The sequence below is a fragment of the Brevibacillus borstelensis genome (assembly GCF_036700025.1).
Classification (GTDB): domain Bacteria; phylum Bacillota; class Bacilli; order Brevibacillales; family Brevibacillaceae; genus Brevibacillus; species Brevibacillus borstelensis.
In genome coordinates, this window is record NZ_CP144922.1 from 3,879,746 (window position 1) to 4,110,431 (window position 230,686).

The 230,686-nt window shown below is 51.8% G+C and carries 214 protein-coding genes, 1 other RNA gene, 3 pseudogenes, 1 riboswitch and 3 other annotated features (2 of these 222 cut by a window edge); of the genes and pseudogenes, 51 read left to right on the plus strand and 167 right to left on the minus strand.

Features of this window, described 5'->3' with window-relative positions; all coding sequences use genetic code 11:
• Window positions 1–527 carry the end of a stalk domain-containing protein gene (locus V5G20_RS18725; RefSeq protein ID WP_338461757.1) on the plus strand. Its footprint begins 736 nt before the window's first position, so the window shows 527 of its 1,263 coding nt (coding positions 737–1,263); its start codon lies beyond the left edge, outside the window; it ends in the stop codon at window positions 525–527.
• 296 nt (window positions 528–823) lie between these two features.
• Window positions 824–1,264, plus strand: a complete 441-nt coding sequence (locus V5G20_RS18730; protein ID WP_003390819.1) for a GreA/GreB family elongation factor — start codon at window positions 824–826, stop codon at window positions 1,262–1,264.
• Between the two features lie 150 nt (window positions 1,265–1,414).
• Here the strand turns inward: V5G20_RS18730 and V5G20_RS18735 are convergent, their stop codons facing one another.
• The 5 genes from V5G20_RS18735 to V5G20_RS18750 all read right to left on the minus strand — a co-directional run bounded on the left by V5G20_RS18735 (window position 1,415) and on the right by V5G20_RS18750 (window position 6,087).
• The gene (locus V5G20_RS18735; protein ID WP_003390822.1) at window positions 1,415–1,768 is read right to left on the minus strand and encodes a hypothetical protein; all 354 of its coding nucleotides are present in this window, start codon (window positions 1,766–1,768) and stop codon (window positions 1,415–1,417) included.
• A 228-nt stretch (window positions 1,769–1,996) separates the two neighbouring features.
• Window positions 1,997–2,980 carry a C40 family peptidase gene (locus V5G20_RS18740; protein ID WP_031932392.1) on the minus strand — a complete coding sequence of 328 codons (984 nt, stop codon included), beginning with the start codon at window positions 2,978–2,980 and terminating at the stop codon, window positions 1,997–1,999.
• A gap of 219 nt (window positions 2,981–3,199) precedes the next feature.
• Window positions 3,200–3,562, minus strand: coding sequence for a glutamate ligase domain-containing protein (locus V5G20_RS27150; RefSeq protein ID WP_422387981.1), 363 nt, complete (start codon window positions 3,560–3,562; stop codon window positions 3,200–3,202).
• Window positions 3,563–3,634: 72 nt separating this feature from the next.
• Window positions 3,635–4,363, minus strand: coding sequence for a Mur ligase family protein (locus V5G20_RS18745; RefSeq protein ID WP_338461762.1), 729 nt, complete (start codon window positions 4,361–4,363; stop codon window positions 3,635–3,637).
• A gap of 113 nt (window positions 4,364–4,476) precedes the next feature.
• Window positions 4,477–6,087: an alkaline phosphatase family protein gene (locus V5G20_RS18750; protein ID WP_051925463.1), complete on the minus strand. Its 1,611-nt coding sequence runs from the start codon at window positions 6,085–6,087 to the stop codon at window positions 4,477–4,479.
• A gap of 387 nt (window positions 6,088–6,474) precedes the next feature.
• Between V5G20_RS18750 and V5G20_RS18755 the strand changes: the two genes are divergently transcribed.
• The 3 genes from V5G20_RS18755 to V5G20_RS18765 all read left to right on the plus strand — a co-directional run bounded on the left by V5G20_RS18755 (window position 6,475) and on the right by V5G20_RS18765 (window position 9,443).
• Window positions 6,475–7,941 carry a potassium/proton antiporter gene (locus V5G20_RS18755; RefSeq protein WP_003390831.1) on the plus strand — a complete coding sequence of 489 codons (1,467 nt, stop codon included), beginning with the start codon at window positions 6,475–6,477 and terminating at the stop codon, window positions 7,939–7,941.
• A 190-nt stretch (window positions 7,942–8,131) separates the two neighbouring features.
• The gene (locus V5G20_RS18760) at window positions 8,132–8,728 is read left to right on the plus strand and encodes a TetR/AcrR family transcriptional regulator (protein ID WP_024985455.1); all 597 of its coding nucleotides are present in this window, start codon (window positions 8,132–8,134) and stop codon (window positions 8,726–8,728) included.
• Between the two features lie 13 nt (window positions 8,729–8,741).
• Window positions 8,742–9,443 carry a DUF2306 domain-containing protein gene (locus V5G20_RS18765; protein WP_003390835.1) on the plus strand — a complete coding sequence of 234 codons (702 nt, stop codon included), beginning with the start codon at window positions 8,742–8,744 and terminating at the stop codon, window positions 9,441–9,443.
• Window positions 9,444–9,494: 51 nt separating this feature from the next.
• Here V5G20_RS18765 and V5G20_RS18770 read toward each other — a convergent pair whose 3' ends face one another.
• A complete protein-coding gene (locus V5G20_RS18770; protein ID WP_003390838.1) occupies window positions 9,495–9,827 on the minus strand; it encodes a MazG nucleotide pyrophosphohydrolase domain-containing protein in 333 nt (110 codons plus the stop codon).
• 92 nt (window positions 9,828–9,919) lie between these two features.
• On the opposite strand from V5G20_RS18770, the gene V5G20_RS18775 reads away from it, so the two are divergent.
• Both V5G20_RS18775 and V5G20_RS18780 read left to right on the plus strand, forming a co-directional pair.
• Window positions 9,920–10,504: a TIGR00730 family Rossman fold protein gene (locus V5G20_RS18775; protein ID WP_003390842.1), complete on the plus strand. Its 585-nt coding sequence runs from the start codon at window positions 9,920–9,922 to the stop codon at window positions 10,502–10,504.
• Window positions 10,505–10,657: 153 nt separating this feature from the next.
• Entirely contained in the window at window positions 10,658–11,146 is a 489-nt protein-coding gene (locus V5G20_RS18780; RefSeq protein WP_003390843.1) for a cation:proton antiporter regulatory subunit, read from the plus strand.
• A gap of 80 nt (window positions 11,147–11,226) precedes the next feature.
• Here the strand turns inward: V5G20_RS18780 and V5G20_RS18785 are convergent, their stop codons facing one another.
• The 7 genes and pseudogenes from V5G20_RS18785 to V5G20_RS18815 all read right to left on the minus strand — a co-directional run bounded on the left by V5G20_RS18785 (window position 11,227) and on the right by V5G20_RS18815 (window position 17,891).
• Window positions 11,227–12,447, minus strand: a complete 1,221-nt coding sequence (locus V5G20_RS18785; protein WP_003390846.1) for a cation:proton antiporter — start codon at window positions 12,445–12,447, stop codon at window positions 11,227–11,229.
• A gap of 133 nt (window positions 12,448–12,580) precedes the next feature.
• Complete coding sequence (locus V5G20_RS18790) at window positions 12,581–13,075, minus strand: cation:proton antiporter regulatory subunit (RefSeq protein ID WP_003390849.1); 495 nt, start codon at window positions 13,073–13,075, stop codon at window positions 12,581–12,583.
• A 1,115-nt stretch (window positions 13,076–14,190) separates the two neighbouring features.
• Window positions 14,191–14,646 (minus strand): YhcN/YlaJ family sporulation lipoprotein, encoded by a 456-nt coding sequence (locus tag V5G20_RS18795; RefSeq protein WP_003390853.1) that lies wholly within the window; start codon window positions 14,644–14,646, stop codon window positions 14,191–14,193.
• 186 nt (window positions 14,647–14,832) lie between these two features.
• A pseudogene (locus tag V5G20_RS18800) lies at window positions 14,833–15,216 on the minus strand (sigma-70 family RNA polymerase sigma factor); the annotation flags it as partial.
• Between the two features lie 15 nt (window positions 15,217–15,231).
• Window positions 15,232–16,731, minus strand: a complete 1,500-nt coding sequence (locus tag V5G20_RS18805; protein WP_003390858.1) for a recombinase family protein — start codon at window positions 16,729–16,731, stop codon at window positions 15,232–15,234.
• Between the two features lie 183 nt (window positions 16,732–16,914).
• Window positions 16,915–17,226: a ParB N-terminal domain-containing protein gene (locus V5G20_RS18810; protein WP_003390861.1), complete on the minus strand. Its 312-nt coding sequence runs from the start codon at window positions 17,224–17,226 to the stop codon at window positions 16,915–16,917.
• Between the two features lie 221 nt (window positions 17,227–17,447).
• Window positions 17,448–17,891: a hypothetical protein gene (locus tag V5G20_RS18815; protein ID WP_003390863.1), complete on the minus strand. Its 444-nt coding sequence runs from the start codon at window positions 17,889–17,891 to the stop codon at window positions 17,448–17,450.
• A gap of 306 nt (window positions 17,892–18,197) precedes the next feature.
• On the opposite strand from V5G20_RS18815, the gene V5G20_RS18820 reads away from it, so the two are divergent.
• The 3 genes from V5G20_RS18820 to istB (V5G20_RS18830) all read left to right on the plus strand — a co-directional run bounded on the left by V5G20_RS18820 (window position 18,198) and on the right by istB (V5G20_RS18830) (window position 22,004).
• A protein-coding gene (locus V5G20_RS18820) for an IS1182 family transposase (protein ID WP_122958896.1) occupies window positions 18,198–19,528 on the plus strand; the annotation gives its coding sequence in 2 pieces (ribosomal slippage) (window positions 18,198–18,738 and window positions 18,738–19,528; 1,332 coding nt in all).
• A 248-nt stretch (window positions 19,529–19,776) separates the two neighbouring features.
• The gene (gene istA, locus V5G20_RS18825; protein WP_122906950.1) at window positions 19,777–21,279 is read left to right on the plus strand and encodes an IS21 family transposase; all 1,503 of its coding nucleotides are present in this window, start codon (window positions 19,777–19,779) and stop codon (window positions 21,277–21,279) included.
• Window positions 21,276–22,004 carry an IS21-like element helper ATPase IstB gene (gene istB, locus V5G20_RS18830; RefSeq protein ID WP_122906949.1) on the plus strand — a complete coding sequence of 243 codons (729 nt, stop codon included), beginning with the start codon at window positions 21,276–21,278 and terminating at the stop codon, window positions 22,002–22,004. The genes istA (V5G20_RS18825) and istB (V5G20_RS18830) overlap by 4 nt, the downstream gene beginning before the upstream one ends.
• A 107-nt stretch (window positions 22,005–22,111) precedes the next feature.
• Here the strand turns inward: istB (V5G20_RS18830) and V5G20_RS18835 are convergent, their stop codons facing one another.
• From V5G20_RS18835 to V5G20_RS18850, 4 genes are all read right to left on the minus strand, one after another.
• Complete coding sequence (locus tag V5G20_RS18835; RefSeq protein WP_003390865.1) at window positions 22,112–22,759, minus strand: hypothetical protein; 648 nt, start codon at window positions 22,757–22,759, stop codon at window positions 22,112–22,114.
• A 15-nt stretch (window positions 22,760–22,774) separates the two neighbouring features.
• The gene (locus tag V5G20_RS18840) at window positions 22,775–23,344 is read right to left on the minus strand and encodes a C39 family peptidase (RefSeq protein ID WP_003390867.1); all 570 of its coding nucleotides are present in this window, start codon (window positions 23,342–23,344) and stop codon (window positions 22,775–22,777) included.
• A 798-nt stretch (window positions 23,345–24,142) separates the two neighbouring features.
• On the minus strand, window positions 24,143–24,463 hold the full coding sequence (locus V5G20_RS18845; protein ID WP_003387510.1) for a YopX family protein: 321 nt from the start codon (window positions 24,461–24,463) through the stop codon (window positions 24,143–24,145).
• A gap of 66 nt (window positions 24,464–24,529) precedes the next feature.
• Window positions 24,530–24,715 carry a hypothetical protein gene (locus V5G20_RS18850; protein WP_003387511.1) on the minus strand — a complete coding sequence of 62 codons (186 nt, stop codon included), beginning with the start codon at window positions 24,713–24,715 and terminating at the stop codon, window positions 24,530–24,532.
• Between the two features lie 881 nt (window positions 24,716–25,596).
• Here V5G20_RS18850 and V5G20_RS18855 point away from each other — a divergent pair.
• The 4 genes from V5G20_RS18855 to istB (V5G20_RS18870) all read left to right on the plus strand — a co-directional run bounded on the left by V5G20_RS18855 (window position 25,597) and on the right by istB (V5G20_RS18870) (window position 30,346).
• Entirely contained in the window at window positions 25,597–27,072 is a 1,476-nt protein-coding gene (locus tag V5G20_RS18855) for an IS110 family transposase (protein WP_122959062.1), read from the plus strand.
• A 187-nt stretch (window positions 27,073–27,259) separates the two neighbouring features.
• Entirely contained in the window at window positions 27,260–27,655 is a 396-nt protein-coding gene (locus V5G20_RS18860; protein ID WP_122959056.1) for a hypothetical protein, read from the plus strand.
• 476 nt (window positions 27,656–28,131) lie between these two features.
• Window positions 28,132–29,619: an IS21 family transposase gene (istA, locus tag V5G20_RS18865; RefSeq protein ID WP_227278712.1), complete on the plus strand. Its 1,488-nt coding sequence runs from the start codon at window positions 28,132–28,134 to the stop codon at window positions 29,617–29,619.
• 1 nt (window position 29,620) lies between these two features.
• Window positions 29,621–30,346: an IS21-like element helper ATPase IstB gene (gene istB / locus V5G20_RS18870; protein ID WP_172921002.1), complete on the plus strand. Its 726-nt coding sequence runs from the start codon at window positions 29,621–29,623 to the stop codon at window positions 30,344–30,346.
• Between the two features lie 504 nt (window positions 30,347–30,850).
• Here the strand turns inward: istB (V5G20_RS18870) and V5G20_RS18875 are convergent.
• From V5G20_RS18875 to V5G20_RS18900, 6 genes and pseudogenes are all read right to left on the minus strand, one after another.
• A pseudogene (locus tag V5G20_RS18875) lies at window positions 30,851–31,213 on the minus strand (sigma-70 family RNA polymerase sigma factor); the annotation flags it as partial.
• 418 nt (window positions 31,214–31,631) lie between these two features.
• Entirely contained in the window at window positions 31,632–32,621 is a 990-nt protein-coding gene (locus V5G20_RS18880; protein WP_003387516.1) for a hypothetical protein, read from the minus strand.
• A gap of 390 nt (window positions 32,622–33,011) precedes the next feature.
• Window positions 33,012–34,703: a methyl-accepting chemotaxis protein gene (locus V5G20_RS18885; protein WP_161785206.1), complete on the minus strand. Its 1,692-nt coding sequence runs from the start codon at window positions 34,701–34,703 to the stop codon at window positions 33,012–33,014.
• Between the two features lie 160 nt (window positions 34,704–34,863).
• Window positions 34,864–35,430 carry a GNAT family N-acetyltransferase gene (locus V5G20_RS18890; protein ID WP_122959057.1) on the minus strand — a complete coding sequence of 189 codons (567 nt, stop codon included), beginning with the start codon at window positions 35,428–35,430 and terminating at the stop codon, window positions 34,864–34,866.
• Between the two features lie 230 nt (window positions 35,431–35,660).
• On the minus strand, window positions 35,661–36,959 hold the full coding sequence (gene ltrA, locus V5G20_RS18895; protein WP_338461780.1) for a group II intron reverse transcriptase/maturase: 1,299 nt from the start codon (window positions 36,957–36,959) through the stop codon (window positions 35,661–35,663).
• A 569-nt stretch (window positions 36,960–37,528) separates the two neighbouring features.
• Window positions 37,529–38,596, minus strand: a complete 1,068-nt coding sequence (locus V5G20_RS18900) for an HD-GYP domain-containing protein (protein ID WP_031932382.1) — start codon at window positions 38,594–38,596, stop codon at window positions 37,529–37,531.
• A gap of 183 nt (window positions 38,597–38,779) precedes the next feature.
• On the opposite strand from V5G20_RS18900, the gene V5G20_RS18905 reads away from it, so the two are divergent.
• Window positions 38,780–39,277, plus strand: coding sequence for a Mov34/MPN/PAD-1 family protein (locus tag V5G20_RS18905; protein WP_024983692.1), 498 nt, complete (start codon window positions 38,780–38,782; stop codon window positions 39,275–39,277).
• Here the strand turns inward: V5G20_RS18905 and V5G20_RS18910 are convergent.
• The 4 genes from V5G20_RS18910 to mltG form a co-directional block, all read right to left on the minus strand.
• Window positions 39,225–41,018: a peptidoglycan D,D-transpeptidase FtsI family protein gene (locus V5G20_RS18910; protein WP_122959059.1), complete on the minus strand. Its 1,794-nt coding sequence runs from the start codon at window positions 41,016–41,018 to the stop codon at window positions 39,225–39,227. The two genes, V5G20_RS18905 and V5G20_RS18910, sit on opposite strands and share 53 nt — an antisense overlap.
• 116 nt (window positions 41,019–41,134) lie before the next feature.
• On the minus strand, window positions 41,135–41,776 hold the full coding sequence (gene udk, locus V5G20_RS18915; protein WP_003387525.1) for a uridine kinase: 642 nt from the start codon (window positions 41,774–41,776) through the stop codon (window positions 41,135–41,137).
• Window positions 41,777–41,842: 66 nt separating this feature from the next.
• Window positions 41,843–42,478 carry an O-methyltransferase gene (locus V5G20_RS18920; protein WP_003387526.1) on the minus strand — a complete coding sequence of 212 codons (636 nt, stop codon included), beginning with the start codon at window positions 42,476–42,478 and terminating at the stop codon, window positions 41,843–41,845.
• Window positions 42,479–42,545: 67 nt separating this feature from the next.
• On the minus strand, window positions 42,546–43,646 hold the full coding sequence (gene mltG / locus V5G20_RS18925; RefSeq protein ID WP_003387527.1) for an endolytic transglycosylase MltG: 1,101 nt from the start codon (window positions 43,644–43,646) through the stop codon (window positions 42,546–42,548).
• Between the two features lie 222 nt (window positions 43,647–43,868).
• Here mltG and V5G20_RS18930 point away from each other — a divergent pair, with 222 nt between their 5' ends.
• A complete protein-coding gene (locus V5G20_RS18930) occupies window positions 43,869–44,336 on the plus strand; it encodes a hypothetical protein (RefSeq protein ID WP_024983691.1) in 468 nt (155 codons plus the stop codon).
• Window positions 44,336–44,929, plus strand: a complete 594-nt coding sequence (locus V5G20_RS18935; protein WP_172920816.1) for a hypothetical protein — start codon at window positions 44,336–44,338, stop codon at window positions 44,927–44,929. The genes V5G20_RS18930 and V5G20_RS18935 overlap by 1 nt, the downstream gene beginning before the upstream one ends.
• Before the next feature lie 143 nt (window positions 44,930–45,072).
• Here V5G20_RS18935 and ltrA (V5G20_RS18940) read toward each other — a convergent pair whose 3' ends face one another.
• The gene (gene ltrA / locus V5G20_RS18940) at window positions 45,073–46,371 is read right to left on the minus strand and encodes a group II intron reverse transcriptase/maturase (protein ID WP_024985477.1); all 1,299 of its coding nucleotides are present in this window, start codon (window positions 46,369–46,371) and stop codon (window positions 45,073–45,075) included.
• 655 nt (window positions 46,372–47,026) lie between these two features.
• On the opposite strand from ltrA (V5G20_RS18940), the gene V5G20_RS18945 reads away from it, so the two are divergent.
• Window positions 47,027–48,472 carry an IS1182 family transposase gene (locus V5G20_RS18945; RefSeq protein WP_024985259.1) on the plus strand — a complete coding sequence of 482 codons (1,446 nt, stop codon included), beginning with the start codon at window positions 47,027–47,029 and terminating at the stop codon, window positions 48,470–48,472.
• A gap of 51 nt (window positions 48,473–48,523) precedes the next feature.
• Here the strand turns inward: V5G20_RS18945 and V5G20_RS18950 are convergent, their stop codons facing one another.
• The 5 genes from V5G20_RS18950 to V5G20_RS18970 all read right to left on the minus strand — a co-directional run bounded on the left by V5G20_RS18950 (window position 48,524) and on the right by V5G20_RS18970 (window position 53,838).
• Window positions 48,524–48,814 carry a DUF1292 domain-containing protein gene (locus V5G20_RS18950; protein ID WP_003387530.1) on the minus strand — a complete coding sequence of 97 codons (291 nt, stop codon included), beginning with the start codon at window positions 48,812–48,814 and terminating at the stop codon, window positions 48,524–48,526.
• 5 nt (window positions 48,815–48,819) lie between these two features.
• On the minus strand, window positions 48,820–49,236 hold the full coding sequence (gene ruvX, locus V5G20_RS18955) for a Holliday junction resolvase RuvX (RefSeq protein WP_024984956.1): 417 nt from the start codon (window positions 49,234–49,236) through the stop codon (window positions 48,820–48,822).
• Between the two features lie 150 nt (window positions 49,237–49,386).
• Window positions 49,387–49,650 carry an IreB family regulatory phosphoprotein gene (locus tag V5G20_RS18960; RefSeq protein ID WP_003387534.1) on the minus strand — a complete coding sequence of 88 codons (264 nt, stop codon included), beginning with the start codon at window positions 49,648–49,650 and terminating at the stop codon, window positions 49,387–49,389.
• A 140-nt stretch (window positions 49,651–49,790) separates the two neighbouring features.
• On the minus strand, window positions 49,791–52,439 hold the full coding sequence (gene alaS, locus V5G20_RS18965; protein ID WP_003387536.1) for an alanine--tRNA ligase: 2,649 nt from the start codon (window positions 52,437–52,439) through the stop codon (window positions 49,791–49,793).
• Between the two features lie 334 nt (window positions 52,440–52,773).
• On the minus strand, window positions 52,774–53,838 hold the full coding sequence (locus V5G20_RS18970) for an AI-2E family transporter (protein WP_003387540.1): 1,065 nt from the start codon (window positions 53,836–53,838) through the stop codon (window positions 52,774–52,776).
• Between the two features lie 393 nt (window positions 53,839–54,231).
• On the opposite strand from V5G20_RS18970, the gene V5G20_RS18975 reads away from it, so the two are divergent.
• Entirely contained in the window at window positions 54,232–54,918 is a 687-nt protein-coding gene (locus V5G20_RS18975; protein ID WP_003387542.1) for a TerC family protein, read from the plus strand.
• A gap of 83 nt (window positions 54,919–55,001) precedes the next feature.
• On the opposite strand, the gene V5G20_RS18980 is transcribed toward V5G20_RS18975, so the two are convergent.
• The 5 genes from V5G20_RS18980 to V5G20_RS19000 all read right to left on the minus strand — a co-directional run bounded on the left by V5G20_RS18980 (window position 55,002) and on the right by V5G20_RS19000 (window position 59,416).
• On the minus strand, window positions 55,002–55,859 hold the full coding sequence (locus V5G20_RS18980; protein WP_122958167.1) for a MurR/RpiR family transcriptional regulator: 858 nt from the start codon (window positions 55,857–55,859) through the stop codon (window positions 55,002–55,004).
• Window positions 55,860–56,140: 281 nt separating this feature from the next.
• Complete coding sequence (locus tag V5G20_RS18985) at window positions 56,141–56,326, minus strand: hypothetical protein (RefSeq protein ID WP_003387544.1); 186 nt, start codon at window positions 56,324–56,326, stop codon at window positions 56,141–56,143.
• A gap of 27 nt (window positions 56,327–56,353) precedes the next feature.
• Entirely contained in the window at window positions 56,354–56,560 is a 207-nt protein-coding gene (locus tag V5G20_RS18990) for a hypothetical protein (RefSeq protein ID WP_003387545.1), read from the minus strand.
• Between the two features lie 36 nt (window positions 56,561–56,596).
• Window positions 56,597–57,079, minus strand: a complete 483-nt coding sequence (locus V5G20_RS18995) for a PRC-barrel domain-containing protein (protein ID WP_003387546.1) — start codon at window positions 57,077–57,079, stop codon at window positions 56,597–56,599.
• Between the two features lie 78 nt (window positions 57,080–57,157).
• Window positions 57,158–59,416, minus strand: a complete 2,259-nt coding sequence (locus V5G20_RS19000; RefSeq protein WP_003387547.1) for an ATP-dependent RecD-like DNA helicase — start codon at window positions 59,414–59,416, stop codon at window positions 57,158–57,160.
• 431 nt (window positions 59,417–59,847) lie between these two features.
• Between V5G20_RS19000 and V5G20_RS19005 the strand changes: the two genes are divergently transcribed.
• Window positions 59,848–60,018 (plus strand): hypothetical protein, encoded by a 171-nt coding sequence (locus V5G20_RS19005; protein ID WP_338461791.1) that lies wholly within the window; start codon window positions 59,848–59,850, stop codon window positions 60,016–60,018.
• A gap of 111 nt (window positions 60,019–60,129) precedes the next feature.
• On the opposite strand, the gene V5G20_RS19010 is transcribed toward V5G20_RS19005, so the two are convergent.
• Complete coding sequence (locus V5G20_RS19010) at window positions 60,130–61,272, minus strand: cysteine desulfurase family protein (protein WP_024983958.1); 1,143 nt, start codon at window positions 61,270–61,272, stop codon at window positions 60,130–60,132.
• A gap of 12 nt (window positions 61,273–61,284) precedes the next feature.
• On the minus strand, window positions 61,285–61,704 hold the full coding sequence (gene cymR, locus V5G20_RS19015) for a cysteine metabolism transcriptional regulator CymR (protein ID WP_003387550.1): 420 nt from the start codon (window positions 61,702–61,704) through the stop codon (window positions 61,285–61,287).
• A gap of 107 nt (window positions 61,705–61,811) precedes the next feature.
• On the opposite strand from cymR, the gene V5G20_RS19020 reads away from it, so the two are divergent.
• Window positions 61,812–61,985, plus strand: a complete 174-nt coding sequence (locus tag V5G20_RS19020) for a hypothetical protein (protein WP_170208318.1) — start codon at window positions 61,812–61,814, stop codon at window positions 61,983–61,985.
• 41 nt (window positions 61,986–62,026) lie between these two features.
• On the opposite strand, the gene V5G20_RS19025 is transcribed toward V5G20_RS19020, so the two are convergent.
• The 7 genes from V5G20_RS19025 to V5G20_RS19055 all read right to left on the minus strand — a co-directional run bounded on the left by V5G20_RS19025 (window position 62,027) and on the right by V5G20_RS19055 (window position 69,831).
• The gene (locus V5G20_RS19025; RefSeq protein ID WP_024983959.1) at window positions 62,027–63,364 is read right to left on the minus strand and encodes an AAA family ATPase; all 1,338 of its coding nucleotides are present in this window, start codon (window positions 63,362–63,364) and stop codon (window positions 62,027–62,029) included.
• Window positions 63,365–63,370: 6 nt separating this feature from the next.
• Window positions 63,371–64,126: a tRNA threonylcarbamoyladenosine dehydratase gene (locus V5G20_RS19030; protein ID WP_003387554.1), complete on the minus strand. Its 756-nt coding sequence runs from the start codon at window positions 64,124–64,126 to the stop codon at window positions 63,371–63,373.
• A gap of 119 nt (window positions 64,127–64,245) precedes the next feature.
• Window positions 64,246–64,428: non-coding RNA, 6S RNA (gene ssrS / locus V5G20_RS19035), on the minus strand.
• Between the two features lie 50 nt (window positions 64,429–64,478).
• The gene (gene aspS / locus V5G20_RS19040; RefSeq protein ID WP_031932378.1) at window positions 64,479–66,263 is read right to left on the minus strand and encodes an aspartate--tRNA ligase; all 1,785 of its coding nucleotides are present in this window, start codon (window positions 66,261–66,263) and stop codon (window positions 64,479–64,481) included.
• A 42-nt stretch (window positions 66,264–66,305) separates the two neighbouring features.
• A complete protein-coding gene (gene hisS / locus V5G20_RS19045; protein WP_122958166.1) occupies window positions 66,306–67,577 on the minus strand; it encodes a histidine--tRNA ligase in 1,272 nt (423 codons plus the stop codon).
• A 92-nt stretch (window positions 67,578–67,669) separates the two neighbouring features.
• Window positions 67,670–67,925: a binding site (T-box leader), on the minus strand.
• Between the two features lie 111 nt (window positions 67,926–68,036).
• Window positions 68,037–69,572, minus strand: a complete 1,536-nt coding sequence (locus V5G20_RS19050) for a coproporphyrinogen III oxidase (protein ID WP_338461795.1) — start codon at window positions 69,570–69,572, stop codon at window positions 68,037–68,039.
• A gap of 85 nt (window positions 69,573–69,657) precedes the next feature.
• Entirely contained in the window at window positions 69,658–69,831 is a 174-nt protein-coding gene (locus tag V5G20_RS19055) for a hypothetical protein (protein WP_003387560.1), read from the minus strand.
• Window positions 69,832–70,110: 279 nt separating this feature from the next.
• On the opposite strand from V5G20_RS19055, the gene V5G20_RS19060 reads away from it, so the two are divergent.
• The 3 genes from V5G20_RS19060 to V5G20_RS19070 all read left to right on the plus strand — a co-directional run bounded on the left by V5G20_RS19060 (window position 70,111) and on the right by V5G20_RS19070 (window position 74,047).
• Window positions 70,111–72,009: an SH3 domain-containing protein gene (locus V5G20_RS19060; protein ID WP_243015003.1), complete on the plus strand. Its 1,899-nt coding sequence runs from the start codon at window positions 70,111–70,113 to the stop codon at window positions 72,007–72,009.
• 142 nt (window positions 72,010–72,151) lie between these two features.
• Window positions 72,152–72,943: a TetR/AcrR family transcriptional regulator gene (locus tag V5G20_RS19065; RefSeq protein ID WP_003387564.1), complete on the plus strand. Its 792-nt coding sequence runs from the start codon at window positions 72,152–72,154 to the stop codon at window positions 72,941–72,943.
• A gap of 117 nt (window positions 72,944–73,060) precedes the next feature.
• Window positions 73,061–74,047, plus strand: coding sequence for an alpha/beta hydrolase (locus V5G20_RS19070; RefSeq protein WP_338461798.1), 987 nt, complete (start codon window positions 73,061–73,063; stop codon window positions 74,045–74,047).
• Window positions 74,048–74,175: 128 nt separating this feature from the next.
• Here V5G20_RS19070 and dtd read toward each other — a convergent pair whose 3' ends face one another.
• The 8 genes from dtd to V5G20_RS19110 form a co-directional block, all read right to left on the minus strand.
• Window positions 74,176–74,613, minus strand: a complete 438-nt coding sequence (gene dtd / locus V5G20_RS19075) for a D-aminoacyl-tRNA deacylase (protein WP_003387566.1) — start codon at window positions 74,611–74,613, stop codon at window positions 74,176–74,178.
• A gap of 144 nt (window positions 74,614–74,757) precedes the next feature.
• On the minus strand, window positions 74,758–76,929 hold the full coding sequence (locus V5G20_RS19080) for a RelA/SpoT family protein (protein WP_003387567.1): 2,172 nt from the start codon (window positions 76,927–76,929) through the stop codon (window positions 74,758–74,760).
• Between the two features lie 377 nt (window positions 76,930–77,306).
• The gene (locus V5G20_RS19085; RefSeq protein ID WP_024983962.1) at window positions 77,307–77,819 is read right to left on the minus strand and encodes an adenine phosphoribosyltransferase; all 513 of its coding nucleotides are present in this window, start codon (window positions 77,817–77,819) and stop codon (window positions 77,307–77,309) included.
• Between the two features lie 13 nt (window positions 77,820–77,832).
• Window positions 77,833–80,190, minus strand: a complete 2,358-nt coding sequence (recJ, locus tag V5G20_RS19090; RefSeq protein ID WP_338461802.1) for a single-stranded-DNA-specific exonuclease RecJ — start codon at window positions 80,188–80,190, stop codon at window positions 77,833–77,835.
• A gap of 67 nt (window positions 80,191–80,257) precedes the next feature.
• Window positions 80,258–81,178 carry a cation diffusion facilitator family transporter gene (locus tag V5G20_RS19095; protein ID WP_031932374.1) on the minus strand — a complete coding sequence of 307 codons (921 nt, stop codon included), beginning with the start codon at window positions 81,176–81,178 and terminating at the stop codon, window positions 80,258–80,260.
• 76 nt (window positions 81,179–81,254) lie between these two features.
• The gene (gene secF, locus V5G20_RS19100) at window positions 81,255–82,196 is read right to left on the minus strand and encodes a protein translocase subunit SecF (RefSeq protein ID WP_003387571.1); all 942 of its coding nucleotides are present in this window, start codon (window positions 82,194–82,196) and stop codon (window positions 81,255–81,257) included.
• The gene (gene secD, locus V5G20_RS19105; RefSeq protein ID WP_003387573.1) at window positions 82,186–83,424 is read right to left on the minus strand and encodes a protein translocase subunit SecD; all 1,239 of its coding nucleotides are present in this window, start codon (window positions 83,422–83,424) and stop codon (window positions 82,186–82,188) included. Before secD ends, secF begins: the two co-directional genes overlap by 11 nt.
• Before the next feature lie 247 nt (window positions 83,425–83,671).
• The gene (locus tag V5G20_RS19110) at window positions 83,672–83,899 is read right to left on the minus strand and encodes a post-transcriptional regulator (RefSeq protein WP_003387574.1); all 228 of its coding nucleotides are present in this window, start codon (window positions 83,897–83,899) and stop codon (window positions 83,672–83,674) included.
• A 97-nt stretch (window positions 83,900–83,996) separates the two neighbouring features.
• On the opposite strand from V5G20_RS19110, the gene spoVB reads away from it, so the two are divergent.
• Window positions 83,997–85,583, plus strand: a complete 1,587-nt coding sequence (gene spoVB, locus V5G20_RS19115) for a stage V sporulation protein B (RefSeq protein ID WP_031932373.1) — start codon at window positions 83,997–83,999, stop codon at window positions 85,581–85,583.
• A 15-nt stretch (window positions 85,584–85,598) separates the two neighbouring features.
• Here spoVB and V5G20_RS19120 read toward each other — a convergent pair whose 3' ends face one another.
• Window positions 85,599–86,315 carry a DUF421 domain-containing protein gene (locus V5G20_RS19120; protein ID WP_003387577.1) on the minus strand — a complete coding sequence of 239 codons (717 nt, stop codon included), beginning with the start codon at window positions 86,313–86,315 and terminating at the stop codon, window positions 85,599–85,601.
• Between the two features lie 84 nt (window positions 86,316–86,399).
• Window positions 86,400–87,377 (minus strand): magnesium/cobalt transporter CorA, encoded by a 978-nt coding sequence (corA, locus tag V5G20_RS19125; protein WP_003387578.1) that lies wholly within the window; start codon window positions 87,375–87,377, stop codon window positions 86,400–86,402.
• Window positions 87,378–87,507: 130 nt separating this feature from the next.
• On the opposite strand from corA, the gene V5G20_RS19130 reads away from it, so the two are divergent.
• On the plus strand, window positions 87,508–87,879 hold the full coding sequence (locus V5G20_RS19130) for a TIGR04086 family membrane protein (RefSeq protein WP_003387579.1): 372 nt from the start codon (window positions 87,508–87,510) through the stop codon (window positions 87,877–87,879).
• A gap of 87 nt (window positions 87,880–87,966) precedes the next feature.
• On the opposite strand, the gene yajC is transcribed toward V5G20_RS19130, so the two are convergent.
• From yajC to V5G20_RS19175, 9 genes are all read right to left on the minus strand, one after another.
• Window positions 87,967–88,278: a preprotein translocase subunit YajC gene (gene yajC / locus V5G20_RS19135; protein WP_003387580.1), complete on the minus strand. Its 312-nt coding sequence runs from the start codon at window positions 88,276–88,278 to the stop codon at window positions 87,967–87,969.
• Between the two features lie 11 nt (window positions 88,279–88,289).
• On the minus strand, window positions 88,290–89,420 hold the full coding sequence (gene tgt, locus V5G20_RS19140; protein WP_003387581.1) for a tRNA guanosine(34) transglycosylase Tgt: 1,131 nt from the start codon (window positions 89,418–89,420) through the stop codon (window positions 88,290–88,292).
• A gap of 87 nt (window positions 89,421–89,507) precedes the next feature.
• Entirely contained in the window at window positions 89,508–90,536 is a 1,029-nt protein-coding gene (gene queA / locus V5G20_RS19145) for a tRNA preQ1(34) S-adenosylmethionine ribosyltransferase-isomerase QueA (RefSeq protein WP_003387582.1), read from the minus strand.
• Window positions 90,537–90,574: 38 nt separating this feature from the next.
• Complete coding sequence (locus tag V5G20_RS19150) at window positions 90,575–92,656, minus strand: SpoIID/LytB domain-containing protein (protein WP_031932371.1); 2,082 nt, start codon at window positions 92,654–92,656, stop codon at window positions 90,575–90,577.
• Window positions 92,657–92,849: 193 nt separating this feature from the next.
• Window positions 92,850–93,068 (minus strand): DUF2905 domain-containing protein, encoded by a 219-nt coding sequence (locus V5G20_RS19155; RefSeq protein ID WP_003387584.1) that lies wholly within the window; start codon window positions 93,066–93,068, stop codon window positions 92,850–92,852.
• Window positions 93,065–94,066 (minus strand): Holliday junction branch migration DNA helicase RuvB, encoded by a 1,002-nt coding sequence (gene ruvB / locus V5G20_RS19160; protein ID WP_003387585.1) that lies wholly within the window; start codon window positions 94,064–94,066, stop codon window positions 93,065–93,067. Before ruvB ends, V5G20_RS19155 begins: the two co-directional genes overlap by 4 nt.
• 4 nt (window positions 94,067–94,070) lie before the next feature.
• Window positions 94,071–94,688 carry a Holliday junction branch migration protein RuvA gene (gene ruvA / locus V5G20_RS19165; RefSeq protein ID WP_003387586.1) on the minus strand — a complete coding sequence of 206 codons (618 nt, stop codon included), beginning with the start codon at window positions 94,686–94,688 and terminating at the stop codon, window positions 94,071–94,073.
• Window positions 94,685–95,185: a crossover junction endodeoxyribonuclease RuvC gene (gene ruvC / locus V5G20_RS19170; protein ID WP_003387588.1), complete on the minus strand. Its 501-nt coding sequence runs from the start codon at window positions 95,183–95,185 to the stop codon at window positions 94,685–94,687. The genes ruvA and ruvC overlap by 4 nt, the downstream gene beginning before the upstream one ends.
• A 142-nt stretch (window positions 95,186–95,327) precedes the next feature.
• Window positions 95,328–95,519, minus strand: coding sequence for a hypothetical protein (locus V5G20_RS19175; RefSeq protein WP_003387589.1), 192 nt, complete (start codon window positions 95,517–95,519; stop codon window positions 95,328–95,330).
• Window positions 95,520–95,579: 60 nt separating this feature from the next.
• On the opposite strand from V5G20_RS19175, the gene V5G20_RS19180 reads away from it, so the two are divergent.
• On the plus strand, window positions 95,580–96,770 hold the full coding sequence (locus tag V5G20_RS19180) for a hypothetical protein (protein ID WP_141334119.1): 1,191 nt from the start codon (window positions 95,580–95,582) through the stop codon (window positions 96,768–96,770).
• Window positions 96,771–96,830: 60 nt separating this feature from the next.
• On the opposite strand, the gene V5G20_RS19185 is transcribed toward V5G20_RS19180, so the two are convergent.
• Window positions 96,831–97,400, minus strand: coding sequence for a BofC C-terminal domain-containing protein (locus V5G20_RS19185; protein ID WP_003387591.1), 570 nt, complete (start codon window positions 97,398–97,400; stop codon window positions 96,831–96,833).
• A 191-nt stretch (window positions 97,401–97,591) separates the two neighbouring features.
• Here V5G20_RS19185 and V5G20_RS19190 point away from each other — a divergent pair, with 191 nt between their 5' ends.
• On the plus strand, window positions 97,592–99,580 hold the full coding sequence (locus V5G20_RS19190) for a bifunctional 2',3'-cyclic-nucleotide 2'-phosphodiesterase/3'-nucleotidase (RefSeq protein WP_003387592.1): 1,989 nt from the start codon (window positions 97,592–97,594) through the stop codon (window positions 99,578–99,580).
• Between the two features lie 70 nt (window positions 99,581–99,650).
• Here the strand turns inward: V5G20_RS19190 and V5G20_RS19195 are convergent, their stop codons facing one another.
• A complete protein-coding gene (locus V5G20_RS19195) occupies window positions 99,651–100,709 on the minus strand; it encodes a phosphotransferase (protein WP_003387593.1) in 1,059 nt (352 codons plus the stop codon).
• Window positions 100,690–101,958: a hypothetical protein gene (locus V5G20_RS19200; RefSeq protein WP_227277853.1), complete on the minus strand. Its 1,269-nt coding sequence runs from the start codon at window positions 101,956–101,958 to the stop codon at window positions 100,690–100,692. The genes V5G20_RS19195 and V5G20_RS19200 overlap by 20 nt, the downstream gene beginning before the upstream one ends.
• Before the next feature lie 32 nt (window positions 101,959–101,990).
• Between V5G20_RS19200 and V5G20_RS19205 the strand changes: the two genes are divergently transcribed.
• Window positions 101,991–102,314 carry a hypothetical protein gene (locus V5G20_RS19205; RefSeq protein WP_338461816.1) on the plus strand — a complete coding sequence of 108 codons (324 nt, stop codon included), beginning with the start codon at window positions 101,991–101,993 and terminating at the stop codon, window positions 102,312–102,314.
• Between the two features lie 46 nt (window positions 102,315–102,360).
• Here the strand turns inward: V5G20_RS19205 and V5G20_RS27155 are convergent.
• The 6 genes and pseudogenes from V5G20_RS27155 to V5G20_RS19230 all read right to left on the minus strand — a co-directional run.
• Window positions 102,361–102,480: pseudogene (locus tag V5G20_RS27155) on the minus strand (LysM peptidoglycan-binding domain-containing protein); the annotation flags it as partial.
• Between the two features lie 94 nt (window positions 102,481–102,574).
• A complete protein-coding gene (gene pheA / locus V5G20_RS19210; protein ID WP_003387595.1) occupies window positions 102,575–103,435 on the minus strand; it encodes a prephenate dehydratase in 861 nt (286 codons plus the stop codon).
• A 20-nt stretch (window positions 103,436–103,455) separates the two neighbouring features.
• Window positions 103,456–104,391 (minus strand): homoserine kinase, encoded by a 936-nt coding sequence (gene thrB / locus V5G20_RS19215; RefSeq protein WP_003387596.1) that lies wholly within the window; start codon window positions 104,389–104,391, stop codon window positions 103,456–103,458.
• Window positions 104,388–105,485 carry a threonine synthase gene (gene thrC, locus V5G20_RS19220; protein WP_172920373.1) on the minus strand — a complete coding sequence of 366 codons (1,098 nt, stop codon included), beginning with the start codon at window positions 105,483–105,485 and terminating at the stop codon, window positions 104,388–104,390. Before thrC ends, thrB begins: the two co-directional genes overlap by 4 nt.
• Before the next feature lie 2 nt (window positions 105,486–105,487).
• Window positions 105,488–106,786, minus strand: coding sequence for a homoserine dehydrogenase (locus V5G20_RS19225; RefSeq protein WP_338461820.1), 1,299 nt, complete (start codon window positions 106,784–106,786; stop codon window positions 105,488–105,490).
• Between the two features lie 25 nt (window positions 106,787–106,811).
• On the minus strand, window positions 106,812–107,255 hold the full coding sequence (locus V5G20_RS19230) for an ACT domain-containing protein (RefSeq protein ID WP_003387599.1): 444 nt from the start codon (window positions 107,253–107,255) through the stop codon (window positions 106,812–106,814).
• A 185-nt stretch (window positions 107,256–107,440) separates the two neighbouring features.
• Here V5G20_RS19230 and V5G20_RS19235 point away from each other — a divergent pair, with 185 nt between their 5' ends.
• Window positions 107,441–107,593, plus strand: coding sequence for a hypothetical protein (locus V5G20_RS19235; protein WP_170208321.1), 153 nt, complete (start codon window positions 107,441–107,443; stop codon window positions 107,591–107,593).
• Between the two features lie 167 nt (window positions 107,594–107,760).
• On the opposite strand, the gene V5G20_RS19240 is transcribed toward V5G20_RS19235, so the two are convergent.
• The 7 genes from V5G20_RS19240 to V5G20_RS19270 all read right to left on the minus strand — a co-directional run bounded on the left by V5G20_RS19240 (window position 107,761) and on the right by V5G20_RS19270 (window position 113,029).
• Window positions 107,761–108,420, minus strand: a complete 660-nt coding sequence (locus tag V5G20_RS19240) for a PilZ domain-containing protein (protein WP_003387600.1) — start codon at window positions 108,418–108,420, stop codon at window positions 107,761–107,763.
• Window positions 108,421–108,428: 8 nt separating this feature from the next.
• Complete coding sequence (obgE, locus tag V5G20_RS19245; RefSeq protein ID WP_024983973.1) at window positions 108,429–109,706, minus strand: GTPase ObgE; 1,278 nt, start codon at window positions 109,704–109,706, stop codon at window positions 108,429–108,431.
• 10 nt (window positions 109,707–109,716) lie between these two features.
• Window positions 109,717–110,304 carry a Spo0B domain-containing protein gene (locus V5G20_RS19250; protein WP_003387602.1) on the minus strand — a complete coding sequence of 196 codons (588 nt, stop codon included), beginning with the start codon at window positions 110,302–110,304 and terminating at the stop codon, window positions 109,717–109,719.
• A gap of 108 nt (window positions 110,305–110,412) precedes the next feature.
• Window positions 110,413–110,706 carry a 50S ribosomal protein L27 gene (rpmA, locus tag V5G20_RS19255; RefSeq protein ID WP_003387603.1) on the minus strand — a complete coding sequence of 98 codons (294 nt, stop codon included), beginning with the start codon at window positions 110,704–110,706 and terminating at the stop codon, window positions 110,413–110,415.
• Between the two features lie 2 nt (window positions 110,707–110,708).
• Window positions 110,709–111,065 carry a ribosomal-processing cysteine protease Prp gene (locus V5G20_RS19260; protein WP_003387604.1) on the minus strand — a complete coding sequence of 119 codons (357 nt, stop codon included), beginning with the start codon at window positions 111,063–111,065 and terminating at the stop codon, window positions 110,709–110,711.
• 10 nt (window positions 111,066–111,075) lie between these two features.
• Window positions 111,076–111,387, minus strand: coding sequence for a 50S ribosomal protein L21 (rplU, locus tag V5G20_RS19265; RefSeq protein ID WP_003387606.1), 312 nt, complete (start codon window positions 111,385–111,387; stop codon window positions 111,076–111,078).
• Between the two features lie 10 nt (window positions 111,388–111,397).
• Window positions 111,398–111,475: a sequence feature (ribosomal protein L21 leader region), on the minus strand.
• A gap of 51 nt (window positions 111,476–111,526) precedes the next feature.
• Window positions 111,527–113,029: an Rne/Rng family ribonuclease gene (locus V5G20_RS19270; RefSeq protein ID WP_003387608.1), complete on the minus strand. Its 1,503-nt coding sequence runs from the start codon at window positions 113,027–113,029 to the stop codon at window positions 111,527–111,529.
• 227 nt (window positions 113,030–113,256) lie between these two features.
• Between V5G20_RS19270 and V5G20_RS19275 the strand changes: the two genes are divergently transcribed.
• On the plus strand, window positions 113,257–113,799 hold the full coding sequence (locus V5G20_RS19275) for a GNAT family N-acetyltransferase (protein WP_371862571.1): 543 nt from the start codon (window positions 113,257–113,259) through the stop codon (window positions 113,797–113,799).
• Window positions 113,800–113,824: 25 nt separating this feature from the next.
• On the opposite strand, the gene V5G20_RS19280 is transcribed toward V5G20_RS19275, so the two are convergent.
• The 21 genes from V5G20_RS19280 to V5G20_RS19380 form a co-directional block, all read right to left on the minus strand.
• On the minus strand, window positions 113,825–114,661 hold the full coding sequence (locus V5G20_RS19280; protein WP_024983976.1) for a M50 family metallopeptidase: 837 nt from the start codon (window positions 114,659–114,661) through the stop codon (window positions 113,825–113,827).
• Window positions 114,654–115,433: a M23 family metallopeptidase gene (locus V5G20_RS19285; RefSeq protein WP_227277848.1), complete on the minus strand. Its 780-nt coding sequence runs from the start codon at window positions 115,431–115,433 to the stop codon at window positions 114,654–114,656. The genes V5G20_RS19280 and V5G20_RS19285 overlap by 8 nt, the downstream gene beginning before the upstream one ends.
• Before the next feature lie 137 nt (window positions 115,434–115,570).
• Window positions 115,571–115,771, minus strand: a complete 201-nt coding sequence (locus V5G20_RS19290; RefSeq protein ID WP_003387612.1) for a cold-shock protein — start codon at window positions 115,769–115,771, stop codon at window positions 115,571–115,573.
• A 261-nt stretch (window positions 115,772–116,032) separates the two neighbouring features.
• Window positions 116,033–117,163: a rod shape-determining protein RodA gene (gene rodA / locus V5G20_RS19295; RefSeq protein ID WP_003387613.1), complete on the minus strand. Its 1,131-nt coding sequence runs from the start codon at window positions 117,161–117,163 to the stop codon at window positions 116,033–116,035.
• A 124-nt stretch (window positions 117,164–117,287) separates the two neighbouring features.
• Window positions 117,288–118,082, minus strand: a complete 795-nt coding sequence (gene minD, locus V5G20_RS19300; protein ID WP_003387614.1) for a septum site-determining protein MinD — start codon at window positions 118,080–118,082, stop codon at window positions 117,288–117,290.
• 78 nt (window positions 118,083–118,160) lie between these two features.
• The gene (minC, locus tag V5G20_RS19305) at window positions 118,161–118,856 is read right to left on the minus strand and encodes a septum site-determining protein MinC (RefSeq protein ID WP_003387615.1); all 696 of its coding nucleotides are present in this window, start codon (window positions 118,854–118,856) and stop codon (window positions 118,161–118,163) included.
• A 73-nt stretch (window positions 118,857–118,929) separates the two neighbouring features.
• A complete protein-coding gene (locus V5G20_RS19310) occupies window positions 118,930–121,458 on the minus strand; it encodes a peptidoglycan D,D-transpeptidase FtsI family protein (protein WP_412679093.1) in 2,529 nt (842 codons plus the stop codon).
• A gap of 9 nt (window positions 121,459–121,467) precedes the next feature.
• A complete protein-coding gene (mreD, locus tag V5G20_RS19315; RefSeq protein ID WP_003387617.1) occupies window positions 121,468–121,992 on the minus strand; it encodes a rod shape-determining protein MreD in 525 nt (174 codons plus the stop codon).
• Entirely contained in the window at window positions 121,992–122,936 is a 945-nt protein-coding gene (mreC, locus tag V5G20_RS19320; RefSeq protein WP_003387619.1) for a rod shape-determining protein MreC, read from the minus strand. The genes mreD and mreC overlap by 1 nt, the downstream gene beginning before the upstream one ends.
• A 14-nt stretch (window positions 122,937–122,950) precedes the next feature.
• Window positions 122,951–123,994: a rod shape-determining protein gene (locus V5G20_RS19325; protein WP_003387620.1), complete on the minus strand. Its 1,044-nt coding sequence runs from the start codon at window positions 123,992–123,994 to the stop codon at window positions 122,951–122,953.
• A 67-nt stretch (window positions 123,995–124,061) separates the two neighbouring features.
• Window positions 124,062–124,760: a RadC family protein gene (gene radC / locus V5G20_RS19330; protein WP_003387621.1), complete on the minus strand. Its 699-nt coding sequence runs from the start codon at window positions 124,758–124,760 to the stop codon at window positions 124,062–124,064.
• A gap of 98 nt (window positions 124,761–124,858) precedes the next feature.
• Window positions 124,859–125,443, minus strand: a complete 585-nt coding sequence (locus tag V5G20_RS19335) for a Maf family protein (RefSeq protein WP_003387622.1) — start codon at window positions 125,441–125,443, stop codon at window positions 124,859–124,861.
• 11 nt (window positions 125,444–125,454) lie between these two features.
• Window positions 125,455–125,697: a DUF4321 domain-containing protein gene (locus V5G20_RS19340; protein ID WP_003387623.1), complete on the minus strand. Its 243-nt coding sequence runs from the start codon at window positions 125,695–125,697 to the stop codon at window positions 125,455–125,457.
• Between the two features lie 248 nt (window positions 125,698–125,945).
• Window positions 125,946–127,160, minus strand: coding sequence for a hypothetical protein (locus tag V5G20_RS19345; RefSeq protein WP_311067619.1), 1,215 nt, complete (start codon window positions 127,158–127,160; stop codon window positions 125,946–125,948).
• An 82-nt stretch (window positions 127,161–127,242) separates the two neighbouring features.
• Window positions 127,243–128,235, minus strand: a complete 993-nt coding sequence (locus V5G20_RS19350) for a ketoacyl-ACP synthase III (protein ID WP_031932363.1) — start codon at window positions 128,233–128,235, stop codon at window positions 127,243–127,245.
• Between the two features lie 137 nt (window positions 128,236–128,372).
• Window positions 128,373–129,755 (minus strand): UDP-N-acetylmuramate--L-alanine ligase, encoded by a 1,383-nt coding sequence (gene murC / locus V5G20_RS19355; protein ID WP_003387626.1) that lies wholly within the window; start codon window positions 129,753–129,755, stop codon window positions 128,373–128,375.
• Window position 129,756: 1 nt separating this feature from the next.
• Window positions 129,757–131,127: a bifunctional folylpolyglutamate synthase/dihydrofolate synthase gene (locus V5G20_RS19360; protein ID WP_003387628.1), complete on the minus strand. Its 1,371-nt coding sequence runs from the start codon at window positions 131,125–131,127 to the stop codon at window positions 129,757–129,759.
• 43 nt (window positions 131,128–131,170) lie between these two features.
• Complete coding sequence (locus V5G20_RS19365) at window positions 131,171–133,846, minus strand: valine--tRNA ligase (RefSeq protein WP_003387629.1); 2,676 nt, start codon at window positions 133,844–133,846, stop codon at window positions 131,171–131,173.
• Window positions 133,847–133,884: 38 nt separating this feature from the next.
• Window positions 133,885–134,138: a binding site (T-box leader), on the minus strand.
• Between the two features lie 70 nt (window positions 134,139–134,208).
• The gene (locus V5G20_RS19370) at window positions 134,209–134,514 is read right to left on the minus strand and encodes an STAS domain-containing protein (protein WP_003387630.1); all 306 of its coding nucleotides are present in this window, start codon (window positions 134,512–134,514) and stop codon (window positions 134,209–134,211) included.
• A gap of 95 nt (window positions 134,515–134,609) precedes the next feature.
• On the minus strand, window positions 134,610–135,839 hold the full coding sequence (locus V5G20_RS19375) for an ATP-binding protein (protein WP_024983982.1): 1,230 nt from the start codon (window positions 135,837–135,839) through the stop codon (window positions 134,610–134,612).
• Window positions 135,836–137,941, minus strand: a complete 2,106-nt coding sequence (locus tag V5G20_RS19380; RefSeq protein WP_003387632.1) for a PP2C family protein-serine/threonine phosphatase — start codon at window positions 137,939–137,941, stop codon at window positions 135,836–135,838. Before V5G20_RS19380 ends, V5G20_RS19375 begins: the two co-directional genes overlap by 4 nt.
• 186 nt (window positions 137,942–138,127) lie before the next feature.
• On the opposite strand from V5G20_RS19380, the gene V5G20_RS19385 reads away from it, so the two are divergent.
• Window positions 138,128–138,307: a hypothetical protein gene (locus tag V5G20_RS19385; RefSeq protein WP_003387633.1), complete on the plus strand. Its 180-nt coding sequence runs from the start codon at window positions 138,128–138,130 to the stop codon at window positions 138,305–138,307.
• Window positions 138,308–138,736: 429 nt separating this feature from the next.
• Window positions 138,737–140,221 (plus strand): IS1182 family transposase, encoded by a 1,485-nt coding sequence (locus V5G20_RS19390; protein ID WP_422387982.1) that lies wholly within the window; start codon window positions 138,737–138,739, stop codon window positions 140,219–140,221.
• Between the two features lie 125 nt (window positions 140,222–140,346).
• On the opposite strand, the gene V5G20_RS19395 is transcribed toward V5G20_RS19390, so the two are convergent.
• The 11 genes from V5G20_RS19395 to V5G20_RS19445 all read right to left on the minus strand — a co-directional run bounded on the left by V5G20_RS19395 (window position 140,347) and on the right by V5G20_RS19445 (window position 153,222).
• Window positions 140,347–141,342: a hypothetical protein gene (locus V5G20_RS19395; protein WP_003387634.1), complete on the minus strand. Its 996-nt coding sequence runs from the start codon at window positions 141,340–141,342 to the stop codon at window positions 140,347–140,349.
• On the minus strand, window positions 141,339–142,328 hold the full coding sequence (locus tag V5G20_RS19400) for a hypothetical protein (protein WP_003387636.1): 990 nt from the start codon (window positions 142,326–142,328) through the stop codon (window positions 141,339–141,341). The genes V5G20_RS19395 and V5G20_RS19400 overlap by 4 nt, the downstream gene beginning before the upstream one ends.
• Window positions 142,329–142,341: 13 nt before the next feature.
• Window positions 142,342–144,210, minus strand: a complete 1,869-nt coding sequence (locus V5G20_RS19405) for a LysM peptidoglycan-binding domain-containing protein (protein WP_279041834.1) — start codon at window positions 144,208–144,210, stop codon at window positions 142,342–142,344.
• Between the two features lie 799 nt (window positions 144,211–145,009).
• Window positions 145,010–146,434, minus strand: coding sequence for a protoporphyrinogen oxidase (hemY, locus tag V5G20_RS19410; protein ID WP_122958155.1), 1,425 nt, complete (start codon window positions 146,432–146,434; stop codon window positions 145,010–145,012).
• Window positions 146,435–146,437: 3 nt separating this feature from the next.
• Window positions 146,438–147,379, minus strand: a complete 942-nt coding sequence (hemH, locus tag V5G20_RS19415; RefSeq protein ID WP_003387639.1) for a ferrochelatase — start codon at window positions 147,377–147,379, stop codon at window positions 146,438–146,440.
• 16 nt (window positions 147,380–147,395) lie between these two features.
• Window positions 147,396–148,433 carry a uroporphyrinogen decarboxylase gene (hemE, locus tag V5G20_RS19420; RefSeq protein WP_024983986.1) on the minus strand — a complete coding sequence of 346 codons (1,038 nt, stop codon included), beginning with the start codon at window positions 148,431–148,433 and terminating at the stop codon, window positions 147,396–147,398.
• Window positions 148,434–148,569: 136 nt separating this feature from the next.
• Complete coding sequence (locus V5G20_RS19425; protein ID WP_031932359.1) at window positions 148,570–149,427, minus strand: DUF4097 family beta strand repeat-containing protein; 858 nt, start codon at window positions 149,425–149,427, stop codon at window positions 148,570–148,572.
• 1 nt (window position 149,428) lies between these two features.
• Entirely contained in the window at window positions 149,429–149,980 is a 552-nt protein-coding gene (locus tag V5G20_RS19430) for an HAAS signaling domain-containing protein (protein WP_251237707.1), read from the minus strand.
• The gene (locus V5G20_RS19435; RefSeq protein WP_003387643.1) at window positions 149,977–150,297 is read right to left on the minus strand and encodes a PadR family transcriptional regulator; all 321 of its coding nucleotides are present in this window, start codon (window positions 150,295–150,297) and stop codon (window positions 149,977–149,979) included. The genes V5G20_RS19430 and V5G20_RS19435 overlap by 4 nt, the downstream gene beginning before the upstream one ends.
• A 173-nt stretch (window positions 150,298–150,470) precedes the next feature.
• Window positions 150,471–152,345 (minus strand): bifunctional metallophosphatase/5'-nucleotidase, encoded by a 1,875-nt coding sequence (locus tag V5G20_RS19440; protein ID WP_003387645.1) that lies wholly within the window; start codon window positions 152,343–152,345, stop codon window positions 150,471–150,473.
• 88 nt (window positions 152,346–152,433) lie between these two features.
• Window positions 152,434–153,222 carry an alpha/beta hydrolase gene (locus V5G20_RS19445; RefSeq protein WP_338461840.1) on the minus strand — a complete coding sequence of 263 codons (789 nt, stop codon included), beginning with the start codon at window positions 153,220–153,222 and terminating at the stop codon, window positions 152,434–152,436.
• Window positions 153,223–153,336: 114 nt separating this feature from the next.
• On the opposite strand from V5G20_RS19445, the gene V5G20_RS19450 reads away from it, so the two are divergent.
• Complete coding sequence (locus tag V5G20_RS19450) at window positions 153,337–153,768, plus strand: hypothetical protein (RefSeq protein WP_243014755.1); 432 nt, start codon at window positions 153,337–153,339, stop codon at window positions 153,766–153,768.
• Here the strand turns inward: V5G20_RS19450 and V5G20_RS19455 are convergent.
• A complete protein-coding gene (locus V5G20_RS19455) occupies window positions 153,765–154,331 on the minus strand; it encodes a GyrI-like domain-containing protein (RefSeq protein WP_338461843.1) in 567 nt (188 codons plus the stop codon). The genes V5G20_RS19450 and V5G20_RS19455 overlap by 4 nt on opposite strands.
• A 231-nt stretch (window positions 154,332–154,562) precedes the next feature.
• On the opposite strand from V5G20_RS19455, the gene V5G20_RS19460 reads away from it, so the two are divergent.
• Window positions 154,563–155,444, plus strand: coding sequence for a hypothetical protein (locus tag V5G20_RS19460; RefSeq protein ID WP_003387650.1), 882 nt, complete (start codon window positions 154,563–154,565; stop codon window positions 155,442–155,444).
• A gap of 90 nt (window positions 155,445–155,534) precedes the next feature.
• On the opposite strand, the gene V5G20_RS19465 is transcribed toward V5G20_RS19460, so the two are convergent.
• Window positions 155,535–156,965, minus strand: coding sequence for a PLP-dependent aminotransferase family protein (locus V5G20_RS19465; protein ID WP_251237774.1), 1,431 nt, complete (start codon window positions 156,963–156,965; stop codon window positions 155,535–155,537).
• Between the two features lie 117 nt (window positions 156,966–157,082).
• Between V5G20_RS19465 and V5G20_RS19470 the strand changes: the two genes are divergently transcribed.
• A complete protein-coding gene (locus tag V5G20_RS19470) occupies window positions 157,083–158,021 on the plus strand; it encodes a DMT family transporter (protein WP_003387652.1) in 939 nt (312 codons plus the stop codon).
• 118 nt (window positions 158,022–158,139) lie between these two features.
• On the opposite strand, the gene V5G20_RS19475 is transcribed toward V5G20_RS19470, so the two are convergent.
• The 7 genes from V5G20_RS19475 to hemA form a co-directional block, all read right to left on the minus strand.
• The gene (locus V5G20_RS19475) at window positions 158,140–159,621 is read right to left on the minus strand and encodes an IS1182 family transposase (RefSeq protein ID WP_422387999.1); all 1,482 of its coding nucleotides are present in this window, start codon (window positions 159,619–159,621) and stop codon (window positions 158,140–158,142) included.
• 413 nt (window positions 159,622–160,034) lie between these two features.
• Window positions 160,035–161,318 carry a glutamate-1-semialdehyde 2,1-aminomutase gene (hemL, locus tag V5G20_RS19480; protein ID WP_122958150.1) on the minus strand — a complete coding sequence of 428 codons (1,284 nt, stop codon included), beginning with the start codon at window positions 161,316–161,318 and terminating at the stop codon, window positions 160,035–160,037.
• A gap of 3 nt (window positions 161,319–161,321) precedes the next feature.
• Entirely contained in the window at window positions 161,322–162,299 is a 978-nt protein-coding gene (hemB, locus tag V5G20_RS19485) for a porphobilinogen synthase (RefSeq protein WP_003387655.1), read from the minus strand.
• The gene (locus V5G20_RS19490; RefSeq protein WP_172920959.1) at window positions 162,283–163,104 is read right to left on the minus strand and encodes a uroporphyrinogen-III synthase; all 822 of its coding nucleotides are present in this window, start codon (window positions 163,102–163,104) and stop codon (window positions 162,283–162,285) included. Before V5G20_RS19490 ends, hemB begins: the two co-directional genes overlap by 17 nt.
• Window positions 163,101–164,042 (minus strand): hydroxymethylbilane synthase, encoded by a 942-nt coding sequence (gene hemC, locus V5G20_RS19495; RefSeq protein WP_039069883.1) that lies wholly within the window; start codon window positions 164,040–164,042, stop codon window positions 163,101–163,103. The genes V5G20_RS19490 and hemC overlap by 4 nt, the downstream gene beginning before the upstream one ends.
• Window positions 164,043–164,068: 26 nt before the next feature.
• On the minus strand, window positions 164,069–164,887 hold the full coding sequence (locus V5G20_RS19500; RefSeq protein WP_003387660.1) for a cytochrome C assembly family protein: 819 nt from the start codon (window positions 164,885–164,887) through the stop codon (window positions 164,069–164,071).
• A gap of 30 nt (window positions 164,888–164,917) precedes the next feature.
• Window positions 164,918–166,279: a glutamyl-tRNA reductase gene (gene hemA, locus V5G20_RS19505; RefSeq protein ID WP_003387661.1), complete on the minus strand. Its 1,362-nt coding sequence runs from the start codon at window positions 166,277–166,279 to the stop codon at window positions 164,918–164,920.
• Window positions 166,280–166,684: 405 nt separating this feature from the next.
• Here hemA and V5G20_RS19510 point away from each other — a divergent pair, with 405 nt between their 5' ends.
• Window positions 166,685–167,626 carry a DMT family transporter gene (locus V5G20_RS19510; protein ID WP_024984474.1) on the plus strand — a complete coding sequence of 314 codons (942 nt, stop codon included), beginning with the start codon at window positions 166,685–166,687 and terminating at the stop codon, window positions 167,624–167,626.
• A gap of 120 nt (window positions 167,627–167,746) precedes the next feature.
• Here the strand turns inward: V5G20_RS19510 and V5G20_RS19515 are convergent, their stop codons facing one another.
• The 12 genes from V5G20_RS19515 to racE all read right to left on the minus strand — a co-directional run bounded on the left by V5G20_RS19515 (window position 167,747) and on the right by racE (window position 182,029).
• A complete protein-coding gene (locus V5G20_RS19515; RefSeq protein WP_003387663.1) occupies window positions 167,747–169,099 on the minus strand; it encodes a protein O-GlcNAcase in 1,353 nt (450 codons plus the stop codon).
• Window positions 169,100–169,137: 38 nt separating this feature from the next.
• Window positions 169,138–169,803, minus strand: coding sequence for a ribosome biogenesis GTP-binding protein YihA/YsxC (gene yihA / locus V5G20_RS19520; RefSeq protein WP_003387664.1), 666 nt, complete (start codon window positions 169,801–169,803; stop codon window positions 169,138–169,140).
• Window positions 169,800–172,139: an endopeptidase La gene (gene lon / locus V5G20_RS19525; protein WP_003387665.1), complete on the minus strand. Its 2,340-nt coding sequence runs from the start codon at window positions 172,137–172,139 to the stop codon at window positions 169,800–169,802. Before lon ends, yihA begins: the two co-directional genes overlap by 4 nt.
• Window positions 172,140–172,388: 249 nt before the next feature.
• Window positions 172,389–174,086, minus strand: coding sequence for an ATP-dependent protease LonB (gene lonB / locus V5G20_RS19530; RefSeq protein WP_003387666.1), 1,698 nt, complete (start codon window positions 174,084–174,086; stop codon window positions 172,389–172,391).
• Window positions 174,087–174,370: 284 nt separating this feature from the next.
• Window positions 174,371–175,636: an ATP-dependent protease ATP-binding subunit ClpX gene (clpX, locus tag V5G20_RS19535; protein WP_003387667.1), complete on the minus strand. Its 1,266-nt coding sequence runs from the start codon at window positions 175,634–175,636 to the stop codon at window positions 174,371–174,373.
• Between the two features lie 22 nt (window positions 175,637–175,658).
• On the minus strand, window positions 175,659–176,240 hold the full coding sequence (gene clpP / locus V5G20_RS19540) for an ATP-dependent Clp endopeptidase proteolytic subunit ClpP (protein ID WP_003387668.1): 582 nt from the start codon (window positions 176,238–176,240) through the stop codon (window positions 175,659–175,661).
• A 220-nt stretch (window positions 176,241–176,460) separates the two neighbouring features.
• The gene (tig, locus tag V5G20_RS19545; protein ID WP_003387669.1) at window positions 176,461–177,753 is read right to left on the minus strand and encodes a trigger factor; all 1,293 of its coding nucleotides are present in this window, start codon (window positions 177,751–177,753) and stop codon (window positions 176,461–176,463) included.
• A 134-nt stretch (window positions 177,754–177,887) separates the two neighbouring features.
• Window positions 177,888–178,412 (minus strand): metallophosphoesterase family protein, encoded by a 525-nt coding sequence (locus V5G20_RS19550; protein ID WP_003387671.1) that lies wholly within the window; start codon window positions 178,410–178,412, stop codon window positions 177,888–177,890.
• 29 nt (window positions 178,413–178,441) lie between these two features.
• Window positions 178,442–179,044, minus strand: a complete 603-nt coding sequence (locus V5G20_RS19555) for an XTP/dITP diphosphatase (protein WP_024984471.1) — start codon at window positions 179,042–179,044, stop codon at window positions 178,442–178,444.
• A complete protein-coding gene (gene rph / locus V5G20_RS19560; protein ID WP_024984470.1) occupies window positions 179,037–179,819 on the minus strand; it encodes a ribonuclease PH in 783 nt (260 codons plus the stop codon). Before rph ends, V5G20_RS19555 begins: the two co-directional genes overlap by 8 nt.
• A 172-nt stretch (window positions 179,820–179,991) precedes the next feature.
• Complete coding sequence (locus V5G20_RS19565; protein ID WP_003387674.1) at window positions 179,992–181,050, minus strand: GerMN domain-containing protein; 1,059 nt, start codon at window positions 181,048–181,050, stop codon at window positions 179,992–179,994.
• A 148-nt stretch (window positions 181,051–181,198) separates the two neighbouring features.
• The gene (gene racE / locus V5G20_RS19570) at window positions 181,199–182,029 is read right to left on the minus strand and encodes a glutamate racemase (protein ID WP_338461855.1); all 831 of its coding nucleotides are present in this window, start codon (window positions 182,027–182,029) and stop codon (window positions 181,199–181,201) included.
• Window positions 182,030–182,197: 168 nt separating this feature from the next.
• On the opposite strand from racE, the gene V5G20_RS19575 reads away from it, so the two are divergent.
• Window positions 182,198–183,157, plus strand: a complete 960-nt coding sequence (locus V5G20_RS19575; RefSeq protein WP_024984468.1) for a superoxide dismutase — start codon at window positions 182,198–182,200, stop codon at window positions 183,155–183,157.
• Window positions 183,158–183,406: 249 nt separating this feature from the next.
• Window positions 183,407–183,790: a DUF3899 domain-containing protein gene (locus V5G20_RS19580; protein WP_003387677.1), complete on the plus strand. Its 384-nt coding sequence runs from the start codon at window positions 183,407–183,409 to the stop codon at window positions 183,788–183,790.
• On the opposite strand, the gene V5G20_RS19585 is transcribed toward V5G20_RS19580, so the two are convergent.
• The 13 genes from V5G20_RS19585 to V5G20_RS19645 all read right to left on the minus strand — a co-directional run bounded on the left by V5G20_RS19585 (window position 183,781) and on the right by V5G20_RS19645 (window position 197,875).
• A complete protein-coding gene (locus tag V5G20_RS19585; RefSeq protein ID WP_031932345.1) occupies window positions 183,781–184,728 on the minus strand; it encodes an ABC transporter ATP-binding protein in 948 nt (315 codons plus the stop codon). The genes V5G20_RS19580 and V5G20_RS19585 overlap by 10 nt on opposite strands.
• Window positions 184,725–185,747: an ABC transporter ATP-binding protein gene (locus V5G20_RS19590; RefSeq protein ID WP_003387681.1), complete on the minus strand. Its 1,023-nt coding sequence runs from the start codon at window positions 185,745–185,747 to the stop codon at window positions 184,725–184,727. Before V5G20_RS19590 ends, V5G20_RS19585 begins: the two co-directional genes overlap by 4 nt.
• 20 nt (window positions 185,748–185,767) lie before the next feature.
• On the minus strand, window positions 185,768–186,706 hold the full coding sequence (locus tag V5G20_RS19595; RefSeq protein WP_170208325.1) for an ABC transporter permease: 939 nt from the start codon (window positions 186,704–186,706) through the stop codon (window positions 185,768–185,770).
• Window positions 186,707–186,715: 9 nt separating this feature from the next.
• On the minus strand, window positions 186,716–187,648 hold the full coding sequence (locus V5G20_RS19600; protein WP_024984465.1) for an ABC transporter permease: 933 nt from the start codon (window positions 187,646–187,648) through the stop codon (window positions 186,716–186,718).
• Between the two features lie 18 nt (window positions 187,649–187,666).
• On the minus strand, window positions 187,667–189,100 hold the full coding sequence (gene pepV, locus V5G20_RS19605; RefSeq protein ID WP_024984464.1) for a dipeptidase PepV: 1,434 nt from the start codon (window positions 189,098–189,100) through the stop codon (window positions 187,667–187,669).
• Between the two features lie 25 nt (window positions 189,101–189,125).
• Complete coding sequence (locus tag V5G20_RS19610) at window positions 189,126–191,177, minus strand: sigma-54 interaction domain-containing protein (protein ID WP_031932342.1); 2,052 nt, start codon at window positions 191,175–191,177, stop codon at window positions 189,126–189,128.
• Window positions 191,178–191,245: 68 nt separating this feature from the next.
• The gene (locus V5G20_RS19615; protein ID WP_003387689.1) at window positions 191,246–192,901 is read right to left on the minus strand and encodes a peptide ABC transporter substrate-binding protein; all 1,656 of its coding nucleotides are present in this window, start codon (window positions 192,899–192,901) and stop codon (window positions 191,246–191,248) included.
• A 69-nt stretch (window positions 192,902–192,970) separates the two neighbouring features.
• Window positions 192,971–193,996, minus strand: a complete 1,026-nt coding sequence (locus V5G20_RS19620; protein ID WP_003387690.1) for an asparaginase — start codon at window positions 193,994–193,996, stop codon at window positions 192,971–192,973.
• 276 nt (window positions 193,997–194,272) lie between these two features.
• Complete coding sequence (locus tag V5G20_RS19625; RefSeq protein ID WP_155807993.1) at window positions 194,273–194,431, minus strand: hypothetical protein; 159 nt, start codon at window positions 194,429–194,431, stop codon at window positions 194,273–194,275.
• 10 nt (window positions 194,432–194,441) lie between these two features.
• The gene (locus V5G20_RS19630; RefSeq protein WP_003387692.1) at window positions 194,442–194,738 is read right to left on the minus strand and encodes a ferredoxin family protein; all 297 of its coding nucleotides are present in this window, start codon (window positions 194,736–194,738) and stop codon (window positions 194,442–194,444) included.
• Window positions 194,738–196,033 (minus strand): FAD-dependent oxidoreductase, encoded by a 1,296-nt coding sequence (locus V5G20_RS19635; RefSeq protein ID WP_171506964.1) that lies wholly within the window; start codon window positions 196,031–196,033, stop codon window positions 194,738–194,740. Before V5G20_RS19635 ends, V5G20_RS19630 begins: the two co-directional genes overlap by 1 nt.
• Window positions 196,017–197,048 (minus strand): electron transfer flavoprotein subunit alpha/FixB family protein, encoded by a 1,032-nt coding sequence (locus V5G20_RS19640; RefSeq protein ID WP_338461863.1) that lies wholly within the window; start codon window positions 197,046–197,048, stop codon window positions 196,017–196,019. The genes V5G20_RS19635 and V5G20_RS19640 overlap by 17 nt, the downstream gene beginning before the upstream one ends.
• Entirely contained in the window at window positions 197,045–197,875 is an 831-nt protein-coding gene (locus tag V5G20_RS19645; protein ID WP_172920953.1) for an electron transfer flavoprotein subunit beta/FixA family protein, read from the minus strand. Before V5G20_RS19645 ends, V5G20_RS19640 begins: the two co-directional genes overlap by 4 nt.
• A 328-nt stretch (window positions 197,876–198,203) precedes the next feature.
• Window positions 198,204–198,313: riboswitch (glycine riboswitch) on the plus strand.
• A gap of 290 nt (window positions 198,314–198,603) precedes the next feature.
• On the opposite strand from V5G20_RS19645, the gene V5G20_RS19650 reads away from it, so the two are divergent.
• The 5 genes from V5G20_RS19650 (at window position 198,604) to V5G20_RS19670 (ending at window position 203,727) form a co-directional block, all read left to right on the plus strand.
• The gene (locus tag V5G20_RS19650; protein ID WP_024984461.1) at window positions 198,604–199,959 is read left to right on the plus strand and encodes an alanine/glycine:cation symporter family protein; all 1,356 of its coding nucleotides are present in this window, start codon (window positions 198,604–198,606) and stop codon (window positions 199,957–199,959) included.
• A 198-nt stretch (window positions 199,960–200,157) separates the two neighbouring features.
• Window positions 200,158–200,916 carry a TrmB family transcriptional regulator gene (locus V5G20_RS19655; RefSeq protein ID WP_243014936.1) on the plus strand — a complete coding sequence of 253 codons (759 nt, stop codon included), beginning with the start codon at window positions 200,158–200,160 and terminating at the stop codon, window positions 200,914–200,916.
• Between the two features lie 92 nt (window positions 200,917–201,008).
• Window positions 201,009–202,190: an MFS transporter gene (locus V5G20_RS19660; RefSeq protein ID WP_024983876.1), complete on the plus strand. Its 1,182-nt coding sequence runs from the start codon at window positions 201,009–201,011 to the stop codon at window positions 202,188–202,190.
• 369 nt (window positions 202,191–202,559) lie between these two features.
• Window positions 202,560–203,240 carry a phosphotransferase gene (locus V5G20_RS19665; protein WP_338461866.1) on the plus strand — a complete coding sequence of 227 codons (681 nt, stop codon included), beginning with the start codon at window positions 202,560–202,562 and terminating at the stop codon, window positions 203,238–203,240.
• 31 nt (window positions 203,241–203,271) lie between these two features.
• Window positions 203,272–203,727: a GNAT family N-acetyltransferase gene (locus V5G20_RS19670; protein WP_003387704.1), complete on the plus strand. Its 456-nt coding sequence runs from the start codon at window positions 203,272–203,274 to the stop codon at window positions 203,725–203,727.
• 49 nt (window positions 203,728–203,776) lie between these two features.
• Here V5G20_RS19670 and V5G20_RS19675 read toward each other — a convergent pair whose 3' ends face one another.
• Both V5G20_RS19675 and V5G20_RS19680 read right to left on the minus strand, forming a co-directional pair.
• On the minus strand, window positions 203,777–205,108 hold the full coding sequence (locus tag V5G20_RS19675) for an ATP-binding protein (protein WP_327955712.1): 1,332 nt from the start codon (window positions 205,106–205,108) through the stop codon (window positions 203,777–203,779).
• A gap of 77 nt (window positions 205,109–205,185) precedes the next feature.
• The gene (locus V5G20_RS19680) at window positions 205,186–206,871 is read right to left on the minus strand and encodes a M20/M25/M40 family metallo-hydrolase (protein ID WP_251237780.1); all 1,686 of its coding nucleotides are present in this window, start codon (window positions 206,869–206,871) and stop codon (window positions 205,186–205,188) included.
• A gap of 267 nt (window positions 206,872–207,138) precedes the next feature.
• Between V5G20_RS19680 and V5G20_RS19685 the strand changes: the two genes are divergently transcribed.
• Window positions 207,139–208,320 carry a M20 family metallopeptidase gene (locus V5G20_RS19685; protein WP_338461871.1) on the plus strand — a complete coding sequence of 394 codons (1,182 nt, stop codon included), beginning with the start codon at window positions 207,139–207,141 and terminating at the stop codon, window positions 208,318–208,320.
• A gap of 84 nt (window positions 208,321–208,404) precedes the next feature.
• On the opposite strand, the gene V5G20_RS19690 is transcribed toward V5G20_RS19685, so the two are convergent.
• The 13 genes from V5G20_RS19690 to cysK all read right to left on the minus strand — a co-directional run bounded on the left by V5G20_RS19690 (window position 208,405) and on the right by cysK (window position 220,557).
• Window positions 208,405–209,625 carry an FAD-dependent monooxygenase gene (locus V5G20_RS19690; RefSeq protein ID WP_024983880.1) on the minus strand — a complete coding sequence of 407 codons (1,221 nt, stop codon included), beginning with the start codon at window positions 209,623–209,625 and terminating at the stop codon, window positions 208,405–208,407.
• Between the two features lie 212 nt (window positions 209,626–209,837).
• Window positions 209,838–211,589: a phosphoenolpyruvate--protein phosphotransferase gene (gene ptsP / locus V5G20_RS19695; RefSeq protein WP_338461874.1), complete on the minus strand. Its 1,752-nt coding sequence runs from the start codon at window positions 211,587–211,589 to the stop codon at window positions 209,838–209,840.
• Between the two features lie 2 nt (window positions 211,590–211,591).
• Window positions 211,592–211,852: an HPr family phosphocarrier protein gene (locus V5G20_RS19700; RefSeq protein ID WP_031932336.1), complete on the minus strand. Its 261-nt coding sequence runs from the start codon at window positions 211,850–211,852 to the stop codon at window positions 211,592–211,594.
• Window positions 211,853–211,885: 33 nt separating this feature from the next.
• A complete protein-coding gene (locus tag V5G20_RS19705; protein ID WP_338461878.1) occupies window positions 211,886–212,611 on the minus strand; it encodes a KDGP aldolase in 726 nt (241 codons plus the stop codon).
• 10 nt (window positions 212,612–212,621) lie between these two features.
• Complete coding sequence (locus V5G20_RS19710; protein ID WP_338461880.1) at window positions 212,622–213,728, minus strand: DgaE family pyridoxal phosphate-dependent ammonia lyase; 1,107 nt, start codon at window positions 213,726–213,728, stop codon at window positions 212,622–212,624.
• A gap of 43 nt (window positions 213,729–213,771) precedes the next feature.
• On the minus strand, window positions 213,772–214,422 hold the full coding sequence (locus tag V5G20_RS19715) for a DUF4310 family protein (RefSeq protein ID WP_003387714.1): 651 nt from the start codon (window positions 214,420–214,422) through the stop codon (window positions 213,772–213,774).
• Window positions 214,422–215,210 carry a DUF4311 domain-containing protein gene (locus tag V5G20_RS19720; protein ID WP_003387715.1) on the minus strand — a complete coding sequence of 263 codons (789 nt, stop codon included), beginning with the start codon at window positions 215,208–215,210 and terminating at the stop codon, window positions 214,422–214,424. Before V5G20_RS19720 ends, V5G20_RS19715 begins: the two co-directional genes overlap by 1 nt.
• Window positions 215,211–215,231: 21 nt before the next feature.
• On the minus strand, window positions 215,232–215,570 hold the full coding sequence (locus V5G20_RS19725; protein WP_003387716.1) for a DUF4312 family protein: 339 nt from the start codon (window positions 215,568–215,570) through the stop codon (window positions 215,232–215,234).
• A 3-nt stretch (window positions 215,571–215,573) separates the two neighbouring features.
• Entirely contained in the window at window positions 215,574–215,936 is a 363-nt protein-coding gene (locus V5G20_RS19730; RefSeq protein WP_172920947.1) for an SFCGS family glycine-rich protein, read from the minus strand.
• A 41-nt stretch (window positions 215,937–215,977) separates the two neighbouring features.
• A complete protein-coding gene (locus V5G20_RS19735) occupies window positions 215,978–216,343 on the minus strand; it encodes a hypothetical protein (protein WP_003387718.1) in 366 nt (121 codons plus the stop codon).
• The gene (locus V5G20_RS19740; RefSeq protein ID WP_024983886.1) at window positions 216,334–217,473 is read right to left on the minus strand and encodes an amidohydrolase/deacetylase family metallohydrolase; all 1,140 of its coding nucleotides are present in this window, start codon (window positions 217,471–217,473) and stop codon (window positions 216,334–216,336) included. Before V5G20_RS19740 ends, V5G20_RS19735 begins: the two co-directional genes overlap by 10 nt.
• A complete protein-coding gene (locus V5G20_RS19745; protein ID WP_003387720.1) occupies window positions 217,463–219,403 on the minus strand; it encodes a BglG family transcription antiterminator in 1,941 nt (646 codons plus the stop codon). The genes V5G20_RS19740 and V5G20_RS19745 overlap by 11 nt, the downstream gene beginning before the upstream one ends.
• 239 nt (window positions 219,404–219,642) lie before the next feature.
• A complete protein-coding gene (gene cysK / locus V5G20_RS19750) occupies window positions 219,643–220,557 on the minus strand; it encodes a cysteine synthase A (protein ID WP_003387721.1) in 915 nt (304 codons plus the stop codon).
• Between the two features lie 282 nt (window positions 220,558–220,839).
• On the opposite strand from cysK, the gene V5G20_RS19755 reads away from it, so the two are divergent.
• The gene (locus V5G20_RS19755; protein ID WP_039069897.1) at window positions 220,840–221,952 is read left to right on the plus strand and encodes a threonine aldolase family protein; all 1,113 of its coding nucleotides are present in this window, start codon (window positions 220,840–220,842) and stop codon (window positions 221,950–221,952) included.
• 77 nt (window positions 221,953–222,029) lie between these two features.
• On the opposite strand, the gene V5G20_RS19760 is transcribed toward V5G20_RS19755, so the two are convergent.
• Window positions 222,030–222,998 (minus strand): hypothetical protein, encoded by a 969-nt coding sequence (locus tag V5G20_RS19760; RefSeq protein WP_003387724.1) that lies wholly within the window; start codon window positions 222,996–222,998, stop codon window positions 222,030–222,032.
• Window positions 222,999–223,136: 138 nt separating this feature from the next.
• Between V5G20_RS19760 and V5G20_RS19765 the strand changes: the two genes are divergently transcribed.
• Complete coding sequence (locus V5G20_RS19765) at window positions 223,137–223,472, plus strand: hypothetical protein (protein WP_003387725.1); 336 nt, start codon at window positions 223,137–223,139, stop codon at window positions 223,470–223,472.
• Between the two features lie 84 nt (window positions 223,473–223,556).
• Here the strand turns inward: V5G20_RS19765 and V5G20_RS19770 are convergent, their stop codons facing one another.
• Window positions 223,557–223,904, minus strand: a complete 348-nt coding sequence (locus V5G20_RS19770; protein WP_031932331.1) for a YkgJ family cysteine cluster protein — start codon at window positions 223,902–223,904, stop codon at window positions 223,557–223,559.
• Between the two features lie 1,072 nt (window positions 223,905–224,976).
• On the opposite strand from V5G20_RS19770, the gene V5G20_RS19775 reads away from it, so the two are divergent.
• The 3 genes from V5G20_RS19775 to V5G20_RS19785 all read left to right on the plus strand — a co-directional run bounded on the left by V5G20_RS19775 (window position 224,977) and on the right by V5G20_RS19785 (window position 227,738).
• Window positions 224,977–226,452: an IS110 family transposase gene (locus V5G20_RS19775; RefSeq protein ID WP_122959062.1), complete on the plus strand. Its 1,476-nt coding sequence runs from the start codon at window positions 224,977–224,979 to the stop codon at window positions 226,450–226,452.
• A gap of 259 nt (window positions 226,453–226,711) precedes the next feature.
• Window positions 226,712–227,230 (plus strand): DUF3231 family protein, encoded by a 519-nt coding sequence (locus tag V5G20_RS19780; RefSeq protein ID WP_003387727.1) that lies wholly within the window; start codon window positions 226,712–226,714, stop codon window positions 227,228–227,230.
• 91 nt (window positions 227,231–227,321) lie between these two features.
• A complete protein-coding gene (locus tag V5G20_RS19785) occupies window positions 227,322–227,738 on the plus strand; it encodes a DUF2243 domain-containing protein (protein WP_031932330.1) in 417 nt (138 codons plus the stop codon).
• A gap of 657 nt (window positions 227,739–228,395) precedes the next feature.
• Here V5G20_RS19785 and V5G20_RS19790 read toward each other — a convergent pair.
• Together V5G20_RS19790 and V5G20_RS19795 are read right to left on the minus strand one after the other, a co-directional pair.
• Entirely contained in the window at window positions 228,396–229,058 is a 663-nt protein-coding gene (locus V5G20_RS19790) for an O-methyltransferase (RefSeq protein ID WP_003387729.1), read from the minus strand.
• 103 nt (window positions 229,059–229,161) lie between these two features.
• Complete coding sequence (locus V5G20_RS19795; RefSeq protein ID WP_122958133.1) at window positions 229,162–229,782, minus strand: PadR family transcriptional regulator; 621 nt, start codon at window positions 229,780–229,782, stop codon at window positions 229,162–229,164.
• 708 nt (window positions 229,783–230,490) lie between these two features.
• Here V5G20_RS19795 and V5G20_RS19800 point away from each other — a divergent pair.
• Window positions 230,491–230,686, plus strand: the 5' portion of a protein-coding gene (locus V5G20_RS19800; RefSeq protein ID WP_003387731.1) for a hypothetical protein. Its footprint extends 83 nt past the window's final position; 196 of the gene's 279 nt are visible here — the first part of the coding sequence; the start codon lies at window positions 230,491–230,493; its stop codon lies beyond the right edge, outside the window.

Consider the following 230,686-nt stretch of genomic DNA (forward strand, 5'->3'; position numbering starts at 1 on the left):
TAGCTGAAATTGTCTCGCTTGCCAAGGAAAAAGGGTTTGCCGGTGTGTCACTAGACTTCGAAGGTCTTGGACTGAGCGGCGATATCGCATTGGCCCGCCAGCAATTTACCGAGTTCGTTCAGTTGTTGGCGAAACCTTTGCATGAGTCAGGCATTTTGCTTTCGCTCGTACTTCATCCCCTCAACAGCTCCTATCAGGGGTATGACTACGCCTCTCTTGGCAAGGTGGCCGATGAGCTCGTATTGATGGCCTACGCGTACGAGGACGAAAAGCGTCCCGAGCCGATGGGTAAAGTAAATGAAGCAATCACGATGGCACTGGCACACGTGCCAAAGGAAAAGCTGCTGCTCGGAATTTCAGCAGCCAGCGAAGACGAGCAGTCAATTGACAGCAAGGTCGGTCTGGCCAAACGCCATGGATTGAAGGGCATCGCTCTATGGCGCCTCGGACTCATCACCGAGGCCGAAAAGGCTCGCTTGGCCCAATCCATCGAAATGAAAGAAGCTGCTCCAGCCTTTCTTCAATAATCCTCATGACGATAGCAACGCGATCTCCATAGACTCATTGGAATCCCCCGTATCCGCCAAGGACACCGGGGGATATTTTGTTGTGTCTGCTTTTTCAAGGCGCCTGTGCCAACTGGAAACGATGTTGTTTTTTTCTAGGATTTAGGTAAAATGAAAGTATGGTCCCCTGCATATGGAGCAAGGGGCCACCTTTTATTATATGGGGGGATTATGCATGAAAATGAGGCGAACACCGTGGCGACTCGCAGACTTTGCTGACCGTTGGTTCATTCCAATACGAACAGGAGATGAATACGATGAACCGTAGTACCCTGCCTAATTCCATGCACCGCCGTTTGGTGGAGCAGTTGGTTTTCTTTGACGAACAACGCATTCCTTTTTTAGATCTTCATTTTGCCGGTAAACACAACGAACGCCAAAAAGCCAATCAGTGGCTGGACCAATATGTTTCTACTGTGGAAACACTGCTGAAGGAAACGAAAGATCAAGAGACTTCCCTATTGCCCAAAGTGGTGATCGGATCGCAAGTTGCTTTGCAATACGTGGATGACGGGTTGGAAGAGTCCCTGACGATCTGCTTTCCGGAACATACTGACCCCGATCTGGGACGAATCTCGTTCCTATCGCCTATAGGTCGACAACTGCTGATGAATCCTGTCAATGAGCCGGTCCGTCTGGAAATGCCCATGGGGACGCAGGAGGTCATTGTCCGCTCGATTCGTTTTGTCGACTGGTAACGTTGAAAATAACAGCAATCCCTTTTCCGTACTGTGCGATTGCCTTCACAATACACGACAGAACCGCGGCCACCCGACAGGGAAGGACCGCGGTTTATGGTTTTCCCCTAAAAAAAGAGCCGCTTTCGCAGCGGCTCTCATGTTCTCATTTTAAAAGCAAGTAAAGGATACAATCCGATTTAAAGCTAAGCCGAAGTATTGCCATGTGAAGCCGTTCCATCGATAGCCTGCAACTGTGGTGCGGCTGACGAAAACGGGATAAAACCAGAACGACCGGCCGTTGCGCAGCCAGACGAACGTAAAGCGGAACAAGCATCCTCGGAACGATCCGCGGTCTACGCGGAACTGCTGCCCGAAGGAACGAGGAGCGCTCGGTATCCTGCTAGGCGGCGGTACAGATGGCGGGGGCGGGAAGCCTCCGGGAGGGAATGCGCTGCTTCCAGGCGGCTGACTGCTGCTGCCGGGGGGAAAACCACCACTGCCAGGGGGAAACGGAAAACTCATGATCGTTACACCTCCTACAAGTTTCCCTATATAGAAATGCAGAAAAAGGCAGAAAGGCATGCGCGAATGCCGCTGGTCAATCATCCATTTTTCCGCGACTGCCGTCTGGCTCATGTCCTTGCTTTCTGTTTTAAGGGGAAATAAAAAGAGCGGTTGCACTGCAACCGCCCTGGTGATGGCTATTTCGGATGTTCATTTGATGCTTGCTCTGACTTACTCGACGTGCGATTAATACGGACGCCCGCCCATGATAAAGCGGTATTCCCAGTGGGTATCAGAAAAGTTGGTTATTTTCACACCGCCCGATTCTTTGGAAAACGTTTGCAACAGCTTGTCATCTCCCATGTAGATGCCTACGTGGGTAATGCTTTGCTTGAGGGGATCGACTCCTTTGTAATCCGACTCTTTCCAGCCGCGATAGCTCATGAAAAAGACGAGATCCCCTTTCTTCAACTGTTTCATGTCATAGGTATAGTGACCGTGCTGCTTCACATAATTCGCTTGCGAACGGGCACCGCCTCGTCCCATGTCGATTCCCAGACCATCCCGGTACGCCCACATCGTAAATTCTGAGCAGTCCATCGTATCTTTATTGGAGCGGGTAGAGCCGTATTGATACGGTGTCCCCAAATATTTTTTTCCAGCCTCGATCACCTTGTCTCCTTTGGACTCGGCATCATTGTTCACTGGTGGTTTCACAGGGGCTGGATTACTTGTGCCTGTCCCATCCGTCAAAAAGGAACGCACCCCAACCAGTTTGCCTGTATAGGCGGACAGACGTTTTTCCACGACCTCGTCTTCGCCTTGCGAGGAATAGATGAACCGGTCATTCCCGACATAGATCCCCATAAAATTGGGATTGCCGGTCCCCTTGCTGGAGAAAAACAGCAGGTCGCCCGCTTTTACCTGATCCTTGCTCACTGTTTTTCCGGAACGATACAATTCAGCGATGGTGTCCTCAATGGTTACGCCTACTTTTCCAAATATGTACGTGGCCAAACCTGCAGAACCGAACTGAGTCGGGCCTTCCGCTCCATATTTGTAATCCTTTCCCAAAAGCGATTGGGCCAAGGCCGCTACCTGCTCCGCTTTGCCGGAAAGTTGCGAATCATCAGACGCTGCGGCTGCTTGTCCATTTTCTGCGAACATCAGCAGGGATGTACCAAGCATGACGGCAACCGTAGACTTCTGTATCCAATCTCGTTTCGTCACTCGCATTCTCCTCCTAGCTGTGTTTTCCCAACAGATTGGGTACGCAACCAGTTTAAAGCAAAAAGGGCGCAGCCGATAAGGCTGTAAATCTTTCCAACAGTGGATTTGATTACATAGTCCGAGGACAATAGCCCTATTTTTCCTGTATATATAGCAACACAAAACAAAGCGAACCAGCCTCGAGCAACATTCGAGGGGGAGTGGTTCGCGCAGCTATTCTTATCCGTTTTGCTCGGAAATCGCGGAGGCTTTTCTGCACAAAAAATCGACCGTCCGGTTCATTCGCAGGCGGTGAGAGCCTTTCACCAAAAAAGAAGTATCCGGACGAATGTGCTCATGCAGCATTCGATGCAGCTGTTTTTTGCTTCTGCAAAGGATTACCCTCTCGGGCGGAAAACCTGCCCGAATCGCACCTGCAGCGATATAACGGGCATGCTTGCCTAAAGCATACAAATAATCTACTTGTTTTCTGCAAGCATACTTCCCGACAAAAGAATGTCCTGGAACTGTGTACCTGCCCATTTCCAGCATACTGCCAAGGATCGCGATCCTGGTGCCCGGTTTCAAGCTCCTCCAAAACATCCAATGCCGCTTTTACCGCCTGTGGATTGGAACTGTATGTGTCGTCGATCACATTGACATTGGGTCCGACATTCATGGTGTCAATCTTCGGTTCTGCGGCTGGAATTGCCGCAACCCTTTTTCGATCCCTGAGACGGGAACTCCCAGTTGATGACTGACTGCGATGGCAAGCAGCGCATTGGAGACATTATGCTCACCTCTGACCGGGACAAAAAACGGAAATCGCTCTCCATCGATCGAACAATGAAAGCGGATGCCGTCCCCCTCCCGCTTGAGGCCGCTCGCCTGATAATCCGCTTGGTGCTTGATACCGATGGTGAAAAATTCCCCCTGGAACCTTCCACGAAAAGGCTGCTGTGTGAATTCGCGAGAATACGAGCAGTCCACATTGAGAAACACTTTTCCCTTTGGATCCATCGCACGTATCAATTCGGACTTTGCCATCGCCAGCGCGCGTATATCGCTCCCGACATTGCCGACATGCGCAGAACCGATGTTCGTAATCACAGCGTACCCAGGCTGAATGATTCGGCAATGGCGGGTGAGATCGCCTTTGTACAGCAACCCGTATTCGAGAACTGCGACCTGATGCTCGGGTCCAATCTGCTGGGCATGAGCCTTCAAGTTCCCCAAATAATTTCGGTTCCCTCTAGACTTGTAGATCGTAAATTGCGTACTCAGGATGGATGCGATCATCTCTTTGGTCGTGGTTTTGCCAGCACTCCCTGTAACCGCGACGACTGGCAGATGAAGCTGCACAGGCTGTTTGGCTTTTGCCCTTTTTCCACCCAAACGCCTCAATGGGCATCTCTCCTTTGGTTTCCAGGTCCACTTCCGCGTAACTATCCTATGAGCGTTCGGGACAGCCCGTATAGACCTCTAACCAGCCAAGCAGTTCCGCAGTCGGCTATTCTCTACCATTTCCTCTGGATCTGGATCAAGGAGAGAACAAATGACTTTATTTCTACTTGGCGCTCCGGCAACGAGGGAAGCCTGCCCTTCCCCGTCACGATCATCGGGGCCAGAGAGTCTTCGCGGTGCAAAGAACCGTGATTGCCTCCGCCCGGATGATTCGGGGACCGGTTCACATGAAGCTCCGTTCCCGGCATTGCAGTAGCTACGAGAAATTCTCCCTGGTGAGAATCGAGCGAACCCTTCAGTCTGGAAAACGCATCCGGGTATTCTGGCGACCCGATTCTCCGCTCTTTTCCGTGGACCGCAAGACCGAGCACGGACCAATCGCCCTCCACATCCCACAACTTCCCGAATTCGTCCCGGTACGCCTGCCCCTCCCTGTAGCGAAGCCACCGCTCCGAACCTCCCCGCCTCACATAAATCCACCCTTGCTCCTTCCACGCGACCAAATCAATCCGCGGATCGCTTGCAAACAGAGACACCAGCGCTGCGAGCGGGGCACGCTGGGACAAGGAGTAGACGTAGCACATCCGCCCGTTCACCGCAATTGCCACATCATCGTCAGGAGCGGCTGTCCTCCCCAGCGGTGTGTTGCGGTAACCTCGGGCCTGCATCAGCTCGTCCAGATCGATAACTGCCGTTTTTTTCTCCGCCACTGTCGCGGTAACGCCGCTGTCCCCCAGCAAAATAAATACGTGATCACGGAGCGCACGTTCCCAATCGCCGAATGCGTTCAGCAGCCGCTGCAGCCGTTCGTCCACCTCCAGCACCCCTGATACATCCGCAGGGCCTTTTTTATGCAGTTTTCCGTCCAAATCCGGAAAGTAGGCAAAAGTCACATCAGGAAGTGTTCCTTCTTTTATGAGCTGAAGAAGGCTTTGAAGCGTGTATTCGTCATGAAATCCATAAGCATGGGCGGGCCCCGTCGGCAACGGTGCCGGACTCACCTTTGACAAGGCGCCAAATCCAAGCAGATTCGGTCCCATCACATTCACCCGGCTGCTGCCCATCACCAAGCGAAGCAATTCGTTCGGGAAGACAAGCTGATGGGGAACATTCCCCCGATAAATCAAGCCGTTAATGGAAGCGGAAGTAAATCCGGCCTGGTGCAGCTCCTCGTGGAGAGTGCGAACCCGCTTTGAGAGATGAACCTGGTTTAAGTTCATCAAGGTGTCTGTCAGCAAATTAACTGGCCCCTGCTGCCATACCGCTCTTTGCCCGTCACCGTAGTTGACGATCCTTCTCTCAGAAGGGTGAAACCATAGTAGGCCAGGGATATTGTGCTCATCCGGATACGTTCCGGTCAACATGGAACTGTCTATGGTGACGGACATCGTCGGGAATGAGCTGATTACATCTCGCTTGTACACCCCGTTCTTGATCAAAAAGCCGATTGCCGGCAGCTTGTTTGCTTGCATCAATCGGTCTATCGCAGCCGATTGGAGCGAATCGACGAGCAGCATGATCACCTTGGGACGGCTGTCAGCAGACCGATTTTCTCCAGACAAAGGCAATTCTTGTTGGATGTGCGGCTTGGCGCATGCAGCTATCGCGCTGAGCATCAGTACGAAGCTGAGCGCTAGCAATAGAGACTTTCGTTTTACCGGCACGTTGTGTTCCCCTCCGCGATGTTTCGATCAGGCAGTATTTGTGTATGGTTAACATTTACACTCCCCAGCCGGAAACAACATTATCCCATCTGTCCCACGACGCCTGTCCCTTTAAATCAAAACAGCCCTGCTAAGCAGAGCCGCAACTTGTGCCGGGGAAGCCACGCCGTCCGGTTCGCGGAGGCGCAAAAATCTGTGTAAATGTTCATTGCTTGAGAAAACTGTTACAAACAATACTTGTTTGCGTTACAATAAAAGATGGTTGGCTTTTCCACTTTGCCGCCGAAAAGCAACTCTCCAAGCCAGGCGTCAGGCCAGCCCCTCCCAGGACGAATCCAGCTCTTTTACATAGACAGTCTTCCAGATTCTCAGAAAGTAGGTGGCTCTTTGGAATTTACGACAGACAGCATTATTTTGCTCTTTGCCATCCTTTTGGTTGTCGGTGTTCTGACCACGAAGTTTTCCTCCCGGATCGGCTTGCCCTCTCTCGTATTCTTTATCGCCGTCGGCATGTTCCTCAATCAAATCATTTATTTTGACAACGCCGCCCTGACCCAGCTCTTCGGCATAATGGCGCTGATCGTCATTCTTTTTGAGGGCGGCATGCAGACAAAGTGGAGCAAAGTGCGCCCCGTGATTGCTCCGTCTTTATCGCTGGCTACGCTGGGAGTTGTCTTGACCACGCTGGTTATTGGCGTATTTGCCGTATTCATTCTCCAGCTCTCCTGGCTCGAGGGGCTGCTGTTTGGCGCTATCGTCGGTTCTACGGACGCCGCCGCCGTATTTGCCGTGCTTGGAAACAAGAACATCAAAGAGCGGATTACCTCGCTTTTGGAGGCAGAGTCGGGAACAAACGATCCGATGGCCGTTTTTTTGACCGTCTCGTTCATCCAAATGATCCAGGAGCCCGAAGCCAGCTTCTTTACGATGATCCTTTCCCTGATCTGGCAAATGGGCTTTGGCCTCGTGATGGGATTGCTCCTGGGAAAAATCTCGGTCTGGGCGATCAACCGGATCAATCTGGATTCGTCAGGGCTTTATCCCGTGCTCGCCTTATCCCTCGCCGTGCTTACTTACAGCGGAACTGCGCTGCTTCACGGCAGCGGCCTGCTCGCGGTGTACGTCATGGCTATGGTTGTGGGCAATTCCGATTTGACCTATCGCCATTCGATCTTCCGCTTTAACGAAGGCTTCGCCTGGATGATGCAAATCCTGATGTTTATTCTGCTGGGGTTACTCAGCTTCCCGGACGATCTGCTGGTGATCGCGTGGCAGGGGCTTGCTCTCTCTGCACTGCTCATGTTTGTTGCCAGACCGATCGGCGTTTTCATCAGTACCGCCCTCACTCGCTATTCGCTAAAAGAAAAGATGTTTATTTCCTGGGCGGGCTTGCGTGGAGCCGTTCCGATCGTTCTGGCCACGTACCCGTTGCTCGCTGGACTGGACAATGGGATTCTCTTCTTTAACGTCGTCTTCTTCGTCGTGTTGACATCGGCTCTGATTCAGGGTGCGACGCTCTCCCCGCTCGCTCAGAGATGGGGGCTCACCAGTGCACAAAAGCCGGTGATTCCGCACAGCCTGGAGCTGGTCTCGATCGGCAAGACAAACTCGGAAATGATGGAAATCGAGGTAAAGGCCGGTACCCGTGCCGAAGGACAGGACCTGCAGTCTCTCACACTTCCGGAGAACACCTTGATCACAGCCGTCATCCGCCAAACAAAGTTGATCACTCCGCAAGGCTCGACTACACTTAAAGCAGGAGACATTTTGTACGTGCTCTGCGAAAAGAAAATGCGCGAGAGCGTGAAATCGGTCTTCCTGGAGCAGATGCCGGGCAAAGAAAGTGAGCAGTAGCACGGTCAGCGGAACCGTCCAAATTCCATCTCCACACTCAATCGCGAGATCTTCGGAAAGCGGTGTATGAAAGCCTTTTGTCCGAAGATCTTTTTTACTTCCCTCTTTACAGACCGACCGTCGGTTTGTATACTTTAACATGTAACACTTCCAGGGAATTTTTTCTTCCCCTCGAAAGGATGATCTGTTGATGATATCGCGAGCCAACGATTCCCCCAGCTTTCGTCTCCTGCTGGAAACGACCGCAGCGTGCATTCGGGAAAAAGGCTGCAAAAAAACAACGCTGCAGGAGATTATGAACCGGTCCGGGCTCTCCAAGGGAGCCATTTACCACTATGTGCGAAGCAAGGATGAGCTGTTCGGTCTCATCCTCAAGAACAAGCTGGAATCATTGAGCGACAGCTTTTATCAAACGGCGTACGCGAAAAAAGATTTGCATCATCCGATGGAAGTCATCGCTGCCAGTGTCCGGCCTTTTGCCAATCCGGATGACGTGACTACTCCTATTTTCTTGTATTTGCTCAGTCAACAGGACCAAGCATCTGTAAGAAGCATCCTGGAGGACGTGTACCGTCATTCAGAGGAGAACTCGATCAAGTGGATCGAGCTTGGAAAAGAGGCTGGTGTCATCCCTGAACACATCGACGCTCGCAAAGCAGTCCGGCGGTTTATCACGTATTCGTATGGACTTCGCGTCAGAAGCGTCATCAGTCCGGATGAAATGGAAGAAGCGATTGCGGACTACTATGAGCTGATGAAGCGCGAACTGACGAAGCCCAACACCTAAGGGAGGATTCATTATGGCGGGATTTGAATTATTCAGGATTATTCATATCATTGCAGGCTTTCTTGCGTTAGTTGTCTTCTGGATTCCGATCGTTACGAAAAAAGGAGGAAAGGCGCATAACCGCGTCGGCTGGGTGTACGTCATCTCCATGGCCGCCGTCGCTGTGTCCGCCCTCTATATGGGGGTGTGGCGCATCGGCTTTGACCCGGACCGGACCTTGGCTTCGGTCTCTTTTGCCTGGTTTTTGATCTATATCTCCCTGCTCAGCTCGGCGACGGCCTGGTACGGCATGCGGGTGCTGCGATTTAAAAAACGCGTTTCTGCTCACCGCAACCCGTGGGATTTGCTGTTTCCCGGCCTGCTTTTCATCTCCAGCTTTTTTATCGGGGGCTACGGTTATCTGATCGACTCGCCGCTGCTCAACTGGTTTCCGCTCGTCGGCGTATTTCTCGGCGGCACTCAGCTCAAGTATTGGCTTCGCCCGCCTGCTACAAAAATGCACTGGTTTTTTCAGCACATGTCGGGCATGATGGGCTGTTGTATCGCAACGATTACCGCCTTCACCGTGTTTGGAGCGCCCCGTCTGCTTCATCTGGAGAGTGTAAATCCGATCATCTGGTTTTTCCCTACAATCGTGATAACCCCGGTTATTGTCGGCATGAGTGTCTATTATCAAAAGAAGTTCTCGAAAAAACCGATATCGCCAGGCAAGTAAACAGCCAAAGGAAGGCAGAATGGGATGCCTTCCTCTGTTGCCGTCTTCAGCCTACTTTTTCTCAGCCATTTCGCCAAATCGCTTAACCAGCTTTTCCTGATGCGCTTTCATGATCTCCTCTGGCCCCACACCGTACTGCTCGGCAAGCAGAACCAGATTCCCCAGTACATCACCCATCTCCTCGATCAGCTCGGCACGAATTTCTTCAACAGAACGATCCCCTTCATCCGGCCGGTCTCTTCCGATCTCCGTCGTCCGTACAGCACGTGCCAGTTCGCCCACTTCTTCCATTAAAAAACCGACCCGGATAAAGGGCCCGTACTTTGTCCAGCCGCGTTCTCCGTAAAAATCATTGACCCATTTTTGAAAATGATCCAGATTCATCGATCTATCCTTCCTTCTTCCAAGATTCACCTGTATACTATACCTTGGCAAAAGTCCGGTCAACTGCCGTCTTTAGCGAAGGAGGAAGAGCAATGAAACGAATTTGTGTCTATGCTGGCTCCAATCCCGGCACCAAACCCGTTTATACCGAGAAGGCAAAGGAATTGGGAATGGAATTGGCCAAACGGGGTTTGGAGCTCGTATACGGCGGGTCCAACATGGGTCTGATGGGAAGCACAGCAAACGCCGTCCTGGAAGCCGGAGGAGCCGCGATCGGGGTCATGCCTCGCGGGTTGTTCCGCGGAGAAATGGCCCACAGCGGGTTGACCCAATTTTATCAAGTGGAAAATATGCATGAGCGTAAGGCAAAAATGTCTGAGCTCTCTGATGCGTTCATCGCCCTGCCCGGCGGCTATGGAACCTTTGAGGAGCTGTTCGAAGCGCTCTGCTGGGGACAAATAGGCATTCATGAAAAGCCGGTAGGTGTCTTGAACGTCGATGATTACTACTCCCCGCTGATTCAGCTCGTCGAGACTGCCGTCGCAGCCGGCTTCATGCCTGCTACCCATAAGGAATTGCTGATCGTCGACAGCGAGCCTGTAAAACTTCTTGACAAGCTCGCTACGTACAAGCGTCCGAATCTGACAAATAAATGGAACGAACCGGATCAGTCATAATCAGACAGGGGCATTTGACACGCTTCTACAGACAATCCGTTTCGCCCAGCCCAGCCAGGAAAATCCTGCAAGCGGTTCCCAGACTTTCTAGCATCTTGGGCCTTCCTCCTGTATAATAGGGGCAACTTACGTACAAAAAAGGAGGTTGCCATTTTGAACATTTGGGAATCCGATTTGCCAGGAATCGGACGTAAATTTCAAATGGAGACCCGAATGGGAGAAAAGCTGGTTGTTGTCATCCATGACAGCGGCAGAAGAGAATTGTACTTCTTCGATGCCGGTGATCCGGATGAGTGCACATCAACCATTACGCTTGAAGACGATGAAGCCATGCAGGCAGCGGGAATTCTCGGCGGCATGAGCTACAAGCCGAAAGCGCTGGAGACCGTGAATCTCTCCCTGAACGATCTGGTTATCGAATGGTTCAAAATTCCTTCTGGGGCTGCATGCATCGGCAAAACGATAGGAGAAGTAGATGTCCGGCAAAAGACCGGTGTCACGATTATCGCCGTCATTGATCGGGAAAAGAAAAAACAGATCAACCCGGGTCCCGAGCACGTATTCATGGCGGATACGCAGCTCGTTGTGGCCGGCGAACGGGATCATTTGAAAAAACTGAAGGAATTGCTGCAACACGGCTAAGCTCTTTTACGAACAATAAAAGGGGCAGGTATCGATCATACAGATACCTGCCCCTTGCTTTTTTCAACCCAATGGTACGATCAACCTGTTCCATCGCCCTGCTGTTTTCGCCTGCTGAAATTCCCCGACACTTTTTCCCAGAAGTTGTAGATGGTTTTTGATTCTTTGGTCAATAGTGGTCCCAGAACAGCCAGGATCAGAACATACAGCACAGCGAAGGACTGAACGACCGGGTCCAGGCCTCCTGCCTTCCCGATGTTTGCCATGATAATGGAAAACTCGCCGCGTGATGCGAGCGTAAACCCGATATTGAAGGAAGCCCGCTTGGATATACCTGCCGAGCGTCCCCCCATCATGCCTGCGAAAATATTTGCCACAAGCGTGAGGACAACAGCCACGATCGTGATCCACACTGCTCCTCCAAGCGACATCGGATCAATTGTCAGCCCGAAGCCAAAGAAGAAGATCGCACCGAAAAAATCCCGGAACGGCAAAACCAGATGCTCGATTCGCTTGACATGCTTGGAATCCGCCAGCACAAGCCCCACCAAAAGCGCCCCGATCGCCTCTGCCACGTGCAGCGTTTCGGAAAAACCCGCCACCAGGAACAGAGCCGTAAACACGAGGATGAGAAACAGTTCGGTCGATTTGATGTCGAACAAGCGATCTACATACTTGATAACGTATCTTCCCGCGATCAGGAAGAACAAAATGAAGAGCAGCGCCGATAACGAAGTCATCAAAACACCTGTAAATGAGGTAGCTCCGCTCAAGACCAGGCCGGACAATATGGACATGTGTACGGCGATGAACAGATCGTCAAACATGATCATGCCCATGATAATCTCCGTCTCCGGGTTGGCTGTCCGTTTCAGATCAACGAGAACCTTGGCTACGATCGCTGTGGAAGAGCTGGTCATGATTCCCGCGACCACCAGCGTTTCCTTTAACGGCAAGTCCATCATCCATCCAAGCAGCAAGCCAGATACAAAATTGAGCGCGACGTAAAAAATACCGCCGACGAGGATTGATTTTCCCGACTTGATCAGGCGACTTACGGAAAACTCCAGGCCCAGGTAAAACAACAGGAAGAGCACGCCAAGACGGCCCATGAACTCGATAAACTCCGAGCTTTCAATAAATCGCAAATCAAGGATTCCAAAATGAGGTGCGTGCGGTCCTACCGCCATCCCTATCAAAATGTAAAATGGTATGACCGAGAAGCGCAGCTTTGTGGAGATCAAGCCGACGATTGAAATTAAAGCAAGGGCAAGCCCTATCTCAAATATTACGGTATCCATATGTTCCTCCTTTTTCAGTCTTTTTCATGAGTTGCTGATGCACAGCTTCCATCTTTTTTGCATCCGAAAATCAGTGGAATGCATGCAAATGGAATTTCTCTTGATTGCTTTCCAGACTGGGAAAAGGAGTACGCTAATCGCGTCCACCGAGCAAATACGCCTTTAAAGCTTTGAGATGCTGCCTCTCCCCTGCGACGATGAGCGTCGAGTTGGCAGTGAAGACATAATCGGGTCCTGGATTGATATGCTTCGTATGGTCTTTTTCTACGACAGCGATGATGGAGGCTCCCGTTTTCTGGCGAATCTCCAGTTCTCCGATCTTTTTCCCGATGCACTTTGCGCTGGCTTCGATTTTGTGCCACTCGATCACCAGATCGTCAAGGCTGATGTCAATCGACTCGAGCGCCTTCGGTTTATACGCCATCCCGCCAATAATGCCGGCAACCTGTCGCGCCTCTTCGTCATCGAGCGCCACCATCGAGACGCTGCTCTCAGGATCATCCTGGTCAAAATGGTACAGTTCGCGCCTTCCGTTATCGTGAATCACAACTACAAGCTTATCTCCGCTTTGGGTATCCAGTTGAAATTTTTTCCCGATTCCCGGCAAATGAGTTTCACGTACATTCATGAAAAATACCTCCAAGTTCGTTTTTGGCCATAACAAAGAAATCCCATCTGTACACTTAGTATTTTGGCAGTCGCAACTCCCTTATCTGTTTTTCGTGAACAACAAAGCCGACTGTGCACGCTTTCGCGTCGTTTTTCCATTCAGGCTAACGCAGTGTTCTGCCTCCGAGTAAGTTCTTGTATCATCGTTTTGTTCTGCCGAGTAAGTTCCTCATTGTTGCCCACAACAAAAAATAGGAGTCGCTTCCTTTTTGCCAACAACATTCCTGTCAACTACATTGTGATTTATTTCACAATCGAGAGAATTTATTTACTAAACGACCTTGGCAAAATTTATTTTCATCCTTTATTCGAACGATTCAGGGATTTTTATACAATTTTTATTCAATGGTGTGGTCCGTGCCAGACAGGCTAAAAAAATCATAGCTGTCGAGCTATCGGGAGGTGTTTGGGAGAAAAAACGTCGAGGTGAATTTAATAGGCATCAGAAAGAGACTTTTCATTTTAATGGGAATGAAAGTCCGATACGTAAACCGAGGTATAGGAGTAGCGCGAAGGAAAAGCAGCGGCAGCACAAGGATCAACAATGCTTCTCTGATAGGCGCATATTGAAACTTGATCGGAGATGCCTTGCGGAAATGAACGAAATGCTTTTCGTACGGATTCGCGGAAATTTGCGGAGAATCTTCTTCCATGGACTGAGCGTCTGCATTATACAAGGGAGCGGATGCAAAGACGATAAGGATTAGCACGCTAAAAATGAAAAACGGGATGCCCCTGCGACTCGCTTTTCTATTCAATGCGTGCACCTCCTTTCCAGATTTTTGTTCAGTGTCCCTGTCCTTGCGACGTTTGCCTCGCTCTCATCATCCAGGATTAAAAAACAAATAAACGCATAATAATTTTCTTATATTATGTATACATAAAAAGGGTATCATTTTGAAACAATTAAGTCAAATCAGATGCTTGTCTGCTTAGCTTGAAAACGCTCTCACTCGTTATTAAAAAGGAATGCTCAAAATCCACTTTATGGTAAATCATCATTGAAAAGAACATAAAAAAAGCGGCCCTTTTCGCTGTGAAAAGAGAGCGCTGTCTGATAAATGATTGCTTTCTCTACCCTTTCATCTCTTTCTCAATTTGCTTGAGCTTTTTCTTTTGCTTGCAGGCTTTCTCCTGTTCACTGGACCATGGGGTGTCACTCAGTTTCTGCAATTCATCGATAAGCTTCTTGTCTGAGGTAACATGGATCGCAGAATCGGGAAACTCCTTTTTTAATTTCTCCCCGACTTCTTTTTCGATCGACTCCAATCGGAAGCGATTAAAGTTGCTTACTTCAATGGCGACGTCCAGCTCCTTGTCGATGTGAACAGCGACAGCTTTATCGATTCCATGTACTTGTTCCGTAATGGACTTGGCTTTCTGTTCCTTGTCAAAGAAACGAACCGGCGTCGGCTTGCACAGAGGATCTTCTGCCGCGGATTTTGTTTTTGCCTGTTGATTTTGATTGGCTTGCGGATTGCAGCCTGTGGCGAAAAGAACCAGAGACACGACTAGTACTATGGTACGCAAAAGAAAACCTCCCACTAAATAGCGTACCTTTAGCGTTTCCTAACATGGGTTTTCTATGATATGTAATTTGTTCTGTCGCCAGTACGGATGTTCTGAATTTGTATAGAAATCAAAAAACGCGAGAAGGACACTTTCATAAAATGTCCTTCTCGCGGATGACAGCACATACCTGACACACGGTAAGTGCTATCTATTCTGTGCCTGTTTTGTCCGGTAAAACTCATTAAACAGCTTCATCAGCGCCCGCTTTTCGATCCGGGAGACGTAAGAACGGGAAATGCCAAGCTCGCGTGCGATTTCCCTTTGCGTTTTTTCTTTGTCCTGATCCAGGCCAAACCTGCCGATTATCACTTCTTTTTCGCGTTCATCGAGAATGTGAATGTGCTGGTAAATCTTATTCGACTCCAGCTTTAGCTGGACAGCATCCACGACCTCGTCTGTTTCCGTGCCCAGGACGTCGATCAGCGTGATCTCGTTGCCCTCTTTGTCCGTACCGATCGGATCGTGCAAAGAGACATCTTTCTTGGTTTTTTTCAGGCTGCGAAGATGCATGAGGATTTCGATTCTAATGTCAATAGTGGCGCATCAGAAGGTGTAGAGCTCGATGTTATTTTCGTATACCCGTATCTCTCTTACTACATGACGAATGAGTTCTCGCTTATCCTCAAATGTAAGTTCATCCGGTTTTTTGGACAGATAATACTTTGCCGCTTCTTGGAGTAAATCTCGGTTGTAGCCACTTTCCTTCATACGCTGGGCTTGCTCTTCGAGTTCTGTGAGCTGTTGAAGCAGCCTTTCTTCCCTCGCTTTTAGATCACGCAGCTCTTGACGGATCTCCTCTTCGCCCAAGTCCTCTTCGCCTGAAGAAAACAGTTTTAATAACCGCTTTCGGCCATTCCTCGTTTTCTCCAGCTCCTTTTGCAGCCGTTCTACCTCTGCCAATTCGTAAGGTGCCTCGCTTCTTTCTTCGACGGCAGCAGCAATCTCATCTGGATTGTCCAGCCAAGATCGAACCGTTTCCCAGACTTCTTCATCCAGTTCCTCACACTTAATTTTTCGGCCACATCCATGATTTTGGGCACCAGCGGTGTTTTTTACATCGGTGTATTCGAAGACATGCTTCCCCCAATTTTTAGATTTCCGGCCGGTCATCGTGTTGCCGCAGTCTCCGCAACGAAGCAATCCACTCAGCAAATACTGATTTAGACTCCTGCCCGCCCAACGCCTTCTTGACTCTTTCAAAAGCTTTTGTGCATGCTCAAACTTTACTTCATCGATAATGGCAGGGCAGCTCAGTTGTATCCACTCTTCTTGCGGACGTTGACGCATCCGAACTTTTTCTTCGGAATTCCGGAATTTGTTTCCGAGCATGCCTTCCGTATTCCAACGATTCTGATAAAACCTCCCGATATACGCTTCGTTCATCAGCAATTGACGGACAACCTGGCGATGCCACACTCTGGCCCCGCGTTTGGTTGGAATGCCTTTTTCCGTTAGATACTTGGCAATCCCATTCATACCTTGTACCAATTCGTTTGGCTGCGTAAAGAGGTCAAAAATCAATCTGACAACTGCCGCTTCCCCTTCATTTACAATCATTTGTTCTTTTTCCGGGTCATAGCTGTATCCATATATCTGAAAATCACGCAGGACACGACCTTGCCTTGCCTTCTCTCTTCTGCCACGGCTCATCCGTTCATTTATTTTTGCTTTTTCAAACTCCGCGATCGCTCCACGCATGCTATAAAATAGTTGTCCCTCCGGTGTCTTGGCATATTCCCCGTTTACAAAAACGAGCTCAATCCCACGCTTATCGAATTCGTCAGTAATAAGCAGCTGGTTCATGAGTTTTCGTGATAATCTGTCTGGATCGAGGCAGATGATTTTTGTTATAACGCCATCTTTTACATCTTGTCGTAATTTCGTGAGGGCGGGACGGTCCAGAAATTCACCTGACATATCGTCTACATACTCAACAACGTCAAGCGTTCCCGCCTTCTTCCGACATTCCCTGATCTGGTCATCAAGGCTGAAGCCGCTTTTTGCTTGTTCCTCGGTGCTTACTCGCGCGTAAATCCCGACCATCCAGCTTCTCCTTTCTGTACTTTCTCAGCAGATATCGGTAGCAGTCAGAACGAGCCTTGTCAGTCGTACTTCCGGGTATGATTCTTACATGCATCGTTCATCCCTCCCTGATCAGAGGGTATGCATATACTGCTTGTCAAAAGTCGTCATATAGAAAAAAGCCCCCAGTAAATAAAAGAGGCTTTATCGAAGAGCGTCCGGGTTTACATCGAGAAGGGAACGGCGACGGAGCCAATTGAAATCAAAGGATTCGGGGGTGCGTTTGATTGATACCTCTACCTCGGTGGCTCCCTGCTCGTGGACAAGGATTTTGAACTGTTGATGACCTCCAACGAGATTCCCGGTTCGTTCATTCCACACGATCGGTTCTACATACCCAAATTCTTCGATGGAGTATTTCAGTTTTTCATATTCCAGGTCGCCCGGCTGCAGTTCAATCCTTGGATTGTACGGGTTCAGGTTGATCATCGAAACAGGTATTTTTCGTAAGTCCAAGCTGGATTTCTCTTCTTAGTGGCGATAGATATAAGAATAAAGAATATTGCCAGCGCCAAAATCGCTGTAAGCCTTGATACAGGTGGGCTGGTGGCAACTTTTTGAGTGATGCGAAACGACTACTATTTACCTGAAAAAGTATACGTTTTGTATCACCGCAAAAAACAACGGTTGTGCTTAGAGCGTCAAGGCTTTAAGGCCTGTCTGCTTCTGGCGACCCCCTATTCGGAATTCGGGTCCTCCCCAGCTTCCGTGATCTCCCATTTGAAGAGTTGCAGGAGCGATGTTTCAGCTGACTTGCCGTTGAACGAATAAAGTGGATTGATCGCAAGCGCTGTCCTGCCGTCGATCTCCACGCGCCGAAGAATTCGCTCAGCGATGAACGCCCGGACGATCTTGCGGGCGGTCGGATAGGAACAGTCTGCGATGCAGGCAAGGTCCTTTACCGTAAGCGGTACACCTCTCTGGCCGCGCTCGTTATCGCCCTCAAGGAGATTGGTTCCCTCACTAGCATACGGCGTGATCTTCAACAAAAAGCCAGCCTCGGCGAGTGACAGCTTCCTGAGCCGTCGCTTTGCCTTCTGGCTGGCTTTGATCTTTACGAATTTTGAGCTGCGGCCGACTGGACGAAATACTTTTACTATCTCATCCGAACGCCGCAGCACTTCCTCGGTGTAAAATATTTCTCACGTATCTGAGTCAACAAACTGGCGCATTACATGATCATAACCATTGCTTCAATTGATGTGCGGAAATGTATAATCTAATTTGAAATTGTTACTTTCTTTATTTAAATTTCAATGATAAAAAAGGACAGCATATCGCTGTCCCCAGGCTGTCGAGAAAGTCGACAGCCATTTTTATTTCCCTGTATTTTATGACGACACCGCGTTAATGTGTTATAATATTCTTGTAATTACATTTACTGGCGGGTGATTATTGTGCTTTCCTCTAATGAAAAAAAGCAACAAATGCAATATGAATTTGTATGCCTTGATGAGTTGGTCCCGGAGGACCATTTGCTACGAGTTATTCAAAAGCATGTAGACTTCTCTTTCATCCGAGAAAAAGTACGCCAATACTATTGTGAAGATAACGGTAGACCAGCCATTGATCCGGTGGTTTTATTTAAAATGATTTTCATTGGATACCTTTACGGTATCCGGTCAGAAAGACAACTCGAAAAGGAAATTCAGACGAATATTGCTTACCGCTGGTTTCTTGGCCTTTCACTAACAGATCGAGTTCCAGACCACACTACCATCAGTTGGAATCGTCGAACTCGTTTTAAAAACACAAATGTTTTCCAAGAGATTTTTGATGAAATCGTTCGCCTTGCTATCCAACATCGCATGGTTGGCGGACGTGTTTTGATAAGTGATTCCACTCATCTGAAAGCAAATGCGAACAAACGTAAATTTAAGAAGCATGTTATTGAAAAATCTAGTCGAGCCTACCTTAGTGATTTAGAAGCAGCCATTAATGAAGACCGTGAAGCACACGGAAAAAAGGATTGAAGCCTAGAGAGGATGTGAAGGAAGAAAAGGAAATCAAGGTGAGTACTACTGATCCGGACAGTGGTTACATGGTTCGTGACGGAAAGCCTGAAGGCTTTTTCTATCTCGATCATCGGACAGTCGATCATAAGTACAATATCATAACTGATGTACACGTGACTGCGGGTAACGTTCATGATTCTGTTCCTTATGTAGATCGGCTACAACACCAAATTGAGAAGTTTGGGTTTACAGATACCATTGAAGCCGTTGCATTGGATGCTGGCTATTTAACTACTCCAATCTGCAAGGCTCTGCACGATCTAAATATCTTTGCCGTCATTGGCCATCGAGCTTTTTCACCTGTTAAAGGCCTTATCGCCAAATGGCGGTTTAAATATGATCCCGAAAAGAATGTCTATATTTGCCCCCAAAAACATGAGCTTGCTTATTCGACAACTGACCGTAACGGATACAGAATGTATAAGTCAAATAAAGAAATATGTAAGGCATGTCCGATGCTCACTATGTGTACACGGTCAAAAAATCACCAAAAGGTGATAACCAGGCATGTATGGGAAGAGAGTAAAGAATGGGTTCGACAGAACCGCTTAAGTAAGTCAGGAAAATACCTATACAGGTTGAGATACCAAACGATAGAGCGAAGTTTTGCAGATGCCAAAGAACTGCATGGACTTCGCTATTGTAGGTTGCGCGGACGTGAAAATGTCCAAGAGCAAGCGTTGCTGACAGCAACCGTTCAAAATATAAAAAAGATAGCACTCCACCTTGCAAAGGCATGTTAGGTGTGGTGCTATCTAAGACTTCCAGCACTTCGTGCTCAATTTTATTGTTATGAAAGAAGAAACTCCAACATATTGTGGGGTTTCTCGACAGCTGTATATCGCATAATAAAAGTACAGAAAATCGCAGCGTAAAAATGCAGAGCTAGCCTGCGTTTTACAAGGCGGAAAAATAAATAGGCACTTGCCAACATCACTCTATTAAGTCTACCTTGGTCTTTGTCCAGAAGAACCAGGGAGATGTGAGAGGAATGTTGAAAGTGCCACAGCAACAGTATATCAAATTTTTGTACGAGAATGAGGATTATTCAATCTCGGAGATTGCGAGAGCCATGGGAGTCAATTGGAGGACAGCCAAGAAATACGCCACAAAGGACGATTGGAATGAACCCGTTTGTCGGCGCAAGAGACGATATCCCGTTCTCGGTCCGTATCTTGACATCATTGATACTTGGTTAACGGAGGAGCAGGCGTTGCCCCGCAAACAGCGTTATACCGCGAAGCGAATCTTTGATCGTCTGCGTGATGAATACAGGTTTGAGGGCGGACGACGCACTGTTGAAGAATATGTAGCCAAACGCCGAAAAGAACTCAAGCTGGAACGTGCCGAAAGCTATGAACGACTCGAACACCCCGGCGGCGAGGCACAGGTTGATTTTGGTACAGCCTATGTTGGGCAACCAGGTCAACTCGTGGAGCGCAAAGTGCTGATTATGTCCTTCCCGTTTAGCAATGCGGCCTTCGCCTTTCCGGTTCGAAAGGAGAACACAGAGTGTTTTCTGGAGGCAATGAAGCGCATCTTTGAACGGATGGGAGGCGTTCCGAGGAAAATCTGGTTCGACAACTTGTCGGCGGCGGTGGTCTCGATTGGCCGTGATGGAAAGCGGTCATGCACCGATCAGTTCCTGCGGTTTGCTACCCACTACCGGTTCGACCCAGAATTCTGTAATCCCTATCGTGGTCACGAAAAGGGGCATGTGGAGAACAAGGTGGGGTACAGTCGGCGTAATTGGCTCGTACCACCACCGATTTGCGAAACGGATGCTGACCTTGAGACATACTTGGCCCAGGCAGCAGAGGCAGACATGGATCGTCCACACTATGCCAAGAAAGAGCGTATCGTCGACTTGTGGGAGCAAGAACGGAAGAAGCTTTTGGCTATGCCAACCGTTGCGTTTGAGGTTTTCAGGCTTGAACCGGCCCGCTTGAACAAATATAGGGAACTCCGGTTTGAAACAACCACATATCCACTACCGCAGTGCCGTGCGCTAGATCCCGTATTGCTCAAGGTGAAATGGGACGAGATCGAGGTTTTGTCGGGCGACGGAGAGTACCGACACCTGGGGACGTTGCCTCGCCCGTACACGGAAAAGGCAATCCCGATTGAGTGGACAGATGTGTTTGAGGGTTACCTGAGAAAGCCAAGGATGGTGATGTACTCCGATCTGGCGAGGTTCATGCCTGCTTCCGTCCGCAGATTCGTGCAAGTGGAGGATATCGATCTGAGGAAATCTCGTGTGGCTCTGATTCGTCGATTGTTAGATACACACCAGATGTCCGACATGGGTGCTGCACTCGATACACTGGCTGGGCATTTCGATCCTGACACAGTCCTTGAGCATGCGCTATATGCGATGAAACATCCTGAGTTTCACCCTAAGCCGTTTGCGGAGGCTCATACACCGATGGAGATTCACGGGCACACACCGGACCTCAGGCAATATGACGCCATTCTGGGGGTGAGCAGAGCATGAAACACGAATTGGTTACTGCATGCAAGAACCTCCACTTGGGGTATGTGATGGAAGCGTACGAGGCGATTGCGTTCAATGACCGCTCGCAATACCTGCTTGAAGTCCTCCAAGTGGAACTGCGGGGCCGAGAGATATCCAGGATTCGCAGACTCATGAAGAAAGCCCGGTTTCCACAGATGAAGACACTAGAGGATTATGATTTCGGAGCAGTCACCTTCCCAGCGCATTGCAGTCGTGAGCTCCTAACGGATCTGGCATTTCTCGAGCGGAAAGAGAACGTGATGATGCTGGGCAAAGTGGGAACAGGCAAGACCCACCTGGCAACGGCACTAGGCGTGGAGGCTTGCCGACGAGGGTACGAGGTACGATTCTTTCGGGTGCATGACCTTGTGGCCGCGTTACAGGACAAGTACCAATCCGGGACGCTTAGCCGTTTTCAGCGGGAGTTGCAGAAGGCTGAGTTACTCATCCTCGACGAAATGGGGTTTGTGCCCTTTCACAAAGACGGAGCTGAACTACTGTTTAACGTCATCTCCGAATGCTATGAGCAAAGGAGTGTGATTGTCACCTCTAACCTTGAGTTTGGCCAGTGGAACACGGTGTTTGGAGATGCCAGACTGACAGCAGCGCTCGTGGACCGACTCGTTCACCACGCACACGTCCTGGCTTTCACCGGCGAGAGCTACCGGCTACGAAATGCGCTATCCGGAGTGAGATCGTCATAATCTTCAGCGTTGGCCGTGCCTATGCACAAATCCGCAGCGATTCTCTGTATTTTTGACTTGCGAAAAACAACAGCCTGAGGACAGCATATCGCTGTCCCTTTTCTTTCTTATTTTCCTCCCCCTAGCGAGTCATCGTCAGAGACATCCTCGTCGCTAGAGTTTAGCCCATCGTTGATACTTTCAAGAACTTGTTCAGAACTGTACTTGGTTCCGGGACTAAGATCAAGTAGCTTCGCTGCTCGTTCTTCGAGCCATATACCTTCATTTCCATTTGGATCAACCGCTACAAAAATAAAACCACCTGCGTAGTCCAAATATTTCACTTGAACATCTTTACCATACTCCTGAATGATATCCTTGTACATTTCATACAATTCCGGCCCTGTTTTTTCGAGACCTGCTTGAATTGGCTCAGTATCCGTTGCTATAACTATGCCTTTAGCTTTATCTCCCTCCATAATAAACCACAGTTTTTCATCTGAAGGTACTAGTAAATCAGTAATACTAGAGCCTTTAAAAGATTTTATTGCTTCTGAATCAGGTAAATGAGCACTGTCGATTGAATAATCAGACAAATGAGATTCGTTCACATTATTTTTTTGGGGTGTTTTAGTTTTATTATTGCCTGCTGACTCGAATTTTTTATATGCATTAAAGGCATCCTTTTTCCCTTCATTAATTGCCCCGACAGCAGAAAACGAAAACATTACAGCAAGAGTTGCTATTCCCAAAACCGCAAATGTAATCTTCTTCATGTTTTACCTCCTCAATTAATTTTCCTCGAATCCATATATGGTATGGGTCCACTCTTGACCCGAGCTATCTACAAATCTGTCATAAGTCATAATAGAATATTCACCTTTATCAGGATCCATATACCTTAGATATTTAGTTGAGCTGTTTGTGTAGCCATCAATAACAACCATATGACCAATAGCTGTATTTCCCGTTTTCCATTTTATGCGTGCTAATACAGGTATATCATTGTTTATTTCCCTTACCGTCTCCTTAAAAGTTAATGAGTTATTCTCTCGATAACTTTGAAGCCCATAATGATCGAGTCCATCCATGACTTCACTAATATTTCCCGATTTATTCGAAACCTCACCTTTTACATATTCAACAAAATCGGATTGAGTAACTTTAATACCAAAATAATCTAATACAGATACTGAAGATGCTGCCCAGCACCATAACTCTGCTGCTTGAGTGACTTTTTTTACTCCTAAAGTTACAGTTGTTGAAGCAGCGTGTGATGGACTACTTACAGTTGCCAAAATTGACAAAGAAACTGCTGCAACCCCTAGTACAAAAAATTTTTTCATGCTTTTTTTATACACAGCAAGTCCTCCTACAACAAATATTATTGTGTACTGTCCACATTATAATGAAAATTACCATATTTTTGAATTAATGTCAACCTATTTCTAGAAACAATTCATATAATTGGAATTTCACTTCTTTCAATAATCTAACTTTTACTTCAAAAAGATGAGTGATACTGGACAGGGGGCGAGGGGCAGGAGCCGTCTCTCGCATTTAGCTCTGGTTCCTTGCTCTTAATTCAAGGTTACCGATCCCGTATGGAAAAAACGTCCATGATTTTTTTGTCCCTATTTTGTCCTGCTTTTTGTCGGGTTTTTGTCGGGAAAATAAGAAACGGCACTCAAATGATGCGGAGTGCCGTCGCGATTTGAAATATTGCTTCATTCTTTTTAATGTAATACTGATCCTTTGTCAGCCCTAAGTCCAGGTATACGTTGATGTCATTTACTCTGACCGGACTAGGTACTTTTCTTTAATGATTTTTCTTTCTGTTTCATCCAGTGAATACTGTAAAGCCCGCTCGATCTGCCTTGCTTTCAATTCGTTTTTTGTCTCTGAATGCTATAGCCGTGGAAAGAGTTGATCAATTCCCTCTTCCGCTTGCTCTTGTTTATTTTGAACAGCGACTCGGCGTTGTTAAGCCAGTTGTACCATACTAGAATCGTCTCTATACCACAGTTGGCAACCCCAACTCTCTGCCCCTGAATTTAAGTCTGTTGTGACTTCTGAGCACCATTTTTCCCCGTTTCTAAACCACGGCCCTGGAGTAGCTAGGTCACACATCTGTAGGTCCTTTTCTGCATCTCGTTCCATCACTTCCCCACCTCCAGCAGCTCCGGGTTTTCATAGATGTTGCCGATGACTACGTATTCAAACATACTCGGGAATACCCCCCAACCAATCCCGTATCCAGTTTCATCTTCGCCGATCCATTCAACAACCACCGGCTCTTCCCCAAACAGATCGCTACCTTTGTTGAACAGCAGACATACATCTCCCTCATAAATCTCCTTGCCGTTCTTGTCGCACAAGCCGGTGAATTGCATCAAGGTCGAATAATGACCATCTTCTACGTTGTGGATCAGAAACTCTGACAGATCAGGAGCATTCACCAGATGCTTCCACTGCAGCATGAGATTGTTAATTTTATCCTATATCCGTAACTTGATCTCACGTCCTTGCATCCCGTTCCCCTCCTGTTATTCGATCACGTCTTCTGGAATTTTCACTTTGCATTTTTCGCACGTTACCCGTGACCTACCCGACCAAGCAAAGTTCCCTTTCATTCCGTGCCTATAACCGCACAACGCTTTTGGCGATCTTTTGTCCGTAACCGCGTGAACCGTACCAGAGCCACTTTTAATAATGCCGATCAGCTTGGACATTTCTCCACCTCTTTCCACAAGTAATGTTACTGTAGTGTTTTGATTAGTTTTGTTCTTTGATCAAAGGACTACATGCTTTTACGCGTAAGTCTTTAATTCATTGTGCAGACACTCCTTTTAGGCGGGTATTTTGGAGGGCGTAGCCCACACGGGAGGTGTCGCAGGTAGATTGCGAAGCAATCTACCGAGAAAATCTTTTCATATCTTTTCCACAGAATTAAACTAAATGATACCGATGTATCTCTGAACAAAACGTGGGCACATCCTCGGTTGTAGCTCTGCGTAATGTTTGGGAACATCGGCCTTTGCAGGAATAACTCTATTTCCTAACGAATCTTTTACGTTGCCAATGTATTCCTGAACACAATGTGGGCACTCCTGATGGATAGAGCTCTACTAACTATTTGGGAACATTGGTCTTGCAGGAGTACACTCGCTCACTAGCGAATCATATATATTGTGCAGTGACCTTTCATGGTTTTACCTACCATATTAGGATTGGGGCTGATAGATTTCAGACCTCTGATATAACACTGGGGCACTCCACGTGTATTGGCACTGCACCCATGTCAGCGTTTAACCCGTCCTTTGGCGGGTTTTTTTGTTTTCCAAAATTAACTAAACCAGAGCAGGAATTTTCTCAGAGGTAACGTATAAGTTTTTTAAAGTCTATATAACGGAAAATTGTACTCCATATAAAGTAAAGCAATTGAAACCCTTCAACGTTTGGGGCTAACTTGCGTTAGACCTCTTGAGACAATTTGGGTACAGATCACCTGGCGCTATAATCCTGACATGCTACATTGGGCAAATGAAGCTCTCACAGTAACTTGGATAGTCAGGTGTATTACATATTGCTTAATAAAAGGAGAACATAACTTATGAAGGAAGATCAGTTAATGACTTTTAGTGTCACTCAAACCGATGGGCAAAAAGAATTCGTAAGACTCTTTTATCCAATATACGTTGGTGTCGATATTGGAGCTGATTTTCATGTGGCTACCTGCATTACTCCCGAACAGTTTCGTGATGGAAAATGGAAAAGGGCCAAAACAATGAAATTCGATGCCGATAGTTTGGGTATCTCTGATTTCTTGAAGGCCCTTCAAGATGTACAGGAGCATCTAGGATTAAAACCAATCGACTTTTTCGTATTAATGGAGCCGACAGGTGGGCATTATTCCTTTCTTCTTCAACAGGTATTATTAAAAGCTGGTTACTCACTTCATATGGTTGAAAATGCCTCTGTTAAAAAATTTCGGGAAGAGACTCTTGGTATTCAAGAGAAATCCGATGCTATTGATGCTAGAACGATGGCCTATATGGGATGGCATAAATCGCTCCACCCCGATATGAAAGCTGTACGACTAGCGAGTCCAGCCTCAATGTCACAGTCTATCGTCCGTACTCTCATGCGTGATCGCTGGTTACTTACCACTACCCTGACACGCAGGAAAAACCAGGTGCAACAGTTATTTCAAATCACTCACCCTGACCTTAAAAGAGCATTTAAGAAGCTTTCAAGCCCTTCTGTGTTACGCCTAGCGTTAATGTATCCAACTGCTTTGGATATGAAGGGTCTCTCCGAGATTGAACTTCGAGAAGCAATAACCAAATGCGGTGCTAAAGCTATTGCAAAGAAGGCAGCCAGCGAATTAGCTCATGTTTTACCTAACACCGTTGCTCTGCCATTGGTCCATGTTGTCGATCGACAAAGTTGGCTTATCCAAGAAGCCTTGCGCATTGAAGAAAGTTTAAGCAGTATTGACGCAAGCATCCATGAGTTATTACATGGTAATGCTGAAAAAGGAACTCCCCCACACCCATATACCAATTTGCTCTTTTCTTTACCTGTCATGAGTGATAATTGGGCTTGTACTCTCATTGCTGTAATAGGTGACATTCATCGGTTTAGTACCTATAAAGAATTTAAAAAATACCTTGGTGTATCTGCCGAAAATAAGCAGTCTGGGACTTCTGTAAAAGGCACTCGCCAGACGTTCAGTGGTGTTCGCGATACACGCAGGGTCATGTTTCAGATGGCTCTAATACTTATTGCCCAAAGAGGTGGTCCTAATGTGTTTGCGGCATATTACGAGCGCCTATTGGCACGTCAAATGCCAAAAATGAAAGCTATAGGACATATGTCTGGAAAAGTTGCAAAGATTATCTACAGTGTTCTGAAAACAGGTGTCCCCTACGATCCCAAAAGACACGCAGCAGCCTGTGGTGTTCCATGGAATGAGCAGTATAAGGAAAAGTCTTTAGATATCGATATAGAGCCATTTGAAACTGAAGCTAAAATGCTTGCCGGAATCTCAGATGAATCAGTCGACATTGAGATTGATGAAGAATAGTGCAACCTATGTGCTATTCTTCATTTCCATTCACTGTCTCAATGCTTTAATTCTGCCAAAATAGCGCGTTTTTATCGGAAAATGAAGCAATTTGTTATAAAAGACCTTACGGTTTTTTTCTGTTAAGCACTACGCTACATTTTGTTAAATATCATGGTTGGGGAAACTTTTTTCGAGGTGATCGTTCATGTTAGTTCTGAGCAGTATTATCCTGGCACTCATTTTCCCCAATAAAGTTGCACCTGACCAAATAGTTACATTTCAAAAGCATGCTGAAATATTACACGTCTCAACTGATTTACCTAAGATAGGTAACTGGTGGAGAGTGCCAAAAGGCGTTGATGAGATGACCATTTTTGTTAAAGCCAACAATACTGAAACAGTGCTGTTCTGGTTGATCCCAACCGGTACCCAAACATGGGGTCAAAGAGAACTAATCGGTTATGACAAGGACGGAAGTGATGGATGGACATTGACATGGAAGTTTGGAAATCGCGTTCTTCATGATCATATCCACGTACAAGCACTTGGTGATCAAACATTGTCTAACTCCTCCATTAACATAACAACAAGCTTTCTTTAATTACCGATTTTTTTAAATCAGCCTTTCAATCCACGCTTAACAATTAGACAATGATCGTATTTCGCCCAGTGAAATGACTTCCCATCTTCCCCAAATCATCGAACATACACCGACTTTCCCGATAACGAGATATCATCGACAATTCCATGATTCAAGTGCTTCCACTTGCTCCGATGGCAATTTGATTTGCGTGCTCGACTATATCGCCTTTTTTCAGACCATTTAGTGCTTCAGTTCGCATGCTGCTGTCCCTCCTCATTCGGGTTCATGTCCGCCAAGCGCGGAGCGTAGTAGTCGCTCAAGGTACTTCTCCCGCTTCGCGGAACCTCGACCAGCGAGCTGTTTATTGCACAATAGAAATGCCTAATATTGCAGCGTAAAAATGCTCAAAACAAATACAAAAAAGGCACTTGTCAGCATCAATAATTCCTCCTACCGTTAGGTTTGGGACAACTTAGCGAAGGAGAATGGAAAGGATGCTGAAAATGCCTCAACAACACTATATCAGGTTTTTACGCGAAGTAGAAGGATGCTCGGTAAACGAGATTGCAGGACGCGTAGGTGTTCACTGGCGGACTGCCAAAAAATATGCCGATAAAACCGATTGGAATGCCTCGATGACAAAACGAAAGGGCAGAAGTCCTGTCATGGGTCCATTTATGGAGATCGTCGATACCTGGTTAGAGGAGGACCGTTTGGTCCCCCGTAAGCAGCGACACACAGGTGTGCGCATTTTCCAACGTTTGCGCGATGAGCATCAGTTTACAGGTGGACAACGTACAGTATTGGCCTATGTGCAGAGACGAAAAAGTGAAATGGAACTGGACCGTGCCAAAACGTACGAACGGCTTGAACATCCACCGGGTGAGGCACAAGTGGACTTTACAACCATTGAGGTATGCCGAGATCATCGATTGGTCACATACAAACTGCTGGTAATGTCTTTTCCGTACAGCAATGCCGCTTTCGTCTATCCGACACCAGCGGAGAATCAGGAATGCTTTTTGGAGGCGATGAAGCTGTGCTTTGAACAAATGGGAGGTGTTCCTCAGCGAATCTGGTTTGACAATCTCTCCGCTGCCGTCGTTCATATCGAGAAGCAGGGCGAACGGCAATTAACGGATGGCTTCCAGCGATTCTGCGCTCACTACCGGTTTGAAGCTGTCTTTTGCAACCCATACAGTGGTCATGAGAAGGGGCACGTGGAGAACAAATGCGGGTACTCCAAGCGCAATTGGGCAGTGCCGATTCCCATCTATGAAAGCCATGAACAGTTAGTTGCCTACTTCGCCGAGCAAGCTAGCCGTGATCGTGGTCGTCAGCATTATGCCCTAAATCGTTGCATCGCAGATCTATGGGAGGATGATCGCCGTAAATTGCTTACCTTGCCGGAGCATGGATTTGAGGCTTTTCGCTTGGGTGCTGCAGTGGTGAATAAGTATGGAGAGATTCGGAAGGATGAATTGACGGTTCCGTTGCTGGGGATGGCAACGCCAGGCAGTGAGGTACTGATCCAAACGTTTTGGGATCGCCTTGTCATTCTAAACGGCCAACACCAGCTAATTCGGGAAGTACCCAGACCTTATACGGGACGAAATGTAGACATTCCGTGGTCACAAGTATGCGCTGGATGGCTGAAAAAACCACGTAGTGTAACGCACTCGCAGTTTCTCCGTATGCTACCGGAGATCTTGCAAGGGTATGTAACCGTGAAGGATCTAACAGAGCGAAAAGATCGTCTTCAGGCAATGTCGCACTGGTGTGATATTTACACCATCGAACAGATTCAAGAGGTAATTGCTCTACTAGGCCAAGACACACCGATTACGCGCATCACGGCCGTGCTAGGCGTAAAATATGGCAGTCGTGACCTCCCTGTCACGTGGGAGGAGACGTTGTCCCCTCCGGGAACTCGCGTAGAAGGTTCTCTCCAACGCTATGATCAACTTGTGGGGGTGAGCTGAGATGCCGACGGCATTGGGAGATTTGTGCCGACAACTCCGATTGGCGCATGTCGTGGACTACGTATCCGTTCAACAGAATGAGCAGATTCGTAGCATTGTGGAGCAAATCCTTGTTGCGGAACTGGACGGCCGCCGCCGTGCCAAGTTAGGTAAGCTTGTTCAGCAGGCGGGGTTCCCGCATATTAAGACTTTCGAGGGGTATGTGTATGACCATATCTCTTTCCCTAGTGGCAGTAGTCCGGAGCTGCTCCAGGAATTGGATTGGCTCGAACGCAAAGAAAATTTACTCTTAATGGGTGCCGTCGGCACAGGGAAAACCCATATGGCAACGGCACTGGGCGTGGAGGCTTGCCGCCGGGGCAAGGCGGTACAGTTCTACCGGGCTTCCGATTTGGTTTCTGTACTTCAGGAAAAATTTGTGGCGGGAACACTCAGCCGATTTCGCGAGAAATTGAAAAAGATAGATTTACTTATTCTCGATGAAGTCGGCTACGTGCCGTTCAGCCAAACCGGTTCTGAGTTATTGTTTAACGTGATTGCGGATTGCTATGAGCAACAGAGTGTGATCGTTACATCTAACCTGGAGTTTGGCCAATGGACATCGGTGTTTGGAGACACGAAGCTCACGTCGGCGCTCGTTGATCGTCTGGTACACCACGCTCATATCCTCTCATTCACAGGTGAGAGTTTCCGCTTCAAACAGGCAATGGATAGGATTCCTTTGTAGTTTCAAACGGCTGGCAAGTGCTTAGGCAATTTTGGCTGCAAAGCTGAGCATTTTCTACTTGCAAAACACACGAGCGCCGGTTAAGGCTGGTTCGTTGTCCCTTCAACCGGCTTTTCGGAAGTTCCGCCGGTAGGAAATCGGTGGCGTCATCATCCGGTCCCAAGAATGCAATCAAAATGCCACGCTTTTCTTTCCAGCTCCCCTTGGCCATCGGAATTAATTGAGAACGCTGTCGATCCAGATTACAGCCAGATAAATTTCTCCAAGTGGAAAAAAGGAACAAAAGCTGAACTCGTTTTTTGTGAGAAAGGCGAAGAAATTCTCACCACATATCATTTTGACGAAAAAGAATATCTACAGAAAGTTGTTATGTTGGAGTTGGTCGTGAAAGCATCATCTACGACAGAGAAAAAGAGATTGCTTCAATTATGGAGGAACTCACAGAGGCAGTGCGTAATGAATAGTTCCCAAAGATTCAAAGCACATAACAAACAAAGGAGAGCTTAGGCTCTCCTTTGACATTAATATCTCGTTTTCAATGCACCGCGCTGCATACGTCGCCAGCTTTGTCCCCTTATCCACCTGGTAGCTCTCGATGGCCTTGATCAGCCCAATCGTTCCGATGGAAATGAGGTCTTCGCTGTCCTCGCCGGTGTTTTCAAATTTTTTCACAATGTGGGCAACCAGCCGCAGGTTGTGCTCAATGAGCTTATTCCGGGCGATCGGGTCGCCTTTGGCCATCAGCCGGAGGTACTTTTCCTCTTCCGTGTCAGGCAGCGGTTGGGGAAAAGCATTGTTTTTGACGTAGGCCACGAACAGCATGATTTCCTTGATAAACAGAGAAAGCGCCGCAAAGATGCTGGACACGCTTGCCACCTCCCACGAAGGATATGCGCTTATTTCTATCCTTATGTGGGCGATTGCCTACTCGTGCATGTACAGGGAAACCGCAGGGAAAAATGATCGTTTCCACTTTGCTTGCACCTACGACACTTTCTTCGCCAAGCACTGATGAGTCACTGTGCAAAGGAGGATACGCATGTTCAGACATGGTGAGAATATCATCATCATCGAGAATATATGGTTTATTTTGGTTCCCTTGCTACTTGGGATTATCGGTTTGTCTTGTCTTCTTGTCGGAATCGTAAGGAAAGACAAAATAAGCCTGCTTGTCAGTACTGTCTGCTTTCTGTGTCTCTTCCTTTTTGCCACTGCTTGTCATTTCTTAATTCCACCGATAACCGGTTAATCCATAGAGCTGACGTCTCTTTCTGGATCGAATGCGTCAATTCGCCGTCGCCTTGCGGTAGTATCCCTCGGCCTTGCTCTTGTAGCCGTTTAAGATTTTATTCGCTGCCGCCAGCTCCTGTTTTGCTTTCCCGAGCGCTTCCTTTCCGGCTTGAGCCACTTCGTTGTACTTTTTCGTGCGGTTTTCTTTGTCGGCGATCTGCTCTTTTACCTGACTCCACAATACCTCAGCCTGATTCAAATCGCCTTGCATAATTTCGATAATATTGCTGATCGACTTGGCCTTTTGCCCTATGCTTGCATCGAGCACATGGATACCATCCATAACTGCGCTCATGCTGGCCACCATGGATGACTTTACCTCTGACATGCCTGTGTCTTGACCCAAAGCCGCTATTTCCTCCGAGAGCGCCTGCAAATCTGCGAGGTGCTGTTCGTAAATGGCCTGATCCTCGGAAACGTTCAAATCGGACAAATACTTCACATTTTCAGCGATATCCGCCTCCAGCTTTGTCAGCTGCTCCACTTTTTTTGCCAATTCCGCCGCTTCCTTCGCTTTTTGCTCGGCCCGCTGCTTTTTGATATCCTCCGCTCTCTCGCTGACCCGCTGATTCAAAGCCACAAGTTTTTCATTGTAGGCCGTTGTTTGTGTCGCCACAAGCTTCGTTTCCGGTTCATACTGCTCCAGCCATTGCCCATGGAAGACGAGCTCGTCCGGCGTCACTGCTGCGGCAACGGCTTGCCCCTGTTGTGTAGTCAGTGACAATTTCCCCTCTTCCAAAGAGCCTGTAAAAATATAGGTGGTGTTTGTCACTGCCGGGAGATCGTCGATCGTCTCAACCTTCGCTTCCTGTAGTTCTACGGTTACGTTCTCTTTTCCCGGAATGACCTTGGCGTGCAGGACCCGGTTCTCCTCTTCGTACACGTACCCCTCCGCGAGCCGAACCGCGGTAAAAGACCATACGGCAAAGCCGGCCGCTATCAGTATCAGTAAAGCAGCGATGATGACCACATGTTTCTTTTTCACTTGTACGGCGACCCCTTTACTTCCTTTTTTATTCGCGTCGGCACATCTATGACATATGCCGCAGCGCGCTTCTATCATTCTACCATATCCTGCCTCTGTGCCTCCTCATAGATCCCCAGGTTCGTTCCATACTACCAGGTCTTGTGAGGGAGTTTCTTCTCATTGTGGGGCCTACCGACTAGTTCTTCTTTTCACCAATGTCCCTCAGTTCGGTTACCTGTTCTGGATGGACATTTTGGGCCGGCTGTGAAATTCGGTTATGAACGATGGATGCGGCTGAACAAAAAGAGAGGACCCTTCGCGCGTATCGCGAGTGTCCTCTCCTGGTGGTACTCTATATACGCCTTCAGGCTTTTCGCTTAGCCTGATGCGGCCTTCTGCCTTTGAATGCTACGACACCCGAAACCTCGAGACCAGCGTTCGCAGCTCCTCTGCCATTTTCTCCAACGCCCCGGCAGACGCCGCAATTTCCTGCATGGAGGCGAGCTGTTCTTCGGAAACGGATGCGACATTTTGCGAATTGGCTGCCGACTCCTCCGCAATTCGGGCCATCTCCTCGATAGACGCCTTGATTTGTTCGGAGCTGGCGGTCATCTCCTCGGCGACTGCGGTCACTTCCTGAATTTGCGCAGAGGTTTGCTCGACTGCGTGGAAAATGCGCTGGAAGCCTGCTCCTGTCTCTTCGACAATCTCCCTGCCTGCGGCTACTTCCTTCTGTCCTTGTTCCATGGCAGCAACGGCATGGGACGTATCAGATTGAATCTCACGGATCAGATTGGCGATTTGCTCGGCAGAGTTCTTGGACTGCTCGGCCAGTTTGCGCACTTCATCTGCCACGACTGCAAAGCCTCTACCGTGCTCTCCCGCTCGTGCCGCTTCAATCGCGGCGTTCAGAGCAAGCAGGTTGGTCTGATCGGAGATGCCGGTAATGACCTGGATGATCTCATCGATTTGCTTGGATCTTTGCTCCAGCCTCTTGACCACTTGGTCAGTTTGCCCGACGGCATCGCTGATCGTCTGCATCTGGTCGATAACCCTGTGAATCATTTCATTGCCGCGCTCGGTTTCTTTCGACGTCTCGACGGAAACCTCGGCTACGTTCGCTGCTGTTTGTGCTACCCGCTGGACGCCCAAATTCATCTCGGTAATGAGACGGACACTGTCTTCTACGCTGCGGCCCTGTACCTCCGCTCCATGAGCGACTCCCTGAATAGCAGACGCGATCTGGTTGGTCGCCTGAGTGGTCTGCTCTGCACTGGCAGTAAGCTGCTCGGATGAAGCGGCGACCTGCTGCGCATTGCCCACTACTTCCGTCACCAGCGTGCGGAGATTTTTCACCATCTGCCCAAAGGCCTGCGCCAGTTTGCCCAATTCGTCACGATTTTTGACGCGCCCGATCGCAACTGTCAAATCGCCGGCTGCGACCCGCTCTGCCGCAGCGGTCAACTGAACGATCGGCTTGGAAATATGGCGGGAGAGCCAAAAGCCGACGACGATCGCTGAGGCAATGGCGACCAAGCTGATGATCTTGATTGTATTGCGTATCTGCTCAACCAGCTCGCTGTTTTGCAAGGTCTCCGCTTCCATCAGCTTCTTTTCATTGTCCACGAGCAAATTTGCCAAATTTCTGATTTCGCGGGAGACTGGCATGGCATCGTTGAGAGCGACCCGCTTTGCGTTCTCCCAATCATTGGTGCCGATCAGCTTTTCGACTTGGACAGCCTTTTCCTTATACTGGTCATTCAAACGCTGCAGGCTTTCCAAAAGTGTTTTTTCTTCCTCCGTAGAAACCAATTCAACAGTCGATTTGATCGTGGCATCCAGAGTTTCAATCGCTTCGTCCATAGTACCGGCCGAATTCGCTTCGGCCAACAGAACGGCCCGTAGCGTGGAAATTTCCCGTGAAGCACTGTTTTGGATTTCTTTTGCATTTTCCAAAACCTGGACCCGTTTGCCAAGCAGTTCCGCATAGGAATCATTGAGCTGCTTGATAAATAAATAAGCAACGCCATTTGTAATCCCAAACATGAGCACGATACCCAAGAATCCCAGCAATAACTTGTTGCGAATAGACAGCGACAAATTCATCATCCTCCGTATATCATGCAAGATAAACCCCTACTCCATAGTACCCAATTATCATAATTTTCACAAGGAAGATAGTACCAATATATTGATAGATAAAACAAAGCCCCCGTGATCCTGCAGGAAAATCGGGGGCCACGTCCTTTGCATGAACGTCCTAGATCGGGACTGCCAGCATTTTGACCATATGATCGTACAAATGCCCGCTGACCATCAACGAGCCATCCGTCTGATACCCGATATGCTCGTATAACTGGCGTGCGCGAACATTGTCTTTTTCCACCAGCAGGGCTGTCCGTTCATACCCCTGCCGTATCGCTTCCTCTTCAAAACTGGCCAAAAGCCGCGTGCCAATGCCTTTTCCCCGATAATTCGGGTCGACGACAAGCGTATCGAGATAATATTCGTCTGAGCGTGCTTCTTTGACGATGATGGGAGCTGTTCCGGTTAGTTGTTCCAAGCGCTTGGCAAATGGCCTGTCCAGCTCCTCGGTTCTGCTCCCGTGATAGCTGATCAAAAGGCCTGCCGGTTTCCCTTCGGCTACGGCGATCATGCAATTTTCATGGCTGATCCGGTTCTGTTTTTCCCGGAAAAACTGCTCCATGACTTTAATGGCCTCATCCTGTTTATCCGCTCCGGTCAATGTGTGGGCAATATCCCCGATTGCTTCATAGATCAGAGGGGCCGCCCAACTTGCGTCCTCTGGTGCCGCGTATCGTATCATGTTTGCCTCCTTGCATTCCCCTGTCAGAACTCTGTGTTCTGTCTACGTATAGACATACTATACCATTTTGCCATAACAATGAAAAAAGGTCGATGTAGAGTAGAGAACTGAAACTTTCGGGCGACCGTATGGTCGCCTTGCTCATTTCAGCTCCCCCTCATCAAACCGTACGTGAGGTTTTCCCTCATACGGCTTTCCGATGTTCTTCTTTCTTTGGCATTCGGCTTACTTTATCCGGCTAATTTCAATAAACTACCCTGCGTGTTTTGTATGACCTTCAGCTTTCCGGCATGTTTATTCCGCTTGCTTCTTTTCTTGTTGCAGAAGATTGTAAGGCGTTCAATCACATACCAGTCTATCCGTCTTGCCCATCGTTTGGCGATGGGCGAGATGAAGTAGTAGTTCTTGAACCCCCTTAGCTTGCGATTTAGCCCTTTCACTAGCTCTTCTAGAGACAGAAACAGTTTGTTCCTTGGTGCAGTGTATTCCTTAATTTTACGTCTCATATCCTTCATTGCTTTCTTAGCTGGTACATGAGACATAGCAAATACCTTGCTCCCCCCTTTGTTGAACACGGGGAATTTGCGATGGTGCAGCCCAAGAAAGTCAAACCCAGTGGAATTGTCCCAAATATTAACGAGTCTAGATTTCTCTTTACTGAGACTAAGCTCCAGCTTGTTTAGAATAGCCATCAGCACTTGAATGCTTTCCAATGCTTCTTGTTTGGTTCTGCACATGATAACGAAGTCATCCGCATAGCGGATAAGTGTGCCAAGATGGGAGAATTGATTTTCCCAAATGGTGTCCATGTAGTTTAGATAGATGTTTGAAAGAAGAGGCGAGATTACCCCTCCTTGCGGAGTTCCCAGTTCTGTTTCATGGAATTGATCATTTTCCATGACCCCAGCCTGCAGCCATTGTCGGATAAGTTTCAGAACACGTCTGTCGCTGATTCTCATTTCGACCAGTTTCATCAACTTCTCATGGTTGATGTTGTCGAAATACCCTTTAATGTCAACATCTACGACCCAATAACACCTCTTGCTTGCTTTGCGTATCTGTGCAATTGCCTGGTGAGCATTTCTTCCTGGCCGAAAGCCATAAGAACAGTCCCGAAAATCAGCTTCAAAGATCGGTTCAATGACTAGCTTAGTAGCCATTTGGACCACCCGATCCTTGATCGTCGGGATGCCGAGTGGACGTTTCTTGCCATCCGGTTTAGGGATGTAAGTTCGACGAACCGGATGTGGACGATACCGCTTTTCTTTTAAATCTAGATAGATCTCGTTAAGAAAACGGCTCTCCCCATACTCCTCCACAATCTGTGCGATGGATTGTCCGTCGATTCCTCCGCTCCCTTTATTTGCTTTTACTCTCCTCCAAGCTGTCGCTAGAATATCCGGGCGGTAGATTTTGTCATACAAGGCATGAAATCGCCGTTTTGAGTTTGCCTTGGCACAAAGATATAGGGTTGTCCAAAGTTGTCGAGCTTTTACATCGGTGTAGTTAGCAAGTTTACTTGCATTCACTCACTCTTACCTCCTTCGACCCGTGAACAAAGCAGGGCTCCTTCCCTCCATAAGGTTGTGTTGTCCTTATGTTCATCGGTACTATGAACCCCTCCGACTCCCTCTCTGCCATCCACCACTTCCCTTACGGTTATAGGTTTCCGTTTTACGCTCCTGACGGGGCGTGCAGAGTAGGGTCTCCCCAGTTCCGTTAACTACTTTCTCAACATACCGCTCCCCATACCCCGAGGGATTCATAGGTGCTGTATTCCAAGTTCTCCACACCGTCCTTGGCCTTCGCCCATATGAAACAAGCTCGGCTTCCCTTTGTCCACCTCTCGGTGGTCTTTCTTAACGAGGCTGCAGGATTCACTTTATGTTACGGCCTGCTGATTTGCTCGCACTCTTTCGAGTTACTTTGTCACAGGGCTTCAACCTTAGGATTTCTCCACCAGTTGCCTGTCAGCTACGAGGTGACTTGGCTCCTGCCTCGGTTGGACTTTCACCAACTAGCAATTAACGGCTTGCTGGGCACGCCCCATAGAAAAAAGACGCTCTTTCAAAAAGAGCGCCTCCTTGCTGGCGAATGCCTATACAATCATTTTTTCAATGGTGAGCGAACGGTGGTTTCGCAGATCAACAAATTCCTTTTTCCTGCGGACCAACGGCCTCATCGGTTCATCTTGATGAATGAGAATGATTTCGACCTCTTCCCCGTCATTCAGCCTTGCCCTGGCCCCGACGTACAGCTGCGCAATGTAGCGGACAAACACGGTAACAATTTCAATGTTGAGCAGCCCCTCACAGGCCGATTTCCACAGAAGTTGGGCCGCTTCAAAGGGCGATGTGCGGGTCTTGTACACACGGTCTGAACAGATCGCGTCAAACATGTCGGCAACGGCAAGCACCTGGCATTCAATCGGAATATTCTCCTTGGTCCTTCCTTCCGGATAGCCGGAGCCGTCCAGCCGCTCATGGTGAAGCAGAGCACAAAGCAAGAGAGTTTCACAGCATCCTTCCATCTCGTTGATCAGCTCATAGCCATAGACGGTGTGCTGCTTCATCTGGGCAAATTCTTCGTCCGTCAATTTCCCCGGCTTGAGCAAAATCTCTTTGGGAACCTTCATTTTTCCGATATCGTGCAAAAAGCCAGCAGCTCCCATGATCTTGACGCGCTCGTCGTCCCACTTGAGGAGCTGGGCTATCAAGGTTGAGAGAATGCCGACGTTTATGGAATGGCGGTATGTATAGCTGTCAGCTCCCTCAAGTACATACAGGGAGCGAAACAGTCCCATTCGCTTTTTGGTGCAATTGGCGACTTTGTGAAATGCTTCTGTAAATTCCTCCAGCCGAGGCATTCGCTCCAGCTCAACGCTTTCGAACAAGCGGCGCGTATCTTCCATCGCTTCCAAATAAAATGCCACGCTTTCCTGATCCGTCCCTAAATCCATCAGCTGATTAGAAATTTCTTCACCGTTCCCCTCGGACCAGGTGCGATCCGTAATATGCACATGATTGATCCGCTGTTTGCGAAAAAGCTGTACATGCGTTTCCGTGAGAACCGTTCCTTTTTGCAGCAGGAGGATCCCGCTATGCGAATACAAATCCTTTTCGAGGACGCATCCAACCAACAAGAGATTAACAGAAGCCAATGGCATAGGATCAAAACCTTTCCTGCAACACTCTTTTTCTAAATTATAGGAAAAGCGCCTTTTGACTTACAACCCTTTTTTTGCCTTACATGGGTAATTGACCCGGGTCACCTGACTTGATCTCGTCATATGATAGGAGGCGGCCTTTATAAAAAGCATCGGATTTGCAGCGAAGGAGGTTTTCCTGCAATGGCTTCATTGTATCTCACACCAAAGGTATGGCGGCAGATTGAGCAAGCCGTACGAAAAAACCCCTATCTGGAGACGGGCGGCGTCCTGATGGGGTATCCGATAAGCGAGGATAGAGAAGAATGGCTTGTGACCTATGCCAGCGGACCTGGTCCCAAAGCCATTCATCAGCCCCACTCGATCATGTTTGACGACCAGCATTTGCGCAACCTGGTGAGAAAACAGCGAAGACGCAGACCGTGGCAATACATTGGAGATTGGCACAGCCATACGGTTCGCCGATTGTCCCCGAGCAAAGGGGATCGACGGACCATTTGGGAAAAGGCATCACAGTCTGTATACATGTCCACTTCCCCTTTCATGCTGATCGTCGGTCTAAACAAGCGCAATCAGTTGCAGGGCAGAGCCTACAGTCTTGGCGATACCCTTTCCGAGGTAAAGGATCTCAGAGTGATCGACCGGCAATTTCTTCAACAACGTCTTGAAAAATCTCCATAGCCCTGTTTCCGGTCGACACCGGCTGATTTTCGGCAACAACACAAATGGCATAGCGCGGGTTGTCAGCCGGAGCGTAGCCAGCAAACCACAAATGGTTTCTCTCGTTATGCCCGGCTCCCGTCTGAGCCGTTCCGCTTTTGCCGGCAATCGGCCATGAGCTGTTGTTCAAAAGCTTCCCCGTACCGCTCGTGACCACAAGTCTCAATAGTGTTCTCAGCTTTTTGGCAGTCACATAATCAATTCCCGCTTCGTCCAGGGACTGAACGGGAAACCGAAAAAACGATTGGCCGTTTTTATACGTGATTTCCTGTACAAGCCTTGCCTGGCCCGGCTGTCCCCCACGGGCGATCGTCGCCATCATATTGGCAATCTGCAGCGGGGTCATTCGGACATCTCGCTGTCCGATTGCTGTCTGAATCAATACGCCTTCGTCTTTTCGCGACACGTCATCCAAATAGACCCGCCCTTTTTCCTCGCCGTCTATTTGGCGAAAGCCTTCCAGTTTGAACAGATGAGCTGTACGATCCCCTACCTGTGTCAGCAATCCCAATCGCCGGGCATACTCCTCCAGCTTTTCCCCGCCTACCCGCTTGGCGATCTCTGCAAACGCGATATTGCAAGAGTGGGCAAATGCCTCGTCCATTGTCAGCGATCCGTGACCTTCCTTTTTCCAGCAGGAAAATCCGTATTTGCCGTAGCTGCCGCTGCAGTGAAACCGTTCCGTCGGCGAGATGATCCCCTCCGAAAGAGCGGCGGCAGCCACTACGGTTTTAAAAACCGAGCCCGGCGGAAGCTGCTTGACCGCACGATTTTGCCAATCCCCTTTCTCTGCCTCCACCCTGGACTGATCGTAGGCGGGGCGGCTCGCCATCGCCAGAACATCGCCAGTGGAGACGTCCAGAACGACTACTGAACCTACGTTCAGGCCTCGCTGGTCGATAATCCGCTCCACGCTCCGCTGCATCTGGGCATCCAGTGTCGAAAGCAGCGAAAGCGGGTAGTACTCGTTTTGCTGACTCGTATAGCGGATATCCAGACCTCGCAGCGGGTTCCCTTCTCCATCCACGTAATAAGACAGGACAGATGGCTCGATTCCTTGCAAAAACCTGTCAAAGCTCCTTTCAAGACCCGATGCCCCTACCGTAGTCTCGGCATTTTTCTTCCCTTGCTTCCATTCATCCGGGTAGAGCGATTGGACCAGCTCCGGGTTCCGGTGGATATATCCGATCACATGTTTGGCAACCTCTTCGCTCCGATACCGTTCCGTTACTGCCAATGAGACAATCCCCGGGATCGCCAGCTTGTTGATCCTCTCCGCCTGCTTTTCCGAAAGCGCCACCAGGCGTTTGGACGTATCTCTCAGCATCACAGGAGTCTTGGCGTTTTTCATCAGGTCATTCAGCTGCTCTTCGCTCACACCTGCAATCGAAGCGACCTGTTTTAATCCGTCGGTCCCTTTCAAGCTGCCGCGGGCCAGTGGAAACAGGATCAGCGCCAGCTGCTCTTCTCCTGTGAACCGGTAGCCGTTTCGATCCAGGATATCTCCCCTGCCGCTGTGAAGGACGATGCTCTGTTGCCTCTGTTTCACCGCGTTTTTCACCAGATCGATGCCTCTCTTTGTAAAGCGGTGAGCCGCCCCCACCTGAATCCACCACAGCCTCGCGACGAGGCCGAGCCATAGAACAGTCATTCCCAGCAACAAAATGAATTGTCTTCTTTTCATCCTCCGCTCCAGCTGCATCCCTCATCCCTCCAGCCTTTTCCATCCAGTATGTCCCGAATGAAGGCGGCGGAAACAAAAAACACGCCTCATGATGGGCGTGTTCTGCACGTCGTTTTCGTTTCCGACATTCGTTTTCAGCGATTTGCCACCTGCTGCTTTTCCAGCAGGATATCGCGTATTTTCGTCGACAATAAATCAAGGGCTACCCGGTTGTATCCGCCTTCAGGGACGATCACATCAGCGTACCGCTTTGTAGGCTCGATAAATTGCAGATGCATCGGGCGGACAACCTCCAGATACTGGCTCACGACAGACTCGAGAGAGCGGCCCCTCTCTTCGATATCCCGTACGATTCTGCGGACAATCCGCACATCGGCATCCGTATCGACAAATACCTTGATGTCCATCAGCTCGCGAATCCGGGGGTCCTCCAAAATCAGCATGCCTTCCAAAATGATGACATCCTTCGGTTCGACCCGTACCGTTTCCTGCTTGCGGTTGTGCACCTTGAAGTCGTAGATGGGCTTTTCGATTGCTCTGCCTTCGATCAACTCTTGCAACTGGGCCAGCAGGAGGTCATTGTCAAACGCAAACGGATGGTCATAATTGGTGAGCACCCGCTCCTCCAGGCTCAAGTGGCTCTGATCCTTGTAGTACGAATCCTGCTCAATCATCGTGACGCTGTCATTTTGAAATTGTCGGTACAATTCTCTTGCTACTGTAGTTTTGCCGGAACCGCTGCCCCCAGCTACCCCAATCACAACGGGGTGACCCATGATTCATATCCCCTTCCTCATGCAGCCCTCTTCAACAGTTTTGTTCGAGGTTATCTTTGTCGCTTGTTATCTTTTTTTAAAACTGACAGCCAGACCGTCTCCGACAGGGATAAACGCAGTTTCCAGGTCGGGATGCTGGGCCAGATAGTGATTAAAGCCAATCAGCTTGTCCACCATGGGACGCAGTCTTTTCCCGGCTTCCTCCGGAGTGGCAACAAGACCGCGGAACAAGACATTGTCTGTCAGCACCATGCCGCCCGGCCGCAGCAGCGGCAGATACAGGTCCAGAAACGCACGGTACTGTCCCTTTGCCGCATCGATAAACAGACAATCGAAATGATACGAATCCGGAAGGCCGGTCGTAGCGTCTTTGAGAAGAACCTCTACCCGGTCTGCAACGCCTGCCTCGCTCAAGTTCGCTCTCGCTCTATGCAGTCTTTCCTCGTCGATGTCCATCGTCACAATCCGCGCTTGCGGTGCCGCTTCGGCCATCCAGATCGTCGAATACCCGATCGCCGTTCCGACTTCGAGGATTTGCTCCGGGCGGTGAAGCTGCAGATAAGACCGCATCACCTGGGCAGTAGGCAACTGCACAATCGGTATGCCTTCTGCCTGCGCCTCTGCTTCCATGCGCTGCAGCAATGGAGAACGCGGGGGAACCAGTCCCGATACATATTCGTCGATCGCAGGATTGGTTATCATCACGTCACCCCCTTTTTTACAACCGAATTATTATATCACAAAGCCATTGCAATAGCAGAATACGCTGCTATTTTCCCCGGCTCTTTTTATCCAGTGCGTTGTGCTCTGCCAGCGTTTTGGAGAAGTAATGCTCCGAGGTGCCGTCCTTTTTCGTGACATAGAAAAAGTAATCATGGCTCTCCGGCGATACGGCAGCAGCGAGCGACGCTCTGCCCGGATTGGCGATCGGACCGGGAGGCAGGCCTGGGTGCAGATACGTATTGTACGGACTTTCTACCTTCAAGTCGTCATACGTAATTCTGTCCCGCTGCTTTCCGAGCACGAATTGGACAGTGGCGTCCGCCTGCAGAAGCCAGCCTTCCCGCATCCGGTTGTAGTATACGCCGGCTACGATCGGACGCTCCTTGTCGACGACGACCTCTCTTTCGATAATGGAAGCGAGGGTAACCGCCTCATCGATGGTCATTTTTCGCTTCGTGAGCTGCTGTGTCCATTCCGGCTTCCACTCTTTCTGGAACTGGGCCAGCATCCTGGAAATAATCTCGTGCTCATCGGCTTCCTTCTTGATCTCATAGGTTTCCGGAAACAGGTACCCCTCCAGGCGATGCTTGCGCCCTTCCTTTTGCGGTATCGCAGCGACGAACGGAAACTCGGGGAAGCTGCCCTGGTTTACCTCCTGCAGAAACTTTGCTTTGTCTACCAAGCCTTTCTCGGCCAGGTGATCAGCGATCTGTTCTACATTCCAGCCTTCCGGGATCGTAAAGCGCATCGCATTGACGACGGTTTTTCCCTCTTCCATCGCTTGCAGCATCTGATCGATCGTTTGCCCTGTCTGGAACTGATAGTCTCCGGCCTGCAAGCGGGAGCCTGTCCCTTTGTACTTGACATAGTATGCGAAAAGATCGGGATTCCGTATCAATCCATTCTCATGCAAAATGCGGCCAATCTGTTTTACGGATGAACCGGACGGAATTTGCACTTCTTTTATAACGGCTTCTCCGGCCACTGGCTGCAAGCCCTGATACACGTAGTAGATCAATCCTGCTGTACCGAGCAGCACCAGCAGGAATAAGATGACGACTGTACGGAAAAAACGGCCTCCCCTTCTCCGCTTTTGCACTGGCGGCCAATTCGATTGGTCGTCGTGTTTGATTGACATAGGATTCACTAAAAGAGTCCTCCTTCTTGGTGGCGCCTTTCTCCATTTCTGCGGCAAGCCACACTCGGGCGATCGGGTAAAAGGTAACCGCCCATTATCTGTTTCATTATACCGAAGGCATGTCTACCTTGTCATCAACTCCTGAGCAGAAGCATTTTCCGGGAAAAAAGCAGGATTTCCCCTAATAAGAATGGAAGAAATAAACAAATAATTAGGAAGGAATTTTGCAGGATGAAACGCTTTTTCACCTTTCTGGAATGGTTCTTGGTTATTTGTCTCGGGGGGCAAGTCCTTCTTCTCTTGATCGCCTCGTTCACGGTGCTGTTTGCCAACGCAGATGAAATACGTTCTGCCAAAAAGGAGGGCACGTTCTATCCAGGTCCCGGCATCTCCCAAACGTATTATAACCGGGAATTGACGGTGGACGGAGTCAGGTACGACGGGAGCACGCTGAAGGTTTATATGACGAGCCGCGGTTCTGGATCGGCCAGTCTTCCCAGCTTTGTAAATATTGCTTCCGATACGGGTCAAGATCTAGACGTTAGATCAGGGGGACAATCGATCAGTTGGTTTGTTTCCAAAGGGTACTACCTGATAAAAGAAGCTCCATCCGATCTGCAATCCATCCGCATATATGCCGAAAGCTACGGCCAATCCTTCTCCTTTACCGTTCCCCTGGCCAAAGGAGGGATGGAATAATGCAAGAGCGCTTGCTAATGCGGGAACGCAGAAACCGCTTGATCCGCTGGTTGATTATTGCCGTATCCGTGATGATCCTGTTTCCGCTTTACTACCCAAGCCCGTGGTCGCCAAAAACCGCTGTTCGGCAGACCCTTGAAGGAATGGCCTTACCTTCCGATACCATCGAGGTGGTATCCATGATTCAAACAGGAAGCATGTACTCTGTCCTTTTTTACGATGAAGAGCATGAGCTTTACCACCATTTTTTCATGGACCGGCCGTTCGGCGTTCTCTGGCGAAACAGCGGCGGAGGCGGTGGGTATACCTTTGACCCGAACGAAATCCTAAAAATGAGCTGGGGCGGACAGCGGGAGGATGACATCTGGTACAGCTACGCTGTCGACCAAGTCAATGACCCGCGAATCCGCACGCTAACCGTCGAATGGAGTGACGGGGTCAAGCAATCGATGCAGCCGATCAAAGGCTTGTATCACTTTGCCCGTGTATTTGGAAAGGACGAGAAAGCAGCCGCCGTTCTTCTGGCCTATGATGCAGAGGGCAGGCTGATCTACCGTTTGGATGAGAACCAGCCGGCAATTCGCAAACAATAGATATGGTGTAGAGTAGAGAACTGAAACTTTCGGGCGACCGTATGGTCGCCTTGCTCATTTCAGCTCCCCCTCATCAAACCGTACGTGAGGTTTTCCCTCATACGGCTTTCCGATGTTCTTCTTTCTTTGGCATTCGGCTTACTTTATCCGGCTAATTTCAATAAACTACCCTGCGTGTTTTGTATGACCTTCAGCTTTCCGGCATGTTTATTCCGCTTGCTTCTTTTCTTGTTGCAGAAGATTGTAAGGCGTTCAATCACATACCAGTCTATCCGTCTTGCCCATCGTTTGGCGATGGGCGAGATGAAGTAGTAGTTCTTGAACCCCCTTAGCTTGCGATTTAGCCCTTTCACTAGCTCTTCTAGAGACAGAAACAGTTTGTTCCTTGGTGCAGTGTATTCCTTAATTTTACGTCTCATTTCCTTCATTGCTTTCTTAGCTGGTACATGAGACATAGCAAATACCTTGCTCCCCCCTTTGTTGAACACGGGGAATTTGCGATGGTGCAGCCCAAGAAAGTCAAACCCAGTGGAATTGTCCCAAATATTAACGAGTCTAGATTTCTCTTTACTGAGACTAAGCTCCAGCTTGTTTAGAATAGCCATCAGCACTTGAATGCTTTCCAATGCTTCTTGTTTGGTTCTGCACATGATAACGAAGTCATCCGCATAGCGGATAAGTGTGCCAAGATGGGAGAATTGATTTTCCCAAATGGTGTCCATGTAGTTTAGATAGATGTTTGAAAGAAGAGGCGAGATTACCCCTCCTTGCGGAGTTCCCAGTTCTGTTTCATGGAATTGATCATTTTCCATGACCCCAGCCTGCAGCCATTGTCGGATAAGTTTCAGAACACGTCTGTCGCTGATTCTCATTTCGACCAGTTTCATCAACTTCTCATGGTTGATGTTGTCGAAATACCCTTTAATGTCAACATCTACGACCCAATAACACCTCTTGCTTGCTTTGCGTATCTGTGCAATTGCCTGGTGAGCATTTCTTCCTGGCCGAAAGCCATAAGAACAGTCCCGAAAATCAGCTTCAAAGATCGGTTCAATGACTAGCTTAGTAGCCATTTGGACCACCCGATCCTTGATCGTCGGGATGCCGAGTGGACGTTTCTTGCCATCCGGTTTAGGGATGTAAGTTCGACGAACCGGATGTGGACGATACCGCTTTTCTTTTAAATCTAGATAGATCTCGTTAAGAAAACGGCTCTCCCCATACTCCTCCACAATCTGTGCGATGGATTGTCCGTCGATTCCTCCGCTCCCTTTATTTGCTTTTACTCTCCTCCAAGCTGTCGCTAGAATATCCGGGCGGTAGATTTTGTCATACAAGGCATGAAATCGCCGTTTTGAGTTTGCCTTGGCACAAAGATATAGGGTTGTCCAAAGTTGTCGAGCTTTTACATCGGTGTAGTTAGCAAGTTTACTTGCATTCACTCACTCTTACCTCCTTCGACCCGTGAACAAAGCAGGGCTCCTTCCCTCCATAAGGTTGTGTTGTCCTTATGTTCATCGGTACTATGAACCCCTCCGACTCCCTCTCTGCCATCCACCACTTCCCTTACGGTTATAGGTTTCCGTTTTACGCTCCTGACGGGGCGTGCAGAGTAGGGTCTCCCCAGTTCCGTTAACTACTTTCTCAACATACCGCTCCCCATACCCCGAGGGATTCATAGGTGCTGTATTCCAAGTTCTCCACACCGTCCTTGGCCTTCGCCCATATGAAACAAGCTCGGCTTCCCTTTGTCCACCTCTCGGTGGTCTTTCTTAACGAGGCTGCAGGATTCACTTTATGTTACGGCCTGCTGATTTGCTCGCACTCTTTCGAGTTACTTTGTCACAGGGCTTCAACCTTAGGATTTCTCCACCAGTTGCCTGTCAGCTACGAGGTGACTTGGCTCCTGCCTCGGTTGGACTTTCACCAACTAGCAATTAACGGCTTGCTGGGCACGCTTCATAAAAAAACGAGAGGGAAATTATCCCTCTCGTTCCAGCCTGTAGACAAAGTTCCGTAAGGAACAGGGTCTGCAGGCTTTTTTGTTGAATATAGAACATGTTACGTTTTCAAAAGTTATTTTTTAGAGGTGGCATTATGCTTAATAAGCAAGAGGCCGAAGGGCGTTATCAGATATCTGCATTCTCGCTAGATGAGTTGGTGCCAGAAGATCATCTCGTAAGAAAAATTGAAAATGCAATCGACTTTTCGTTCATCTATGACTTGGTGGAAAGCCTTTACTGTCATGACAATGGCAGACCCAGTGTTGACCCTGTAGTCTTAGTTAAAATTGCTTTCATCCAATATATTTTTGGAATTCGTTCCATGCGACAAACGATTAAAGAGATCGAAACCAATGTTGCCTATCGGTGGTTTATTGGCTATGATTTCAGTCAGCCCATTCCCCATTTCACGACCCTAGGCAAGAACTATGTTCGCCGTTTTCGGGATACTCAACTCTTCGAGTCGATCTTCCTTCGAATATTGGAGGAGGCGGTTCATCATGGATTCGTGAAGCCTGATGTGCTTTTCATTGATGCTACGCATGTAAAAGCCAGTGCGAATAAGCATAAATACGTGAAAGAAATCGTTGAAGAACAAGCGAAGAAATATCAAGAGCTGCTGGACGAAGAAATCAATCAGGATCGTATTGCACATGGAAAGAAGCCCCTTGAAAAAAAGACAGAAACTTCGAAGAAGGAGGTGAAAGTCAGCACAACTGACCCGGATTGCGGATTGTTTGTAAAAGGGGAAAAGGAACGTGTATTTGCTTATAGTTTTCATACAGCATGTGATCGAAATGGATTTGTGCTTGGTGCCAAGGTAACGCCAGGCAATGTGCATGACAGTCAGGTTTTTGAGGATGTTTTGAATCAAGTGCGAAAGACGTTTGCACAGCCTCAAGCTGTGGCAGTGGACTCGGGATACAAGACGCCTTACATCAGTAAAACACTCCTTGATGACCAGATTCGCCCCGTTATGCCCTACACAAGACCACGCACCAAAGAAGGTTTTTTTAAAAAGCACGAATATGTGTATGATGAATATTTCGACTGCTACATCTGCCCGAACGAGCAAATCTTAACATATGAGACAACAAACAAGGATGGGTACCGTATCTATCGATCAAATTCTCAAGTTTGCCGAAGTTGTCCGTTCTTGAAACAATGCACGGAAAGTAAAGACTACACAAAGAGAGTGAGTCGCCACATCTGGGCTGATTACCTCGAAGAGGTAGACCACCTCCGGCATACCGAGGAAAACAAACAAATCTATAGCAAACGGAAAGAAACGATTGAACGTGTATTCGCTGATATGAAGGAAAAGCATGGCATGCGTTGGACGACCTTACGAGGACTGGAGAAGGTCACGATGCAGGCGATGCTTGTTTTCGCTGCCATGAACTTGAAAAAAATGGCGACCTGGCTATGGAAATCAGGTCGCCAAAAGGTGAACGATCAAAACACCTTCGGTATTTTCATCAAATTATTAAACAAACTCCCTCTGCTGTTCGTTCAGCGAGGGAGTTTGTCTGCAACCTGAAACGAGAGGGAAATTATCCCTCTCGTTCTCTCCTGGAGCTTTTCAGATTTCCTACAGATCTTCCTTCTCCAGATCGGTGATCAGGGTCTCGAATGTCGCTTCTACCTGCTCCCACTCTTCGTCGTCTTCGATCGGCTGGAGCATATCCGTGCCTTCGTAGCGGAGGAAGTGAACCTCGTACTCTTCTTCTTCCTCTTGATCGACAGGGACCAGGACCAGATACGAACGATCCTCGATGTCAAAGATATACATAATGCGGAAATCGCGAGGATCGTCGCTTCCTTCCTCGGTCAGCGCAATCACATCGCCTACTTCAAACTCCTCAAACAACTCTTCACTCATGCTCGTCACCTCGATTTCGCGTCCAAATAACCCTGCAGGATTAATACGGCCGCCATTTTGTCGATTACTTTTTTTCTTTTTTGCCGGCTGACATCGGCGGAAATCAGCATGCGCTCAGCGGCCATGGTCGTCAGACGCTCATCCCACAGGTGGACGGGCAAAGACGTATGTGCTTCGAGCTTGCTGGCAAAAGCTTGGCAAATCTCGCCTCGCGGGCCAATGGTGCCATTCATGTTCTTTGGCAAACCTACGACGATTTCACCCACGTCATACTGGGCGATCCACTCATCGAGGCGGGCAAAGTCCTTCTCTCTTGACTGCCGTCTGATCGTTTCCACGCCTTGGGCCGTCCAGCCCAGCTCATCACTGACGGCGACCCCGATCGTTTTGTCCCCGACATCCAAACCCATAATCCGTTTCATCCGACTCGCCTACTTACGCTGTTCTGATTAGATAACTCCGGCTTCGCCCGCATGTGGGCGAAGCCAATTGTACGACACACGGGATATGCGAATACCGCGGTACAACGGGGTGTTGCGTTTTTGCCGACCACCTTTTGGCAACAGGGATGATTACTTATCCCGATCGACCAAATAAACGGTTACCAGCTCTTCGATAATCCGGTCACGCTCAATTTTTCCGATCAAACTTCTAGCATTGTTGTGGCGGGGGATGAAAGCCGGGTCTCCGGACAGCAGGTAGCCGACAATCTGTGTAATCGGGTTGTACCCCTTTTCCTGCAGGGCCTGATACACCTCCGTCAAGGTTTCCCGCACTTCCTCTGACTTATTCTCTTTGGGCACCGTGAACTTCATGGTTTTATCCATCGAACTCACGATCAACACCTCGATTCATTGAGACTCTTCCGCTGGTTGCTTTGCCATTCCTTGTGTACTTCGCTTCGAACACACTCATTTCCTTGTTGTTTCTGCACTTTTCCACAAAAGTTGGCGAAAGTTGACGGACAGAGGCGGTATTACTTCGCCGCCAACTGTCCTTTTACCAGCTCATATACCAACTCAAGCGCTTCCTGCAGCTTGGACGGGTCTTTGCCGCCAGCCTGGGCCATATCTGGACGTCCGCCGCCGCCGCCACCGCAACGAGTCGCTACTTCTTTAATAATTTTGCCGGCATGCAAGCCTTGATCCATCAGGTCCTTGGTCACCCCTGTAACGAGGTTGACCTTTTCTCCATCGACGGAACCGAGCACGATTACGGCTGACCCGAGCTTGTTTTTCAGCTCATCGACCATACCGCGCAGGTTATCCATATCGGATGCAGATACACGTGCCGCCAGCACCTGCACGCCGTTTACCTGCTGGAGCTTGTCGGTCAAGGAAGCCGCTTCGATGTTTCCAAGCTTGGCGCGGAGGGATTCATTTTCGCGTTGTACGTCCTTGAGTTGCTGCTGGAGACTCTCTACACGGGCAGGTGCTTCTGCCAGCAGCGGGGCCTTCAGTGTTTGCGCCACTTCCTTCAAAATGCCGAGCTGTTCGTTCAGGAATTGGTAAGCGCCGCGTCCGGTCACCGCTTCGATCCGGCGCGTACCCGCTCCGATGCCGCTTTCGCTCAAAATCTTGAACAGACCGATCTCTGCCGTGTTGGCAACATGGCATCCGCCGCACAGCTCAAGGCTGTACTCGCCCACTTTGACGACACGAACGATATCGCCGTATTTTTCGCCGAACAAGGCCATTGCACCCATTGCCTTCGCTTCGGTCAACGAGCGATTCGAAATCTCGACAGCCAGATTGGCCCAAACTTTTTCGTTGACGATCTTTTCGATCTGCTCGAGCTCCTCAGGGGTGATCGCGCTGATGTGTGTAAAGTCGAAACGAAGCCGTTCCGGAGCCACCAGCGAGCCTGCCTGATTGACATGCGTTCCCAATACGTCTTTCAGCGCCTGATGGAGCAGGTGAGTAGCAGTATGGTTCTTCGTGATGTCGAGACGGGCTTCACGGTTTACCTCGGCCCGGACCTCGTCACCAACGCGAAGTGTGCCCGCTTCCACCGTCACCGTATGGATGTTTTGACCCATCGGCCCTTTTTGCACGTCGCTGACTCGTGCTTTGACGCTGTCGGAGATGAGTTCGCCTTCATCGTTGACCTGACCGCCGCTTTCCGCATAGAAAGGAGTGCGACTCAGGATGACCTGAACTGTTTGTCCTTCCTCCGCTTGATCAACCAATTGATTTGCTGACACAATCGCTTCGACTTTACCAGTCGCTACCAATTCAGTATACCCAACAAATTCGCTCGTAACCGTCAAATCGGAAAGCGGACCTCCCTGGATCTGCATGCTGTCCACGTCCTGACGGGCATCGCGGGCGCGCTGGCGCTGTTCCTCCATCGCTTGTTCAAAGCCGTCGCGGTCCACGGACAGACCTTGCTCACCCGCGAAATCTTCGGTGAGGTCGACCGGGAAGCCATACGTATCGTACATCTTGAACACTTCAGGCCCGGAAAGCTGGCTTTTGCCTTCTGCTTTCGCGGCTTTTACCATCTCGGACAAGATAGCAAGTCCATCGTTCAAGGTTTCGTGGAAACGCTCTTCCTCGGCGCGAATAACTTTTTCGATGAAAGCGCGCTTCTCCACCACTTCCGGATAAAACTCGCCCATCATGCTGCCGACTGTTTCTGTCAGACGGTACAGGAACGGCTGCTCGATGCCCAGCTTTTTGCCCATCCGTACTGCACGGCGAAGCAAGCGGCGGATGACATAGCCGCGGCCCTCGTTGGACGGCAGGGCGCCGTCGCCGATAGCGAATGTGACCGTACGCGAATGGTCGGCGATGACTTTCAGGGCCACATCCAGTTCAGGGTCTTGTTTATAGGCTACGCCGGAAATGCGGCTGGCTGCTTCAATCAGCGGGAACAGCAGGTCTGTCTCGTAGTTGTTGTCCACTTCCTGAATGATCGAAGCCATCCGCTCCAGGCCCATGCCGGTATCGATGTTTTTCTTCGGCAGTGGCGTGTAGGTGCCGTCCGGATTGTGGTTGAACTGGGAGAATACGAGGTTCCACACCTCCAGGTAGCGCTCGTTTTCGCCGCCCGGGTACAGCTCCGGATCATTCGGGTCATTGCCGAAGCGCTCGCCCCGATCGTAGAAAATCTCTGTGTTGGGACCACTCGGGCCTTCCCCGATATCCCAGAAGTTTCCTTCCAGCCGGATAATCCGCTCTGCAGGAATGCCGATCTGCTTGTGCCAGATTTCGTACGCTTCCTCGTCCTCCGGGTGAATGGTGACGGAGAGCTTCTCCGGATCAAAGCCGATCCATTCCTTGCTTGTGAGGAACTCCCATGCCCAGTGAATCGATTCTTCCTTGAAGTAATCGCCGATGGAGAAGTTCCCCATCATTTCAAAGAAGGTATGGTGGCGCGCAGTGCGTCCTACGTTTTCGATGTCGTTGGTGCGAATCGATTTTTGCGCGTTGGTGATGCGTGGATTCTCAGGAATGATGCGGCCGTCAAAATATTTTTTGAGTGTGGCTACGCCGCTGTTGATCCAAAGCAGGGATGGATCGTCCACCGGCACCAGGGGCGCACTCGGTTCGATGCGATGGCCCTTTTGCACGAAAAAATCAAGAAACATTTTGCGAATTTGATTACCTGTCAGCTTCTTCATAAAAACTGCCCTCCTATTATGATGAAGTATGAAAATAAAAAAGTCCCCATCCCCTCAGGGACGAGAACTTGTCTCGCGGTACCACCCTGCTTACAGGCATCGTGATTCTGCGCATCCATGCCTGTCGCTCGATTAAGGCCGTAACGGTGCCTGGCCGCCGGTTTTTTCCCGGTCTTGGGAGTAGCCTTCCGTCGCTCTTCTTCTGGCCACTCTCTCAACCTGCGGAGTGTCCTCTCTGTAGAAGGGCTGCAACGTACTCGTTCCTTCATCGATCTGCGGGGTTATCCCCGTTACTCTTCATTGTCCGTATTATAAATTTTTTTACCGATTGCTGTCAACTTTCATGCATGATCAGAGCGATCCGGCTTATGACCACCTTGCAGACTGCCAAGACCGGGACAGCCACGATCAAGCCGATAATCCCGCCGATTGCCTCCCCGGTTAGTAGTGCGAGGATGATAAGCAGCGGATGCAATTGCAGGGAGCGGCCGACGACATTGGGCGAAAGAATATTTCCCTCCAGAATCTGGATGACCCCATTTACGGCCAAGACCAGCAAGGTCATCTTGAACGATATGGTCAGCGAAACGACGACGGCAGGGGCTGCGCCGATGATCGGGCCGATATAGGGAATGACGTTGGTCAGGCAGACGAAAGAGGCCAGCACGAACGGATACGGCATTCCGATAATCCAGTACCCGATATACGCGCACAGTCCCACGATGAGCGCGACGATCATCTGACCGTGTATGTAATTCCCCAATGACTCGTTGACATCTCGCAATACGGCAAGCACCTGTTTGCGGTAGCGGGCCGGTATGATCGCGATTCCCGTCCGGTGAAGATCTTTCATGTCCTTCAACAAATAAAAAGCGATAAACGGCACGACCGCATAGGCAAGCAGCTTTCCGAGCGTATTGCGGGCGTTGTTCACAAACTGCGTAATCGAGTGGGACATTTTCTCCTGTGACTGGATGATGACCCGGTCCACGCCATGTGAAATGCTGTCCGGCAAAAAGTATTTGTGCGACTCCCATTCACTCATCCATTTGTGATACCATTCGGTCAGTCTGGGAATATCGTCGGAGAGCTCGATCAACTGCGTCGTAAAAATGGGGATGGCGTTGACGACTGCGATAGCGATGATCAGTACGAACGAAGCATAGATCAACAGCACTGCCATCAGCCTCGGTACCCTGCGCCTCTCCAGCAACTGGACGATAGGATGCAGCAAATAAGCGATCAACAGCCCTACGATAAAAGGCAGGAGAATTTCTGTCAGCAGATGGTACCAGGCGCTAATCACAGGGCGCAGCAGCCAGAGCAAGTTGCCGATGATCAGCAGTACGATCAGCCAAATCGCAGCGGCAAACAGGCGGCTGTTGCGAAGTCCTTCCACGGCTGTGACCTCCTCTACGCAAATTTCGTATGGATTAGCATGTGTCAATTTGAAAAAAACATGTACATGGGTGACAGTTGCTTATTGACACATCTTGAGTAGCAGGTGTACGATATAAACACAAATGGATATTCTCCAAAGGGGAGTAGCTTTTTCGCAGCAAAGTCGTCATTACGGGAATTTTTTCCCCGGCTTTGTTGGCAACGTCACGTTCGTTGTAAGCAAGACCTTTGCCTGATTAGGTAAGGGTCTTTTCTGTTTTTTTCGACCTTTGCCTGTTAGGGTAAAGGTCGTTTTGTTTTCCTCATCGTGACACAGACTACATAAAAAGTGTCAAGCAGATTTGGAGCAGCGGCCTTTAGAGACATCCACAAAAAAGGAGGTTGGAGAAACATGGAGATGTTGTTTACACCTGCATTCTGGTCTGCGCTGCTTGCCATCATTGTCATCGATCTTGTGCTGGCGGGAGATAACGCTATCGTTATCGGGATGGCTGCTCGCAATTTGCCTGCCCATCAGCAAAAGAAAGCGATCATCTGGGGAACCGTCGGGGCGGTTGTCATTCGGGCAGCGGCGACTCTGGCTGTGGTCTGGCTGTTACAAATTCCGGGTCTTTTGCTCGTCGGCGGTTTGATGCTGATCTGGATCGCCATGAAGCTGCTTGTACAAGACGGAGGACATGAAACAGTCAAAGCAGGCTCCAGCCTGGGTGCGGCCATTTGGACGATTGTCGTCGCTGACGCTGTCATGGGACTGGACAATGTGATTGCAGTTGCCGGGGCAGCACACGGAAGCTTTCTGTTGGTGGTACTGGGCTTGATCATCAGTGTTCCCGTCATGGTCTGGGGCAGCACACTCGTGCTGAAGGTCATGGACCGCTACCCTGCCGTGATTTACATCGGATCAGCCGTACTTGCCTACACTGCGGGAAGCATGATTACAGGCGAGCCATTCCTGAAGGGCTTCTTTGTCGAATACCCGATCCTGAAATGGGCATTGATTGCCGTAATCGTTGTTGGCGTCCTGCTGATTGGCCGGATGAAAAATCAGGCGCAAAAACGGATGGCCGAACAATCGTAAACAAGAAACAGGCTTCGCCAGTTGGCGAAGCCTTCTTTGTTTGATCATATCCCGTCGTTTACTTGCCCCCAGTCTTTCATCATCTATGAAGTCTCAAAAAACGGATAAAACTGCTGGATGCTCTCGTCGTACTGCTTGATTCGCCGCTGTACGTTGTTCCGGTCTGCCTGGACAACGCCGCTGACCAATACGTTCAACAAAGAAAAAATCGTAGCCATTCCTTTTAACGCTGTAGGCGAAGGAGTGCTTGCTTTGATCAGCACATCAGCAATCGGTCCGATCGGAGACAGCTCATCGTCGGTAATCGCCAGTATTTTTGCTCCCTTGTCCTTGGCTGCCGTGGAAAAAATGATCGTCTCTGACGTATAGCGGGGGAATGAAAAAGCAATCACCAGACTTTTGGCATCCACTTCCGTGATCAAGTAATTGGCATCATCAATCTGCCCTCGATACAGGTATGTGTTTCCCTTTACCACGTTTAGCGTGGAAGCAAGCCAGGTAGCGGGTCCGTGTGAGCTGCGGAACCCGACGACAATCAGCTTTTTCGCTTTCACAATCAGCTCCACCGCTCGCTGAAACTGCCCCGGATCCAAGGCGTTCATAGTCTTTCGAATATAGGCGATGTCCTGCTCCATATGGTAGGCGACCAGATCAGTCTCTCCTGCCACGTCTGTTGAGTACTGCTCCAACAGCTTGTCTTGTTTGCCCGAAAGCAGCATCAACTCGCGAATCTCATTTTGCAAAGCGGTATATCCGGAGTAGCCTAATGTATAGCAAAGTCGGATGACAGTGGTTTCGCTCGTTCCCGTAAGCGAGCCGATTACCCTTGCCGGATGGAGCGCGACTTGCTTTGGCTCGTCCAGGATAAGCTTGGCAACCAATTTTTGCTGGTTGGTCAAAGTGTGGTAGTGCTTGCGGATCTGTTCGTTTACAGTGTCCATCTTTTCCTCCTCAACGCATTCTGACAGATCATCTTCTGTTCCGGCTGGCGGCAAAATTCGTCCCGCTCCCCGTCTCATCCATCTATCGATAAATGGGTATAGATTTTTGAAGAGAAAACTGCTCAATTATAAAATTTACGAAGCATAAGCACTGGCGTAGCCATTATATGGGACTAATCGTTATTTTACCAATACTTTTAAAATAATCTTCATTCCATTATGTGTATGCAAAAAAACCGGACGCACCTTGATCGCGTCCGGCTGATAGCTTGCCTAGCATGCTAACGAGCAAAAACTCGCATCAGCTTCTGGCTTGTTTTCATCATTTTTCTTACATCCCGCATGGAGACCGGCCAACGATTGATGTTCAACGCAAAACGTTTGCGGCGGCGCGGAGCCATCATATATCCGACAGCAGCCACGATGCCGCCTGCAGCTATAATGCCAAGCAGGTTTCGAGCAATCATTCGCGACACACCTCCGGTTTTGGATGTCTACATGCTTAACTGAGTCGGTACGATCTGTTCTTCGATAAACAGATCATTGAGCGAATGCAGTGAGCCGTCTTCTTCCACCTGGTAAACGGAAGCGATCTGCTCATTGGCTACGCTCATTTCAATAAAGCAGTTCCAGCAATAGTATTGATTGGTACCAATTTTGCCTATGTCTTTGGAACTGCAGTTCGGGCAAATCACACGCATCTATCTTTTCCTCCCTTTCACGCCTGGCTGCGAACCTTAATCCGGCACGATCAGGTTTTCTTCCCCAATAATGACGGACGGAGGAACGGACAGGCGTTTACGTCCTTCAGTAACGTCCGCCAGCCAACCGTTCGATAATTCGTACCCTACAATTTTCTCCCAGTCCGCAGAGAAGTAAACATCTTCCAATCGCCCGAGCAAGTTCCCCGAAGCGGAAATCACGGATTTCCCCTTCAGTTTCAGCTTCCCTGTCAGGACACCTGTGGGTTCCGAAGCGGCCAGTTGATCCAAGGAGGTAATTGCGTCTTTGCCCGAAACAGTGAGACAGGACTCTCCTACCGCATGAATGCGGCCCAGGGGAATATAGGTGCCGGATTGCAGCCAGCCCTGTTCGCTCAGCAAGACTCCTGCGACCTGCCAATTGTCGGAGTCAAAGAGAATGTCACGGATAACACCGATCTCTTCGCCTGTATCCAGGCAGACGACCGGCATGCCCACTACATCCAATGCCTTGCGCATAATGGGATTTCCCCCTTCCGCCTCTTTAGTATCGGGCGGATGGAATCGTTCCATACAGCGACAAAACAGGTTCCAACATCATCCTTGTTTCAGGCGTTCCTCCAGGTAGCTGTATCGTACGCCCTCTTCGTCTGTCTGGACGGCGATACGAAACGCTTCCGGCTCTCCACACATGATGAGAAATGATTTACTGCGCGTTATTCCTGTATACACCAGCTTCCGTCGCAGCATCCTGTGGTAATTTTTTACAAATGGCATGACGACGATTGGAAACTCGCTGCCTTGCGACTTATGAACGGAGCAGCAGTAGGCCAGCGTCAGCTGATGGTATGCAGACCGCTTGTACATCACTTCACGGCCATCAAAGGAGACGACGATCATTTCTTCATTCTCTGCGTTTTCATTTGGGTAAAAAATGGCGACAATCTCACCCATATCACCGTTGAACACGTGTTCTTCGGCGTTGTTTACAAGTTGAAGCACTTTGTCCCCCGTCCGAAATACGGTGTCGCCAAACGTCACTTCCCGTTTTTGGCCGGTCTTTGGATTAAACAGCTCCTGGAGCTCTTCATTCAACCGGTTTACACCCGCATTTCCTTTGTACATGGGCGCGAGGACTTGTACATCTTTTGCTGTATATCCTTTCTTTACGGCTCCCGAGCAAATTTGTTTCACAGCTTCGTTTACATCTTGTGGCGAACTTGTGAAAAATCTGCGATCAGGGGAGGAATCCAGCAGATCGGACGGGACAATTCCTTTCCGCACATCATGGGCGAGGCGAATAATCGACGATTCTTCCGCTTGCCGATAAATCTCCGTAAGCTGTACGCGCGGCAATAGCCCGGAACGAATCATGTCCTGCAAAACGTTCCCCGGGCCGACAGACGGAAGCTGGTCCGGATCGCCAACCATGATGATTTGCATGTCGCTTGGCAGCGCTCTGAACAATTGATTCGCAAGCCAAATGTCCACCATCGACATCTCATCTACGATCAACAGCTTTCCACGGATCTGGTGTTCGGCATCATGTTCAAAGCTGTCGCCTTTCCAGCCAAGCAGCCGGTGAAGCGTCATGGCGGGCAGCCCGGTCGTCTCCGCCATTCTCTTTGCCGCTCTGCCCGTAGGCGCGGCCAGCAGGATGGGAAAAGGATTGCTTTCGTCATATTTTTTCAGATCGAAGGAAATTCCATGCAGATGTGCAAATACACGACATATCCCCCGGATGACAGTAGTCTTCCCTGTACCCGGCCCACCTGTCAGCAGCATCAAGCCAGAAGTGATCGCCTGTTCGATCGCATCCCGCTGCGTCTGTGCATACGTAATATCCAGCTCTTCTTCGACTGCACCCATGGCCTGGTACAGCTCAGACACCGGAAAGGAAGCAAAGTCATCGCGGTCGGCAAAAAAACGAAGCCGCTTGGCCAAGCCGACCTCGGCAAAAAAGAGGCTTGGCAAGTAAACCCGCTCCTCGTCCCACATCACTTTGGAGGCGACAAACAGCGCTTCAATCGCCAGTCTGACCTCTTCCGGCGTAAAGGCATGTCCGCCGCACTCATGAAGCAAGCGCAGCGTTTTTTCACACAGCTCTTCGATCGGGAGAAAAACGTGGCCTTCGGCATAAGAAGCTTCCTGCAGCGTAAAAATAGCTGCTGCCTGGACCCGCTCCTCCGAGGATGCCGCGATCCCGGTTGAACGAGCGATCTCGTCCGCACGTTTGAAACCGATCCCCTGCACATCCTCGATCAGCCGGTACGGCTCCTCCGAAAGCACCTTCAAGGTCTCCAGCTTGTATGTCTGGTAGATGCGCAATGCGAGCTGCACTCCGATCCCGAACTCGTACAAAAACACCATAGCCTGTTCCAAAGAACGATGTTCCATCACCGATTCATAAATCTGCTTGGCACGTGCTTCCGATATCCCAGGCACCTCCGCCAACGACTCGGGACGGTCAGCGATAATCGACAACGCGTCGACTCCCAGATGCTCTACGATTCGTTTGGCCATCTTTTTGCCAATTCCCTGGAACAGGCCACTGGCCAGATACTTTTCTACGCCAGCCACCGTTTTCGGCGTTTCGCGCTCATAACGGGAAGCCGCGAATTGCTGCCCAAACCGGGGGTGTGTTTTCCATTCTCCGTAAAATGTGTACAGCTCTTCCGGATGAGGACGGGGGAAGTTTCCCACGACAACGACGTCATTCTCCTTGATCGCTTCCGAGGTCTCCTCTACTTTAAGACGAATAACTCCATACCACGTTTCTTCATTGTAAAAAATTTCTTGTTCCACATAGCCGCGAACGAATGGTTCAGCAAACAAAGGGAGTGTTTCCTGCGACATCATAGCGCCCCCTCGAAAGACATACTGGTTTTACACCTGCTGATACAGAAAAGAAACCCACCCGCAGCAGGAGCATCGCGGGCGGGGTCTACGCAATTCAGGAACCGTTCGTCAACGGGTCGACAAAACGGTCTGCCGATACTGATGTTTAGATTGTAAAACGATTTACTTGTTCTGACAACCGCTCCGCCATTTGAGCCAATTTCTCCGCAGCTGCTGTCATTTCCTCTGTCGTGGCCGTCTGCTGCTCGGAAGCGGCGGCAACCTCTTGGGTGTCAGGCGGAAACATGGCATGAAAAGCAGTTCTAGTGCCTTATTCTACATGTTTGTCCGCTGCCAATCCATCCACAATTTGGTGAAGAAGAGAAACAATGAAATCATTTGCCGGATATTGACAATGCAAATGGCTGATCGGCCTTGGGCTGTTTTCCGTGATGGTCAGCAGCATTCCGACTCTTTTTGTCTATCTCCTGGGTTGGCTTCTCACTTTTCTGGGAGAAGCCGCGCTGCTTCTCCTCCTGCGGCGGCAGCATGGAAAGCTGCGGGAAGCGCTGATGTACACTGCCGGCATCGGTCTTGTTGTTCTTTGGTCTGTCCTGTAAATGAAAAGAAACTCAAGAGAGCATGCAAAAAACCAACGGATACACGCACCGTTGGTTTTTATCGTCTGTTCAACTCTTCGTTTCAGTTGAGCCACACTCGTTCGTAAACGGTTACCGTTTCAGCCGATGTACGATCTGGGCCACCTTCCGGGCAGCCCGCTCTGCTTCCTCAACCGTATTGGTGATTCCGAAGCTGAACCGAATCGCCGATTGGGCTACAGGGTCATCCAGGCACATCGCTTCGAGCACATGCGACAGCTCCAGCGAGCCGGACGTACAGGCGGAGCCGCTCGCGGCTGCCACTCCCTCCAGATCGAGGTTCATCAGCATCGTTTCGGTATGGACACCGGGAAAGCTTACGTTCAGAATATGCGGGAGGTGTTTTTCCGGATGCCCGTTTACCTCAAAAGAGATGCCTTCCTGCTGCCAGCACTGGAGCATTGTGGTGCGCATCTGCCGGTACTTGGCTACGCGCTCCTCCATTTCCTCCTGCGCGATCCTGGCCGCTTCGGCAAATCCGATGATACTCGCCAGATTTTCCGTACCCGCCCTGCGTTTGCGCTCCTGCGAGCCGCCGTGCAGGTAAGGGGTAAACGGCACCTTGCGTCCCAAGAACAGCGCCCCGACTCCTTTGGGGCCATTGATTTTATGGGCGGAAACAGACAGCATGTCGACAGGCAGCTTGCTGACGCTGATCGGCAAAACGCCCACGGCCTGCACGGCATCCGTGTGAAAAACGATTTCGCGCTCGCGTAGATAGCTTCCCATTTCTTCGATCGGCTGAATCGTTCCGACCTCATTGTTGCCGTACATGATCGATACGAGGATTGTATCCGGCCGTACTGCTTTTTTCAGCTCGTCTGTGCTGATCAAGCCCGTTTTGTCCGCAGGGAGATACGTTACTTCAAAGCCGAGCTGTTCCAGATGCTCGCAAGCATGCAGAACGGCATGGTGTTCGATGCTGGACGTGATGACGTGGCGGCCACGCTCGCGCTGGGCCATCGCTCCGCCAATGATCGCCATATTGTCCGCTTCCGTGCCGCCGCTCGTAAAGACCAGGGTCTGCGGATCGGCATCGAGGAAGCGTGCGATCGTATCGCGGGCTCCTTCCAGAGCTTGTCTCGCTTCACGTCCAAAGCCGTGGACACTCGAGGGATTTCCGTACACTTCTGTCAAAAATGGATGCATCGCTTCCACCACACGGGGATGTACCGGTGTCGTGGCAGCGTGGTCCAGATAGATTCGCTCTCGCACTAATGTCACCTTCTATATATAGAACATGTAGCCGTCAGAATGGCCTTCATCCTTATAACTGATCAAATCCTGCAAGGATGTGGAATCGAGTACTGCGGAAATGCTGTCGCGGATACGCAGCCAGAGGTAGCGCTTGGCCGGGTCTTCCTCCTCGGCAAACTCGACCGGGCTGATCGGTCCCTCCAAAACGCGGATGATGTCTCCCGCAGAGATTTCCTCGGGCTGTTTCGCCAAGACGTAGCCGCCGTACGCTCCGCGAATGCTTTTTACCAATCCTGCGTTGCGCAGCGGCGCGACGAGCTGCTCCAGATAATGCTCAGACAAATCGTGGCGCTGGGCGATACTTCTCAGCGAAACCGGCCCCTCTCCAAAGCGGTTGGCCAGCTCCATCATGATCGTGAGGCCGTAACGTCCTTTCGTAGATATTTTCACAGTAACAACTCTCCTCTATCTGCAGTATTCCCCGCAAACCAGTTTCCCCGTCTCTTACATTTCTCGGCTCGTCGGGGACACACTAGCTTCCAGGGGGTGAATGCACGATGGCAACGAACAAACGCTCGGAGAGAGGGCGCAACCATCCCTCCGATACGCTTTACGACCAGCCGGCCGGTACCATTGCCCACAAAGCTCGTTTTGGCGCCAGCGAACAGAGCAAGCAGCCAAATGAAAACGGCGATCTGCCCAACAAACCGGGCGGAAATGTGCGAACCTAAGCGATGCTCCCCCGTACCTTGGGGGAGTTTTTTATACGATATCAGCTTTGCGAATCGTCTGTTACCTTGTTTCGCTCATTTTGCAGGCGGCCGATTTCCTGTTCGTAGCCGATCGGCTTCGGCCGGTAAAATGCATAGTCCACCCCGTCCGGCAAATATTGCTGCTCAACATAGCCGCCAGGGTAGTTGTGCGGATACAAATATCCTTTTCCATGCCCGAGGCGGGAAGCCCCTTTGTATGCGGAGTCGCGCAGATGGATCGGAACCGGCTTGTGGCCGTCTGTCCGAATCGTCTCTAGCGCCTGATTAATCCCGTTGTACGCCGCATTGCTCTTTGGAGCTGTCGCCAGATAGGTCGTCGCTTGGGCCAAAGGAATCCGTCCCTCCGGCATGCCGACCAGCTCCAGCGCCTGGAAACAGGATACGGCCACGGTAATTGCTTGCGGATCGGCATTTCCGATGTCTTCGGAAGCCGATATAATCAGGCGGCGGGCGATAAACCGCGGGTCTTCCCCTGCGTCGATCATCCGGGCAAGCCAATACAGGGCCGCGTCCGGATCAGAGCCGCGGATGGATTTGATGAAAGCAGAAGCCGTGTCGTAATGGTTGTCACCGCTTTTGTCGTAACGAACAGCACGCCGCTGGATCGACTCCACGGCCACATCGAGCGTGATGACGATGCGTCCGTCCGGTCCGGGAGGCGTTGTCGTTGCAGCCAGCTCCAGCGCGTTGAGCAGTCTGCGCGCATCGCCCTCGGCGTATTGGATCAAGTGATCCCTCGCCTCCGGCTCAACCTCCACATACAGCTCCGCCAAGCCGTTCTCTTCATCTGTCAAAGCCCGCTGTATCACCTGTTCAAGGTGTTCATGCGTCAATGGCTGGAGTTGGAAAATTTGCGACCGCGAAAGCAGTGCCGGATTTACCTCGAAAAACGGATTCTCCGTCGTCGCTCCAATTAGCGTAATGGTGCCCTCCTCCACATACGGAAGCAAGGCATCCTGCTGCGATTTATTGAAGCGATGGATCTCATCCACGAACAGCGTTGTCCGCTGGCCGCCCATAACCAGCCGTTCCTTCGCCTCGTCGACGACTTTGCGAATGTCAGCCACCCCTGCCGTTACGGCATTCAGCTCGGCAAAATGCGTCCGTGTCGTGCGGGCAATCACCTTGGCCAAGGTCGTTTTGCCTGTTCCCGGCGGCCCGTAAAAAATCAGCGAAGAAACCTGGTCAGCCTCAATCGCCCGGCGCAACAGCTTCCCTTCTCCAAGAATATGTTCCTGGCCGATCACATCTCGGATCGTCTGCGGTCGCATCCGGGCAGCAAGCGGCTTGCTTTGTCCCTTGTCGTTTGCTTCATGGGCAAATGAAAACAGATCCATGTCGCTCTACCCTTTTGCCGGCTGCCAGTCCAACAGATCGCGGACGACAACACTCGCTAGAATAAGTCCTGCTACGGAAGGGACAAATGCATTGCTGGCCGGGGGCTGACGCACTTTGCTGATCGGCGAATTCGGATCGGTTACGATCTGTTCGCGGACATCGGTGCGGATGGTCACCGGGATCTCCTTGGAGTACACCACTTTTACACCCTTGTAAATGCCGCTTTTTCTCAGTTCGCGGCGGATTACCTTGGCAATCGGATCGTAGCTGGTCTGGGAAATATCGGCCACTTCAAACTTTGTCGGGTCCATTTTGTTGGCCGCTCCCATGCTGGAGATGATCGGAATGTTGCGTCGTTTCGCTTCCAGTATCAGGTGCAGCTTGGCCGACATCGTATCCATCGCATCGACGATGTAATCAAGCTCATGGGCAAACAGCTGATCGGCCGTTTCCGCATTGTAAAACATGTTCAGCGTGACAACCTCGCAAGCCGGGTTGATGGCGGCAATCCGCTCTTTCATCAGTTCGGCTTTCTTTTGACCGATCGTATTGAGCGTAGCATGAATTTGGCGATTGATATTGGTAATGTCGACGACGTCCTTGTCCACCAGTACCAGCTTGCCTACGCCGGTGCGGGCCAAAGCTTCGACCGTGAAGGAACCGACACCCCCTACACCGAGTACCGCTACTGTGCTGTTTTTCATTTTTTCCAAACCTTCGGGACCGAAGGCCAATTCGCAACGAGAAAATTGATGAAGCATCCACCGTCAACCTTTCTGATCAAAGCATGACAATTCTTGAGGAACAAATCCAATCCGTTTATCGACTGGAAGGAGCATAAACGATATGCAATCGGAAAAGTAGGAATGTCAGACAAAAAAGGAGCCCCAAAATGCCGTGCTGCTCCTACAGTTTTGAACCTGCTCATCGCAGGTGGGTGTCTTGCCCAACCGTCCCGGACGTCCACTCGATGGAGGCATGTCCTCGCGATTGCGGACGAAAAACTCCCTAAAAAGACTTTGTGGCTCAAAACTATCGGAAGTCACGTACATCGCAGGGCTATTTATCAGTATTACCAATGTATCAAACGCTCATGCGACTGTGCAAGCCCGCTTATTCGGCTTCTTCGTCTTTTACCGTCGTCATGATGTTCAGCTCAGCCAGCTGCTTGTCGTCCACCGGACCTGGCGCATCTACCATCAGATCGCTTGCGCTCGCTGTTTTCGGGAACGCGATCACTTCACGCAGGTTGCTGCGGCCGGCCAGCAGCATGATCAAGCGGTCCAGACCGAGTGCGATCCCGCCGTGAGGAGGCGTACCGAAGTCGAATGCGTCAAGCAGGAAGCCGAACTTTTGTTTTGCTTCTTCTTCGGTCAGGCCGAGTGTACGGAACATTTTTTCCTGTACGTCGCGCTTGTAAATCCGCATCGAACCGCCGCCCAGCTCGTAGCCGTTGAGCACCATGTCGTAGGCCTGCGCCCGGACTTGGCCAGGATCGCTTTCCAACAGGTGCAAATCTTCGTCTTTTGGACGGGTGAACGGATGGTGCAGAGCCAGATAGCGCTGCGATTCCTCATCCCACTCGACCAGCGGGAAGTCGACGACCCAGAGGAAGGCGAACTGGCTGTGGTCGATCAGGCCAAGCTCGGCACCCAGCTTGGAGCGAAGCGCGCCCAAGGCATCGGCCACGACTTTCGGCTTGTCGGCCACAAACAGGAGCAGGTCTCCCTCTTCTACGGCCAGTCGTTCTTTCAGGCTGTTGATTTCTGCTTCGCCAAAGAACTTGGCGATCGGCCCTTTGACTTCGCCGTCCTTGAAGCCCATCCACGCCAGGCCTTTTGCACCGTAGCGGGACGCGAACTTGCCGAGATCATCCGCTTCTTTGCGGGAGTAATGTCCGCAGCCTTTCGCGTTGATCGCCTTTACCTGGCCACCGCCAGAGACGACGCTGGCAAACACTTTGAAATCGCTGGTTGCGACGAGGTCGGACACATCGGTCAGCTCCATGCCGAAGCGTACGTCCGGTTTGTCGGAACCGTAACGGGCCATCGCCTCCGCATACGTCAGACGCGGGAATGGTCTCGGCACGTCTACGCCGATCGTCGTTTTGAATACATGGGCAATCATTTCTTCCATCATCGGCAGCAGCTCTTCCATAGACAGGAACGAGGTCTCGATGTCCACCTGGGTGAATTCAGGCTGGCGGTCCGCACGCAAGTCTTCGTCACGGAAGCAGCGGGCGATCTGGTAGTAGCGCTCCATGCCGGATACCATCAGCAATTGCTTGAACAACTGCGGAGATTGCGGAAGCACGAAGAATTCGCCTGGATGCACGCGGGACGGCACCAGATACTCACGCGCTCCTTCCGGCGTGCTCTTGGTCAGCATCGGTGTTTCTACTTCGACAAAGCCCTTCTCGTCGAGGAAATCGCGGAATGCTTTGGCTGCCTTGCTGCGGAGAATCAGGGAGCGCTGCATTTCCGGTCGGCGAAGGTCCAGGTAACGGTATTTCAGGCGGACCTGCTCATCTACGTCGATGTCATCCTCGATTTGGAATGGAGGCGTTTTGGCGTCGTTCAGGATGATGATTTCGCTCACGATCACTTCGACTTCGCCCGTTTTCAGCTTCGGATTGACAGCCTCCGGTGCGCGCTTGACGACGGTCCCCTTTACAGCCAGCACGTACTCGCTGCGTACTTTGTCTGCCACTTCCCATGCGTTCTTGTTGTGCTCCGGATTAAAAACGATCTGGAGGATACCTGTTCTGTCGCGGAAGTCGATAAAGATAACGCCGCCGAGGTCGCGACGCTTTTGCACCCATCCGTTCAGGATGACTTCCTGTCCTACCTGTTCAAGTCCAACCTCTCCACATTGCACGGTACGATATTGCCAACTCATTTTTGATTTCCTCCACTCATTTTTCTGATGTCGATCTTGTATTTATCCCAAGCGGCTTGCGATGACAGCCGGCAGCTCAGCCAGCTTGATCTCCTGCTGCTCCCCAGTGGCCATTTCTTTCAGAACCGCTGTTCCGCTGGCCAGCTCGGACTCGCCAATAATGACGGTAAATCTCGCAGCCAGCCGGTCCGCTTGTTTCAACTGCGCTTTCATCTTGCGGTCGAGATAGTCCAGCTCAGCCGCCACACCTGCGCTGCGCAGACGGTCGACGAGGCGGAAGGCTGCCGACTTCGCATCCGGCGTCTGAATCGCCACGAAGCAGTCGATGCCGACGGACACCGGCAGTTGGACCCCCTGCTTCTCGAGAGCGAGCAGAAGCCGCTCGATACTGAGGGCAAAGCCGATTCCCGGCATGTCGTCGCCGCCGAGCTCTGCCACCAGCCCGTTGTAGCGTCCGCCGCCGCAGAGCGTTTCTACGGCACCGATTTCTGCCATTTTGATCTCGAAGGCAGTCTGGGTGTAGTAGTCGAGACCGCGAACCATGCGCGGGTTTACCGTGTAGGCGATTCCCAGCTCGGTCAGGTACGCTTTGACCGCTTCAAAATGCGCGGCAGACTCATCGCTCAAATACTCCAAAATAGAAGGAGCATCTTTTGTCAGCGTTTTGCAGGTTTCGTTTTTGCAGTCGAGCACACGCAGCGGATTGCGGTCAATCCGGGATTGACAGTCTGGGCAAAGCTGATCGCGCACGCCGTTCAGATGTTCGAGCAGGTGCTTGCGGTGGTTCGCCCGGTCCTCCAGCGTGCCCACGCTGTTGAGCTCGACACTCAGTCCTGTCAGCCCAAGCTCTTGATAGAGCCGCATCGCCAAAGCGATCACTTCCGCGTCAATCGCCGGATCGCTGGAGCCGATCGCTTCCGCTCCGAACTGGACGAACTGCCGGTAGCGTCCAGCTTGCGGGCGCTCGTGGCGGAACATCGGCCCGAGGTAGTACATCTTGACCGGCTGATTGGGCGAGCCGTACAGCTTGTTCTCCACGTAGGAGCGGACTACGCCAGCCGTTCCCTCCGGGCGAAGCGTCAAGGCGTCCTCGCTGCGCGGATTGGAGACGTTGTACATTTCCTTCTCGACGATGTCCGTCGTTTCTCCGACACCGCGCTGGAACAGCTCTGTGCTTTCAAACAGCGGTGTGCGGATCTCGTGATAGTTGAACCGTCTGCACAAGTCGCGCGCTTTGGCCTCGATGTAATGCCACAGTTCAACCGTACCTGGCATAATATCCTGCGTGCCGCGAGGAATTTGAATCTTTGCCATCTGTTAACCCTCCATCTTTGCTTCCTGCCGGAAACTAGTTCAAACCAAAACAAAAAATCTCCCGCCTCTGACATGCCGCTTGATGCAAACATGTCAGGGACGAGAGATCGGTTTTGCTCCCGTGGTGCCACCCTGCTTGGACTCCATTTCTCATACCGGAGCCCCACTTTTCCAGTCGTTAACGCCGACTTACGCCTGCCAGTTACTAAAAAGGGCAAAAAGCCGCTTCGTTCACTGCGGTCTTCGGGGATGTCATTCACCAAGTCGTCATAGGGAAATGCTCTCAGCCGCGGCAATTCCTCTCTGGCTATCCGTTTCCTGGGTACTTGTTCCCGTCATTAGATCGTTGTAAAAAAGGTCCTTTGAAAATCTTAATGCAAATCATAGCAAACGGCGAATCAGGCGTCAACAGGCACCGGATAAAACTTTTTTGACTGCGCCAAATTGACCAGCCGCACCTTACTTGCCTGCTCCGGCCTTTTCCACTGATGCTTGCGTGGACATTCCCCCGTACACCTGGTCGAGATCGCGGAGCTTCTCTTCGGTCAAAGTCCGGTACGTCTCGTTATACGTCTTCGGGTCCTTTGGATTCGGCCACCTGACAAGCTTGCCGCTGCCGGGGGCCATCAGCTTGGAGACGGCTCCGCAGCCGAGTCCGAGGATGGTCTGCGCCTCTTCCATGATCATGATGTTGTAGATGCTCTCCTGTCCCTCAAGGGCGTAGCCGACATTTTCCAGATTGCCCAGGATGTTTTTCTGGCGGTAAAGGTAGTAGGGATGATAGCCTTTTTCCCTCGTCCAACGGGAAGCAAGCTCCATCATCCGGCTCACTTCCTCCCGGCTGGCCACCTGGTAGCGCTCCTTGTTCTGCGTCATTTCGGAGGCCCGCTTGAATGAGAGGGTGTGAACCGTCAAGGAAGTAGGCATCAGCTTTTCTACTTCCCGCAGGCTGTGCTCCCATTCCTTCAGCCCTTCACCCGGCAAACCGATGATCAAATCCATATTGATGTTGGTCAAACCCATTTCCATCGCCAAATGGTATTTCTCAATCGTTTCCTCCACCGTATGATGACGTCCGATCGCCCGCAGCGTTTCCTGGGTGAACGATTGCGGATTGATGCTGATGCGGTCAACCTCCCACCGCTTCATCACGTCCAGCTTTTCACGGGTAATCGTGTCGGGCCTGCCTGCCTCCACTGTCAGCTCGCGTACGCCATCCATATGCGGAAAGGTCCGATGCATCGTCTGAAACAACTGATCCATGTCATCTGCCGTAATGCTCGTCGGCGTCCCTCCGCCAAAATAAATCGAGGTGATCCGCATATCCCGTTCCGTGAGCCATTGGCCCATTCGTTCGATCTCGTAGTGCAGCCCTTCCAGAAAAGGATTCACTGACGCTGTATGGCTGCGGATGGCGTATGCCGGAAAGGTGCAGTACGCACACTTGGTCGGGCAAAACGGAATCCCGATGTATACAGAAAGCTCCCGGTCGATCTGGTAAAAATCAGGAACGACTTTCAACTGCCTGTCGACGATCTCCTGAAGCAAGGAAAGCTTGTGGGGCCGAACCATGTAGTCCTTTTGCAAGCGGCGGTGAACGGCTTCCCAATCCGCTCCTGACGAAAGCAGGCTATGCATCAGCTTGGTAGGCCGGATGCCGGTGAGCACGCCCCAGCCTTGCTCGATGCCCGTCAGTTCTTCCAGAAGTTGGAGCAAAACATAGCTGACAGCACGCTTGGCGATTTTCCGCTGTTCCTTTTCCTCCAGGACCGTGTACGGACGCTCCACCATCCGCTTTTCATGCCGGTCTCCTGCATGCAATTCTCCTGTGGCACAGACGCCATCTCCACGCTCCTCCAGGGAAAGCCGGATGCGAAGGCTGTCTGAGCCTTTCCATTCCGATACATATACAATTTCCGGGTCTTCATAAAACAAGGCGAGAATCAAACCGATTTCCCGCTCGAATTGATGTCCTTCACACTTCACCTGAATCATGGGTTCACCTGCTTTTCAGTCTGCCCCTTCATCTTATCCGACAAAAAAAGCGTGGTCAACCTGGCGAAAGCACCCGGAATTTCGTTCACCGGCGCAGCTTTCTTCTGAGCTCCTGCACATCTCTGATGCTGATGTGAAACTCCCTGGACATCTCCACGTCGTTCAATGTCGATTCCTTTTCCAGAAAGTCGTGAAAATCGACGGAGAACAACCGTCTGTTTGCCTCTTGCGCAAATGCTTCCTTGTTGGACTGCCTCATCTGCGTGCCTCCTTCTCTCATCCGTGCTGGTTGTATCCTAGTATGGCCCGCAGTGCAAAAAAGCATAAGGGACGCCCGGTCATCACGGAAATGGCCATCGCTGACGATGCTGTTTCCGGTTATGAAGAAAGCAATTTCAACCATAAAAATTTGGTATTTTATAAAGAAGTTTGTCGGAAAAAGCAGGAAAAGAAGAATGAGAGGACGAAAGAGTACTTTTGGTAAATTCCACTAAAATCGGTACTTCACATCTATAAAACTGGAAAGGGTGTCAAATTCGTGCGTTTTCGTCAACATCTCCTGCGGACACTCCTTGCTGTCGCCTGTGCCGTTACCTTGCCTGTCACTGCCGCCTTTGCAGCTGGAACCATCCAGGTTACGGTCGATAATCTCAACGTTCGTTCCGGTCCCAGCACACAGGATCAGGTAGTCACTACCCTGCCGATCAAAACGGTACTGCCTGTCATCTCTGAAAAGGGCGATTGGATCCATGTGCGTCTGCCAAACGGGAAAACCGGTTGGGTGGCCAATTGGCTGGTCACAAAGTCGGGCACAAGCACAAAACCGGCCCCACAGAGTGGCGCTCAATCAACCGCACCGCAGGTAGAGAGCACTACCGACAATGTAAACGTTCGCTCGGGTCCGGGACAAAACTATTCTGTCGTCCAAAAGATTAATCCCGGCAAAAAATACACGGTTACGCAGCGCAGCGGCGAATGGGTCCAAATTCAGCTGTCTGCAAGCGCCAAGGGCTGGGTCGCAGGTTGGCTCGTTACTGAGCACAATGCCGGAAAGCCAGCCGGTCAGCCGAGCACAACTCCTGACGGAGGAAATCCGCCTGCGGCGCCAGCCCATTCTGGCGGCTCTGCCGGGGCTGGACAAGCAGGATCACAGGGCAGTTCTTTGACGCTTGAATACAATCCGTACATTTACCCGTCACCGGATTTTTCATTGCCCGCCATCGGACAGCTTCATTCCGGGTACACCATTACCGTCACGAAAAAGCAGAATGGCTGGATCCAGTTTCCATACGATGGCATACAGGCGTGGATTCCCGAGGAAGGAACCACCCAGCCTGGCACCGGACAGGCTAACGCAGGCAGCGGAGCAGCCAACCAGAACCAGCAGCCACCTGATGTACAGCCTCCGGCAAACAACGGAAGCACGAATACACAGCAGCCTGCCAAGCAGACAGCAACCGTACAGACCGACGGGTTAAATCTCCGGGCCGAGTCGAGCACAGCCAGCGCTGTCCTCGGTACGCTGAAGGCGGGCAGTACCCTGACGGTGCTGGAGAAAAAAGAAGACTGGTACCGGGTGCAAACGCCGGACGGCAAAATTGGCTGGGTCGCAGGCTGGCTCGTAACTGTCCAACAGCCTGTCATGCCCGCTCCCCCGGGACCGCATGTCACTGTCCTCAACCCGGACACGAATGTCCGTTCTGGCCCTGGAACGAATCACCCCATCCTCAAGCAGATACAGCCGGGTGAAAAATACTCGATCATCAAGCGCGAGGGCGACTGGTTCGAGCTCAAATTCACGGATGGTTCCACAGGCTTTGTAGCCGGCTGGCTGGTATCCGCGACAGGAACGCCGGCAGTTGTAAAAACAAACGCGCTGGTCGGCAAGGTGATCGTTGTCGACCCGGGACATGGCGGCAATGACAACGGCGCTACCGGCTCCAGCTTCTCCACTTTGGAAAAAACCGTGAACCTTCAGGTCGCCCTGCTATTGCGGAATAAATTGGAGGCTGCCGGGGCCAAAGTGATCATGACCCGCAGCGACGACCGGAAGCTGACGCTCCAGCAGCGTGTTGATGTGGCGATTCAGAACAACGCGGACATATTTGTCAGCATCCATCACAACACGCATCCGAATTCAACGACGAACGGAACGATCATTTTCCATTACAACAAAGGGAATTCAAGCAAGCTGGCCTCCCTTGTGCAAGCAGAAGTCGTGAAAGCGACGTCCTACAAAGACTTGCAGTCCCGCTTCGGCAACTACTACGTTCTGAGAGAAAATCCTGTAACCTCGATTTTGGCGGAGATCGGTTTCCTCTCCAACTACAATGAAGAGCTCCGGCTTCGCTCTGAGAAACAGCAGGATTTAGCTGCAGAAGGCCTCTTTAACGGGATTTTGCAGTACTTCTCATCGCAGAGCGTACAAGAAGGATAACCGTCAAACCCTTGTCTTCCAATGTGAAGACAAGGGTTCGTTTATTTTATAGGCTTGACGTTGCATTTTTGGAATCATATACTATTCGCATACTATTTGGTATGTAATCCGCATTATATTTCGTTATACTGAGGTGCAAGCAATGAAATCGAGTCAGCAAATACGGGCAGCGGCTTTACATCTGAGTGAGAAACGTCCTTTCGACAAGATCAGCTTTGCCGATGTGGCGAAAGCTGCAGGCGTACATTGGACGGCAGTACGACGCCATTTCGGCTCCAAGCAGGAAATGAGGAAGTGGCTGGAGGCGCAGCAAGCTGCCAGCGGATCTTCACTTGCGGATACGCGGACGAAAATTTTGGATGCCGCAGCCCGCGTATTCTCCAAGCACGGGTTTTCCGGGACGTCTCTGGACCTGGTAGCAGCAGACGCTGGCATGACCAAGGGCGCTGTATACTGGCACTTCTCAAGTAAAAGCGACTTGTTTGCGGCTCTTTGCGAACACCAGTTAAGCCAACAGTTGAAAGTCCTGCCGCAAACAGGTCGGATGGCGTTTGGCAACGGAAACAGCATAGCCGCAGTGAAGGGTCTGGCAGCTATGTTAGCAGCCCAATTCGAATGCTTCGAGCCGGATTCCCACGCACCCATGCTCTTTTTTGATTTCGTCACTGCTTCCCGTGATCCACTCGTGGCCGATGCGCTTCGTTCCGCCTACGGCCAGATTATTGAGGGGACTGCCGCGATGATAAAAGAGTGGCAGAAGGAACAACTGCTTGCTGATGACGTTGACCCGCAAGCAATCGCCATTCTGTTTCAATCATTGATCAACGGTCTGCTTCTCGGGTTGATTATCGATCCAAAGCGTGTCCAATTGCCTTCGATCACATCACAGCTTGCTCAACTTCTCTGGCAAGGGATTCAGCATAAAGGCAAATAGAAGAAAAAGAAAAACCCGTCCTTGCAAAAAGACGGGATCATTAATGCCATCAACATACCAATCAGTACGTGATTAACACACCATATAGAATTCATATAAGGAGGTTGGTTTTCATCTATGAGCTTCCATATGAACCTGATGTTTATTCTGACCGCTTTTACTTTTGTTTTACTCTTGCTCCTCTGTTTGTATGTGCACAACCGAAGACTCGACCGCACCACAAGGAAAGCTTTCCCGCCGGCCGGAGAATACGTAGAGGCAGAACATATCCGGCTCCATTTCACCTCAAAAGGAACCGGTCGCCCGATCGTTTTTCTCCATGGAGGCATCCTGTCTTCCCGCGATTTTTCTAACGTTGTCAGCGAAGCGGCTTCCCGCGGGTTCCGGGCGATTGCCTTTGATCGTCCAGGATACGGGTACAGCGAACGGCCAAAGACCGAATGGGCGACCCCCCGCGTACAGGCGCGACTGCTCAAGGAAGCCTTGCGCAAACTGGAAGCAAAACAGCCTATTTTGGTCGGGCATTCCTGGAGCGCCTCGCTCGTTCTCGCCTACATGCTGGACTACCCCGGCGAGCTTGCTGGAGCGGTTCTGGTCGCTCCCGGCGCATATGGTGGAAAAGCATATCCCGCTGGAGCGATAGACCTGTTCCTCGGCCGACTGCTGCGCGTACCCTTTTTAGGCAGCCTGGCCGCTCATACGGTACTGCCTCCCCTGGCGAGAAAACTGACCTCAACCATGCTGCAATCTACGTTCTCGCCGGACAAAGTTCCAGACGGCTATCAGAAAATAGCGAATGCTCTATGGTCTCGTCCAAGTCAATTGCGTGCCAATCGCGAGGATATTCTCGCATTTGCGCAAACTATTCCCGCCATGGAACAGCATTATTCCCGGATACAGACCCCGACAGTCATTGTTTGCGGCGAAAAGGATCCATTTAGGCCCGACCTGCATGCGTACCGGCTCCATCGCGAGATTAGCCATTCGCGCTTGATCGTTTTGCCGGATACCGGACATATGATCCCGGCCTTGAGGCAAGCAGCAGTTGTCGACGCTGTTGAGCTTCTGATCCGCGAAATGGAGGATTCACTCCATGTAAAATAAAAACGGTGTCCGCCATGGTTCCTTTCTGCTACTAGAGGCGGCTAATAAAATACGAAAAGGAGCCGAGATGTCTCGACTCCTTTTTCTCTGTCAAGTGGATAGGGCCATCCACGAAAGCGACCTGATGTTTATGTTTCCACGATCAGCGTAACGGGACCGTCGTTGACGAGACGCACGTCCATCATCGCTCCGAATCGGCCTGTTTCTACTATCAAGCCTTTTTCCCGCAGCTTGGCATTGAGCAGATCGTACAGCGGCTCGGCCTTTTCGGGACGGGCGGCAGCCATGAAATTGGGGCGCCTGCCTTTGCGGCAATCGCCATACAGGGTGAACTGGGAGACAGACAGGATTTGACCGCCTGTATCCAGCACCGAATGGTTCATTTTTTCTTCGCTGTCTTCAAAAATGCGCAGGTTGGCAATCTTGTCGGCAATGAACTCTACGTCTTTCTCTGTATCCTCATGCGTAATCCCGACCAAAAGCACAAGGCCGTGGTCAATACGGCCGACCACTTCGCCTGCCACGGTGACACTTGCTTCGCGGGAACGTTGGACTACTACTCGCACAGCAGCAAAAACTCCTTCCAGTTCATTCATCTTGCAGTACCAAAGGCTTGTCTCGATGGTATCTTTCTAAATTGCTCGCCCGTAGCGCTGGGTACTGTCCTTTGCTTACACCAGAACGAAACAAGAACACCCGATCTTGTGGGATCAGGTGCTGAGAATCCGTCGGACGGAATAAATGTCCTTGATGCGCTTGATGCGCTCGACCACTTTGTGCAGGTGATCGATATTGCTGATAGAAATCGTCATGTGAATGGTGGCTACCCGATTTTTGTCTGCTTTGCCGCTGACCGCAGAGATATTCGTTTTCGTCTCTGCCACGACCTGCAAAACATCGTTCAGCAGGCCGCTTCGATCCTGACCGGTAATCTCGATATCCACATGGTAGTTATGCTTGAAGTCGGTATCCCACTCCACATCGATCAACCGTTCCATGCACTCTTCCGTCAGGACGTTGGGACAGTCCTTGCGGTGAACGGAAACGCCTCTGCCCCTGGTGATAAACCCGATGATCTGATCCCCAGGGACCGGCGTACAGCAGCGGGAAATCCGCACCAGCAGATTGTCGACGCCCTTTACCTTGACGCCCGACTCGCTGCGGCCTGTTGACTGCGCAGGAGCTGGCTTGTATTCCGGCACAGGCGGATTTTGTTCCTCCCGCTCTTTGCGCAGCTTGTCGATCAGCCTGGTGACGATCTGGGAGGCTGTGATTCCGCCATAGCCCACAGCGGCGAACATGTCCTCATGGCCCTGAAAGTTGAAGCGGGTTGCAGCTTCCTTCAAATTCGCATCGGTCATTGCATCCTTGAGATCGTAGCCTCTGGCCTTGATTTCGGCCTCGACCATCTGCTGTCCTTTGGCTACATTCTCTTCCCGCTTTTCCTTTTTAAACCACTGCTTGATTTTGTTTCGGGCGTGAGCCGATTTGGCGATCTTCAGCCAGTCCTGGCTCGGGCCGTACGAGTGCTTGGACGTCAAAATTTCCACGATGTCGCCCGTCTTCAGCGAATAGTCGAGCGGCACAATTTTGCCGTTTACCTTCGCCCCGATCGTCCGGTTGCCGACGGCGGAGTGGATGCGGTAAGCGAAATCGAGCGGCACAGAGCCTTTCGGAAGCTCGACCACGTCCCCTTTTGGAGTAAAGACAAACACCGTGTCGGAGAAGAGATCCTGTTTCAAGGACTCCATAAACTCCTGGGCGTTTGGAGCCTCCTCGGAGCCCCCTTCAATAATCTCCCGCAGGTTCCCGAGCTTCTCGGCAAAGGAGCCCTGGACGACACTTCTGCCTTCCTTGTAGGCCCAGTGCGCTGCGATCCCGATCTCCGCCGTCTGGTGCATATCCCATGTGCGAATCTGCACTTCCAGCGGCTCGCCTTTCGGACCGATGACAGTCGTGTGCAGCGACTGGTACATGTTTGCTTTCGGCATTGCGATATAATCCTTGAAACGGCCGGGCATCGGCTTCCAGAGCGTGTGGACGATCCCCAGAACCGCGTAGCAGTCGCGAATGTCATTGACGATGATGCGAAGCGCGAGAAGATCGTAAATCTCGTTGAACTGCTTGTTTTGCTTCGTCATCTTCTTGTAGATGCTGTAAATGTGCTTGGGACGGCCGGATATTTCGGCTTCGATGTTCAGTTCCTTCAGCTTATCCTTGATTGTGTCTGCAGCTTCGTTGATGTAGGCTTCCCGTTCGGTCCGCTTTTTCTGCATCAAATTGACAATGCGGTAGTATTGCTGTGGATTGAGATAGCGGAGCGATGTGTCTTCCAATTCCCATTTCACGGAAGCGATCCCCAGGCGGTGAGCCAGTGGAGCAAAAATCTCCAGTGTTTCATCTGAAATTTCCCGCTGCTTCTCCTCTGACATATGGCGGAGGGTCCGCATGTTGTGGAGGCGGTCAGCCAGCTTGATCATGATCACACGGATGTCCTGGGCCATCGCGACCAGCATCTTGCGGTGATTCTCGGCCAGCTGCTCCTCCTTTGACTTGTATTTGATTTTATCGAGCTTGGTCACGCCGTCAACCAACAAAGCTACTTCTTGGCCAAATTCGCCCTGAAGATGTTCGAGCGAAACCTCGGTGTCTTCCACTACATCATGCAAAAAGCCGGCAGCAATCGTTACCGCATCCATGTGCAGCTCTGCCAAAATGCCAGCAACCGCAATGGGATGCATGATGTAAGGAACGCCCGATTTGCGCACCTGGCCTTCATGGGCTTTCTCTGCCAGCTGGTACGCGCGCGTAATCAGATCCAGGTCCGCTTTGGACAAGTAACTGCCTGCTTTTGTGAGTACTTCATTAATGCCGGTGCTCATAGTTCCTTCCCTTATCCTCTCATTAGAAAACCTGGCTGAGCCAAGCTTTTTTTGCGAAGCCTTAGCCTGCGAAGTACGGGACGTGCGGGTGTACGGCATAGGGCAGGAGTGCGCTCTTTTTCGCTGCTCATGCCGATAACCGGTAACAATCTTGATACGTCCGATCGTATAAAAAAAGCTTCATCGGAAGCTCACGGAGAAGCTGACGTTATTACGTGCCGCTTGTGCTCCCCTCACTGTTGCACAAAGGGGAAAAGATGAAAACTGTCTATTTATCCTATTATCTTGTATGTCCATTGTAATGTAAAGGTGATTCTCAAGGGAAAGTTTGCAGGATGGCCAAAAAACAAAAAAACGGGCATTGCGCCCGTCTTTGCTTAATACTGTACAAGGGTTTTGACTGGAATGTCACCCAGTCTTTGGCGGCCATCCAGATAGGAAAGCTCGATGAAGAAGGCTGCACCTACCACGATTCCTCCCAGCTGCTCAATCAGTTGAATCGTCGAGGTGATCGTTCCTCCTGTCGCCAGCAAATCGTCGGCAATCAGCACGCGCTGCCCGGGCTGGATCGCATCCACGTGAACGGCGAGCGCATCCTTTCCATACTCCAGGTTATACTCTGCCTTGATCGATTCGTACGGCAATTTGCCCGATTTGCGGACCGGCACAAAGCCGACACCAAGCGCATACGACAGCGGAGCACCGACGACAAAACCACGTGCTTCCGGACCCGCGATCACTTCGGCATTCACTTCCTTGGCAAAAGTGGTCAATTCCTCAATCGCCGCTTTATAGGCTGGGCCGTCCTTTAACAACGTAGTGATATCCTTGAAGCGAATACCCGGTTGTGGATAATCAGGAATCACGCGAATGTACGATTTAAAATCCATGAAAAAATTCCTCCTACGCGGTGGTCGCTGCCACCTGCTGTTGAAAATGAGTTACCAGTGAATCGTACGAAGAGAGCAGCAGTTCCGTTACCAATTCGCTTTCTTCTTTCCACTCCATATACAGGCGGGAGCTGTCGAGCGGACGCTTCGCTGCTTGGGCGTTGAGCCTGATGGCCCCTTCCTCCATTGTAATGAAGTCCAGCTCTGCGAATACGGCGAGCATCCCTTCCAGTACATCCCGCTTCAGCTTCAACCTGCGTGCCATCGCATCCAGATGAATTCGCTGCACCAGGGGAACCTGCATGAAAAATTGATAGACGAGTTTAAATTGTTCGCGGCCCGGACAGGAGATCCGCTCAAGTCCGAGGTCAGGGTCCCCGAACAAACAGTAAATCCGCTCCGCCCGCTCCAGATACGCCACCGCACCAGCGAGATCGCTGCGGGTCTTGGGCAGATCGTAGAGAATCACATTCGATCTGGCGGCGGGATTGGCAGCGTGGTTCGGCGAGAGGTACAAAAAGCTGTCTGTGCTGCCTCCGAGCGCAGCGACGGGGAACAGCTCCTCGTAGCTTTCCTGCCGAAACATGATCGTCAATGTCTCGCTGCTCTCCTGCAGCTTCCGCCACTTGTCGAGCTTATCTCTGCAGCCGCGCCAATCAAAAATTTGACGGTGAGGCACAGCGATATCCCGGATGGTGATTTGCGGCTTCCGGTTTCCGTTCCATTCATTTACCGACATCTCGCCTAGCACCTGGTAACGTGCTTTCGGCGTCACCTGAGAAACAATATGGGCCCAGTTGAAGCCGATCGCATCGATCTGGCAGGCATCCTTCACCAGCGAGCACTTCAAGTGGGTATCGTCCCGCCCGATCGTGCGCATGCCCGAGGCCTCCACATCGTTTACCAGCACCAGCGGCGTCGGATTGCCCATCCCGAACGGGGCCAGCAGCTCCAATTGTTCGGCAGTCTCCAGTGTGATTTCCGGCATTTCCAGGGCGACATCCACTTTCGTCAACGGAATCAAATCTTCGTCCGTCAGCCATTCGAATGCCAGTTTATTTAGCTGTTTGCGAAAAGCCTCCAGGTTATCCACAGGCAGTGTCATCCCTGCTGCCATGGTGTGCCCGCCGTAATGGGGAAGCCACTCTTTGCAGGCTGTCAAAGCCTCATACATGTCAAAGCCGGCAATGCTTCTCGCCGAGCCCTTTGCCGTCCCTTTTTCCGGATCGATCCCGAGGACGATTGTCGGTCGGTAAAATTTTTCTACCAGTCGTGAAGCCACAATCCCGACTACCCCTACATTCCAGCCTTCCTTGGCGACGACCAGCACCCTGTTTTCATCCAAAGGGTACTTTTCCAAGACCATACTGATGGCTTCATCGGTCATTTTCTGGACAAGCTCCTGCCGCTCCCGGTTCAACTCATCCAGCTGCTGGGCTGCCTCTTCCGCTTCCTGACCATCCTCTGTAGTCAAGAGCTTCACGGCCGCTTCTGCCGTCTCCAGACGTCCTCCCGCATTCAGTCTCGGTCCCAAGGCAAAGCCGACATGGCCGGCTGTGAGCTTTTCGGCATCCGCCAAGCCGCTTACTTTAATCAATGCCTGCAAACCCGGATTGCGGGTATGATTCAAGCGCTGCAGACCGAGTCTTGCCAAAATCCGGTTCTCATCCACCAGCGGCACCAGGTCGGCAATCGTCCCGAGCGCAGCCAGATCAACCAGATCGAGCGGCGGCTCCTCCAGCAATGCATGGGCCAGCTTGAAAGCGACGCCCACGCCTGCGAGCATGTCAAACGGATAAGTGCATGCAGGCTGCTTCGGATTGATCACGGCAAATGCCTCCGGGATAACCTCCGGAGGTTCATGGTGGTCCGTCACAATGACGTCCAGACCGAGTTGTTTGGCAAAGTCGACTTGCTCCACGGCACTAATACCGGTATCGACGGTAATGATCAGCTTGAAGCCCCTCTCGTGAATCTGAGACATGGCCTCCTTATGTAAGCCGTATCCTTCCGTGAAGCGGTTGGGAATATAGTAATCAAACACGGCGCCCATCCGTCTCATCAAATGAACCATGAGCGATGTCGAGCTGACCCCGTCTGCATCGTAATCTCCGTAAATACAGATCGGTTCCTTGCGCTCGATGGCCTGACGGATTCGATACACGCTGCTCTCCATCCCGTACAGGGCAAACGGATCGTGGAAGAGCTCGGGGCCCGCTTGCAGAAATTCTTTCGCACGCTGGGGAGAATCGATTCCACGAATCGCGAGAAGCTTGGCTACCAGCGGAGCCAAACCACACTCACGGGCGATCAACTCTGCCAGCTCATTATCGTACGCAGCCAGTTGCCAGCGTGTTTTCGCTCTCAGCATAGGCCTTCCTCCAATCCTCATTCATTATAGAGGAAAGTGTGGGAGGCTGACAACAACAGAAAGCGCTTTATTCTCTCATGCCTACCGTACGGTCTGCGGGCTCGGGATCGTATGGATTTACATGAATGAATACATCGCGGACATCGGGAAAGCGGGAGAGCAGTGATTGCTTCACTTCTTTCCCAATCCTGTGTCCTTCTTCCACCGTGATGTGAGGGTCGACACCGATCTTTACATCGACAATCTGATAATGGCCGTGCTCTCTGGCGCGGAGCGAGTCAATCCGCATCACTCCCTCGACCGCTTCGATGGCGTGGCGCAGCTCGACGGTCTGGTCTTCGTGGAGAACGTGATCCAGCGCGTTGTGAATAGACTCGCGCATGATCTCGTAGGCCATTTTCAAAACGAGGATGGAAACAAAAATACCGGCAATCGGATCGAGATACAGCAGCCAGGGAAGATCGAAGCGTCCACCCAGTATCGCTCCTCCGATGCCGACCAATGCAGCAAAAGATGAAAACACATCGGATCGGTGCTCAAAGGCATTGGCAATCAAGGAGGGGCTGTTCAATTCTTTTCCCAGCTTGTATTTGTAGCGGAACATCCATTCCTTAACCAGCATAGAGCCTGCCGCCGCCCAGACTGCGATGAAGCCAGGGGGCTCCAATGGCGAAAAAAGCGACTTGACCGATGCAGACCCGATTTCAAAGCCGACCACTGCAAGCAGCACCGAAACGATAATCGCGGCGATCGATTCCGCTTTTCCGTGTCCGTACGGGTGATCCTCGTCAGGCGGGCGTTCTGCCGCCTTCAGGCCGATCAGAACAGCCACCGATCCGACGACGTCAGATGCAGAGTGTACAGCGTCAGCGACGAGAGCTTGCGACTTGGCAGCCATGCCGATGACCAATTTGGCAGCAGCTAATGCAATGTTGCCGATGATTCCGACCCACGCGCCAAACTGGGCTTTCGCCAAACGATTGTCCATTCCCTACTGCCTCCCGTTATGGGGATTTGTCTTGAGAGTAAAAAACCGCGGGGGGATTCCCCGCGGTATCATTCAATCAGCTCTCTGTTGGAGCCGGAGAAAGACGTTTTTTTGCCAATTCCCGTTTTTTCAAGGTAACCCATACTTGTGCAGCCACGAAGATGGAGGAGTACGTACCGCTCACCAGACCGAAGATCAAGGCCAGGGAGAAGTTGCGAATGCTCTCGCTACCCAATACGGCAATGGCGACTGCAGTCAAGAAAACTGTCCCTACCGTAAAGACGGAGCGGCGCATCGTCTGCCACAGGGAGACGTTGACCAGATGCTCCAGATCCTCAACCGTTTTGGACTTCATTGTTCTTAGGTTTTCCCGAATCCGGTCAAAAATTACGATCGTATCGTTAATCGAGTAACCGACGATCGTCAAAATCGCCGCGATAAACGTCAAGTCCACTTCCAGACGGAATACCGAAAACAGCGCGATCGGGATGAAAACGTCGTGGATCAGACCGATGATGCAGGCGATCCCAAAGAGAAACTGGAACCGGATCGCGATGTAAATGATAATGCCGATCCCGGCGACGGCGACGGCAATCGCCGCTTTTTGCACCAGCTCTCTGGCGATGCTCGGGTCAACGGTAGCCTCTTGCTTGGATACCTGGTCACCGTATTTCGCTTTCAATGCGCTCTCCAGCTTCTGCAATTGATCGGCCGGAATCGTGTGGTCAAAACGCGTTTGCGCCTGATCCTGCTTGTCTCCGTATTTGGTTACTGGAGTAAATACGGTGTTGGGCACGTTTTCTTTAATAAGCGTTTCGATGTCGGCAGTCTGGAATTCCTTGCCAACGTAAATATCCAGACGTGTACCGGATTTGAAGTCTACGCCGAGGTTCAATCCCATAACCAGCATGCAAATCAAACCGACGATCAAAATCGTTGCGGAAAGCATGTAAAATTTGCGTCTATTCTTTACGATGTCAAACTTGATGACATCCTCGTGTTGTCGTTTAGAGCTCACCGATTTCACTCTCCTTTACACCGAACCAAACAGGCTTTTTAATCAAGTTGGCTCGGACGAGCAGCCCCAGAAGCAAACGGGAGCCAAATACGTTGGTCAGCAGGCTGACGATAATCGTCATCGCAAGCACGACCGCGAAGCCTTGGATGGAGCTTGTACCAAAGTAGAAAAGAACACCGGTAGCGATCAGCGTCGTAACGTGTCCATCGAGAATGGTAATCAATGAACGGCGTTCACCCGCACGGAATGCAGACAAAATCGTCTTGCCAGTGCGAATCTCCTCTTGAATACGCTCGTAGGTAATGATGTTGGCGTCGACCGCCATCCCTACGGACAAAATAAAGCCGGCAATACCAGGCAAGGTGAGCGTGGCATCCATCCAGTCGAGCACGACGATACTCAAATAGGTAAACGTCGCCAGCATGATATTGGCAACCAAGCCAGGAAGGCGATACACCACAAGCATAAAGACAAAGATCAAAGCCGCGCCTACATAGCCGGCGTTAATTGTTTTTTGCAAAGCGAGCTTACCGAGAGACGCACCTACAGAAGTAACCTGCTTTTCAACCAGTTTCGCAGGCATTGCGCCGGAGTTCAGCAAATCTGCCATTTCCTGTGCCGATTCCACTGTGTAGTCGCCGGAGATTTGTGCACTGCCGCCTGTAATGACGGTTTGAATAACCGGATTGGTCATCATCGTCTCATCCAGGTAAATCGCCATATGTTTATGCAGATTTTCCCGTGAGATTTGTTCCAGCTTTTTCGGATCGGAGATCTTCAGGGTGACGACTGGACGTTTCAGTTCATCATAGCCAACCCCTGCACCGCCGGGAGCCAGGTCGCTACCCTTCAAAATAATCTTGCCCTGCTCATCGCGGAACGTCAGTACTGCCGGTTTTCCGATCAATTCACGAAGCTTGTCCTGATCGGCAGCCTGTGACGCGATCTTTACGCGAAGGCGGTTGGGAAGCTCGGTTTCAATGACGGGTTCCGCCACTCCCCCGATGTTGATCCGCTTCTCGACCATACGCGCGGTCGCTTTCAACAGCTCGATATCCACCTTTTGGTTAGCCTCCATCGGCTCTACCACGTAGAGGATCTCAAAGCCGCCCTGCAAGTCCAAACCAAGTGTGATCTTGCCTGCCACCTGTGTAGTTGTCGTGGTCATCAATGTTGCCAATACCCCCACGATAACCAGGAACAGGAGGAATCTTCCCCATTTAATCATGTAGTAATACCCCTCTTTCCTTCCAGGGTTCCGTCGGTTGACGCGAAACCAATATGCCCATTATAGCGAAGTAAGAAAAAACGTGTCAATTTTTGTAGGAAAGCGGAACCATGGTAACCAACCCCTCGTTTAGCAAATAGGTTCCTATTTGCACATCCGCAATGAAGGGTTCGCCGAACGGACTGCCGTGTCGGGACCTCTTACACATTGCTTTCTCCCTCTACGAATAGACAGCAAAAAAGTTTCATTAGGAATTTTTGTACATCTGCACCATCAGGTAATTCATGTATTTATTCGGCTTTAAAGACAAAATGTCATTTACCAGCTGATGCAGCGGCGGCTCCTGCTTGTACGTGCTGACTACACACTCCCAGATGTCCTTTGGCCCTACATTTTCATACCCCAGAAGTCCGAATTCCTCTGCCTTGCTCTCGCATAGGCTGGCTACCTGCGCATACCAGTGATGCATCTCCATCTGCAATCCCCCTTTAAAGTAGTCATGCCGCTGGCGGCACGTCCATATTCTTATAGTGCACACTGTTCTTGAAATTTCGGCGGTAAAGGAGCCTGCCATGAGACAGTCTTTCTTATACGGAACCATTATCCTGATCATTGCCGGCGGCGTCACCAAATTGCTCGGTTTCGCCAACAGAATCGTGCTCTCCCGCATAATCGGGGCGGAAGGGATGGGGCTGTACCAGATGGTCGTCCCGCTGCTCTACTTCTTGATCACCTTGACGACCTTCGGCATGCCGGTTGCTATCGCAAAGCATGTGGCCGAGACGGAGGCGGCGAGCGACTCCCGCCAATCCAGGCGCTTTCTCATGCTTGCACTCGGTGTAACCGGAGCGATCAGCCTGGTGTTGTGCATCATTCTGTTCGCCTTTTCCGGCCCGATCGCCCGCCTCTTTTTTACGGATCCGCGAGCACATGTAGTCTTGCTGGCTGCCATACCGGTCATTCCCATCTCAAGCATCTCCATGGTGTTGCGCGGCTATTTTCAAGGGAAGCACAACATGACGCCTACAGCTGTTTCCCAATTGGTCGAACAAATTTGCCGCATGGCGCTGGTCGTCGTCATGACCATCTCTTTTATGCCGCTGGGGATTCAGTATGCTGCCGCTGGTGCGGTAGGAAGCATCGTCTTTGGCGAGGCAGCAGGCTTTTTGTACATCCTCTGGCAGTATCGGCGGGCTACACAGAAAACGGCCGCACAGGTATGGGAACGCCCTCTCCTGGCAGCCATGGTTAACAGCCGAAACAGTTTGCGCCAACTGTTGCACGTTTCGTTTCCTGTTACGATGAGCAAGCTGATCGGCTCGATCGCCTATGTGATGGAGCCGATGATCGTCCCGTTTGCCCTCGTCTTGGCCGGGCTCTCTACCTCAGCCGCCACCGGCTTGTACGGACAGTTTGCAGGAATGGCTGTGCCGCTGCTGCTGTTTCCCACTTTTCTTACCTATTCCTTGTCCGTGTCGCTCGTTCCTGCTGTCGCAGAGGCCGCCTATCAAAAAAATGCTCCGCTCGTGCATCGCCGCATCTACCAAGCGATGCGGATTTCACTGGTGATCGGAGCACCTTGTACTGTCTTGCTGTTTATTTTTGCCGAACCTCTTTCCGGACTGCTCTACGGTGAACATCAATCGGAGGTTGGCATCTTGCTGAAGGAATTGGCCCCGTTTTCCGTGTTTCTCTTCTTTCAGGCGCCTCTGGCCGCCGCCCTGCAAGGACTTGATTTTGCCCACGTCGTGTTTCGCAATACACTGATCGGAGCTGTCGTCAAGACCGTGGCGATGTTTGTCTTTACAGCCAGACCCGAGTTTGGAATTCACGGCGCTGTCATTGCGACTAATATCGGCATTACACTGGTGACATTTCTGCACATTGCCAGCCTGGTAAAGAAAATCGGGTTTACGGTAGACATTGTAGAGATGGGCAAAATCGTCACGGCTATGTTTGCGATGGGCTACGCCGGCTCCTACATGGCTTCGCACTGGTTTGCCGACGTTTCCGTTGGCCGCCTGCTGTTGATCTGTTCAGTGGCCAGTATGCTTTTATACCTTTTGCTGCTTGTCGCTTTCCGGATTTTGGGGAAGCAGGACGTACGCCGCATTCCGTGGATCGGGGAACAACTGGCCGTCTTTTTTCCACGCCGCTGACATACGCGTTGGCGGCTACTGTTTTTTCTGCTTGTCTTTTTTATCCAGGTACATGATGCCCCGCTCGTCGATACTGCAAAATGAGACATCCCGGATATCCTTGATCCCGTATTTGCGAATCTCCCGCTTCAGCCAGAGCTCGTTTTGTCCGATTTTACGCAGAGCTTCCACACGTACTTTGCCGTCCAAAATAAGCGGTATCGGCAGTCCGGTGAAGGTTACGGGGCCTTTTGGCAGCGGATCGGGCAAGTTCAGGTCCTCGCGGGTCAACGGGTGCTTGGACTGCTTGGGAAAAACGCTCATTTGGCCGGTCGGCTCCATCACAGCAAACTCGACATCCGCCAGATTCTTGATATTTTTTTGCCGCAGATGCACCATCAGATCGTCAAAGTTGAGTCGATTTCTCCTCATGGCATCCTCGCGAATTTCTCCGTTCTCGATAATCAGATCGGCAGAGCCGTCTATGACATCCCGGACTTTTTTGCTCTTCAGTGAAAGCCAGGAGATTACGATCTCCAGCAAGCAAATCAACAGCATCGGTATATAGAACAAACTGGCCTGTTTGTCAATCTGTTCAATAGACAAGACAGCCATCTCCGCCAGCATGATGGAGATGACCACATCGAATACGGAGAGCTTCCCCAGTTCCCGTTTTCCCATCAGGCGAAGCAGAACCAAAATGAAAAAATACGAGAACATGGTGCGCATGAGCGCCGTTGGCAATTCTTCCATGGAAGTCGACCCCCTCACGCAGAGATTTGTCTATAGTCTCCGCGGGAGGTTCATCAACTATAAGCTCCAAATTTGGCTAATGCCCTACAGCCACTTTCGCTTGCGGAAAATGTGCAGCATAACAAAGGTCATCGCAATCATGACAGTCAAAGCTACAATCAGCATGTACGGCTCGGCCGCTTCACCAAGCCAACTGAACGTATTCATTCCGAAAAGGCCGGTAATAAAGGTCAGCGGCAGGATGATGGTCGAGATAATGGTCAAAACCCGCATCGTCTCGGTTGTTTTTGCGCTAATGATGGTGTAATAGGTATCGAGTGCACCATTTACCAAATCGCGAAATGTCTCGGTAGAGTCTGCGATCCGCTCCAGGTGGTCAGTCAGGTCAGTGTAGAACGGAACGTTTTCCTCGGAGATGTCAAACGAATAGCGCCCATTGACATTGGCAAAAATTCGTTTCTGCGGCAGAATCACACGGCGGATCAAAATAATTGTCCGCTTCAGCGCCAGGAACTCCTCCGTGATCTCCTCCATCTGGTGGTCAAAAATTTCGTCTTCCAACTCGTCAATACGCACGCTGATACGATCCATAATCGGGAAATATTCATCGGTAATCCCGTCGACAATGGCATACAGCAAATAATCCGGACCGCGATTCAAATAGGAAATATTGCGGTGACAGATCGAAGCGATCCTTCCAATCGTATTCATCGGCGACTTGTGGATCGTGACGATATAGTTGGGCCCGAGAAACACGTTCAGTTCTACCGTTGTAATTTCGTCGTCGCTTTCTTCATTGTATCGCAGAGCGTGAAACACGAAGAAGTAATAATCATCGTATTTATCCACCTTTGCACGTGGGCTTACGTGCAGGCAATCCTCAATAGCCAGCGGGTGAAACTCAAAAATTTTGGCGATATACTGCAGCTCGTTGTTTCCCACATCGTACAGATCGATCCAGAGCAGATCCTCCGGCGATTTCAGGAATTGGTCTTTCTGGCTGAGGTCCACATCATGAAACATCTTCTGTTCCGAGTGGTTGTAGAAATAAGTTTTGATCATGTTTTCTCACCCCCGTCTGGTTCCTCATCCATTCTACGAAAATTCTTCATGATGTTCAACGCGAAGATGAATACCCGGGTCAAGCCTTTCATATAGATGGTACAAACGTGACGAGTAAGGAGGGTTATCCTTGCGGAGTGCTTCCACTTCAGTCTTTGCTGGTCTTTTGTACACGCTTGGTCTGGTCTTGCTGGGCGCCTTGATGGCTGCCTTACTTCTCTCTTTCACATCCATACGCGAAAGCTCCCTGCCCTATTTCACTTATGTGATCAATGCGATCGGGCTTTTGGTCGGCGGATACGTCACCGGACGCCGTTGCGGCGGCAAAGGCTGGTATTATGGCGGTCTGACAGGACTCTTTTATTTCCTGCTGGTGATCCTGATCGGATTTCTCGGTTTTGATGCCCCGATGCAATGGGGGACCTTTTTCTACCTGATTGGCGCTTTTCTGCTGGCATCCTTTGGCGGGATCATGGGGGTCAACTCCACCTCGAAGCGGTAAAATGGCTTGCATGCAAACGAAGGCGCAAAAAAGAGGGCAGCTCCACGTCTTGTACGGACTTGGAGTACCCTCTTTTTCCTTTGCCATCTATGCTTTCGACTCTTCCTTCGCTTCCTTGGACTCGGAAGCCGGCTCATTGCTGCTGGATACCACGTTGTTTACGGCGCCGCGGTCAAAAGTGACATGTACGTTGTGCGCGATACGCAGTGTAACGGTGTCGTCAGAGATATCCTGAATCGTTCCGTGCACACCGCCGATTGTCACAACCTTGTCCCCTTTTTTGATGGAAGCAAGCATCGCATTACGCTGTTTTTGCCGCTTCTGCTGCGGACGAATCAGCAGGAAATAAAAAATCACAAACATGATGATAAGGGGTAAAAATTGTTGTAAACCTTCCATGGGAGTCCTCCTTAAAAAGATCTATCTTCACTCAATCCATATTGAGCGAAAAACTGGTCTCGAAAATCGCCGAGGCGGTCTTCGGCAATCGCCTGGCGAACCTCTTTCATCAGGTTCACCAAGAAGTGCAGATTGTGATACGTAGTCAGCCTGATGCCAAACGTCTCTTCTGCCTTCACCAAATGACGGATATAGGCGCGGGTGTAGTTCTTGCAGGTGTAGCAGCTGCAATTCGGATCGAGTGGCCCGAAGTCCCGGGCATACTTGGCATTGCGGATCACAAGCCGTCCCTGGCTCGTCATGCATGTCCCATTTCGCGCAATCCGCGTAGGCAGAACGCAGTCGAACATGTCAATGCCTCTCATCGCTCCCTCGATCAGGGCATCAGGTGAGCCTACCCCCATCAGATAGCGAGCCTTGCCAGTCGGCAGCAGCGGAACCGTATGCTCGAGAATCTCATACATCAACGGGAACGGCTCACCGACACTCAGTCCCCCGATCGCGTACCCGGGAAAGTCCATCGATACGAGATCGCGAGCGCTTATCTCCCTCAGATCCTTGAACATGCCGCCTTGCACAATCCCGAACAGGGCTTGCTCATTTGGGCGGGTATGCGCTTTCAGACAACGCTCAGCCCAGCGGCTCGTTCGTTCCATTGATTTTTTCACGTAATCGTACTCGGCCGGATACGGGGCACATTCGTCAAATGCCATGAAGATGTCGGCACCCAGGGCATTTTGAATCTGCGTGGCCTCCTCCGGACCGATAAACAGCTTTTCTCCGTTCAGATGGGAACGGAAGGAGACGCCTTCCTCCGTAATCTTGCGCAAATTGCTCAGACTAAAGACCTGAAAACCGCCCGAATCGGTCAATATGGCGCGATCCCAGTTCATAAAGCCGTGCAATCCTCCTGCTTCCCTGACAATTTCATGTCCGGGACGCAAGAAAAGATGGTATGTATTGCTGAGAATAATACCGGCCCCGAGCTCTTTCAGTTCCTCGGGACTCATGGTTTTTACGGTCGCTTGTGTACCCACCGGCATAAATACAGGAGTGTCGATGGTCCCATGCGGCGTATGCAGCTTCCCGAGGCGGGCCCCCGTTTGCTTGCAGGTTTTGATTAGTTCGTAGCGGACAGCCAAATTATGTACACTCCTCAAGAATGTAATTCCTTCCTATTATATAGAAACTGGCTCCTGAGCACAAGAAAAACCGGGCTTTCCCCGGTTTTAAATCAGCAGCATGGCATCGCCGAAGCTGAAGAAGCGATACTCCTCTTTGACAGCGGCCCGGTAGGCGTTCATGATATGATCCCGTCCTGCCAAAGCGCTGACCAGCATGACAAGGCTTGATTTGGGCAAATGGAAGTTGGTCAAAAGACCGTCGATGATTCGGAAGCGGTAGCCCGGGTAAATAAAAATGTCCGTCCATCCCGATTCGGCAGCAAGCTTGCCGTCATGAGCCTGTCCGACCGTCTCGAGCGTCCGGCAGGATGTCGTTCCGACCGCGATCACCCGCCTTCCTTCCGCCTTGGCGGCATTGACGATTTCAGCAGTTTTTTGCGGAATCTCGTAGTACTCGCTATGCATGACGTGTTCTTCCACGAGATCGGCTGTCACCGGACGAAAAGTGCCTAAACCGACATGAAGCGTAATGTATGCGATTTGCACTCCCTTTTCTTCCAGCCGTTTTAGATACGCTTCCGTAAAATGCAGCCCTGCTGTCGGAGCCGCTGCCGAACCCCGCTCCTTGGCATAGACTGTCTGGTACCGCTCCTGGTCGTCCAGTTGGGCGTGGATGTATGGCGGGAGCGGCATCGAACCGAGCTGATCCAGGATCTCGTAAAAGATTCCCTCGTAATGAAACCGGACGATTCTGCCTCCCGTCTCTGTCACGTCCTCGCACACACAGCGCAATTGCCCGTTGCCGAACACAACCTCCGTGCCCGGTTTCACCCGCTTGCCCGGCTTGACCAGCGTTTCCCAGCGGTCTTCTCCAAGCGATTTGAGCAGCAGGACCTCTATTTTTGCACCTGTGTCAGCCTTCTCCCCGATCAGGCGCGCAGGGAGGACACGACTGTCGTTCAAAACGAGCACGTCTCCCGGATTCAGGTAGTCGATCAATTGGGTGAATTGACGGTGAGCCAGCTCTCCTGTTCGCTTGTTCATGACGAGCAGGCGCGAAGCAGTTCGATCCTCCAGCGGATGCTGGGCAATTAATCGTTCAGGCAACTCAAAGTCAAATTGTTGTACGTCCACAAGCTCTTACTCCTCGTTTGTCAGTTGTCGTATCTATTCTAGTACTGTTCAATCGAAATGTCTTGGTAGTAGTGTTGCAAGATTTGCCGATAGTCATACCCGCTCTCGGCCATCGCTTTGGCACCGTATTGGGACACGCCCAGACCGTGTCCATAACCGGTCCCGCGGAACAGGAACATCTGCTGCTTTGTCGCGACCCGCCACTCATTTGAACCGTTTAAAATGAGGAACTGGTCATTGTATCCATTGGCAGACGAAGCGTAGCCATCGGCTCCAATCGCCATGACGCTCCCGTATTTGGGATAGGCAGTAGTTTTGCCGCCAGCGCCCAACACTGTAAATGTCCCCGTCTCTTCCACGTCGAACTTTGTGCTTCTCAATGCTGCTCCGCCTTGCTGGAAAATGGAACGGTGGGCATCCGGGGAAGAGACCTTCAGCGGGCGGCCGTTGGCTTCCATTTCCAGCACCCTGCCGGATGGTCCGCGCTCTGTAACACGCAAGGTCTGTACGACACCGCTTATGCGCGGCCCTTTGTTTTTGTCCTGGCTGGCATTGATCATTGCGGTCACCTCTTCAGCCGTGTAAGGCCCCCGTGTCCAGCTGTAGGCATTTTCCTCCGGTTCTTCTGTTACGATTGTAACGCTTGTCCCTGCGGACAGGGAGGTCAACACCCGGTGATAAGCGGTACTCGGGCCGGAGCGCAGGTTGATGCCGTCACCAGTCACGACAGCCTCTTTCAGCCCCAGTGCGTTGGTTAAGCCGGTTTCCCGGACGAGATCGCTGCGGATAAACCCGAAGGTCCCGTCACCGAGCGAAACCTGGTACCATAATGCCGCCTTTTCCAACGGTTCCGTATCATCGCTCATGACCGAACGAATGTAAGGAACCTCATTTCCCCATACTTCCGTGCCGTCAGCGGTCAAACCTCCGGCATTGGAATAAAAGAGCGATTCGGCCACCTTGCCTTTATAGGTAATGACCTCTCCTTCGGTTTCGTCCACAGCTTTGCGGATGTCTTTGGACTCTTTGTCAAATCCGTAATACGCCTGCTCAAAGACTGTATCAGAAAGGTTCGCAATTCCGTACTTGTTCCCCTGGCCGACCGCTCTCGTCCGAGCCAGGACGGCCTGTGTTTTCAAAGCCTCCAACGGCCAGCCCGGCGCCATCTCCGAGCCAACTACGCCGTATAGATATTGCTCCAGCGGCAGTTCGTTGACAACCGCCATATTGCCTTTGTATTCCGAGAGTTCAATTTTCCCGCGATACTTTCGGCCATCCCGCTCCTCCACCTCGATTAGCGATTGGGAGCCCCCTTTCTCCGGCTTTACAGTCAGTGACGCCTGCGGAGAAAAAGCGTATTTCCAGACTGCTTCCGAGCCAAGCATGTCTTTTTTCAGAACGACATAGGACTTGCTGGCCGCCTCTTGATAGGAAAACCCGGGAAATGCGGATGCGGCTTTATTCGCCAGCTTTTGCACCGCATCTTTGCTTACCTCGTCCCCCAACCAAACGGCGTAGGACAGCTTGCCGCCATCGAGCAAAATGACCGGATAGGCGGATATCCCGGTAGAGGACAGGGCGGTTTGCCAGTCCTGCGCTTCTTTCAAACTGCCGAATCTCCCTGCTTCCACTCGCATCGGCCCTTTTACCACCGGCTGCTGACCCGTAGCTTGCGCGATTGACTTGGCTTGCGCCGAGGCCGCTTGCAAGGTGTCGTAGGTGCCGCTGACTACTTGGTACATCCGTTTGCCGCCTTGCTCGCTTTGCTGGATGGCGGCGTCTATCTTTCGCTGACTCAGTTGCTGAGCAACCTGCTGAGCCCGGTTGAGATCGCTTGTTTCGATTGCCTGCACATGATATTCATCTACCCGTACCCTGGCTGTATCTCCTGTCAAGGCCGGCAGTTTTGCAGCCCCGTCTTTTGTTCTCATGGATACTTCCAACCCGCCAGCCGCTGTCAATGTCACCGAAGGAACCACTCCCCGGTATCCCTGTCCATTATCAATAAACAGCGCAACCCGTATCGTATCCCCGGCTGCATCGGCCGGTATCTGCACCGCCAGTAGCGAAACCGATAACAGGCCCGCTGAAAGGACTTTTCCAATCTTCCGCTTCCACATGACGTCTTGTCCTTCCTCTCACCTGAATTGTTGAAAAGTCGAATTTTGGCATGAACTCCCATGTTTTTCGACAAAAACAGGCCATTTCCTGCCCAGACTGTACAATTTAGGTCCTCGGATGCAAGTCATGCGTGCATCTGCACATAGCAATGAACCCGCGTCAACGAGAACGCGGGCTTTTCGCATCTATTCCTCATTTAAACAAGCGAAACAAATAGGAAGCCAATGTTAGCACGATACTGATCACAATGCAGGTGACGACCGGAAAGTAGAACTTGAAATTCTCTTTTTCGACCACGATGTCTCCAGGCAGACGGCCCAAAGGCAAAAATCGTCCCCCGATTTGCCACAAAAGGCCAACAACAATCAGTACAGCCCCTCCGATGATGAGCAGTTTGGCTACCGGATTCATGTTTTTTTCATCTCCCGACCGAAATGTTCATAGGCGGCTGGTGTGGCGACGCGCCCTCTCGGCGTTCGCTGCATGAAGCCGATCTGGAGCAGGTAGGGCTCGCAGACGTCTTCAATCGTTTGGCTTTCTTCCCCGATCGTAGCGGCGATCGTGTCAAGGCCGACCGGTCCTCCATCAAATCTGTCGATGATGGCGAGCAGCAGCTTGTGATCGATATGATCCAGCCCGCAGGCGTCCACCTGCAGCCGCTCCAGCGCTTCCCTGGCGATCTGGGCCGTCACGACGCCGTCGCCTTGTACTTGTGCAAAGTCCCGGACACGTTTTAACAGGCGATTGGCCACACGCGGGGTTCCACGTGAGCGCTTGGCAATCTCGGCGGCCCCCTCCTCGCGAATCCCGATCTGCAGGATATCGGCGGCCCGGCTGACGATAAACGTCAATTCCGGCACTGTGTAAAATTCCAGGCGGTTTACCACCCCGAAACGGTCGCGCAGCGGTGAGGAAAGCATCCCGGCACGTGTGGTCGCACCCACGAGCGTAAACGGAGGCAGATCCAGGCGGACACTGCGGGCACTCGGCCCCTTCCCGATAATAATATCGAGCGCAAAGTCCTCCATCGCCGGGTACAATACCTCCTCCACGCTTCTGTTGAGGCGGTGGATCTCATCGATAAACAGCACGTCGCCTTCCTGAAGATTGGTCAGGATTGCCGCCAAGTCTCCCGGCCGTTCAATCGCCGGTCCTGACGTTGTCCGGATGCTGACACCCAGCTCGTTGGCGATAATCTGTGACAACGTCGTTTTCCCCAAGCCCGGCGGCCCGTAGAGCAATACGTGGTCAAGCGCTTCTTTGCGCATCTTGGCCGCTTCGATAAACACCTTCAGATTATCTTTCGCTTGTTGTTGACCAATATATTCATGCAAATAACGAGGGCGAAGACTGAGCTCTGCCGCATCCTCCTCCCAGTTCATTTGTGTCGTAATGATGCGCTGGTCCACTTCGCTACCCCCTCATAAACAAGGCAAGCCCCTGTTTGATTAATTGCTCGACCCCTGCGCCATTTTTGGCCGCTTCCGATAGCGTTCCGCGCACTTTTTGGATTTCCAGGTCTGAATAGCCCAACGCCTCAAGCGCATCCACTGCCTCCTGCAGAGCAGAAGCGGCTGTTTCCCCGGCCTTGAGCTCTGTCGCAGCTACTGTCTGGAAGGCGGAAGGTGTAAAGGCGGTGAGCTTATCCTTCAGATCGAGGATGAGCCGCTGGGCGGTTTTCTTCCCAATCCCCGGGAATTTCGTCAAATAAGCGACATTTTCCTGTTGGACTGCCATGACGATTTGTTCAGGAGTCGCTGCGGCCAGAATCGCAAGGCCGCCCTTGGGACCGATCCCGGAGACATCCAGCAGCTTGCGGAACAGGTCCCGTTCCTCCCTCGTAGGAAAGCCGTACAGCAGGATGGCATCCTCACGAACATGATGATGGGTGTAAAGCTTGGTCCTCGCCCCCTCGAACCGAACAAAATGATAGGGGTTTGGACAAAACAGGCGGTAACCGATCCCCCCCGCTTCCACCACGACAAAGTCAGTATCCAGATAGGCAAGCGTGCCCTCCACAAAATCAATCATTTCCGTACTCCTTCCGCAAGGGAAATAAATGTTCGAAATTGCGCATGGGTAATGGCAATTCCCAAAGCATCGGCCACGTCGTCCGGTTTTGGCGTTTCCTTCAATCGAAGCAGCATTTTGGTCATCTCCTGTATCTGCTTCTTCTCTGCTCCTCCGTATCCGGTAACAGCCTGCTTTACCTGCATCGGCGTATATTCGTATACCGGGATACCCGCCAACTCGGCCGCAAGCAGGATGACTCCCCGCGCCTGGCCTACTGTAAAGGCTGTCGTGACATTTTTGTTGAAGAACAGTTTTTCTACTGCCATCTCATCCGGTTTGTATGTATCGAGCAAGGTTTGCATGGCCTCAAAGATTTGCCTGAGTCTGAGCGGAACCGACAAGCCCGCCTCTGTCTGGATGCTGCCGTATTGAACAGGCTTCAACTGATTGCCTTGTTTATCTATCACCCCAAAGCCGACAATCGCAATTCCGGGGTCAATCCCGATGATGTGCATGGCTCACAACTCCATGTAGTTTTGATTTCTGTCTTTTACTGTACCATAAAGGACGGAAAAAGCGAACGTGCATTTCCATCTTGGTCTGCATTCGTCACACGAAAAAATCCGCCCCGGTCTGGGGCGGACTTTGCGGCGGCAGCTAGTGTTTGTTCATTCCAAGCGCATCAGCCTCGTCATGCTGCATGTGTGCATATTCATCCACATCATTTCGCATCTGTTCCTGGATCTGGTTGATCTGACGATAGTTCAGCTTGTTGTGCCCCTGGTTTAATTGAACGTACAAACGCTGATGGAACTGGTCTTTGTAGCTTCCTCTCGGCATCGAAGACATGCTGAAAGACTCCTCCTTGACCGCCGCTTGACATCAGTATGGGGAAAGATGCCTCTTGTTATGATGGCAAAAATTTGTCCCTGCCTCGCTTGCAATGGATGCACACTCTTATCCTCTCTGGCGCAAACTAAGACAAGAAAAGGAAAAGCTTCTCGCCTGGAGGTGGCCAACCTGCTTCGTTCTCTGCTGTTTTTGCTTTTATCCCTAGCTTTATCCTTTACTCAGCCTGCCGCAGCTGCTGCCAAAAAACGCAACGAAATGACCATCAGCGTCAGCGTCTCGCCAAACGCCGCTTTTGTTTCCCGGCTCGCCGTTGAACAGAAGAGCGGGTTGGCTCGGGCAATCACGCATAGTCCGACAGGCAATCCTGCCCAGGAGCCTTATCCTGTACGGGCTACTGTGCAAATTGGCGCGGATTCGTACCTGCTTGGCTTCGACGGCCTGTTCTACGATCGGAAGCGAAAAAGGGCTGTGCGTCTCTCCCCGAAAACGTTCGGGCAACTCGATTCATATGTATCCCTGCTGGAAGCCAGGCACTATGGAAGACCGACGCCCTGGAGCGAGGCTCGCCAAGAATTCAAGCGCATGAGCTATGCGACTGTGATTGATCTGGAGACCGGCAAGAGCTTTCGCGTACAGCGGCGGGCAGGAAGCAGGCATGCCGATGTGCAGCCCCTTACCCGTGAAGACACACTGATCATGAAACAGATTTATCAAGGGAAGTGGAGCTGGAAGAGACGGGCCATTCTGGTCCGGGTCAACGGAAAGCACTACGCGGCTTCCATGCACGGCATGCCTCACGGAGCAGGAGGGATCCCGGGAAACCAGTTTCCTGGCCATTTCTGCATCCATTTTCAAGGAAGCTCCACCCATCGAAAAACCGAACCGGATCCGGGTCACAGCTTGATGATACTGAAAGCGTCCGGAAAGCTGTACGAAGCCATTCAAACAGCCGACCCGCGGCAATTGGTCGATTATTTTCTGACCTCCTTGCACGAGCACGACTTCTTTTCCCTCAAAGTAGCGGCTGGTCCATACCCGCTGCCTCCTTTTTTGGAGAACATCGACTCCATCAAGCGGCAAAATGAGCTTGATCAGTGGCATGACGATGCCTCGCTTACTGCCGAAATCCCTGTTCGCGTCTCCTTTTTTTACCGGCAAGGACCTGAACAAAAAGAACTGTGGACCTTTTCGCTGGTCCGCTTGTCTCCGCTTGACCCGTGGCGAATCTGCAGCATAACAGCAGAATAAGCTTCCCGCATTTCCTCCCAGAAGAAAAAGAAGGCTCCCCTTGTTGCAAGGGAAAGCCTTCTACTCATTTCCTGCACCGATCTGGAACTCGCCAAAAGTGGACAGGACGCTGTTGTACTCAGCCAGGTCGCGGACGCGGATGCCTTTTTTGAGTGAAGCCACCTGTTCTTTCGACAGCCTTGCCTCCATTTTTTCCGTATTAATCCGGTAAAACGTCTGGACGACTTCCGCCTCCTCTGGCAAGCCGTTGAACAGCGTTAGCATCCCGTCCTTGGATATTCCGAAGTGGCCGTTCTCCTTGCACTCGGGCGCAATATCGTTCTCGCGCTTGTACAAAATCAGCTTGTCCGCCTCGGCCGCCACGATCTCCGAGCCATTATGCGCAGCCAAGGTTTGCGCCAGCTCGTTTCGCGGAATCTGGGAGACTTCTTCTTTTTTGACACCGCACAGATACGTTTTCGCCAGAACGACCTGATAGCTGTTGCTCATCGCCCCTACGCTTTCGGACGATTTGAGAAAAAGCAGTCCGTCCTGCTGTTTTCCAAACATATTGTCAAGCAAAACGCCTCCTGCCAAACCAGCTGCCAGAGCAGCAGCCCACGACGTGTAGATCATCCACTGCCGTCTCATTTTTCCATAGAACCCCTTCTGCCTCGTTTTCCTACCATTTTGGCCGAAATGGAAGAAAAGCATACCCTCATTCCCCAACATTCCCATCTTTACGACAAATTCACAAAGGAATTTCTACCATTTCCTTTCATTCGATGATAAACTGGCTGTGATTGTCATATTTTTCTTTATTAATGGAGGAATGCTAATTTATGAAAAAGGTGAGCACAGGCAAGCTTGTCGGTTGTTTACTGACTGCATCTCTAGCTGTCGGCGTACTGTCCTTCCCGTACAATACGGTAAGCGCAAATGCGGAAGCTACGCTTAAACTGCGTCTCCTGGAAACGACTGACCTTCATACCAACATCGTCAACTACGACTACTACCAGGACAAGCTGACGGATGAATTCGGACTGGCAAAAACCGCAACACTGATCAAAGCAGCTCGTGACGAAGCAAAGAACTCCATGCTTTTCGACAACGGCGACCTGATCCAGGGCAATCCTCTTGGTGATTATGTAGCCAAGATTGAGCCGCTGAAAGATGGACAAACCCACCCTGTATACAAAGCCATGAATCTGTTGAACTACGATGCGGGGAATATCGGAAACCATGAGTTCAACTTCGGGCTTGAACACCTCCAGCGCAGCCTGAAGGGCTCCAAATTCCCGTATGTAAATGCAAACGTTTACGTAGATGACAAGGACAAAAATCCTGACAACGACAAAAACTACTTTACGCCTTACCTGATCCTGGACCGCACCTTCAAGGATGAGGCCGGCAAAGACGTGAAGCTCAAGGTCGGCGTGATCGGTTTCGTGCCTCCGCAAATCATGAACTGGGATAAAGAGAACCTGCAAGGCAAAGTGATTGCCAAGGACATCGTGGAAACTGCGAAAAAATTTGTTCCGGAAATGAAGAAAAAGGGTGCCGATCTGATCGTCGCGATCCCTCACTCGGGCATCGGACCGGTAGAAGCGGGCCCTGACCTGGAGAACGCCAGCTACCAATTGACCAAAGTAGACGGCATTGACGCCGTTCTGTTCGGCCACTCCCACTCTGTATTCCCGGGAGCCGGCTTTGAAAACATCCCTGGCGTAGACAACGAAAAAGGGCTGATCAACGGAAAACCGGCAGTCATGCCCGGATTCTGGGGCAGCCATCTCGGTGTGATCGATCTCACGTTGAAAAAGGAAAATGGCAAATGGACTGTAGCTGAAGCTACTACCAAAGCGGTGCCTATCTATGACAAAACAGAGAAAAAATCGCTTGCTGATGCAGACCAGAAGATCGTCGAAGCGGTGAAGGAAGATCACGATCACACGGTCGCATGGGTGCGCTCTTCGGTAGGTACCACAACCTCCCCCATCTTCAGCTATTTCGCTTTGGTACAGGATGATCCGTCCATCCAGATCGTGACCAATGCACAGAAATGGTTCGTAGAGAAAAATATCAAAGGAACGGAATACGAAAACATCCCTGTCCTGTCTGCGGGTGCACCGTTTAAAGCAGGCGGCCGCAACGGAGCCGCTTACTACACGAACATCCCTGCTGGTACGATCGCGATCAAAAACGTGTCCGACCTGTACATTTATCCGAACACGCTGAAAGGCGTACTGGTCAACGGTGCCCAATTGAAGGATTGGCTGGAGCGCTCCGCCGGTCAGTTCAACCAGATTGACGTGAAGAAAACAGAAGAGCAACCGCTCATCAATGAAGCATTCCCGACTTACAACTTTGATGTGATCGACGGCGTAACCTATCAAATCGATGTAACCCAGCCGTCCAAGTTCGACCTTGAAGGAAAAGTGGTCAATCCGAATGCAAACCGCATTAAAAACCTGCAATACGAAGGAAAGCCAGTCAAACCGGAGGATAAATTCATCATCGTCACCAACAACTACCGCGCGAATAACGGCGGGAAATTCCCGGGCGCTGATGGTACCACCATTGTCATCGACTCTCCTGACGAAAACCGTCAAATCGTGATCGACTATATCCTTAGCCAAAAAGAAATCAACCCGGCTGCGGACAACAACTGGTCCTTCGCTCCGGTGAAAGAAAAGGTAAACGTAACCTTTACCACCTCTCCGGATGCAAAACCATTCGCGGAAAAAATGCCTCATCTGAAATACCTGAACACCTTGGAAAGCGGATTTGCGAAGTTCAGCATCGATCTTTCCAAAGCAGGTTCCAAATAAGCAGGAGCGGCTTTTATACGGCACCTTCGACATGAAAAAAGCTGATGGCATAGACCATCAGCTTTTTTCTTTACCCGACAAAATGATACTCCCCCCATGGAGAATGACGGAAGAGATGTTCCCCCGATTGCAGGAAGCTTTGACGCGCCTCGCGGAGTCTGGCTTCCATCTGTACCAACTGCAGTACTCCTCGTACATGATAACCTGGGCGATTGCCGTAAACACCCGTTACTTCACGCAGCAAGTTGTCCGGGTAACCGAGCAGCTGGTGGATCATCCAGATTTGCGTGTCGCTCAAATACTGAATGCGGCAGTAGGCCTCAATCGCTTCAATAAAGGAAGACATTCGGTATTCTTGAAGAAGCAGCATTCTCCCCATGAATTGGACGAGGTCAACAAGCTGCATATCCTGCCCGACTGTATCGAGGTCGATTAAGTAGCAGCTGCCGCGGGGAGTCAGCAAAAAATTGTGGCTGGCCACATCCCGGTGTGCTAGCGTGCCTTGTTCCATAGACGCGTAGAGCTCCGCTGTCAGCGGCAATTTGTAAGCAGCCTGGAGAGTGCCTCGCCCTTCGCGAATTGCATCTTCCGCCATTTCTGAAATCAGCTGTTCGAGCCGATTTTGCGGTTCTTTCTGCTCGATATGCCAGGTGATCTTTTCGAAATGCTCCAGTCTGCTTTCCCATTTATCGATCAGCGCTGGCTTTCCATCAAACGGAAATGGCTCCGCCAGCGGAAAATCACGAGCGGCCTGGTGAAATCTGGCGAGGGTCATCGCCGCTCTCTTGACATCGGAAAGAGAAGCGTTATCCGATTCACGTCCATCGATCATATTCATAATCGTATAGTACTTCCCCTGAAAGGGAAAAATCTTTTCTCCCTCATAGTCAGACACGTACTTAACGGTATGGGTAAATCCTTTATCCCGGAGTATCTCTGAAAGCTTTGTCACCCACTCTGCTTTCTCTCGCTGTTTATACCCTTTCAAAATCCAATGGCCCCGATCCGTTTTCAGGTAATTCACGTTCCGACGAGGTTTTACCCCGTAAATACGGCAGCGGAATGCTTTTTCAAGAGACGGAACAATGGATTTGTTCATGTCCGGGGAATCAGGAAGAAGATTCGTCATATCCCGTTTCCCAATCAGGCCACACTTCCGGTGCTGGGAGAGCCGGCTTCTCTTTGGAATCTGGATATGACTCTTGGTAAGCTATATGCTGGTATCCGCGGCCGCAATCATCGGAATCGGGCGTTATGTGATGACTCTCCCCCCTGCGTCTTCTGTGACCAGATGAGCTGGAAGAGGATTCAACATACGTTCTTCTTCTTCTCTGTTTACGAGAACGGGGATAACTTCCATACGGTTCCTCTGGCGAGTGATAATAAGGGTAAGCAGGCGGCATCATGTTCGGCAAGTGGTCCGGCATAAAGTCCGGCATTGCGTGTGGCATCATATTCGGCATGAAGTCCGGCATCGTATGTGGCATCATATTCGGCATAAAGTCTGGCATCGCATTTGGCATCATATTCGGCATAAAGTCTGGCATCGCATCTGGCATCATATTCGGCATAAAGTCTGGCATCGCATCTGGCATCATATTCGGCATAAAGTCTGGCATTACATGCGGGATCATTGGCGGCATCATATTCGGATACGGCATGGGTGGACAAAACGGCATCATTTCCGGGAGTACCTCTGCCTGCACTTGCGGCATTGGGATAATCGGTGGCTGGCCGCACGGCGGGCATGGTCTCACAAAATCATGGTAAGGCTGCGGCGGCTGATATGGGTAGTAAGGCTGCTGTGGTATCGCTGGGCTCACCTGGGTTGGCGGTTGCATTGGTCTTCTTGGAGTGGGACGGAACGGCTGCTGTTGGCCTTTTAGTGTCGGCGGCACGGTCGGCTGCAGCGGGCTGACTTGTGTCCTCGGCATTGGCGGCTGCACTGGTCTTACCTGTGTCTTCGGCAGCGGCGGCTGCAATGGACTTGCTTGTGTCCTCGGCAGCGGCGGTTGCAGCGGACTCACTTGTGTCTTCGGCTCCGGCTGCTGCAACGGACTCACTTGTGTCTTCGGCTCGGGCTGCTGCAGCGGGCTTACCTGCGTCTTCGGCCTAGGTGTTGGCAGTGGACTGGTCTTTTTCGGCGTAGGCGGCATGATCGGACGTGGAAGGACAGGAGCTTCGGCCAATGGTGAGACTCGCTGCGGCGGACGAGGCTGTGCAGGCGGCAGTGGCGGGAGGGCAGGTGGCATATTATTATCTGGGATAAAGGGGAGTGCCTGAGGTGTTTCGATCTCGGATTCGATCTCCATGCTTTCTTCCCTGTCAAAGTCTTCTTCCGATTCAATATCAATGTCCTCAGGTATATCCTCTTCCATCTCCGGCTCTTCCTCCGAGGGCTCCATCGGGCGTGTCTCAATCCGCTCCGGCACTTCCGGCACCGGCTGCGGTGCTGGTTGCGGCGCTGGTTGCGGCGCTGGCTGCGGTGCTGGCTGCGGTGCTGGCTGTGGTGCTGGCTGCGGTGCTGGCTGCGGCAGCGGAGCCTCCTTTTGCTCTTGGATTGGCCGTTCCTTTACCAGGGGAGATTCGGCTGGCTGCTGGATCGGGCGCTCTTTTACCCGGGGAGATTCCGTTTCCCCAAAGATTTGACTTTCACTTGCCTGAGGAGATTCACTTGATGAAAATGGTCTGCTTTGCTGCGGACGGACTGGAATCCCCATTGACGGAATTTTAACCCTCAAGCCGGGGTAGATGAGATCGGGATTTTTAATTTGACTGTTCAGGCGAAGCAGTTCTTTAAAGTCCACTCCATATTTTTTTGCGATTTTCCACATGGTATCGCCTTTTTGAACTACATGGATTCTCACTGTTTCTCCTCCCTCTCGGAAACTCCCTACCATGGTATGCACCCATGGGCGTTTTGCTCACCCGGTTAAAAAAGGGTTGACGCCCATCTTTGTCACCCGGTTTTTGGACAATAAAAAAGCCACCTGCTCAGGTGGCTTTGTACATGTAAAACGGATACGTGCCAAGCTGTCTGACTTGACAGCCCAGCGCCTCAATTTCTGCAAAGGCTCCAGGCAGCAGCACATCATCCATTTTTTGTTCGATATCGATTACAAAATAGTAGCTGCCCAACCCTTTTTTCGTCGGACGCGATTCAATCTTTGACAAGTTGATCTTGCGCCACGCAAAGGCAGCCAAAACCTGATAAAGCGCTCCGGGAAAATCCTCTGGCAGTGTCACCAGGATGGTAGTCTTCTCTTTGGAGGAGGAGGGAAGATCCAACGGCTCTTTGCCGATGAGCAGGAATCGGGTATAGTTGTTGGAATAGTCTTGAATCTCCTGCCACGCGAAAGAAAGTGGGTAAATTTCCGGATTTAAACGGGTTCCAATCGCAGCCCATGGCTCTTCCGGATGCTCACTGACAGTCTGCGCAGCTTTTGCCGTGCTGTTCGTATACTCGATCACAGCCTGGGGCAGATGCTCCCGAATAAAATTATGGCATTGGGCGATCGCATGCGGGTGTGACAATATTCGTTCAATTGCGGACAATTCCAGCTGCTCTTCCCGCTTGGCTACCAATAGATGCTGGGAAATAGGCAGCGCCAGCTCCCCCATGATCGGCAGGTCCACTTCGTGAATCAACCAGTCCAATGCTGTATTCACGGTGCCCTCAATCGTGTTTTCAATCGGAACGACACCGTAGTCGACTTCGCCTTTGTCAACAGCGACGATCACGTCAATAATGCTTGGATACGGCAGACGTTGAATCTGCAGCCCGGCGGTCAATGCCAACGCGGCTTCCTCGCTGAAGGTTCCGTGCGGCCCAAGAAAAGCAAGTTTCTTCTCCATGGCAGTACTCCTATCCGTATTTATCTCTCTTCGAATACCACCTGTGCGCCATGCTTATCCGGTTTCAGCTGCATCGCTCGATAAGAAACGCCATGTTTGCTCATGACAGATTCTATAAATCCGCTGAGGTTGTGCAAATCCTCCTCTGTTTGATAAAAGCAGAGGATAGTGGGGCCGGCACCGCTAAGAGTAGCACCCAGAGCACCGCTTTCAGCCGCTCCTTCCAGTATTTCAGACAAGCCGGGTACCAGTTCGGCGCGATAAGGCTGATGCATCCGATCCTTCATCGCCTGGCTCAACAGGTCAAGTCTGCCTTGCGCCAATGCGGCCACAAGCAAACTGCTATGACCAACATTATATATGACATCCTGCTTGCTGTACATCTGGGGTAGGACATTTCGCGCTTTTTCCGTGGAGAGCGGAAAATCCGGGATGATCGCCAACGTTTTGAGCTCGTCGGGCGGATCGAGCCGAACATACGGAATGGCTTGATGCTTCTCTTCAGGCATGGTAGCAACTACCACTCCGCCAAACAAAGACGCCCCTATATTGTCCGGGTGTCCCTCCAGCAAAGTCCCCATCCGGAACAGCTCGTCACGCGTATACGGCTCGCCTAAAAGGTGGTTGGCAGCCACCAGTGCACCAGCGATGGCTGCCGCACTGCTCCCTAAGCCCCTGGTCAACGGAGCATCGCTCGCGGCCCGGATATACAGCTCCGGGGCGGACTGTCCTGCTTCGCGAAACAGCCCGGCAGCTACTTCATACAGCAGATTGCTCTTGTCGGCAGGCAGCCCTTGCATTTCAGGTCCGATCAGTTCGATTGCGGTCGTCTCAGCTACCGCTATTTCCACCGAGGAGTACAATTGAAAGGCCATGCCGATCGTATCAAAGCCTGGGCCCATATTGGCCGTACTCGCGGGTACATTCACCCGAACTTGCGAACGACTTTCCATCATGCCATCCCTGCTTTCTCGGCAATGAACGACATCACCGCTTCACGGGTGGCCGGGATCGACCGCGGCTCTTCGCCGACCAGCTTCAAAGCAATGTTGGGATCCTTCAAACCGTTTCCGGTCAAGACACAGGCAATCTGTGCGCCATCCGACAGCTTCCCTTGCCTGCGCAGCTTGATGATACCCGCGAGCGACGCAGCCGAAGCCGGTTCGCAAAAGATGCCTTCATGCTTGGCCAGCATTTGGTACGCTTCCAGAATCTCGTCGTCCGTCACGCTGTCCACCAGACCGTTTGACTCGGAAACGGCCTGCAGCGCTCCTTCCTTGCTCGCCGGGTTGCCGATACGGATGGCCGTAGCGATGGTTTCCGGATTGGATACGGTTTCCCCCAGTACGAGCGGAGCCGCTCCGGCCGCTTGAAAACCGTACATGTTTGGCAGGCTGTCGATCAAGCCGAAATCACGATATTCTTTGAAGCCTTTCCAGTAGGCGGTTATATTTCCTGCATTCCCGACAGGGATAGCGAGAATGTCCGGCGCTTTTCCCAACGCGTCGCATATTTCAAACGCCGCGGTTTTTTGTCCTTCGATCCGGTACGGATTGACGGAGTTCACCAGCGTAATCGGCTCTGACGCGGTAATTTCGCGGACGATTTGCAGAGCTTCGTCAAAGTTGCCGTCGATCGCGATAACCTCCGCCCCATACGCGATGGCCTGAGCCAGCTTTCCGAGGGCGATATTGCCATTTGGTATCAATACGATGCAGCGAAGTCCAGCGCGGGCTGCATAAGCAGCGGCAGCGGCAGACGTATTTCCCGTGGAAGCACACATGATGGTGCGGCTGCCTTCTTCTACAGCCTTGGCTACTGCCATGACCATGCCCCGATCCTTGAATGAGCCTGTAGGATTGAGACCTTCATACTTAAAGTGAAGCTCAACGGCCAGTCTCTCGCTCAGGTTCGGTGCATGAATGAGCGGCGTGCTTCCCTCGTGAAGACTGATCAGCGGGGTGTTTTCCGTCACTGGCAAAAAGCTGCGGTACCTCTCCAGGATGCCGGTGTGCCGTTTGATCATGTTCGGTGATGGTGCCTGGTCCATGTTTATTCTCCTCCCTCTACCCGGTAGCAGCTTTTGATTTCATGAACGATGTCCATTTCTTCCATGTAGGTGAGTACCGCGTCCATGTCGCCTTTGGCCGCCGAGTGAGTCACCAGGATGATTTCAGCCTGCTGACCGTTGTTGTACGGCTGCTGAACGACTTGCTCGAGAGATATATTTTTCTCCGCTAAAAGCTGTGTGATCTGAGCAAGTACACCCCGCTTGTCTGCCACTACCATGCGGAGGAAGTACTTGGACAGCTTTTGACTGTCTTCCTTCAGGATTTTCTCCTTGTATGGAGCTACCATGCCGCAGCCGTTTACACCGAGCTTCATGTTCTTCACCACTGTCACGAGGTCGGAAACTACCGCTGTTGCCGTCGGCAGCTCGCCTGCACCCGGTCCGTAAAACATCGTCTCGCCTACCGCTTCCCCGTGCACGTAAACCGCGTTGAACACACCGTTTACCGATGCCAGCGGATGACTTTTGGCCACCATGGTAGGCTGTACGCTTACTTCGATGGCTTCTCCGTCGCGACGGGCCAAACCGAGCAATTTCACCTCGTAGCCGAGTTTTTTTCCGTAGGCGATGTCCTCTTTGGATACGCGGCTGATCCCTTTTACATCTACGTCTTCGAGCTTCATCGGAACGCGGAAGCCGAGCGTTGCCAAAATCGCCATTTTACGGGCGGCGTCAAAGCCTTCCACATCGGAGGTGGGGTCTGCTTCCGCATAGCCCAAAGCTTGGGCCTCCTTGAGCACTTCCGCGTAATCGGCCCCTTCCTGGCTCATTTTGCTCAGGATGTAATTCGTCGTTCCATTTACAATTCCCATCATTTTGGTAATTCGGTCGGATGAGAAGCCTTCCACCAATGCGCGCAAGATTGGAATGCCGCCCGCGACGCTTGCTTCGTAAAAGACATCACAGCCTTTTTCCTCAGCCTTTTGCAGGATTTCCCCTCCGTGCAGCGCCATCAAATCCTTATTGGCCGTGACCACGTGCTTGCCACGATCCAATGCAGCCAATATGTAATCTTTAGCCTGCGAGATGCCGCCAATGACTTCCACCACGACATCAATGCCTTCGTCATCCAATATATCGTGAACATCGGTGGTAACGATTTTTTCCATCGAAGGGATGCTGCGGGATTTTTCCGCATTCTGCACGAGAATTTTGCTGATTTCAATGCCAAGCCCAGTCTGCTTTTGCAGATCCTCCTGGTGGGCTTGAATAATCCGGACTACCCCTGTTCCAACCGTTCCAAACCCCATCAATCCTACGCGTACCGTTTGCTTCTCCATGTGAACTCCTCCCAAATTCGGCGACTTATCCGCGACCTACAATCATCGCTCTTCGCACGCCGTTTATCTCTTGCAACCCTTCCAGAAACTCTGTGCTCGGCACCTTCAGGTTCGCCATATCGACGGACAAGGTGATATTGGCAATTCCCTGCAGCGGAATCGTTTGGTTAATCGTCAGTACATTGCCGCCCAAGTCTGCGACGAATTGCAGGACTTTTGACAATAAGCCGGATCGGTGCTCCAACGCGAAGGTGATCGTCATAATTTTTTCACTCATCATCGCGTTGAACGGAAAAATACTGTCCTTGTACTTGTAAAAGGCGCTCCGGCTCAGTCCGACCCGTTCTACTGCCTCATTGACCGTATCGACTTCGCCAGAATCCAGCAATTTTTTCGCTTCAATCGTCTTGGCGATTGACTCGGGCAGGATGTCCGACCGTATCAGATAGAACTTTTCTTCCCGCTTCACTTGCTATGTCCTCCTGAGAAAAACAGTTGTTTTTACATAGAGGACATTATAGCCCATATCTTTTGATCTGACAATCCTTATCCGACATTTTTCTCATTCCAGCGGTTCTCGGGTTCACAGGTACATGCAGACTAGGCCCTTGGCGCAGACTAAAACGGATCACGTACGAAGCGAGGTGAAGCAGGATGGCAGGACGAGGCAAAACGGACAAGTCGGAACGTCGCAATAACCACCCCGCTGGCAAGCCAAGCTCCTTGGATCAATTCGGGGATAACCTCCGTGGGAAAAAGATGGCGCAATCGCCGCATATTACAGAAGATCCGAGCGGCAATGGATAGTACAGACAGCGCTTGAGCGAAATCATCTAAACGCAAAAAAAGTATGCCCTTGTCCCGGGCATACTTTTCTCTTCACTATGACGGTTTGCAAGACTCTGCGGCTAAATGTACAAAGGACCGCTATACGCGTAATTCCCTTTGGTTTCGGCTCAAAAAAATACCGCTCCTCAGGAGGAAGCGGTTTGTGCCAGTTGGTGATAGTAATCGCGAATGACCTTGTGGTATTTTTCATCGATATCGGTAAAGATCAGCTTCACGACGGCTTTTCCATCTTGAAACGTTTTTTCCACGACTTTGGCCATCGCCACCAGCTCCTGCTTGACCGAGGGGATCTCAAAGGAGAGGTGCAGAAACTCCCCGACCGCGACATATCCTTCCGTACTCATGACGAGCCTGGTAGGTGAGAAGTATAGCAGAACCCCTTCTGCCTTCTCTTCGATAGGGCGGGCCCCCATTACTTTATACGGAATCTTTACCGTAACGTTGGGCTGGAGTAATTTCAATTCACCTTTTGTGGAAATTTCAATCCCGACCGGAAGCAGTCGAGCCATTTTCACCGGCCAGATTGTCTCTTCCTGAATGACTTCCAGATCCAGCGAAGTAACGGTCGCATCTGTTTCCCAGCGCAGTCGAACCCGGGAGCCGACAAGCGGCGGGCGCTGCTCTTTTTCCTGCGAATAAGACACAATAAGGTATCCTGCTTGAACGTGCTCGACCATCACTGTCAGAGACCCTTGCGGCTGCTTGGCAAGGATCATCTGCAGGACGGCACCGCGATGCAATCGATTGTCAGCGAGAAAAGACGCCAGGGAAACTACGTCAGCCATACCATTCATCACTCCACGAATTCAAACTCAAAATCTCCGATCCGAACGGTATCTTTATCCCGCGCCCCATGCTTGCGCAAAGCGTCATCAACACCCATATTCCGCATCATGCGGGCAAAACGCTGTACCGAATCATAGCTGTTCAGGTTCGTCATGCGCACCAGCTTTTCGATTTTCTCTCCACTGACCACAAATACGTCTTCTTCCTTGGTAATGAAGAATGGATCAGGTTCTTTCTCGGCACGAAATACGACGCGCTCCTCGACCTCTGCCACCTCTTCGACTGTCAGCTTGTCCGGCAGCGTATCCAGCAAGTCCGCCACGGCGTACATCAATTCCCGAACGCCTTGACGAGTGGCTGCCGAGATTTCGAAAACTGTCACATCAGGAAGTTTTTCCTTGAAGCGCTTCAGGTTTTCCTTTGCCTCTGGCAAATCCATCTTGTTCGCTGCGACGATCTGATGACGCTCTTCCAGCCGCAGGTTGTACAGCTTTAATTCCTTGTTGATCTGAATGTAATCCTCATAAGGGTCCCTGCCGTCCACTCCGGCCATGTCAATGACATGAACGATCAATCGGGTACGCTCGACATGCCGCAGGAATTGATGGCCTAGTCCCACACCCTGGTGGGCTCCTTCAATCAGACCGGGCAAATCGGCCATGACAAAGCTGCGTTCACCCAAGTCCACGACACCCAAATTGGGCGTAATGGTCGTGAAGTGATATTCGGCAATTTTCGGTTTCGCTGCCGTCACAGAAGAAAGCAGGGTGGATTTCCCTACAGAAGGGTACCCAACCAGCCCGACATCGGCCATTACCTTTAGTTCCAGCGTAATGTAGCGTTCCTGTCCCGGTTCGCCGTTTTCGGAGATATGCGGTGCCGGATTGGCTGGCGTAGAAAAACGCATGTTTCCGCGGCCTCCACGTCCTCCTTTGGCGATTACAGCCCTTTGGCCGTGCTCCACCAGATCCGCAATGACCTCTCCCGTATCATCGTCCACCACCGTTGTTCCCGGGGGTACACGGACGATCAAATCCTCGGCACCAGCTCCATGCTGCGCCTTGTTGCGGCCATGCTCGCCGCGCGGCGCCTTGAAATGCCGCTGGTATTTGAAATCGACCAGTGTACGCAGTCCTTCGTCAACGACAAAGACGACGTCACCGCCACGCCCTCCATCACCGCCAGCCGGTCCGCCGAGCGGCACGTATTTTTCCCGGCGGAAAGAGACGGCTCCGTTTCCACCGTCCCCCCCTTTTACAAACACTTTCGCTTGATCGACAAACATGATGTCACCTCTATCCTTCCGCAACCGGAACTACCAGCTCCAGTATCCAATCCTCATCTGTATGTATCCATTCGGTGACGATCACCGGGCCCTGCATTCCTTCACGTACCAGTTTTTCCAGTTCGACCATTCCGGATGCACGAATTTTCCCTGCCAGATCGAACCGGAAGTGAATCCCCCGCTCGCCTTTAAACAAGGATATTTGCATGCTGGCTGGTTCGAACATATTTTTTTCCAAATGCTTATTCACTGTACATACAATACCTGACACCGTGTCAAACAAAGCCTTTTCATCCAGGACCGTCAACGCCAAATCTACATGGCTGCACACGTCCACTTCCATGAGCATGTCTTTGTTCAGCGCGTTAAAGGTCAAGAAGAAGACGGACAACATCGAGCTGTTTAGCCGGGCCAGCATACTTTCCTGCATCGCGAGTTCAGAGACGCGCTTCAGGTATGCTTCCCCTTCCTCAGGGCGGCCCAAACGCAGATAGCCAAGCAGTACCTGAACATGATTCAGCCAGTCATGACGCTGCCGATTTAATACGGTCAGCAGTTCGTCTGTTTGCTCTGTAAACAGCTTCCGCTCGTCTATCATTTTTCCCACCCAAACCGATAAGAATTTCTTTCTTGTACCTATTGTAACACATGAAAACGTAGACATAAAGAAAACCCAGCAACAAGGCTGGGTTTTTCGTTTCCGTATTTACGCTTGGGAAGCGACCGGCTCGATCACCACTTGTTTGCGATCGCGGCCCAGACGCTTGAAGCGAACAACACCGTCTGCTGTTGCAAACAGAGTATCGTCGCCGCCTTTCATCACGTTTTCACCTGGGTAAATTTTCGTACCACGTTGGCGAACGAGGATGTTACCGGCTTTTACGAATTGACCATCGCCGCGTTTCACGCCAAGGCGCTTGGAGATGGAATCGCGACCGTTCTTGGTAGAACCTACCCCTTTTTTGGAGGCGAAGAACTGAAGGTCTACAGTAAACAGCATTTTCATTGTGAGGCACCTCCTTGCCATTTGTCATCTTGTACCGAAACGTATGATCCGTACTGCTCCGCAACCGCCAGCAAGGATATGACCATGCTCTCCGCCAGTAGCTGCTGTTTCTCGTGGAGCTCTGCATCCTCCAAGGATGAAATGCTCCAGCGGAGAAACCCGCCGTCTTTTGGAGCCTGCGAAACTTGAGGAACGATGCCGAGCAGAGGGTGAATTGCATTCAAAATGCCAAAACTGATCGCTGATACAGCAGAACATACAATGTCCGAGCCATAGGCAGCCGCATTGGCATGTCCGGAAATGCACACCTCTTTAATCCCGTACGGCGCTCGATTCACGATCACTTCAATCATGGCCGATCACTTACGCGTTGATCTTTTCGATCACAACTTTGGTGAACGGTTGACGGTGACCTTGCTTGCGACGGTAGTTTTTCTTGGATTTGTATTTGTACACGATAATTTTTTGGCCTTTACCGTGTTTTTCTACTTTACCAGTTACCGTTGCGCCAGCTACAGTAGGAGCTCCTGCTGTAACCTTGCCGTCTTTGCTTACAAACAGTACTTTGTCGAAAGTAACTACGTCACCTTCAGTAGCAGCCAGTTTCTCGATGAAGAGAACTGCTCCTTCTTCTACTTTGTACTGTTTTCCACCGGTTTCGATAATAGCGTACATTGTGTGCACCTCCTATACTCAGACTCGCCTGTGCAGGTGCGCCGCGAAGGGCGACTTGAGAACCTGATCCGAGCGGTTACAGTATGCCGAGGCATAACTGTATGACAACCACTAGGATACCATACGGTGATTCGCCCAGTCAAGAATTTTTCGCATGAGAAAGCCAGAGCCGCTCCGCTTCTTGCCGACTTCCGGCATATAAAATCCGATAGCGCCCGCCCGACAGCTCTTCTGCCTTGCGGACGTACAGAGTGACCGGCCATGCCGATCCGTCTGCCTGTCCATTCTGCCAGTATTCAAACAGCCGATCGGACAGCTCCACGAGAGCAGCCTCCGCATCCTGGACTTTGGCCAGAGCTTCAAGATCTTCCCTGAGGTATCGGAAGCACTCCTCTATTTTCAGCATGCGTCCGCCGCCTTCACAGCACGGACACGGCTCTGTCAAACGTTCAGCCAGACTTGCTCTCGTCCGCTTTCTCGTCATCTCCACCAGACCGAGGGACGTCATGCCCAGCACGGACACCGGTACCGGATCGGCTTTTAGTGCACTCTCCAAAGCCTTGAAAACGCGCTCCCGGTTTTTTTCCTCGCGCATGTTGATAAAATCAACGATGATCATTCCTCCGATGTCCCGCAAGCGAAGCTGGCGGGCAATCTCATCGGCCGCTTCCAGATTCGCCGCGGTGACTGCCTGTTCGCGCTGCTGTCCGCCTCTGCCCGAAAAAGCTCCGGTATTGACATCAATCACGGTCAGCGCTTCGGTCCGGTCGATCACGATATTGCCGCCGCCTGCGAGAGGCACTTGCCTTTGAAGCGCTAGAGCGAGCTGCTCTCTGACACCCCACTGCGCAAACAGCGGCTCCTTTTGCCGATGCCAGCGAAGCTTTGGCAGCTCTTCAGGGAACATGGCTTCCATCAGCTTGCCAACCTTGCGAAAAAGAGCCGCGTCCTCAACAATCACTTCCTCTGCGCCATCGGCCAAAAAGTCCCGCAGCGCCGCTTCGATGAGACTGTCGTCCAGCAATAAACGGCACGGGGCCTTCTTGCCTTGCACCGCTTGCCAAGCGTCCCGCCAACGGCCGCGCAAATACGCCCATTCCCGCCTGAGCTGCTCTTCATCCGCTTCGGCCGCTTCGGTACGGACAATCACGCCCTCCCCCTTTTCCAAAAGCGAGGACATGAGCGTGGTCAACCGCTCCCGTGCGCATTCGTTCCTGATTTTGCGGGAAACGGACACCGGCTCCTCACCCGCGCCCAGTCCTTCCGCCGGCAAATAGACGAGCAGCCGCCCCTGCAGGCTGACCCGCGCTGTCACTCGGGGAGCTTTCGTTTCCGTCCCTTCCTTGATCACCTGAACGAGCAGAGACTCGCCTTCACGCACATAGGCACTAATGGAACGCCCTGCTTTTTTGCCAGAGATCGGAGCTGCTTCGTCCACATACAAAAACGCTTGTTGATCATACCCGATATCGATAAATGCCGATTGAATGCCCGGCACTACCTTGGCCACTTTTCCGTAATAAATATCCCCTGACAGCGCCTCGCTCGCTTCCGCCTGGGTTCGCCATTCCACCAGCTTGCCCTTGTTCATGAGCGCTATGCGCAGCTGTCCACCAGCATTACTGATCCCCGCGCTTTTCAACAGACTGCCTCCTTGCCGATGCCCTTGATTATTCCCCCGTCCGGCCTGCTCATTTTGAGCAAAACACTTTCCGGCTTGCCGGCAGGATAATCATGCAGCGATCGAGTAATCTTTCATGATCCGTCCAAGACAGCTCCTTCAGAAGTAATCTAGCATAGCTGCGCGGGAATGAAAAGGGAAGGAGGATCGTCCAGGATGGTATCACATTCAGCAAAATAGGAGGGCCCCTGATGAGAGAAGAGAGGCAGCTGGGCATTCGCAAGCTTGCCCCGGAAGATGCCGTTCACTTGCGCGTGTGGCTGAATGACGAGCGTGTGCTGACTTATTATGAAGGGCGGGATCGGCCACATGACGACGCGATGATCCGTGCGAATTTTTTTCCGGAAGACGATGAAGGTGTCAGCCGTTTTCTTGTACTTTTCGGAGAGGAGCCAATCGGCTACGTACAATACTACCCCGTCGATAGCCAGGACAAGTTGGCATACGGGTACTCCCCCGATGAAGCCATCTACGGCATGGACCAGTTTATTGGCGAGCCGGTGTATTGGAACAAGGGACTTGGAAGCCGTCTCGTCTCAAGCGTAGTGCAAGCGCTCAGCACGGAAAAGCATGCTACCCGGGTGATCATGGACCCGCAAGCATGGAACAGGCGAGCCATCCGCTGCTACGAGAAGTGCGGATTTCGCAAGGTGAAGCTGCTTCCCCGGCATGAATGGCACGAGGGGAAAAAACGCAATTGCTGGCTGATGGAATGGCGTGCAGAAGACTGATCAGACGGCAGAAACGCCCGCTTGCTCAAAGCAGCTTGCCAACAGCTGTGTCGTGCTTCTTTTCAAACAGCATCGCATGCAGTAGCTGCTGCTCCGGCAACAGCCCCGTCCCTTTGACGTAGACCAGATGGGTATAGCCGCGGCATAACAAGTAGGATACCTCGATTACCGTCGCGGTCGGGGGTACTGTCAAAGCACGCACAGCCTGCTCTTCTGCAGAGCGGACGTATTTTTCCATCAAGAAACGGATGAACTGATAGGGGAAGCGCAAAAATGTCTGAATGTTGATGGCCAGAAGATAGACCGCGACAATGGCAACATTCAGTTGCAGCGAGAGGCTGGCCATTCCCAGCATGAAGGCAGCAAGCAATGTGCTTGCCGCTATTGAGGAAACTGCCGCTTTCCGGTACGGAAGATACCAGCATAGCAATGCCTGGAGTATCCGTCCTCCGTCCAAAGGCCAGATCGGCAAGAGGTTAAAGCCGGCGATGATCAGATTGCTCGTCAGAAAAAAGCGGGCCCACTCCTCTGTCCATAGGCCCAGTGTCCAACAGCCCCAAGAAAACGCCATCATAACGACATTGAGAAAAGGGCCGGCAAGAGCCACAACGATTTCATCCAAGGGATCGGTCGCATACGCCTCTTCCATCGTTGCCACGCCGCCAAACGGCAGCAACTGCACCTCCGTAACCCTCCATCCCAGCTCTCTGGCAACAGCCACATGTCCCATCTCATGAATGCAGACAATGATAAATAAAGAGAGTACTTCTGTGAACAAGCCCATGACCACTGAAAGGCCGATCACGAACCAAAAGAGCAGATGGATGCGAATACGGATGCCAAAGAGGCGCCAATCATTCAAAGGTGATCACTTCCAGCGGGTTGCTCGGTTGCTCCTGCACCTGCAGTCCTACGTATAGATGCCGTACTGTTTCATTGACCGCTCTCGGGACACCCACCACCTGCCCTGCCCCGAGAAAATCGTCGACCGCTACCTGGACCGTCTCCATGTTGCCAAACCAAAGCTCCCTCCCCTTCGCCAACCGAACAACCACTGTCTTTCCGTACCCAGGCTTGTCGCCGATGAAAGTCACCCAGCCTGTCTCTCCCATCACAACATTCCCGTCCCCTTCGGTGCTCAGGACGACCTTTGTGCTTTTCGGGTCGAAGGGCTTAGCCACTCTCCAGTCCGCTGACCATTTCCAGACGTTCAAGGTCTGCGGCGTGCTTGCGGGAACGGCTTTTGTACCGGATAACGACGGCAAAAGGGTCGGCAGGGAGCCAAACCGGGCCTCGTACCAACCCGCCACACCGGAAAAATTAAAATCGCGCGTCATGACTTCGCGCGCTTGGTTTTTCCAGGAAGATGGCAGCAGCGATGATTGAAACAAAACATAGGCCAGACCAATCAACAGCAGGGACGCAACAATCTGCATGCTCCATTTTTCTTGTGGCGGCAGCGAGGGAAAGCTTCCTTTTTCTCCGCGGGATGACGTCGGAAACAAATCGGAATCCGTCTCGATCGGGTCCTTCCAGTCATCCACAAACGGGGCGAAGCTGTCTCTTGATTGGGTGCGAATCCGTTCTACCCGCTCTCGTCTTCTCTCTTTCACACCATCTACTTTATCGAACATGTACATCCCTCCGAAGGCCAAGCTTTGGTACATCTTATGACTTGTCTCCTGGCAATATTCGCAGGCTTCAGAGGGTCCATATACATGCAAAAAAGCAGTCCCTCAAACGAGAGACTGCTTTTCGTATCTGCCAATATTTACAGTTTTGCAACGTTGGCAGCTTGAGGACCACGGCTACCTTGAACGATTTCGAATTCTACTTTTTGGCCTTCTTCCAGGGTTTTGAAGCCTTCTGTCTGGATTGCGCTGTAGTGTACGAATACGTCATCTCCGCCTTCTACTTGGATGAAGCCGTATCCTTTCTCCGCGTTGAACCATTTTACGATACCTTGTTGCATGAAACAAACCTCCCTAAACATTGCGCCCATGAGGCGAGAAAGTGTACCGTTAACCTGTTTTTACAGAGAAGTTTTCTTCAGTATGGAAAAAAGTCATACCCTGGCGAGATTTGACCACATGGTGGTGTCTTCTCTTCGAAGGTACGACCCACAACCAATCCATCAAATCACTACAGCTAGTAAAAATGGTTAACTTAGGTTGAGTGTATCACATTCGGATGAAATTGTCACGCATTTTGAAATGTGTGTGAACAACTCTTTTTAATCAAATCTGAGCTTGTCTTTGCGCATCCCGATATTGAGCACGACTCCCATAATCAGAAAATTCGTGAGCAGTGAGCTCCCTCCGTAGCTGATAAATGGCAACGGAAGACCGGTAATCGGCATAAGCTGAATCGTCATTCCGATGTTTTCAAAGACCTGAAAGGTAAGCATGCCTACAACGCCCGCGACGACGTACGAACCAAACGGATCTTTGGCCTCCATGGCGATCCGGATCATCCGGTAAATCAGGAAAAAGAACAGGATCATCAGCAGACCCGCTCCGACAAAGCCCAGCTTCTCGGCGATGACGGTGAAAATAAAGTCGCTTTCCCCTACTGGCACCCAGCCGAAGCTTGCCTGCGTCGGCGTGTTTACTCCCTTGCCCAGCAATTGACCGGAACCGATGGCAATCAATGACTGTTTCAGTTGAAAGCCTTTTCCCATCGCTTCCAGATCGGGATCCAGCCAAAAGACGATCCTGTCCCACTGGTATGGCTTGATGATCTTGAAGAAAAGCGGCTGCTTGTACATATAAATAAGCGCCATCGCTCCGAAAAAGCTGACGACCAGCGTACCCAAGTACAGGACGTGCTTGAGCCGGATTCCGCCTACGATCAGCATGGTGACCAGAATTCCGCAGTAGACAAGCGCACTTCCGAGGTCGGGCTGCACGAGAATGAGCAGCAAAGGTACGGCCACGATCAAGCCTACGGGAATGAGCTGATAAAAGTAATAGAACCGATTGTTGTCTTCCGCATGTTTGGCCAAAAGCCTGGCCACCGCGAGAATCGTAAATAATTTCATCGGTTCGGAAGGCTGAAATAGGATGACCCCCAAATTGTACCAGCTGGTCGCATTGTTGATCGGCTTCGTCTCAAAGACACCAATCAGCAGAATAATTCCGATCGCATAAAAAACGTATGCCAAAGAATGATACAGCCGATAATCGAACAGCAGTGTAACGGCGAGGACAACAAAGCCGATCGAGTACCAAAGCACTTGTTTCATGGCAGCATCCACGCCCTTGGCGGACCCGCTGATCCCGATGTAGCTGAATGCGCACAAGCCAAGCAAAATGACGAGAATAGCCCAGTCTATCTGTTTTAAATGTCGTTTTTCCAGGTCCATGGTTATCCTCCTAGAAAACCTTTCTCCCCTGTCAACAGACGGGGCTTTTGCCTCTGTTCATGATGTGTAGACGAAAGGAAAGAACAGGAGTGCTCCTGTTCTTTATCTATGTGCCATCATCGGTTTATTTAAAACCAAAGAATTTCCGGACTTTTTGAAACACCCCTGCTTTTTGTTCCAAAGGCTGCAATGGAACCGCTTCACCCAGCAGGCGGCGAGCAATGTTGCGGTAGGCAATGGCAGCACGCGACTCATGATTCATAACCGCCGGCTCACCTTGGTTGGCAGATTTGATGACATGATCATCATCTGGCACAACGCCCACCAAGTCAATGGCTAGCAAATCCAGAATATCTTCCACATCCAGCATATCGCCATTTTTCACCAAATGAGGGCGCACGCGATTGATGACCAGCTTGGGCATCCCCATTTTTTCCCGCTCCAAAAGCCCAATAATACGGTCCGCATCGCGTACAGCGGCTTTTTCCGGAGTGGTAACCACAATCGCCTGGTCAGCCCCGGCGACCGCATTGCGGAAGCCCTGTTCAATGCCTGCCGGACAATCAATGACCACATAATCGAATTCACGCTTCAGCTGGGTTACAATTTCTTCCATCTGCTCGGGGGAAACTGCCGATTTGTCTTTTGTCTGTGCAGCCGGCAGCAAGGACAGATTTTCGAACCGTTTGTCTTTGATCAAGGCTTGCTGCAAACGGCAGGACCCTTCCGCGACATCAACCAAGTCGTAAATGATCCGGTTCTCCAGACCCATCACCACATCCAGGTTGCGCAGCCCGATATCGGTATCCACCATGCATACCTTTTGGCCCAAAAGTGCAAGAGCCGTTCCCAGATTGGCGGAGGTGGTCGTCTTTCCCACGCCGCCTTTTCCTGATGTTACGACAATTCCAATACCCACATCCGTTCCTCCTTCAACTACGTCGAGTACCACATTTCACATCTGTATCCCGAATCGGCAAATTCTCTCCTAGTCGTCTCAATGTTTCCGTTCTCCCAGCTCTGGACGAATGCGGGGCAAATAGTTCATCTTGGCTACTAGCATCGTCCCATCTTCCAGGTACGCGAACTCGGTGCCGCCCGAACTACTGGCCCACTCTTCTCCCGGCTTGCTGATGACATCCGCAATCCTCAGTTGGGTAGGAGCCATGACCGCAGCGGCGATGATGGCCTGTGTATCTCCTTTGAATCCCGCGTGTACATAGCCGCGAAGATTGCCCAGAATGTAAATGTTACCGGTAGCACGAACAGTACCACCGGGATTGACATCACCCAACAGCAGCAGGTCTCCTTCAAACTCCAGCACCTGTCCGGAGCGAACCGTATGCACCTGAATGGAGAACGTTGATTTGAGGCGCTCGGCAAACGCTTCTTCTTTGCTAATGACATCCGCATCGATCGTATGGATGACAAGGTTCCCTTTTTGCCGAATGATATCCGTCAACTGCTCCTGCTGTTCAGGAGAGCAGTACCGCTTCCCCAGCTTGAGAGAAACGCGAATAAGCGGGCCTGACAGGATTTGTTGATGGCTGTGCTCTATTTTTTCACGCAAGTCGGTCAGCAGTTCTTCAAAGGAACAGGTATCGTCCATGAAAAAAACGAGTCCCTCTTTTGTCCCCTTGATCGTGACCTTGCTTTTTGCAGTCGTCACCTGTTTCACCTCGACCGATACCATTCGCCATGATGACAAAAGATTCCTGCTCTGCGTGAAAAAAATGCCGAATCGGGTCGGCAGCCCGGCAGCCCGTCTACCTGGTGGTAGACTGTTGGGATCCAGTAGCTGCCGTTGCCGTTGTTTGTGAACGCTCGGTTGTAGTAGTCGCAGTTCCAGATGGTGGTGCCGGAGTCAAAACTCCTGGATTCAACTCGTTATAGGCTTCAAGCAAACGACGGGCAACAGGTCCGGTAGCATCGGAACTCGAAGTCCCGTCACGCAAGCTGTTTGGCGCAACGACGACAAATACGACTTGGGGATTTTCATAAGGTGCATAGCCGACGAGAACGGCGTTTTCTGCTCTTTGGCCTGTTTGTGCGGTACCGGTCTTGGCCGCGACCGTAAACGGCAGGCCTGCAAACGTGCGATAAGCCGTACCTCCCGGCTGGGTTACCATTCGCATCCCTTCTTGCGCCACTTTAATGTACTTGGGATCGATTTCCACCCGGTTCAGAACCTGTGGCTCAATTACAGTCAGCGTTTGGCCGGGTTGTTTCGGATCAGTCGTACCGCTGCGGATTTCTTTTACCAGATGAGGACGCATCCGATAGCCGCCGTTGGCAATAGTTGAGACGTATTGTCCGATTTGCATCGGCGTGAACAGGTCGTACTGGCCGATCATGGCGTCTGCAAGGTTTCCGTAGAACAAGTTGGAGTTTTCCACTCCCTTTCGCTCTCCCGGCAGATCGATTCCTGTTTTCACGCCCAAGCCAAATTGGGCATTGTAGTAATCGAGAATGGAGAATTGCTCGGACCAGTGTGTCTTCGCCCGATTGGCCAAACGAATGGCCATTTCGTACATGTACGTGTTATTTGATACTTGCAGGGCACGCCGGGCGTTGACAATCCCATGGCCTCCCGGCTTCCAGTTCCGCTTGTACGACGTTCCGACCTTTAATCCGCCTCGGTCGTTAATCGATTCAGTTGGCGTGGTCAGCCCTTCCTGCAGCGCAATCATCACCGACAGCGGCTTATACGTAGAAGCCGGGGGATAAGCTGCATAAATGAAGCGATTTGATTCATTCGGGAGAATTTCTGTCGCGTATCTCTTGTTGAACTCTTTCCGGTCATAGTAAAGGTTCAAATCGTAATCAGGATAGCTGGCCATCGCCAGCACTTCGCCTGTATTCGGATTCATCACCAGCACATGGGCATCCTTGAATTCCTTCGGCGTGCTCGGTTTTTTCTTGAATGCCTCTACTTCTTCCTTCAAAATCGCCTCTACCTTGCTTTGGAAACGCCAGTCCAGCGACAGAACGAGATCGTCACCGGGCTCTGCGGGACGCCGGGGATTTCTCTCCACGGTTTCCGAATTTTTATTGACGTGCACCTCTTCAACGCCGTCTTTTCCCCGCAAGTAGCGTTCGTAGTAGCTCTCCAGACCCGTCACGCCTACTCGGTCGAATGGATTGTAGCCCTGTGCCTGGTATTCCTTTAGCTGTTCCGGCTTGATCGCGTTGGTGTAGCCGAGAATATGCGTAGCAAAGCCAGTACCGTCGGGATCCCGGAAAATTTCCCGGACCGGCTCGAGAACGACGGAGATTCCCGGCAGTTCAGACAGCCTTTCTTCAATCTTGAACCGCTCGTTGTCCGTGATATTTACCTTTACACGGCGGGGAATGTAGCTTGGCAGGTGGGACGAGCGCATCTCTTTCAACAGAGACAGCTTGTGCCATTGAAACTGGCGTTGCTGGTCATTCAGCTTCAAATTGATTTCCAGGCCAAACAGCGAAGCATACCGCAGTAAATCCATGTCGGATTTCGTGCCCAGCTCTGCCGGAGACGGCAGCTTCTCCAGCTGGTATTTTGTCTCTTTGACCAGATCGCTGCGGTCGTCCTTGTCCAGCGTCAGCTTCAACGGTACATTGGCAGCAATGGCGCTCTTCAATAGCTCCGTATCCGACATCCCGTCAAACGCGGACGACTGTCCTGGAGCACTCATCTTTGCTTTCAGCGCGTTCTGAACCGTCTTCCGCTCCTGATCGGTGAACGGAGATCGTACGCGCAAGCCCACGTAAAGCGCTGTTTTTACCAGATCCACATCGGACTTTCCTTCCACTTCGCTTACCTTTGGCAGCTTTTGAAGCTTGGGAATGAGCTTGTTGATCAGCTCTTCCGTTTCTTTCGGCCCGAAGGCAACCGGCAATGTGGAATTCAGCTCGATCGTTTTTTTCAGCAATTCCTCATCCGTGCCCATCTTTTCCGCGTCTACAGTCAGGATTCGGGCCAAACGGTCGGCTACCTGTTCCTCATCAATGTCCTTTCCTTCCTCTTCCACATACGTAACGGTGTATACCGGTTTATTGGAAACGAGCACGGCTCCGTTCGTATCCAGAATTCGACCGCGGGGCGCAGGAATAGGCAGCTCTCGAATGCTGAACTTCTCCAATTCGTGCCGGTACTGTTCCCCTTCAACCAGCTGAACGTAGGCCAGTCGGAGGATGACAGCTGCAAAGAGCAGAAACACGATGATAAACAAGATGTTTAGCCGTACCGGAATATGCGATTTCTGTTCCTGGGTTTCACCCACGATCCTTCTCCTCCTCTCAGGGTGAATCGTCATACCAATGATTTATTCCAGCGGCACTTCCCGTTTGGAGATGACAGCCTTGCAGATGGTCTTCATCGGGAGATAAATCAATAGTCCAAACAGGATATTGAGAACCGTTGTCGGTATGATTTGCCAATTTAACATCCAGCGAACATCCAGCGGTGCAGTCGCAAATAACCGATGAGTGCTGTACAAAAGCCATTCGTGGCCAAACAGGATCAGGCTGCATGTGATGAAGACCATCGCAAAGCCGCGCTGAAACAAGACGACGATCAGCCCTGCGAAATAGCTGGCTACCATCATCGTCATCATGTACAGTCCTACAACCTGTCCATAAAGAACATCGTGGAGCAATCCGATGGCCAGGCCGTAGTACAATCCCTCACGCCTTCCCAGAAACATGGACACGAGCAAGGTACCTACAAGCGCAAATCGGGGTACTGTCATCCAGGACAGACCCCATGCGGAAGGCGACACAAACTGTATAACCGTTCCCTCAAGAACAAACAACAGCAGCAGCGTCAACGTCAGCAATAACCGAGACATTATTGTCCACCCCCGGCAGCCGGCGGAGCGGGTGGTGTCTGTGTCTGCTGGTTGGGAACCAATTCGCCTGTAGGCGTGAAGGTAAAGCTCCGTTCTACCACCATCACTTCATTTAATTGGGAGAAGTCTGCGCTGGGCTGGATGTAGGCCGTCTGCGTCAAACCGTAATCATCCGGCTCTACCCGGACAATATACCCGATCGGCAGATTTCGCGGTATCACCCCGCCCAGGCCGGAAGACACCACCTGCTGTTTTGCTTCAATTTTCTGTCCCCAAGGAATTTTTCGCATGATCAACAGACGCTCCTGAGGATCGTATTCTTCAATGACGCCGCTTACGGTTTGATAGGACGTCGTGCCGTTGGCCGCCTGCAGCTTCACCTGGATATAGGCAGATATGTGGTTTCGCCGCTCGTAGCTGGTCAACAGCTCGACTGTCGAAGAGAAATTGGCTACGCTCTGTACTCGTCCGATCAAGCCTTTGGCTGTCATCACTGCCATATCTTTTTTGATTCCGTGCTTTAATCCTTTGTCAATCGTAATCGTATTGTTCCAAGTGTCTGGATTTCGCGCCACTACCTCTGCGAAGCGGAGATCGTATGATTTTACCAGATTATCCTTCGCCTGCAGGGCGGACCGCAAACGTTCATTTTCCGCTTGCAGGTCGTGCAATTCGGCTGTCATTCTCGCGTATTGGTCCATACCAGCTTTCAGTGCACGATTCTCCTCGTAAACATCATACGCATCGCCAATTCCCTGAAAAAAGCCGGAAACAGCCTGGGCAGGGCGATAAAAAAAGCCCTGCACCACGCTGAATGTATCCTTCAAAAACATTTCCGGCCAGCTGAGTTTAGACCGTTCCCGGGAAGTGAAACCCACGATCGTAATGAGCAAAACCAGGCCCACAAGGACAATGATCAGTCGCTTATTCCCGAAAAACGACATGCCGCAACCTCCGTTTATCTACCGCGTTTTTGTCGGGAAGAGGTTATACCGTGCTTTGACTTGAACAAGTGCAGGTTCTCCAACGCACGGCCGGTTCCGATCGCTACACAATCCAGTGCGTTTTCCGCAACGTGAACCGGCATGCCGGTTTCTTTGCTCAGAAGACGATCCAAATTGCGGAGCAAGGCCCCGCCACCGGTCAGTACAATCCCTCTGTCCATAATGTCCGCAGCAAGCTCCGGCGGACTTTTTTCCAACGTAACTTTTACAGCTTCCACAATCGCCGCTACCGTCTCGGCCAGGGCTTCGGCGATCTCCGTACTGCTGACGCTCAGCGTCTTCGGCAATCCCGTTACGAGGTCGCGTCCGCGGATTTCTACCGACTCTACTACTTCCGGCGGAATGGCAGAACCGATCTCCAGCTTCAGTGTCTCCGAGCTGCGCTCCCCAATCATCAGATTGTACTTCCGTTTGATGTATTGAACGATCGCCTCGTCCATCTCGTCCCCTGCTACACGAATCGAGCGGGCAGTGACAATTCCGCCTAGCGAAATGATGGCAACCTCAGTCGTACCGCCGCCGATGTCCACAACCATGCTGCCAGTCGGCTCCCATACAGGCAGATCAGCCCCGATGGCAGCGGCAAAAGGTTCTTCGATCGTGAATGCTGCTTTTGCACCTGCTTGGGTAGTCGCATCTTCCACAGCGCGCTTTTCAACCGCTGTGATCCCGGATGGAACACACACCATTACATTTGGACGGCGGCTGAACAGCCCTTTGTTCTTTTGCGCCTGATTAATAAAGTATCGCATCATAGTGGCGGTTGTTTCAAAATCGGCGATGACACCGTCCTTCATCGGACGAACGGCGACGATATTGCCCGGTGTACGGCCGATCATGTTTTTCGCCGCGTTACCGACGGCCTCAATGGTATTCGTATCGGTACGGATCGCCACGACAGACGGCTCACGAACGACGATTCCTTTCCCTTTTGCATAAACGAGTGTATTGGCAGTGCCAAGGTCAATCCCCATGTCACGAGAAAATCCACCAAACATAGAAAAACTCCTTCCGCTAAGTTCCAAATGCTAGTAAGTATTGTAAGTCATTAGCGAAACAGGGGGATTACAAATATCCCTGCTCCTTTAGGCTGACAAAGCTGCCGTCACCGATGATGATATGATCGAGCAATGAAATGCCGATCAGTTCACCGGCCTCCTGCAGTGTCCGCGTAACGGCAATATCCTCCCTGCTGGGTGTAGGATCGCCGCTCGGATGATTATGCAAGCAGATGACCGAAGCACTGCTGCGCCTGATCGCTTCTTTGAAGACTTCTCTGGGGTGCACGATCGAAGCGTCGAGACTCCCGACAAAAATAGTCTGTTTTCCGATCACGTGATTTTTTGTGTTTAGAAACAAGCAAACAAAATGCTCTTGGGTCAAGTGCCTCATTTCCGGAAGCATCAGCTTGGCGACGTCACGCGGCAAGCGAATCGTTGTGCGCTTTTCGGGGGAAGAAAGGGCAACCCTTCTGCCCAGCTCGAACGCAGCCTGCAATTCCACCGCCTTGACGGTGCCTACTCCCTTGATCCTTGTCAGCTCAGCATGAGAGGCTTGGGCCAATTCGCCGATGTCGCCGAAGGTGGCCAACAAGCGCTGCGCCAGTTGAAAAACCGTCTCTTGTTCTCTTCCCGTACGGAGCATAATGGCAATCAGCTCGGTGTCCGAAAGGTAAGCCGCTCCCTCCCGAAGCAGTCTTTCCCTTGGACGGTCATAGTAAGGGACGTTTTTCATGTGCATTTTGTTACACTCTTTTTGCGCCAATTTTTACCGCCTCCAGCTTCCATAGGAAGGTTGTGCGAGTAACGGCTGGCGATGAAGGCGTTTCAAGTGCTGTGTGGCCGTTGCCGCGTTTTCTTACGTTACAACAAGGAAATCCCGAAACGGGAAAGCATGTTGGCCGTCAGACAAAGAGGCAGGCCAACTACAGTAAAATAGTCGCCTGTAATGCTTTCTACCATGGTTGCACCTATACCTTGAATGGCGTAGGAACCAGCCTTGTCCATCGGTTCTTTGGTACGAATGTATGCGTGAATCTCGCGATCGGTCAGCGCTCGAAACCGCACTTGTGTCTTGCTGTGCTTTACTTCGGAGCGACCGGTTTCGGCATCGATCAGAGCAACCCCGCTGTATACGACGTGCTCCCGTCCTTGAAGAGAAGAAAGCATCTGAAACGCCTCCTCTTCGTCAGCAGGCTTGCCCAAAATGATGTCATCCAAAACCACAACCGTATCGGAGCCCAAGACAATACCCTTCTCTACTCTGTCTGCCACAGCCCTGGCTTTTCGGTATGCCAATTGTTCGACTACTTCGTGGGGGAGCAGCCCCTCCTGCGTGGATTCATCTACGTCACTGGTCATGACCGTGAAGTCGAAGCCCACTGTCTTCAAGAGTTCGCGACGGCGAGGAGATGAGGATGCCAAAATGAGAGATGTACTGGTTTTCATGTCGTCTCTACCTACTTCATTCTTCGATATATCCAGAACGCGAGGGCAAGCCCTCCAATACTAGCCAGATTTAGTTTTACCTGAAGGTTCAAGTCGTACTTCAAAATTTCTAAATCGGCTGCTGGTGACCATGTTATCTCTTTGCTCTTCGTCAGAAAAGGGACCCATGGCCCCAAAACTTCTCCCAGGATGCTTCCACATAACAACCCGGAAATTAAAAGAAAAACAAGTGTAAGCGTTTCTTTCCCCTTCATCAATTCTCCACTCCCTTTTTAGCAAGGGAATCTATTTTTGCCAACCATAAGTGTAGCAAATGGGACCACTCGAAACAATCCCTGATTGCTCCTGGTACTTACTGTATAAAAAGAAAAGACTTCCAGCAAGAATATATGCCGCAAGTCCCGTGTCCATTTGTCTATCTTTTGATGTTTTATGTCGGAGCAATAATCTGCCGCAAAGGGAGCGTCATGAGGCGTATGAGCGATAAGCAGGCTTCGTTAGGCTAGCTGTTTTTTTGAAGCTGGGCTACCCAGTCGGAATAGGATTCCCAGAAGGAGAGCACGCCAGTCTGTACTTGCCAGGCATATGATTCTGCGCTGGCCTGTTTCTTTGCCGCCGCTGCTTCTGCCATTTTCCCCTGTGCGGTCATCGCCTGATTAATCCCGTTCACCATGCCGTTGATCATGGGCTGCCATTGCTCAGAGGTCTGCAGCAATCGACTCTCCTCCAAAAACTGACGGTGCTGCTCTTTTAGCTGAGCCTCCTCTTCCTTTGACAAAGGCGGCTGGGCCGTGCTGACAACCGCACCGGATTGAAGAGACAGGGTCTTGGCTATTTTCCATCCGTTCTGCAAAAACCCGTTTACATCCGGCAGCTTCTCGCCAGTTGTCGCCGCTTGCAGGGAGACTGCCTTGTCAATTCCCGGGAAGGTCATTTCCTTTACATACACATCGATGCCCTTTTGCTTCAATATGCTGGCAAAGCCCAGTACAGCATCCCTGTTGGGAGAACCTGCTGCAAACAAGTACTGCTTATCGCTCCCCTTGTACAGAAGATGCGGAAGTCCCGCATCCTTGAGCGGCATGACTACGTCCTCTCTTGGCACGTCAGGCTGAAATGCACCGGCCTGAGCGACAAACAGCTTTTCATCGGGCAGCTTCAATTTTACCTCTTGTCCCGGGGCCTGTGTCTGGGATGAGACGGGCTTCGTCAAAGCTGCTCCCGGGTCTGTCGCTGATTTCGGCTCCGGCTCCTGTGCAGTCAATGTATGAACGGTATCGCTCAAAACGGCTTGGTACGATTGCGTTACCTGCTCCTGGTTGAATACAGTCAAAACCAGCAAGCCAAACAGCAAGCCGATGGCTACTGCTCCTCCTGTGCTCAGCAAGGTTTTCGCCCACCCTTGATCACGCACCCAATCTGGCACAATGATGGGCCTTCTGCCACCTGGAGTGTGGTGCTCATTTCCACCTTCATCCACTGGCAGAATCACGTCTTGTCGCGGCTCTTTCGGCTCCGTCTGCGACGTGGCGCGAAGCTGGGCCAGCCGTGACCAAGCATCCTCGTTTCGGACCGGCTTTGCCACAGGCGCCTGGCTTTGAACCGAATTCCACCGCATCGGCTGCTCTGCTTTTTTCTCCTTTTCCGTTCTCTTCCCGTTCCACTGCTCCCCGTTCAGCCTCACCGTAACCTTGCTTTTGTCTCTTTCCCCGTTCACGATAAACGCCTCCTCCACCCAGGCTACTTTGTATCAGCATACGTCTGGGAGGGACAGGTTATGACTCTCGGGGCGGACGTGTTTACGGGTTCCAGGAAAGCAGCAGCCCGGCGTGCACCAGCCCTCCGCCGAAGCCGTACAGCAAAAGCGTATCTCCCGGTTTCACCCGCCCGTCCCGGATGCCCAGATGCAAGGCTAGCGGGATCGTCGCTGCAGAAGTATTGCCATAATATTTCAGGCTGTAGAGCGTCTTTTCCATCGGAAACCCGCTCTTCTCACAAATCGACTCGATCATCCGCAAATTGGCACTGTGCGGGATAAACCAATCCACATCATCCAGGCTTTTGCCTGCCTTCTCCACGACAGCCTGCATTCCTTTGGGAACGGTGGTTACGGCCCATTTGTACACCTCTCTGCCGTTTTGCACGATCAAGCCGTTCCCGGCAAGCTCGTGGTCACCCATCCGGCTAGACAGCCCTGATCGATAGACGTGAATGCCCCCTTCTCCTTTTGCCCCCACGTTTGCGGAGAGGAACGAACCGTGGCCCGGGGCCGCTTCCACCAGCATAGCGCCCGCACCATCCCCAAACAGAATGCAGGTGGTGCGATCCGTGTAGTCTGTAACTTTCGACATCGTTTCTGCTGCCACGACAAGGATGCGGCGGTGCAAACCCGCGCTGATCATGCCATCAGCCAGATGCAGGGCATAAGTAAACCCGGCACATGTCGCATTCAGGTCGAGCGCTCCCGCATGAGTCATCCCGAAATGAGCCTGCAGTTTGCTCGCTACACTGGGAAACGGATAATCCGGCGTCGTCGTCGACACCAGGACCAGATCGACATCGGAGACGTCCTTGCCCCAGGTCTGCATCAGGTTTTCTACCGCAGCAATCGCCAAATCGCTCGTGTATTGATCTTCCGCTGCAATTCTTCGCTCATGGATTCCTGTGCGCTGCACAATCCATTCATTGGATGTATCCACCATTTCCTCCAGATCGGAATTGGTCATAATCCGCTGAGGCACATACGTCCCGATTGCCGTTATTCTCGCTGAGGATTTTCTTTCCAAAGACATATTGCAGCCACCCCTTTATCACTTAGTATTAGTACCTGGTACTAATTATATGGATTTTTGCTCCTTTTGACAAGAAAAAAAGCCCGGACTGTCGTCCAGGCTCCCATGAATATCTGTCTTGCTTTCATTTGCACGCGTTATTTCACCAGTTTTTCCGCCAGCCAGTGCGCCGACTTCCAGATGTCCCCGGCACCCATTGTCAGCACGAGGTCGCCCGGTTTGAGCGATCGCGCGAGATGATCCTGCACGAGCTCCTTGGTCGGAATGTACTGGGCGCGCGGATGGCTGTTGGTGCGGATTTTTTCAACCAGCACCTCTGCCGTGACGCCTTCGATCCGCGCTTCTCCCGCAGGTGAATAGATGTCTGTAATAATGACTTCATCTGCTTCCCCGAAGGCTTTGCTAAACTCATCCATCAAAAAGTACGTTCGGGTATAGCGCTGCGGCTGAAACACCGCAATTACGCGACGGCCCGATGCCCGCGCGCCATTCAAGGTCGCCATAATCTCTGTCGGATGATGGGCGTAGTCATCTACCACCAAAATGTCCTGTGCATCCCCGATGATCTGGAAACGCCTTTTGGCTCCGCTGAATGAGGTAAAGGCGGCTGCGATCTGTTCAAACGCAAGACCAGCCTCGAGGCATACGACAACTGCCGCCAATGCGTTGGCGATGTTGTGTTTACCCGGCACAAACAGCACGAGCTCTCCCAGCAAGACATCCTTGCGGTAAATTTTGCAGTTGGTCCGCCTGTCTCCGCAAACGATCTCCCTGGCACTGAAATCTGCCTGATCCACATATGCAGGCTGAATGGAGTACGTGATTGCCTCTCCCGTCATGTCTGCCATCAGTTCCCGGATATGCGGGTCATCCAAACAAAGGACAGCCTTTCCTCCCGGCTTCAAGTGGCTCAGGAATTTGGCGTAGGCACGCTTCAGGTTGGCAAAATCGCCGTCAAAATGCTCCAGATGATCCGGTTCGATATTGGTTACAACTTCATAAACCGGCCGGTATTCTAGAAATGAGCCATCGCTTTCATCGGCTTCGGCAATGACGAGGTCGCTTTTGCCTGCTTTCGCGTTGGTTCCTGCGCTCATCAGCTCGCCGCCAATGATGAACGTCGGATCAACACCGCATTCCTCGAGCACATGGGCAATCATCGAGGTCGTCGTCGTTTTACCGTGTGCGCCAGCTACAGCCACACCCGTACGCTCATTCAAAATACTGGCCAGCATTTGGGAACGGTGCAAAACCGGAATCCCTCTTTCCGCCGCCGCAACCACCTCCGGATTGTCCGGGGAGATGCTGGTGGAATATACAACCTTATCGCATCCTGCAACGTGACTGGCGTCGTGTCCAATATGCACGACAGCCCCACGCTGTACTAGTTTTTTGGCCAAGTCGTTCATTGCGACATCGGAGCCGGTTACCTTGTAGCCAAGGTCGATCAAGACGCGGGCGATGGCGCTCATGCCATATCCGCCTATGCCCACAAAGTGGACGTGTTGGGCCTGATCCACCCTATTCACCTGCCTCTTCTACAGTAGTGGGAAAGAATGTGCGCACTTGGGCGATGAAATAGAGCGAACCGCAGACAACCAACCAGTCGTCGCCGTTTGCTGCTCGGTTGTCCTTCACCCAAGAAGCGAGAAACTGGCGCCAATCGGAGACAATATCCAAGCGTGCAGCTTCCCAGCCTCCCGCAAGAAATGCCTCTTGCAATTGACCAGTCTCCGCGGCGCGGGGGAAGTCAAACTTCGTCAGTCGAACGGTTTCTACGTTTGTCTGCAATCCTCTCAGCGCTTCGGCCATCCTTTTCAGCGGCTTATCCGCCAACCCGGAGAACAGCAAATGCAGCCGGGTATTTGGCGTCGTCAACCGGTTCAAGCTGGCAACCAGCGCCTCGATTCCTTCCTGATTGTGAGCCCCATCCAACATGACCATTGGTCTTGGCGAGACTACCTCTAGACGCCCAGGCCAGCGAGTTTGTTGCAGTCCGCGCACAATTTCTTCTTCCTCCAGGAGATAAGACAGGTAATTGCGCAGAACGTCGATGGTCATCAGCGATACCGCGGCGTTTTCTGCCTGATGGGGGCCATTCATTGCCAGCCGGTATTCTGACTCGGCCCGCCGGAAAATGCTCCGGTAGCGGATCTGTTGTTCACCGATCCGCTCCTGCAGCTGCTCCGCATCAAAATGGGAACCGATGCGATACAGCGTACTTCGCGACCTGTCTGCGGCCTCCTGCAGGACCGCGAGCACTTCTGCCCGCCTTTCACCAGTGATGACGGGTACCCCCGGCTTGATGATCCCCGCCTTTTCCCGGGCAATCTCGGGAAGGCTGTTTCCGAGTACGTCCATGTGATCCATGCCTATGTTCGTAATGACGGTTGCGATCGGGAAAACGACATTGGTCGAGTCCAGTCGTCCGCCCAAGCCCGTTTCCCAGACCACGACTGCCGGTCTTGTCACGTTGGCAAAATAGAGGATGGCAATGAGTGTAATCACTTCAAATTCGGTAGGAGAGCCAAATCCTGATTCTGCTTCGCAGCGCTCCACAAGAACCCTTGCCTGTTCCACCAATTCGACCAAATCGGCTTGCGGAATCATCGCCCCGTTGTATCGAATCCTTTCCCGGAAATCGATCAGGTACGGGGAAGTGAACATCCCTACACTGTATCCGGCCTCCATCAGCATATGGCTCAGATAAGAGCAGGTAGAGCCTTTCCCGTTCGTACCGGCGACGTGAATAAAAGCAAGCCGTCTCTCGGGATTCCCCAATTGCCCCAGCATCCACTGCATTCTTTCCAGTCCCGGCTTTTGGCCAAACCGAAGCAGTCCGTGCAGCCAGTCTAGCGCTTTTGTGTATCCTTCCAATCCTTCAGCATTCATGCCGCATTGCTCCATTCTCAAAAATATGCGAAGGTACGGCGGTTCATTCGCCTTTTAGCTCAGATAGGCGGGCCATTACTTTCTCGCGTTTTTCCATGTAACCGGCCATCTTCGCCCGTTCCTCTTCGACTACTTTTTCCGGAGCCTTAGCCATGAAGCCCGGATTGTTCAGCTTTTTCTCGATTCGCTCGACTTCTCCGTGCAGCGTCGCCAGTTCTTTTTCCAGACGCTTCACTTCTTGGTCCAGATCAATCAATCCCGCCAGCGGCAAGAAAAGCTCCGCGCCTGACACGACTGCGGACATCGCTTTGTCCGGTGTCTTCAGCTGCTCGCTGATCTCCAGGCGCTCCGGATTGCAGAAACGGACCAGGTACTCTTCACCGCGTTGGAGACGTTCCAGCGTGAGAGAATCGCCCGGCTTGATCAAGAGCTCGATTTTCTTGGACATCGGCACATTCACTTCGGCCCGGATGTTGCGGACACTGCGAATGACTTCCACGAGCAGATTCATTTCTGCCTCTGCGTCCGGGAAAATCAATTGCTCATTTACTGTCGGCCAGGCTGCAACCGTGATGCTTTCTCCCTGATGCGGCAGTGCTTGCCAAATTTCCTCGGTCATGTAAGGCATGAACGGATGCAAGAGACGCAAGGTCTGATCGAGTACAGTGACCAGGACGGATTGGGTCGTCTTTTTCGCTGCCTCGTCATTGCCGTACAGCGGCAGCTTCGCCATTTCGATGTACCAGTCGCAAAGGTCATCCCAGATGAAGTTGTACAGGACGCGGCCAGCTTCGCCGAATTCAAACGCATCCATGAGACGGGTAACGTCTTTGATCGTCGCCTGCAGGCGGGACAGAACCCATTTGTCCGGTGTGGACAGGTTTCCACTAAGATCGATGTCCTCGTAGCCAAACCCTGTCAGATTCATCAAAGCAAAGCGGGACGCATTCCAAATCTTGTTGGCGAAGTTGCGGTTCGCCTCTACTTTTTCCCAGTAGAAACGCTGGTCGTTACCCGGCGAATTTCCCGTTGCGAGCGTAAAGCGCAGGGCGTCCGCTCCGTACTTCTCGATTACTTCCATCGGGTCAACCCCGTTGCCCAGCGACTTGGACATTTTCCGTCCTTCGGAGTCCCGAATAATGCCGTGAATCAAAACGGTGTCAAACGGATTTTTACCGGTAAATTCGAGTCCGCTGAAAATCATCCGCGCTACCCAGAAGAAGATGATATCGTAGCCGGTAACCAGTACATTGGTCGGATAGAAGTACTTCATATCCTCTGTCTCTTCCGGCCAGCCCAGCGTCGAGAATGGCCAGAGCGCCGAGGAGAACCAGGTGTCGAGAACGTCCTGATCCTGCACTAGCTGATGGCTGTGGCAGTGCGGGCACTCACCTGCATCTTCGCGGGAAACGATGGTCTCGCCGCAATCCTGGCAGTACCAGGCCGGAATCCGGTGGCCCCACCAGAGCTGGCGGGAGATGCACCAATCGCGGATATTCTCGATCCAGCGCAGGTAGTTTGTCTTGAAGCGCTCCGGCACGAATTTGACACTGTCCTCGCTGTACGCGTTGGCAATCGCCGCATCTGCCAGGGGCTGCATTTTGACAAACCACTGGGTGGACAGATACGGTTCAACGACGGCATCGCTGCGTTCACTGTGTCCAACCTGATGGATGTGCTCCTCGATCTTGAACATGACGCCTTGTTCGGTCAAGTCCTTGATGATTTGCTTGCGGCACTCAAAACGGTCCAGCCCTTTATAGCCAGCCGCATTTTCGTTCATCGTCCCTGATTCGTCCATGACGACGATTTGCGGAAGCTGATGTCTTTGACCGAGCTCAAAGTCGTTCGGGTCATGGGCCGGTGTAATTTTTACGGCACCGGAACCAAACTCAGGGTCTACATAGTCATCTGCCACGATCGGAATTTCCCGGCCAACGATCGGCAGAATGACGGTTTTGCCGATCAGATGCTTGTAACGCTCGTCTTCGGGATGAACGGCTACTGCCGTATCACCAAGCATGGTTTCCGGACGCGTCGTCGCCACTTCGATGTAGCCGCTTCCGTCTGCCAATGGGTAGCGCATGTGATGCAGGGCGCCCTTTACTTCTTTATAGATGACCTCGATATCGGACAGGGCCGTGCGGGCAGCAGGGTCCCAGTTGATAATCCGATTGCCGCGGTAAATGAGTCCTTTTTCATACAGACGTACAAATACCTCGCGAACGGCACGGGAAAGTCCTTCGTCCATCGTAAAGCGCTCGCGCGAGTAATCAAGGGCAAGACCGAGCTTTTCCCACTGCTCGCGAATATGCTCGGCGTAGATGTGCTTCCATTCCCACACCTTCTCGAGGAATTTTTCACGTCCCAGATCGTGACGGGAGATGCCTTCCTCGCGCAGCGTCGCTTCTACACGAGCTTGCGTCGCGATACCGGCGTGGTCCATTCCCGGCAAAAACAGCGCACTGTATCCCTGCATGCGCTTGGTTCGGGTGATGATGTCCTGCAGTGTCGTGTCCAGGGCATGGCCCAGGTGCAGCTTTCCCGTTACGTTTGGCGGCGGGATAACGATTGTAAACGGACGTTTCTGGGGGTCTCTCTCTGCTTTGAAAAAGCCTTTTTCGATCCAGTACGGATACCATTTGGATTCGGCTGCCTTTGGATCGTAGTTTTTCGGCAGCAGCTGATCAATGTCATTGGTCGCTTGTTGATTCGACATGGCAATGCCTCCTTAAGAAAATAAAAAAACCTTCCATCCCAAAGGACGAAAGGATTGTTTCGCGGTACCACCTTTGTTAATGCAAGCCTTCGCATCCATTGCCGAAGTGCCGCATTCACTCTGACAAGATAACGGTTGTTAGCCGGTCGCGGCTACAGCACAAAATATGTGCATTCACCGAAACAACTCCCGGGCGACCTTCGACCAATCCCTTCCTTAGAGAATCTCGCAGCTACTGATTCTCCTCTCTGCCAAGGCGTCCTGGTCTACTCTTCCCGTTCACAGCAATCACTTTGTTTCATTTCATGTCAATCGTATTATATACAATCCAGGTGCAGCCCGTCAAACCCGGTTTCACCTGGCTAATTCACGGTGATTCCGAGCGCTTCCGCAAATCCAAGGACGTGCAGGATGTCCATTATTTCTTCGCGTACATTGATGATCTCTACCCGCTTTCCCAAAGCGAGCAAATCTTTCGTCGTAAAAAACAGATTGCCGATGCCGGAAGAATCGACGAACGTCACATCCCGAAAATCAACCGTAACCGAGCCGTTTCTTTCTCCGTATTCGCGCAATAGATTGCCGACCTTGTCACCTACAGCCATGTCCAATTCACCGGCAAAGTAAAGGGTAGCCTGTCCGTTCGTTTCTGTTGCCTGGAAGTCCATGCACACATACTCCTCTCACGCTTTCATTCTTTATTTATGTAACGAATTACCCCGTTATCAAGTTACCCAAGTTTTTCTATTTCCAAACATCGGAATTAACCGATCATACACTCTAAAATCAACCTCGTACCAGATGGAGAGGTGCCCAGACATACCCGGTCGCAAAACTGGAGCATGGCGTGAAAGCCAACCCCCAGCGAATGCTTGCTCGAGTAGCCTTGTCGCAGTGTCGCTCTCGGCAGCTCCTCCAGGAGAATTCCGTTCCCGTGATCATGTACAATGACACGTACTGTATTTTCCGCAGATGCGAGGTGGATGGTCACGGTCCCGCCGGTGCCATGCTTCAACGTATTCGTCGCCGCTTCATTGACAGCCACGACATACTGGAACTTCCGCTTTTCCTCTACCTGGAGCGCATCCATGATCCGCCTGCACTCCGTTCTGAGGAATGCCAGGTCTTCCGCCGACTGGATCAACACCGTTGCCAGCTTCAGTCCGTCTTCGGCCAGTACCGTCAACTCCGCATCTGTCAATAAAACAAGCTTGTCCTGGGTGACTGCCCCCAAGACCTGCTTGTACATGTCCCATTCTTTTTGCTGGCGCCGACGCTCTTCGGCAATGGCCTCTGTCACATCGATCAACGCCAGTCCACAGGTCTGATCCGGCAGAGGGGAGGCATACATTTCGTACATCTTGCTGCCATCGGACGAGACCAGCTGCTCCCTTACAGAAGTGCCGCTCTTTATGGCCTCTAGAGCTACTCGCCTCATGTCCCCTTCCATCAATTCTTCTGTCCGCTGGGCTCCAATCGGTCTTATGTCTCCATTCTCCATTACGTACAAGTAAATGCTCTGCACCTGACGCAAGATAGAGAGCTTTTGCAGCTCTTCCTTGATGAGGCGGTGCCGTTCATCCTCTGGCTCTTTCAACTCGGCCAGCATGTCTGTCGGTTGCTTTTCCGCACTATGATGCCATTGCAGGAATTCCTCCATGAGCAATCGCCCCAAAACCTCTTCCCGGCGAAGCACTTTTTCGATATCCAGCACATAGTAGGGAACATCGTGAATTCCTTGGAAAGCGTTCCCAATAATCCGGAAGTCGGACGCCAATTCTACTTCGACCCGATCTGACAGCTTTTGTTCATGACAGAACAGACCGATTGCGGTCCGGCAGATAGCGCGGAGTTCAGCCGATGCGACTTCGCCGGAATCCAGCTTCACCCTGACTGTGCGGGCAGGTATCACTTTTTGTCCTGCTCCTGCCCGCAATGCAGCTAGACAGTTCTGACACGCAGGATTCTGCGGGCACTCCTCACACAACATCATCGTTTCCTTTCCTCCTGTTCCGTACCTGATTGAAACCGCAGGATTAACAGGGATATATCATCGGACTGCAGACCCTCTTTCGTCCTCGCCCAGACATAGTTCTCCACCAACGCAATACTGTCGGTTTCACCCGACCGCTTTTCCTCGCTTAGCAAGCTCGAAAATCCTTTCAACCACGTTTGCAAGCATTGCTGGGAGTCTTTTCTGCTCATCTCCAGCAAACCGTCTGTATAGGCTAGCAGCATGCCGTCTTGGTCCAGGGGTACTTCGTCTGAAACGTAGACGCTATTCGGGAGCAACCCCAGACCCAGGCCGCCGCTGCATGGAAGGAGCCTTGCCCCGGAGCCGTCCAATATGAACGGCTGCGGGTGCCCGGCACGACTGATCGATAATGTGTGGTCTACCGAATCGTAGACTGCGATCAGCATCGTAATAAACGAGCGTGTTTTGCTCAAATCTTCGTAGAGCAATTTGTTCAGTTGATGCAAAATCAGTTCAGGTTTCCAATAGGTTTGCGTCACGGCCCGGACAGCGCTGCGGATTCCTGTCGTCATCAGGCTGGCTGGCAGGCCGTGGCCCGAAACGTCGGCCACCACAAAGCAAGTAAAGCGCTCATCGAGCATCAGGTAGTCCACATAATCTCCGCCCACATAGGTATAAGGGAGGAACACAGCCTTGGCTTGAAGACCGGGCAGGACAAGCCGTTCTCGGGGAATCAGCAAAAACTGGATTTTTTGCGCCAGTTCCATCTCCTGCTCCATCAAGCGCAGCTCCAGCAGCTGATTTTCCTGCAAGCATCTGAGGATCAGTCCGCGCACGTTTACGACCAGCAATTGAAAAAAGGATTGCTCCAGTTCAAGTTCTTCCACGCTCTCTGTAGTGCTTTTCGCCAGCATGACTACATACCTGGGTGCCAGCGGCGTATCCCTCTGTTCATCTACCACAATTTGTTCCGATATGTCTCTCTGGATATAGGGATGGTTGGGATCTCCCCTGACCACTTCATAATAAACTACACCTTCCTGCGATTCCAGAGAAATGCGCAAGTAAACGAGGTTGTCCATTTTGGAAAACCAGGCATCCACCAGCTCTTCGATCACCTGCTGCAGATTTTCATAGCTGACCTCGCGCAAGCTTTGTTCATTGCTAGCCAGCAAAATTTTTTCATAGGTTTGCTTGATGGCAAGGATTTGCGAGAGTTGATCATTCTTTCGTTGAATCTGATCCATATGTTCGGTAAATTTTTTCTCCAGACTGCTTGCTGTGTCCATCATCTGACGGACCAAGGATTGATTCCAACCTTTTGTCAGGAATAATCTGAAAACAGTGATAAGGGCACCAATTCCAATCCCGATTATATGGATGCGGGAATCGGGCCAGGTAAACATCGCGACTACCTCTACAAACAGCAATACCTGCATGGAATTCGAGTCAAGAAAGCTGAACCTCAACTGTTCATGCAAATAGCCATATTCGTTCATCAGTCGCCCTTTTGAAGGGTTGCGTGGAAAACGAATGTGAGCCCACAGCAAGATGCCAAGCGACAGTGAACCCATGATCATAAAAAGCGCCGTGGGCATGATCGGTTGAAACATGACAGCCACCGTAAACAGCAAAGTCGCAACCAACAATTTCGATTCTTTTTCTTGTTTACCGTGTACCAGCCCGTTTGCCAGAAAAACGGTTGTCCACGGAGCCAGCAGCAGAATGCCGCTCAGGATGTGCAGCAGGACAATCATCATACCCGCATCCTCTTGGTACAGCCATGAGCAAAGGGCCATCGCGCCGTAAACCGCTACAAATGCCATTGCATCCAGAATACTCTTCCACCGGTCATAGTAGATATGCGGCGCCAATGGGTACGCATGTATAGACATGAGAAAAAACAGGTAATACAGCATATCAAAGGGGAGGCTTAGTTGCTGGATGAGAATGTCGGGATGGTTTACCATCAGATGTGACAATCCCCAGGCGATCAAGCCGGCACCTTGTAAAAACGAAAGGTCGTACCAACGCTTTATCGATACCAATTGACGGGAGAGAAGCATGATGTATACGCCTGCCCCTATGCCGCTCGCGTAAAGCAACGCTTTCCATACCATTACGGATCACCTTTTTGCATTTGCATGTCTCTGCTACCCCTCTGCATTCTGTTCCCCGGTAAGGGCAGGTCCAAACGTCGGTTTTTTCATTATACAGCATCCGGCTCCGTTTCGAGCAGGGGGTTTCGAGAAAGGAGACACTGGCCTTTCGTCTTGTGCATATACTGGAGCTGAGAGGTGATCGCGATGTCTCGCTGGAAATACCACCCCACTTACTTGCGGATCAAATTCGGCTGCAGGCAAATTCTCCTTCCGTTGATTGTGTTTCAATTTATTCGCACGATATTCGTTCCTACATCCTTTGATGTCATCCTGCTGGGACTGCTGGCTATCCTGTACGTCGCCATTCTTCTTGAATGGCTCTGATAGCTGGTGCATGTACGCAAAAAAACGCCCCACCTGGTGAGAGCCCTGCAAAAGTCCACCTAATATCTGTAAACCGTAACCCTAGTGCCCTTAGGTACTGGGGTTTCAATTATCGAGAATGTAGCTGTAGTGGGGAGAAGCATGTTTCCGATCTGCGCTCCGGTCTACGTCCTGCAAGGATGTGAAACTGTCCGCTCCACAGCGATCCCGGGGGAAGCGCAAAACGGCGCGCAGCTCCGAAGGTTACTCATGGATTGCGCTTCTGTCTCCCCGGGCTTCGCTGTTCCGCTCGGCTGGACTCCGCTAGTCGCTCCGCCTGGAAACATGCTTCTCCTCCGAAACAGTAGGTTTTCAACAGGCTGAAACCCAGTGCCGCTTCGACACCGGGTTTTGATGTACAATAAAAAGAAAACGAAAGAGTTGGAACCATTGCTACAGCCCTCTAAACAAATCACGGCATCCTTCCATGCCGAATTATATAAACTGATTCCCGTGGATCACCCATTATGTAAAATCAATGAAATCGTCGATTTCACGTTCATTCATGAATTGGTTCGTTCTTCTTATTGTGAGCATTACGGAAGACCAGCTAACGAGCCGGAGCTCCTGTTTCGCTTGCTGTTTTTACAGGTTCTCTACAATCTTTCGGATGAACGCATCATTCAGGAAACGCAGGTAAACCTCGCTTATAAGTGGTTTTTAGGTTTAAATCCAGAAGATACCCTTCCTGACCCCTCTCAGTTATCCCGCTTTCGTAATCATCGGTTAGGAGCCGGAGCCGTAGACGAGGTACTCAAATCGGTTGTACGTCAGTGCATCGAAAAAGGACTTGTGAAATCAAAGACGATCATCGTGGATTCCACTTATACACTGGCAGCTTCGCCAAAACAAAAGCCTCTTGAAGTACTGCGAGATGCGGCGAAGCGCTTATTCCGTATTGTGGTGAAAAAGCATCCAAAACTTGAAAAGAAACTCCCGAGGTTACCGGAGTTGAAGAAGGATCAAGAGGGTGCCGAGAAGATCATGCTTCACTACTTGGCGGAACTTGGAGAGACAGTCGAGACTTTGTTACCCGATCATGAGGGTTCCATCTCGGAGAAGATCAAGGTCGCCAAGGCCATCGTGGAAGATGAGCGTCTGCTGGCCAATAAAGGCATTATGTCGGCCATTGATCCAGATGCCCGCTTTGGATGGAAGAGCAATACGAAATCCTTTTTTGGCTACAAAGAGCATATTGCCATGACGGATGAAGAAATCATTACGGCTGTGGAGGTCACCGGAGGAAGTACGGATGACGGAAAACAATTCAAAGAACTTTTGAACCAATCGCTTGACGTGGGAATAGAAGTACAAGAAGTGATTGCTGACACCGCATATTCGGGTAAAGATAACTTGGCCGAGATGAAATCCAAGGGGATTAAACCTGTCGTCCCGCTAAACCCCGTCGTACATAATGGGGGACTGAAGCAAGAGGGCTTTGAGTACAACAAGGATGCAGACTTTGTTATTTGTCCGGCAGGACAACATAGTATCCGAAAGGCTGTCCAAGGAAGCAAGCAGAGTGGCAAAAGTCGTTCTCTCGTTTTTTACTTCGATACGGAGAAATGTAAGACATGCCCACTTAGGGAAGGCTGTTTCAAACCAGGAGCAAAGAGCAAGACCTACTCCATCCGGATCGTGGCGGAACCCTACAAGGCGCAAATCGAGTTTGAAAACAGCGATACGTTCAAAGAACGTATTCGTCGCAGACCGATTATTGAGCACAAAAATGCTGAATTAAAAAGGTATCATGGGATGACCAAGGCCAAGTACCGTGGTCTCTTTCGTATGCGAATACAGGCAATACTTACGGCTTTCGTCGTAAATGTAAAACGGATGATAAAATTGGCAGAAAAAATGCAGCCCGTCTCTTAAAGGAGAATGGACTGCATTTTTCGTTAAAGTCCTTTTTTGTAAAAAAAAATACTGTGCGTTACCCGATCCGCAAACCTCAACAGAGGTATTTTGCAGGACTCTCCCTGGTGAGACGTCTTTTGTGTCTAAAAAGCTTGCTGCACCCAGCGTTGCAGGCGTATCAAACGGTCCATATCCTTCTCCAGTCGTTTGACCGCGTACAATTCGCTCCACTCATTTTTCTCGCTGTAATAGGTACTGATATCTCGCATGATTCTTTCCGGATAAGTCAGAAAAGCGGCAAGCAAATTCGTTTCTTCCGGCCGCAGCGGAAAGATCTCTGAATAGTGCCGGTAAAGCTGACTGGCACCCGCCTCATCTCCGGCCAGGTAAAAATACGTCCGGTAGAACATGGCCAAGTCTCGGGTCGGGGTATCGAACACAGCCCGGTCAAAGTTCAGCATCCGTACTTTTCCGTTACGATCAGGCAAAAAGTGGGCTGGCTGTGGCGAACCGTGGATGAACGACAAGCGAAAATGAGCATGAGTCCGATGCCTTTCACGCCAGTCCCGCAGCAAGCCGATCGCACTTTGAGCCATCTCCTTGACGTAAGCGTGGTTGGCCAAAAAAACGACATCGAACGGGGAAGGATAGAGACGATGTCCTGCCGCCTCAGCCGCTCTTTCCGTCATATGCAGCATCGAGTCCCACCTGCGGAGCAAGGAATCGATCAATGGCTCCACTTGTCTCGGATCATCGAAACGAAAGTTCTGGGTCAGGTGATGAAGCTCTGCCAGGCGCTCTACAGCTGGCTTCGCCCAGGCTAACGGCTCTTCCTCCCACTTCTCTGCCCCCGGTTGCCAGGCGGTTAGATAATACGTATCTTCACCATGCAGAACATACGGTTCGTCGTATTTTGTATGAAAAAATGGGACAGCCCCATCCCACCCCTTTTGCTCCAGGTGACGGAGAACTCCGCTGACCAAATGCAAGCGCTGGGGAGCGGCTTGTGTCCTTTTGCAAATAAACGATCCATACGGAGTGATCGCTTTGTACACATTCGGGGCCTTCACCACGTCAACGGTCTGTGCGAACATGTCATATTCCTGAAACAGCGGAAAGATATCGTCAAAGCGACTCATGCTTTTGACTCACTCCTCGTTTCCTCGGCCCGTTCGGCTATATATTTCAAGAGCTGATCAACCATCTGCTGGCGGTTGACAGCCTGCTCGATTCGCGCCAAACGCGCCTCTCCCGGCTCGCGATACACCTCAATGCTAGACTGCACCATATGCGATATTTCCTCTGGATAGGCCATGAAAGCCAACAGGAGCGTGTAGTCGGTTTGACCAAGCGGCCGAATTTCCTCGTAACCACTTAAAAACGCTTCGATCAGTGACAAATCCTCGTGGCGGACAAACAGATCTCTCAGGTACCCGGCTGTATCCCGCTGAGCGACCGATAAAACCGGCTGGAAAAAACCGCGCAAAAACAGCTTGTCGTTTACCAGCCCCCAATTGTCCGGGCGCAAAGTGCCGTGGGAGACAAAGAGCTCTTTCTGATCGATCCTGGTACTCAAAAGCATGTCGGTGCAGCGCTCCATTCTCTCCAAAAGGGGCGGAAATAGCCAGCTATAAAAACGATGATCCCTGCCTGATTGTCTGCCGCGATAACGGAGAGATTCCCAAAAATCTTTTACCCTTCTCGTTGTCGCAGCCATTCTCGCCTGTTCTCGTTCCCAAAAATCGGCGGGGTGAAAGATACTGCCGTCCCGCTGGGATTCATGCATCATCGCAACGATCTTGCCGCATTGACGCATGGTATCCGTTCCCAGTGGTATCGATTCGATGCGGCGAAGATGATCTGTGAGCGTAATTCCGCGTTGGCCTACCACCAAATACGGCTTTGAATCCTTCGTCCGAATAAATCTCTCCAAATCGCGGAAACCTTGGCGAACCATTCGTTCACGCCATGCAAACGACCAACGCATGATGTCTACCCGTGGCCATATGCGCAGCTCTTTCGGACCGCGGTTTGTCTCCAACAGATGGCAATCGTTCAGCGGGGTGATGTGGATTACCCTTGCCCGATACCGTTGACACACTTCGGACAGATTGATTTTCTCCACGGCCCCCCGCTCCTCACTGTGGAATATAGAGTATTTGCCCGGCCACGATCTGGTCTGAACGCAGGTTGTTTACCTCCAGAATCCGAGACTGAGGAATGGCATAACGCTGACAGATCGTTTCCAGCGTCTCGTCGCGTTGAATGATGCACAACTTTAGCCGGCTTTGCTTTTCCTCTTTGCTGCGGACAAAGGAAGTGAGATTGTGCATCGTCTCGATCGAAGCCGAATCTGCTTCAAAGGAACCTTTTCGCGACGCCTGTGAAGAAGACTCTTCTTCCATTTTGGCCTCTTGCTGCACCCGGGTCGCTTGCGAAAAGATCGACGTGAGATTTACCTTGCCGCCTTCTTCACGCGCCGGTTTGCCCGATATCGCTACACGCACTTCCTTCTCTTCCACTGCCTCCTGAGGCTGCTGGGCAATGACCTCTACCGCCTCCTCGTCTGCTGTCTCCTGTGCTGCTGCTTCTACAGCGGCTTCATCCGCATCCGCTGTGGCCGGCTCAGCTTGCGCTTCCTCCCTGCTTTCATCGGAGACTCCCGTCGCGACGGTTTCTTCTTGCACAGCCTCCGGTTGGGTGCGAGGAGTCTCGGTCGACTGTGAGTCTGCCACCTCCCGCAACTCCAAAGGCGGTGCGGGCAGCGTCTCTTCGGATTGCTTTTCCGGTCGGGAATGAACCGGTTCAGCCGCCTGTGACTCTGCCACTTTGCCCACTTCCAAGGACGGCTCGGGAGCTATATCCCCGAATTTTCTTTCCGGTTGGAAGCGAACCGGTTGGGCCGCCTGCGACTCTGCCACCTTCCGCAGCTCCAAGGACGGCTCGGAAGCCGTTTCCTCGGATTGCCTCTCGACATGCGATACGAACTTCTTCTCGGGGGCCATCCCTTCGTAGAGCGCCGGATTCGCTTCAGGCTCATTCCATGACACCTGTTCGATAGAGGGGCTGCTATCGCGATCGGAGCCTTTTCCTTGTTCTTTGACCGTGAGCGCCTCGGTTACATCCCCAAATCCTAGACTTTCATTTTCTGTCCGGTTTGAAGTCCCCTTGTGCTGAGAAGCTTCAAACATCGCTGCAAACCCGCTCGGGCTTTGCTGTGCGGCTGGGGTCTGTTGCATCGCGTGGGTCTGTTGCATCGCGTGGGTCTGTTGCACCCCGTGGGTCTGTTGCACTGCGTGGGTCTGTTGCACTGCGTGGGTCTGTTGCACTGCGTGAGTCTGCTGTGCTTCCTCCAGCGGGATTTGCCGATGCAATTCACTTTCCAGCTCCGCCAGCTTCCGCTCGATGTCCTCTAGCGAGATAGGCTGTGCAAGTTCTTCTGACTGATCTTGCGAAGCATGGGCAAATTGCCACTCTCCGCTAGAGGGAACTTCTCCATAGGAGACTGGTTCAGGATTGCCCGCAGGTTGTCCTGTCTGATAATTGGTCTCGGCAAACTTGATGCCCGCGATTTTCAGATCAGCCTCTATCATCACCTGATGGGGAGAATCAAGCTGGTAATCAAAGCTGTCGACAACTGCGTAAATATCCTCTATTTCAGCGATTCGATTCAAAGGAATCGTGATGTTTAGCGGAATCCTGTGGTGCAGTTGTTCCTCCTGGCCGTACAGCTGCCCGTCTGACCCGCCCGGCCGAAAAGGTGAAAAGGTCACCGCCTCAACCAAGGATTCCGTACCGCCTCCAGCTGTCTCAGAGGTGTCCTTGATCGGCTTGTATTTCCCGAATAATTGCAGGCAACCGGTGATGGAGATCGCTGACTCTGTTTCCAGCACCTCGACATCAGGAAACAACTCCAATTCTCTCCACTCGTCTATTCCGGCTTTATCCGATGAGAGGAAAATGGTTTCCTTGATGGCAAACGAAAGCAGTCCATCCTGTAGCGCCATCCGTGCTCCTCCTTTCAAGTGCAGGACATTTCTTTACACTATATGGGGCAGACGAGCCTTTTAGCACCGGAAAATTGGGTTTGGAAGAAGTCGCCTTGATTTTCAACCGAGAGTAGTAGGCAGTTACGTTGGAATAACCCCCCGTTTAAAGCTGCTGTAGCGGAGAGAAGCCTGTTTCCATTCTCCGCTCCGGTCTACGCTCCGCATGGAAGCGAACACTGTCCGCTCCGCAATGCTCCCGAGGGAATCGCAAAACGGCGCGCAGCTTTGAAGTGTAGTCATAGGTTGCGATTCTGTTTCCTCGGGATCATTGCGGAGCTGGGTGGGACTTCGCTAGTCGCTCCGACTGGAAACAGGCTTCTCTGGCGATCTGATCTGCTTCTGCGAGCTTTACAAAGCATGTGGGAGGGTTCAGGTTGTCTGTAGTTTTTCGCAGCCTTTATCAGTAGCTGTAGAGATGAAAAAGGAGAAAACGGCGAAGGTCTTTGGGACACTACCCAGGCGGAATGGAAAAAGCAAAACACGTTTTCAGCGTCCAACTCTGAGACGCTGCCCTGAGCAGACTGCTTTTGGACGCGGTTTTGCTTTTGGAATGGAGCCGGACAGTACAGCCCCCAGCAGTGTCCCACCGAACCTGTAGCCGTTTTCTCCTTTTTCATCTCCTCCACCAAAGCCTGTCCAACCGCTAAAATAGAAAAGCTGCGGCGGAAGAAAATCTCGATTCTTCGTCATAAGGAGCAAGGGCAGCACTTATCAGAACCAATCCGAGGGAATCGTACAACGTAAAAAAACCAGGGTATCAGCTCCCTGGTTTTTGCGTCCAATATTCCAATAATTCCTGTACAGTCTGTTTTGCCTGGTCAATACAGTCCGGCACCCCGACACCTCCGTAGGAACCGCCGGTCAGCCATACACCGGGCAGATGCTCCTTCATCTTGGCGGTGGCCCCTTTGAGCCATTGCTTGTGACCAACCAAGTACGGCAAGCCCCTGTTCCAACGGGTAACCTTGTAAAATTCGGGATGGTCATCGATCTGCATGACTTTCTGGAGATCGCGGACGACCACGTCGACGATTTCTTCATCAGAACGGTCTACAATCTCTTCGGCGCCCGGCTTGCCCACGTAGCAGCGTACAAGCGCCTTGCCTTTCGGCGTCGTATGCGGCCACTTTCGCTGAGTCCACGTGCACGCCGTGATCGTAAACTTTTCCTTGCGAGGGACGACAAAGCCTGTCCCTTCTTTATCGATCCTTACGCCTTGCTCGGGATAGGCGAGAGCGACTGTCGCCATAATCGTAGGCTTGGCGCCGCTGATCGGCGGTATATCGACATGCTCCTTGACAACTTCCCTGGCCAAATGATGAGGGATCGCTAAAATAACAGCGTCGGTATCAAAAACCTCACCATGAGCCAGTTCGACGCTATATCCGTCCTGGCGCTTTTCCAAGCGCTTGACAGCCGTGCTTTTCCGGACCGAGTCAGCAGGCAGCAGTTCTTCCAGTCGATCAGCGAGTGATTGCAAGCCGCTGGTCAAGCTCACGAACATTCCCTTTGACTTTGGCTGTCCCTCGGACTGTTTGCTCTGCTTAGGGCGAGAATTCCTCATCGCCATAATGAGGCTGCGGTGCTTCTGTTCCATCTGGGCGTATTGCGGAAAGGTGGAGAGAAGACTCAATTTGTCGATATCGCCACCGTAAACGCCGGAGATCAAAGGCTCGATTACATTCTCGATGACTTCATCTCCAAGCCGGCGACGGAAAAAATTCCCAACGGACTCGTCTTCGCCAGTTTGCGCCCCCGGCAATATCAAATCTACCGCCGCTCTGAGCTTGCCCAACGGAGAGATAAGCGGTGTCATGGCAAAAGGCATCAGCTTGGTCGGTACACCCATCACGGCTCCCTCCGGAATCGTGTACAAACCGTTTTTATGCAGAATATACGCCTGACCCGCGTTGTTGTTTACCAGCCGATCACCCAGGCCGACATCTTTGATGAGCTCGGTTGCGCTCGTTTTTCGTTCCAAAAAGGAGTCTGCTCCCAGCTCAATGGTAAATCCCTCGTGCTTCCAGGTCTGAACCTTCCCGCCGGTCCTGTCGCTTGCTTCCAGCAATGTGAACCGGACTGGCAATCCTTGTTCCCGCGTCCATTTCTGCAGGTAGTAGGCAGCCGTAAGTCCAGTCATACCGCCGCCTACGATCGTGACATGCAGCTGTTTTTCGCTCATTTGCTATTTCCCCATTGCCGGCAGCTTTTTCCCGATTACATCAGCCAGACAGGAGATAAAAGCAGGTCTGGCATTCGGCATCGGGGGCCGGTAGTAATTGGCTCCGAGTTCATCGGTTACCGCTTTGCATTCGATGTCATTGTCGTAGAGCACTTCCAGATGCTCTGCGACGAAGCCGACCGGGCAGTACACGAAGGTTTGGTATCCATGAGCGTTGTGCAGGTCGCGGGTCAAATCCTGCACGTCCGGTCCGAGCCATGGCTCGGGTGTATTGCCTGCACTCTGCCAGCCGATAGCGTAGTGCGAAATGCCCGCTTCTTTTGCGATCAATGCAGCCGTTTCCTCCAGCTGATGGGGATACGGATCACCCGATTGGAGGATTTTTTCCGGGAGACTGTGGGCAGAGAAAATCACCACGGCTTTGTCTCGTTGCGCTTCCGGCATCGATCTGAACGTATCCTTGATCGCATCGCTCCAATAGGAAATAAACCCGGGCTCCGTATACCAGCTCTCCACTGAATGGATTTCAGGGCCGCCGATGCTCGCTGCGTGTTCCTTTGCCCTGCCATTGTATTCTTTTACACTGTAGCTGGAATAGTGGGGAGCCAGCACCAAGCTGATCGCCTTTTCGATGCCATCGCGATGCATTGCCTCGACTGCATCCTCCACGAAAGGAGCGATGTGCTTTAGACCAAGATAGCCGACAAATTCCTTATCCGGAAAACGGCGGTTCATCTCCTGTTCAAGCTGGCGTACCTGCTCGTCCGTAATTTCGGCAAAGCGATTGACGCCACCCACCGCTTCATAGCGGGCTGTCAGATCGTCCAGCAATTCCTGCGAAGGCTTGCGGCCCCGGCGAATATGCGTGTAATAGGGTTCAATCTCTTCCTTCTTGCGCGGTGTTCCGTACGCCATCAGGAGTAATCCGATCTTTTGCTTGGACATAAGTTGCACCTCCGTATTACGCGTTCCGGCGATAACTGTGAATGAAGCTGGTCAGCTTTTGCAAGGTTTCTACTTTGGCGTCTGGGAACACTCCATGACCCAGGTTAAAGATATAGCCGGGCTGCTGCGTGCCCTCGTCAAGTATTTCCTTTGCTTTCGCCTCCAATTTTTCCCAAGGAGCCAAAAGCAGTGTAGGATCCAGATTTCCTTGCAAGGTTTTGGTGACGCCCAGCTCACGCGCTTTTGTGATCGAAGTCCGCCAGTCGAGGCCGACCACATCGACCGGCAGCTTGTTCCACTCCTCAAGCAGGTGACCACAGCCTACGCCGAAATAGATTGTCGGCACGCCCGTCTCCCGCAGCGACAGCAAGATGCGGTTCATGACCGGAGCGATAAATGTCCGGTAGTCTTCATCGTTCAGGGCGCCTACCCAGGAGTCAAATACTTGGACAGCTTGCGCGCCTGCGGCAATTTGCGCTTTCAGATATGTAATGGTCAACGTGCCCAGCTTCTCCATCAGCTTTTCCCAAGCTGCCGGCTGCGTGTACATGAACGATTTGGTTTTGTGATAATGCTTGGAAGGACCTCCCTCGATCATGTAGCTGGCAAGGGTAAACGGAGCTCCTGCAAAACCGATCAGCGGTACAGAGAGCTGCTGGCGCAAAATTTTGATCGCTTCCATGATGTATGGCACGTGCGTATCCGGGTCGAGCTCGCCCAGGCGATGGACATCTTCGAGCGATCCAATCGGGTTGGCAATGACAGGTCCGATCCCCGATTCAATGTTTACATCGACCCCGATCGGCTTGAGTGGAGTCATAATGTCAGCAAAAAGAATCGCAGCATCCACCCCGAGCTGCTCAACCGGCAGACGGGTTACTTCCGCGCAAACTTCGGGTATATAGTTCATTTCAAAAAATGTGTGCTTGGCACGGATAGCCCGGTATTCGGGTTGATAACGCCCCGCCTGGCGCATGTACCATACCGGCACATGATCTGTCGGTTCCTGGCGACAAGCTTTTAAAAACGTATCGTTAAACGGTTTTGCAGTCATGAATAAACCTCGCTTTACACGGTAATATTCCTTATCCTTATGATACCACTCGGCAATCGACAAAAAATGCATTGATTGTGTCAAAATCGTTATCGTTTCAACCGCTGTTCTCCTGGTACCATTGTTTCCCAAAAGCTCAGTGACGAATACGAATATCCCCTGTTGAGCTGCTGACAGTCAGCGCCGGACCTTCCGTGCCTACCGATCCCGCTACTCTCTGCTCCCCTTTTTCCGAGTAAGACATTTCCGGCCAATCGGCTTTTATATCTCCCGTATCCGTAGCCAGTTCCATCTTTACTGCTTCGGGCAGTTTTAACAAGGATACCGTGATGTCTCCTGTATCCGTTCGGACATTTACGTCGTGCTTCATGTCTTTCAGTTGCAGCGAATCGATATCACCTGTACTGCTGAAGGCATCCACTTTTGCACTGACGGAGGATATGTCCATGTCGCCTGTATCTGTTCTCAGGGTGAGTGTTTCTCCTTCAAACCCCGCCAACTCGATATCGCCCGTGCTCGTTTTCAGCGTTCCTTCCTTTGCTTTGATCGCATTGATACGGAAGTCTCCCGTGCCGCTGTTCACGGCTATTTTTTCGTAGACCGCTTCCGGAATCATCACCTGGAGCTCCAGGTCTACCCGTTGATGAAAGAAAAAGCCGAACTGCATTTCAGTTGGTTCCTTTATCCTTACCTGCAGAATTCCGTCAGGGGTGACTTCCGTCGTAAACTTGATTTTGTCCAATCGCTTTCTATCAACCTCCCCGACCATTCTTGCAGTCGCACTGGACAAATTGCTCGTAGTCAACACGACGTCAGCGATGTCCGTTTCCACTTCGACACCCTTGATAGGCTGGTCGATTGTACGCAGTTCACTGACTGTCTCCGTGTCTCCCTTAAAGTCGGGGTTCAGTTTGAACTGCCAGACAAATCCGATCGCTCCAACGAGAAACAACAGACAGAAAAAGACGAACAAGACATTTATCATTCTTCTCATGCTATTTCCCCCTAATCATGCGGACATTAAAGTTCAGATAACGCAAAAATTGCCGATACAGCCATCGGCTCAAGCGGGCCAACCCGATCGCAAGCATTCCGCCCAAACCAAATGATGCCATCCCCGAGAAGAGAACCAGATATTGCTCATCTGCGTTTCCCGGAATTCCGTACTTCAAAAACAAGCCAATCGGTGTAAGCAGCAATGCCAGAGCGACGGCAAACAAACCGATAAGGACAGCAATCAGTCCGACAAATGGGCCCAATACGAAAACAAGGTTAAAAAAGCCCAAACTGACGGTCGCCAAAACAGCTCTCGTCATATTACTGATGGATGCGTTCGATTGTGCCTGATGAATGCGGTATCCGGCTAATATCTCGCGGGCAAGAACCTTTGGACTGCCCAGACTGTCGGCAATCTCCTGTTCGCTTTTCCCCCTGTCCACTCCGATCAAGAAATGTTCGGTATAGTCTGCCAATATGTCCAGGCGATCCTTGTCGGGCAATTCGCGGAGAAGCCTGTCAAGCTCATCCATAAATTCGCGTCTCGTCATAAACCGATTCCCTCCTCGATAATCTGGTTGACCCCGCGCGTAAATATTTTCCATTCCAGCACGAGGTCGTTCATATATCTGCGCCCTTTATCGGTGAGCTGATAGTACTTGCGCGGCGGGCCTTCCTGCGATTCGGCCAAGTAAGTAATAAAAAAGCCTTCCGTGGTCAACCTGCGAAGCAGGGGATAAACGGTTCCTTCTGCGATGTGAAATTTCTCTGAGATGCTGGCCACCAGTTCGTACCCATATCTGTCTTTTTGGGCAACAAGCACCAGTACGCAAAGTTCCAGTACACCTTTTTTAAATTGAACGTTCACTTAGCATCACCATGTTAGATCTTACCAGAGCACTATTATACAATGCAAGGTACTTTATAAAAATAGATAAATGCACACGGGTAAAAATTGTGCAAAAAGGGCCCTCTTCCCTCAAAGGGAACAGGGCCCGAATGATCCGCTTTCCTTATATGCCGGAATGCAATGATTAAATCCTATTCGTTTACTTCGACGATGCGACCTTCTACTTTCGGATTAACCGTCTTGCGTTTGATCAGCTCTTCTTCCACAATGCTGTAGAAAGTCAGACCTGTATTGAACGCAGGTTTGTTAAAGCTCTCATATCCGTCTCCGCCTGTTGCCAGGAAGTCATTGGTTGCGACCTTGTACGTCTTCTTCAGGTCGAGCGGCTGACCGCCTACCTTTACCTCGACAACGCGCTGACCCGCAGGCTTGCTTGGATTGTAGGTAAAAGACATGCCGCTGATTTGCGGGAAGCGTCCCTCTCCCGTCTCCACCTTGCTTACACCGCTTTCCAGCGCTTGACGCAGCTCTTCGCCGGTCACCTCGATCACGACCAGGGTATTCGGGAATGGCAGCAGGGTGTACAGATTTTTCTTCGTGATGTCGCCCGCCTTTAGCTGTGTACGGATACCGCCTGCGTTGGTCAGCGCAACGTCTGCTTCATGCCCCGGGATGGATTTCGTGCGCTCCAGCATGATGTCGGCGATCAGGTTTCCTACGTTTGTCTCCTTTTTGCGAACCAGCGCTCTGTCGCCATCAAGGTCTACCTCAGACTTGGCGATGACCACGTCCATGACTTCGTCGATTTTCTTGACGATCTCTTGAACCATTTTCTCTACCTCAGGATCAGCTTGAACGGTTTCGTCATACGCTTTCAAACCGCCGCTGAACGCAACCAGCTCCTTGCCGAGGTAGTACAGGTCTGCGCGTCCGAGAGACTTGCCGTACTCCCAGTCCTGTACGATGTACGTGCCGTTCACCAGCTCCGGCTTTTCCAGCGGCGTATGGGAATGTCCGCCGACGATCAGATCGATGCCCGGTACGTTTTTCGCGATCTCACGGTCAACATCCACGCCGACGTGGGAAACGACGATTACATGGTCAACCTCTTTTTTCAGCTGTGGCACGACGGTCTTCGCCACTTCTACAGGGTTTTTGAAGGTAAGGCCTTTCACGTTGTTCGGGTGGGTGAGGATCGGTGTATCCTCCGCTACAAAACCGACGAAGGCAAACTTTTTGCCGCCGATTTCCGCCTTGAAGGTAGGTACGAGCAGTTCTTTTCCATCCGCTTTGAACACGTTTGCGGAAATAACCGGGTGCTTCAGCATGTCGCGCAGCTTCAGCAGCTGTTCATAGCCAAAATCAAACTCGTGGTTCCCTGCCGCCATTACGTTGTAGCCCAAGTAATTGAGGATCGGTACGACAGACTCCCCTTGGAATTGGTTGACGTAGACGGTGCCCTGGAAGGTATCACCCGCATCAAGCAGGAGGAAGTTGTCGTTCTCCTCACGCCAGTCCTTCAGCAGCGTGGCGATCTTGGCGTAACCGAATTCCTTCAAGTTTTTATCTTCTGTAATATGTCCGTGCGTATCATTGGTATGCGCGATCGTAATGTGTGTAGTAGCCGCATCCCCGAGCGCCTGGAAGAAATCGCCGCGGGTCACTTGCGCCTTGTTTTCCATTTCAATGGTGTAGCCCAGCTTTTTGGCGACCTCTGTCAATTTTGCCGAAGAAAGAACTTGTGTCGGGTTTTTGAAGTCATCCTGCATAATTGCTCCCTTGGTTTTTGCCCAAGCGAGGTAAGGCGCAGACCAATGCGCCCCTTTGTCAGGAGCAGAAATTTTGCTTCCGCCCAGTTTGGCAAAAACGACAACTGCTTCCGCCAAAGTCACGTTGCGCTCAAGGGCAAGATCACCGTTTGCTCCCGGAGATACGATGGATTTCTTTACCATCCAGTCTACGTGCTGAACCGGATGCAGCGGTGCTGCCAGGACCGATCCGGCCATCAGGGACGAACAGATGGCAGCTGCCAGAGCGGCCAGGGTAATGCGACGTGCTTTTTTCATTCGCGCTTCTCCTCCCGTTATGTAAAAAATAAAAAATAGGACATCTCTGATTATAGCAAATATTTCTGGATAGATGTTCAGCTTCCTGCTAGATATTGGACAGGAATTGCTTGATCGCATCAGCCATTTTCTCGGGGGTTTCCAGCATTCCCATGTGACCAGCCTCCGCAAGCAGTACCCGAGTGACATTCGCCCCATCTGCTGTAAAGGTTTTGTCTGCCGGAATGATCTGGTCTTGTTCCCCTGCGATAAGCAGGACGGGACAAGCAAGCTTTCTGAGGACATGCTGCCGGTCTGCTCTTTCCCGCATCGCTTCCAATGTCCGGATCGCGCCGTCTGGCGGTGTTTGCAGGCCGACCTGTTTGACCCGCTCCCATTCTTCCGGATAACGGGATAAAGCGCCAGGGGCGAACAGCTTGGGAACCAGCGCCTTGATAAAGGGCTCTATCCCGTTTTGACGGATGCTCTCCATTCCTTTGGTCCGGTTTTCCTTTGCCTGCTCATCATCGGGAAACGCGGTAGAATGGATCAGCCCCATCGCACTCAGCCTGTCGGGGTAGCGCTCGGCAAAAGCCAAGGCGACATAACCGCCCAAGGAATGTCCGAGGAGCGTCATCTTTTCAATCCCGGTCTCATCCATGAAAAAGGCAAGATCCTCTGCCATTTTCTCCACGGTGTACGTTTCATCCGGAACCGAACTGCCTCCGTGGCCGCGCAAGTCGGGAGCAAGCACCCTGCTTGATTTCTCCAGTCTCGGGAAGAGCTTTTTCCAATATGCCGAGCTTCCGCAAAAGCCGTGCACGAGACAGACGGCGTCTCCCGTCCCCCTGTCTTCGTAAGCCAGTTCGACTCCATTTTGCAATACCGCTTTTTTCATCTACTTCTCCTCCTTTTTCTATAGTCTCGCCATTTTTTCCAACATTTTTTCCCAACCAGGTTTACAATACAGGTAGAATTCTGGAGCCTGCCTCCCCGCAAAAGAGGGACGTTGATGCTCCAGGACGTACAGGCCGTCGTCCGGCATGTGCTGGCGGATCAGCCCCGCAAGCAGCTTCTGTTTATCGGTAAATCGATCGGCACGCTCCCCATTGTCAGCGGATTTGGCGAGTCCATGCTTCCCTCCGAGGCTTCCGCTATCCTGCTCACGCCGCTATTGAATCAGGAAGGATTTGCAGAGAGCTTGCTGGCCTGCAAGCAGAACATGTATCTGGTGACCGGCACGGCGGACCATTATTACCACAGCGAGAAGATCGAACAGATTCGCGACAAACACGTCAACATCGAGTTGGACATCGTGCCGAACGCCGATCATTCACTGGAGATTCCTTTTGATACGACAGTGTCTTTGGAGACACTGCAGCAAGTTTTCTCCGGCATCAGCCGTTTTACGTCGGACACGCTTCGCTCGGACAATTCCCGCTAAGCGAGCGGGATCAGGATGTCATAGGCGTTTTCTTCCCGCTCTGCAGCATGACGGGGCGGGAGATATCGCTCATCGTAGCGCTCAAGGCGAAGCGCCTTTTCCTCTACCGCAAGCCCCTGGCGCTTTATCCAGTCAAAAGCGCGATGATACGTTGACTGAACTTGGTCCATGGGGCCCTGATGAGTGAACAGGGCGTAGCTTCTTGCCGGAATCGTAAATCCGACCATTCCTTCCGGGACGCGGTCAAATTTTGCTACTTCAACGGAAATGTACTCCGTGAACAATTGATAGGAACCGACTTTGCGTTCATCACTGACACCGTAAAAGCATAGCGGGTATTTCAGATTGCCAATTTCGTTCACCCTCTGCGAAAAAACGTCCCACAGCTTCGGCATTTCCACTCCCAAGCTTTGAAAGGGACCGGTAAAGCTTGCGCCTACCATCCACATTTCCGGCAATTGAACGATCACTCCCTGCATCGCACACAGCTCCTTTTCTATCAATTTGGCTGGCATTTCCCTTTTTGCTATCTTAGCATGAAAGGCAGCTATTTTTATCTGCATGACATCCTCTTTTTGGAACAAACTATCATTAAACTTCTATCTCGATGCCTGCAGGGCGTCTCCCTTTCCTTTTACCCAGATCTGTCCCCCGCCCCATTCACGGTCCTGGTCAATTCGACCCCTTTTTGCCTGGAAACCTTCTTCGCTATTATCAACTCTTCCAGCCCTACCGATATGAGTAAGGAATATCGTTATTGAGGGCAGTGCTCAATGACATCAGGAGGATACACGATGAAGCAGTTTTCGCGTACGGCACTTTTCTTTCTCATGTTCCCCGCTTTATTTCTGACCGGCTTTTCGTCGGGAGAAAAACCGGTAAAAGCCACTTGGCTGTGGCAAACATACCAGACTGCGTCAGCCCCTGATCAGATCGTTGCGTTTGCAGCGGCAAAAGGGGTAAACCTGCTGTATCTGAAGATCGACACTTCGCTGAGACCTTCCTATTACCACACTTTTATCCAGAAAGCCCGCGCCAACGGAATGGAAGTACACGCACTTGGCGGCAAATCCGGCTGGGGACTGGAGCGAAACCGCCCGGAAATTTTGTCGCTCGTAGACTGGGTAGGCCGCTACAACCAGACGGTGGAGACGGATGCAGCCATAACCGGTATCCATCTCGATATCGAGCCGTATACACTCCCCGAGTGGAAAAGCGATCAAAATGAAGTGATCCGGCAGTGGATGGGCAATGTGAATGCTTACGTGACGAAGGCAAAAGAGCTGGACCCGTCCCTCCAGGTTGGCTGTGACATTCCTTTTTGGCTGGACAAGACGGCCTTGCCCGATCAGCCTGTTGTCTCGATTAGCGAGTGGCTCATCTCCAGGCACGATCATGTTACAGTCATGGCATACCGCGATCGGGCGGAAGGCCCAAACAGCATTTCGGCCCTCGTCACGCAAGAGCTGGAGATGGCGGACCGACTTGGTAAAAAAGTAATCGTCGCTGTAGAGACAAAGGAGAGCAATGAAGGCAATTTTGTCAGCTTTTATGAGGAGGGAACCGCTCGGATGGAAGACGAGCTAAGCAAGCTGAGTGAACTGTTGGCAAGCCATCCTTCTTTTGCTGGAGTCGCAATTCATTCCTATGAGTATTGGAGTGTATTAAAAGAGTAGTTCAAAAGAATAGTTTCAGAGAGCAGCGAAAACTCTTTTAGCCGCGGGCAGTAAAAACTCCGCCGTCGACTTGGCGGAGTTTTCGTGCTTTCATTCGACTGTTCCGGCGAGCTCGCTGGCCATGGAGATAAGCAGCTTCGTTCCCTCGCGAAGCTGCTTTTCACTGATATACGAGTAGCTAAGACGAAGCCACGACTTTGTCTCCTTTAATGGATCGCATATAGAGCCCGGTACAAACGAGATCGACTGCTCGATGCTTTTGGCAAGCAGCGCCTCCATGGAAAGGGATTCCGGCAGCTTGACCCAAAGGTTCAGACCGCCGGCAGGACTGTTCCATCTCCAGGCAGTAGCGGAGAGCTCCTCTTCCATAATTGTTTTTCGCACATTCAGGGCGGTTCGCAGCTTTTCAATATGCTGCTGCATGCGGCTGGAGGAAAAGTAATGGAGGAAGATTTTCTGATTGAGCAGCGGGCTCCCATTATCCGCCAGCGACTTGACCGTAAAGAAATGGCTCACCAGCGAAGGATGAAGGCAAACAGCGGCAATCCTCAATCCGGGCGCCACGTATTTGCTGAAGCTGCGGATATACACGACGTAGCCTTCCACGCTGTAAGAAAAGAGAGGCGGGGGCGGTTCGCTCTCAAAATACATGTCACGGAACGGGTCGTCTTCGATCACAAAACAGCGATACCGCTCGGCAAGCTCTACAAGCTGCTTTCTCTGCTCGGCCGGTACGGTGTAGCCCGTCGGGTTGTGATAGGTCGGGTTCAGGTAAAACAGACGCGGCTTGTACCGCTTCATATAAGCTTCAACCTGATCCAGATCATAGCCGTTCGGATGAATCTCGACGGGGATAAGCTGGGCGCCAAGCTGCCTGAAAATATCAATAGCCGCACTGTATGTCGGACGCTCAATCAACACAGCGTCCCTCGGCTGGACAAGCATCCGCGCGAGCAAGTCTATGGCTTGCTGGGAGCCGGACGTAATCATGATGTCCTCTGGCGAGAGGTGAAACCGGTGCTTGTGCATGAAGTATCGGCAAAGCGCCTCCCGCAGCTCCTCATCTCCTTGCACAGTGGAATAGGAGCTGAGCACCTTTGGATACAAGTCAAAAATCTCTTTTACGTATTCGGAAAAAAACCGGTTCGGCAACAGGTTGGGGTCGATCAGCGCATAGGAAAACTGATAAGTGACCGGCACTTTGTGAATTTCGGATAAATGGCTTTTTTGAACATAGGAGGAGACAATCGGCGAATCCAGATTGTCCAATGGCATCGCACCGCCGGGATGCACATAGTAGCCCGACTTGTCTTTGACATAGACTTTCTTTTCTTCCTTGAGCAACTGATACGCCTTGAATACGGTCAGGCGGTGGACGTTCAGCTCGGCTGCCAGCAGGCGGACGGACGGGAGCTTTTCATGCTCCTTCCACTCTCCGCGCTGGATTCGCGTCCAGATGTATTCATACACTTGTGCAAACAGCGTTTGGGTACTTGCTCTTGAAGAAAAACGGACGTCCATGCTTGCCTGCCTCCTTTGCCCTTATGTTTATCTTATACAACCATTTCAGAATCTGTTCTGTTGTTTGAAAACTGTTCTATTCACCTCTTTTTATGATGATACCAAGGAGGCGTTACTATGGTCATCATCAATTATGTCGTGATGTGCTTGGTGTTTGGAACAACGTTTTTGGCGATCAAAATCGGGATCGATGCGGGAGCACCTCCCTTTTTCTCGGCTGGCCTGCGTTTTTTGGCCGCAGGTCTCCTGCTTTTCATTTGGATGGTCTGGAAAAAGCAAGCCCGTTTTTCTTTGCTTTTGCACAAGGAAATGTGGATTACCGGCCTTTGTCTGACATTCGGAACGTTTTCCACGCTGTATTGGGCGGAGCAGCATGTCACGTCAGGAGCGGCAGCGATTCTTTCCGCGACCGGTCCGATCATGATATTGCTGCTTCAGGCGACTGTCCTGCGAGAGCGGGTAACGGGCAAAGCGCTGCTTGGCTGCCTGCTTGGCTTTGCCGGTGTCGTACTCCTCGTCTTCCCGCAGGTTTCGATCACGGTCAGTCTGTTCTGGCTGCTCGGGTGTGTCGCTATTTTGATCGGAGAGCTGTTTTATTCCAGTGGCGCCCTGTATTCGAAACGCGTCATCCAGCGTTTTGCAGACGCATCGCCGATCGCCCTGAATGCAGCCCAAATGATTTACGGCGGTACCGCTCTGCTTGTACTTTCGCTTTTTACGGAGAAGATTCACCCCGAGACAATGCTTGCCCCAAGCGCCATCGGTTCGCTCTTGTATTTGATCGTGTTCGGCTCGATGGTCGGACATACGATTTTTTACTGGCTGGTCGCCAAAACCAATCCGGTGTTTCCCTCCACCTGGCTCTACATTTCACCGATCATCGCCATGGCCCTGGGGGCGATCCTGTACCGGGAAGCTGTATCCTGGCCGATGGCCGCAGGGGCCGCTACGACAATTTTGGGGATTGTTTTCATCAACGCTGATACGCTGCGGCAGATGATGAAAAGACCTGAAAAAGCCAAAGAGCTTGTTTGCCCCGTCCAATCCCGAACATAAACAAAAAAGTCCCCAACCGAGAGGCCTGCAAAATACCTCTTTTGAGGTTTGCGGATCGGGTAACCCACACTATTTTTTACAAAAAAGGACTTTAACGAAAAATGCAGCCCATTCTCCTTTAAGAGGCGGGCTGCATTTTTTCTGCCAATTTTATCATCCGTTTTACATTTACGACGAAAGTCGTAAGTATTGCCTGTATTCGCATACGAAAGAGACCACGGTACTTGGCCTTGGTCATCCCATGATACCTTTTTAATTCAGCATTTTTGTGCTCAATAATCGATCTGCGACGAATACGTTCTTTGAACGTATCGCTGTTTTCAAACTCGATTTGCGCCTTGTAGGTTTCCGCCACGATCCGGATGGAGTAGGTCTTGCTCTTCGCTCCTGGTTTGAAACAGCCTTCCCTAAGTGGGCATGTCTTACATTTCTCCGTATCGAAGTAGAAAACGAGAGAACGACTTTTGCCACTCTTGCTTCCTTGGACAGCCTTTCGGATACTATGTTGTCCTGCCGGACAAATAACAAAGTCTGCATCCTTGTTGTACTCAAAACCTTCTTGCCTTAGCCCTCCGTTATGTACGATTGGGTTTAGTGGGACGACGGGTTGAATCTTCTTGGCTTTCATCTCGTCCAAGTTATCTTTACCCGAATATGCGGTGTCAGCAATCACTTCTTGTACTTCTATTCCTACGTCAAGCGATTGGTTCAAAAGTTGTTTGAATTGTTTTCCGTCATCCGTACTTCCTCCGGTGACCTCCACAGCCGTAATGATTTCTTCTTCGGTCATGGCAATATGCTCTTTGTAGCCAAAAAAGGATTTCGTATTACTCTTCCATCCAAAGCGTGCATCTGGATCAATGGCCGACATAATACCTTTATTGGCGAGGAGACGTTCGTCTTCCACGATGGCCTTGGCGATCTTGACCTTCTCCGAGATGGAACCCTCATGATCGGGTAACAAAGTCTCGACAGTCTCTCCAAGTTCCGCCAAGTAGTGAAGCATGATCTTCTCAGCATCCTCTTGATCTTTCTTCAACTCCGGTAACCGTGGGAGTTTCTTTTCGAGTTTTGGATGCTTTTTCACCACAACACGGAATAAGCGCTTCGCCGCATCCCGCAGTACTTCAAGCGGCTTTTGTTTTTGTGAAGCTGCCAGTGTATGGGTGGAATCCATGATGATCGTCTTTGACTTCACAAGTCCTTTTTCGATGCACTGACGTACAACTGATTTAAGCACCTCATCCACGGCTCCGGCCCCTAACCGATGATTACGAAAGCGGGATAATTGAGAGGGGTCAGGAAGGGGATCTTCTGGATTTAAACCTAAAAACCACTTATAAGCGAGGTTTACCTGCGTTTCCTGAATGATGCGTTCATCCGAAAGATTGTAGAGAACTTGTAAAAACAATAGACGAAACAGGAGTTCGGGTTCGTTAGCAGGTCTTCCGTAATGCTCACAATAAGAGGAACGAACCAACTCATGAATGAATGTGAAATCTACGATTTCATTGATTTTACGTAAAGGGTGATCCGCGGGAATTAGTTTATATAATTCGGCATGGAAGGATGCCGTGATTTGTTTAGAGGGCTGTAGCAATGGTTCCAACTCTTTCGTTTTCTTTTCATTGTACAACAAACCCAGTGTCGAAGGGGCATTGGGTTTCAGCCTGTTGAAAACCTACTGTTTCGGAGGAGAAGCATGTTTCCAGGCGGAGCGACTGGCGGAGTCCAGCCAAGCGGAACAGCGAGCCCGGGGAAACAGAAGCGCAATCTATGAGTAAACCCCGGAGCTGCGCGCCGTTTTGCGCTTCCCCCGGGATCGCTGTGGAGCGGACAGTTTCACATCCTTGCAGGACGTAGACCGGAGCGCAGATCGGAAACATGCTTCTCCCCACTACAGCTACATTCTCGATACTTAAAACCCCAGTACCTAAGGGCACTAGGGTTACGGTTTACAGATATTAGGTGGACTTTTGCAGGACTCTCCCAACCGGGGACTTTCTTTGTTATTTACAGCCTTTTCATCGCTTTGTAGCTGGCGTCGATTGTCCGCTCGATATCCTCTTCCGTATGAGCAAGGGAAACGAACATTCCCTCGAATTGGGACGGCGGAATCATCACGCCTTCCTCCAGCAAATAGCGGAAGTAGGCAGAGAATTTGTCCAGATCGGCAGTCTTGGCCGTGTCGTAATTGACGACAGGCGTATCGGTAAAGAACAGGCAAACCATGGAGCCAACGCGGTTCAGCGTATGCGGAATACCGAGTTTGCGGGCATTTTCCGCAAGTCCCTCCGCCAGGCGGGCAGAGAGCGCCTCCAGTTTTTCATAGGCTCCCGGCTGTCCCAGCTCCTGCAGGGTGGTCAGTCCGGCCGCCATTGCCAGCGGGTTGCCCGAAAGCGTACCTGCCTGATAGATCGGTCCTGCCGGCGCGATTTGCTGCATGATCTCCCGTTTGCCGCCATAAGCGCCGACCGGAAGTCCGCCGCCAATTACCTTGCCCATGGTCGTCAGATCCGGAGTGATGCCGTACAGCTCCTGTGCCCCGCCACGGGATACACGGAAGCCGGTCATGACTTCATCAAAAATCAGCAGTGTGCCGTGTTGCTGCGTAATTTCACGCAGCGCCTCCAAAAAGCCCGGCTGCGGCGGCACAACACCCATGTTTCCGGCGATCGGTTCCACGATCACGGCAGCCAGGTCAGCGCCGAAGTTTTCAAATGCCAGCTTGACGCTTTCCAGATCGTTGTACGGGACCGTAATGGTGTTGACTGCTGTCGCTTCCGGCACACCTGGGCTGTCAGGCAAGCCGAGCGTAGCTACCCCGGAGCCGGCCTTGATGAGCAGGCTGTCGGCATGACCATGATAGCAGCCTTCAAACTTCATGATTTTATTGCGCTTCGTATAACCGCGGGCGAGTCGCAGAGCGCTCATCGTCGCTTCCGTTCCGGAGTTGACCATGCGAACAACCTCGACAGACGGTACGATTTCACAAACCAGCTTGGCCATTTCCGTTTCCCGTTCGGTTGGAGCGCCGAAGCTTGTTCCCAGCACAGCCGCTTCCTGAATGGCCGCCAGCACCTTTGGATGAGCGTGGCCCAAAATCAACGGACCCCAAGAGCCGATGAAATCGATGTAGCTGTTGCCGTCGACGTCTGTAATCCGCGAGCCTTCGCCTTTCGCGATGTAGACAGGGTTTCCGCCGACACTTTTAAAAGCGCGCACCGGGCTGTTTACGCCGCCCGGTATGTAGCGCTGGGCTTCTTCAAACATGCGGGACGAATTGTCCATTTTCATTGTCTACTCACCTCGCAGCCATTTTGCCACGTCTTTGGCATGATAGGTAATGATCAGATCGGCCCCGGCGCGTTTGAAGCCGAGGAGCGTTTCCATCACGATCTGCTGTTCGTTGATCCAGCCGTTGGCAGAAGCTGCTTTGACCATGGAATACTCTGCGCTGACGTTGTACACCACGAGAGGCAAATCGAAGCTTTCCCGCAGTCTCAGCACCATGTCCATAAAAGCGAGGCCTGGCTTCACCATCAAAAAGTCTGCTCCTTCGGCTACGTCGGAAGCCGCTTCCCGCAGCCCCTCCCGCGCATTGGCCGGGTCCATCTGATAGGTTTTGCGATCACCCGATTTCGGCGTGGAGTGAGCTGCATCGCGGAATGGACCGTAAAAGCTGGAGGCGTATTTGACTGAGTAGGACATGATCGGAACATGAACGAAGCCAGCCTCGTCCAAACCTTCGCGAATCGCTGCGACAAACCCGTCCATCATGTTGGAAGGCGCGATTATATCGGCTCCCGCCTTCGCTTGAGACACAGCTGTGGCTACCAGAAGCTTCAGAGACTCGTCGTTGTCGATCTCTCCCTCGTGCAAAACGCCGCAATGCCCGTGATCGGTATACTGGCACAGGCACGTATCGGCGATCACGACCATATCCGGGTAGGCTTCCTTGATCTGGCGGATCGCCTGCTGTGTGATCGCGTTGTCATTGTAAGCCTCGGAACCACAGGCATCCTTGTGCTCGGGCACCCCGAACATCATCAGCGATTTGATCCCCAGCGAAGCGATTTCGTCCAGCTCTTCGCGCAGCCTGTCGAGAGAAAAGTGATACACGCCAGGCATGGACGGAATCTCTTCTTTTACATTCGTTCCTTCCACCACAAACAGCGGGTAAATCAAATCTTCCAGACGAACATGGTTTTCGCGAACAAGATCGCGCATACCCGCGCTTGTACGCAATCTGCGATGACGATCAAATGAAATGGCCATTTCCATTCCCTCCCCAATATGCTTTCAATGCTTCCAGCAAGCCTTCGACGGTGTACTCGCGGGCGACGACATCTGCCTGCAAGCCGTGCGCTCTTGCCGTATCGGCCGTGATCGGGCCGATGCAGGCAATGGTTACGCCCGCCAGCAGCTGCTTCCCCCCATAAGGGGCCATCGCTTCCATAAAATACGAAACGGTCGAAGAGCTCGTAAATGCGATAACGTCAATCAAGCCGTTCCGCAGGCGCTCCGCCGCTTCCGGAGCGTCCTTTGCATCGATCACGGTATGGTACACATCCACCTCCGTGACATCCAGGCCCATGCGGCGCAGCTCCTCCGGCAAGGTTTTGCGGGCAATGTCAGCCCGCGGCAGCAGCACGCGCTCGCCGGGCTGAAGCCGATCTTTCAGACTGGCGAGCATGCCCTCCGCCACATAATCGGAAGGAATCACCTCTGCTCTCAGCCCGTGCAAAGCGAGCTCTGCCGCTGTCTTGGGACCGACCGCAGCGAGGTGCCCCGTCAGCCTGTCGATCCCGATTCCGAGCTGCCGCATCCGATCAAGAAAAAAGCGAACCCCGTTTACGCTGGTAAACATGACCCAGTCAAAGCTGCCGATGCGGGATAAGGCTTCATCCAAACGGCTGCTGTCTTGCGGAGGCACCATTTTCAATAGCGGAAACGCATACGCTTCCCCGCCCAGAGCTTCCAACTGACTGATCAGCTCCCTCGCCTGCCCCCGCGATCTGGTCACCATCATGCGTATGCCGGCAAGCGGCCCCACATGCCCGCCTTCAACCGAGTGAATCATGCCTGGCTCTCCCTTTTCACCTGCTCCAGAACCTCTTGTGCCCCTTCTGCCGCCAGGACGTCAGCCACTTCGCGTCCGAGAGCAAGCGGGTCAACACCCGTAGCCGTCCGCTTGAACACACGCTTGCCATCCGGCGTAGCGACGAGACCGGTCAATGTAATGACAGGCTGCTTGCCACCCCCGTCGGAGACGGTCGCGTAGGCGCCGATCGGCACCTGGCAGCCGCCCTCCAGGCGATGCAAGAAGCTCCGCTCTGCCGTCACGGCAAGACGAGTTTCAGGATGATCAAACTTGCTCAGCAGCGCCAATGTCTCTTCGTCATCAGCTCGGCACTCGATCGCGAGCGCCCCTTGCCCGACGGCAGGAAGGCTGATCTCCACCGGCAAAAATTGGCTGATCGTACCATCCCAGTTCACCCGCTCCAACCCGGCTGCCGCGAGGACGATAGCGTCGAAGTTTCCTTCGTTCAGCTTGCGGATGCGCGTATCGATATTGCCGCGCAAGGATTCGATCTGGATGTCGGGCCGGTACGCCAGCAGCTGAGCCGAACGGCGCAAGCTGCTCGTTCCTACCAAAGCCCCATGCGGAAGCTCGTCAAGCGTCTTTCCGTCTTTGGAAAGAAGCACGTCACGAGGATCGACACGTTTCGGAATCGCTCCGATGACCAGCCCCTCCGGCAGCTCGGCCGGCATATCCTTCAGGCTGTGGACGGCTAGATCCGTTTCTTTGTCCAGCAGAGACTGCTCGATCTCTTTTACGAACAGTCCCTTGCCCCCGACCTTGGATAAAGTGACGTCCAGGATGCGATCCCCTTTCGTCACGATTTCGTGAAGCTCAAATGACGCGCTTTGATCAAGCTGTTTCAATTGGTCGACGACCCAGTTCGTCTGCGTGAGCGCCAGCATGCTGCGGCGCGTTCCTACTTTCCATGTTCTCATGGTAGCCTCCTAACATAGCCACTCGATTATAGCCAGTTATGAAATTTCGAAAAATCGGTAGCCAGAAAATTGATCAACACCAGCCCGAAGCTCGCCAGATTAAACAGCGCCAGACTGCGCATTTGCCATGTGTCGCTGTACCGTTTGTAGAGCCCGAACGAGTACACGCCCAGGACGACGAGCGACCATACAACCTTGGCATCCAGCCAAAACTTTTCGGGCAGTACCAGTTTTCCCCAAATGATGCCGACCAAAATGGCCAGCAGCAGCATAGGGACGCCCAGCATGTTCATTCGGTACGCGTACCCCTCCAACACATCCAGACTTGGCAGCCGGCGAAGCATCGGCGTCCAACGCTTCGCTTTCAGCATGTTGTGCTGCAGCAGATACATGGCCGAGAAAACCATGGAAAGCGAGAAAGCCCCATAGCTGAACATCGCCAGCGTGATGTGAACCAGAAGCAGCTCCGACGTCAATGGACCGGATACGGCGTTCAGCGGCGTCTCAGGCAAGAACATGGACAGAACCAGCACGACAAACCCGATCACATTGGTAAAAAACACCAGCAAATCTATGCGAAAAAAATAGTTGATCACAAGCGATAACGTAACCAGCACCCACGAATAAAAGAACAAAGTCTCAAATAAAGTAATGACGGGGAAGTATGCCTTTTCCGCCATTTGCGAGACAAAAAAAGCAGTTTGCAAGGCCCAAACGACAGCAAGCAACCCGAAAGCCAGTCGATTGACTTTCCGGTTGCTTTGCAAGAAGTCGTTGAAATAGAAGAGAACACTTGCAGCGTAGAGAAAGATCGTCAAATCATAGATCCATCTCGCATCGGCCATGTACTCTCTCCTCTCTTTCCGTATCGGTATCTACTCAGGGATCCGGGATGCGAGCACCTGTTCACGCGCGGAAGTCTGCTTTGCTTTTTCTTTTTCCCAGTTCGCTTCCCGCTCGGCCCGCTCCAGAATCTCTTCGAGTGCAAAAATCGTAGAGAACATGTCCAACACATCGGGGCCATCCTTCTTGGCTGCCAGCTCCTTTAGGCGAACGACCGGATCGTGCAATAACTGATTAATCATTCCTTTGGTCGTCTTGCGGATGATGTGCAGCTCTTTTTCTGTCAGGCCGCTTAGCTTGTTCTCCATCTTGCGCATGCCTTCGCTGTGAATATCAAACGCTTTTTCACGCAAGGCTGCAATCAGAGGAGAAACGCCCAATGTCTGGTACCAGGTCGTAAAGGCGACAATCTCCTCGGCAATCATGCCTTCCAGTCGTTCCGCTTCTCTGGAACGCTCTTCCAGGTTGCTGGCGACAATGCCTTCGAGATCGTCGATGTCGTACAGGTATACGTTGTCGAGATCGTGCAGGCTCGGGTCCAGATCCCGCGGTACCGCAATGTCGATCATAAACAGCGGGCGATGCCTGCGCTGCTTCATGATCGGCTGCAGCTGCTCCTTGGTGATGACGTATCCCGTCGCCCCCGTCGAGCTGATGACGATGTCTGCTGTGAGCAGTGCCGATGACAACTGCTCCATCGTACAGGCGTCCCCTTGGAATTTCTCGGCAAGCAGCTGTGCCCGCTCCAGTGTCCGGTTGGCTACACGAACATGTCCCGAACCATTGGCATGCAGATGTTTGGCAGTCAGCTCGCTCATTTTTCCCGCTCCGACGATCAGCACTTCTTTGCCGGAAAACGATCCGAAAATCTTTTTCCCCAGCTCGATCGCCGCGTAGCTGACAGACACAGCATTCTGTCCGATGGCCGTCTCTGTATGCGCCCTTTTCGCAAAGGTGATCGCCTGCTTAAACAGCATATTGAATACGGTTCCGGTCGTCTCCTGCTGCTGCGCTTGTGTAAAAGCATCGCGCACTTGACCGAGTATCTGCGTTTCTCCCACCACCATCGAATCCATGCCGCAGGAGACGCGGAACAGGTGCTCGATGGCTTGTTCGTTCCCTTTTATATAGAGATGTTCCTTAAAAGATTCCTTGCTCACACCAAACCATTCCGCCAAAAATCGAAGCGTGTAATCGCGACCGACGTTCAGCTGATCGCAAACCACGTAAATTTCCGTGCGGTTGCAAGTCCCGAGGATCACGCATTCCGCGATGCTCTTCGTCTGGGAGAGGAGATAAAGAGCCCGAGACGTGCCGTCGTCGCTGAAAGTAAACTTCTCGCGAATTTCGACAGGTGCCGTTTTGTAGTTAAGACCCAGCAAAAGAATATCCATAGCGTCCTCCCGGTCATACATGCCAGTCAATTCTCTAATAAATGCACTATCATTATATCATTATGTCCTGAACGGGTCAGTTGTAATTGTGAAAAGTTTATTAACGGCCGACACTTTGGCGACAGAGCGCGCGATATTCGTCGAAAGGCAGCCCCATACGAAACCGTTTTGCAATCCGCTTCAGGGTGTTCGGTAAGCTTCTGACGACAATGTCCCTTCTCTATCCCCATCCTCTAACCGGATAAGCCAAGTCCGGGTTTTCTTTATTTTCAGACACCTTGTCAAAAAGGCAAGGCACAGGCAAAGTTTTTCCCTTGCTTTCCCGCTTTCTATCCCTTATCATGCTTGCAAGATCATTTGAACGTTTTGAATCATCTGATGATGGTGGAAGGAGAGAAGATGCCTTTGAAAAAACCGTGGATGGCGGATGTGACCCTGTTTTTGATCGCATTTGTCTGGGGAGCGACGTTTCTCGTCGTCCAACAAGCGATCTCAGCGCTGCCGCCGAACGCTTTCAATGCCATTCGCTTTACGATCGCCGCCCTGTTCCTGCTCGTGATACAACTCCTGTTCTTTCGCAGCCAGTGGAGGGCATGGAGCGGCGCCTTGCTCAAAGCCGGCTGTATCATCGGGTTTTGGCTTTGCCTCGGGTATGGGCTGCAAACAGTAGGGCTGTTGTATACAACGCCGTCCAAAGCCGGATTTATCACCGGCCTGTCCGTTGTGCTGGTCCCTCTTTTCGCTTTTCTGATCCTGCGCAGCCGCATCAAACCCGCGGCAATCGTCGGCGTCTTGCTGGCCGCGATTGGTCTGTATTTATTGACCCTGAACCAGACGCTCAGCTTCAACATCGGGGACCTCCTTGTATTTGGATGCGCGATCTGCTTTGCGCTGCAAATCGTCGTCACCGGCAAGTACGCGCCGCAATTTTCGGCTTTGCCGCTCGCCATCGTGCAGTTGGCAACAGTAGCGGTTCTCAGTTGGGTCTATACCTTCTTGTTTGAAGACTGGAGCAGGGCATTTAATCTGGAGATTCTTTTGATTCCGGAAGTCGCACGAGGACTGCTCATCACCTCGATATTTGCGACTGCGCTTGCCTTTCTCGCACAGACGGCTCTGCAAAAGCAGACCAGTTCTACCCGTGTCGCACTCATTTTTGCTCTCGAACCCGTATTTGCCGCCCTTACCTCTTATCTGTGGATCAATGAGGTGCTTACCGGTCGTCAAATCCTGGGGGGCTTGCTCATTTTCTTCGGAATGATCCTGGCTGAGCTTCCGATTGGCCAATGGCTAAAACTATCGCGAAGCCGACGCGAGAGCGAGGAAGAAAACAGAAGTTCGGCTTGAGAAAGTTCGGAAAGCGTGAGATCGGCATTTGTTGATTGGAACAAAGACTGAAACGAACTATCGAACAAAAAAAGGAGCGGGTCTGTCTCGTACGTACGAGAGCCCCGCTCCTTTTCATTTCTATGTCGCCTTTTTTACTTCCTGCAATAGCGCTTCGACAAAGATGGGCATCACCTGACCGCAAACCTTTTGCGGCAGTCTTTCGGTCCGCTTCAGCCATCTTTTCAGGCGGAGCAAATGATAGGCCGCTTGTGGCACCCTGCCACTGCTGCCAGCATCGATCAAGGCAATTGCCGTCTGTCCTACCTTGGCCCAGTGCCAATACTTTTCGACCCATGGGCGTATTTCTGCAGACAGCTTCTGATTCTGCATACCCGTCAGCAGATGATTGGCTGTTTCCTCCATCTCGGCGAACAATCGCCTGAGCTCCTCGGTACCCTGCCTTTTGTCTCCATACAGAAAATGGAAACGAAACTGCATAAATGTCTCCATCAGAGCTGGGGACTCTGTTTCGTTCAAAAATGAGCTTTGCACATTGTCGGCAAAACGGAGAAAAGCTTCCGCATCGTCGGCTCCAGCCACTTCCTCCACTGCCCGCCTCCACGACTGAACGGGATCGTAGCCCTCCGGGTCGTTCAAGTAATCCGCTACCGTGATCAGCGGTATCTTGGAGCTCTCCGCCCACTCCATCGCATTCGCCACATAGCCTGCGGAAAGCCGGCCCAAACCCGGATCTCTGTGCCGCAACGGACCGATATGGAGCTCGTTTGCCATTGCAAGGTCATTTACAGGGTAGTTGTCCCAGTACAACGGGCGATGTCCTGTGTATTCCCGGAAGCGGACAGCGTCCCCTTCTGTAAGAAAAGGGGAACAGACGAATCTTCCTGTCCAAAACAGATCGATCTCATCAGGCAAGAGCTGCCCCAGTGTCGTAATGTATGGTTCATTTCCCATGCCGGAATACTGCGTCGGACACAGCACCAATTTGACAGGCTCCGGCCAGCTTGCCATCTGCTTGTACAGCTGCAACGCCGTTTCCGCATGAGCCTCCGCCAATGTGCCAAACTTCCTCGTATCCACTTCATGCAAGAGAGCCAGCGGAATATCGTCAAACTGGAGAGCGAAGTGCCTGACTCCCCTCTTGTACATAAACCGGTATTTATCCAGCAGTTGATCGGCATGAGCGCGGTTCGCGTACTCCATGTTCAAGCCGGGACTCAAACAGTAATAGAATGACAGCTTCGCCTTATGTGCTGCAGCGATGAGTTGATCGATTTGCTCCCGTTCAACTGGAGGATGGTACTCCTGCCACCTCTCCCGGAGAAACGGATCGTCCTTGGGAGCGTAAAAGTACGCATTAAACTGATGCTTGCCTAAAAAATCAATCATGTCCAAGCGCTCTTCATGGGTCCATGGCTTGCCATAGAACCCTTCGATGACACCCCGTATGGGAAAGCGTTCGTGACACGTCACAAAATGGCCTCCTCTCCCGTCCGGCGTATACCAGCTTGCTATTGCGCCTTGCCTTCTGCCTGTTCGGTAGAGGAGGGAACCTTCTCTTCTTTCGCCTGTTCTCGCTTGGCCTCTTCGTATTCATAGAGGCGCCGCTTGATCTCAGACCATAATTCGTCCCGTCCTTGTCCCGTCTCGGACGAGAAAATGAGGATCGTATCGTCTCCGCGCATATTCAGATGCTGGCGGATCACTTTTGTATGCTGCAGCCAGCGGCCACGGGCAATTTTATCTCCCTTGGTGGCGACGACAACGGTCGGAATGCCGATCTCCTTGCACCATTCATACATGGCGATATCGTCCTTGCTTGGCGCATGGCGAATATCGACCAGCTGGATGATGAACCGCAGCTCCTTCCGCTGCTTCAGATACGTCTCGATCATTTTTCCCCATTGGCCTTTGATCGATTTGGCTACTTTGGCATAGCCGTAGCCGGGAAAATCGACAAAGTATAGCTGCTTGTTGACTTGAAAATAGTTAAGGGTTTGCGTTTTACCCGGTTTTTGACTGGTTCTGGCAAGCCCTTTGCGATTCATCATTTTGTTCAGCAGCGAGGATTTGCCGACATTGGATCGACCTACCAGAGCAATCTCCGGTAGGCCGTCAGTCGGATATTGATTGGGGCCGACAGCGCTGGTGATAAATTCGGCAGAGGTAATCTTCATTCGTGATCACCAACCGTCTTTTTAACGAGCGCGTGGCGAAGCACTTCATCCAGGTGCTCGACAGGGATAAACTTCAAATCCTTCCGTACGCTCTCTGGAATATCGTCAATGTCTTTTTCGTTTTCTTTTGGCAAAATGACAGTCGTCAAACCTGCGCGATGTGCAGAAAGCGACTTTTCCTTCAGCCCGCCGATGGGCAGGACGCGGCCACGCAGTGTGATCTCCCCGGTCATCCCTACCTCTTTCCGAACCGGAATCCCGGTCAGAGCCGATACAAGAGCAGTGGCCATCGTAATGCCTGCGGAAGGACCATCCTTTGGTATCGCACCCTCGGGAACGTGGATATGAATGTCGTTCTTTTCATGGAAATCGGGGTCGACGTTCCACTCGGCAGCCCGCGAGCGAATATAGCTGAATGCAGCCTGAGCGGACTCCTTCATGACATCCCCCAATTGGCCTGTCAAAGTAAGCTTCCCTTTTCCAGGCAAGACCGTTACTTCAACATTCAGCGTGTCGCCGCCCGCTTCGGTCCAAGCGAGACCCGTAACCGAGCCAACCTGATCCTCTTTTTCAGCAAGTCCATAGCGATAGCGCGGCTTGCCGAGAAGACTTTCCACTGTCTTCGCCGTTACGACCACACGCTTCTTGTCGCCGGCAACGATCAGTTTGGCTGCCTTTCGACACACATTGGCCGCCTCGCGATTCAGATTCCGCACACCGGCTTCACGGGTATACTGACGAATGATCTTTAGCATTGCTTCTTCCTGCACTTGCAATTTATCCTTGCCAAGACCGTGGTCCTGCATTTGTTTCGGCAACAGATAGCCGCGCATGATATTCAGCTTCTCCAGCTCGGTATAGCCGGAAATGGAGATGACCTCCATGCGGTCCAGGAGCGGTCGGGGAATTGTATGCAGGCTGTTGGCCGTTGTGATAAACATGACATTGGTCAAATCGTACGTCTCTTCGATGTAGTGGTCGCTAAACTTGTCGTTCTGATTCGGGTCCAGCACTTCCAGCAGAGCGGAAGCAGGATCGCCGCGGAAATCGGAAGCGAGCTTGTCGATCTCATCGAGAAGGAACACCGGATTGACTGTGCCAGCCTGTTTCATTCCCTGGATAATCCGGCCTGGCAGGGCACCTACATAGGTCCGGCGATGGCCGCGAATTTCCGCTTCGTCACGCACGCCGCCCAGTGAGATCCGCACGAATTCCCGCTCCAGCGCACGGGCGATGGAACGAGCCAATGAGGTTTTCCCTACCCCCGGAGGTCCGACCAGACACAGAATCGGGCCACGCATGGAATTGACCAGCTTCTGAACGGCCAGATACTCCAGTACCCGTTCCTTTGGCTTTTCCAGACCGTAATGATCCTCGTTCAAAATGTCTTCCGCATGCTTGATGTCCAGATTGTCTACCGTTTTTCTCGTCCAAGGGAGCGCCAGCAGCGTATCGATGTACGTGCGAATGACGGACCCTTCTGCGGAGGTCGACGGCATTTTTTCCAGACGTTCCAGCTCTTTTTCGATTTTGTTCTTGATCCGTTCAGGAGCGTCCGATTTGTCCAACTGGGCACGCAGCTCGTCTACTTCTCCCTGCCGTCCGTCGCGGTCGCCGAGCTCCTTTTGGATCGCTTTCATTTGCTCGCGCAAGTAGTATTCCTTTTGCGTCCGCTCCATCTGTTTCTTGACGCGGCCGCTGATCTTGCGCTCCAGCTCCAAAACCTCTCGCTCGTTGTTTAAGATGTCGAGGAGAATGTTCAGGCGCTCCTTGATGTTGGTCGTCTCCAGAATTTCCTGCTTGTCGCGCATTTTCAGCGGCAGGTGGGAGGCGATGACATCCGCCAGACGACCTGGTTCTTCAATATCTGTAACCGAGCTGAGCGTCTCTGGAGATACCTTCTTGGAAAGCTTGATGAACTGCTCAAAGTGGTTGAGTACGGCGCGCATCAGCGCTTCCACTTCGTTTTCGTCTCCGCTTTCCTCCTCCAGATACGTAATGGTTACCTGAAAGAAATCTTCCTGGCGAACATACTCTTCAATTTTGGCCCGTTGCAATCCCTCGACCAACACCCGGATGGTCCCGTTTGGGAGCTTCAGCATCTGTTTGACGCGGGCTACGGTGCCGACATTGTAAATTTGTTCGGCCTCAGGTTCTTCTATATGGACTTCCTCCTGCGTTGCAAGCAAAATCTTGTTGTCATCCACCATGGCCTGCTCCAGTGCACGGACAGACTTTTCCCGTCCGACATCCAGATGCAGCACCATCGATGGATACACAAGCAGCCCACGCAGCGGGAGGAGCGGAATCTCTCGTTTACCGGAACGATCGCCCAATCTTATGCACCTCTCCTTGATCTGAACAGTCTCTTGCAGTTTTTGTGTGAAAAAGCGGGTTAACCATGCTTGCCCAAAATGAAAGACTTGGTCGGACCGCCTTTTTTATACAAGCAAAAACGGCTCCTGAACAGCCGTTTTTGGTCACCAAGACACGCTGCTTTCTCCCTTCTTTTGGAGAAAGTCGAAGCTTCTTACCATTGTAGCGCAAACACATTCCGATGTCTAATTTCAAGGTGCGATCCTTCTTTACAAGGAGAGTGGCGAGGACGCCAGGTCTTCTGCAGGCAGCTGCAGCGTAAATCCGGCACTTTCAACCTCCGGCTCGGCATGATCCTTAAAGGCCAGCTCCAAAACCTGCTGCACAGTTGAAACAGGAATGACTTCGATCCCCTTCATGTCGGAAAACAGGCTTTGCCAGTTCTCTTCCGGGATAAACACACGCGTCGCTCCTGCTGCGCGGGCAGCCTCCACCTTGGCCACTACTCCGCCGACAGGCTTCACCTTTCCGTGAATGCTGACTTCCCCCGTCATCGCCAGCAGATTATCTACCGGGATTTCCTTGATCGCAGAATAGATGGCTGTCGTAATCGCGATACCAGCAGATGGCCCATCTACAGGCACTCCGCCAGGGAAGTTGATGTGGAGATCGTAATTGTAAGGGTGGATGCCCAAGCGGTGCAGCACTGTCAGAACGTTGTCGATCGAACCCTTGGCCATGGACTTGCGCCTGATCGTTCTGCTTCTGCCGCCGATTTCCTCCTCTTCGGCGAGGCCGGTCGTCGTGATGCGTCCGTTTCCTGCGATCGCTGCACGTGTCGCAGTTACTTCCAGTTCCATTACGCTGCCCATATTCGGTCCGTAGACGGCCAGACCGTTGACCAAACCGACCTGCGGAGTGGAGTGTACCTGCTTTTCCTGTCTCGGCGACTTTTGACTGCTATGAACGACCCATTCGACATCGGAGGACTGTATAACTTTTCTCTCCTCCGTCAAGGCAATCCCTGCGGCGATCTGCACTGTATTGATCGCTTCCCGTCCATTGGTCGCGTACCGCTCAATCACATGTACAGCGGCATCCTCCATCGTCATGTCCATTTTCGAAACAGCCGTACGAACGATGCTGCCGATCTCGGCCGGTTTGAGCGGACGGAAAAAGATTTCCAGACAGCGGGAACGAAGAGCGGCAGGCAATTCCTCCGGCATCCTCGTCGTTGCTCCGACCAGGCGAAAATCAGCCGGGAGCCCGTACTTGAATACTTCGTGTATATGCGAAGGAATCTGCGTGTTTTCTTCGCTGTAGTAGGCACTCTCCAGCATGACTTTTCGGTCTTCCAATACTTTCAGCAGCTTATTCATCTGAACGGGGTGAAGCTCCCCGATCTCATCCAAAAACAGTATGCCTCCATGCGCTTTGGTCACGGCTCCGGGCTTTGGCTGCGGCACCCCGGCTTGGCCCAAGGCACCCGCCCCCTGGTAAATGGGATCGTGGACAGAGCCGATCAACGGGTCGGCGATGCCTCTCTCATCAAAACGGGCAATCGTGGCGTCTATTTCGACAAATTTGGCTTCCGAATTGAAAGGCGACATCTTGTTTTTCTTCGCTTCTTCCAATACTACCCGCGCAGCAGCCGTCTTCCCAACGCCCGGGGGTCCGTAAATGATCACATGCTGCGGATTGGGACCGCACAGAGCTGCGCGCAGCGCTCTCAGGCCGTCCTCCTGCCCGACAATTTCTTCCATAGCAGCAGGCCGTGTTTTTTCTGACAGCGGCTCGGTCAAGGCAATCATGCGCATCCGGCGCAACTGATCCAGATCTTTGCGCGATTCCTTTTCGGTTGAGGTCTTGTTGGCCCGCTGGGTTCGCAGCAAATTCCAAAAGTAGGTTCCTATGATAATCCCGACAATCACTTCAATGCAGGCAATGACTAGTGTCGTATAGTTCATCCGCAGTCCCTCCCATGCTCATGGCAACTATTTAGCAGGCTGTCCGTACTCATCGGCGTTACTATCCCAGAACGGCCTTTCGTTCGCGTCTCTTGAACTATAATGAGTAGTATTGCCTCGCAGTGCGGGACATAAACTCAAAAACGAGCAGGTCCCGTCTATTGCCGTGATGCAGAAAGCCGGATTGGAGATTAGATCTGGACTTGGCCGTGAAAAAGAAAAAAGTCCGTCCCCGACGAAAAAAACCACCTCGGGTTGAGGTGGTTTCTGCGCATTAGTATGAATCAGGCGCTCTCGTGCTTTCGCTCCTGGCCTTCCTTTGTCAAAAGCTGGGGCTTCACTTTATCGCGAACCGTTTCTTCCGTGATGACGCATTTGCTCACGTCTTCACGAGACGGCAGCTCGTACATCATATCCAGCATGATCTGCTCGATGATGGCACGAAGTCCGCGCGCACCCGTATTGCGCTTGATCGCTTCCTTGGCGATCTGGCTCAATGCCCCTGCATCGAACTCCAGCTCGACGTTATCAAGGCTCATCAGCTTCTGGAACTGTTTGACCAACGCATTTTTCGGCTCGGTGAGAATTTTCACCAGCGTCTCTTCATCCAGCGGTTCGAGCGTGGCAAGAACCGGCAGACGGCCGACGAATTCCGGGATCAAGCCAAACTTCAACAAATCCTCCGGCAAGACGTACTTCAGGTACTCGCCTTGCTTGAGGTCGCCTTTTACGCCTTCGTTCATATCTGTGCCAAAGCCGATTACTTTTTTGCCCAGACGGCGCTTGATAATCTGTTCAACACCGTCAAACGCACCGCCGCAGATGAACAGGATATTGGAGGTATCGATCTGGATGAACTCTTGATGCGGATGCTTGCGGCCGCCTTGTGGCGGAACACTTGCAACCGTTCCTTCCAGAATCTTCAGCAGGGCCTGCTGTACACCTTCACCGGATACGTCGCGGGTAATCGACGGATTTTCCGATTTGCGTGCGACTTTATCGATCTCATCAATGTAGATTATGCCTTTTTCGGCCTTTTCCACATCGTAATCTGCCGCCTGAATCAGTTTCAGAAGAATGTTTTCCACATCTTCGCCCACATAACCCGCTTCGGTCAGCGATGTCGCATCAGCGATGGCAAACGGAACATTTAAAATCCGCGCCAGTGTTTGGGCCAGCAGCGTTTTACCGCTGCCCGTCGGTCCGATCAGCAGGATGTTGGATTTTTGCAGCTCCACATCCTCGATCTTGGCACCGGAATTGATCCGTTTATAGTGGTTGTAAACCGCAACCGAGAGAGATTTTTTCGCCATGTCCTGCCCGATCACATAATCGTCGAGGATGTTGCGAATTTCCATCGGCTTCGGAATTTCTTTCATGTCGATTTCTTCTTCGGTACCCAGCTCTTCCTGAACGATTTCATTGCACAGCTCGATGCACTCATCACAAATGTAAACGCCAGGTCCAGCAACGAGCTTCCTTACCTGCTCCTGGGATTTTCCGCAGAACGAGCATTTCAGCTGTCCTTTATCATCATTAAACTTAAACATGCGCGTATCACCTCACACCGGGTCAGTTTTTCCGTTCAATAATGGCATCGATCAATCCGTAGGCTTTGGCTTCCTCTGCGCTCATAAAGTTGTCACGATCGCTATCTTTTTCCACGCGCTCATAAGGCTGACCGGACCGGTCCGCCAAAATCTGGGTCAGCTGCTTCTTTGTTTTCAAAATCCATTCGGTATGAATCCGAATGTCCTCTGCTTGACCGCGGACTCCGCCCAGTGGCTGGTGAATCATCACTTCACTGTTGGGCAGGGCGAAGCGTTTTCCCTTTGCGCCTGCTGTCAGAAGCACGGCTCCCATGCTTGCAGCCATACCGACGCAAATAGTGGAGACATCGGGCTTGATAAATTGCATCGTGTCGTAAATGGCAAGTCCCGCAGTCACGGAACCGCCTGGAGAGTTTATGTAGAGACTGATGTCTTTTTCCGGATCCTCTGCTTGCAAGAAAAGCAATTGTGCGACTACGACATTGGCCACTTCATCGTCAATTTCACTGCCGAGAAAAATAATCCGGTCCTTCAGGAGCCGCGAATAAATATCGTATGCGCGTTCTCCCCGATTGGTCTGTTCGATTACCATTGGAATTAACATATGTATTTCCTCCTCTGTCAGCAAAAGAGGTATTGCAGCTTACCCTGGCGGTTTTTTGGCCGCCGGCCGGCTGCAGATGAAGCATTTCCCGCTTGTACGGCGGGACGGATACAAAAAAGAAACGCGATGGTGAAAAACAAGGCACGAGGGTATCGTGCCTTGGTATCGAAGGTTCGGGAACGAAAATTCGCCCCCGAACGATCATGCGGTCTTCCTAAGATTATGCACTAACTTTGCTTTCTGCAACCAGGAAATCGACTGTTTTGCGAGTTTGCACATCACGGTACAGTGCAGCCAGTCCGTCTTGCGCAGTGAAAATTTTGCGAAGCTCGTCAGCTGGACGGCCGTAAACGCCAGACAGTTTTTCCAACTCAGCAGTTACATCCTCTTCACTGACTTCGATGTTTTCTGCTTTTCCGATTGCTTCCAGCACCAGAGAAGTGCGAACACGGGAAGTAGCGTCAGCGCGCAGTTGATCACGCAGTTGGCTTTCATCCATGCCGGAGAATTGGTAGTACAGATCCAGAGTCAGACCTTGGAATTGCAGGCGTTGTCCGAACTCATTGACCATTTGATCCAGTTCGTGTTCGATCATGACTTCTGGAATATCGATTTCAGCGTTTTCAGCCGCTTTCAGAACGAGCTGCTCGCGCACGTATTGTTCCTTGTCCTGTGCAGCTTTCTCTTCCAGCTTTTTCTTGGAGTCTGCTTTCAGTTCGTCCAATGTATCGAACTCGCTTACGTCCTTGGCAAACTCGTCGTCCAATGCCGGCAGGTTTTTGCGCTTCAGGCTGTTCAGCTTCACTTTGAAAACAGCTTCTTTGCCAGCCAGGTTCGGAGAGTGGTACTCTTCCGGGAATGTTACGGTGATCTCTTTTTCCTCGCCGATGTTCATGCCGACAACCTGCTCTTCAAAACCAGCGATGAACGTTCCGGAACCGAGCTCCAGAGAATAGTCTTCCGCTTTGCCGCCTTCAAATGCCACTCCATCCTGGAAGCCTTCGAAGTCGATCATTACGACATCGCCGTTTTGAGCTTGGCCTTCTTCTACAGCAACCAGCTCGGCGTGACGCTCTTGCATGCGCTTCAGTTCAGCGTCTACATCCTCGTCAGTTACCGCGAACTCTTTCGGCTCGATGGTCAGGTTTTTGTATTCGCCCAGTTTTACTTCCGGCTTAACAGTAACTGTCGCCTTGAAGATCAGGCTTTTGCCTTTTTCCATTTGTTCTACGTCTACTTCCGGACGGTCCACAGGCTCGATGCCCGTTTCGCGAACAGCTTGTCCGTAAGCGGTTGGAAGAATGATATCAAGCGCATCCTGATAGAGAGATTCCACGCCAAAACGCGCTTCGAACATTTTGCGCGGTACTTTTCCCTTGCGGAAGCCTGGTACATTAACCTTTTTTGAAACTTTTTTGAACGCCTGGTCAAGTGCTGCATCTACTTGCGTAGCGTCTACTTCTACCGTCAGGACTCCCTGGTTATTCTCTAACTTTTCCCATTTTGCTGCCACGTAAACTTCCCCTCCTAGATTGATTCAAGAGAAACACGCCTGTCGGGTCTGGCAAGGACCGTGATGACAGGGCGGTGCAATTCTAGCCATTATAACCATTCAAGTATAGCACATATTCTCCATTTTTCAAGAAGTCAGCTCCGCAGGGAAAAAGTTCCCCCCAGCTTCGGAGCTACCTTGCCCTTGTGGTCGTAGTAGGTTACCTGAACGACCACGGCCGACTCTTTTTGCTCGACTTTTTTCAAAATCGCATACGTCGGGACATCATACCCCCGCGGAAGCTGCAGGCTCCCCGGATTCAAAAAAAGGATGTCGCGCTCAACTGCGCATCCCGGCACGTGGGAATGACCGAACAGCACTACGTTCGCCCCTGTTTCCTCTGCTCGGTAATGAAGGCGCAGCAGCGAGCTTTTCACGCCAAACAAATGTCCATGTGTCTGGAGGATCGTAAGTCCCTTCCAGGAGGTCTTCCTCTCAGTCGGCACGTCCGAAGGGAAATCGCAATTTCCCTTGACCAGTTTCATGCCCGAAAACGGCTCGCGCTGATGGTCGACGCAGTAATCGCCGCAGTGAAAGACCATCTCCGCCTTGTGTCTTTCGACTACTTCCTTTACTTCACGGACCAGTCCATGGGTATCGCTCAGGATGAGAATGCTCACTTTTCCTCACTCTCCTTGCGTACACTGAATTACTCGCCGGACTTTAAGGTCGTCAGCAAATTCTGCATGGCCATGGCGCGGTGGCTGATCTGATTTTTTTCCTCGGATGTCAGCTCGGCCATCATTTTCTTTTGCTGCGGCAGATAAAAAACCGGGTCGTAGCCGAAGCCATTGGTGCCTTTTGGTTCGCGGGCGATCACACCCTCGCAGGAGCCCGCTGCCACTACCGGCTCCCGTCCCGGCTCCACGAGGGCGAGTACGCAGCGAAATCTCGCCGTCCTCTGCTCGTCCGGCACGTCAGCCAGCTCGCCCAGCAGTTTTCGCCAGTTGGCTTCATCAGACGCATTCTCGCCGGAGTACCGGGCGGAGTAGACGCCGGGACGGCCGCCCAGCGCATCTACCTCCAGACCGGAATCGTCACCGACTGCCGGCATGTTCAAGTATGTAGAAATGGTTACAGCTTTTTTCAGTGCGTTGGCTTCAAACGTATCGCCGTCCTCCACCACTTCCGGAACGCCTTCGAACGCATCCAGGCTGATTCCTTCCCATCCCAATTCTGCAAAGAGCTTGTTAAACTCCTTCACTTTTCCTTTGTTCCGCGTAGCGAGTACGACTTTTTTCGGTTCAGACATGATTTTCCTCCGCCTCTTTCTCCTGATCGCCTTCGCCTTTGTTCTCAAAAGAGAGCGTCAGCTCGGACAAGGCCTCCCTTTGAGCGGCAAATAGCTGGTCAATGCCCTTTTTCGCCAGTGCAAGCAGCTCCTGCAGCTGTTCTACGGAAAAAGGAGCCTCTTCCCCGGTGCCTTGCAGCTCGACGAATTTTCCTTCCCCGGTCATCACGATGTTCATATCGACCGTCGCTGTCGAGTCTTCCTTGTAGTTCAGATCAAGCAAGACTTCCCCGTCGATAATTCCGACAGATGTCGCTGCGAGAAAATCAGTCAGCGGGTACTGTTTCCACGTACCGTTTTCGACGAGCTTTGACATTGCTTCTACCATCGCCACGTAGGCTCCGGTAATCGACGCTGTCCGGGTGCCTCCGTCCGCCTGGATTACGTCGCAGTCCAGCCAGATCGTACGTTCACCCATCGCTTCCAGTTGAACGACAGACCGCAGTGCCCGACCGATCAGACGCTGGATTTCCATGGTTCGCCCTGCCACTTTCCCTTTGGAAGACTCTCGGGCATTGCGTGATTCCGTAGCCCGGGGGAGCATGGCGTATTCGGCTGTAATCCATCCTTTGCCGCCACCGCGCATGAACGGCGGAACGCGGTCCTCCAGCGTCGCCGTGCAGATTACTTTGGTGTCTCCCACCTCGATCAGGCAAGAACCTTCCGCGTGCTTGATGTAATTCCGCGTAATCTTAACAGGACGCAGTTGGTCATGGGTGCGGCCATCATTTCTCATTCCATGTTCCTCCTAGTGTACTTTCATCAACTCCGCCCATTATACCAGAGAGACAAAACCACTTGCCACTCTGCACGGGGTTTGACTTGCGCAGGTGCGTTGAAAGTTTGCCGGCCGACTTTCGGAAAAGCAAAACCACGCCGGGACCAGAGGCGTGGAATGATATCCTTCCTTAATATTGGATCGGGTTGATGTGAACGGACCGGCTGACCGGCTTGCTGAAATCAAAGCTTCCGCTCTTGAGCGGCTTGCCTTCCACCATGAGCTGAACATTTTTCGCTCCCGTACTGTCGGAAAGCGACAACACCAGCGATTCCAAAGCCTCCGGACTCGCTTCCCTGCCGTCATCGTATTTCAGGATATCATCGCTCAGATTGACAGTGACCAGCCCGTTTTCCTGGCGAACATCGAGAACGCGGGTCGTCTGCAGCAGCGAGCTGAAAAGAGGCGAGCCTTCTTTTGGTCCCTTGATCAATTCCTCTACAGCTGCTTTGGCAAGGTTCTCTGTTTCTGGCACCAGCCTCGTCACCGGTACAAAATACGTCCGTTTGTCATCGAGCTGCCCCTGAAAATAGACGGTGACCGAGGACGTTTTCCCGGGTACCGCCCCCTCTCCGAGCTCCACGTTGACTCCCTGATTGCGGTCGAGGTACGTGGTTGGCGTGTTGCTTGCCGGCATTTCCGAGAGCGGCGTGCCGTTTACCCAGATCTGTACCGATTTTACGTTGCCAAACTCAGTGAGTGCCCGCGTCACCGCATCGACAATCTTTTTTTCCTGCTTTTCGTCGTACTTCTTAAACTCCTTGGAAAAGTCGACCGTAGCCACACCTTCCTTGATGACAAGCCCCTTTACCTCTGTCCCTTTTGGCAGGACGGCCGAAAAACCGCTGGGCAGCATGCTCTCTACCGGACCGCCTTTCACCATGTAGGTCAGTACCTGCTTTGCCATGCCTTCCACCTTTGGCAGCGTCAACGATACAGGTACGACGTATCCATTATTATCAAGCAGATAAACGGTTCGGTCGACCGATTCCTGTGTTGCCGCCACTGTCTCTCCGGCTGCAGCGTCTGCGGGGGTTTGGGTACCTGGCGTCTCCACCGCCACTTCCGACAACGGGGGCGGGTCGATGCTGGTCGCTTCCTTTTCCGGCCCAAACAATCCGCACCCTGAAAGCAGCAGGGCGCTAACCCCGATCACGGCCGTCATTTTGCCGATGCGTCGTATTTCCATGTTATCCAGCCTCCTCCAGACACTTTGTACTAACATGTATACGAGCATGGCTTGGGTTTATGCGTTGTTTGTCCGCAAAAAGGAAGGTTCTTTCGCGTCAATCAGAGAATGACTGACGAAAAAGAACCTCCTGCGTTTATTTGCCGACTCAGGATTGATACAGCTTTTCCAGCGACCTGCTTTCAACCTGTACCGGAAAGCCCAGCCATTCTTCCGCTATTCGCTGGAAGGAAAGCGCATTTCCGCTCGTGTAAAAGCAGTGTCTGGGAGGATCTGCAGGTCGCTCTTTTCCCCGCGCCAAACCGTTCGTGACGTCTCCCAGCAACCGGCTTACCTCGCGTGCCGTTTCCTCCGCCGAGCTGATGAGGGCAACCCCCGATCCGACGGCTTTCTGAATCAATGGCGCAAGCAGCGGATAGTGCGTGCACCCGAGAATCAAGGTGTCCAGTTCGAGACCCTGCAACGGCTCAAGGGTCCGCTCCACCTCTTTTTGCGCTTCCTCTGAATGCTGACAATGCGTCTCCACCAGAGGCACGAAGGCAGGACAAGCAAGTCCGACTACACATGAATCGGGTCTCAACTGCTTGACGGCCTGCTCATATGCTTTGGTGCGGATCGTGGTTTCTGTTCCGATCACCCCAATCCGGTTTGTTTTCGTTACGCTGATCGCTGCCCTTGCCCCCGGCTCGATTACCCCAATGACCGGCAACGGAAGCCTTCTCCTCGCTTCTTCCAGCACCACCGCTGTCGCTGTGTTACAGGCAATGACGAGCGCCTTGATCGGAAACTTCGAGACAAACTCAATCATCTGAAAACTGTAGGCACGTATTTCTTCCGGCGTCCTGGACCCATAAGGACAGCGGGCATTATCGCCGAAATAGAGAATGGATTCACCGGGCAACTGCCGCATGACTTCTTTGGCAACAGTCAGCCCCCCCACTCCGGAATCAATGATTGCAATGGATTCATGGTCGCTCATCGGTGTGTCTCCCCTGTTGTGTTGTCCATACCTAATAGCATACCACTTCCTTTTATTTTCGCTACTACCATATGCGCTGGATATTTACCATGTACTCCGCGAATGCCGCACATCCGCTGGGCTTCTGTCATACCTTGTAGATGAGATTGCAAGCGAGGAGGAAAACCATTGCAGGAGCATACCCGACACCTGTCCAACTGGAGCCAGTGGGGCATTCAATGGATTGAGCATCTCCGCCGCCAGCATCGCTTCAATCGCGAACTGGAAAGGCATATGCACAAATTTGAAGAAGCCTTTAGCCAAATAGGCCGCAGGGCGAATTCACTTAAAAATGAAGAATCCGCAACAGCCATTCCTGCGCTGATGCAACAGGCAGAAGCTGTACAGCAGCAATTCCACCAGTTCCTGCGTCTGATCCAGGACCGCGAAAAACAGGAGCCCGAAGTCAGCCAGTCGGTGTACCCGCCTGCTCGCCAACCGGCACCGGTACCCATCGCTCGGCCTGTACCTATAGGCAAGCATACATTGCCCCCGATTCCCTATGCCTACGATGCACTGGAGCCGTATATCGATGCCGAGACGATGCGCATCCATCACGACAAGCTGCATCGCAAGTACGTAGAGGATCTCAACAAGGCGGAGAGTAAGCTTGCGGAAGCTCGCGCCAGAAACGACTTTGAGCTCGTCCGCCACTGGGAACGGGAGCTGGCCTTCAACGGAGCCGGACATTACCTCCATACGATTTTTTGGAACGTAATGAGTCCGGAGGGCGGCGGCGAGCCGACAGGAGATCTTGCGCGACAGCTCGCCCGCGATTTTGGCTCATTCGCCGCATTTCAAGCCCATTTCTCCCAGGCCGCCGAAAAAGTGGAGGGGCCGGGCTGGGCTATTCTCGTCTGGTCCCCGCGTGCACAGCACCTGGAGATTTTGCAGGCCGAAAAGCACCAGAATCTGTCGCAGTGGGATGTCATCCCGCTGCTCGTCCTCGATGTCTGGGAGCATTCCTATTTCTTGCGGTACAAGAACGACCGGGCCCACTACGTGGAAAACTGGTGGAAGCTGGTCAACTGGCCCTATGTAGAGGAGCGCTTTGGGCAAGCGAGAAACCTGCGCTGGCAGCCATTTTGACGAAGGAAACCTGTCGAAACCAAAGCCTATCCAAAAACTGCTTCATCAAAATATCCCCGGCCAAACAAGCGGCACGGGGATATTTGTTTGGCCCTCCACACTCGCCGCCTATCATATTGATGAAAGGCTTTTACAAGTTTCCTAAGCTTCCAAAGGTTTAGACACAAGAGAGCGGAAAAATACGTTATCATAGGATTATGGAAAAATGAATCCGTTCAACCTCACTGTACAAAGGACGTGGATCACACCATGGGCAAACGGCTTACATACCTGCTCCCCGCGGCGCTGCTGCTCGCACTCGCCGCAGGCTTCCTCTTCTCTTCGCAGACGCTCCTGGGGCTGATCAACCAAAGCTTTCTGGCGGGACTGTTCTTCTTGCTTCTCGGCAGCATCTCTCTGGTGCTTCGCTCCGGCTTTTTCACTGTCTTCCTCCAAGGCTTCAAGCAAGTAAAGCTGCTTTTTTTCAAGCGGCCCAGAATCATGGAAAGTGATTGGTTTCAGGAAAAAGACCCGGTATTGCAAAAAAAGACAGAGACGCTGATCCGAATCTGCACGTCTCTGTCATTATGGGCGGGGGCTGCCCTGCTGATGTTTTCGGTTGTGCTGACTTGCTTCTATCTCTATCAGTCGTAAAGGTGGCAGGCTACCCAGTGGCCTGCCTCCGCTTCTTTCCAGACAGGCTCTTCCAGCGCGCAGCGCTCGGTCGCCTTCGGACAGCGGGTACGGAAACCGCAGCCGCTCGGGCGGTTGGCCGGACTTGGCAGGTCTCCCTGCAAAATAATTCTCTCCCGCTTGACGGTCGGGTCTGGCACCGGCACCGAGGAGAGCAGCGCCTGCGTATACGGATGCAGCGGCAGCTTGTACAATTCGTTGCTGGTTGCAAGCTCTACCATTTTCCCCAAATACATGACGCCGATGCGCGTCGAGATATGCTTCACCATCGACAGATCATGGGCAATGAACAGATAAGTAAGCCCGCGCTCCGCCTGCAAATCCTCCAGCAGATTGACCACCTGCGCCTGAATCGAAACGTCCAGGGCGGAAATCGGCTCGTCCGCAATGATAAATTCAGGCTCCACCGCAAGCGCCCTGGCGATGCCGATCCGCTGCCGCTGACCGCCGCTGAATTCATGCGGAAAACGGGAAGCGTGTTCCTTTCTCAGGCCGACGAGCTGCAGCAGCTCGGTAACGCGCTCCCGGCGCATTCCCCTGGCGAGGCCGTGGATGTCCAGTCCCTCTGCAATAATGTCCTCCACCGTCATCCGCGGATTCAGACTCGCCTGCGGGTCCTGGAAGATCATCTGTACATCCCGGTTGAACTGGCCCGCTTCCTTCCCTTTCAGGCGATGGACGTTCTTTCCTTTGTACAGCACTTCTCCGTCCGTATTTTCGTAAAGACGGATGATCGTCCGCCCCAGCGTAGACTTTCCGCAGCCGCTCTCTCCCACCAGGCCGAGCGTCTCGCCCTGCCTGATGGAAAATGTCACGCCGTCGACCGCCTTCAAAAGCTGGCCGTTTCCGATATGAAAGTGCTTCTTCAGGTTGTTTACTTCTACCAAGTTGTCTTTCATTCTCCCTGCCTCCCTGCTGCAACCAATTCCTCGATACGCGGCGCACGCGGATCATGCAACCAGCAGGCTGCCTGATGTCCCGGCTCGAACGTGCTGATCTCGGGCATTTGCTGATTGCAGATTTCCATGGCGTAATCGCAGCGGGCTGCAAAAGGACAGCCCTTCGGCGGGTTGAACAAGTCCGGCGGCGTTCCGTCGATCGGGACAAGCCGCTGCTTTTCCTCTCCGTCAATTCGCGGCAGAGAACGCATCAGACCCCATGTATACGGGTGGCGCGGCGCGGCAAACACGTCTTCAACCGTTCCCGTCTCCACCACGATCCCCGCGTACATGACAACCATGCGGTGGGCGATTTCAGACACGACGCCGAGATCATGGGTAATGATGACGACAGAGAGCTCCTGCTCCTCCTGCAGACGCCGCAGCAGGTCGAGGATTTGTGCTTGAATCGTCACGTCCAGCGCTGTCGTCGGCTCGTCTGCGATGACAAGCTGGGGCTGGCACGCCAGTGCGATCGCGATGACGACACGCTGGCGCATCCCGCCGCTGAATTGGTGCGGATACTGGTCGACCCGTTTTTCCGGATCGGGAATCCCGACGAGACGCAGCATCTCAATCGCGCGTTTTTGCGCTTCCTCGCGGGTTACCTGATGGTTGCGGATAAATCCTTCGACGATTTGCGTTCCGACCTTCATCGTCGGATTGAGCGCAGTCATCGGGTCCTGGAACACCATCCCGATCTTGGAGCCGCGGATTTGCATCCACTCTTTTTTCGTCAGATGGGTGATGTCGCTTCCTTCAAAGACGATCTTTCCGTCCACGATCCGGCCCGGAGGATTGGGAATCAAGCCCATGATCGCCTGGGCGGTTACGCTTTTTCCGCAGCCGCTCTCGCCGACGATCGCCAGCGTCTCCCCTTTGTCCACATGGAAGGATACGCCACGAACAGCTTGTACTTCGCCGCCGTATGTCTTAAAGTTCACTTTCAGGTTGTCAATCGTTAGCAGATGTTTTTCCATCGCGGTTCCTCCCTCCAGTCCTACTCGCGCAGACGCGGATCAAGTGCATCCTGCAAGCCGTCTCCAAATACGTTAAACGCAAACATCGTCAGTGAAATCATCAGGCCAGGGAAGAAAAGCCGCCACCAGTCGCCTGTCAAAATAACCCCCATCGCATCGTTGGTCATGGTTCCCCAGCTTGCGTCCGGCGCTTGCACGCCCAGGCCCAGGAAGCTGAGGAATGATTCCGCGAAAATCGCAGACGGAATCGTAAAGGTCAGGTTGACGATGATGACACCGATCGTATTGGGAATCAGATGTTTAAACAAAATTCGGGAAAACTTGGCTCCCAGCACTTGAGAGGCAAGGATGAACTCCTGGTTCTTCAACTGGAGGATTTGACCGCGCACAAGCCGCGCCATCCCTGTCCAGCCGGTAGCCGAGAGCGCGATGATAATAGTGAGCATCCCCGGTTCCATCACGACCATCAGCAAAATGACGACGAGCAGATACGGCAACCCGTACAGTACCTCGATCACACGCATGATGATGGTGTCGATCCGCTCACCCCGCTTTCCTCTGCCGGCCATGTAACCGGCAATACCGCCGACGGTCACGCCGATAATCAAATCGATCAGAGCGGCAACTACGCCAATCGTGAGGGAGATGCGGGCTCCGGCCCAGGTACGGGCGAACATGTCCCGGCCGAGATCATCCGTTCCGAACCAGTGCTCTGCCGACACCGGCTTGTTTTTCGTGAGCAGGCTTTGATCCGATGCGCTGTAAGGCACCAGATGGGGACCGATGATTGCCATCACCACGAGCAGCAGGATGATCGCAAGACCGAGCATGGCCAGTTTGTTTTTTACGAGTTTGCGCACCACTTGCTGAACATTTGTCAGACTGGGGCGCATGGATATGTCATGGGCTTCCGACTGCTTGGAAAGCGGTCGGAACAGCGGATCGATACGTTGTTCCATCGCCACTGGTTATCCCTCCTTGTTCGTCAGCTTAATTCTCGGGTCAATCAGGGTGTACGCCAAGTCGATCAGGAAGATCGTTACGATCAGGATGGAGCTGTAGAAAATCGTCGTTCCCAAAATTACCGGGTAGTCGCGGTTAAAGATTCCATCCACAAAGTATTTCCCGATGCCCGGAACGGCGAAGATTTTCTCCACCACGAACGTTCCCGTAATCAACGAAGCGATAAGCGGTCCCAAGAAGGTGACGACCGGCAGGATCGCGTTGCGAATGCCGTGCTTGACCACAAGCGCAAAGGTAGGAACACCTTTGGCTTCTGCGGTGCGAATGTAGTTCTGGTTCATCACTTCGATCATGCTGGCCCGCATGTAACGGGTGATGATCGCCAGCGGCCCGAAAGCCAAGGCGAGCGACGGCAGAACCGTATGCATCCAGGTGCCCCACGTTGCGACCGGAAAGATCGGAAACTTGATCGCAAAAAAGTTGATCAGGAGCGGCGCCATGATAAAGCTCGGAATGGCAATGCCTAGGACGGCTATCGCCATCGCAGCGTAATCAAGCCATTTGTTTCGGTTCAGCGCTGCGATGATTCCAAAGGTGATCCCGAAAAATATTGCAATGACAATCGCTTGCGCCCCCAAGGTAGCGGAAGCGGAAAATCCGTCGGCGATCATATCGTTTACGCCGCGCGTGTCTGACTTGATCGATGGACCGAGGTCAAGCATGACGAGGTTTTTCAAATAGAGCACATACTGTACGGGCAACGGCTCATCGAGGTTGTATTTGGCGCGCAGGTTGGCCAAAATTTGTTCCGGGAGCTGATCCGATTCGGAAGCAAACGGATCACCAGGTATGGCATGCATCAAAGAAAACGTCAGCGTCACGATGATCCACAGTGTGAGCAGCATCATCAGAACGCGTTTTACGAGGTAATGGGACATGGCTCAACCTCCATGATGTTATTTCGCCAGTTCGTACATGGCTTCCGCGTAGATAGCCATCGCCCTGAGCAAGTCGTCAATCTCTGCGTACTCATCGGTGAGATGAGCCATCGATTTCTTTCCGGGGAAGAGAGGGCCGAATGCGACTCCTGCTTTCAGCGATTTGGCATAGGTTGCACCGCCGGACGAAAGCAGTGTCGCTTCCTCTCCCGTATGATTGGTGTAGACGCGGGAGAGTGTTTGGATGACCGGATGATCCTTCGGTACGTAATGGGAGCGCGACGTCCTCAGGCTGGCTATCGTGACGTCCAGCTGCGGGGCCCGTTCCTTCAGTTTTTCAACGTACTCTTCCGGATTAATCGTCGCAGGGTAGCGAATATTCAGTCTGACAGAGCCGCCTTCGTTGCGGTCATAGGTCAGGATGCCGGCATTGACGGTCAAGCGCCCTGTAGCTTCGTCGGCGCAGGCAAGACCGAGCTTTTCTCCGTAGTAGTCCTCATGCAAAACATCGGACAACAGATTCAGGAAAGTTCGATCAGATCCGGCGAACGGCAGGCGATTGAGGAAGCTTGCCATAATTGTCCCCGCATTTTTTCCCTTGAACGGCTCCATGCCGTGGGCAGGCAAGCCTTTGGCAAAAAAGCGAAGTGAACCGTCGCCGCCCGGAATCACCTCTCCTGTGGCTCCATGTGCGAAAAGATGCTTTTGAAAGCTCTCTTGCAGATCCCGAATGGCTTGTTCGTTATCCGCGGCGGCCGGCAGAGAAACGATGGCAACCGCTTTTTCCGGTACGCTGTTCCCCTGGTCGCCAGAAGCAAACGAGAGCAAATTCCAAGACGACGAGTCATTAGACGCAATGCGCGGCGCAATCGCCAGCGTCGGATTGATCTGTCCCTTTTCCGCGTGAATCATAGGGAAGGATGCATCCGGGGAAAAGCCTACCTCCGGCAGCTTTTCTACCTTGGTGTAATGCTGCATGCAGAGCCAGCCACTCTCTTCATCCGTGCCGATAATGAGGCGAATCCGTTTGGATATCGGGAGCCCGGAGTCCTTCAACAGCTTCAGGGCAAAATACGCAGCCAATGCGGGCCCTTTGTCATCAATTGCCCCCCGGGCGTAAATTTTGCCGTCCCGAATGTCGGGCTCAAACGGCGGCGTCGTCCATCCTTCGCCAACCGTTACAACGTCGACGTGCACGAGAACGCCGATTTCCTCTTCGCCCTCGCCGTACTCCACATATCCGGCGTAGCCATCCAGATTTTTTGTGGCAAAACCGTCCGCTTCGCCCAGCTTGAGCAAGTATTCAAGCGCCTGAGCGACACCCTCGCCGAACGGCTTGCCCTCAGATGCGGTCGTCAAATCCTCAATGCTGTTGATTGACAAAAACGGAATCAGCTTGTCCAGATAACTCTCTTTCTGCGCTACAGCCGCTTCTTTCCAGTTTCCGCTCATCTCGATTCCTCCCTATCCGGTAGCTTTACTTGCAAAAGGCGAGAAACGCTTCTCCCTTTGATGAGATACTGCTGCCCTGCCGGCCCTTGCCGACACGGATCAATTCATCCTGCTGAAGCATTTTCAGACGGTAGCGCAGCTGCTGCGTGGTCAAGTCGATTCCTCGCTCGCGCAGCTGCTCCTGAAGTGCGTATCTCCCGCCTCCTGCCGTGGACAGCTCTTGAAGAATGGCGGTCATTTCGAGCAGAAACCCGCGCTTTTCGTACGCCTGATAGACTTCTTCACATTCATGCTGCAAGCCATCTGCTTCCAACGGGACAACGGCTGCAGTCTGCAAAAAGGGCAGATGATACGCGTAAACCTCTTCCTCCACCACGTGTGCCAAATACTCCACGACATTTTCCAGCTCGCGGATATTTCCCGGCCAGTCGTACGCCTGCATGGCGTTCAAAGCTTCGCGCGACAGGGTAAAAGGAGGGCGTCTCAAATCTACACAATAACGACGGATAAATGCGTCTACCAACCACGGAATATCTTCCGCCCGTTTTCGCAGCGGCGGCAAATGAATCGGCAAAATATTGAGCCGGTAATACAAGTCGGCCCGAAACCTTCCCTCTTTGACCATTTGCTGCAAATCCTGATTTGTGGCGGCGATGACCCGGATGTCGATCGGGATTACCTTGTTGCCCCCTACGCGCATGATCTGCCGCTCTTGCAGCACCCGCAGCAGCCGATTTTGGATCGCTCCGCTTGCGTCCCCGATTTCATCGAGAAAAATCGTCCCTTTGTGCGCCAATTCAAACCAGCCGATGTGTCCGCCCTTTCTCGCCCCGGTAAAAGCTCCCTCCTCGTAGCCGAAGAGCTCGCTTTCCAGAAGCGATTCGGAAATCGCGGCAAAGTTTACGCCGACGAACGGCTCCCGTTTTCGCGGGGAGGCATTGTGAATGGCTTGTGCCAGCAATTCCTTGCCTGTTCCCGTTTCGCCGAGCAGCAGCACGGTGGAATTGCTTCTGGCAATTTTTTTGGCGATCTGGATGACCTGTTGAAAGGACTGGCTTTTGCCGTAAATTTCGTCAAAGCTGTACTTGGCGATCAAGCCTTTGCTGTACAAGCGCAACCGGTAGTCGTGCTCCATCTTTTCGATCTCCGCTGCCTTCCGAAACAACAGCAGACTCCCCAGATAGCGTCCTTCCATGACGATGTGCATTTTTCGGAAAAAGTAAGTCCGGCCTGCCCAGTCCACGAGCACTTCTTCATTTTCGTCGCAGTCGCGAACCGTCTCCATAAAGTCTTCCGGCAGACAAACGGCCGCTTTCTCCCCTTGGACACCCGGTCCGTGCAAATGAAGCGTATCGATGGCTTTCTGATTGATAAACCGGATGACTTCTTGCTCGTCCAAAGCGATGACTGCGTCTTCAATCCGGTTGACAATACCCTCCAGATACATTTGCAGCAGGCGGGCATGAAGAATTTCATTGTTCAACTGCTTCGTGATGTAAATGAGCGACTGCATGGTGCGGGCTGTTACCTTTTGGAAATTCCCGTTGTCAAAATGGGCGTAAATCTCCAACCACGTAGACAAGTCGATGACCCGAAAGCCGATGTCGACGACCTTGCGAATCGTCGGAGGAACATGCTCGGCCTCGCCCGGCGTTACGGCGATGTCAATGTCCAGCGGATAATCAGATCCGGGGTAATACGGATACAGCTCAAAGTCCATCCCCGATGCGATCAAAAGCCTCATCGTTTCATCCACCGTCTCGGCCGTATCGCTGACGAGCAGTACCTTCACACCTCTTGGTATCTCCAGCATTTCCCGCAGGTTGTGATAGGGCAGCATCCGCTTTGCCACGATCGCCCTGGAGTCTTGCGGCAAATACGGCTCCACCTGTTCGTAGATGCTTTTCGTGGAGAGTACAACCAGTGAACCTTCGGCAATCGGCCGGTAAGGCAGCTGGTCGACCCGCCGACCTTCGATATGAAAGTCTTGCGAGATGCCCAATTCATGGCATTGACTAACCACGGATTGTAAAAATTCGTCCATCTTCGCAACAAAGGTTACAGTCTTTTTTTCCATGAGTACCCGCTCCAAGATGTATAGTGAGGACAAGGGCGGGATTGCAAGCCCTTGTCCTCACTATCGTACTATTTTTTCGAAATTTCGGCCCACTTGAAGTCAAGCGTTCCAACAGGGTGACGGATAATGCCTTTTACATTCGGCTGATCCATGAACACTTTGGTACCAAAGTAGATCGGCACAAGCGGCATATCGTCCATGAACATCTTCTCGGCATCGTGCATCAGCTGGAAGCGTTCTTTTTCGTCAGCCGTATTGCGGATTTTTTCTACCAGCGCATCGTACTCTTTGTTGCTGTAGTTGATGCGGTTGCCAGGATGATCGGTCACGAACAGCTCCAGGTAGTTGAGCGGATCGCCGTAATCAGCCGGGATGGTGGAACGGGAGATTTGCAATTGACGGGCGCGCTGGTCGGCCAGGAACACTTTCCATTCCTTGTTCTCCAGCTTTACATCAACACCCAGGTTTTTCTTGTACATTTCTTGCAGTACTTGCGCGATCTGCTTGTGGGCGTCGCTTGTGTTGTACGTCAAAGTAACCGGCGGAAGAGTCGTGTAGCCTTCTTCTTCCATCCCTTTTTTCAACAGCGCTTTTGCCTGTTCTACATCGTTGTCCTTGATGAAATCGCCGCCGACTTCACGGAAATCGCGGCCGTCCGGTTCAGGGAAGCCGACCGGGATATGCGCCAGTGCCGGAAGCTGTTTTCCTTGTGCCACGTTGTCGATCAGAGCCTGACGGTCGATCGCCAGTGCAAATGCCTTGCGGATGTTTGCGTTTTGGAACGGCTCCATTTTGACGTTCATCCGGTAGTAGTAGATGGATGCTTCCGGTTCCACTTTCGCTTCGCCAGAATCGATCAGTTGCTTTTTCATATCGTTTGGCACGGTTTGGATCATGTCCAATTGGCCTGTTTTGTACATTTGGTATTGGGTGTTTTCGTCGTTTACCATGACCCAATCGATGCCCGCGTATTTCACGGAATCCTTATCCCAGTAGCCTTCGTTCTTTTCTACTTTGACGGATTGATCATGTACCCATTCGGTGATTTTGAACGGTCCGTTGCTCACGAGAGTAGATGCTTCCGCAGCAAAGTTCGGATTGCTTTCTACCACTTTTTTGTTAACCGGGAAGAAGGTTGGCTGAGTCAGGATGTGCAGGAAAAATCCCGCAGGAGACTTCAGCTTTACTTCCAGTGTCTTCTCATCGATTGCTTTGACTTTTACGCCGTCGGCTGTGCCTTCGCCCTTGTTGAACTCCTCGGCTCCCTCGATGTAGTAAGCCAGGAATGCGGACGGGAATGCGTTCTTCGGATCGACGATGCGCTTGAACGCGTATTCAAAGTCTTGCGCCGTTACCGGATCGCCATTGGACCATTTGCTGTCGCGAAGCGTAAAGGTGTATGTTTTTCCGTCTTCGCTCACTTCCCACTTCTCGGCCATCGCCGGCTGCGGCTTGTGATCCTTGTCCAGGCGGGCAAGGCCCTCCATCGTTGCGTTCAGCACTTCGTTGGAGGTGCTGTCAAACCCTTTCGGCGGATCGAGAGAAGGCGGCTCCGTCTTCAGGTTCAACCGAAGCTTGGCCGAAGCGTCTGCTTGTCCTCCCGTTTCCCCCGCTTGCTGCTTGCCTGGATCTGCCGGTGCTGCTGACTGGCTGCAGCCTGTCAGCACCAGCGAGAGCAGCAAAGCGGAAGTGCTCAGTACTTTCCATCCTTTGCGCAAATTCATCGCAGGATTTCCCCCTTTTTTATGCTTGTTGTATATATGCGTAAACGGCTGTCAGGAAGCAACGAGCCTTTACACGCCCAGTGGAGTGTTGCTTGCGTGCAGGGTAAAGGCAGTTTCAATACGGCCTACTGCCTTTCCGCTCATGTTCTTTACGATCGGGTTGGTGTACTCTGCGAGCTTCTCAAGCGGACCGTCCGTGCCGATGCCGAGCTGGCGAAGCACTTCATTGACCACCGCGTATATAGCGCGCGGTCCACCGTCCTCGATCTTCACAGCGATGCCGATGCCTGTTTGACGGTCGCCCAGGCAGTATACGGACTCTGCACCTGCCTTGCCAAACACTCGTCCGGCAAAGGCCGTCATCAAATCGGTACAGTAGCGGTTATTGCCGCCGACCATTTCCGGATGCGCAATCATCGCATCGGTGATCCGGGCAACCGCCTGACGGCGAGTCGGATTTTCGATCACGTCGGGCCTTGCCATTTTGGCGTACGCCCAGGCGTAGTGGGCCAGTGGCAGGCGGTGAACAGGAACGCCGCAACCATCCGTTCCCAGAACGATTTTGTCTTTTGGATAGGAAGTCAGATCGACAACTGCATCCAAAATGCGCTGCTGCACGGGGTGCTCAGGCAGATGGTACGTGGCTACTTCTTCTCCCATGTGTACAGCTGTAGCGATCATCCCTGCATGCTTGCCGGAACAGTTGCTGTAGATCGGGGTCAATGGCTTGCCCGCACGGATCAGTTCCTTATAGCTTTCCTCGTCGCGAGGCACATGGGTTCCACATTGGAGCATTTCTTCCGGCTGTCCGGCGCGTATCAGCATTTCCATCGCCCGCGAGCGGTGACGCGGCTCGCCGCTGTGTGAAGCGCAGCAGAGAGACAGATCGGCTGGTTCCAGTCCAAACTTGTCCGCTGTTCCCGTCTCAATGACCGGAATCGCCTGGATCGGCTTCATGCTGGAACGCGCGAAGGTTTGGCGATGAGGATCACCGTAGGAATAAAGCAAGTTTCCGTTTGCATCGACGACAGCTACATGACCGAGGTGTGTGCTTTCTACCGCATCCCCCCGGTATACGTTGGCTACCAGGTTCATGACTAATCTCCTTTGGTGTTGAAATATGGACTTGCTATGCAAACTGGTTATTGCAAGAGGCGTGCCAACTATTCAAACAAGACAAAGGACGTTGAATTTTCGCTTAATTCCTACGCTTCAGTCTGTTCTATCGATTGCGACCAATTAGTATTAGGTTACCCTATTTTTCTTAATAGGTGAACAATTTGTTTAAAATAGGTTAAAAAAATTCTAACAAAAATGAAAAGCACCCCTTTTCCCCCAGCACCGGGGAAAAAGGGGCACCCATTGGCCCAGTTATTCGGTTGCTCCTTCTTTGCGCAGGCATTCGGCCTTCTCCAAGCTGACGAATGTATCCTCCCACATGACCAGATACTGCTCTCCCTTTATGTCCAGGATGATTCCCCTCGCCCCGTCACCCGCGTACGTCACGACTTCGCCCACTTTAAACATCATCCATCGCCTGTTACCCCAATCTGAAGATGATGCCGTGTCCGCCTTTGGGGTATACCCATTTGATGTTTTCATGTGGACAACCGATCCGGCAGCTTCCGCATTCGTGACACCCTTCGTATCCCACATGCATTCGCACCTCTTCCCACTTGTACACTTCTGCCGGACAAAAAATCGTACACAGCTTGTCGGGACATTTTGTGGCACATACATCCGTATCCAATACGTGCAGGTGCGACTCCGTATCCGCCTTGAAGCGGACCAGGTACTGCTTTTCCTCGATCGATTGACCTTTGGGCAGTTCCTTCATCACTTCATCACCCTCCAAGCCTGCATCAGATCGCGGGCCATTTTCCACTTTTCTTTGGCGGAGCCAAGCTCCCTCCAGATTTTCTTTTGCTTCTCCCACTTGGAGCTGCCATCGACGGTGAACATCTGGCTGGCGGCCCTGTTCATGAGCGGAATGTACTTCTCGAAGTAATGCGGGTACTTTTCAAAGTGGTGCGTGGCATCCTTGTATTTTTTCATGTCCTGTCCAACGAAGCTGTCCATCAGCCTCTGCCGGTAAGAGTCGAGCATGGAAGCCGAAAAGTCTCCCGCAGCTTTAGCTTCGAGGATGGCCTCTGCCGCCAGCACCCCTGAAGTCATCGCCATATTGGAGCCTTCCCGGTGAATCGCGTTGACCAGTTGAGCCGCGTCCCCCACTACAATCACGCCATCGCCTACGACCTTCGGGATCGAGCGGTAGCCTCCCTCCGGAATCAGATGCGCCAGGTATTCCTGCTGCTCCGTTCCCTGAATGTACGGCCGGATGATCGGGTGCTTCTTGACGTAATCCAGTAGCTGATGCGGCTTGATCTTGTTCTTGATCAGGCCGGACAGCATCGCGCCGACGCCGATATTGAGGCTGTCCTTGTTGGTGTAGAGCCAGGCTGTTCCGAGAATTCCTTTGGTCGCGTCGCCGAAGATTTCAAACGTGCAGCCCTGGTCCTGCTCCAGGCTGAAGCGGTCTTCGATGATTTTCCGGTCGAGCTTGAGCACTTCCATGACCGCCAGCGCCACCTCGTCCGGGCGAAACTCCTTGTGAAAGCCGAGCGATTTGGCCAAAAGGGAGTTTACCCCGTCAGCCAGCACGACCACATCGGCAAACAGATCGCCGTCCGGGCGGTCTGTCCTCACCCCGATGACCTTCCCGTTTTCAACCAGACACTCAGTCACAACCGTTTCATTGACGAGCAGGGCTCCCTGCTGAACCGCCTTTTCTGCAAACCACTGGTCAAACTTCGCCCGAAGGACGGTGAAGTTGTTGTACGGCTCCTCTCCCCACTCCAGGCCCTTGTAGCTAAAGGTGACGGCGGATTTTTCATCGAGCAGCATGAACCGCTGCTCCACGATCGGCCGTTCGACTGGCGCTTCCTTGTAGAAGCCGGGGATAATATCCTCCATCATTTTGCGGTACAAGACGCCGCCCATCACGTTTTTGGAGCCCGGATACTCGCCCCGCTCGAGGAGCAGGACGTTGACACCCGCCTTTGCCAGCGTATACGCGCAGGACGTACCGGCCGGCCCCGCTCCCACGACAATGACATCAAATTTTTCCGCCATACTGTACCTCCTTGCCAGCCGTCACCTGGAGCGCGTCGATCAGCATCGGAACGATCTCGAATGCATCCCCGGCAATGCCGTAATGACAGGATTGGAAAATGGGCGCCTGCGGGTCTTTGTTGATGGCAATGATCAGGCCGGAGTTCTGCATGCCGACCAGATGCTGGATCGCTCCGGAAATGCCAATGGCAACATACAGCTTGGGCGTGACTGTCACCCCGGTTTGGCCTACCTGGTGGGCGTGATCGATCCATCCCGCCTCGACGGCATCCCGGCTCGCCCCTACAGTGCCTCCGATCGCCTCGGCCAGGCGATGGATGAGCTGAAAGCCTTCCTTGCTGCCGAGCCCCTTGCCCCCTGCGACGATAATGTCAGCCTCGTCCAGGCGGATTTTTGTCTGCGTTTCCCGGACGATCTTCAGCACCTTGGTCCGAATGTCTTCCTCCCGCAACGGGATGGATTCCTCGATGAGCTCTCCTTTGCGGCTGGTGTCGATCGGGAGCGCTTTCATGACCTTCGGCCGCACCGTGGCCATTTGCGGCCGGTGCTTTTTGCAGAGAATCGTGGCCATGATGTTGCCGCCGAATGCGGGCCGGCTCGCTTCCAAAAGCCCTGTCGCCTCATCCACATCGAGCATCGTCGTATCCGCAGTCAGCCCTGTCTCCAGATCGGTGGCAACCGCGCTGGCGAGGTCCTTGCCCGTCGAGGTCGCACCGTACAGGATCGTTTCCGGCTTGTGCTTTTCTACGCAAGCAATGACTGCACGCATGTACGATTCGGTCCGGTAATCCCGGAAAACGGGATCATCGTAGAGATAGACCGTATCGGCACCGTAGTGAAACGCGGTCGCGGCCAACTGCCGAACTCCCTCTCCAATCAGTATGCCGGCCAGGGGTACTCTCCGCTTGTCTGCCAGCTTTCGCCCCGCTCCCAAAAGCTCCAGGGAGACAGGCACGATTTTCCCGTCCTGGTGTTCGAGGAATACCCACACGCCTTTGTACTCGTCCAGATTCATGCCCGTGCCTCCTTCCCTGCAAAGAGCTCTTGTTTCTGCTGCAAAATTTCCATCAATCGCTCAACCTGCTGCTGTGCCGATCCCTCCAGCATTTCGCCGCCTTTTGGCTTTTCCGGAGGCCAGACCTTGGCCACAATCGTCGGGGAGCCTTTGAGACCCAGCAGTGTCCTGTCGACGTCCTCCAGATCGCTGACCGCCCAGATTACGGGCTGGTAGCGTGCGGCGCGAAGCATGTTGGGCAGCGGCGAATAGGGTACCTCGTTGATTTCCTTTTCCACCGAAAACAGGCAGGGCAAAGCGGACTGAATCACTTCATAGCCGTCCTCCAGCTTGCGGTGGACGAGGGCATAGCCTTGCTGCTTGTTTACCTCGACCACCTTTTTCACGCTGGTCAAAGGCGGGATGTCGAGCCGTCTGGCAATGCCCGGTCCTACCTGGCCCGTATCCCCGTCGATCGTCATCTTTCCGCAGATGATCAGGTCGATCGGCTTTTCCTTGGCGATTTTTTCGAGGGCTTTCGTCAGCGCATAGCTGGTGGCCAGCGTATCTGCCCCGGCAAAGGCCCGGTCGGTAATCATGTACCCCTCATCCGCACCGATCTCGATGCATTTCCGGATCGCTTTGACAGCGGGCGGAGGCCCCATGGTCAGGACGGAAACTGTTCCCCCGTACCTTTTTTTCAAGCGGACAGCTTCCTCCACGGCATGCGCATCGTACGGATTCAAAATGGCAGGCGCGCTGGAACGGTCCATCGTATTTGTCTTCGGGTTCATCTTGATGATCTTCGTGTCCGGCACCTGTTTGATACAGGCGACGATATGCAGCATGAAAAACTCCCCCCTTGCAGCCCGGCGGGGCATCGTTTCGATGGCAGCTCTTGCACAGGTTGTCTCTTTTTGACACGACGCTTCGGGCGGCATGTTCATCATTGATATAACGTATTGCTCAGCGCTGTCGAATAGACCAAGAACTGCCAGAAGCGGGGGATCGATCAATTTTTTTCAATCCATTGACAAGCTCGCTTCGCTCCTTATAATTGATTTATAAATCACATATCGTTCGGATGAACCATTCAGGAGAAGACAGATGTCTACCGAAGGGGCAAGGGAACCTTCCCGAAACTCTCAGGTCTAGGAAACTAGTAAAACTGCATGGGGACGAGCCTCTGGAGAGACTCCCTCTTTTTTCAAAAAGAGGATTGGGCACCGAAGGAGCAAATTCGCCGCGGCGAATAATCTCTCAGGTAAAAGGACAGAGTGGACGCTTGGACTTATACAAAAACGGTTAGTAATTTGTCGATAAAAAGCTTTGCTGTCAGTTCTCTCGAAGATATTCGTTCTTCGTATGACGAAGTTTTTTATGTGTTGCAGAAGGTTGAACATTTTACATGTTGCTAAACTTTTCTGCGCCCATCAACAAATGCGGTTTGCCGCCGGTTTTTTGTATTCTTATTTACGTAATTTTGTACGTCCTGCGACCGTCTCCAGAGAACATTTCATTTTCGGGTGAAATGTTTTTTCTTTTTCTCTTCAAAAACAGCAAGGGGGAAACCGAGATGGACATGCTTATGCAATGGTTGGAAATGGTGAATGGATTTGTGTGGGGACTGCCTACGCTGATACTGCTCGTCGGCACTGGGGTAATGCTGACGATCCGCCTTCGAGGGCTGCAGTTCAGAAAGCTGTGGTATGCGCTGCGCCTCGCTTTTGGGAAGCAGCAGGAGCAAACAGCGGCTGGGGACATCAACCACTTTCAGGCGCTGATGACCGCGCTTGCGGCAACGATCGGGATGGGAAATATCGCCGGGGTGGCCACGGCTGTCGCGGTCGGCGGACCGGGTGCTCTGTTCTGGATGTGGATCACAGCTCTGTTCGGGATGGCGACGAAATACGCCGAAGCGATTCTCGCTGTCAAGTACCGCATCCGGCAGGCTGACGGCACTTTTTCCGGCGGACCGATGTACTATTTGGAGAAAGGGTTGAAGCAAAAATGGCTCGCTGTTTTGTTCGCCTTGTTTGGAACAATGGCTTCCTTCGGGATCGGAAACATGGTCCAGTCCCATTCCGTCGCTGAAGCGGTACAGTTGAACTTCTCGATCCCTCCGGTCGCAACGGGGATTGTGCTGGCTGCCTTTACCGCCTTTGTCATCCTCGGCGGCGTAAAAAAGATCGGACAGGTCACCGGCGTCATGGTGCCGTTTATGGCCCTTTTCTATATCGTTGCCGGAATCATTGTCGTGCTCTTTCATGCGGGGCAAGTACCGCAGGCATTGGCAGACATTGTACACGGAGCGTTTAACGGCACTTCGGCTGCAGGCGGCTTTTTGGGAGCGACCGTAGCCATGGCGATCCAAAAAGGGGTTGCCCGGGGTGTCTTCTCCAACGAGGCCGGTCTGGGCAGCGCACCGATCGCAGCCGCGGCGGCAAAAACAGACGAACCGGCCAAGCAGGCGCTCGTTTCCATGACAGGAACGTTTATCGATACGATTCTCGTCTGTACGATCACAGGGCTTGCTTTGGTCACTACGGGAGCCTGGTCCACCGGTATGTCTGGCGTGGAAGCGACTACCTACGCCTTCCAAAGCGTCTTCGGTCAAGCCGGCAGCTACGTGCTGGCCGTTGCCATCATCCTGTTTGCCTACTCCACCATCCTCGGGTGGGCGTATTACGGCGAGAAATGCTTTGAATATTTGTTCGGCAAAGGCTCTGCCAAATACTACCGATTCGTCTGGGTAGTCATGGTCGCTGTCGGAGCAACGATGAAGCTCGATCTGGTCTGGACGCTCTCCGACATCATGAACGGCTTGATGGCAGTGCCCAACCTGATCGGCCTGATCGGACTCTCCGGTGTGGTCGTTGCCGAGACGAAGCGCTTTTTGAATGGGCCTCTGGAGTCGAAGCTGTCACAGTAAATATGCTCGCACCCCAAAATTTTCCCCCTCATAATGAGGGGGTTTTCCTATTTCTGCGGGATTCGTTTTGCGGGACGAGCGCACTTGCGGAGCGGATGCTCCCCCCTCCTCGTGACATTACCGGACTTGCGGAAAAAAGTGTGTATAATAGAAGGCATATCTTCTATGCACGGATCAAACCGGTTGGAGGGCATTGTCATGTTGGAAACATTCGGATTTTCCCATTACGAAAGCAAAGTATATGAGACGCTCGCGGCAAGCGAGTCTCCCATGGATGCCACAATGATCGTCAAGCATTCCGGCGTTCCCAAAGCGAAAATTTACGAAGTGCTGACCCGTCTGGTAGACAAGGGCCTGGTCCTCGATTCTGTGTCGGATAAAAAGAAATGGTATACCGCTCTGCCGCTAAACAGCCTGATCGACAAGCTGACCAGTCAATTTCAGCACGACGTGGAGCGGCTCAAAACCTCTTTGGCCAGCAAGCAGGTACGGGATGACCGGATTTGGAACCTCAAGGTCGACTCCTCCATACGCGCTGAAAGCAAGCACTTGATTCAGCGAGCCGTCAAGTCCATCCGCATCTCCGCCTGGAATGACGATTTTGCCGGATTTATCCCTCTCCTCGAGGAAAAGGAACGGGAAGGCGTAGAAGTGGAAGCGCTGGTGGTCGGAGAGATACAGACAAACCTCAAACGGGTCCACGTCTTAATCCCTTCGGACGAGCACGAGGGATTGGAACGCTTCCAGCTCATCGTAGCGGATCAGGAGGAGATCATGTTTGCCGGAGAAGAAAACGGCAACTGGCAAGCTATTCAGACGAGAGCACAGCCGTTTGTCAAATTCTTCGCCGACTTCTTTTTCCATGACGTAGCATTGGCCCGCATTACGCAAAAGCATTACGACCTGCTTTTTGGAGACGAAGAGATACGGCGCATGCTCATCCGGCTCCGTTACTAACATCATCCATGATTTTTTTCTTGAATGCGCAGACCAAAAAGGTTACCATCATGGTGGTAACCTTTTTCAGGTGCAGAAAGGAGCTCTTCTGTGTGAATCCTCGCGTTTTTATTCTTGCTATTGCAACCTTTGTGGTCGGGACGGTGGAGCTGATCATCGGCGGGACGATGAATCTGATCACCGCAGACCTGAATATTCCGCTTAGCGCCGCCGGGCAGTTGATTACAGTGTTTTCCCTGTCGTTTGCCGTTTCAGCGCCAATCCTAATGCACGTCACACGAAAAATTGCCCGCAAGCGCCTTTATTTGCTGGCCCTGTTCGGCTTTTTTCTGAGCAATGTGCTAGCCGCGCTCAGTCCGGTGTACTCGGTCCTGCTCATCGCCCGGATTCTTTCCGCCTCCTGCGGGGCCCTGCTGACCGTCTTGTCCATTTCAATCGCCACGCAAATCGTCGAGCCTGCCTACCGGGGCCGGGCATTGGGCATCATCTTCATGGGGATCAGCGGCTCTTTGGTGCTCGGTGTCCCGATGGGAATGACACTCGGCAACGCATTTGGCTGGCGTGCTCCGTTTTGGCTCATCGCCGGACTTAGCCTTGTGGCGATGCTCTGCCTCAGCATTATGCTGCCCAATGTTCAAACGCCTCCGGCGATACCGCTGCGGCAACAGCTCGCTTCATTGAAAAGCGAGAAGATCGTCAGCGCCCAGTTGATTACGATGCTGATGCTGACCGGCCATTTGACGCTGTATGCGTACTTTACTCCCTTTTTGCAGGAAACGATGCAGTTGGAAGGAGCCTGGCTCAGTTTTGTCTATCTGCTGTTCGGCGTCGCTGCAGTCATGGGCGGGGGCGTAGGCGGATGGATTTCCGATAAATGGGGGCCGCCCAAATCAATCCTCGTCATCGTTTCGGCCTTCGGGCTGGTGATGGCATCCCTGCCCTTTACCACCGGATCGCTCTACGTATTTTTGATCGTGATGGTGGTGTGGAGCGCACTGAGCTGGGCCATTTCACCCGCCCAGCAGAACTACTTGATCCAGACCTCTCCCCGGACAGCCGACATTCTGCTTGGGTTGAACACCTCTGTCCTGCACGTCGGGATCGCGCTTGGATCGGCTGTCGGAGGCATCGTGATCGAGAAAGCCTCGGTTCAGTACAACGCGTGGGTCGGCGCCTGCTTCGTCCTGGTTTCGCTGGGGTGTGCGGTCTTTTCCATTACCCGTCCCGGTTCCGAAAAGACGACTGCAGACGCTGCTTCAACTATCGACGCCTGAATCGCCAATCAACAAATCAGATCGTCCACAGCCGGCCCGTCCGGCTGCCCAGAAAAAGGCTTTGCGAGCGATGGCCCCGCTCCCGAAGCCTTTTTCTCGTTTCCAGCCGAATCTGGACGGTTCGGCTGGCCCCCTATTGGCATCTTTTCTGCCGAGAAAGCTTCCTGCGCCGGACAGACCGACCTCTTATTCCAGACCATTACAAAAAACGTAACTTTCCATCCTGTCATTCGTATCGATTTATGGCAGATTAAAAAATTGCCAAATATGGTGAATACCATTAAAAAGGGAGCAAGTTTGCCATGCAGCAAAAAAGGACTATAGCCGTCTTTTGACGGTCAATAAGCTTTTGCTACCGTCGAACAATGGATGCCAGGGAAGGAAGCGGATTGCCTTGATCCAGGCCTGATCCGGCAAGCGGGGGAATGGCTGGGAGCCATGCATCGCCTCTCCGCAGAAGACGCCATTCCGTTTACTTCTTTCAGCCCGTGGAGCATGTTCGGCCCAACTGACGATCTCGCTCAAGACGTCTGCACCCTCCAAAAAGCCGTGCAAGCCAGTGAAGCGAATCAAAGCTTGTGGCAGGAGATTTACGCGTTATACGAGAAAAAACGGGCGTTTCTGGAGATATTGTGGCCAGATTTCCCCGCAGAAGCGGTACAAGGGGATTTTTCTCTGAATAACCTGCTCGTGGATGATGACGGCAGCCTGTGCAGCATCATTGACTTTCACCTTGCAGCAAACGATGTCTTTCTCTGTCACTTCGCCGGTGAAGCAGTGTTCTTGGCCTACGAAGCGGACCGGAAGGATGATGACTCCGAAGAGACGGGAGATCTGTACTTTGGCGCATTTGCCGCAGGATATTTCAAAAACCGGCAGCTCCATGATCTGGAACGGGACTGCTTGCAGGATGTGCTCAGGATAAAAAGAGCGTTTGCCTGTCATCAAGTGGACGATGTGCTGGACAAGTTCAACGCCGGAGAAATCAGCCAGGTTGACATGGCACTGGAAAAGATCCGATTTTGTTTAACGAAAACATTTCCTGTCTGATTGCTCATTTGTGAAGGGAGACGAATGGAAAATGACTATCCGTATCGAACAAGCATCACATGATCATTTTACCGACATCATCAAGCTGTGGAATGAAAATTGCAAAGAAGTAGCAGAAAGCGAACTGTCTGCCGAAGAACAGGAGAGTATCCATGACCAGCTCGTGCAATACACCCAATCCCGTTTCGGCGTGGTGTATGTAGCGCTCGACAGCGCTTCCAGACTGATCGGCTATGCTCTTGCCTCTCTGAAAAAAGATTTGATCGAAGACATCTTCCTCGGCCAAATCGACGAAGTATACGTTGTGCCGGAATATCGCAGACAGCACACGGCAAAAGCGCTTGTGGCAGAAATGAATGACTGGTTTCAGCGCCAGGAGGTCTCAGCCGTTTCCGTACTTGTCGATGTGGAGAACACTTCAGCGCAAAAATTCTGGGAGAAGATCGGCTACGGCAAGGAGTTTTTCGTTATGTCCAGCGATGAGTGATTGGGACGAAAGAAGCTGCCCTTAAAAAGGGGCAGCTTCTTAGAAATATTCATCTCTTCTTCACAGGCAAACGAACCTGAAACCTCGTGACTCCGTTCGCCGATTCGACGTCAATTTCTCCTGCGTACTTCCTTATGACCTCCCGGACGATCGAAAGACCGATGCCTCTGGGCGTCTCGCCATCGCGCCGTTTCGTGCTGACCCCCTCCTGGAAGATCGCCGTCAGTTGACGGGGCGGGATTTCGGGGCCGGTATTTTCCACCGTAAACCGGTACGCCGAATCATCCTCCTGGCAGCACAGCCGGATTCGCTTTTCTCCTTCCGCCTCCTCGGCCGCCTCAATTGCATTGTCCAGCAAATTGGACAAAATCTTGATCAGATCAACGGAAGGAATCTGGTCAAACGGGTGCTGGCTGACCTCCAATTGCATCAAAATTTGACGTGTCCGTGCCTTTTCCCATTTGGTATGCAGCAAGACCATCAACGCCGGATTTTGTATCCGTACGGACAGATCGAGTACTTTGGCCTCCCGAATCAGGGTCCTGATGTACTCATGCGCCTTGTCGTAATACCTGCATTCGATCAAGCCGTACAGAACCTGCATGTGATTGACAAAGTCGTGGCGGATCGAACGCATCGAGGCAATCACGGAACGGATCTCGTCCTGATACGTTCTCTCCGTATCCCCGACGGCCGCTTTCAGCTCGCGACGGTACCATTTTTGCAGCAAGAGGAAAATTGCCGCCAGCAGCGCGACAAACAATGCATGAAAGACAAAAGTGTATGTGCTGCTGCGCAACACTTCCCGGCCGATGCTGTACATATTGTCCGCGCTGACATCCACACCGAGAATGCCGATCACATGTCCGGCTTCGTCGTAGATGGGTGCCCCTGCCGACACGTACTCCCCATAAATCGGGTCTTTGATGACATCGGAATAGTAGCTGTAGCCCTGTTTCACCTGCCCGATTTGCTGTTCCGTCACGTTGCAAATTTGTCCAGGCGGAAACGAAAGCGGCGAATCGGGCGGGTGGGCGGTTACAACGGTTTTGGCAATTTTTTGGCGATCATCGATTTGCATCGTATAGACGTACAAAGCACCTGCCATCTCACGAGCGGCTTGCAGCTGCTCCTGAATTCTGGCAAAGGCGGCTTGATTGCTTGCAGGCGCTCGCAACAGCGTCCTGTAGGCCGATACGTCCAGTTTCCCGGCAATATATGCTGCTTCCCGCATGCTTTTGGATGCGAGGGAGATGTGCACGGATTTCATCGTGTTTCGATAGGAAACGGCCACATTAACGGCTGTCAGCACGAGCAGTATAATCGCGGCTATCCATAACACCAGCATGACACGGGGTTTTTTATATATGGTTACAAACATGTTCTCTACCCCATTGCGGACCCTATGGCATCCCCTTATCTTACAGCCATTTGTCTCCAGTCTCGGTCACGTTCATTCTAGTACACCTGCAGGGACGTGTCTATATTTACTTCGTTTCCGATCAGCTTGCGGATGACCAGATCGGTTAGCTGCGGAACGATTTCAGTCGAGAACGCGATTTCCATCCGCTCGTATTTTTTGTGCGCGTCATACCCATAAGGGCCGATATTAATGGCAGGAACATTGAGGTCGCGGATGTCTTCGTAATTCACATAGTGCTTGGTCCCCCAACCCGGGTTGTTGTCGCTTACGGCGCGAATCCCTGCTTCGTCATCACGCAAGCAAACCATGCTCATGTCGCAAATATAAGGAAAGAAATTTTTTGCTACGATCGGATGGGCATAGTTCGGTTGAACGGCTTCGACTGCCTCCTCCAATGCACGCAGCAGCTGCCTCTCCCGTTCGTCTTTGCCGCTCAAATCGATCGGCGGTGAATACAGCGAGGAATAAAACAGGATGATCGCCGGGCTTTTGTCCCTCATCCAGCTCCACTCTTCTTCTACCACTCTCGCGGCAAACATTCTCGTATCCAATGTCTTGTCTTGCATAAGCTCCTCTTTGAAGGCTTTCATATGAAGGGCGAATCTTTCCCCATGCTCCTCCAGCAGCTGCCGGTGCATCTCCTCGTAGATCATGACCCGGGGCTTCCACGGCAGCGGCTGATACGCTTCATTGCAGCGCTCGCGGTAACGGCGGTAGCGGTCTTCCAAAACACAGAGCGCATTGGCAAAGGCAATCTCCGCCTGCTCCTTCAACTTGTCCAGCACTTCCTTCGGCGACCAGGAAACGGTGAAAAAGTTGTAGTACACATAGGCTGACAGCGCGGTTTGAACCGTATAGGTCGGCTTCAAATCCATTTGCTTCAACGAAACCGGCGGTACCGGGATCTCACCCAACGCCTCGTCGCACAGCTCCGGATTGTAGCTGATCTGCCGCGTCAGCTCGGCGGCGAGAAAATTCGGGTCCAGGCCTTCAAAGCAGGAGCCTACATGCGTCTCCGCTCCCGTGATGAAAAAGGAAGGCAGGAGTTTGCCAATCGTCCCCTTGTAAACATAACGGTTTTCGTCTCCCTCATAAAGCGGCGCCACAAAATCCGAATTGATCAGCGCAATATATTCGAAGCCATGCTCTTCCTTCCAGCGTTTCAAGTCTTTGATGCCGGACAGTACTCCATGCGAACTGTCTTCTTCATCGCATTCAGCCAGCAGCACCAGGTTGCCCGCCAGCTCGTCGGGGTGCTCGGCGTAATATTTCAGCAAATATACATGGCTGGCCACCCCGCTTTTCATATCCAGCACACCGCGCCCGAAATGCCACTCGCCCGACTCCAACTGTTCTTTTACCAGAGGTGGCAGCGATTCCTGTCGAAGCGCTTTCATAAGTTCCTGCGGATGGCAAGCCTTGTCTTTCAAATGGCCAAAATCTTCGATGCCGACCGTATCGGTGTGTCCCATCAAAATGACGGTTCGACTGTCAGCAGCCTTGGTTCCCTTTACGAAGGCAAGCACATTGTACCGCTCTACCTCATCGTCTACGGTACGTGAAAGGAGCAGTCTGTCCGGATGTTCCTGAAAATAGGGCAACGAGGATAACAGCTCATACAAGGCTCGGGCGACATCGATCTCTCCCGGCGTGTTGACCACACTCTCTACCTTCACCAATTGATCTGTCAATTGCAACACCACTTCACGAGAGGACAACATCTGAACACTCCTTTTCGCAAATCGCGGATCTGGAATAGAAACGGCCCGTCATGCTTTACCCAGGTCCATCTCCCTACATAACCCATTCGTCAGACGCATGGTTCATCCTGCCGATGGTCTTGATTTTTTCTGGCAGCTACCCTTTGCAATCATATGCTTTATAAGGTGATATTGCGAAAATTCGGTAAATTTATCTATACTAAAAGTGTTTCTTCATCTCTACATGCCCCGGCGTTCGTTGAAAACTATGGAATGGGAGTGAATTGCATGCGTGAACAATTATTTGCCCGGCTTCAAGAGCTGTACCCGGAAATGGTGAGCCTGCGGCGCGACCTGCACATGTACCCCGAGCTTTCTTATGAAGAAGTAAACACGGCAAAAAAAGTGGCAGATCGACTGGCGTCACTCGGCATCGAGGTACGTACCGGCGTTGGCGGCATGGGGGTCGTCGGGCTGCTCAGGGGCGGCAAACCGGGGAAAACGGTTGCTTTGCGGGCCGACTTTGACGCCCTTCCGATCCAGGATGAAAAAGAGGTTGCGTACAAATCCCGCGTCCCTGGCGTCATGCATGCCTGCGGCCACGACATTCACACCTCCGCCCTGCTCGGTGTCGCACAGGTATTGAGTGAAGTCCGTGATGAGCTGCCGGGCAATGTCGTATTCATTCACCAGTTCGCAGAGGAGCTGCCTCCCGGAGGAGCGCAGGCCATGGTGGCAGATGGCTGTCTCGATGGGGTGGACGTCGTATATGGCGCCCACGTCGCTTCCGACATTCCTTGCGGCGTCGTCGGGATCGGGAACGGTTTTGTCTCCGCCGCATCCGATCAGTTTGAGATTGTCGTCTCCGGCAAGGGCGGTCACGCTGCCCATCCCCATCAGGCCATCGACCCGATCGTCATCGGCAGCCAGATCGTGATGAATCTGCAGCTCATAGCCAGCCGACGAGTAGATCCGCTGGAGCAAATCGTCGTGTCCGTCTGTTCCTTCCAGGGCGGGGATGCTTTCAACGTCATTCCAGATTCCGTAAAACTGAAGGGAACTGTTCGTACATATAATGAAGAGGTTCGGGAAATGGCCGAAAAAGCGATCTTCCAAATCGCGGAGGCCGCTTGCCAGGCTTCGGGCGCAAGCTGCGAGGTCGTCTACCGGCGCGGCTACCCGGCCACCTGGAACCACCCCGAAGAGACACAAGCGCTATTTGATGTCGCCAAACAAATCTGGGGCGACAAAGAAGTCATGGAAGTCCCGCCGGGCATGGGAGGCGAAGACTTCGCCTACTACGTCAAGGAAAGACCCGGTACATTTTTCAACGTAGGCGGACAAAACCCGGACATTCAGGCGACCTATCCGCATCATCACCCCAAATTTGACGTCGACGAGCGCTCCATGGTCCGCATCGGGCAAGTATTCATCGCCGCTCTGCTCGACTATCAGGAACGGCATCAATAGCGGAAAATACGTTCTCCAAACGCAAGTCAAGCTGATCGGAGGCCCTAGCGAAATATTGAATGCAGGGCCTCTTTTTTTGCAACGTTATACCTCATGCCCCACGATCCAATCGAGCCGCTTGCTTTGCAGGCGAGCCGGAATCATCCTCATGGCAAGATTGCGAACAGCGAGCGCCAACGGATTTTCCAGCTGGACAATCCTGCCTATCATGCGCGAGCCTCGTACAATCGCCTTGGTGCGCTTGAGCCGCAGCAGCTCGTATCGCTGGCATGCAGCCTCTATGCCTGAAGCAGTTACCGCGTTTTCAGCAGAATTAGCGGCGTTTTCCCGATACTTGGACAAAGACAAGCACCGGGCCAACACCAGCGCGTCTTCCATCCCTTGTCCAGCTCCCTGTCCCAAATTCGGCAGCATCGGATGAGCCGCGTCCCCGGCCAGTGTCACCCTCCCCGCGCTCCAGGACTTTAATGGCTTCCGGTCATAGATGTCGTTCCATAGCATGGCAGACACATCTGTGGCCGCGATCACTTCGCGTATTGGTTCGTACCAGCCTTCAAAGCGTTTCAGGAGGTCTTCCTTGTTTCCGGCAAAACGCTTTTCCGCGCCCTCCGGCGCATTGATCGCCGCAAACCAGTGAATCCGCCCGTGGCCAATGTGCGAAAAACCAAACCGAACCCCTTTTCCCCACGCCTCAAACCCGCCTCCCGTCTCCACGGGGTAGCGTTCATTCCTGTAGACAGCAATGCCCCGGACAGCCGTATACCCGGAATATCGCAGCAGCTCTTCGCCAAACAACTGCTTTCGAACGTTCGAATGAATCCCGTCCGCCCCGATCAGCACATCGCCGCAAGCCGCCTCGCCGTTTTCAAAAAACGCCCGAACCCCGTTCTCTTCCGTCTCAAAACGGCTGAACGAATGCCCCAGGCAGATCGACTCCTTGCGTATGCACCCAAGCAAGGCCTGCTGGAGGTCAGCGCGGTGGATCATATAGCTGTCCGCCCCGCATCTCTGCGCTTGCTCCCTCACCGGCAGCCTGACGAGCAGCCTACCCGTCCAGTCGCGAATCTCCGCAGTCCGGACAGGGGCGCCCAATGCCCGGACTCGTTCTCCGGCTCCCAGCCTATCGAGCGCCTTCATCGCATTCGCGGCCAAAACAATACCGGCCCCGATCCCTTTCAATTCGCGTGCACGCTCATAGATGACTGCCTCCCAGCCGATCTGCTCCAGGGCAATCGCTGTACACAGGCCGCCGATCCCCGCGCCGATGACGATCGCTTTTCCTTGTTTGCCAAATCGATTCTGCATCCCGGCTCCTCCACTTTCCGCTTCGTCTGTGCTTTCTTGCCCTTAGTCTACGGGCTTTCGGCATCGGCGTCCAGCTTCTTCCCTTGTGGGCAACTCTTTGCAAGTCTTACAGCTCATTAGCATCTCTCCCCTTCGCCCTTCTACTTAGGAACACAGAAAACCTCCTTTTGCCCATGGGGCATAAAGGAGGCCTGGATTTGTACGGAATGAAGTCAAGCGTTTATCTGCACCCGCGTTCTTTCCAGGAGCAGCGCCTTGACTTGCTCCTGACCCTCCAGCTTCAGGGCGGCTTCCGCGAGCTCCTTCATCTCTTCGAAGGACAGCTGATTGATCAGCTCACGGGCAGCCAGCACAGACGATGCGCTCATGCTGAACCCGTCAAGACCCATGCCCAGAAGCAGCGGGATAGCCAGGGGATCGGAGGCCATCTCACCGCACATGCTTACACGGCGGCCGTATCGGTGAGCGGCATCGATCACCTGCCGGATCAGACGCAGAACGGCTGGATGAAACGGCTGATACAAGCCGGATACTTGTTCGTTCATCCGGTCGCAGGCGAGCGTATACTGGATCAGATCGTTGGTCCCGATCGACAAAAAGTCGGCGTCCCGGGCAAACAGCTCGCTGGCCAGGGCCGCTGCCGGCACTTCGATCATCAAGCCTACCTCAATGGCAGGGTCAAACGGAATCCCCGCTCGGGCAAGCGTTTCTTTTGCCTCCGCCAGCAACCGGTTCGCCGCCCGCCATTCTTCCAGCGTAGCGATCATCGGGTACATCAGCTTGACGGAGCCGTAGTGCGAAGCGCGGAGAATCGCCCGCAGCTGGGTAAGAAACAATTCCTCCCGATCGAGACACAACCGGATCGCGCGATAGCCGAGAAACGGGTTCAGCTCGCTTTGCAGGTTCATATACGGCAGCTCTTTGTCGCCGCCGATATCCAGCGTCCGGATGACAACAGGCTTACCATTCATGTCTTGCGCGACCTGCCGATACGCCTGGAACTGCTCTTCTTCATCCGGCATACTTGCCCTGTTCATGAACAAAAACTCGGAGCGAAACAGTCCGATACCCTCTCCGCCAACCTGCTGCACAGCCTGGCATTCATCCGGATGGCCGATGTTTGCTCCCAATTCGACACGATGTCCATCCTGGGTTACCGTGGGTAGCTCTGCCCAGCGTGCCTGCCTCTTTTTCTCTCGTAACCAGTCGGCGCGCTTTTGTTCGTAGGACGAAAGCTCCTCCTCGTCCGGTCGCAGACAAAGCAGTCCTGCTGTCCCATCCAGCACGATCAGGTCCCCATCCTCCACCTGCTCCAAAGCCTGTCCGAGGCCGACGACTGCCGGAATCCCAAGAGCACGGGCCATAATCGCGGAATGCGAGGTGCCGCCTCCGATTTGTGTGGCAAAGCCCTTGATCAGGCCGGTATCAAGCTGGGCCGTATCGGATGGAGACAAGTCATGTGCGACAACGATGACCGCATCAAGCGTTCCTATCTCTTCCCGTGCGGCTCCTTGGCGATGGTCCCTGGCAACTTGTTGCAGACAGGACAGAAGACGCTGGCCCACATCCCGAATATCCGCCGCGCGCTCCCGCATGTACTCGTCTTCCAGTGATGCAAATAAACTCACGAGCTCGCCCGTCACTTTCTGCACTGCCGCTTCCGCGTTTATGTTTCCTGCTGCCAGCAGCACCTCGATTTGACCGATCAGCTCCGGGTCTTGCAGCAGCATCATATGGGCCTGAAAAATATCGGCTTCCTTCTGTCCCAAACGCAACCTGGTCTCTTCATATAATGTCGCCAGTCCGCTCAATGCCAGCTCGCTTGCTGTTTTGAAACGAGCCAGCTCCTCTTCAGGCGATCTTACTTCCTGACTGATTTTTTGGTCCTGCTTTTTCCACACCTGTGCCCTGGCGATCGCGATTCCGGCGGATGCGCCTATCCCATGTACGCGTATGGTTCCCATGACTACTCGGCTCCTTGTTCCAGAAAGGCGGCCAGCTTATCCAACGCTTCTTCCTCATCGGAACCGTCGGCGGTCAGCTTCACGGTTTCCCCGTTTGCCACGGCAAGCGACATCACGCCGATGATGCTTTTGGCGTTTGCGCTTTTGCCCCCCTTGATCAAACCAATCTCACTGGAAAAGGAAGTGGCCGTTTTTACAAACAGCGTAGCCGGCCGGGCATGCAGGCCCTGGGGCAGTTGAACAACGACTTGCTTCTCTCTCATCTCGCTTCACTCCTATCTCGATTCGTTGAAAAGCTATACGGCAGGCAAGGCGGCAAGCAAATCTTCCACCTGATCGAGCCGCGTCAGCCCCGTCTCCTGATCCACAATGGATGTATAGACGTGCGGGATGACCTCTTTTACCCCTTGCTCCAGGCAGGTTTCCACGATGGGGCGGATCGATTTTTCATCAATCCCGCCCGTCGGCTCGAACACGGGAATGCCGTAGCGGACGGCTGCTTTTGCCATCATTTTGACTTCCTCCAGCTTTTCGGTTCCGCAGACCGGATAAAATTTGACGGAATGAACGCCGATCTCGGCAAGCATGGCGGCAGCGGCATCGCAGGATACCAAGTCTTGAGCCTGCCCGCTGAGCGGACCAGTTGCGACAATGACCTTTCCCGGCGTGCCGCTCGGCGCTATCAGGGCATTGACCAGCGTGTGCCGGCTGTCAACCGCCTGCAAGGCACCCAACGTATAGCCGGCGGCAGGAAAAACCTGATTGACGTGATCGGGCTTCGTGAGCACAGCGGTCTCGGCGACCTTTTTCCACTGGCTTGGATCGCCTGCACCAAGTCCTACAGACACGGGAATGCTTGCCTGCTGGTATGCTCTGATCGTTTCCGCAGCTGCCTCCACGGAGGGGTAACCCTTGACCATAATGCCGATCAAAACGCGACCCTCTGCCGCATCTACGATCTGTCTGGCATTGTCCACATCTTTGGCCAGTACGTTTAAACGGATGACTGGATGTATCGTCACGACTTATCACTCACTTTCTGTTGTCCCATATCTCTTTGAAGCGTGCGGCAATGACCTTTTCCTGTCCCTCATGGAGCGGGCGGGGATCGAGGAAAATCACTCCCGTATTGGCGTAATGGTTTCGCGTGAAAACGGCGGGATCGCCCTTTTCGAGGAGCCGGATCACTTCCTTTGCCGAAAATCCCGACTCGCGTTCATCAATCCGTACTTGTGTCCTGTAGATGTCCCGGCCAGCTTCGTCCTTGACCACACTGGCTGAAAGTCCGGACAACTGGTTCAATTCCTGGGCGAGCCGTTCCGCCCGATCACGCCATTCTCCGCCATGGCCTGCTGCCTGACTGTACCTGGCAAGCGCGGAGAGCAGTCCGACGATCGCCTCCTTGCCCGTTTTCATGGCGCGCCCCACGCCTTTATACTGGGCCCGGCACGCTTCGATCAGGTCTTTGCGGCCGGTGATAAAGCCCGATGTCGGTCCGCCAATTGCTTTCCCCCCACTGTATATGACCAGATCGGCCCCCATCGCCACATAGCGGCGCAATTCCTCTTCCGCAGCGGCATCGACAATCACCGGGACCTTGTGATCGCGTCCGAGCTGTATCATCGTCTCAAGCGACTGCATGCCTTTTTGCACCGCATGATGGGATTGCACGAACAAAAGCGCCGCTGTCTGCTCGTCTATCTCCGCACGCAAATGCGCTTCCTCCACGTGATTCGCATGACCCGCTTCGATGGCCTGCCCCCCTCCGAGGGCAACCATCTGCCGCAGCGACGCTCCAAAATGCACCGCGTGTCCTTTTTGCAAAATGATTTTGTTTTTCAGTCCTGCCGAGTCTGGCAAACGTTCGATCAGACGCAGATCGGTACCGGCGATGACAGCCGCCACGCTGATCGCGATCCCCGCTCCCGCTCCCGCCGTCGGACAGCCGTCCTCGCCGCCGGTAGCCTCCGCGATCAGCTTTCCCGCTTTTTCGATCAGTTCGCTGATCTCTACGTAATCCATCGCCGCCTCACCCATGGCCCGGGCTACCTCCGGATGGACGGCGCTTCCGCCTAGCGCCGTCATTTTTCCGCTTGCATTGATGACTTGCTTCAGCCCTAGCTGCTGATAGATGCCCATATCTCATATCCCGTCCTTCCTGATTCTGTTTCCGACCCCCTGTTTACTGGGTAGGAATGGGGAAAATCGCGCCGAGAACCATGGCTCCGATGATCGCTCCTCCGGCGATCGGCTTATTGAAGTAGTAAAAGATGGCCGCTCCTGCCGTTGCACCGATTCCAACCGGAATGGAGGCCATGATGGCGGAAATGACGATGAGCGGACCGAGATAGCGTCCTGCGGCATTCCCTGCACCCATCATGACATCGGCTCCAAAGGTAGAGTTGACCGAATTGATCGTAAATTTGCGAATCAAAATAATTACCGTTCCAATCGCCAGCCCCAATACCGCCCCCGTCGTCAAAGCCAAGGGAAAGGAAATCAGTGGCGCAGTAAACCCGGCACCCAGCATCAGCGCCGGAACGCCGATTCCGATACCTGTTTGCAGAGAACCGCCGATGTCGAGGATGCCGACCAGCGGCCCCTCCAAAATCCGGGCAAACAGAAAGCTTGCGCCAAACGCGGCCGCAGCTCCGTATCCGCCTCCCTTGATACCCGCCTCGAGCATGGCGACAATCGCGATGTCGTTAAAAGCACCTACGTGATAGACGTAATACAGATGAGTACCGGCAAAGATTCCCGACGAGAGGCACGCGACAAAGAGGGCAAACGCCCATTCCGAATACCAAAATCCTTTTGCTTGCAGCTCATTCATTATTTCTTCACCGCCGATCCAAATGTTTCGTGAAGCTCAACCAGCCATTGCGGAATTTCTACTTGCAGACTCTTCAACAAAGCGACATCAAAGGCACGGAAGAAGCCGCTCAGAACAAACAAGAGTGCGACAGCCACGACCATCGTTTTTGTAATTCGGTTCCAGCCGCTGTCGTCCAGCCCTTTTCCGATCAGGATACCGAGCACGATGCCAGGCACGGCGTTGCCCATGACCAGGTGGGACATCCCGCCCAATACGGTGCCCCAGATTCCTGTGCGCTTCCCCGCATCCAAGGCCGCCATCCAGAAAACAATCGGCATGATCGGGTTGATCAGCCAGTTGGCGGCAGGGACCAGCACTTTTGTCGCCACCAACTGCATCGATTGGGGAATGGCGGTTGCCGTCGAGTTGAGCAGCGTCACAACGACGACACCGACGAGTGCTCCGGCGAACGCCATCCGCTTCGGATTGTGCAGCGTTTCCTCGACGTTTTTGTTTTTCCAAAGAAGGATCGCAGCCGCCCAGTTCGGGATGACCCGGTGATCGACGTCCTGCGTCAGAGCTCCCGCCCCGACCACGGAAGCCCATGAGTTGAACAAGAAGCCAAGTCCGAACGAAAAATGGGAAATCGGATCTCCGGCGCAAGCATTCAGTTCTCCGAACGTGCGAAATGCCCCCATCCCCTGGACGTTCGGCGCGTGAAACATGCGAGCGGCACCCGCCCCCACGCCGAAGCCGACCAATGCGCCAATGACAATCGACTTCAAAACGATGATGATCGTTACCATGAACCTTCCCCCCTTTACTATCTATCGCTGACTTGCCACCTGTCCCAGCCTTGCTGTCTGTTCTGTCTGCGTTTGAAACGGAATGCTTGCCACGTCCACCACACCCAGCCGCACCTGGATATCTACGGTGATGTCGTACCTCGTTCGCGTGCGCGGGAAAAACAGGCCGAACAGACGCTCTTTGTACATGCTCTCTGTTGCTGATACGACCTCGATGCGGACCGGCTCGATACGAACGACGAGATCACTTGTCTGTCTGGCCACGACGTGCTTGATCTGTCCGAATATCTTGTTAAATGCTCCTTCCTTCGTATCCCCGCTGCCCGTCAGCCGCAAGCTCTCGATCCTCTCTCTGTACATGGCTTACTTCCCCCTCAGCTTTATGCATTCTTCGGTCATTCTTCTGCCGAGTTCCTCTGTATCCATAAAGCCAAAACCGATTACTTTCTTGCCGCTGCGCAGGGCTGTAATTCCCGCGTCCACAGAGCGCAGGCCATATTCGACGGGATAGCCGTACTTTGTCTTGGCCGTCAAAGCGCCTGCTCCTCCGCTGCCGCAAAACGACAAGCCGAGATCGGCCTCTTCCTGCTTCATGACATCTCCTACTTTCATGTCAGCCCCTACCCCAGAAATAACAATCGGGATCCCTCCGGCAGCCTCCACACCTTTGGCGATGTTCTGTCCCTTTCCCAAACGATCTCCGATGACGATCTTTACTTTTGTCATCCTTTCAGCCTCCCTTTGTGCAATGGTTTGCAGGTTTGTGTTCATTTCCCCTGGTTTGCTCGTATCGCCTCAAAATGGACAGCGAGCAGAAACACTTCCGTTCCGTCTTCCTGCGAGCACGTTTCCTCGCCAAACAGGACGCGGCTAGACAGCGACAACATTTCTGGGTGAATCTCCTCGAACAATTCCGCTTCGACCTGCGGCAGCTTTTCACCGCTTGCCATCCGGCGGACGAAAGCGAGCAGATGGGCGCAAATGGCCAGCCATCGATCACGCGGTATATCGATTTTTTTCTCCCGCATTTCCGACTCAATCATTCGCATGAGTCGTTTGCATTCTGAATATTCCGACATATTTTCATCTGCTGGTCCTGCTACTTCTCTCACAATCTCCTCAATCATGTGCATGTCAAAACCTTTCCTGATGAAATGACCTGTTGGGCAAACACGGTTTCTTTGGCAAAAATCGTTTCCTGTTCCGAATCGGTCAAAGCGGCGGGCACCTGTTCCTTTTTCAAGATTGTGACATCCGCATGGGCTCCAGGCGCTAGCGTCCCGATCTCCCGCTCAAGCCCCAGAACCTTGGCCGGGGCGGCAGTGCAAGCCGCTACTATGTCATACAAGGTGTAGCCCAGGGCGAGAAATTTGCTCATCGTATGCGTCAGGCTGTGGACAGGACCGTTCAGATTGCGCACATGGACGTCCGTGCTGATGGAGTAAGGGGCGATTCCCAGCGCTTTTGCCTGCTGCATGGTGCGAAAGCTGAAGCTGGCTTCGCCGTGCCCGACATCAAACAGCACTCCTCTGGCGAGAGCGGACTCTGCTTCCGGGATAAGCTGTCCCTGTTCATCCAGGATGCCTCCTTTTTTTCCATGGAACGCGTGCGTTACCACGTCCCCCTTGTCGAGCAGGCCGAGCACATCGGAAAGGGCTGGCGGAGCATTGCCGATGTGGACCATCAGCGGCACCCCGGCCTCTCGGGCAGCCTGCTTTGCCACCACCAAGGGAGCGAGGCCGTTCGCTTTGACCACAGACGCGCTCATCCTCGCCTTGATCCCGCGGATTGACGGCTGCTCGGAAATGAGCGTTACCGCGTCCTTCACTGCCAGTCTGGACATGTCGGACAGTTCGGCTCCGCCTTTGCACAAGCCGTCGCCTGAAATATTGAGAAACGCCAAAACACGTGTGACAGATGGCTCCACCGCCTCCTTCAGGAAAGCGTCGAATGTCCATGCCCCGGCGCTGCCCGCGTCGACCAGTGTGGTCACTCCCTGCTCAATGCCAACGGAATCAGCCCTAACCCCCAGCTGCGTGCTCTCAGGCATGACATGAGCATGCAAGTCGATCAGCCCCGGCGTAACAAAACATCCGGCGGCATCTATCGTTTCCCGCGCCCCAATAGGCTCTTTTGCCTGCCCCTCATCGGCCCTCTCGACGTCGAGGATGCGTCCATCTGAAATGACGATATCATATAATCCATTCAGCTTCTGGGAAGGATCGATCACCCACCCGTTCCGAATCAGCAAATCAGCACTCATCGTCTCCCCCCTCCTTTTTCGCAAGATAACGCAGGATGGCCGTTACTTCACTTTGCGGAACAATGATTCCCGCTTCCTGCATAATTTGGTTGATGCGACTGCGCCAAGCGGAATGCGCTGCGCTCTCTTCCCCGCCATGTACGTCCCATTCGTCATAGGAGGAACCGAATGCCAGCCGGTTTACCATCAGCAGCACATGGAGCACAAGCCCGCTTGCCGTCTGCTCCGTCAGTTGGCTGCGGAAGGCTTCCGTCAGCTTGCAGCTGATCTCGTATCCTTTTACAATCACATCCTGGGAAAGCCTCTCCACCAATGGCAAATCCCGCGGACTTATCTCCGTTGTCTCTATCGGCATCCAGGTATGTGGCGACTTCGCTGAGCTTTTCCTCACTCCGTCTGTTTCCGGCTCCAGCTCGAGCGCTTCCAGACAGGCATGGATGCGGCTGATGTCCTGACGGGTCGGCAGCGGATTCACGATGACCACAGGCACCTCCGTTTTCACTGGCAGCACACTGATGATCACGTCTACTTTGCGAGTAGCCAAATACTTTTCTACCTCCATGGTGGAACAAAGGCCGACGACCCTCAGGGAACGCACTTCGCTCTCCAGATGGGTCTTCAGGAACCGGGACGTCCCTCGCCCCGTACCGCAGACGACAAGCGCACATGCTTTTTTCTTGTCTTGCCAGCGGTCGTAGCCGGCCTGGAAATGCAGAACGAGGTAGGCGATGTCCGCATCCATCAAATAAATCCCGTAGGGCCAGAATACTTCTTCACACGATCGTTTTACCGCATCAAACATGCGCGCGTAGGAACGGCGAATCTCCTCGGTCAACGGATTGGGATAGAGGACGCCTTGCATATACCGGGTCATGCGGTCATTTACATGGGCGAAAAGGTGTTCACTGAGCTCCGGATCATCCCACAGCGGCGTTCGTACCATCTCCCCTACCTTTTTGATCAGCTCCCGGGTCGCCACATAAACGTCCAACGGCTGCCTGCTGGTCCGTCGCTTCAGGTGCACCTGTTCCGCTTCGAGCAGCGGCAGAGAGGAATAGGCAATTTCATGCTCGGGCATTTCCATACCCAAACGCGCGCACATCTCCCGCACTGCCCGCGCGTACAGAGAATAACTGCCCCACCCAGCCGCTTCCGCCATATCTGCCTCGTCCATCGAGACGATTTGCCCTCTCTTGACGCGGTTGACGACCATACACAATCGGATCATGATACTGATCAGCGTCCGATCCGGCAGGCTTTTGTCCAGCTTCGCCACGAATCCCTTGGTTAACCTGATGATTTCATCCAGCTCCGGCGGACTGATGAGCCACCTTTCCAAAAGCGGCCCTGCTCCGGTGCCGGGACCATGCTCCGGCAGGACCCCCTGGACCAAACGATACATGACGCTGCCATCCAGCAAATCATGTGTCAAACACTCGAGGGCATAGCGCTTCTGGCGTTCGCTGCCTTCCACCCGGATACCGTATCTCTGCTTGGAGACCAGCTCCAGGTGCAATCCGTCGAGCAGTTTCTCCGTCTCTTTTACATCGGCGATAACGGTATTGCGGCTCACCCCCACATGATCGGCCAAATCGTTCAGACGCTGGTAGCCGTCGGACAGGAGCAGGATAAACGCCAGATGTTTGGCCCGCTCTTTTTGGTGAAGGATGACGTCCTTGCTGCCGTGCTCATTGAGCTTGTGCCGCAGCTTTTGCAGGACCTCCTCGGCTTCGCTGATCCAGATTCCTTTATTCGGTTGGGAATGAAGAATAATGTTGCGGTCTTTCAGCCATTGCCTGATGTTCTCCAGATCGTATTTGATCGTCCGCTCGCTCACTTGAAAATCGTTTGCAACCTCGCGGATTTTCAGCGGGTTGGAACTGTCCAGGATCACCTTCAAAAGTGCTTGGGAACGCGATGTCAGCAGCATTCTTTTTCTCTTCACCCCCGTTGTGATCGACATTGATCTAACCCGAGTTCATTATATGAAACCGTTTTCTTGCGGTAAAGAACGATTCCTTTCCCCATTGATTGGTGCAATTTTTGCAATAGTCAGCTAAATGTTGGACTAATGGCTCTTTTCCTCTTGGACTAGTGATTTCTCGAACGAACTCCGTGAGCACAGAAAAGCCGCTGAACGACACAGCATCCAGCGGCGATGATTCCGTTTTAGAAAAAATTCATGCTCAAATAGCGTTCCCCCGTATCCGGTGCGATGCAAACCACACGTTTGCCCTCCCCGAGCCAAGCAGCCACCCGGATCGCCGCAAAAACGGCAGCTCCGGCAGACGGTCCCACGAGGATGCCTTCTTTGGAGGCGAGCGCCCGCATGCTCTCCAGCGCGTCTTCATCGGCGATCTGCATGATCTCGTCGTAGATCGCGGTATTCAGGATTTTTGGCACAAAGCCCGGGCTTGTGCCCACCAGCTTGTGCGGTCCCGGCTTTCCACCGGACAGGACAGGCGAGCCTTTTGGTTCCACAACCCCGATATACAGCTGTGGCAGCTTTTCTCTGAGCGCTTCCCCGGTACCCGTGATCGTGCCCCCTGTTCCCGCTGTGGCGATGAAGGCATCCAGCCGTCCTTCCATCTGCTCGTAAATCTCGCGGGCTGTGGTCACACGATGGATATCGGGGTTCGCTTTGTTTTCAAATTGATGGGGAATGAAGCTTCCGGGAATCTCTTTTTGCAGCTCCAACGCTTTGGCGATCGCCCCCGGCATCCGCTGCTCGCTCGGCGTGAGCACGACTTCTGCTCCGTATGCCTTGAGCAGATTGATCCGCTCTTTGGACATATTGTCGGGCATGACGAGGATCGCTTTGTACCCTTTCGCTGCCGCGTTCATGGCCAGTCCGATGCCCGTGTTGCCGCTCGTCGGCTCAATGATCGTGTCTCCCGGCTTGATCAGCCCCTCTGCCTCGGCGGTGGCGATCATGTTGTAGGCAGCCCGGTCCTTCACACTGCGGGAAGGGTTGTACATTTCCAATTTGACAAAAACATCTGCCGCACCCCCGGGCACGATCCGGTTAAGGCGAACCATTGGAGTATTGCCGATACAGTCTGTTATGTGTTGGTAAACGTTCATGAAGACCTCCTGTGTGGGAGCGGATTTTAATGTTTAGTATTACACTAAGAATACTACACTTTAACGATTTGCACGAGATTCTTTTCACCCTCTCCGCTGTTCCCAGCATGATCGTCGATGCGGGAACGACAGCCCCACACTTTCATTCGAGTTAAAGCCCGTTTTCCTCGTCTGGAATGAAACCCTATCTGGCAACAAGCAGACAAAAAGTTATTCCTTTGGATATCCCTCATGTATAATTTTTTCCATAAAGCGATTCCCGTAAAAAGGAGTGGTGCAAATATGAACCCGCACAACCAATTGCTGACGGCCTATAAACAGACCGCTTATCCACTGGTTGGGCATGGAAAAAGAAATCTTCATGTGCTGAAAACTGTCTTGAATGAAATGGACGGGGATATAGAAAGCGATGCGTATGGTACAGGCGCGGTGATCGAAAACTTTCAAAAGAAACTGGCAGACTACTTAGGCAAAGAATCCGCCGTATTTTTTCCGAGCGGTACCATGGCCCAGCAAATTGCCATGCGAATCTGGTGTGAGCAAAAAGGGCTGAATAAGGTGGCCTATCATCCCTTATGCCATCTGGAAATTCATGAAGAAGACGGGTTGAAAAAGTTGCACCAGATCGAACCAGTCCTGCTTGCGGATGAGAACAGATTGATTCGATTGGAAGATGTTCTAACGATGCAGGAGAATATCGCGTGCTTGCTGCTTGAGCTGCCTCAGCGTGAAATTGGCGGGGAATTGCCTGAATATACAGAGCTTGAAGCCATTTCCGCCTATTGCCGCGCAAATGGAATCAAGCTGCATCTGGATGGCGCTCGCCTTTTTGAAATACTGCCTTATTACCAAAAATCGGCCGCTGACCTTTGCCGGCTTTTTGACAGTGTGTATGTTTCTTTTTACAAAGGAATTGGGGGAATTGCAGGAGCCATTCTTGCAGGCGAAGAGGATTTTACAAAGGAAGCAAAGGTGTGGAAGAGACGCCACGGCGGCGATTTAATCAGCCTTTACCCTTATATCGTCAGTGCCGATTATTATTTCGATCAACGATTGCATAGCTTCCAGCAGTATTTCGAGGAAGCGAAAGAGCTCGCTTCGCTCTACAATCAGTGCCACGCCGTCGAAACAAGGCCGCTCGTTCCCGTATCGAATATGTTTCATGTTCATGTTCGTTTGCCAAAAGAGCAGCTTGAGGCCGTATTGCTTTCCATTTATGAGGAAACAGGGGTTGGGCTCACTACACATCTAAAGAAAGTCGACGAGAGATTGTGCTCTTTTGAAGTGTCAATCGGCGATCAGTACGCGCAAGTCCCGAAAACAGCGCTTCGTAAAGCATTTCACATGCTGGATGAGAAAATAAGAGAAATCGTTTTTCGGGAAGGAAAAGATTGATCGCGGTGATAGATGGGCTGCCCCCTTCTGAACCATCCAGTGTTTTTTGGAGGGGGCAGTTGTTTACATTGTATTCCTTATTCCATCTCAAAATCCTCTCGTACCTCTTCACCCGTCGGGGTTAGCCGATACTGTCCTTTGCGCTCCGGATGCTTCTCGGCCAAGCCTTTTGCAATCAAGGCCTTGAGCGGTTGGTTGACGTAAAGGGAGCCTTTCGTTTCGACGATATGGGGATGCAGTCCCGGCAGTTTCCTAGCAATCCTGGTCGGGGTCTGCCAATCTTTGGTCAAAACAAGCAAAACGCTGAGTTGCTTTTCAGAGAGCGTTACGGCATGTTTTGCGGCATGTTTTTTTGGTACAGCTCCGTTTGCTTTTTGATTTGTCCCTCCCGGAAGGGCTGTCTCCACGTCCCGGAAACGGAAATACAGCTTTCCAGCCTCCTTCTTTCTCTCGCACCACCCCGCTTCATATTCCAGAAGCGCTTTCGCCAGTGATGCACGCGGACTGGCATAATGCGTTTCGCAATGGTCCAGGATTTCCTTGATGCTGCACCAGTCTCCTGCCCTTTTCAAGAAGTGTTTGACCTTGTTGATGGTGATCCGGTACGGAGTGATGTATCCGCCTCCGCTGTGGCCGCCTTTTATCCCGGAAGTCTGGTGATGTTCGGTCAGGGACTGTTGCAAATGAGGGACCGTCCGACGCATGAACCGAGCCTTCCCCTCCGTCCATACAGTTCCATGCTTGCTGACAAAGAGGACCCCGATCCCGTAATCCCGCAGCACCATGTTTACAAACTGCCTGTAGCCATTTTTCCGGTATGGAATGGCGATCCAAATGTAGTTGGCAAACCCGCGCCAGCGAAGTGCCTGATCAAGTAAATCCAGCGAAAGGGATTGCTTCATTTCCACAACGCCGACGAGCGGGCCGCTGGTCACGACGATATCGGCTCGTCCACCGGCCCGGCGGCATTCCACCTCCGGAAAAACCGTAAATCCCCGCTCTTCCATCCATTGCTTGATTGGATCGTATAAATCTGATTCTTTCACGTACTGTTCTCCTTTTCGGGGCTGGCTGTTCCTCCCGATACTCTTCCTGTTTGGCTCCGAACGAAAGGAATGTAATGCAAGCCGTCCGGACAAATTAAGCATGAATGCAAAGTCGAAGAGAAAGGGAGCTGCCGATCCATGACAAAGAAAGATTATGTAGCAAGTATTATCAAAAATATTCAAAAGCACAACGACATTATCCCTTCCCATCTGCAGGAGCTGTTGCAGGAAGTGAGCAGGAATGTAGAGACGGTCTCCTCGCAATCGTTTTTTATGCAGACAAATCACGTCGTGACTGAACCTGCTTCGCAGCGGACCTACAACCCGAACGAGCCCCTCTTTCGATTGTCGGAAGGATATCGTGAGCTTAAGACATTGGCGGAGACGAACAGAGCGTCAAGGCCTGATTTAAAATCGGCAGTTGACCAGCTCGAAGGGCTATTGGGCACCTCCGAGAGCTATTCCCCTGAATAAAGGGGCGTACTCGGATTTTCGGAGACAGGTATTGGTCGTAAATCGGATATTTTATGCGGAGGGCATGCCCTTTTCTTTGGCGTTTTATTGGAAGCTCTTCCAGGTAATATCAATACTCAGGTACCCTACAGGAGCTTCCTTCAGCGTTGCCTTTTCTTTTGTAGCCAGCTCCGGCTTGCGGAAACAGACCAGGTCTTTGTGAAAGCCAAACATACGGCAAATTTCAGGCCGAACAGCATGAATTCCACATTGGTCTTTATCCAGGTCGTAGAAAATGCACGTTCCGAAAAATCTCGGCTGATTTTCTAGCTCTTCGCGTATCTTGCGCGGCATGGATGCAACCTTCTTCTGAATTTTTTTCAATTCTCTCTCCGTTACGGGAACAGGGCCGCAGCATAAACCTTTGCAACCTTGACAAGGCAAAGTATCCATCTAATGTACAACCTTTCTAAATATTCTTGATAGATGTTTCTCCAAGAACATTATGTAAGGTTTTAATCTTTTTGTAAACAAGTCAAATATTTTACAATAACATAAAAAATATTTTTTGTCAAGAATATTCCGAAGGTCAATGGTTTTTACAATCTCCCGATAGGCGGAACTGTGTCCCCTCAAAATATACAACGAACCTGTTATGCCATCTTGTCTATTACTGTAGTGTTTTGATTAGTTTTGTTCTTTGATCAAAGGACTACATGCTTTTACGCGTAAGTCTTTAATTCATTGTGCAGACACTCCTTTTAGGCGGGTATTTTGGAGGGCGTAGCCCACACGGGAGGTGTCGCAGGTAGATTGCGAAGCAATCTACCGAGAAAATCTTTTCATATCTTTTCCACAGAATTAAACTAAATGATACCGATGTATCTCTGAACAAAACGTGGGCACATCCTCGGTTGTAGCTCTGCGTAATGTTTGGGAACATCGGCCTTTGCAGGAATAACTCTATTTCCTAACGAATCTTTTACGTTGCCAATGTATTCCTGAACACAATGTGGGCACTCCTGATGGATAGAGCTCTACTAACTATTTGGGAACATTGGTCTTGCAGGAGTACACTCGCTCACTAGCGAATCATATATATTGTGCAGTGACCTTTCATGGTTTTACCTACCATATTAGGATTGGGGCTGATAGATTTCAGACCTCTGATATAACACTGGGGCACTCCACGTGTATTGGCACTGCACCCATGTCAGCGTTTAACCCGTCCTTTGGCGGGTTTTTTTGTTTTCCAAAATTAACTAAACCAGAGCAGGAATTTTCTCAGAGGTAACGTATAAGTTTTTTAAAGTCTATATAACGGAAAATTGTACTCCATATAAAGTAAAGCAATTGAAACCCTTCAACGTTTGGGGCTAACTTGCGTTAGACCTCTTGAGACAATTTGGGTACAGATCACCTGGCGCTATAATCCTGACATGCTACATTGGGCAAATGAAGCTCTCACAGTAACTTGGATAGTCAGGTGTATTACATATTGCTTAATAAAAGGAGAACATAACTTATGAAGGAAGATCAGTTAATGACTTTTAGTGTCACTCAAACCGATGGGCAAAAAGAATTCGTAAGACTCTTTTATCCAATATACGTTGGTGTCGATATTGGAGCTGATTTTCATGTGGCTACCTGCATTACTCCCGAACAGTTTCGTGATGGAAAATGGAAAAGGGCCAAAACAATGAAATTCGATGCCGATAGTTTGGGTATCTCTGATTTCTTGAAGGCCCTTCAAGATGTACAGGAGCATCTAGGATTAAAACCAATCGACTTTTTCGTATTAATGGAGCCGACAGGTGGGCATTATTCCTTTCTTCTTCAACAGGTATTATTAAAAGCTGGTTACTCACTTCATATGGTTGAAAATGCCTCTGTTAAAAAATTTCGGGAAGAGACTCTTGGTATTCAAGAGAAATCCGATGCTATTGATGCTAGAACGATGGCCTATATGGGATGGCATAAATCGCTCCACCCCGATATGAAAGCTGTACGACTAGCGAGTCCAGCCTCAATGTCACAGTCTATCGTCCGTACTCTCATGCGTGATCGCTGGTTACTTACCACTACCCTGACACGCAGGAAAAACCAGGTGCAACAGTTATTTCAAATCACTCACCCTGACCTTAAAAGAGCATTTAAGAAGCTTTCAAGCCCTTCTGTGTTACGCCTAGCGTTAATGTATCCAACTGCTTTGGATATGAAGGGTCTCTCCGAGATTGAACTTCGAGAAGCAATAACCAAATGCGGTGCTAAAGCTATTGCAAAGAAGGCAGCCAGCGAATTAGCTCATGTTTTACCTAACACCGTTGCTCTGCCATTGGTCCATGTTGTCGATCGACAAAGTTGGCTTATCCAAGAAGCCTTGCGCATTGAAGAAAGTTTAAGCAGTATTGACGCAAGCATCCATGAGTTATTACATGGTAATGCTGAAAAAGGAACTCCCCCACACCCATATACCAATTTGCTCTTTTCTTTACCTGTCATGAGTGATAATTGGGCTTGTACTCTCATTGCTGTAATAGGTGACATTCATCGGTTTAGTACCTATAAAGAATTTAAAAAATACCTTGGTGTATCTGCCGAAAATAAGCAGTCTGGGACTTCTGTAAAAGGCACTCGCCAGACGTTCAGTGGTGTTCGCGATACACGCAGGGTCATGTTTCAGATGGCTCTAATACTTATTGCCCAAAGAGGTGGTCCTAATGTGTTTGCGGCATATTACGAGCGCCTATTGGCACGTCAAATGCCAAAAATGAAAGCTATAGGACATATGTCTGGAAAAGTTGCAAAGATTATCTACAGTGTTCTGAAAACAGGTGTCCCCTACGATCCCAAAAGACACGCAGCAGCCTGTGGTGTTCCATGGAATGAGCAGTATAAGGAAAAGTCTTTAGATATCGATATAGAGCCATTTGAAACTGAAGCTAAAATGCTTGCCGGAATCTCAGATGAATCAGTCGACATTGAGATTGATGAAGAATAGTGCAACCTATGTGCTATTCTTCATTTCCATTCACTGTCTCAATGCTTTAATTCTGCCAAAATAGCGCGTTTTTATCGGAAAATGAAGCAATTTGTTATAAAAGACCTTACGGTTTTTTTCTGTTAAGCACTACGCTACATTGTGTAAAATTACCTTCATAACTCTTCGTCCCTAGGCACACCCTAACATCGGGTTAAAAGAACCAGCAAGGAGACCCTACATGGACTTGAAAACTTTAATGAATTCCGGGAGGGCATTAATGGGAATCCTGAGTGGCAATCCACAAGATGAACCGATGCACTATGGTGAAGTGTTTGGAGTATGGAGTTATCTTTCGGCTTCAAAAGGCCTATTGGTGACGTATCAAACGTTTATCAATCACACCGGTGACAAAGATCTAAAAGGTTTTCTTGAAGATCTCACACGGGCGATGCAGCAAGAAATCCAGCAGGTCGAAAACCTGCTGAAAGCAAATGGAGTTGCACCTCCGCCTACCCCAGCCGAGCGTCCAGTCGCATCACTGGAAAGTATTCCGGCGGGTGCACGTTTTAACGATCCTGAAATTGCTGCAGGTGTCGGACATGATCTTGCCGCTGGACTGGTTGCGTGCAGCCAGATCATCGGGCAATGCATTCGGGAAGACATTGCCATGATGTATTCGCAATTCCATTCGGCAAAGGTTCAATTCGGTCAACGGTTGTTGCGGATCAGCAAAGAGAAAGGCTGGTTAGTGCCGCCGCCTCTTCATCTGCAGACACCCGAGCTCGTACATGCTTAGTTTTGTCGATAAGCGCTGCCGCAAGGGCAGTGCTTATCAGCTTTTATCTACGTGAGATGGTTATTGACGATTGAGGGAGGAGGCCCGTTTTTTGAAAACAACATGTATAGGAGCCTTTTTGTTTGGGGTCGGCATGATCGGCATGCTCGATGGGATTGTTTTTCACCAAATACTGCAGTGGCATAGTGTGAACATGCATACGGATCGATTTCACCAGATCATGAGCGACGGCCTTTTTCATTTAATCGTAACGCTATTTATATTCATTTCCGGTGTTTTGCTGTGGAAAGGAGACCCCAAGGTCGGGGCAAGCAAATTTTGGGGCTGTTTCTTAGTAGGGGCTGGCGTATTTAATCTCATCGAAGGAATCACCAACCACCACATCTTGCAGGTCCACCATGTCAAACCGGGACCCAGCCAGCCTCTTTACGACATTTCATACGATCTGTTCGCCTTGCTGCTAGTGGTTATAGGCTGGATATTGCTGCGCCGGAAAAGCGCAGCGTAATTTTTTCGTTGCTGTATTCAAGTCGTACTAATTGTCTGCACACCCGCAACAACCTTCCCGAATGCTCGTCATATATTTTAGGATCATCCCCATTCAAGGAGGGCCCATCTTGTTTTCGTTTCATGCGGCCTTTGTGGCTTTTGGCTTTTGTCATTGGCTCGTGCCTGGTCTTGCGAAGGGCTGGGGTGATTTACCCGTTTTCACCTTTTTCTCTTGCTTCTCTTTCCGGAAGCAGGACTGATTTCATGATTCACCTTTTTAAACCTTTTGAATCATCGGCTTGGGAAGCAAGACTGCGTTGATGATCCAGCTTTAATACTTTTTTGAATTATCGGCTTACGAAAGGATGGTTCTATGTTAATCTTTATCGCTTTCATCGGGGCGATCTTCATCTTGATGTTTCTCAATACAATTGCATACATTGTTCATAAACCCAAAAAATATATACCCCCAGCTATCATTACAGCCATTCTGGGGGCGCTTTTGATTTCCTTCATTCTTTTAGCATTAAAATAGTTAGCATCTGTTGCCATTCATAAAAAAAGTTGCGTTTATTTCTGCAAAGGGGCGACCGCCAATAATCTGAACTTCGTTTTCATATCGTTCGGCAGTGTCCGTGACAGCAAGCAGTCTTCCCCAAATTGCTGCGTCTTTCATTTACTTCACAATTCCAAGAATGAAGCCATCATAGCCTTTACTGCCGACTGTTTGCACTGCCGTCGAATCTATTCGGGTATCTTCGGACAGCAAATCGACGAATTGACGGATACCTTGGACGCTTGCGTCTTCGGGATCGATGACACGCCCCTTGCGAACGACGTTGTCTGCAATAATAACGGTTCCTGATCTTGAATAATTCAACGCCCATTTCAAATAATGGGGGTAGTTTGGTTTATCAGCGTCGATAAAAATAAAATCGAAAGCGGTGAACCCTTTTTCTTTTAGAGTTGGCAGGGTATCAAGGGCTGGGCCGACAATGACTTCCACTTTGTTTTCCAACCCTGCTTTTCTTATATTTTCTTCGGCAACCTTGGCATGATGCTCATCAAGCTCAAGTGTGACCAGACGCCCTCCCTCCGGCAATGCACGTCCAAGCCATATACTGCTGTATCCTCCGAGTGTGCCCAGTTCTAATATATTGTTTGCCCCTGCGAGCTTTGCGAGCAAATAAAGCAATTTGCCTTGATTGGGAGCAACATCTATAGCAGGCAGACCCGCTTCCGTATTTGCTTTTAGGATGGAATCCAGTACGGGATCGGACGTGTGAAGTTTCGTTTTAAAATAAAGATCAATGTCATTCCATTGTTCAGGTGTACTCATCTTTTTCCTCCTTGGATATGTTTCGGCAAGCTTCTTGTTTTCTCAAGTCTTGTTGGAAAAATATGGATATGTAGGAAGGACGAGGACATCCGATAGCTCCCTGTCAGCCTTTGTCCTTGGTATCGTCATCAGGCGGAGCATCCGATACTTTATTGGGCTCCTCATCCGAAGCCGCGAGCTCATATAGGCTATGGTGAAGATTGATCATGATTTCCTTAAACTGGGATGCCTGTTTCGAGTCAGGGGTTTCCCGTGCCATCCTGGCTGCTTTGACCATCAGGGTAAATACATCTGGCCAATCTTCGATGAGCTTCTTTACATCGCGCTTCTCAATTGCCCGGTGGCTGCCTTGCCAATTCCAACGATCCTTTTCCTGTACCGCCCGGGTTCTTCTCTCCTGAAGATACTCGCCGCCCTTATCCGTAATATGATACAGCTTTTTGCCATCTTCCTCGCTCGATACGACAAGCTCCATTTCTTCAAGCAGCTGCAAATTAGGGTAAATGGAACCCGGACTCGGGGAGTATAAACCACCGGTTTTCTCTTCCATCGCCTTAATTAGCTGATATCCGTGCATGGGAGCTTCTGATAGAAGTTCGAGTAAAGCGAATTTGAACTCACCTCGTTCAAAAAAACGCCGCTTACCTTCACCGCTCCCCCCAAAACCACCTCCGGATCCACCATGACGATGTCTCAGGTATGGTTCCGACCGCCCCCCTTCCATGTGTGAACCTCCAAATCCTTTCCATTCATGATTATGTCCCCATCGATTTCGTTGATTACAAAATTTCAACATCGGCACTCCTTATTTGTTTCAATACGATATATCGCGTGACAAGTCGAGTTTAATACGATATATCGTATTGTGTCAACGAGAAATTCGCTAGATGAACCTTTTATTCCCGCTGCCTTTATCCCTCCGTCTATTTTCGATTCATGAAAACTCTCGTCCAATCAAAAGGGGGATTTTGGTAGTACACTACTTTAGATCGTTATAAGGAGGGAAGTTCACTTGAAAAAGAAAAAGTCGAAAAGCAAGGCAATCAAGAAAGCAAATGTTCGCTTGGTGCATTATCCCACTCAAATAACCGGTTGTTTTCGGTGTTGCGGGCGCGGTTGGTGCAGTTGGTGCTGCCCAGAGCAAATTATGTGACCGCATCAGGAAATAACATTTGATTGCCAACAGGCACTCCCTATTCATTCGGGAGTGCCTGTTTTATGAGCTATTTACTATCTTTGGTTTCAAAGAAACGTGCTTCGCTGCAAAAAAAATACGTTGTGTCGATCCGCTGCTCATTCACAAATGAGTGAGACAATCCCCCTATTTGTCATACCCATTACTAGAAAAATAGGTAATTCCACTCAACTTCTCCCCAAGCATCAACTGCTCCTCGGAATAATCTGTACAAAACAGAAGGAGTGGTGGGGTCAAATGAGTAAATTTTCTTTTACCGGGTCGTTTAGCTATCGGAGTGCTGGTAAAAAGTTTTTACTTTTTGTTCCAAAAGGGGTAGGCGGAACATTCGCAATCTCCAACAACAGCCGGAGATCTTTTGTTCTCATTTTGGATGGCATCAAAGAGTTTTCCGTAAAGCCATATAGCATAGCCAGAATTGGTATTGCATCCC

Bases quoted from the DNA above. Each gene is read 5' to 3' on its own strand.
- V5G20_RS18730 (WP_003390819.1), top strand. From the start codon at position 824: ATGAACCGTAGTACCCTGCCTAATTCCATGCACCGCCGTTTGGTGGAG.
- V5G20_RS18735 (WP_003390822.1), bottom strand. From the start codon at position 1,768: ATGAGTTTTCCGTTTCCCCCTGGCAGTGGTGGTTTTCCCCCCGGCAGC.
- V5G20_RS27150 (WP_422387981.1), bottom strand. From the start codon at position 3,562: ATGTTTTGGAGGAGCTTGAAACCGGGCACCAGGATCGCGATCCTTGGC.
- V5G20_RS18760 (WP_024985455.1), top strand. From the start codon at position 8,132: ATGATATCGCGAGCCAACGATTCCCCCAGCTTTCGTCTCCTGCTGGAA.
- V5G20_RS18765 (WP_003390835.1), top strand. From the start codon at position 8,742: ATGGCGGGATTTGAATTATTCAGGATTATTCATATCATTGCAGGCTTT.
- V5G20_RS18770 (WP_003390838.1), bottom strand. From the start codon at position 9,827: ATGAATCTGGATCATTTTCAAAAATGGGTCAATGATTTTTACGGAGAA.
- V5G20_RS18775 (WP_003390842.1), top strand. From the start codon at position 9,920: ATGAAACGAATTTGTGTCTATGCTGGCTCCAATCCCGGCACCAAACCC.
- V5G20_RS18785 (WP_003390846.1), bottom strand. From the start codon at position 12,447: ATGGATACCGTAATATTTGAGATAGGGCTTGCCCTTGCTTTAATTTCA.
- V5G20_RS18790 (WP_003390849.1), bottom strand. From the start codon at position 13,075: ATGAATGTACGTGAAACTCATTTGCCGGGAATCGGGAAAAAATTTCAA.
- V5G20_RS18805 (WP_003390858.1), bottom strand. From the start codon at position 16,731: ATGGTCGGGATTTACGCGCGAGTAAGCACCGAGGAACAAGCAAAAAGC.
- istA (WP_122906950.1), top strand. From the start codon at position 19,777: ATGTTGAAAGTGCCACAGCAACAGTATATCAAATTTTTGTACGAGAAT.
- istB (WP_122906949.1), top strand. From the start codon at position 21,276: ATGAAACACGAATTGGTTACTGCATGCAAGAACCTCCACTTGGGGTAT.
- V5G20_RS18835 (WP_003390865.1), bottom strand. From the start codon at position 22,759: ATGAAGAAGATTACATTTGCGGTTTTGGGAATAGCAACTCTTGCTGTA.
- V5G20_RS18845 (WP_003387510.1), bottom strand. From the start codon at position 24,463: ATGCTGCAGTGGAAGCATCTGGTGAATGCTCCTGATCTGTCAGAGTTT.
- V5G20_RS18850 (WP_003387511.1), bottom strand. From the start codon at position 24,715: ATGTCCAAGCTGATCGGCATTATTAAAAGTGGCTCTGGTACGGTTCAC.
- V5G20_RS18855 (WP_122959062.1), top strand. From the start codon at position 25,597: ATGAAGGAAGATCAGTTAATGACTTTTAGTGTCACTCAAACCGATGGG.
- V5G20_RS18860 (WP_122959056.1), top strand. From the start codon at position 27,260: ATGTTAGTTCTGAGCAGTATTATCCTGGCACTCATTTTCCCCAATAAA.
- istA (WP_227278712.1), top strand. From the start codon at position 28,132: ATGCTGAAAATGCCTCAACAACACTATATCAGGTTTTTACGCGAAGTA.
- istB (WP_172921002.1), top strand. From the start codon at position 29,621: ATGCCGACGGCATTGGGAGATTTGTGCCGACAACTCCGATTGGCGCAT.
- V5G20_RS18890 (WP_122959057.1), bottom strand. From the start codon at position 35,430: ATGATACGATACGCGGCACCAGAGGACGCAAGTTGGGCGGCCCCTCTG.
- V5G20_RS18900 (WP_031932382.1), bottom strand. From the start codon at position 38,596: ATGCCATTGGCTTCTGTTAATCTCTTGTTGGTTGGATGCGTCCTCGAA.
- V5G20_RS18905 (WP_024983692.1), top strand. From the start codon at position 38,780: ATGGCTTCATTGTATCTCACACCAAAGGTATGGCGGCAGATTGAGCAA.
- V5G20_RS18910 (WP_122959059.1), bottom strand. From the start codon at position 41,018: ATGCAGCTGGAGCGGAGGATGAAAAGAAGACAATTCATTTTGTTGCTG.
- udk (WP_003387525.1), bottom strand. From the start codon at position 41,776: ATGGGTCACCCCGTTGTGATTGGGGTAGCTGGGGGCAGCGGTTCCGGC.
- V5G20_RS18920 (WP_003387526.1), bottom strand. From the start codon at position 42,478: ATGATAACCAATCCTGCGATCGACGAATATGTATCGGGACTGGTTCCC.
- V5G20_RS18930 (WP_024983691.1), top strand. From the start codon at position 43,869: ATGAAACGCTTTTTCACCTTTCTGGAATGGTTCTTGGTTATTTGTCTC.
- V5G20_RS18935 (WP_172920816.1), top strand. From the start codon at position 44,336: ATGCAAGAGCGCTTGCTAATGCGGGAACGCAGAAACCGCTTGATCCGC.
- V5G20_RS18945 (WP_024985259.1), top strand. From the start codon at position 47,027: ATGCTTAATAAGCAAGAGGCCGAAGGGCGTTATCAGATATCTGCATTC.
- V5G20_RS18950 (WP_003387530.1), bottom strand. From the start codon at position 48,814: ATGAGTGAAGAGTTGTTTGAGGAGTTTGAAGTAGGCGATGTGATTGCG.
- ruvX (WP_024984956.1), bottom strand. From the start codon at position 49,236: ATGAAACGGATTATGGGTTTGGATGTCGGGGACAAAACGATCGGGGTC.
- alaS (WP_003387536.1), bottom strand. From the start codon at position 52,439: ATGAAGAAGCTGACAGGTAATCAAATTCGCAAAATGTTTCTTGATTTT.
- V5G20_RS18975 (WP_003387542.1), top strand. From the start codon at position 54,232: ATGGAGATGTTGTTTACACCTGCATTCTGGTCTGCGCTGCTTGCCATC.
- V5G20_RS18980 (WP_122958167.1), bottom strand. From the start codon at position 55,859: ATGGACACTGTAAACGAACAGATCCGCAAGCACTACCACACTTTGACC.
- V5G20_RS18985 (WP_003387544.1), bottom strand. From the start codon at position 56,326: ATGATTGCTCGAAACCTGCTTGGCATTATAGCTGCAGGCGGCATCGTG.
- V5G20_RS18990 (WP_003387545.1), bottom strand. From the start codon at position 56,560: ATGCGTGTGATTTGCCCGAACTGCAGTTCCAAAGACATAGGCAAAATT.
- V5G20_RS18995 (WP_003387546.1), bottom strand. From the start codon at position 57,079: ATGCGCAAGGCATTGGATGTAGTGGGCATGCCGGTCGTCTGCCTGGAT.
- V5G20_RS19000 (WP_003387547.1), bottom strand. From the start codon at position 59,416: ATGTCGCAGGAAACACTCCCTTTGTTTGCTGAACCATTCGTTCGCGGC.
- V5G20_RS19020 (WP_170208318.1), top strand. From the start codon at position 61,812: ATGGCAACGAACAAACGCTCGGAGAGAGGGCGCAACCATCCCTCCGAT.
- V5G20_RS19025 (WP_024983959.1), bottom strand. From the start codon at position 63,364: ATGGATCTGTTTTCATTTGCCCATGAAGCAAACGACAAGGGACAAAGC.
- V5G20_RS19030 (WP_003387554.1), bottom strand. From the start codon at position 64,126: ATGCTTCATCAATTTTCTCGTTGCGAATTGGCCTTCGGTCCCGAAGGT.
- aspS (WP_031932378.1), bottom strand. From the start codon at position 66,263: ATGAGTTGGCAATATCGTACCGTGCAATGTGGAGAGGTTGGACTTGAA.
- hisS (WP_122958166.1), bottom strand. From the start codon at position 67,577: ATGGCAAAGATTCAAATTCCTCGCGGCACGCAGGATATTATGCCAGGT.
- V5G20_RS19050 (WP_338461795.1), bottom strand. From the start codon at position 69,572: ATGATTCAGGTGAAGTGTGAAGGACATCAATTCGAGCGGGAAATCGGT.
- V5G20_RS19055 (WP_003387560.1), bottom strand. From the start codon at position 69,831: ATGAGGCAGTCCAACAAGGAAGCATTTGCGCAAGAGGCAAACAGACGG.
- V5G20_RS19065 (WP_003387564.1), top strand. From the start codon at position 72,152: ATGAAATCGAGTCAGCAAATACGGGCAGCGGCTTTACATCTGAGTGAG.
- V5G20_RS19070 (WP_338461798.1), top strand. From the start codon at position 73,061: ATGAGCTTCCATATGAACCTGATGTTTATTCTGACCGCTTTTACTTTT.
- V5G20_RS19080 (WP_003387567.1), bottom strand. From the start codon at position 76,929: ATGAGCACCGGCATTAATGAAGTACTCACAAAAGCAGGCAGTTACTTG.
- V5G20_RS19085 (WP_024983962.1), bottom strand. From the start codon at position 77,819: ATGGATTTTAAATCGTACATTCGCGTGATTCCTGATTATCCACAACCG.
- recJ (WP_338461802.1), bottom strand. From the start codon at position 80,190: ATGCTGAGAGCGAAAACACGCTGGCAACTGGCTGCGTACGATAATGAG.
- V5G20_RS19095 (WP_031932374.1), bottom strand. From the start codon at position 81,178: ATGGACAATCGTTTGGCGAAAGCCCAGTTTGGCGCGTGGGTCGGAATC.
- secD (WP_003387573.1), bottom strand. From the start codon at position 83,424: ATGATTAAATGGGGAAGATTCCTCCTGTTCCTGGTTATCGTGGGGGTA.
- V5G20_RS19110 (WP_003387574.1), bottom strand. From the start codon at position 83,899: ATGGAGATGCATCACTGGTATGCGCAGGTAGCCAGCCTATGCGAGAGC.
- spoVB (WP_031932373.1), top strand. From the start codon at position 83,997: ATGAGACAGTCTTTCTTATACGGAACCATTATCCTGATCATTGCCGGC.
- V5G20_RS19120 (WP_003387577.1), bottom strand. From the start codon at position 86,315: ATGGAAGAATTGCCAACGGCGCTCATGCGCACCATGTTCTCGTATTTT.
- corA (WP_003387578.1), bottom strand. From the start codon at position 87,377: ATGATCAAAACTTATTTCTACAACCACTCGGAACAGAAGATGTTTCAT.
- yajC (WP_003387580.1), bottom strand. From the start codon at position 88,278: ATGGAAGGTTTACAACAATTTTTACCCCTTATCATCATGTTTGTGATT.
- V5G20_RS19150 (WP_031932371.1), bottom strand. From the start codon at position 92,656: ATGTGGAAGCGGAAGATTGGAAAAGTCCTTTCAGCGGGCCTGTTATCG.
- V5G20_RS19155 (WP_003387584.1), bottom strand. From the start codon at position 93,068: ATGAATCCGGTAGCCAAACTGCTCATCATCGGAGGGGCTGTACTGATT.
- ruvA (WP_003387586.1), bottom strand. From the start codon at position 94,688: ATGATTGATTTTGTGGAGGGCACGCTTGCCTATCTGGATACTGACTTT.
- ruvC (WP_003387588.1), bottom strand. From the start codon at position 95,185: ATGCACATCATCGGGATTGACCCCGGAATTGCGATTGTCGGCTTTGGG.
- V5G20_RS19175 (WP_003387589.1), bottom strand. From the start codon at position 95,519: ATGTCTTCGATGCCGAGAGGAAGCTACAAAGACCAGTTCCATCAGCGT.
- V5G20_RS19180 (WP_141334119.1), top strand. From the start codon at position 95,580: ATGATGGCAAAAATTTGTCCCTGCCTCGCTTGCAATGGATGCACACTC.
- V5G20_RS19185 (WP_003387591.1), bottom strand. From the start codon at position 97,400: ATGAGACGGCAGTGGATGATCTACACGTCGTGGGCTGCTGCTCTGGCA.
- V5G20_RS19190 (WP_003387592.1), top strand. From the start codon at position 97,592: ATGAAAAAGGTGAGCACAGGCAAGCTTGTCGGTTGTTTACTGACTGCA.
- V5G20_RS19195 (WP_003387593.1), bottom strand. From the start codon at position 100,709: ATGACGAATCTTCTTCCTGATTCCCCGGACATGAACAAATCCATTGTT.
- V5G20_RS19200 (WP_227277853.1), bottom strand. From the start codon at position 101,958: ATGGAAGAGGATATACCTGAGGACATTGATATTGAATCGGAAGAAGAC.
- pheA (WP_003387595.1), bottom strand. From the start codon at position 103,435: ATGGAGAAGAAACTTGCTTTTCTTGGGCCGCACGGAACCTTCAGCGAG.
- thrB (WP_003387596.1), bottom strand. From the start codon at position 104,391: ATGATGGAAAGTCGTTCGCAAGTTCGGGTGAATGTACCCGCGAGTACG.
- thrC (WP_172920373.1), bottom strand. From the start codon at position 105,485: ATGGACCAGGCACCATCACCGAACATGATCAAACGGCACACCGGCATC.
- V5G20_RS19225 (WP_338461820.1), bottom strand. From the start codon at position 106,786: ATGGAGAAGCAAACGGTACGCGTAGGATTGATGGGGTTTGGAACGGTT.
- V5G20_RS19235 (WP_170208321.1), top strand. From the start codon at position 107,441: ATGGCAGGACGAGGCAAAACGGACAAGTCGGAACGTCGCAATAACCAC.
- V5G20_RS19240 (WP_003387600.1), bottom strand. From the start codon at position 108,420: ATGGCTGACGTAGTTTCCCTGGCGTCTTTTCTCGCTGACAATCGATTG.
- obgE (WP_024983973.1), bottom strand. From the start codon at position 109,706: ATGTTTGTCGATCAAGCGAAAGTGTTTGTAAAAGGGGGGGACGGTGGA.
- V5G20_RS19250 (WP_003387602.1), bottom strand. From the start codon at position 110,304: ATGATAGACGAGCGGAAGCTGTTTACAGAGCAAACAGACGAACTGCTG.
- rpmA (WP_003387603.1), bottom strand. From the start codon at position 110,706: ATGCTGTTTACTGTAGACCTTCAGTTCTTCGCCTCCAAAAAAGGGGTA.
- V5G20_RS19260 (WP_003387604.1), bottom strand. From the start codon at position 111,065: ATGATTGAAGTGATCGTGAATCGAGCGCCGTACGGGATTAAAGAGGTG.
- rplU (WP_003387606.1), bottom strand. From the start codon at position 111,387: ATGTACGCTATTATCGAAACCGGTGGAAAACAGTACAAAGTAGAAGAA.
- V5G20_RS19285 (WP_227277848.1), bottom strand. From the start codon at position 115,433: ATGTTCGATAAAGTAGATGGTGTGAAAGAGAGAAGACGAGAGCGGGTA.
- V5G20_RS19290 (WP_003387612.1), bottom strand. From the start codon at position 115,771: ATGCAACAAGGTATCGTAAAATGGTTCAACGCGGAGAAAGGATACGGC.
- rodA (WP_003387613.1), bottom strand. From the start codon at position 117,163: ATGGACCTGGAAAAACGACATTTAAAACAGATAGACTGGGCTATTCTC.
- minC (WP_003387615.1), bottom strand. From the start codon at position 118,856: ATGGTATCGGTCGAGGTGAAACAGGTGACGACTGCAAAAAGCAAGGTC.
- V5G20_RS19310 (WP_412679093.1), bottom strand. From the start codon at position 121,458: ATGACGATTCACCCTGAGAGGAGGAGAAGGATCGTGGGTGAAACCCAG.
- mreD (WP_003387617.1), bottom strand. From the start codon at position 121,992: ATGTCTCGGTTATTGCTGACGTTGACGCTGCTGCTGTTGTTTGTTCTT.
- mreC (WP_003387619.1), bottom strand. From the start codon at position 122,936: ATGTCGTTTTTCGGGAATAAGCGACTGATCATTGTCCTTGTGGGCCTG.
- V5G20_RS19325 (WP_003387620.1), bottom strand. From the start codon at position 123,994: ATGTTTGGTGGATTTTCTCGTGACATGGGGATTGACCTTGGCACTGCC.
- V5G20_RS19335 (WP_003387622.1), bottom strand. From the start codon at position 125,443: ATGAAAACCAGTACATCTCTCATTTTGGCATCCTCATCTCCTCGCCGT.
- V5G20_RS19340 (WP_003387623.1), bottom strand. From the start codon at position 125,697: ATGAAGGGGAAAGAAACGCTTACACTTGTTTTTCTTTTAATTTCCGGG.
- V5G20_RS19350 (WP_031932363.1), bottom strand. From the start codon at position 128,235: ATGTCTTTGGAAAGAAAATCCTCAGCGAGAATAACGGCAATCGGGACG.
- V5G20_RS19360 (WP_003387628.1), bottom strand. From the start codon at position 131,127: ATGAATGCTGAAGGATTGGAAGGATACACAAAAGCGCTAGACTGGCTG.
- V5G20_RS19365 (WP_003387629.1), bottom strand. From the start codon at position 133,846: ATGTCGAATCAACAAGCGACCAATGACATTGATCAGCTGCTGCCGAAA.
- V5G20_RS19370 (WP_003387630.1), bottom strand. From the start codon at position 134,514: ATGGACTTCCAGGCAACAGAAACGAACGGACAGGCTACCCTTTACTTT.
- V5G20_RS19375 (WP_024983982.1), bottom strand. From the start codon at position 135,839: ATGATGTTGTGTGAGGAGTGCCCGCAGAATCCTGCGTGTCAGAACTGT.
- V5G20_RS19380 (WP_003387632.1), bottom strand. From the start codon at position 137,941: ATGGTATGGAAAGCGTTGCTTTACGCGAGCGGCATAGGGGCAGGCGTA.
- V5G20_RS19385 (WP_003387633.1), top strand. From the start codon at position 138,128: ATGTCTCGCTGGAAATACCACCCCACTTACTTGCGGATCAAATTCGGC.
- V5G20_RS19395 (WP_003387634.1), bottom strand. From the start codon at position 141,342: ATGAGTCGCTTTGACGATATCTTTCCGCTGTTTCAGGAATATGACATG.
- V5G20_RS19405 (WP_279041834.1), bottom strand. From the start codon at position 144,210: ATGGCGCTACAGGATGGACTGCTTTCGTTTGCCATCAAGGAAACCATT.
- hemY (WP_122958155.1), bottom strand. From the start codon at position 146,434: ATGAGCGAAAAACAGCTGCATGTCACGATCGTAGGCGGCGGTATGACT.
- hemH (WP_003387639.1), bottom strand. From the start codon at position 147,379: ATGTCCAAGCAAAAGATCGGATTACTCCTGATGGCGTACGGAACACCG.
- hemE (WP_024983986.1), bottom strand. From the start codon at position 148,433: ATGACTGCAAAACCGTTTAACGATACGTTTTTAAAAGCTTGTCGCCAG.
- V5G20_RS19425 (WP_031932359.1), bottom strand. From the start codon at position 149,427: ATGAGAAGAATGATAAATGTCTTGTTCGTCTTTTTCTGTCTGTTGTTT.
- V5G20_RS19430 (WP_251237707.1), bottom strand. From the start codon at position 149,980: ATGACGAGACGCGAATTTATGGATGAGCTTGACAGGCTTCTCCGCGAA.
- V5G20_RS19440 (WP_003387645.1), bottom strand. From the start codon at position 152,345: ATGAAAAAAGCACGTCGCATTACCCTGGCCGCTCTGGCAGCTGCCATC.
- V5G20_RS19445 (WP_338461840.1), bottom strand. From the start codon at position 153,222: ATGAAAAAAGCGGTATTGCAAAATGGAGTCGAACTGGCTTACGAAGAC.
- V5G20_RS19450 (WP_243014755.1), top strand. From the start codon at position 153,337: ATGCTCCAGGACGTACAGGCCGTCGTCCGGCATGTGCTGGCGGATCAG.
- V5G20_RS19455 (WP_338461843.1), bottom strand. From the start codon at position 154,331: ATGCAGATAAAAATAGCTGCCTTTCATGCTAAGATAGCAAAAAGGGAA.
- V5G20_RS19460 (WP_003387650.1), top strand. From the start codon at position 154,563: ATGAAGCAGTTTTCGCGTACGGCACTTTTCTTTCTCATGTTCCCCGCT.
- V5G20_RS19465 (WP_251237774.1), bottom strand. From the start codon at position 156,965: ATGGACGTCCGTTTTTCTTCAAGAGCAAGTACCCAAACGCTGTTTGCA.
- V5G20_RS19470 (WP_003387652.1), top strand. From the start codon at position 157,083: ATGGTCATCATCAATTATGTCGTGATGTGCTTGGTGTTTGGAACAACG.
- hemL (WP_122958150.1), bottom strand. From the start codon at position 161,318: ATGAAAATGGACAATTCGTCCCGCATGTTTGAAGAAGCCCAGCGCTAC.
- hemB (WP_003387655.1), bottom strand. From the start codon at position 162,299: ATGGCCATTTCATTTGATCGTCATCGCAGATTGCGTACAAGCGCGGGT.
- V5G20_RS19490 (WP_172920959.1), bottom strand. From the start codon at position 163,104: ATGATTCACTCGGTTGAAGGCGGGCATGTGGGGCCGCTTGCCGGCATA.
- hemC (WP_039069883.1), bottom strand. From the start codon at position 164,042: ATGAGAACATGGAAAGTAGGAACGCGCCGCAGCATGCTGGCGCTCACG.
- V5G20_RS19500 (WP_003387660.1), bottom strand. From the start codon at position 164,887: ATGGCCGATGCGAGATGGATCTATGATTTGACGATCTTTCTCTACGCT.
- hemA (WP_003387661.1), bottom strand. From the start codon at position 166,279: ATGGATATTCTTTTGCTGGGTCTTAACTACAAAACGGCACCTGTCGAA.
- yihA (WP_003387664.1), bottom strand. From the start codon at position 169,803: ATGAAGATTACCTCTGCCGAATTTATCACCAGCGCTGTCGGCCCCAAT.
- lonB (WP_003387666.1), bottom strand. From the start codon at position 174,086: ATGAACTATACGACACTAGTCATTGCCTGCATTGAAGTGATTGTCGGG.
- clpX (WP_003387667.1), bottom strand. From the start codon at position 175,636: ATGTTTAAGTTTAATGATGATAAAGGACAGCTGAAATGCTCGTTCTGC.
- clpP (WP_003387668.1), bottom strand. From the start codon at position 176,240: ATGTTAATTCCAATGGTAATCGAACAGACCAATCGGGGAGAACGCGCA.
- V5G20_RS19555 (WP_024984471.1), bottom strand. From the start codon at position 179,044: ATGTCTGAACCGAAAAAAGTCGTACTCGCTACGCGGAACAAAGGAAAA.
- rph (WP_024984470.1), bottom strand. From the start codon at position 179,819: ATGAGAAATGATGGCCGCACCCATGACCAACTGCGTCCTGTTAAGATT.
- V5G20_RS19565 (WP_003387674.1), bottom strand. From the start codon at position 181,050: ATGGAAATACGACGCATCGGCAAAATGACGGCCGTGATCGGGGTTAGC.
- racE (WP_338461855.1), bottom strand. From the start codon at position 182,029: ATGAGCGACCATGAATCCATTGCAATCATTGATTCCGGAGTGGGGGGG.
- V5G20_RS19580 (WP_003387677.1), top strand. From the start codon at position 183,407: ATGGGCAAACGGCTTACATACCTGCTCCCCGCGGCGCTGCTGCTCGCA.
- V5G20_RS19585 (WP_031932345.1), bottom strand. From the start codon at position 184,728: ATGAAAGACAACTTGGTAGAAGTAAACAACCTGAAGAAGCACTTTCAT.
- V5G20_RS19590 (WP_003387681.1), bottom strand. From the start codon at position 185,747: ATGGAAAAACATCTGCTAACGATTGACAACCTGAAAGTGAACTTTAAG.
- V5G20_RS19595 (WP_170208325.1), bottom strand. From the start codon at position 186,706: ATGGAACAACGTATCGATCCGCTGTTCCGACCGCTTTCCAAGCAGTCG.
- V5G20_RS19600 (WP_024984465.1), bottom strand. From the start codon at position 187,648: ATGTCCCATTACCTCGTAAAACGCGTTCTGATGATGCTGCTCACACTG.
- pepV (WP_024984464.1), bottom strand. From the start codon at position 189,100: ATGAGCGGAAACTGGAAAGAAGCGGCTGTAGCGCAGAAAGAGAGTTAT.
- V5G20_RS19610 (WP_031932342.1), bottom strand. From the start codon at position 191,177: ATGGAAAAAAAGACTGTAACCTTTGTTGCGAAGATGGACGAATTTTTA.
- V5G20_RS19615 (WP_003387689.1), bottom strand. From the start codon at position 192,901: ATGAATTTGCGCAAAGGATGGAAAGTACTGAGCACTTCCGCTTTGCTG.
- V5G20_RS19620 (WP_003387690.1), bottom strand. From the start codon at position 193,996: ATGAACCTGGTAGCCAACGTATACCGGGGGGATGCGGTAGAAAGCACA.
- V5G20_RS19625 (WP_155807993.1), bottom strand. From the start codon at position 194,431: ATGATGTTTAAAGTGGGCGAAGTCGTGACGTACGCGGGTGACGGGGCG.
- V5G20_RS19630 (WP_003387692.1), bottom strand. From the start codon at position 194,738: ATGAAGGAACTGCCCAAAGGTCAATCGATCGAGGAAAAGCAGTACCTG.
- V5G20_RS19635 (WP_171506964.1), bottom strand. From the start codon at position 196,033: ATGGCGGAAAAATTTGATGTCATTGTCGTGGGAGCGGGGCCGGCCGGT.
- V5G20_RS19640 (WP_338461863.1), bottom strand. From the start codon at position 197,048: ATGAATCTGGACGAGTACAAAGGCGTGTGGGTATTCCTCGAACACCAG.
- V5G20_RS19645 (WP_172920953.1), bottom strand. From the start codon at position 197,875: ATGCTGCATATCGTCGCCTGTATCAAACAGGTGCCGGACACGAAGATC.
- V5G20_RS19650 (WP_024984461.1), top strand. From the start codon at position 198,604: ATGGACATGCTTATGCAATGGTTGGAAATGGTGAATGGATTTGTGTGG.
- V5G20_RS19655 (WP_243014936.1), top strand. From the start codon at position 200,158: ATGTTGGAAACATTCGGATTTTCCCATTACGAAAGCAAAGTATATGAG.
- V5G20_RS19665 (WP_338461866.1), top strand. From the start codon at position 202,560: ATGCCAGGGAAGGAAGCGGATTGCCTTGATCCAGGCCTGATCCGGCAA.
- V5G20_RS19670 (WP_003387704.1), top strand. From the start codon at position 203,272: ATGACTATCCGTATCGAACAAGCATCACATGATCATTTTACCGACATC.
- V5G20_RS19675 (WP_327955712.1), bottom strand. From the start codon at position 205,108: ATGTTTGTAACCATATATAAAAAACCCCGTGTCATGCTGGTGTTATGG.
- V5G20_RS19680 (WP_251237780.1), bottom strand. From the start codon at position 206,871: ATGTTGTCCTCTCGTGAAGTGGTGTTGCAATTGACAGATCAATTGGTG.
- V5G20_RS19685 (WP_338461871.1), top strand. From the start codon at position 207,139: ATGCGTGAACAATTATTTGCCCGGCTTCAAGAGCTGTACCCGGAAATG.
- V5G20_RS19690 (WP_024983880.1), bottom strand. From the start codon at position 209,625: ATGCAGAATCGATTTGGCAAACAAGGAAAAGCGATCGTCATCGGCGCG.
- ptsP (WP_338461874.1), bottom strand. From the start codon at position 211,589: ATGGGAACCATACGCGTACATGGGATAGGCGCATCCGCCGGAATCGCG.
- V5G20_RS19700 (WP_031932336.1), bottom strand. From the start codon at position 211,852: ATGAGAGAGAAGCAAGTCGTTGTTCAACTGCCCCAGGGCCTGCATGCC.
- V5G20_RS19710 (WP_338461880.1), bottom strand. From the start codon at position 213,728: ATGGGCATCTATCAGCAGCTAGGGCTGAAGCAAGTCATCAATGCAAGC.
- V5G20_RS19715 (WP_003387714.1), bottom strand. From the start codon at position 214,422: ATGAATGAGCTGCAAGCAAAAGGATTTTGGTATTCGGAATGGGCGTTT.
- V5G20_RS19720 (WP_003387715.1), bottom strand. From the start codon at position 215,210: ATGGTAACGATCATCATCGTTTTGAAGTCGATTGTCATTGGCGCATTG.
- V5G20_RS19725 (WP_003387716.1), bottom strand. From the start codon at position 215,570: ATGTACAGAGAGAGGATCGAGAGCTTGCGGCTGACGGGCAGCGGGGAT.
- V5G20_RS19730 (WP_172920947.1), bottom strand. From the start codon at position 215,936: ATGACAAAAGTAAAGATCGTCATCGGAGATCGTTTGGGAAAGGGACAG.
- V5G20_RS19735 (WP_003387718.1), bottom strand. From the start codon at position 216,343: ATGCACATGATTGAGGAGATTGTGAGAGAAGTAGCAGGACCAGCAGAT.
- V5G20_RS19740 (WP_024983886.1), bottom strand. From the start codon at position 217,473: ATGAGTGCTGATTTGCTGATTCGGAACGGGTGGGTGATCGATCCTTCC.
- V5G20_RS19745 (WP_003387720.1), bottom strand. From the start codon at position 219,403: ATGCTGCTGACATCGCGTTCCCAAGCACTTTTGAAGGTGATCCTGGAC.
- cysK (WP_003387721.1), bottom strand. From the start codon at position 220,557: ATGAACGTTTACCAACACATAACAGACTGTATCGGCAATACTCCAATG.
- V5G20_RS19755 (WP_039069897.1), top strand. From the start codon at position 220,840: ATGAACCCGCACAACCAATTGCTGACGGCCTATAAACAGACCGCTTAT.
- V5G20_RS19765 (WP_003387725.1), top strand. From the start codon at position 223,137: ATGACAAAGAAAGATTATGTAGCAAGTATTATCAAAAATATTCAAAAG.
- V5G20_RS19770 (WP_031932331.1), bottom strand. From the start codon at position 223,904: ATGGATACTTTGCCTTGTCAAGGTTGCAAAGGTTTATGCTGCGGCCCT.
- V5G20_RS19775 (WP_122959062.1), top strand. From the start codon at position 224,977: ATGAAGGAAGATCAGTTAATGACTTTTAGTGTCACTCAAACCGATGGG.
- V5G20_RS19780 (WP_003387727.1), top strand. From the start codon at position 226,712: ATGGGAATCCTGAGTGGCAATCCACAAGATGAACCGATGCACTATGGT.
- V5G20_RS19790 (WP_003387729.1), bottom strand. From the start codon at position 229,058: ATGAGTACACCTGAACAATGGAATGACATTGATCTTTATTTTAAAACG.
- V5G20_RS19795 (WP_122958133.1), bottom strand. From the start codon at position 229,782: ATGGAAGGGGGGCGGTCGGAACCATACCTGAGACATCGTCATGGTGGA.